General features: G+C 61.6%; 211 protein-coding genes, 6 tRNA genes and 1 pseudogene. 105 read left to right on the top strand and 113 right to left on the bottom strand.

What is annotated here, in order from left to right; translation table 11 throughout:
- Positions 1-210, bottom strand: a 210-nt coding sequence (locus tag IGB42_RS11765) for a hypothetical protein (protein ID WP_159671783.1), incomplete at its 3' end; no start/stop codon positions are given.
- A 602-nt stretch (positions 211-812) separates the two neighbouring features.
- Here IGB42_RS11765 and IGB42_RS11770 point away from each other — a divergent pair.
- Both IGB42_RS11770 and IGB42_RS11775 read left to right on the top strand, forming a co-directional pair.
- On the top strand, positions 813-1037 hold the full coding sequence (locus IGB42_RS11770) for a hypothetical protein (protein WP_159671785.1): 225 nt from the start codon (positions 813-815) through the stop codon (positions 1035-1037).
- A 58-nt stretch (positions 1038-1095) separates the two neighbouring features.
- The gene (locus IGB42_RS11775) at positions 1096-1557 is read left to right on the top strand and encodes a hypothetical protein (RefSeq protein WP_159671787.1); all 462 of its coding nucleotides are present in this window, start codon (positions 1096-1098) and stop codon (positions 1555-1557) included.
- A gap of 310 nt (positions 1558-1867) precedes the next feature.
- On the opposite strand, the gene IGB42_RS11780 is transcribed toward IGB42_RS11775, so the two are convergent.
- Positions 1868-1957 (bottom strand) — tRNA-Ser (locus tag IGB42_RS11780).
- 170 nt (positions 1958-2127) lie between these two features.
- On the opposite strand from IGB42_RS11780, the gene mltF reads away from it, so the two are divergent.
- The 4 genes from mltF to IGB42_RS11800 all read left to right on the top strand — a co-directional run bounded on the left by mltF (position 2128) and on the right by IGB42_RS11800 (position 7059).
- Positions 2128-3564 carry a membrane-bound lytic murein transglycosylase MltF gene (gene mltF / locus IGB42_RS11785; protein ID WP_255461467.1) on the top strand — a complete coding sequence of 479 codons (1437 nt, stop codon included), beginning with the start codon at positions 2128-2130 and terminating at the stop codon, positions 3562-3564.
- Positions 3565-3699: 135 nt separating this feature from the next.
- The gene (gltX, locus tag IGB42_RS11790; protein WP_174764210.1) at positions 3700-5091 is read left to right on the top strand and encodes a glutamate--tRNA ligase; all 1392 of its coding nucleotides are present in this window, start codon (positions 3700-3702) and stop codon (positions 5089-5091) included.
- Positions 5088-6677, top strand: coding sequence for a beta-N-acetylhexosaminidase (gene nagZ / locus IGB42_RS11795; protein ID WP_236822561.1), 1590 nt, complete (start codon positions 5088-5090; stop codon positions 6675-6677). The genes gltX and nagZ overlap by 4 nt, the downstream gene beginning before the upstream one ends.
- A gap of 49 nt (positions 6678-6726) precedes the next feature.
- A complete protein-coding gene (locus IGB42_RS11800; protein WP_159671791.1) occupies positions 6727-7059 on the top strand; it encodes a hypothetical protein in 333 nt (110 codons plus the stop codon).
- 42 nt (positions 7060-7101) lie between these two features.
- On the opposite strand, the gene IGB42_RS11805 is transcribed toward IGB42_RS11800, so the two are convergent.
- Complete coding sequence (locus tag IGB42_RS11805) at positions 7102-7569, bottom strand: DUF2846 domain-containing protein (protein ID WP_201799917.1); 468 nt, start codon at positions 7567-7569, stop codon at positions 7102-7104.
- Between the two features lie 147 nt (positions 7570-7716).
- Entirely contained in the window at positions 7717-9507 is a 1791-nt protein-coding gene (gene recQ, locus IGB42_RS11810) for a DNA helicase RecQ (RefSeq protein WP_159671795.1), read from the bottom strand.
- A 108-nt stretch (positions 9508-9615) separates the two neighbouring features.
- On the opposite strand from recQ, the gene IGB42_RS11815 reads away from it, so the two are divergent.
- Complete coding sequence (locus tag IGB42_RS11815) at positions 9616-9933, top strand: tetratricopeptide repeat protein (RefSeq protein ID WP_159671797.1); 318 nt, start codon at positions 9616-9618, stop codon at positions 9931-9933.
- 63 nt (positions 9934-9996) lie between these two features.
- On the opposite strand, the gene IGB42_RS11820 is transcribed toward IGB42_RS11815, so the two are convergent.
- Positions 9997-12858, bottom strand: a complete 2862-nt coding sequence (locus tag IGB42_RS11820) for a M48 family metallopeptidase (protein WP_159671799.1) — start codon at positions 12856-12858, stop codon at positions 9997-9999.
- 217 nt (positions 12859-13075) lie between these two features.
- Here IGB42_RS11820 and IGB42_RS11825 point away from each other — a divergent pair, with 217 nt between their 5' ends.
- The 3 genes from IGB42_RS11825 (at position 13076) to IGB42_RS11835 (ending at position 14837) form a co-directional block, all read left to right on the top strand.
- On the top strand, positions 13076-13762 hold the full coding sequence (locus IGB42_RS11825) for a YafY family protein (RefSeq protein WP_159671801.1): 687 nt from the start codon (positions 13076-13078) through the stop codon (positions 13760-13762).
- 143 nt (positions 13763-13905) lie between these two features.
- Positions 13906-14322, top strand: a complete 417-nt coding sequence (locus IGB42_RS11830; protein WP_159671803.1) for a hypothetical protein — start codon at positions 13906-13908, stop codon at positions 14320-14322.
- Positions 14319-14837: an EVE domain-containing protein gene (locus tag IGB42_RS11835; RefSeq protein ID WP_159671805.1), complete on the top strand. Its 519-nt coding sequence runs from the start codon at positions 14319-14321 to the stop codon at positions 14835-14837. Before IGB42_RS11830 ends, IGB42_RS11835 begins: the two co-directional genes overlap by 4 nt.
- Here IGB42_RS11835 and IGB42_RS11840 read toward each other — a convergent pair.
- The 7 genes from IGB42_RS11840 to IGB42_RS11870 form a co-directional block, all read right to left on the bottom strand.
- Positions 14822-15124, bottom strand: coding sequence for a Dabb family protein (locus IGB42_RS11840; RefSeq protein WP_159671807.1), 303 nt, complete (start codon positions 15122-15124; stop codon positions 14822-14824). The two genes, IGB42_RS11835 and IGB42_RS11840, sit on opposite strands and share 16 nt — an antisense overlap.
- Before the next feature lie 21 nt (positions 15125-15145).
- Positions 15146-15787: an alanyl-tRNA editing protein gene (locus tag IGB42_RS11845; protein ID WP_159671811.1), complete on the bottom strand. Its 642-nt coding sequence runs from the start codon at positions 15785-15787 to the stop codon at positions 15146-15148.
- 9 nt (positions 15788-15796) lie between these two features.
- Complete coding sequence (locus IGB42_RS11850) at positions 15797-16594, bottom strand: MOSC domain-containing protein (protein WP_159671814.1); 798 nt, start codon at positions 16592-16594, stop codon at positions 15797-15799.
- Positions 16595-16704: 110 nt separating this feature from the next.
- Entirely contained in the window at positions 16705-18975 is a 2271-nt protein-coding gene (locus tag IGB42_RS11855) for a DNA internalization-related competence protein ComEC/Rec2 (protein WP_159671816.1), read from the bottom strand.
- Between the two features lie 204 nt (positions 18976-19179).
- A complete protein-coding gene (locus IGB42_RS11860; protein ID WP_236822562.1) occupies positions 19180-20514 on the bottom strand; it encodes a glycoside hydrolase family 19 protein in 1335 nt (444 codons plus the stop codon).
- A 593-nt stretch (positions 20515-21107) separates the two neighbouring features.
- Positions 21108-22403, bottom strand: coding sequence for an ATP-binding protein (locus IGB42_RS11865; RefSeq protein WP_159671819.1), 1296 nt, complete (start codon positions 22401-22403; stop codon positions 21108-21110).
- A 6-nt stretch (positions 22404-22409) separates the two neighbouring features.
- Positions 22410-23090: a response regulator transcription factor gene (locus IGB42_RS11870; protein ID WP_159671821.1), complete on the bottom strand. Its 681-nt coding sequence runs from the start codon at positions 23088-23090 to the stop codon at positions 22410-22412.
- A gap of 180 nt (positions 23091-23270) precedes the next feature.
- On the opposite strand from IGB42_RS11870, the gene IGB42_RS11875 reads away from it, so the two are divergent.
- The 9 genes from IGB42_RS11875 (at position 23271) to IGB42_RS11915 (ending at position 35838) form a co-directional block, all read left to right on the top strand.
- The gene (locus tag IGB42_RS11875) at positions 23271-25112 is read left to right on the top strand and encodes a serine hydrolase (protein ID WP_159671824.1); all 1842 of its coding nucleotides are present in this window, start codon (positions 23271-23273) and stop codon (positions 25110-25112) included.
- Between the two features lie 342 nt (positions 25113-25454).
- The gene (locus IGB42_RS11880; RefSeq protein WP_159671827.1) at positions 25455-26012 is read left to right on the top strand and encodes a peroxiredoxin; all 558 of its coding nucleotides are present in this window, start codon (positions 25455-25457) and stop codon (positions 26010-26012) included.
- Between the two features lie 387 nt (positions 26013-26399).
- Complete coding sequence (locus IGB42_RS11885) at positions 26400-27209, top strand: class I SAM-dependent methyltransferase (protein ID WP_159671830.1); 810 nt, start codon at positions 26400-26402, stop codon at positions 27207-27209.
- Between the two features lie 125 nt (positions 27210-27334).
- The gene (locus tag IGB42_RS11890) at positions 27335-28483 is read left to right on the top strand and encodes a methionine aminotransferase (protein ID WP_159671833.1); all 1149 of its coding nucleotides are present in this window, start codon (positions 27335-27337) and stop codon (positions 28481-28483) included.
- Between the two features lie 317 nt (positions 28484-28800).
- Positions 28801-29280 (top strand): MarR family winged helix-turn-helix transcriptional regulator, encoded by a 480-nt coding sequence (locus IGB42_RS11895; protein WP_159671836.1) that lies wholly within the window; start codon positions 28801-28803, stop codon positions 29278-29280.
- Positions 29281-29295: 15 nt separating this feature from the next.
- On the top strand, positions 29296-30822 hold the full coding sequence (locus tag IGB42_RS11900) for an MFS transporter (RefSeq protein ID WP_236822563.1): 1527 nt from the start codon (positions 29296-29298) through the stop codon (positions 30820-30822).
- 76 nt (positions 30823-30898) lie between these two features.
- Positions 30899-32071 (top strand): UbiH/UbiF family hydroxylase, encoded by a 1173-nt coding sequence (locus tag IGB42_RS11905; RefSeq protein ID WP_159671841.1) that lies wholly within the window; start codon positions 30899-30901, stop codon positions 32069-32071.
- Positions 32072-32086: 15 nt separating this feature from the next.
- Positions 32087-32818: a DsbC family protein gene (locus IGB42_RS11910; RefSeq protein ID WP_236822564.1), complete on the top strand. Its 732-nt coding sequence runs from the start codon at positions 32087-32089 to the stop codon at positions 32816-32818.
- A gap of 284 nt (positions 32819-33102) precedes the next feature.
- Complete coding sequence (locus IGB42_RS11915; protein ID WP_201799918.1) at positions 33103-35838, top strand: S8 family peptidase; 2736 nt, start codon at positions 33103-33105, stop codon at positions 35836-35838.
- Positions 35839-36006: 168 nt separating this feature from the next.
- Here IGB42_RS11915 and IGB42_RS11920 read toward each other — a convergent pair whose 3' ends face one another.
- Positions 36007-36159 carry a hypothetical protein gene (locus IGB42_RS11920; RefSeq protein ID WP_159671848.1) on the bottom strand — a complete coding sequence of 51 codons (153 nt, stop codon included), beginning with the start codon at positions 36157-36159 and terminating at the stop codon, positions 36007-36009.
- A 327-nt stretch (positions 36160-36486) separates the two neighbouring features.
- Between IGB42_RS11920 and IGB42_RS11925 the strand changes: the two genes are divergently transcribed.
- Positions 36487-40152: a phosphocholine-specific phospholipase C gene (locus IGB42_RS11925; protein WP_159671850.1), complete on the top strand. Its 3666-nt coding sequence runs from the start codon at positions 36487-36489 to the stop codon at positions 40150-40152.
- A gap of 89 nt (positions 40153-40241) precedes the next feature.
- Here the strand turns inward: IGB42_RS11925 and IGB42_RS11930 are convergent, their stop codons facing one another.
- Entirely contained in the window at positions 40242-40973 is a 732-nt protein-coding gene (locus IGB42_RS11930; RefSeq protein ID WP_159671852.1) for a hypothetical protein, read from the bottom strand.
- Positions 40970-42136, bottom strand: coding sequence for an oxygenase MpaB family protein (locus IGB42_RS11935; protein WP_159671854.1), 1167 nt, complete (start codon positions 42134-42136; stop codon positions 40970-40972). Before IGB42_RS11935 ends, IGB42_RS11930 begins: the two co-directional genes overlap by 4 nt.
- A 183-nt stretch (positions 42137-42319) precedes the next feature.
- Here IGB42_RS11935 and IGB42_RS11940 point away from each other — a divergent pair, with 183 nt between their 5' ends.
- Both IGB42_RS11940 and IGB42_RS11945 read left to right on the top strand, forming a co-directional pair.
- Positions 42320-45121, top strand: coding sequence for a hybrid sensor histidine kinase/response regulator (locus IGB42_RS11940; RefSeq protein WP_159671856.1), 2802 nt, complete (start codon positions 42320-42322; stop codon positions 45119-45121).
- A gap of 210 nt (positions 45122-45331) precedes the next feature.
- Complete coding sequence (locus IGB42_RS11945; RefSeq protein ID WP_159671858.1) at positions 45332-45865, top strand: hypothetical protein; 534 nt, start codon at positions 45332-45334, stop codon at positions 45863-45865.
- Between the two features lie 384 nt (positions 45866-46249).
- Here the strand turns inward: IGB42_RS11945 and IGB42_RS11950 are convergent, their stop codons facing one another.
- From IGB42_RS11950 to IGB42_RS11985, 8 genes are all read right to left on the bottom strand, one after another.
- Positions 46250-47353, bottom strand: a complete 1104-nt coding sequence (locus IGB42_RS11950) for an AI-2E family transporter (RefSeq protein ID WP_159671860.1) — start codon at positions 47351-47353, stop codon at positions 46250-46252.
- Between the two features lie 163 nt (positions 47354-47516).
- Positions 47517-48113 (bottom strand): dual specificity protein phosphatase family protein, encoded by a 597-nt coding sequence (locus IGB42_RS11955; RefSeq protein ID WP_159671862.1) that lies wholly within the window; start codon positions 48111-48113, stop codon positions 47517-47519.
- A 19-nt stretch (positions 48114-48132) separates the two neighbouring features.
- The gene (locus tag IGB42_RS11960; RefSeq protein WP_159671864.1) at positions 48133-48645 is read right to left on the bottom strand and encodes a hypothetical protein; all 513 of its coding nucleotides are present in this window, start codon (positions 48643-48645) and stop codon (positions 48133-48135) included.
- Entirely contained in the window at positions 48642-49769 is a 1128-nt protein-coding gene (locus tag IGB42_RS11965; protein WP_159671866.1) for a glycosyltransferase, read from the bottom strand. Before IGB42_RS11965 ends, IGB42_RS11960 begins: the two co-directional genes overlap by 4 nt.
- A 243-nt stretch (positions 49770-50012) precedes the next feature.
- Positions 50013-50390 carry a lysozyme inhibitor LprI family protein gene (locus tag IGB42_RS11970; RefSeq protein ID WP_159671868.1) on the bottom strand — a complete coding sequence of 126 codons (378 nt, stop codon included), beginning with the start codon at positions 50388-50390 and terminating at the stop codon, positions 50013-50015.
- 88 nt (positions 50391-50478) lie between these two features.
- The gene (locus IGB42_RS11975) at positions 50479-51516 is read right to left on the bottom strand and encodes an aldo/keto reductase (RefSeq protein WP_159671870.1); all 1038 of its coding nucleotides are present in this window, start codon (positions 51514-51516) and stop codon (positions 50479-50481) included.
- 90 nt (positions 51517-51606) lie between these two features.
- Complete coding sequence (locus IGB42_RS11980) at positions 51607-52539, bottom strand: TraB/GumN family protein (RefSeq protein ID WP_159671872.1); 933 nt, start codon at positions 52537-52539, stop codon at positions 51607-51609.
- 109 nt (positions 52540-52648) lie between these two features.
- Entirely contained in the window at positions 52649-53242 is a 594-nt protein-coding gene (locus tag IGB42_RS11985; protein WP_159671874.1) for a hypothetical protein, read from the bottom strand.
- A 454-nt stretch (positions 53243-53696) separates the two neighbouring features.
- On the opposite strand from IGB42_RS11985, the gene IGB42_RS11990 reads away from it, so the two are divergent.
- The 3 genes from IGB42_RS11990 (at position 53697) to IGB42_RS12000 (ending at position 55984) form a co-directional block, all read left to right on the top strand.
- Positions 53697-54086 carry a hypothetical protein gene (locus IGB42_RS11990; protein ID WP_159671876.1) on the top strand — a complete coding sequence of 130 codons (390 nt, stop codon included), beginning with the start codon at positions 53697-53699 and terminating at the stop codon, positions 54084-54086.
- 214 nt (positions 54087-54300) lie between these two features.
- On the top strand, positions 54301-54828 hold the full coding sequence (locus tag IGB42_RS11995; RefSeq protein WP_159671878.1) for a hypothetical protein: 528 nt from the start codon (positions 54301-54303) through the stop codon (positions 54826-54828).
- A 241-nt stretch (positions 54829-55069) separates the two neighbouring features.
- Entirely contained in the window at positions 55070-55984 is a 915-nt protein-coding gene (locus tag IGB42_RS12000; RefSeq protein ID WP_201799919.1) for a hypothetical protein, read from the top strand.
- A 232-nt stretch (positions 55985-56216) separates the two neighbouring features.
- Here the strand turns inward: IGB42_RS12000 and IGB42_RS12005 are convergent, their stop codons facing one another.
- The 7 genes from IGB42_RS12005 to IGB42_RS12035 all read right to left on the bottom strand — a co-directional run bounded on the left by IGB42_RS12005 (position 56217) and on the right by IGB42_RS12035 (position 62425).
- Complete coding sequence (locus IGB42_RS12005; protein ID WP_201799920.1) at positions 56217-56642, bottom strand: histidine phosphatase family protein; 426 nt, start codon at positions 56640-56642, stop codon at positions 56217-56219.
- 257 nt (positions 56643-56899) lie between these two features.
- Positions 56900-58102 (bottom strand): ammonium transporter, encoded by a 1203-nt coding sequence (locus IGB42_RS12010; protein WP_159671882.1) that lies wholly within the window; start codon positions 58100-58102, stop codon positions 56900-56902.
- 384 nt (positions 58103-58486) lie between these two features.
- Complete coding sequence (locus IGB42_RS12015; RefSeq protein WP_159671884.1) at positions 58487-59047, bottom strand: hypothetical protein; 561 nt, start codon at positions 59045-59047, stop codon at positions 58487-58489.
- A 110-nt stretch (positions 59048-59157) separates the two neighbouring features.
- On the bottom strand, positions 59158-60447 hold the full coding sequence (locus IGB42_RS12020) for a methyl-accepting chemotaxis protein (RefSeq protein ID WP_159671886.1): 1290 nt from the start codon (positions 60445-60447) through the stop codon (positions 59158-59160).
- Positions 60387-60779 (bottom strand): hypothetical protein, encoded by a 393-nt coding sequence (locus tag IGB42_RS12025; RefSeq protein ID WP_159671888.1) that lies wholly within the window; start codon positions 60777-60779, stop codon positions 60387-60389. The genes IGB42_RS12020 and IGB42_RS12025 overlap by 61 nt, the downstream gene beginning before the upstream one ends.
- 140 nt (positions 60780-60919) lie before the next feature.
- A complete protein-coding gene (gene ppa / locus IGB42_RS12030; RefSeq protein WP_159671890.1) occupies positions 60920-61450 on the bottom strand; it encodes an inorganic diphosphatase in 531 nt (176 codons plus the stop codon).
- 111 nt (positions 61451-61561) lie between these two features.
- A complete protein-coding gene (locus IGB42_RS12035; protein WP_159671892.1) occupies positions 61562-62425 on the bottom strand; it encodes a carboxylate/amino acid/amine transporter in 864 nt (287 codons plus the stop codon).
- A gap of 151 nt (positions 62426-62576) precedes the next feature.
- Between IGB42_RS12035 and IGB42_RS12040 the strand changes: the two genes are divergently transcribed.
- Positions 62577-65255: a GNAT family N-acetyltransferase gene (locus IGB42_RS12040; protein WP_159671894.1), complete on the top strand. Its 2679-nt coding sequence runs from the start codon at positions 62577-62579 to the stop codon at positions 65253-65255.
- 210 nt (positions 65256-65465) lie between these two features.
- Positions 65466-65675 carry a hypothetical protein gene (locus tag IGB42_RS12045; protein ID WP_159671896.1) on the top strand — a complete coding sequence of 70 codons (210 nt, stop codon included), beginning with the start codon at positions 65466-65468 and terminating at the stop codon, positions 65673-65675.
- Between the two features lie 87 nt (positions 65676-65762).
- On the opposite strand, the gene IGB42_RS12050 is transcribed toward IGB42_RS12045, so the two are convergent.
- Positions 65763-66461 carry a pirin family protein gene (locus IGB42_RS12050; RefSeq protein ID WP_159671898.1) on the bottom strand — a complete coding sequence of 233 codons (699 nt, stop codon included), beginning with the start codon at positions 66459-66461 and terminating at the stop codon, positions 65763-65765.
- Between the two features lie 114 nt (positions 66462-66575).
- On the opposite strand from IGB42_RS12050, the gene IGB42_RS12055 reads away from it, so the two are divergent.
- Positions 66576-67496: a LysR family transcriptional regulator gene (locus IGB42_RS12055; RefSeq protein WP_159671900.1), complete on the top strand. Its 921-nt coding sequence runs from the start codon at positions 66576-66578 to the stop codon at positions 67494-67496.
- 66 nt (positions 67497-67562) lie between these two features.
- Here the strand turns inward: IGB42_RS12055 and IGB42_RS12060 are convergent, their stop codons facing one another.
- The 4 genes from IGB42_RS12060 to IGB42_RS12075 form a co-directional block, all read right to left on the bottom strand.
- A complete protein-coding gene (locus IGB42_RS12060) occupies positions 67563-68132 on the bottom strand; it encodes a YceI family protein (RefSeq protein ID WP_159671902.1) in 570 nt (189 codons plus the stop codon).
- Between the two features lie 42 nt (positions 68133-68174).
- A complete protein-coding gene (locus tag IGB42_RS12065; protein ID WP_159671904.1) occupies positions 68175-68726 on the bottom strand; it encodes a YceI family protein in 552 nt (183 codons plus the stop codon).
- The gene (locus tag IGB42_RS12070) at positions 68723-69286 is read right to left on the bottom strand and encodes a cytochrome b (RefSeq protein WP_159671906.1); all 564 of its coding nucleotides are present in this window, start codon (positions 69284-69286) and stop codon (positions 68723-68725) included. Before IGB42_RS12070 ends, IGB42_RS12065 begins: the two co-directional genes overlap by 4 nt.
- A 117-nt stretch (positions 69287-69403) precedes the next feature.
- On the bottom strand, positions 69404-69850 hold the full coding sequence (locus tag IGB42_RS12075) for a MarR family winged helix-turn-helix transcriptional regulator (RefSeq protein ID WP_159671908.1): 447 nt from the start codon (positions 69848-69850) through the stop codon (positions 69404-69406).
- A gap of 148 nt (positions 69851-69998) precedes the next feature.
- Here IGB42_RS12075 and IGB42_RS12080 point away from each other — a divergent pair, with 148 nt between their 5' ends.
- Both IGB42_RS12080 and IGB42_RS12085 read left to right on the top strand, forming a co-directional pair.
- Complete coding sequence (locus tag IGB42_RS12080; RefSeq protein ID WP_159671910.1) at positions 69999-70646, top strand: carbonic anhydrase; 648 nt, start codon at positions 69999-70001, stop codon at positions 70644-70646.
- Positions 70647-70729: 83 nt separating this feature from the next.
- Positions 70730-72346, top strand: a complete 1617-nt coding sequence (locus IGB42_RS12085) for a methyl-accepting chemotaxis protein (RefSeq protein ID WP_236822565.1) — start codon at positions 70730-70732, stop codon at positions 72344-72346.
- A 158-nt stretch (positions 72347-72504) separates the two neighbouring features.
- Here the strand turns inward: IGB42_RS12085 and IGB42_RS12090 are convergent, their stop codons facing one another.
- From IGB42_RS12090 to IGB42_RS12110, 5 genes are all read right to left on the bottom strand, one after another.
- Positions 72505-74157: a hypothetical protein gene (locus IGB42_RS12090; protein ID WP_159671912.1), complete on the bottom strand. Its 1653-nt coding sequence runs from the start codon at positions 74155-74157 to the stop codon at positions 72505-72507.
- Between the two features lie 256 nt (positions 74158-74413).
- Positions 74414-74878 carry a tetratricopeptide repeat protein gene (locus IGB42_RS12095; protein WP_159671914.1) on the bottom strand — a complete coding sequence of 155 codons (465 nt, stop codon included), beginning with the start codon at positions 74876-74878 and terminating at the stop codon, positions 74414-74416.
- Between the two features lie 100 nt (positions 74879-74978).
- Positions 74979-75824 (bottom strand): Cof-type HAD-IIB family hydrolase, encoded by an 846-nt coding sequence (locus IGB42_RS12100; RefSeq protein WP_236822566.1) that lies wholly within the window; start codon positions 75822-75824, stop codon positions 74979-74981.
- 105 nt (positions 75825-75929) lie between these two features.
- Positions 75930-76661, bottom strand: a complete 732-nt coding sequence (locus tag IGB42_RS12105; RefSeq protein ID WP_201799921.1) for a DUF924 family protein — start codon at positions 76659-76661, stop codon at positions 75930-75932.
- On the bottom strand, positions 76658-77293 hold the full coding sequence (locus IGB42_RS12110) for a hypothetical protein (protein WP_159671916.1): 636 nt from the start codon (positions 77291-77293) through the stop codon (positions 76658-76660). Before IGB42_RS12110 ends, IGB42_RS12105 begins: the two co-directional genes overlap by 4 nt.
- Positions 77294-77389: 96 nt before the next feature.
- Between IGB42_RS12110 and IGB42_RS12115 the strand changes: the two genes are divergently transcribed.
- Positions 77390-78556: an NAD(P)/FAD-dependent oxidoreductase gene (locus tag IGB42_RS12115; RefSeq protein WP_159671919.1), complete on the top strand. Its 1167-nt coding sequence runs from the start codon at positions 77390-77392 to the stop codon at positions 78554-78556.
- Positions 78557-78881: 325 nt separating this feature from the next.
- On the opposite strand, the gene dapB is transcribed toward IGB42_RS12115, so the two are convergent.
- Positions 78882-79682 carry a 4-hydroxy-tetrahydrodipicolinate reductase gene (gene dapB, locus IGB42_RS12120; protein ID WP_159671921.1) on the bottom strand — a complete coding sequence of 267 codons (801 nt, stop codon included), beginning with the start codon at positions 79680-79682 and terminating at the stop codon, positions 78882-78884.
- A gap of 9 nt (positions 79683-79691) precedes the next feature.
- On the bottom strand, positions 79692-80129 hold the full coding sequence (locus IGB42_RS12125) for an outer membrane protein assembly factor BamE (RefSeq protein WP_236822567.1): 438 nt from the start codon (positions 80127-80129) through the stop codon (positions 79692-79694).
- Positions 80130-80201: 72 nt separating this feature from the next.
- Here IGB42_RS12125 and fur point away from each other — a divergent pair, with 72 nt between their 5' ends.
- From fur to IGB42_RS12140, 3 genes are read left to right on the top strand one after another with little or no spacing between them, the layout of a single operon-like run.
- Positions 80202-80621, top strand: coding sequence for a ferric iron uptake transcriptional regulator (fur, locus tag IGB42_RS12130; RefSeq protein WP_159671923.1), 420 nt, complete (start codon positions 80202-80204; stop codon positions 80619-80621).
- 6 nt (positions 80622-80627) lie between these two features.
- Positions 80628-81338: a leucyl/phenylalanyl-tRNA--protein transferase gene (gene aat / locus IGB42_RS12135; protein WP_159671925.1), complete on the top strand. Its 711-nt coding sequence runs from the start codon at positions 80628-80630 to the stop codon at positions 81336-81338.
- Entirely contained in the window at positions 81335-82048 is a 714-nt protein-coding gene (locus tag IGB42_RS12140) for an arginyltransferase (protein ID WP_159671927.1), read from the top strand. Before aat ends, IGB42_RS12140 begins: the two co-directional genes overlap by 4 nt.
- A 61-nt stretch (positions 82049-82109) precedes the next feature.
- On the opposite strand, the gene IGB42_RS12145 is transcribed toward IGB42_RS12140, so the two are convergent.
- From IGB42_RS12145 to IGB42_RS12155, 3 genes are all read right to left on the bottom strand, one after another.
- Positions 82110-82658 carry a hypothetical protein gene (locus tag IGB42_RS12145; protein ID WP_159671929.1) on the bottom strand — a complete coding sequence of 183 codons (549 nt, stop codon included), beginning with the start codon at positions 82656-82658 and terminating at the stop codon, positions 82110-82112.
- A 43-nt stretch (positions 82659-82701) separates the two neighbouring features.
- On the bottom strand, positions 82702-84681 hold the full coding sequence (locus tag IGB42_RS12150; RefSeq protein ID WP_159671931.1) for a hypothetical protein: 1980 nt from the start codon (positions 84679-84681) through the stop codon (positions 82702-82704).
- Between the two features lie 208 nt (positions 84682-84889).
- Positions 84890-86938 (bottom strand): M3 family metallopeptidase, encoded by a 2049-nt coding sequence (locus IGB42_RS12155; protein WP_159671933.1) that lies wholly within the window; start codon positions 86936-86938, stop codon positions 84890-84892.
- Positions 86939-87006: 68 nt separating this feature from the next.
- On the opposite strand from IGB42_RS12155, the gene IGB42_RS12160 reads away from it, so the two are divergent.
- From IGB42_RS12160 to IGB42_RS12185, 6 genes are all read left to right on the top strand, one after another.
- Entirely contained in the window at positions 87007-87537 is a 531-nt protein-coding gene (locus IGB42_RS12160; protein WP_159671935.1) for a gamma carbonic anhydrase family protein, read from the top strand.
- A 10-nt stretch (positions 87538-87547) separates the two neighbouring features.
- The gene (earP, locus tag IGB42_RS12165; RefSeq protein ID WP_159671937.1) at positions 87548-88654 is read left to right on the top strand and encodes an elongation factor P maturation arginine rhamnosyltransferase EarP; all 1107 of its coding nucleotides are present in this window, start codon (positions 87548-87550) and stop codon (positions 88652-88654) included.
- A 42-nt stretch (positions 88655-88696) separates the two neighbouring features.
- A complete protein-coding gene (gene efp, locus IGB42_RS12170; RefSeq protein WP_159671939.1) occupies positions 88697-89260 on the top strand; it encodes an elongation factor P in 564 nt (187 codons plus the stop codon).
- Between the two features lie 119 nt (positions 89261-89379).
- Positions 89380-89634: a (2Fe-2S) ferredoxin domain-containing protein gene (locus tag IGB42_RS12175; RefSeq protein ID WP_159671941.1), complete on the top strand. Its 255-nt coding sequence runs from the start codon at positions 89380-89382 to the stop codon at positions 89632-89634.
- Between the two features lie 115 nt (positions 89635-89749).
- The gene (locus IGB42_RS12180) at positions 89750-90520 is read left to right on the top strand and encodes an NINE protein (RefSeq protein ID WP_159671943.1); all 771 of its coding nucleotides are present in this window, start codon (positions 89750-89752) and stop codon (positions 90518-90520) included.
- A gap of 61 nt (positions 90521-90581) precedes the next feature.
- Positions 90582-91337, top strand: coding sequence for a YwqG family protein (locus IGB42_RS12185; RefSeq protein ID WP_159671945.1), 756 nt, complete (start codon positions 90582-90584; stop codon positions 91335-91337).
- 130 nt (positions 91338-91467) lie between these two features.
- Here IGB42_RS12185 and IGB42_RS12190 read toward each other — a convergent pair whose 3' ends face one another.
- The 3 genes from IGB42_RS12190 to uvrB form a co-directional block, all read right to left on the bottom strand.
- Positions 91468-94197, bottom strand: a complete 2730-nt coding sequence (locus tag IGB42_RS12190) for a carbohydrate-binding protein (RefSeq protein WP_159671947.1) — start codon at positions 94195-94197, stop codon at positions 91468-91470.
- A gap of 265 nt (positions 94198-94462) precedes the next feature.
- Complete coding sequence (locus IGB42_RS12195) at positions 94463-96583, bottom strand: glycosyl hydrolase family 18 protein (RefSeq protein WP_236822568.1); 2121 nt, start codon at positions 96581-96583, stop codon at positions 94463-94465.
- A 466-nt stretch (positions 96584-97049) separates the two neighbouring features.
- Positions 97050-99068 (bottom strand): excinuclease ABC subunit UvrB, encoded by a 2019-nt coding sequence (gene uvrB / locus IGB42_RS12200; protein ID WP_159671949.1) that lies wholly within the window; start codon positions 99066-99068, stop codon positions 97050-97052.
- A 109-nt stretch (positions 99069-99177) separates the two neighbouring features.
- Between uvrB and IGB42_RS12205 the strand changes: the two genes are divergently transcribed.
- Positions 99178-100308: a YbdK family carboxylate-amine ligase gene (locus tag IGB42_RS12205; RefSeq protein WP_159671951.1), complete on the top strand. Its 1131-nt coding sequence runs from the start codon at positions 99178-99180 to the stop codon at positions 100306-100308.
- A 12-nt stretch (positions 100309-100320) separates the two neighbouring features.
- On the opposite strand, the gene IGB42_RS12210 is transcribed toward IGB42_RS12205, so the two are convergent.
- From IGB42_RS12210 to IGB42_RS12220, 3 genes are all read right to left on the bottom strand, one after another.
- A complete protein-coding gene (locus IGB42_RS12210) occupies positions 100321-100989 on the bottom strand; it encodes a glutathione S-transferase family protein (protein WP_159671953.1) in 669 nt (222 codons plus the stop codon).
- Positions 100990-101247: 258 nt separating this feature from the next.
- Entirely contained in the window at positions 101248-103215 is a 1968-nt protein-coding gene (gene acs, locus IGB42_RS12215; protein ID WP_159671955.1) for an acetate--CoA ligase, read from the bottom strand.
- Between the two features lie 170 nt (positions 103216-103385).
- On the bottom strand, positions 103386-105035 hold the full coding sequence (locus tag IGB42_RS12220; RefSeq protein ID WP_159671957.1) for an MFS transporter: 1650 nt from the start codon (positions 105033-105035) through the stop codon (positions 103386-103388).
- Between the two features lie 241 nt (positions 105036-105276).
- Between IGB42_RS12220 and IGB42_RS12225 the strand changes: the two genes are divergently transcribed.
- A complete protein-coding gene (locus IGB42_RS12225; protein ID WP_236822569.1) occupies positions 105277-106173 on the top strand; it encodes a LysR family transcriptional regulator in 897 nt (298 codons plus the stop codon).
- A gap of 64 nt (positions 106174-106237) precedes the next feature.
- On the opposite strand, the gene IGB42_RS12230 is transcribed toward IGB42_RS12225, so the two are convergent.
- From IGB42_RS12230 to IGB42_RS12245, 4 genes are all read right to left on the bottom strand, one after another.
- Entirely contained in the window at positions 106238-106417 is a 180-nt protein-coding gene (locus tag IGB42_RS12230; RefSeq protein ID WP_159671959.1) for a hypothetical protein, read from the bottom strand.
- Between the two features lie 156 nt (positions 106418-106573).
- Positions 106574-106729, bottom strand: coding sequence for a 50S ribosomal protein L33 (gene rpmG / locus IGB42_RS12235; RefSeq protein WP_159671961.1), 156 nt, complete (start codon positions 106727-106729; stop codon positions 106574-106576).
- Between the two features lie 11 nt (positions 106730-106740).
- The gene (rpmB, locus tag IGB42_RS12240; protein ID WP_159671963.1) at positions 106741-106974 is read right to left on the bottom strand and encodes a 50S ribosomal protein L28; all 234 of its coding nucleotides are present in this window, start codon (positions 106972-106974) and stop codon (positions 106741-106743) included.
- A gap of 119 nt (positions 106975-107093) precedes the next feature.
- Positions 107094-109502 carry a DNA translocase FtsK gene (locus IGB42_RS12245; protein ID WP_159671965.1) on the bottom strand — a complete coding sequence of 803 codons (2409 nt, stop codon included), beginning with the start codon at positions 109500-109502 and terminating at the stop codon, positions 107094-107096.
- Here IGB42_RS12245 and IGB42_RS12250 point away from each other — a divergent pair.
- Complete coding sequence (locus IGB42_RS12250; protein ID WP_159671967.1) at positions 109501-109671, top strand: hypothetical protein; 171 nt, start codon at positions 109501-109503, stop codon at positions 109669-109671. The two genes, IGB42_RS12245 and IGB42_RS12250, sit on opposite strands and share 2 nt — an antisense overlap.
- A complete protein-coding gene (locus tag IGB42_RS12255) occupies positions 109668-110621 on the top strand; it encodes a 2-hydroxyacid dehydrogenase (protein ID WP_159671969.1) in 954 nt (317 codons plus the stop codon). Before IGB42_RS12250 ends, IGB42_RS12255 begins: the two co-directional genes overlap by 4 nt.
- Positions 110622-110644: 23 nt before the next feature.
- Here IGB42_RS12255 and IGB42_RS12260 read toward each other — a convergent pair whose 3' ends face one another.
- The 11 genes from IGB42_RS12260 to flhB form a co-directional block, all read right to left on the bottom strand.
- Positions 110645-111391: a 1-acyl-sn-glycerol-3-phosphate acyltransferase gene (locus IGB42_RS12260; protein WP_159671971.1), complete on the bottom strand. Its 747-nt coding sequence runs from the start codon at positions 111389-111391 to the stop codon at positions 110645-110647.
- Positions 111392-111419: 28 nt separating this feature from the next.
- A complete protein-coding gene (locus tag IGB42_RS12265) occupies positions 111420-112160 on the bottom strand; it encodes a flagellar motor protein (RefSeq protein WP_159671973.1) in 741 nt (246 codons plus the stop codon).
- A gap of 11 nt (positions 112161-112171) precedes the next feature.
- Entirely contained in the window at positions 112172-112918 is a 747-nt protein-coding gene (locus tag IGB42_RS12270) for an RNA polymerase sigma factor FliA (protein ID WP_159671975.1), read from the bottom strand.
- Positions 112919-112996: 78 nt separating this feature from the next.
- The gene (locus IGB42_RS12275) at positions 112997-113593 is read right to left on the bottom strand and encodes an ABC-type transport auxiliary lipoprotein family protein (protein WP_159671977.1); all 597 of its coding nucleotides are present in this window, start codon (positions 113591-113593) and stop codon (positions 112997-112999) included.
- Positions 113590-114633: an MlaD family protein gene (locus IGB42_RS12280; protein ID WP_159671979.1), complete on the bottom strand. Its 1044-nt coding sequence runs from the start codon at positions 114631-114633 to the stop codon at positions 113590-113592. Before IGB42_RS12280 ends, IGB42_RS12275 begins: the two co-directional genes overlap by 4 nt.
- Entirely contained in the window at positions 114630-115385 is a 756-nt protein-coding gene (locus IGB42_RS12285; RefSeq protein WP_159671981.1) for an ABC transporter ATP-binding protein, read from the bottom strand. Before IGB42_RS12285 ends, IGB42_RS12280 begins: the two co-directional genes overlap by 4 nt.
- Before the next feature lie 3 nt (positions 115386-115388).
- Complete coding sequence (locus IGB42_RS12290) at positions 115389-116459, bottom strand: ABC transporter permease (RefSeq protein WP_159671983.1); 1071 nt, start codon at positions 116457-116459, stop codon at positions 115389-115391.
- Between the two features lie 79 nt (positions 116460-116538).
- Complete coding sequence (locus IGB42_RS12295) at positions 116539-117429, bottom strand: AAA family ATPase (RefSeq protein ID WP_159671985.1); 891 nt, start codon at positions 117427-117429, stop codon at positions 116539-116541.
- Entirely contained in the window at positions 117422-118945 is a 1524-nt protein-coding gene (gene flhF / locus IGB42_RS12300; protein WP_159671987.1) for a flagellar biosynthesis protein FlhF, read from the bottom strand. Before flhF ends, IGB42_RS12295 begins: the two co-directional genes overlap by 8 nt.
- A gap of 77 nt (positions 118946-119022) precedes the next feature.
- The gene (gene flhA, locus IGB42_RS12305; protein ID WP_159671989.1) at positions 119023-121116 is read right to left on the bottom strand and encodes a flagellar biosynthesis protein FlhA; all 2094 of its coding nucleotides are present in this window, start codon (positions 121114-121116) and stop codon (positions 119023-119025) included.
- Positions 121117-121145: 29 nt separating this feature from the next.
- Complete coding sequence (gene flhB / locus IGB42_RS12310; RefSeq protein WP_159671991.1) at positions 121146-122282, bottom strand: flagellar biosynthesis protein FlhB; 1137 nt, start codon at positions 122280-122282, stop codon at positions 121146-121148.
- A gap of 112 nt (positions 122283-122394) precedes the next feature.
- Between flhB and IGB42_RS12315 the strand changes: the two genes are divergently transcribed.
- From IGB42_RS12315 to IGB42_RS21900, 9 genes are all read left to right on the top strand, one after another.
- Positions 122395-123534, top strand: coding sequence for a flagellar hook-length control protein FliK (locus IGB42_RS12315; protein ID WP_159671993.1), 1140 nt, complete (start codon positions 122395-122397; stop codon positions 123532-123534).
- A 171-nt stretch (positions 123535-123705) separates the two neighbouring features.
- The gene (gene fliL / locus IGB42_RS12320; RefSeq protein WP_159671995.1) at positions 123706-124245 is read left to right on the top strand and encodes a flagellar basal body-associated protein FliL; all 540 of its coding nucleotides are present in this window, start codon (positions 123706-123708) and stop codon (positions 124243-124245) included.
- A 46-nt stretch (positions 124246-124291) separates the two neighbouring features.
- The gene (fliM, locus tag IGB42_RS12325; RefSeq protein WP_159671997.1) at positions 124292-125305 is read left to right on the top strand and encodes a flagellar motor switch protein FliM; all 1014 of its coding nucleotides are present in this window, start codon (positions 124292-124294) and stop codon (positions 125303-125305) included.
- Complete coding sequence (gene fliN, locus IGB42_RS12330) at positions 125298-125735, top strand: flagellar motor switch protein FliN (protein WP_159671999.1); 438 nt, start codon at positions 125298-125300, stop codon at positions 125733-125735. The genes fliM and fliN overlap by 8 nt, the downstream gene beginning before the upstream one ends.
- Complete coding sequence (gene fliO / locus IGB42_RS12335; RefSeq protein WP_159672001.1) at positions 125735-126211, top strand: flagellar biosynthetic protein FliO; 477 nt, start codon at positions 125735-125737, stop codon at positions 126209-126211. Before fliN ends, fliO begins: the two co-directional genes overlap by 1 nt.
- Positions 126208-126948 (top strand): flagellar type III secretion system pore protein FliP, encoded by a 741-nt coding sequence (fliP, locus tag IGB42_RS12340; RefSeq protein ID WP_159672003.1) that lies wholly within the window; start codon positions 126208-126210, stop codon positions 126946-126948. The genes fliO and fliP overlap by 4 nt, the downstream gene beginning before the upstream one ends.
- Before the next feature lie 5 nt (positions 126949-126953).
- On the top strand, positions 126954-127223 hold the full coding sequence (gene fliQ / locus IGB42_RS12345) for a flagellar biosynthesis protein FliQ (RefSeq protein ID WP_159672005.1): 270 nt from the start codon (positions 126954-126956) through the stop codon (positions 127221-127223).
- Positions 127224-127233: 10 nt separating this feature from the next.
- Positions 127234-128022 (top strand): flagellar biosynthetic protein FliR, encoded by a 789-nt coding sequence (gene fliR, locus IGB42_RS12350; protein ID WP_159672007.1) that lies wholly within the window; start codon positions 127234-127236, stop codon positions 128020-128022.
- A 180-nt stretch (positions 128023-128202) separates the two neighbouring features.
- A complete protein-coding gene (locus IGB42_RS21900) occupies positions 128203-128520 on the top strand; it encodes a hypothetical protein (protein WP_174764211.1) in 318 nt (105 codons plus the stop codon).
- A gap of 24 nt (positions 128521-128544) precedes the next feature.
- Here the strand turns inward: IGB42_RS21900 and pgeF are convergent, their stop codons facing one another.
- The gene (pgeF, locus tag IGB42_RS12360) at positions 128545-129309 is read right to left on the bottom strand and encodes a peptidoglycan editing factor PgeF (RefSeq protein ID WP_159672009.1); all 765 of its coding nucleotides are present in this window, start codon (positions 129307-129309) and stop codon (positions 128545-128547) included.
- Positions 129296-130348, bottom strand: a complete 1053-nt coding sequence (gene rluD, locus IGB42_RS12365) for a 23S rRNA pseudouridine(1911/1915/1917) synthase RluD (RefSeq protein WP_159672011.1) — start codon at positions 130346-130348, stop codon at positions 129296-129298. Before rluD ends, pgeF begins: the two co-directional genes overlap by 14 nt.
- Here rluD and IGB42_RS12370 point away from each other — a divergent pair.
- The 5 genes from IGB42_RS12370 (at position 130347) to IGB42_RS12390 (ending at position 131634) form a co-directional block, all read left to right on the top strand.
- Entirely contained in the window at positions 130347-131147 is an 801-nt protein-coding gene (locus tag IGB42_RS12370) for an outer membrane protein assembly factor BamD (protein ID WP_159672013.1), read from the top strand. The genes rluD and IGB42_RS12370 overlap by 2 nt on opposite strands.
- An 85-nt stretch (positions 131148-131232) precedes the next feature.
- Positions 131233-131308: transfer RNA gene (locus IGB42_RS12375), tRNA-Ala, on the top strand.
- A 51-nt stretch (positions 131309-131359) separates the two neighbouring features.
- A tRNA-Glu gene (locus IGB42_RS12380) sits at positions 131360-131435 on the top strand.
- Between the two features lie 24 nt (positions 131436-131459).
- Positions 131460-131536: transfer RNA gene (locus tag IGB42_RS12385), tRNA-Arg, on the top strand.
- A 22-nt stretch (positions 131537-131558) separates the two neighbouring features.
- Positions 131559-131634: transfer RNA gene (locus tag IGB42_RS12390), tRNA-Glu, on the top strand.
- Positions 131635-131892: 258 nt separating this feature from the next.
- Here IGB42_RS12390 and IGB42_RS12395 read toward each other — a convergent pair.
- The gene (locus IGB42_RS12395) at positions 131893-132516 is read right to left on the bottom strand and encodes a TetR/AcrR family transcriptional regulator (RefSeq protein WP_159672015.1); all 624 of its coding nucleotides are present in this window, start codon (positions 132514-132516) and stop codon (positions 131893-131895) included.
- 254 nt (positions 132517-132770) lie between these two features.
- Between IGB42_RS12395 and IGB42_RS12400 the strand changes: the two genes are divergently transcribed.
- The 8 genes from IGB42_RS12400 to IGB42_RS12435 are packed head-to-tail and all read left to right on the top strand — an operon-like array spanning position 132771 to position 139617.
- Positions 132771-134081, top strand: coding sequence for an NAD(P)/FAD-dependent oxidoreductase (locus IGB42_RS12400; protein WP_236822570.1), 1311 nt, complete (start codon positions 132771-132773; stop codon positions 134079-134081).
- Entirely contained in the window at positions 134078-134863 is a 786-nt protein-coding gene (locus IGB42_RS12405; protein WP_159672019.1) for a DUF1365 domain-containing protein, read from the top strand. The genes IGB42_RS12400 and IGB42_RS12405 overlap by 4 nt, the downstream gene beginning before the upstream one ends.
- The gene (locus IGB42_RS12410; protein WP_159672021.1) at positions 134856-136067 is read left to right on the top strand and encodes a cyclopropane-fatty-acyl-phospholipid synthase family protein; all 1212 of its coding nucleotides are present in this window, start codon (positions 134856-134858) and stop codon (positions 136065-136067) included. The genes IGB42_RS12405 and IGB42_RS12410 overlap by 8 nt, the downstream gene beginning before the upstream one ends.
- A complete protein-coding gene (locus IGB42_RS12415; RefSeq protein WP_159672023.1) occupies positions 136064-136600 on the top strand; it encodes a chalcone isomerase family protein in 537 nt (178 codons plus the stop codon). The genes IGB42_RS12410 and IGB42_RS12415 overlap by 4 nt, the downstream gene beginning before the upstream one ends.
- A complete protein-coding gene (locus tag IGB42_RS12420; protein ID WP_159672025.1) occupies positions 136597-137880 on the top strand; it encodes an MFS transporter in 1284 nt (427 codons plus the stop codon). The genes IGB42_RS12415 and IGB42_RS12420 overlap by 4 nt, the downstream gene beginning before the upstream one ends.
- A complete protein-coding gene (locus IGB42_RS12425; protein WP_159672027.1) occupies positions 137877-138401 on the top strand; it encodes a DUF3833 domain-containing protein in 525 nt (174 codons plus the stop codon). Before IGB42_RS12420 ends, IGB42_RS12425 begins: the two co-directional genes overlap by 4 nt.
- Positions 138402-138409: 8 nt before the next feature.
- Positions 138410-139201, top strand: coding sequence for an SDR family NAD(P)-dependent oxidoreductase (locus IGB42_RS12430; RefSeq protein WP_159672029.1), 792 nt, complete (start codon positions 138410-138412; stop codon positions 139199-139201).
- Entirely contained in the window at positions 139198-139617 is a 420-nt protein-coding gene (locus IGB42_RS12435; protein ID WP_159672031.1) for a nuclear transport factor 2 family protein, read from the top strand. The genes IGB42_RS12430 and IGB42_RS12435 overlap by 4 nt, the downstream gene beginning before the upstream one ends.
- Here the strand turns inward: IGB42_RS12435 and IGB42_RS12440 are convergent.
- From IGB42_RS12440 to IGB42_RS12455, 4 genes are all read right to left on the bottom strand, one after another.
- Positions 139551-141044, bottom strand: a complete 1494-nt coding sequence (locus IGB42_RS12440) for a serine hydrolase (RefSeq protein WP_159672033.1) — start codon at positions 141042-141044, stop codon at positions 139551-139553. The genes IGB42_RS12435 and IGB42_RS12440 overlap by 67 nt on opposite strands.
- Before the next feature lie 87 nt (positions 141045-141131).
- Positions 141132-142250, bottom strand: a complete 1119-nt coding sequence (locus IGB42_RS12445; protein WP_159672035.1) for an NADH:flavin oxidoreductase/NADH oxidase — start codon at positions 142248-142250, stop codon at positions 141132-141134.
- Between the two features lie 91 nt (positions 142251-142341).
- On the bottom strand, positions 142342-142734 hold the full coding sequence (locus IGB42_RS12450) for a nuclear transport factor 2 family protein (RefSeq protein WP_159672039.1): 393 nt from the start codon (positions 142732-142734) through the stop codon (positions 142342-142344).
- Positions 142735-142808: 74 nt separating this feature from the next.
- The gene (locus tag IGB42_RS12455) at positions 142809-143546 is read right to left on the bottom strand and encodes a dienelactone hydrolase family protein (RefSeq protein ID WP_159672041.1); all 738 of its coding nucleotides are present in this window, start codon (positions 143544-143546) and stop codon (positions 142809-142811) included.
- A 252-nt stretch (positions 143547-143798) separates the two neighbouring features.
- Here IGB42_RS12455 and IGB42_RS12460 point away from each other — a divergent pair, with 252 nt between their 5' ends.
- From IGB42_RS12460 to IGB42_RS12475, 4 genes are all read left to right on the top strand, one after another.
- Positions 143799-145103: a hemolysin family protein gene (locus tag IGB42_RS12460; RefSeq protein ID WP_159672045.1), complete on the top strand. Its 1305-nt coding sequence runs from the start codon at positions 143799-143801 to the stop codon at positions 145101-145103.
- A 208-nt stretch (positions 145104-145311) separates the two neighbouring features.
- Positions 145312-146766, top strand: coding sequence for an NADP-dependent succinate-semialdehyde dehydrogenase (gene gabD / locus IGB42_RS12465; RefSeq protein WP_159672047.1), 1455 nt, complete (start codon positions 145312-145314; stop codon positions 146764-146766).
- Between the two features lie 193 nt (positions 146767-146959).
- The gene (locus tag IGB42_RS12470) at positions 146960-147691 is read left to right on the top strand and encodes a PadR family transcriptional regulator (RefSeq protein ID WP_159672049.1); all 732 of its coding nucleotides are present in this window, start codon (positions 146960-146962) and stop codon (positions 147689-147691) included.
- A gap of 23 nt (positions 147692-147714) precedes the next feature.
- On the top strand, positions 147715-148527 hold the full coding sequence (locus tag IGB42_RS12475) for a siderophore-interacting protein (RefSeq protein ID WP_159672051.1): 813 nt from the start codon (positions 147715-147717) through the stop codon (positions 148525-148527).
- A 46-nt stretch (positions 148528-148573) separates the two neighbouring features.
- On the opposite strand, the gene IGB42_RS12480 is transcribed toward IGB42_RS12475, so the two are convergent.
- The 5 genes from IGB42_RS12480 to IGB42_RS22230 all read right to left on the bottom strand — a co-directional run bounded on the left by IGB42_RS12480 (position 148574) and on the right by IGB42_RS22230 (position 150574).
- On the bottom strand, positions 148574-149188 hold the full coding sequence (locus tag IGB42_RS12480; RefSeq protein ID WP_236822571.1) for a GNAT family N-acetyltransferase: 615 nt from the start codon (positions 149186-149188) through the stop codon (positions 148574-148576).
- 59 nt (positions 149189-149247) lie between these two features.
- A complete protein-coding gene (locus tag IGB42_RS12485) occupies positions 149248-149604 on the bottom strand; it encodes a nucleotide pyrophosphohydrolase (protein WP_159672053.1) in 357 nt (118 codons plus the stop codon).
- Positions 149594-150049 (bottom strand): MarR family winged helix-turn-helix transcriptional regulator, encoded by a 456-nt coding sequence (locus tag IGB42_RS12490; RefSeq protein WP_159672055.1) that lies wholly within the window; start codon positions 150047-150049, stop codon positions 149594-149596. The genes IGB42_RS12485 and IGB42_RS12490 overlap by 11 nt, the downstream gene beginning before the upstream one ends.
- 77 nt (positions 150050-150126) lie before the next feature.
- A complete protein-coding gene (locus IGB42_RS22225; RefSeq protein WP_236822572.1) occupies positions 150127-150288 on the bottom strand; it encodes a hypothetical protein in 162 nt (53 codons plus the stop codon).
- Between the two features lie 22 nt (positions 150289-150310).
- Positions 150311-150574 (bottom strand): Ohr family peroxiredoxin, encoded by a 264-nt coding sequence (locus tag IGB42_RS22230; protein ID WP_236822573.1) that lies wholly within the window; start codon positions 150572-150574, stop codon positions 150311-150313.
- A 220-nt stretch (positions 150575-150794) separates the two neighbouring features.
- On the opposite strand from IGB42_RS22230, the gene IGB42_RS12500 reads away from it, so the two are divergent.
- The gene (locus tag IGB42_RS12500) at positions 150795-151571 is read left to right on the top strand and encodes an ABC transporter substrate-binding protein (protein ID WP_159672057.1); all 777 of its coding nucleotides are present in this window, start codon (positions 150795-150797) and stop codon (positions 151569-151571) included.
- Between the two features lie 110 nt (positions 151572-151681).
- Here IGB42_RS12500 and IGB42_RS12505 read toward each other — a convergent pair whose 3' ends face one another.
- The 4 genes from IGB42_RS12505 to IGB42_RS12520 all read right to left on the bottom strand — a co-directional run bounded on the left by IGB42_RS12505 (position 151682) and on the right by IGB42_RS12520 (position 155238).
- The gene (locus IGB42_RS12505; RefSeq protein ID WP_159672059.1) at positions 151682-152527 is read right to left on the bottom strand and encodes a 23S rRNA (adenine(2030)-N(6))-methyltransferase RlmJ; all 846 of its coding nucleotides are present in this window, start codon (positions 152525-152527) and stop codon (positions 151682-151684) included.
- Between the two features lie 118 nt (positions 152528-152645).
- Positions 152646-153422, bottom strand: a complete 777-nt coding sequence (locus IGB42_RS12510) for a ferredoxin--NADP reductase (protein WP_159672061.1) — start codon at positions 153420-153422, stop codon at positions 152646-152648.
- Positions 153423-153562: 140 nt separating this feature from the next.
- Positions 153563-154492, bottom strand: coding sequence for an electron transfer flavoprotein subunit alpha/FixB family protein (locus IGB42_RS12515; RefSeq protein ID WP_159672063.1), 930 nt, complete (start codon positions 154490-154492; stop codon positions 153563-153565).
- On the bottom strand, positions 154492-155238 hold the full coding sequence (locus tag IGB42_RS12520; protein ID WP_159672065.1) for an electron transfer flavoprotein subunit beta/FixA family protein: 747 nt from the start codon (positions 155236-155238) through the stop codon (positions 154492-154494). Before IGB42_RS12520 ends, IGB42_RS12515 begins: the two co-directional genes overlap by 1 nt.
- A gap of 245 nt (positions 155239-155483) precedes the next feature.
- Here IGB42_RS12520 and IGB42_RS12525 point away from each other — a divergent pair, with 245 nt between their 5' ends.
- Complete coding sequence (locus IGB42_RS12525) at positions 155484-157133, top strand: electron transfer flavoprotein-ubiquinone oxidoreductase (RefSeq protein ID WP_159672067.1); 1650 nt, start codon at positions 155484-155486, stop codon at positions 157131-157133.
- Positions 157134-157231: 98 nt separating this feature from the next.
- On the opposite strand, the gene IGB42_RS12530 is transcribed toward IGB42_RS12525, so the two are convergent.
- The 15 genes from IGB42_RS12530 to cysE all read right to left on the bottom strand — a co-directional run bounded on the left by IGB42_RS12530 (position 157232) and on the right by cysE (position 169756).
- Positions 157232-158194: a transporter gene (locus tag IGB42_RS12530; RefSeq protein WP_159672069.1), complete on the bottom strand. Its 963-nt coding sequence runs from the start codon at positions 158192-158194 to the stop codon at positions 157232-157234.
- 190 nt (positions 158195-158384) lie between these two features.
- On the bottom strand, positions 158385-159977 hold the full coding sequence (locus IGB42_RS12535) for an arylsulfatase (RefSeq protein ID WP_159672071.1): 1593 nt from the start codon (positions 159975-159977) through the stop codon (positions 158385-158387).
- 473 nt (positions 159978-160450) lie between these two features.
- Complete coding sequence (locus IGB42_RS12540) at positions 160451-160963, bottom strand: hypothetical protein (protein WP_159672073.1); 513 nt, start codon at positions 160961-160963, stop codon at positions 160451-160453.
- Positions 160964-160974: 11 nt separating this feature from the next.
- Positions 160975-161286, bottom strand: coding sequence for a DUF2322 family protein (locus IGB42_RS12545; RefSeq protein ID WP_159672075.1), 312 nt, complete (start codon positions 161284-161286; stop codon positions 160975-160977).
- Positions 161283-162266, bottom strand: coding sequence for an HD-GYP domain-containing protein (locus tag IGB42_RS12550; protein WP_159672077.1), 984 nt, complete (start codon positions 162264-162266; stop codon positions 161283-161285). The genes IGB42_RS12545 and IGB42_RS12550 overlap by 4 nt, the downstream gene beginning before the upstream one ends.
- 118 nt (positions 162267-162384) lie before the next feature.
- Positions 162385-162579, bottom strand: coding sequence for a Fe-S cluster assembly protein IscX (iscX, locus tag IGB42_RS12555; protein ID WP_159672079.1), 195 nt, complete (start codon positions 162577-162579; stop codon positions 162385-162387).
- Positions 162576-163061: a YbaK/EbsC family protein gene (locus tag IGB42_RS12560; protein ID WP_159672081.1), complete on the bottom strand. Its 486-nt coding sequence runs from the start codon at positions 163059-163061 to the stop codon at positions 162576-162578. The genes iscX and IGB42_RS12560 overlap by 4 nt, the downstream gene beginning before the upstream one ends.
- Positions 163061-163402: an ISC system 2Fe-2S type ferredoxin gene (fdx, locus tag IGB42_RS12565; RefSeq protein WP_159672082.1), complete on the bottom strand. Its 342-nt coding sequence runs from the start codon at positions 163400-163402 to the stop codon at positions 163061-163063. Before fdx ends, IGB42_RS12560 begins: the two co-directional genes overlap by 1 nt.
- Before the next feature lie 146 nt (positions 163403-163548).
- Complete coding sequence (gene hscA / locus IGB42_RS12570; protein WP_159672083.1) at positions 163549-165402, bottom strand: Fe-S protein assembly chaperone HscA; 1854 nt, start codon at positions 165400-165402, stop codon at positions 163549-163551.
- Positions 165403-165449: 47 nt separating this feature from the next.
- Complete coding sequence (gene hscB / locus IGB42_RS12575; RefSeq protein ID WP_159672084.1) at positions 165450-165983, bottom strand: Fe-S protein assembly co-chaperone HscB; 534 nt, start codon at positions 165981-165983, stop codon at positions 165450-165452.
- A gap of 85 nt (positions 165984-166068) precedes the next feature.
- The gene (iscA, locus tag IGB42_RS12580; RefSeq protein WP_159672085.1) at positions 166069-166392 is read right to left on the bottom strand and encodes an iron-sulfur cluster assembly protein IscA; all 324 of its coding nucleotides are present in this window, start codon (positions 166390-166392) and stop codon (positions 166069-166071) included.
- 54 nt (positions 166393-166446) lie between these two features.
- Positions 166447-166827: a Fe-S cluster assembly scaffold IscU gene (gene iscU, locus IGB42_RS12585; protein WP_159672086.1), complete on the bottom strand. Its 381-nt coding sequence runs from the start codon at positions 166825-166827 to the stop codon at positions 166447-166449.
- A 266-nt stretch (positions 166828-167093) separates the two neighbouring features.
- Positions 167094-168302 (bottom strand): IscS subfamily cysteine desulfurase, encoded by a 1209-nt coding sequence (locus tag IGB42_RS12590; RefSeq protein WP_159672087.1) that lies wholly within the window; start codon positions 168300-168302, stop codon positions 167094-167096.
- Positions 168303-168369: 67 nt separating this feature from the next.
- Positions 168370-168861: a Fe-S cluster assembly transcriptional regulator IscR gene (gene iscR, locus IGB42_RS12595; protein ID WP_159672088.1), complete on the bottom strand. Its 492-nt coding sequence runs from the start codon at positions 168859-168861 to the stop codon at positions 168370-168372.
- Positions 168862-169006: 145 nt separating this feature from the next.
- Positions 169007-169756 (bottom strand): serine O-acetyltransferase, encoded by a 750-nt coding sequence (gene cysE, locus IGB42_RS12600; RefSeq protein WP_159672089.1) that lies wholly within the window; start codon positions 169754-169756, stop codon positions 169007-169009.
- A 283-nt stretch (positions 169757-170039) separates the two neighbouring features.
- On the opposite strand from cysE, the gene IGB42_RS12605 reads away from it, so the two are divergent.
- Entirely contained in the window at positions 170040-172136 is a 2097-nt protein-coding gene (locus tag IGB42_RS12605) for a bifunctional diguanylate cyclase/phosphodiesterase (protein ID WP_159672090.1), read from the top strand.
- Positions 172137-172176: 40 nt separating this feature from the next.
- Here the strand turns inward: IGB42_RS12605 and IGB42_RS12610 are convergent, their stop codons facing one another.
- On the bottom strand, positions 172177-173823 hold the full coding sequence (locus IGB42_RS12610) for an alpha-glucosidase family protein (RefSeq protein ID WP_236822574.1): 1647 nt from the start codon (positions 173821-173823) through the stop codon (positions 172177-172179).
- Between the two features lie 161 nt (positions 173824-173984).
- On the opposite strand from IGB42_RS12610, the gene glgB reads away from it, so the two are divergent.
- The 11 genes from glgB to IGB42_RS12665 all read left to right on the top strand — a co-directional run bounded on the left by glgB (position 173985) and on the right by IGB42_RS12665 (position 188073).
- Complete coding sequence (glgB, locus tag IGB42_RS12615) at positions 173985-176177, top strand: 1,4-alpha-glucan branching protein GlgB (RefSeq protein ID WP_159672091.1); 2193 nt, start codon at positions 173985-173987, stop codon at positions 176175-176177.
- Positions 176177-178225, top strand: coding sequence for a glycogen debranching protein GlgX (gene glgX / locus IGB42_RS12620; protein ID WP_174764212.1), 2049 nt, complete (start codon positions 176177-176179; stop codon positions 178223-178225). The genes glgB and glgX overlap by 1 nt, the downstream gene beginning before the upstream one ends.
- Positions 178222-179853: an alpha-D-glucose phosphate-specific phosphoglucomutase gene (locus IGB42_RS12625; RefSeq protein WP_159672092.1), complete on the top strand. Its 1632-nt coding sequence runs from the start codon at positions 178222-178224 to the stop codon at positions 179851-179853. Before glgX ends, IGB42_RS12625 begins: the two co-directional genes overlap by 4 nt.
- Positions 179854-179955: 102 nt before the next feature.
- Positions 179956-181239 (top strand): glucose-1-phosphate adenylyltransferase, encoded by a 1284-nt coding sequence (gene glgC / locus IGB42_RS12630; RefSeq protein ID WP_201799922.1) that lies wholly within the window; start codon positions 179956-179958, stop codon positions 181237-181239.
- A 64-nt stretch (positions 181240-181303) separates the two neighbouring features.
- Positions 181304-182743 (top strand): glycogen synthase GlgA, encoded by a 1440-nt coding sequence (glgA, locus tag IGB42_RS12635; protein WP_159672094.1) that lies wholly within the window; start codon positions 181304-181306, stop codon positions 182741-182743.
- Between the two features lie 32 nt (positions 182744-182775).
- Positions 182776-185235, top strand: a complete 2460-nt coding sequence (gene glgP / locus IGB42_RS12640) for a glycogen/starch/alpha-glucan family phosphorylase (RefSeq protein WP_159672095.1) — start codon at positions 182776-182778, stop codon at positions 185233-185235.
- 159 nt (positions 185236-185394) lie between these two features.
- On the top strand, positions 185395-185949 hold the full coding sequence (locus IGB42_RS12645) for an NUDIX domain-containing protein (protein ID WP_159672096.1): 555 nt from the start codon (positions 185395-185397) through the stop codon (positions 185947-185949).
- Between the two features lie 39 nt (positions 185950-185988).
- Positions 185989-186519 carry a hypothetical protein gene (locus IGB42_RS12650; protein WP_159672097.1) on the top strand — a complete coding sequence of 177 codons (531 nt, stop codon included), beginning with the start codon at positions 185989-185991 and terminating at the stop codon, positions 186517-186519.
- Complete coding sequence (locus tag IGB42_RS12655; RefSeq protein WP_201799923.1) at positions 186519-187097, top strand: hypothetical protein; 579 nt, start codon at positions 186519-186521, stop codon at positions 187095-187097. Before IGB42_RS12650 ends, IGB42_RS12655 begins: the two co-directional genes overlap by 1 nt.
- A 249-nt stretch (positions 187098-187346) precedes the next feature.
- The gene (locus tag IGB42_RS12660; protein WP_159672098.1) at positions 187347-187628 is read left to right on the top strand and encodes a hypothetical protein; all 282 of its coding nucleotides are present in this window, start codon (positions 187347-187349) and stop codon (positions 187626-187628) included.
- Position 187629: 1 nt separating this feature from the next.
- Positions 187630-188073: a hypothetical protein gene (locus tag IGB42_RS12665; protein ID WP_159672099.1), complete on the top strand. Its 444-nt coding sequence runs from the start codon at positions 187630-187632 to the stop codon at positions 188071-188073.
- Between the two features lie 26 nt (positions 188074-188099).
- Here IGB42_RS12665 and IGB42_RS22235 read toward each other — a convergent pair.
- A pseudogene (locus IGB42_RS22235) lies at positions 188100-188234 on the bottom strand (IS481 family transposase); the annotation flags it as partial.
- A gap of 110 nt (positions 188235-188344) precedes the next feature.
- Positions 188345-189286 carry an HTH-type transcriptional regulator CysB gene (cysB, locus tag IGB42_RS12670; protein WP_159672108.1) on the bottom strand — a complete coding sequence of 314 codons (942 nt, stop codon included), beginning with the start codon at positions 189284-189286 and terminating at the stop codon, positions 188345-188347.
- A gap of 110 nt (positions 189287-189396) precedes the next feature.
- On the opposite strand from cysB, the gene IGB42_RS12675 reads away from it, so the two are divergent.
- From IGB42_RS12675 to IGB42_RS12715, 9 genes are all read left to right on the top strand, one after another.
- Complete coding sequence (locus tag IGB42_RS12675; protein ID WP_236822575.1) at positions 189397-190203, top strand: sulfite exporter TauE/SafE family protein; 807 nt, start codon at positions 189397-189399, stop codon at positions 190201-190203.
- 90 nt (positions 190204-190293) lie between these two features.
- Positions 190294-190977 carry a phosphoadenylyl-sulfate reductase gene (locus IGB42_RS12680; protein WP_159672110.1) on the top strand — a complete coding sequence of 228 codons (684 nt, stop codon included), beginning with the start codon at positions 190294-190296 and terminating at the stop codon, positions 190975-190977.
- A gap of 219 nt (positions 190978-191196) precedes the next feature.
- Positions 191197-192069, top strand: a complete 873-nt coding sequence (locus IGB42_RS12685) for a BadF/BadG/BcrA/BcrD ATPase family protein (protein ID WP_159672113.1) — start codon at positions 191197-191199, stop codon at positions 192067-192069.
- A 39-nt stretch (positions 192070-192108) separates the two neighbouring features.
- Positions 192109-192849 (top strand): GntR family transcriptional regulator, encoded by a 741-nt coding sequence (locus IGB42_RS12690; RefSeq protein ID WP_159672116.1) that lies wholly within the window; start codon positions 192109-192111, stop codon positions 192847-192849.
- A 646-nt stretch (positions 192850-193495) separates the two neighbouring features.
- On the top strand, positions 193496-194758 hold the full coding sequence (locus IGB42_RS12695; protein ID WP_236822576.1) for an ABC transporter substrate-binding protein: 1263 nt from the start codon (positions 193496-193498) through the stop codon (positions 194756-194758).
- Positions 194759-194919: 161 nt separating this feature from the next.
- Positions 194920-196167 carry an ABC transporter substrate-binding protein gene (locus tag IGB42_RS12700; RefSeq protein ID WP_159672119.1) on the top strand — a complete coding sequence of 416 codons (1248 nt, stop codon included), beginning with the start codon at positions 194920-194922 and terminating at the stop codon, positions 196165-196167.
- A 100-nt stretch (positions 196168-196267) separates the two neighbouring features.
- Entirely contained in the window at positions 196268-197155 is an 888-nt protein-coding gene (locus IGB42_RS12705; RefSeq protein ID WP_236822577.1) for a carbohydrate ABC transporter permease, read from the top strand.
- A 20-nt stretch (positions 197156-197175) separates the two neighbouring features.
- Positions 197176-198078 carry a carbohydrate ABC transporter permease gene (locus tag IGB42_RS12710; RefSeq protein WP_159672122.1) on the top strand — a complete coding sequence of 301 codons (903 nt, stop codon included), beginning with the start codon at positions 197176-197178 and terminating at the stop codon, positions 198076-198078.
- Positions 198079-198118: 40 nt separating this feature from the next.
- Complete coding sequence (locus IGB42_RS12715; RefSeq protein ID WP_159672124.1) at positions 198119-199225, top strand: ABC transporter ATP-binding protein; 1107 nt, start codon at positions 198119-198121, stop codon at positions 199223-199225.
- Between the two features lie 360 nt (positions 199226-199585).
- Here the strand turns inward: IGB42_RS12715 and thrC are convergent, their stop codons facing one another.
- From thrC to IGB42_RS12740, 5 genes are all read right to left on the bottom strand, one after another.
- A complete protein-coding gene (thrC, locus tag IGB42_RS12720) occupies positions 199586-201019 on the bottom strand; it encodes a threonine synthase (protein WP_159672215.1) in 1434 nt (477 codons plus the stop codon).
- Between the two features lie 17 nt (positions 201020-201036).
- Entirely contained in the window at positions 201037-201330 is a 294-nt protein-coding gene (locus tag IGB42_RS12725) for a hypothetical protein (protein WP_201799924.1), read from the bottom strand.
- A 4-nt stretch (positions 201331-201334) separates the two neighbouring features.
- Entirely contained in the window at positions 201335-201724 is a 390-nt protein-coding gene (locus tag IGB42_RS12730) for a hypothetical protein (protein WP_159672126.1), read from the bottom strand.
- 14 nt (positions 201725-201738) lie between these two features.
- Complete coding sequence (locus IGB42_RS12735) at positions 201739-203049, bottom strand: homoserine dehydrogenase (protein ID WP_159672128.1); 1311 nt, start codon at positions 203047-203049, stop codon at positions 201739-201741.
- A gap of 79 nt (positions 203050-203128) precedes the next feature.
- A complete protein-coding gene (locus IGB42_RS12740; protein WP_159672130.1) occupies positions 203129-204358 on the bottom strand; it encodes a pyridoxal phosphate-dependent aminotransferase in 1230 nt (409 codons plus the stop codon).
- 143 nt (positions 204359-204501) lie between these two features.
- On the opposite strand from IGB42_RS12740, the gene IGB42_RS12745 reads away from it, so the two are divergent.
- Positions 204502-204870: an Mth938-like domain-containing protein gene (locus IGB42_RS12745; RefSeq protein ID WP_159672132.1), complete on the top strand. Its 369-nt coding sequence runs from the start codon at positions 204502-204504 to the stop codon at positions 204868-204870.
- Between the two features lie 108 nt (positions 204871-204978).
- On the opposite strand, the gene IGB42_RS12750 is transcribed toward IGB42_RS12745, so the two are convergent.
- Positions 204979-205434 carry a YiiD C-terminal domain-containing protein gene (locus IGB42_RS12750; RefSeq protein WP_159672134.1) on the bottom strand — a complete coding sequence of 152 codons (456 nt, stop codon included), beginning with the start codon at positions 205432-205434 and terminating at the stop codon, positions 204979-204981.
- Positions 205435-205437: 3 nt separating this feature from the next.
- A complete protein-coding gene (locus tag IGB42_RS12755) occupies positions 205438-206901 on the bottom strand; it encodes a DEAD/DEAH box helicase (protein WP_159672136.1) in 1464 nt (487 codons plus the stop codon).
- A 149-nt stretch (positions 206902-207050) separates the two neighbouring features.
- Between IGB42_RS12755 and prmB the strand changes: the two genes are divergently transcribed.
- Positions 207051-207959, top strand: coding sequence for a 50S ribosomal protein L3 N(5)-glutamine methyltransferase (prmB, locus tag IGB42_RS12760; protein ID WP_159672138.1), 909 nt, complete (start codon positions 207051-207053; stop codon positions 207957-207959).
- 533 nt (positions 207960-208492) lie between these two features.
- Here prmB and IGB42_RS12765 read toward each other — a convergent pair.
- Together IGB42_RS12765 and IGB42_RS12770 are read right to left on the bottom strand one after the other, a co-directional pair.
- Positions 208493-209395 carry a response regulator gene (locus IGB42_RS12765; RefSeq protein ID WP_159672140.1) on the bottom strand — a complete coding sequence of 301 codons (903 nt, stop codon included), beginning with the start codon at positions 209393-209395 and terminating at the stop codon, positions 208493-208495.
- Between the two features lie 62 nt (positions 209396-209457).
- The gene (locus IGB42_RS12770; RefSeq protein WP_159672142.1) at positions 209458-210228 is read right to left on the bottom strand and encodes a ParA family protein; all 771 of its coding nucleotides are present in this window, start codon (positions 210226-210228) and stop codon (positions 209458-209460) included.
- Between the two features lie 268 nt (positions 210229-210496).
- On the opposite strand from IGB42_RS12770, the gene htpG reads away from it, so the two are divergent.
- Together htpG and IGB42_RS12780 are read left to right on the top strand one after the other, a co-directional pair.
- Positions 210497-212377 carry a molecular chaperone HtpG gene (gene htpG, locus IGB42_RS12775; RefSeq protein WP_159672144.1) on the top strand — a complete coding sequence of 627 codons (1881 nt, stop codon included), beginning with the start codon at positions 210497-210499 and terminating at the stop codon, positions 212375-212377.
- A gap of 249 nt (positions 212378-212626) precedes the next feature.
- A complete protein-coding gene (locus IGB42_RS12780; RefSeq protein ID WP_159672146.1) occupies positions 212627-213379 on the top strand; it encodes a hypothetical protein in 753 nt (250 codons plus the stop codon).
- A gap of 54 nt (positions 213380-213433) precedes the next feature.
- On the opposite strand, the gene IGB42_RS12785 is transcribed toward IGB42_RS12780, so the two are convergent.
- Both IGB42_RS12785 and IGB42_RS12790 read right to left on the bottom strand, forming a co-directional pair.
- Positions 213434-213862: a PilZ domain-containing protein gene (locus tag IGB42_RS12785; protein ID WP_159672148.1), complete on the bottom strand. Its 429-nt coding sequence runs from the start codon at positions 213860-213862 to the stop codon at positions 213434-213436.
- 180 nt (positions 213863-214042) lie between these two features.
- A tRNA-Leu gene (locus IGB42_RS12790) sits at positions 214043-214127 on the bottom strand.
- A gap of 154 nt (positions 214128-214281) precedes the next feature.
- Between IGB42_RS12790 and IGB42_RS12795 the strand changes: the two genes are divergently transcribed.
- Both IGB42_RS12795 and IGB42_RS12800 read left to right on the top strand, forming a co-directional pair.
- Positions 214282-215220 carry an ankyrin repeat domain-containing protein gene (locus IGB42_RS12795; protein WP_159672150.1) on the top strand — a complete coding sequence of 313 codons (939 nt, stop codon included), beginning with the start codon at positions 214282-214284 and terminating at the stop codon, positions 215218-215220.
- A 14-nt stretch (positions 215221-215234) separates the two neighbouring features.
- Positions 215235-215726: a hypothetical protein gene (locus tag IGB42_RS12800; RefSeq protein WP_159672152.1), complete on the top strand. Its 492-nt coding sequence runs from the start codon at positions 215235-215237 to the stop codon at positions 215724-215726.
- Positions 215727-215875: 149 nt separating this feature from the next.
- Here the strand turns inward: IGB42_RS12800 and IGB42_RS12805 are convergent, their stop codons facing one another.
- Positions 215876-216193: a hypothetical protein gene (locus tag IGB42_RS12805; protein ID WP_159672154.1), complete on the bottom strand. Its 318-nt coding sequence runs from the start codon at positions 216191-216193 to the stop codon at positions 215876-215878.
- Between the two features lie 303 nt (positions 216194-216496).
- Between IGB42_RS12805 and IGB42_RS12810 the strand changes: the two genes are divergently transcribed.
- Both IGB42_RS12810 and IGB42_RS12815 read left to right on the top strand, forming a co-directional pair.
- Positions 216497-219736, top strand: coding sequence for a PAS domain S-box protein (locus IGB42_RS12810; RefSeq protein WP_159672155.1), 3240 nt, complete (start codon positions 216497-216499; stop codon positions 219734-219736).
- 251 nt (positions 219737-219987) lie between these two features.
- Positions 219988-220968, top strand: coding sequence for a hypothetical protein (locus tag IGB42_RS12815; protein WP_159672157.1), 981 nt, complete (start codon positions 219988-219990; stop codon positions 220966-220968).
- 54 nt (positions 220969-221022) lie between these two features.
- Here the strand turns inward: IGB42_RS12815 and IGB42_RS12820 are convergent, their stop codons facing one another.
- Positions 221023-221913, bottom strand: coding sequence for a LysR family transcriptional regulator (locus IGB42_RS12820; RefSeq protein ID WP_159672159.1), 891 nt, complete (start codon positions 221911-221913; stop codon positions 221023-221025).
- A gap of 133 nt (positions 221914-222046) precedes the next feature.
- Between IGB42_RS12820 and IGB42_RS12825 the strand changes: the two genes are divergently transcribed.
- The 4 genes from IGB42_RS12825 to IGB42_RS12840 all read left to right on the top strand — a co-directional run bounded on the left by IGB42_RS12825 (position 222047) and on the right by IGB42_RS12840 (position 228464).
- Positions 222047-222682 (top strand): glutathione S-transferase family protein, encoded by a 636-nt coding sequence (locus tag IGB42_RS12825; RefSeq protein ID WP_159672161.1) that lies wholly within the window; start codon positions 222047-222049, stop codon positions 222680-222682.
- Positions 222683-222711: 29 nt separating this feature from the next.
- Positions 222712-224781, top strand: a complete 2070-nt coding sequence (locus IGB42_RS12830) for a pyridoxamine 5'-phosphate oxidase family protein (RefSeq protein ID WP_159672163.1) — start codon at positions 222712-222714, stop codon at positions 224779-224781.
- 228 nt (positions 224782-225009) lie between these two features.
- The gene (locus tag IGB42_RS12835) at positions 225010-226209 is read left to right on the top strand and encodes a hypothetical protein (protein WP_159672165.1); all 1200 of its coding nucleotides are present in this window, start codon (positions 225010-225012) and stop codon (positions 226207-226209) included.
- The gene (locus tag IGB42_RS12840; RefSeq protein ID WP_159672167.1) at positions 226206-228464 is read left to right on the top strand and encodes a hypothetical protein; all 2259 of its coding nucleotides are present in this window, start codon (positions 226206-226208) and stop codon (positions 228462-228464) included. Before IGB42_RS12835 ends, IGB42_RS12840 begins: the two co-directional genes overlap by 4 nt.
- Positions 228465-228469 lie beyond the last annotated feature (5 nt).

Consider the following 228469-nt stretch of genomic DNA (forward strand, 5'->3'; position numbering starts at 1 on the left):
TTGCGCCGGCAACTCGGCAACGGACTGCACCACGTTGATCTTCGGTGCGTTCTGCCATTGTGATATGCGCGCCTGCAGCGCGACCTTGATCACTGGCGCGCGTGTCCCTTTGATTGGTGCATCGCTCTGGCGCTCGGCCGGCATGGCATAGCTGGCGGCAGCCTGAGCAGACGGGACAACTGGCTCGGCAAGCAGGGCTTGTTTTGCCATGAGGCCGCCAGCGTCCCTTGTGCTCGGCCGTAGCAAATGGCCGCCACCTTCGGCTGGCATTGCCTCATGCGTATCCGCCAGCTTGTCGGTCTTGGCGTGCGCTTCTGCCAATGGCGCAAGGTTGAAAGGCTGCCCTTGGCCGCTCCATACGGGCTGCTGTGAATCAGGTGCAATCTGCGTTGCTGGCGCTTGCATCTCTGCAACTGGCGGCACGGTCGTGACTGCGCTTGGCGTGGTCCGCACCAATTCGGCTTGCGACTGCGAGCGGGGTAGGGGTTCTACCGCCAAATCGGCCCGTGCATTGGTCCACTGCATCGGTGAATTGGCAACAGATGATCGCTGGTCCGGATGTTGTTCCTGGATATCTGCAATCCGGCTGACGGTTCCGGTATCGGATTGCCGGCCAATCTTCAGCGTGGGTGCAGCACGCCGCGGAATCCAATCCGGAAAACCACCATTACTTGGCCATCAAGCGCCTACCCAACTGGCGCCCATCGTGATGCAGGAGCCGGCCTATGCTTCACCCGTGCAGGTGGTGAGTTATCCCTAGCATTCGTTTCGCAAAGCCTATATTTCATGCTCATAACTTGGAGGCATGAACGATGAGCGGCGAACGTGTTTGCTACCTTCTGCAAGGCGATCTGCCTATGGACCTGCGGGGATTTCTAGAAAAAGCTGGGTTGGATGGCTTCAGTATTCAGTCGAATGGCGGCGATACCGTGGTCTGGCCGGAAGATGGTACCGAGATAGACAGGGCAAAACTTCAAGCGGCCTTGCCGAGCATTCGTTTAGTTGGTAGTGCGATTGTAAAGCCGATCGAGAAATGATTTTTGCTTCCGAGCTCCTGCCTTGTCGGAGTTTTTCACGCCCAGCTTCAGGAATCTCATGCAACGCATCGTCATTATCGGCATCTTTCTCTTGTCCATCGCTGCACTTGCTGCTGCTTGGGCGTTTCGATGGGAAGTAACCAACACCATCAATCAATCCTACGTGCGACAAAATCGCTGGACTGGAAACACGGAGCTTTGCCACCCCACTGAGCCGTGTATCGATACACGAGTGCTGGCTGCCGAACAGGCTGCCCTAGAGGCAAAAACCCAAGCTGAGTCGAAAAAAGAGGAGGCTGATAAGGCGAAGTTTCAAAACTACCTCGACGATTCCGATGCGCAGCGTTCCGCAGCTTGGGGCAGTATCCGTGAGGGTATGAGCAGGGAAGAGATCAGGAAGCTTTTGGGGAAGCCGGATAGGGTGATTGGTAATAACAGGGTTTCTAGCTGGCGCTACAGTGCCGAAGGCGGCGTCGTGAGCTTTCACGACGAGAAGGTGAGTGGGTTTGCAAAGCCATGATATGGGTATACAGCAGCAAAGCCCGCCATCGTAGGCTTCTTCAATTTCCGTTGCACGCCCGGCCGGCTCGCTAGGTGTGACTGCTGTGTTGGCTTCGAACGTCTTCACGCGCTCGGCTGTTTTGTGCATGCATTACAAAGACTACGGTGGCCTCCGCGCTGCGCCCACTTTGGATGGCACGTTTGGCGGGAAACCTGCCAATGTCACAAATCCGGCACAAGATGCTGGTACGGGAAAACAGAAGCGCCGGCTGAAGCGGCGCCCGAAAAGCAAAAGCCCCGACGAATCGGGGCTTTTGCTTAGGTATGTCTGGCGGAGAGGGTGGGATTCGAACCCACGGTAGGCTTGCACCTACGCCTGATTTCGAGTCAGGTACATTCGACCACTCTGCCACCTCTCCGCGTAGAGGCCGCACTATATCCAAGTTTTCGGCTTTTGCAAAGCCTGTTTCACGGGTATTTCAGAGATTCAGCAAAATCTGATGGTTAGAGTTCACATTGCTCTTTCCCCCCTTACCGGGCAGAATGCGCGGCGATTCAATGACTTGGGAGTGCTATGCGGCACTGGCTAATGGCAATTGCAGCAGCAACACTGGTCGGATGTGGCGAAATGCCTGTCGATGCCACGCGGGTACTGCCGCTGGCGGAGTCCAAAGAACTGGTGGTGCTGGTACAAAACAGCCCCACCACGCTCTATGTGGATGCCGAGGGCAACTACGCCGGTCTGGAATATGACCTGGTCACCCGCTTTGCGGATCAGCATGGCTTCAAGGTGCGCTTTGTGGTCGAGCCCAGCTATGCGCGCGTGATCGAGCGGCTGCGCCAGCACGAGGCGCATCTGGCGGTGGGCGTGCATGCCGATGGCGCTGCCGAGGGCATGTACTTCGGCCCTGCCTACCAGTCCGTATCGGCCGTGGTGGTGTACAACAACAAGGGCCAGAGCGAGGCGCAGGCACTCAATACGCTGTACTCGGGCAATGCTGTCGTGAAAACCCTGCCGCAGTACGTGAATGCGCTCAATCTTGCCAAGACCGAGCACGCTGGCCTGACCTGGCGCCTGCTGGAAGACATGGATGGGGAAGAGTTGGTGGAGGCGGTTGCCGCCGGCAAGCTCGATTACGCGGTGGTGGGTTCACACATTGCCGATGTCACGTCCAATTCCTACCCGCAGGTGGGTGTGGCGCGTGCACTGGGTGATGCCCAGTCGCTGGCGTGGGCAGTGCCGGATGAAGATGCACAGTTGCTGGACCAGGTGCGTGGCTACTTCAACGGTATCCAGGGTGATGGTTCGCTGGCCAAGTTGCTGGATCGCTACTACGGCCACATCAACCGCGTGGGTACGCCCGATGCGCTGGCCTTCCTGCAAAAGCGGGGCGATACGCTGCCGCGCTACCGCAACTGGTTCCAGCGGGCCGAGCACGAAACCGGGCTGGACTGGCGCCTGCTGGCGTCGCTGGCCTACCAGGAATCGCACTGGAACCCGGGCGCCGTATCGCCGTACGGCGTGCGCGGCATGATGATGCTGACGGGTGATACCGCGCAGCGCATGGGGGTGGACCGGCTGGACCCGCTGCAAAGCATCATGGGTGGCGCACGCTATCTGCAGCTGATGAAAAACAGCCTGCCCGAGCATATTGCCGAGCCGGACAAGACCTGGCTGGCATTGGCCGCATACAACGTGGGCCTGGGGCATCTGCTGGATGCGCGCGAGTTGGCCCGCCGCCAGAACAAGAACCCGGATAGCTGGGTGGACGTGAAATCGACGTTGCCGCTGCTGCGCAATCCCAAGTACTTCTCCACGGTGAAGTATGGCTATGCGCGGGGTGGTGAGCCGGTGATCTACGTGGAAACGCTGCGCAACTTCTACGACATTCTGGTGCGCTTCGAAGCGCCGTACAAGCCCAGCCTGCCAGTGATTGCCGAAGACATCACCGTACAGAACCCGGGCAACCGTGATCTGGAAATCAATAATCGGGTGGTGAGCGCCCGGGCACTGGCGGCTTTGTAGACTGCCACGTTCCCATGAACAAACCGCCCACAAGGCGGTTTTTTTCTGCCGGTTGCGGTGCTTTTCGGCCAATCGCAACTGCCCAGCGGGCATGGCTTCCCGTAAAATCACGTTTTTGCTGTTTTTGGGATAGCCATGACCATAGTCCGTACCCGATTCGCGCCCAGCCCGACTGGTCTTCTGCATATTGGCGGCGTACGCACCGCGCTGTTCTCGTGGGCGTATGCCCGCAAGCACGGCGGCGCTTTCTTGCTGCGCATCGAAGATACCGATCTGGAACGCAGCACGCCTGAATCGGTGGCGGCCATCCTCGACGGCATGCACTGGGTGGGCCTCGACTATGACGAAGGCCCGTACTACCAGATGCAGCGCATGGAACGCTACAAGGAAGTGATCCAGCAACTGCTGGCATCGGGCTCGGCCTACCTGTGCTACACCAGCCGCGAAGAACTCGACCAGATGCGGGCCGATGCCGAAGCGCGCGGCGAAAAGCCGCGCTATGACCGCCGCTGGCGGCCCGAGCAGGGCAAGACATTGCCGGTGGTGCCGGAAGGCATCAAGCCGGTGGTGCGCTTCCGCACGCCGGTGGATGGCGTGGTGGCATGGGATGACCAGGTGAAAGGCCGCATCGAGATCGGCAACGTCGAGCTGGACGACCTGATCATTGCGCGCCCGGATGGCACACCCACCTACAACTTCTGCGTGGTGGTGGACGACGTGGACATGCAGATCAGCCACGTGATCCGTGGTGACGATCATGTGAACAACACGCCGCGCCAGATCCATATCTACGAAGCCATCGGCGCGCCGGTACCGGTGTTTGCGCACCTGCCGATGATCCTGAACGAATCCGGCGCCAAGATGAGCAAGCGCCGCGATGCGGTATCGGTAGTCGATTACGATGCGCAGGGCTTCCTGCCGGAAGCGCTGCTCAACTACCTGGCACGGCTGGGCTGGGGCCACGGTGACGAAGAATTCTTCACGCTGGATCAGTTTGTCGGCTGGTTCGACCTGAAGGACGTATCGCCATCGAGCAGCCGCTTCGATCGCGACAAGCTGCTGTGGCTGAACGCGCAGCACATCAAGACGGTCGAACCGCAACGGCTGGCAGATCGCGTCGCCGGTTTTCTGGCCGACAAGGCAGTCGACACGACTGGTGGCCCGGCGCTGGCCGATGTGTGTACGCTGTTGAAAGACCGCAGCCAGACGCTGGTGGAAATGGCCAACCAGGCTGAATACTTCTACCGCGCGCTGGACCCGACCGATGACGTGGTGGAAAAGCACCTGACGCCGGACGACGAAGCACGGCTGGGCTTCTTTGCCGAGGGCGCTGCGAAGCTGGAAACCTGGGATGCGCCGACGCTGAGCCAGTTCATCAAGGATTTCGTCAAGCAGCAAGGCGTGAAGATGCCGCAGGTGGGCATGCCCTTGCGTGCCAAGGTATGCGGCATTACCAACACGCCATCGGTGGATGCGGTGCTGGCCTTGCTGGGCCGTGACGAAGTGCTGCGCAGGCTGGCTGCGTGACAGCAGGGGCAGAGGGCACCAGCGTACTGCCCGCCGTGGCAGCGCTGACGCTGGCGCAGAAAGCCGGCCAGTTGTTGATGGCCGGCTTTGATGGCCTGACTGCCAATGCGCATATCGAGCGCCTGATCCGTGAGCGGCAACTGGGCGGGGTGATCCTGTTCCGCCGCAATGTGGCATCCCCGGCGCAGGTGTCACGGCTGTGCCGCCAGCTGCAGCAGATCAATGCCGAAGTCAGCGATATTCCGCTGCTGATCGGTATCGATCAGGAAGGTGGCATGGTGATGCGTATCGAGGACGGCATGACGCCGCTGCCATCACCGCTGGCTTTCCAGGCTGCCGGCAACATGGCCGATTGTCGCGAACTCACGCGCATCTGCAATGCAGAGCTGGCCGCGCTGGGCATCAATATCAATTTCGCGCCGTCATTCGACGTGAACAACAACCCGCACAATCCGGTGATCGGCGTGCGGGCGTATGGCGAAGACGTGGCGACCGTGTGCGATTACGCCGGTGCCGCGCTGGCTGGCATCCACGACGCCGGGCTGGCAGCCACTGCCAAGCATTTCCCCGGCCACGGTGATACCGACAGTGATTCCCACCTGGGCATGCCGCGCGTGCCGCACGACCGCGCGCGGCTCGATGCCGTGGAGCTGGCGCCGTTCCGCGCCGCCATCGCCGCCGGCGTGGATGCGGTGATGTCCGCGCATGTGGCGTTCCCGGCCGTGGAGCCCGATCCGGACACGCCCGCCACCATGTCCCGCGCGGTACTGACTGGGCTGCTGCGCGACGAGATGGGTTTTGCCGGCGTGGTATTTACCGATTGTCTGGAGATGGATGCCGTCGCCAAGAGCAGGGGCGCGGTAGCCGGTGCAGTGGCGGCATTTGCCGCCGGTGCGGATGTGCTGCTGATCTCGCACACCGAGGCACGCCAGCATGGTTTCCTGGATGCGCTGGCCGCCGGGCTGGCAGACGGCAGTATCGATGAAGCAGCGGTGGATGCGGCCGTTGCGCGCATCCTTGCGTTGAAAGTGCGCCGCGCCATGCACGCATGGCGCACGCTACCGCAAGACGTGGCGCCGTTGCTGGATACACCAGCCGCGCGTGAATTATCCGCCCGTGTGCACCGTAATGCCGTGCAATGCGTTGGAGAGGTCGCGCTGCTGGATCGCAGCTTGCCGGTGCTGCTGATCACCTTCGAAGTCCGTACCCGGACCGAGATCGATGAAGTGGCCAATGGCAAGCATGCGCAACGGCGGGAATCGCTGCTGGTACCGTTGCTTGCCGCCGGGCTGGCAGTGACCGAGCTGCCTTTGCCGCTGGCCCCGTCCGCAGCGGAAAGCGCTGCGGTACTGCAGCAGGCTGCCGGTGCGGCGCAGATCGTGGTGGTCAGCTACAACGCGGTGCTGCACGGCGCGCAGTGCGCGCTGATTGCCGCGCTACTGCAACAGCAGCTGTGGTTGCTGGCCGGGCGCCTGCCATATGACCTGGCACTGGCGCCGGCCGCGCGTGGCCGGCTGGCCGCATTTGCCAACCGCCCCGCAGCACTGCAGGCATTGGCTGATGTGCTGCTGACCGGTGCGCACTGACGAATACTTTATGCATGGCCTGCCATGCTCGAACCTGGGATTTAGCTCGATGAAGAAATTGCTTGTTTTGCTGTTTGGCCTGACCTTGCACCTGGCCCATGCCGAAGATGCACCGTTGCCGTTCGATGATCCATCCAGCCCCGCACCCGTCGTGCGCGCGCAGGCGGAAGTGGGTGCCAGCCATAGTCGCCCGGCCAAGAACAGCGTTCGCAAGACGGGCAAGGGCAAGCATGCCGCCAAGCCGGCCAAACGCACCAAGGCAACAGCCACTGCGGCTAAAAGCAAGCCGGCTGCGGGCAAAAGCAAACCCGCAACCAAGTCCGCCACTAAGGCCAAGGGCAGCAAGAAGCCTGCAGCGGCGAAGAGCGCCAAGAAGAAATGAAAACGGGGCCCATGGCCCCGTTTTTCATTGCATCAACGGGTGTTACTTGCTGGCAGGTGCAGCAACAGGGCTATCGATCATCTTGCATGCGAGCACGCCTTTCTGACCAACGGCAGCATCGACGATCTGCAGCTTGGAGCCGCCTACCATCAGGCCCATCTTTACTTCTTGCCAGACGTAATAAGATTGGCCTGCTTCGGTATTGACTTCCAGCCTGGATTCTCCAGCTTCGGAAAACAGCTGGTGCTTGCCTGGCTCTACTTCAAATGCGAAGAAGCTCATCGGGCCAGTTTTGCCCGCAGCCTTGCCATCAAGCGCCACCGGCATGCTCAGTGCAGCACCCAGCGTTTCATTGCGGTAAACGTAGATGTTGGCTTTGCCCGGGGCGGCCTTGAATTCTTTGGCGGCCTTGTCGGCTGATTCCTTGGCGGCCGGAAAGCTGGCGCAGCCCGAGAACAGGCTGACTGCAACGAGGGCGATAAGGGCGCTGGCCCATTTGATTTTTTTCATGTTCATGCTCTGGATTGATTTATAAGAATTGGGTTTTACCCGGCAGTACACCGGTGCGCCGGGCGGCAGATCGTAATGCAATTCCGGTTGATTGGCGATGAAAAACCGTGCATGAAATGCAGGCCAACAGCCTGTGCCAAAGCAGGGCTAGATCTTGGCGATCTCGGCCAGGAAGTCCTTGCCGTATTTCTCCAGCTTGCGGTCACCCACGCCGGAGATGCGCGAGAACTCGTATTCGTCGCCCGGGCGCAGCTTCACCATTTCGCGCAGCGTGGCATCGCCAAAGATCACGTAGGCGGGCACGTTCTGCTCGTCGGCCAGGTGCTTGCGCAGTTTGCGCAATGCCTGCCACAGCGCGTCGTCGGCCGGGTTGTCGAAGCCGGTTTCCTTGGCCTTGTAGCTGAACTTCTCGGTGCGCGCCCGCAGGAACAGCGGCGTTTCGCCGCGCAGGTAGGGGCGGGCGCTGTCGGTGAGCGCCAGCCCGCCGTGGCCGTCCGGGCTCATGCGCAGCGCGCCGCGTGCCACCAGCTGACGGAACACCGCGCGCCAGGTGGGTTCGTCCACGCCCTTGCCGATACCGAAGGTGGTGACCTTGTCGTGGAAGTGCTGGCGCACCTTGTCGTTGCTCTTGCCCTGCAACACATCCACCAGGTGGCCCACGCCAAAGCGGTTGCCGGTGCGGAATACGCACGACAACGCCATCTTGGCGGCTTCGCTCTGGTCGATCAGTTGCGGCGGGTTCAGGCAGTTGTCGCAGTTGCCGCAGGGCTTGCTGGCTTCGCCAAAGTAGCCCAGCAATGTCTGCCGACGACAATCGGTGGCTTCCACCAGGCCCAGCATGGCCTCGAGCTTGCGGCGCTCCACCAGCTTCTGCTGCTCGGGTGAGCCGGAAGATTCGATCATGCCGGACAGCAGCATCACATCGTTCAGGCCGTAGGTCAGCCATGCGTTGGCCGGCAGGCCATCGCGCCCGCCACGGCCGGTTTCCTGATAGTAATTCTCGATGCTCTTGGGCAAGTCCAGATGGGCAACGAAGCGTACATCCGGTTTGTCGATACCCATGCCGAACGCGATGGTGGCCACCATCACCACGCCTTCATCGCGGATGAATATCTGCTGGTGCTTGGCGCGCGTGCTGGCTTCCAGCCCGGCGTGATAGGGTAGTGCCTTGATTTCCTTGCTGCGCAGCCAGGTGGCGGTTTCCTCCACCTTCTTGCGGGACAGGCAATACACGATGCCCGAATCCCCTTCGTGCAGCCGGCGGATGAATTCCAGCAACTGCTCGCGGCCGCTTTTCTTCTCGACGATGGTGTAGCGCAGGTTGGGCCGGTCGAAGCTGGAGACGAACTGGCGCGCATCCTCCAGCCGCAGCCGCTGTACCATCTCTTCGCGCGTGGCGTGGTCGGCGGTGGCCGTGAGTGCGATACGCGGCACGCCGGGGAACATCTCGGCCAGCAGCGACAGCTGCAGGTATTCGGGGCGGAAGTCATGCCCCCATTGCGATACGCAATGTGCTTCGTCGATGGCGAACAGCGCCACCTTCGCACATTGCATCAGCTGCACGAAGCGTGGTGTAACCAGCCGCTCCGGCGCTACGTAGATCATCTGCAGCTCGCCGGCCACGAACGCCTGCTCCACCGCGCGGGCTTCGTCCGGCGTGAGGGTGGAGTTGAGGAAGGCGGCAGCGACGCCCAGCTCCTTGAGTGCATCCACCTGATCCTGCATCAGCGCGATCAGCGGCGATACCACCACGCCGCAGCCTTCACGCAGCAGCGAAGGAATCTGGTAGCACAATGATTTGCCGCCGCCGGTGGGCATCAGTACCAGCGCATCGCCGCCGCTGGCTACCTGCTCGACAATGGCCGCCTGTTCGCCGCGGAAGGCGTGGTAACCGAAGACGTGTTCGAGGAGGTGCAGTGCGGAGGCGGGTTCAGACATGGGGCGATTTTACCCCACTGCGGCAGCCGCCGCCGCGCACTCTGTACACGGCGCGCTTGAATTGACGAAGATCGGTGCGATGTAACGCTGATCAGCCAGGAGAAAACCATGCAGCACCAGCGCCAGATCGAGGCCTTTCATGCCATGCTTGCCAAGGGGCAGGACAACACGCTGCTGCGCTTTGGCCTGGGGCAGGCGCTGCTGGCGGATGGCCACGCTGCCGAGGCCGTGCCGCACCTGCAGGCGGCATTGGGGCACGATGCACGTTACTCCGCCGCGTGGAAGCTGCTGGGCCGGGCGCTGGCCCAGAGTGGTGACGCTGATGGCGCACGCGCGGCCTATACCACGGGGATCGAAGTGGCGGAGGCCAGGGGCGATATCCAGGCGCTGAAGGAGATGCGCGTATTCCTGAAACGGCTGGCCTGATGCCTTGCTGGCGCCGCCACCGGGCAGAACGCCCGCTGGCCGGGATGCCAGCGGGCTGGTCGATCATTGCATCGGTGCCTGCTTCGCAAGCGCTTGCCAGTCTGCGGTGCTGGCTTTTGCCGGGTCATCCCATCTGGCATGAGCGAGGATCATGGTGGCGCGCTCGGAATCGTAGGGCACCAGTTTCAGCTGTTTCTCGGGCGGCAAGTCGGCTGTACCACTCAGCACCGTGACGGTGCCACCCCCGCCCTTGCTGGAGATGCTGCGGGGTGGTTCGGCAAAGTAGACTTCCGCTCTGGCGGTTGTCCAGCGGGGTGCGCCCATGAACTGGGGTTCCTGCTCGGCGGCGCTGCCATAGACCGCAGTCCATTTCACCAGCGGGCTGGCGCCGGCCACGTTGTACACAAAGTGACCGGATAATGTGCCCAGCTCCGGTTTGAAATGTTCGATCTCCACACCCTCACGCGTGGTGGTGACGATATCGCTCATGTCTTCCTTGGGCAGTTCGATCTGGGTGGCGCTGTACGGCGCAAGCGTCAGGTGCGTGTCGTGCAGTTTGACGTCCACACTGCGGCCCAGCCCGTTGTAGATCGATAGCGTTGAATTCAGTCCCGTGCTGCTGCTGAAACCGAGCACACCACCGACAATGGTCCCGGCAACGGCCAGCCGCCCCAGCGCGGGTACCAGGCCGTCTGCGGTCTGGAAACGATCCCACCAGCCCAGCCTGGTCTGGCGCTTGCGCTCTTGCCCCGGCTTGAGCGTGGCATAGCTTTCCGGTGCGCTGCTGGCCGCCGGGGCGGCATCGGGCTGGCTGCGCGCCTGGATATGTTCGGCAATCTGCTGTTCGGTCAGCAGCAGTTGCTCCAGCGTTGCTGCATGCAGCCTTGTCAGGCAGGCTGCCAGGCTGTTGACCCAGCCATCAATCACACGCATCCAGTCGTTGATATTCTCGTTGCTGGCAGGCGGCAAGTTATAGTCTTCCAGCATCTCGCTCCAGGAGGCTGTCTGCAGCCGTTCCAGCAGCGTGCTATCAAGTTGCAGCTGGCCCTTCTGCGCATGGATCGCTGCCATCAGCGCATGCAGTTTGTTGGCCTCCACCAGCAAGCGTTTCAGTTCGCTCTCGCTGACCCTGCCATCGGCGGTGATCACTGCCACCACATTGCCCACCAGCCCCTGTGCATCACGCAGATCAGCCAGCGTGTGTTCTGCGTAGTGCAACACGGCAATCTGGCCGCGCAGATGGTCTGCCCAGCCGTGTCCCACCAGCCCGGCGGCAGCCAGATGGATGCTGCGGCAACGCTTGTCGTGCGCAAGGATGCGCTCTCGTGCCTGTTCCGTTTCCTGGATCACCTGGGCAATGACGCGAGGTAGATCACGCCGGGCAATCTGGCGACCACGGTGCACGATGCGGCTGCCGGTGGGCTTGAATACCTTGGCCTGCAGTGCCTGCAGCGTTGCCAGTTCTTCCTCGAGTTCGCGCAGGCGATCCAGCTCGCCCTTGAGCTCGGCGGGGTAGAGTGCGACCAGCGCCTGCGTGATGTTCGGTACATGCAATTCCTGCTGGTACAGGCTGGCGGCCGTGTCGGCATGGCGCGTCAGCGGCCGGCCCAGGTAGGCGCCACGGTAACGCGGGTTGTAGCGCAGCAGGTTGTAGTTCTTTTCCAGCGCCTGCATGGTGTCTGCTTCGCTGGCCGGGCTTGCTTCCAGAGGGCCCGTCAGCGTGGCAATTACCGCGCGCTTTACCGATGCCACATCGTCAAACAGCAGCCATGCGCTACGCTCGTCATGGGGTGCATGCAGGTAGTGCTGTTTGGCGTTCTCTTCACGGTCTGCATTGGCCGGGTGGGTAGACCACATTTGCGGTGGCTGGGCAAAAGCCGTACTGAAAACACGGTGCTGCGCGGGATCGCTGGCCCTGGCGGCCGGTCTCTGCCCGTATTCGCGGTCATCCAAGATTTCGCCCAGCCGGTCTATCAGCCGGCGCTGCACCGCAAAGAGATCCACGGTGGCGCGGCCTTCCTGCAGCTCGGTGTTGGCAAAGTCGATGGTGCGGCTCCAGCAATCATCTGCCGCCTGCAGCTTGTGCAGCGCATGCACCAGCTCGTCGCTGCCGGTAAGCGATACGGCCACCAGATCTGCCTGGAATTCCATCTGGCGCGACAGCGCACGCTGTGCCAGCACCACCACGCGGAATACGGTATCGAGCAAGGAGCGGATCGACCACACCACCAGCGACATCAGCCAGCCCACCCATGCGATACGGATATCGAAGCGGGAGATCGCACTCAGGAATTCATCAAGTCGATCACGCTTGGCCACGATCTGCTCGGCAATTTGCTGGGTGATATACACCCAGCGGCCAATGGCCATGCTGCGTTGGGCAAAATGGCCGAATTCGTGCGCCAGTACTGCCTTCATTTCGCTCAGGGTCAGTACGTTGACCAGTGCCAGCCCGATTTCGAGATTCTTCTTCGATGGCAGCAGCAGGTTCAACAGCGAAATATCGTAAAACACCGCTGCATTCACGCGTGCAGACAGGTAAACCTTGTGTGGGCGCGGCGCACCGGCTTCATCGGCCAGTTGGCGCAGAAACCTGAACAGCGCGGGCTGCTCCGCTTCGGAAATTTCTACCGCGTCGGGTGCGCCACCGCGTTTGACGAAGAACAGGCCCTTGAGCATGAACACCGCCAGGAAAGCGGCGCCACTACCGATGGTAAAGTCGGCAAGCAGGTTTTCCCCGCCCAGGAAGCCATCGCTGAGCAAGCGGTAGGCGATCCGGACGAACCAGCCTGCCAGTGCAAGATAAAGAGCCAGGAACAGCGCCAGGCTCAATACCGCCAACCAGGCCTGGCGCTTGTATTGCTTGCTGGGCCGGGTGAGCGAGGCAGGGACGGCGTGTGGGCCGGCAGGGTAGAAGTTATCCATGATATTCAGCGTGTTATGGCCCGGCCAGAACCGGGCGCTCATCAAATCGAAAGGGTGCGGGCATTCTTCCATGTAGCAGTCCCGTTTCGCAGCAGATTGCGCTGAACGTAGCCGTCTTGTTGCATGGAAGCCGCGCTTTGCTTGCCAGCCTGTGCATGCGTTGCCCATGATGGGCCCCACTCCGCCGGGATAAGCCGGTAACTCCCTGTCGGTCTCCATGTCACGCGCTGCCCGTTTGCTCGATCTGATCCAGTGCCTGCGCCGCCATCGCCGGCCGGTAACGGCTGCCGCGCTGGCGGAGGAGCTGCAGGTTTCGGTACGCACGCTGTACCGCGATATCCAGACCTTGATCTCGCAAGGCGCACCCATTCAGGGTGAGGCGGGCATCGGCTATGTGTTGCGGCCGGGATTTCTGCTGCCGCCGCTGATGTTTGGTGATGACGAGATCGAGGCGCTGGTGCTGGGCGTGCGCATGGTAATGCGCGATGGCGATCCGGCGCTGGCCCGCGCCGCGCAGGATGTATTGGCCAAGGTGGTAGGGGTGTTGCCTGCGGACCTGCGTGACCGGGTGGATGCTACCGGCCTGCTGGCCGCGCCGGTGGCATCCGCCGGGCTGGCGCATCTGGGCGAGATGCGTGGCGCGATCCGCAGCGAGCGCAAGGTGGCAATTGCCTATCAGGATGGTGCAGGTCGGCAGAGCGAACGCGTGGTGTGGCCGCTGGCGCTGGGCTTCTTCGAGCAGGTGCGCGTGCTGGTGGCATGGTGCGAGCTGCGCGGTGATTTCCGCAGTTTCCGCACGGATCGCATTGCCAGCCTGGTGGTGCAGGACGACGCCTATCCGGCGCGGCGCCGTACGCTGCTACGCCAGTGGCGGGCGCGGGAAAATGTAGCCGAGCCTTCTTGAATGACATCAGTGCATGTTGCATGCAACTGTTGACGGGTGATGCTGTAACAGCCTGGTGAACGCATTGGCTGCTGCACGCTACTGACAAAATCTGACACTGCATGGCACTAAGCTGGCTGCATCAATCACAGCAGGAAGCCGCCATGTACCGCTATCACATCGAAACCCGGGTTGCCGCCACGCCGGCGCAACTGTTTGCCGCCAAGCTGCGCATCACCGATTGGCCATTGTGGGATGCCGGGCTGGAAGCCACCGGCATCGACGGCCCGGTGCAGGAGGGTGCGGCGTTCTGGCTGCGCCCCAAGGGTGGGCCGACAGTGGCGATGCAGATCGAAACGCTGATCGCACCGCATTGCTTCAGTGATATTGCGCGGCTGACCGGCGCCACGTTGCGTACCCGTTCCGAGTTCGTGGCAAACGCGCAGGGCACGCTGGTACGCGAATCGCTGGAGGCTTGGGGGCCACTGGCATGGCTGTGGAACCGCTTGCTGGTGCGCAAGCTGGCAGCGGGCGCCAGTGAGGAAATCAGGCAGTTTGCCGCCAGGGCAGCGCAAGCATGACCGGCCTCAACAAGACGGCCGCTACCGCCCGATCAGGCAGCGCAGATGGTGCGGATACCCGGCGCTGGTGGATTGCGGTGGCGAGTGCCGATCATGCCGCGCGTGGCCGGGCTGGTGGCTATATGCAGGTTTGCCATGGCAAGGTTGCGCCATTGCGCCGGCTGAAGCAGGGCGACATGGTGATCTACTACGCGCCTGCCATGCAGATGGGTAGCAAAACACTGTGCCAGGTATTCGTCTCCATCGGGGAGGTGATCAACCTGCAACCCTATGCATGCGATATGGGGGAGGGGTTCGTGCCGTACCGGCGCGATGTGGCGTACTGGCCAGCCCAGCAGGCGGCGATCAGGCCGCTGCTGGATGCGCTGGCGTTTACCCGCGGCAGGCGCAACTGGGGTTACGCATTCCGTTTTGGCTTGCTGGAAATCAGCGCGGACGATGGCGCCATCATTGCCAGGGCCATGCAGGCGGAGCAGCCGTCAGTCCATCAGCCAGCGGATCAGGCTGCCCAGTAATCGACGATCACTGCCTTGGCGAGCAAAGGATTTACCTGCTCGATGAATGCCACATGCGCCGGGTGGCCCAGGTAGCGGTCACGCGCCTCGGCCGAGAAAAAACTCAGCGTGAAGGCGTGGCTCAGGCCGTCATTCAGTGGCTCCGGGCTGACATTCTCGCCGTACTCGAAGGCGGTGATGTCGCTGATCTGGCCCGGCAAGGCGCGGAACGCCTGGATGGCCTTGTCGATCTGGGGGGCGGATGTGGCTGGCTTGAAGGCAAACAGTACGATGTGGCGTAGCAGCATTACGGTGGTTCCTGAACGACGTTAGAGGGGAACGCTGATTTCGATGCGCTCTTTGCCTTTGCCTATATTCTTGCGTTTCAGCGTGATGTTACCCACTTCGCCGCTGCGGCGCAGGTGCGTGCCGCCGCACGGTACCTGTGCCAGCGCCGGTATCTGCCAGTAACGCCGCTCTGCCGCGGCATCGCTGAAGGCGCTTTCAATTGCGTAATCGGCAGCGACGATGGCATTGGCCTCTGCCGTCAGGGCTGGAAACAGCGCAGCGATATTGCCATCGTAGACAAAATCGATACGTGCCTTGTCTGCGGCGATGTGCGCGCCGATTCTGGCGATGCCCGGTACGGCAGCGCAAACCAGCTCCAGCACGATCTCGGCAGCGAAGTGCAGCCGCATCAATGCATGGCGGCGCGGCCAGTCTATGGTCATGTGTACGGCATCGCCCACCTGCAGGCCGTGGCCTGCTGCCAGCGTGTAGTGAAGATTGCGACCGTCCTTGCGCGCGGCCAGCACCGGCATGCCGTTGAAGTGGCCGGCATCGCTTTCCTGCCCGCCGGATTCGGCATAGAAAATGGTGGCGGTTACTTGCACGGTGTCACCGTCCACGTGGCTGATGGTGGTATCGAGCGTGCTGCGGTAGGGGTCTTCCCAGAATGCCTTGTGCGTCATCACGTTTCGCTATGCCAGCACTTCAACCGGCAGGCCGGTTTGCAGCTGGCCATTGTTTTCTGCCAGCAGCAACTGGCCGAATAGCACACCGTCTTCGCCCTTGCGGTGCTTGACCAGACTGCGGATGGGTTCCTGATCGCCGGTTTTTTCGCCGGTATCCGGGTCCACCGTGGTGAACACGCAGCGCTCGCACGGCTTGCTGATGCGGAAGATCACCTCGCCGATACGGATGCGCTGCCAGCCATCTTCGGCAAAGGCTGCCGTCCCGCTGATGACCAGATTGGGCCGGAAGCGCGCCATGGCCATATCGCGGCCTACCCATGCCGATAGCTGTACGCGCGATGCCTCGCCGATCAGCAGCAGCGGGTGGCCATCGGCAAACGACAGGGGTACCTCCGGGTGGCGCTTCACGCGCCGCTGCGTTTCGCCGGTATAGATCAGCTGCAGCTTGCGGCCCAGCTGTGCAGATAGCCAGTCATCGGCATCCGCCGCGCCATGCCATGCATCAAACGCATCGCGCCATACCTGCACCGGCAGCAACTGGTTGAACTGCTTGCGTGCCACGGTCACGCTGCTGCCATCGGGTGCCGATAGCGTGATGCCGATTTCATCCGGCGCGGCATGCAGCGTAACCAGCCGCGGCAGCTCGCGCCCGGTTACGAAGCGGCCGGTTTCATCCGCCACCATCCACGCCCTGTCGTCCGCCAAGCCTTGCGCACTGACGGCGCTGCTGACCAACGACTGACCGTGCATGGATTTGACGGGGTAACGGTACAGCGCAGTGAGTGTACAGGTTGGGGATGTCATGGCGGTGGTAATGGCATTCCTGGGGCGGCATGGTGCAAAGGGATGGCTGATTGTAACGGCATCACGGGCGCTGCCTGCTGGGCACTTTCCTGTATATGCGTTACTGGTGCTCAGGGTTCTGCCGGCGCAGGCGCTGCCAGCCAGTAGCGTTGCCGTGTGGCGCGCTCATTGCTGATGGTGACGCTATCGCCAACGTTGATGCGGATGGCGCCACCCGCGTCGGTACGCAATGCTTGCGCACCCGCCGCTTCATAGCGGGCCACGGTGGCGGGCTTGGGATGCCCGAAGTGATTGAGGTAACCGGCAGAGAACACCACCCAGCGCGGTGCCGTGGCATCGAGCAGCGCTGCGGTGGAGGACTTGGCGCTGCCGTGGTGCGGCGCCACCACGATGCCGTGCGGCAGCAATACGCCGCTGGCGGCCAGTGCGCCTTCCTCGGCTGCGCCGATATCGCCGGCGATCAGCAACGGGGGTTTGCCGGGGGCGGATACCTGCAGCACGCAGCTGTGTGCATTGTCGTCGCCATGGAAATCCGCCGGCGGCCAGACAATGGCAAAGTGCACGCCATCGCGCTGCCAGGCCTGCCCTTGCTGGCAGGCCACATGCGGCACTTGCAGTTGCCGCGCCGGGTGATCGGCTGGCAGGCTGCTGAGCAACTGCGCCGGCCTGACCGCATTGAGCACATCCGCCGCGCCGCCGCTGTGATCGTTGTCGTTGTGCGAGACGATCACCACATCCAGCCGGGCAGCACCCAGCGCACGCAGCGTGGGCAGTACGTTGCGCTGGCCCGCCGGGGGTGGGCCGGTATCGTACAGCAGCGCGTGCTGGCGCGTTTGCACCAGCACCGCCAGGCCCTGGCCCACATCCAGCACGGTAACGCGGTAGGTGACGTCATCCGGTTGCACCGGCTTGAATGCCACCAGCGGCATCAGCAGTACCAGCCCCGGCAGGCGCCCAGCCAGCCCGCGTGGCGCCAGCAGCAACAACACGCCCAGCAGCGCGGGTAGCCATGCCCAAGCGGGCGGGGCGGGCAGGGTCAGCAGGTTGAGGGGCAGGCGCTCGCACCACTGCAGCAGCCAGTCGGTGAGCGCAAACAGCCGTTCTGCGCCATGCAGTGCCAACCCGGTCGGATCCAGCAGCCCCAGCAAGGCCAGTGGGGTGATCACCACGCTGACCAGCGGGATTGCCACCGCATTGGCCAGCGGCGATACCAGCGGTACCTGCTGAAACACGATCAGCAGCAAGGGGAACGACGCCAGCGTGGCTGCCCATTGCGTGCTCACCCAGCCATGCCATTTCAGCCCCTCGCCCAAGCGTGCACTGCCGGCCCACAGCAAGCCGCCCACGGTCAGGAATGACAGCCAGAACCCCACCGACAGCGCGGCAAACGGATCGAACACCAGCACCGCCGTCAGCGCCGCCAGCCAGATCGTGAACGTTCCGGCTGGCCGGGCCTTCCACAGGCCCCAGGCGGTAACGGCCAGCATCAATAACGTCCGCTGCGTGGGCACGCTCATGCCTGCCAGCAGGCTGTAGAGCAGCGCGGTAATCAGCCCCGCCAGCAACGCCGCGCGTGGTGCGCCCAGCCGGTGTGCGTACCGTGAGCGCCGCCACAGCCAGCGCACCAGCCCGGCCATCAACCCGGCCAGCAAGGTAATATGAAGGCCAGAAATCGAGATCAGATGTGTAACGCCCGTCGCCGCATAGCGCTGCCATTGATCATTGGGAATGCCACCCTGATCCCCCACGGTAAGCGCCACCACCACGCCACGATAGGGGGCATCCGGCAGGATGCTGAGGATGCGGCTGCGTAGCGCTTCACGTACGCGGTCGATGCCGGTTTGCCACGCAAAGCCCGGCAGTTTCTCGCCGTGGCGGATATTGGCGGTAGCGCCGATATCCTGTTGCAGCAACCAGCTTTCCGCATCGAACCCGCCTGGGTTGAGCGTGCCGTGTACCTGCTTGGGCTTGAGCTGCACCTGCCAGCGCTCGCCCACATGCACTGGCGGGGGCTTGCCATACCAACTGGCCTGGATGCGTGTCGGCAGATCGGGCCTGCCGTCCGGCACGAAGGTAAAACGGGTGCCGAAGCGGATATCGCGTGGCAGATCGGCAATGTAGCCGCTGGCCTCGACCGCCTGGTTTTCCAGCGCCGGATTCAGCCGGTCTGCCAGCCGCCAGTGCGCCCGCAGGTCGGCATAGCCAAAGCCGCATGCCAGCGCACCCATCACCGCCAGCCAGCGCCAGCGTGGCCAGAACAGTGCTGCAATGATCAACGCACTACCCGCCAGCAACCACGGCCACGGCGCCACCAGCGCAGGCTGCGTTTGCAGCACGCAGACCCCGGCAACGAAGGCAAGCAGGCAGGCGAGTTTGAGCACGCTCTACCTTAGAAGAGATGGGGGTTTTCCTCAAGCGTGTGGATGCATTTGCCGTTTCGAGGGGGCGGCGTTCGCAATGCACTGTTTTGCGTGTTGCTTCCTCACACACTGGCGCGTAGTTGGCAAATGTCTACGACAAAACAAGGGCCCGCAAGCGGGCCCTTGTGCAGTCTCCGGCCGCCAGGCGGCCGGTGCTCAGGCTGATCAGCAGCCGGTATTGCTGCCAGAGGTCACACCCAGGATGTTGGTGAAGTACAGGTAGCTGGTAATCCGGCTTTGTACCTGCGCCGGGTTGCGGCCACCGCATTCCAGTGCGCCATTGATGCTGCGGATGGTCTCGCCGAACGAGCCACCAACGATGCCGGCGTGCGGCGTCATCGTGCCCGGGCCGGTCTGCGTCATCCAGTACCAGATACCGGTTTTCCATGCCACGGTCGCGTCACGGGCCACCAGGTCCGGGTCGGCCAGCAGGTTGAGGCCCAGCGCTGCGCCAGCCAGTGCATAGTTGGGGTTCCAGCTCAGTTGCATCGGGCCGCGGCCGTAGTAACGCTTGCCCGGTGCGCAGGGGTACGGTGCACCCCAAGCGCCACGATCGCAATACTCACCCTTGGCGATTTCCTCGATGTAGACGAGGCCACCGGTTTCATGGCCGATGTTGGCCAGGAATGCTGCGGCTTCCTGCTTGCGGGTGGTATCGCTGCCGGTGTTGGCAAAAGCCGGATAGGCGCTGAGCGCGTTGACCAGTCCCTGGTAGGTATAGAACGAATTGCGGCCCGGGAACATCTGGTTGAACTGTGCTTCAGAGACCACGAAGCCGTTACCGCCGCCGCCAGGAACCGGGGTCGGGTTAGGTGTACCGCCGCCACTGCCGCTGCACGAAGACGGTTGCCAGTACCAGGTGCTGATGGTCGGGTCGGTGCCATCGCTGCCATTGGTGCCGGTATTCACCACCTTGTAGAAGCTGCCGTTGTAGTTCACCACGGTGCCCAGGCTGTAGTTTGTACCGCGCTGCCAGGCAGGGCAGCTGGCCGGGGCCGGTGTCGGGGTGGCTGGCTTGGGTGTTGGCGCCGGGGTCGGGTTGGTGCCGCCGGTGCAGGTGGTTTTTTGCCAGTACCAGGTGCTGATGGTCGGGTCGGTGCCGTCGCTGCCATTACTGCCGACGTTTACCACCTTGTAGTAGCTGCCGTTGTAATTCACCACGGTGCCCAGACTGTAGTTCACGCCGCTCTGCCACGTAGCGCCGCTGCAGCTACCGCCGCCGGGTGCGGGGGTAGGTTGGGGTGCGGGGGTCGGGTTCGGCGACGAGGTGCCGCCAGTGGCGCTCCACAGTGTCGGTGTGGCGGCCGGGTTCCAGTTGGTGCCCACATAGGCGGTATGGGTAACCAGCGCGGTGTAGTCCTTGCCGTTGTAGGTCACCACGGTGCCGGCGTTGTAGGTAACGCCTTCTTTCCAAGCCGTGGCGGCCACTGCGTATACGCTGACGCTGAGCATGGCGCACAGCAGGCCATTGCGGGCCAGGTTTTTGACGGTCCGATTCATCTGGTCTCACTCCATTATGTTTTTTTGATGGCCCCGGCCGTGTTACCGGTGCCAGTGCCTGCGCCACAGCCACGATATTGCGGTCTGTTGTCAGAACTTGTCTTGATCTGATCTGCGCTGCTTCATCTTCATTTTTGGGTGTAACAATGTCAATGCCGTTCTGACAGCGCTTTCATTGTTGTTTCATGGCACCGGACTGGTGCGACCGTTGACCTACGCCATTTCGTGGATGACGGCGTAATCAAACAGGGTGGATGAACGGTTGTTTTTTCCGATTAACGGGTTTACTTAAGAAAATGCTTTTATACACAAGCACTTAGGTGAAATCAGGCTCGCATGCGCGGCCGGGATTAATGTCAAGTTTTTGAATTTAAAAGATTTTATTCTTGGTGCTGACGCTTGCTGCTGTGGAAGCAGCACCGCAGCCAAGCTGATCGGTAACAGATGGTCATAATCGGGAACGGCCGGCCCTATTTGTCGAAATAGATCATCTGTGCTCCGGGTGGCTTCCGTTTATCGTGCCATACGGGCAATTTGGCGGCAGCTTTCCGGCTGCGCAGATCCACGCGTGCTGGCTCAGCCAGAAGGCATGTTCAGCCTGCTTTTTCTGCCACAGCCGGCCACGCAAACACAAACCGCGCCCCACCATGTGCACCTGGTTCCACCCACACCGCCCCCTTGTGGCGCTGGGCTATGCGCTTTACCAGTGCCAGGCCCAGGCCCACACCGCCGGTATCGCGGCTGCGGCTGTCATCCAGGCGCACAAACGGTTCGAATATCCGTTCGCGGTCTGCGGCTGGCACGCCCGGCCCATCATCTTCTACCACCAGTTGCATGGTTTGCCCCTCTGCATGGGCACTGATCCACACTGTGGTTTGTGCGTGTCGGCAGGCGTTCCTGATCAGGTTGTCCAGCACGTGGCGCAGCAGGCGTTCGTCCGCCGCTACCGTTATCGGTGCGTTCACCGGTATCGCTGCCAGCGTGATGGTGCAGCGGCCGGCTGAATGGGCTGCCTGTATCTGTTCGAGCCATGGTTGCAAGGCCACTGCCTGCAACTGCAAGGGCTCACGCGCGTCCAGCTTGCCGTAGCCGAGCAGTTCATTGATCAGCGTATCGATTTCGCCCAGGTCTTCCCGCAGTTTCTGTTGCAGCAGCGCGATTTGCGCTGCGTTCTTGCCATCCTGCAAATCCAGCGAGAAATAGGCGCGCGCCAGCGGGGTGCGCAGCTCGTGCGCCACCGCGTTGAGCAGTTCTTGCTGCCGGGCAACCAGTTGCTCGATCTGCGCTGCCATCTGGTTCATGCGCTCGGCCAGCGGCTGCAAGCTGGATGACTGGCGGATGTTGCTTACCCGCGTGTGCAGCTCACCTTCGCCCAGCCGCGCTGCCGCCTCTCGCAACCGTTGCAGATCGCGCCAGAACGGCCGCACCTGCAGCGTGTAGAGCAGCGCAGCCAGCGCCAGCAGTGTCAGCCCCCATACGGCGATGATGGCGTTCAGTTGTGAGGGGGGCGCCGGGGTTTGCAGCGTCAGCACGCGGCCATCGCGCATCAGCAGCGACAGCCTATCCGGCTCTAGCTGGTTCAGCAGCTTGCCTTGCTGCAGTAGCGCCGTTTCATCCGCTTTGAAATGCGCCAGTGGCAATACCCGCAACTGCAACACCCCCATGCTGTGCTGCAGGCGTGCCAGGTTTTGCTGGAATTGCTCTTCGTTCAGCGGTGGGGGGATGTGCAGTTCCTGTTCCAGCGTTTTCAGCGCGCCCACAAAGGTATGCCGGGTATAGTCATCCCCCTGATCGCTGATCAGGCTGGCAACGATGGCATTGATGCCGAACAGTGAAAGTGGCAACAGCACCACCACCAGCAACAGCTGGCGCAACAACACTTTCCACATCGGCTGCTACCCGGCCTGCTGGATGAACATGTAACCGCGGCCCCAGACCGTTTTGATCTGCAGCAGCGAGCTGGCGAGTTTACGCCGCAGCCGTGACACGAAAACGTCGGCAGAGCGGTCAAACCCGTCGAAATCGATACCGCGCAAGCGCAGCAGGATGTCGTCGCGGCTGACCACGCTGCCCATGCGCTCTACCAGCAGGCACAGCAATTCAAATTCGCTGGTGGTCAGGATCAGCTCGCCCTGCGGCAGGAAGGCTTGCCGCGCAGCGCGGTCTATCCGCAACGGGCCGATGCTGACCGGTGCGGTGCTGGATGGCGCCGCAACATGCGGGCGGCGCAGCAATGCATTGATCCGCGCCAGCAACACGCGTGGCTGCACCGGCTTCACCACATAATCATCGGCGCCCAGCTCCAGGCCGATGACCTCGTCCACGTTTTCGCCGCGCGCGGTCAGCATCAGGATGGGTATGCCGCTTTGGCTGCGCAGCTGCTTGCAGACGGCAAAGCCGTCGCAACCGGGCAGCATCACATCCAGGATCAGCAGATCGGGCGGGCGCCGTGCTACGTGGGCCAGCACTTCGTCCCCGCGGTACACGCAATCGACCACGAAGCCATGCTCGCCCAGGTATTCCCGGATCAGCGCCGAGAGTTTGCGGTCGTCTTCGACCAGTAAAATTTTTGCCACTGCCGCCGCTGCCTCCGTGCATGCCAGACCAGATACTGTTGCAACGCCACGGCGAGGATAGGCAGGCACCGGTTGCCACGCAACGGCTTTCACAGATTTTCACAACTTATTACGGCTTTGAAAAGCTTGTGGTGGGGGATGCCCATAGCATCTGGCGGTCATTCACCCCTCGAGCTTGCCATGATTCCTGTACGCCCTTCAGCCGTTCTGCTTGCCACTGCATTGACGCTCAGCGCATGCGGTGGCGACGACAACAATGCGGTCAGCCCTTCGCCCATTCCATCGGTCGCTCCCGTTGTCACCCCCACGCCCGCCCCGGCGGCGCAGACTGATTACCGTGCCACCATTGCGCAGCTGGAGCAGGACATCCGCCAGCAAATGCAACAGCAGCAGGTAGTGGGCCTGTCGATTGCGCTGATCGATGATCAGCGCGTGGTGTGGAGCAGCGGTTTTGGCTATGCCGATGCGGCCAAAAAAACGCCTGTCAGCGCCGATAGCTTGTTTCGTGCCGGATCGATTTCCAAACTGTTTACCGCCACCGCACTGATGCAGCAGGTTGAGCAAGGCAACACCGCAGTGGAGCGTTCGCTGAGCAGTGTGCTGCCAACATTCCACGTGCAATCACGCTTTCATGCCGACCAGGCTGCTGCGGATGCGGATGTCACGCTGGCACGTGTGCTCAGCCATCAGGCTGGCCTGCCGGGCGAGTACCTCACCGGCCTCAAAACCGGGGCGATCACGCTGGGGCAACTATCCGCCAGTGTGAATGGCTTGTGGCTGGCCAGCCGGCCCGGCACCGTCTATGCATATTCCAACCTCGGTTTCACCTTGCTGGGCGCCGCGGTAGAGCGCCTTTCCGGCAAACCGTTCAGCGAGCAGATGCGCAGTGGCTTGCTGCGCCCGCTGGGCATGGCGCAATCCGATTTCAGCACCCCGCAGTCAGGCACCGCCAGCGGCCACCTGGGCGGGCAGCCCATCGGCTTCCAGCCCGAATACAACAACGAGCCGGAAGGCGGCCTGTGGACCAGCGCCAACGAGCTATCCCGCTTTGTGCGCATGGTGTTTGCCGGCGGGCAGATCGATGGCAAAACCATCTTGCGGCCCGAAACCCTGGCAAAGATGCAGGTGGCGCAATTTGCCGATAATCCCTACCAGCCGGACTGCCGGATCGGCCTGGGCTGGTTCATGAACGAGTGTGGTACCCCTGTCGTGGGCGGCGGTGTAAAGGTGATGCAACACAGCGGCGCCACCCATGCATACAATACCCAGCTCACGCTGCTGCCGGAACACAAGCTGGCGGTCATCGTGCTGACCAACTCGGATACCGGCGACGGCTTTGCGTCGGAAGTCGCCGCGCAAGCAGCGCGGCAGCTCTTGCTGGCCAAAACCGGGCGCACAGTCAGCGCGCCCGCGTTGCCCGCAGCAACGCTGGGCCCGGTATCGGCCAGCGATCTGGTGCAATACCCCGGCGTTTACGTGCAGGAAACCACCGAAACCTCCATCAAGCCGGCTGTGATCAGCAGTGATGGCAAGGGGCTGACGTTGGCAACGACCAAGGAGAGCTTCCCGCTGTTGCGGGATCAGGATGGCTGGCTGCGCGCGCCTGCCAGCCTGAACCTGCCATTCCGCCTGCAGCTGCGCCAGATCAATGGCAACAGTGTGTTGCTTGCCCAAAGCGCCGCCGGTACGCAAATGCTGGCCAGCCGCGTAGACCCGGTACCGATCAGCGCCGAATGGCTGGCCATGCAGGGCCGCTACAGCGCCACCAACCCGGACGAGCCGGGGGTGGTGCAAACGCTGGATCTGGTGGAAAGCGAAGGTTATCTGGCACTCGTCAGTGGCGGCGAGATCGTACGCCTGCTTACCCCGATCAATAGCCGCCAGGTCATCACCAGTGGTTTGGGACGCGGTATGGGCGATACGCTGGAGCGCACTGCAACCGGGCTCGCCGGGCTGGGGTTCACGCTGACCAAAGTGTCGGGCAATGTCGCTGCGGGCAAGGGCTTGCTGCCGCGGCGCTGATCAGGCAACCCGGGTTTGCGGAATCCCCTGATTTCGCATCAGTGTGCAAGGCCGTTGCCGACAGGCAACGGCCTTTTGCGTTTCATCGTCCGCGTTGCCCATGCTTTGCCGCCTGAAGCTCAGGTATGGACGACACGGCGCACCGCGTATTGGCCGTACATCTTGTGCGTTATCCAGGTGCACCCGTTGGCCCGGCGAGCGTTACAGGTAAATGCTGCGGCACTGGCAGGGCATGCAATCGCAGATTAATGCAACTGCCAGCTACACTGCACACTGCCCTGTATCACCTTCAGCGGCGCAGCACGCCGCTACCCCATGCAAGAATCCAGCGAGGAAGCAGACATGAAACACCGATTGGCAAACAGGCTGTTCAGGTTGATGTTCGGGACCGGGTTGGCGGTGTATTCGCTGGCCGCATTTGCGGTGCTGGCACCGGGGGACAAGGCGCCGGCCTTTGTTGCACAGGCATCGCTGGGCGGCAATGTGTATGACTACTCGCTGGCTGAAGAGCTGAAAAAAGGCCCGGTCGTGGTGTACTTCTATCCGGCGGCATTCACCAAAGGCTGCACGATAGAGGCCCACCAGTTTGCCGAAGCAGTGGATGAATACAAGACACTGGGCGCCACGGTGATCGGTATCTCGCACGACAATATCGATACGCTCAAGCGTTTTTCGGTGAGTGAATGTCGCGGCAAATTCCCGGTTGCGGCGGATGCAGAATCGAAAATCATCCAGTCCTACGATGCAGCGCTGCCCATGATGAAAACGGCCAATCGCGTGTCTTATGTGATTGCGCCAGATGGCACGGTGCTTTACGAGTACACCAGCCTGTCGCCGGACAAGCATGTGGCCAATACGCTGCAGGCATTGCGGGACTGGAAGGCGAAGCAGAAGAAGTAGCCGCCAACCTGTGTGGGGATAGCCTGCAGGCTGGCAGCCATGACTACATGAGGTGACTGGATAGATAGGCTGCGCGTAGCCGGTGTGTGCCGCGCCCATGTTTGAGACGCTACCGCCAGCTACTGCCATCCCGCTTGAGTGCGCCGTGCTTATGCGCCCGGCGCTGGCCGAAATGGTGCGATTTGCGTACGCCGCTGTTGAATTGCAAGCATCACGCATGCATAACCAGACTCACACGATGGCCGGATGTACTGGCACGTTTGCTGCTGGATAAAGCGCTATCTGCAAACCCATCAGCAGTTGGCGCGATCCCGCCACAGCTGGTGTTGCACTCGAATCCATCAGCGCGATACGGCCTCCCGGCTTGTATCCACCACAACGGCCACCATGAAAAAATCCATTGCACTCCTGCTGTGCAGCTTGCTCGCTGCAGGCAGCGTATACGCTGAAGATGCCGCGTTGCGCGCCGCCATTGCCGGCCCGCAGCGCACCCCTGCCAACGCCGCGCGTGACCCGGCGCGGCACCCGTACGAAACGCTGACCTTCTTTGGCATCCGCCCCAACCAGACGGTGGTTGAGCTCACCCCGGATGGCGGCTGGTATACCGAGATCCTCGCTCCCTATCTGAGTGCCAATGGTCACTACATTGGCGCGGGCAGCAACCCTGCTTCTGCGAGTGAAGCGGCGCGCAATAGCGCCGCGCGCTTTGCACAGAAACTGCAGGCAGACCCGGCCAGCTATGGCAAGGCCACCATCGGTATTTTCGAACCGCCGACCACCTACCAGTTTGCGCCGGCCGGCAGTGCAGACCTGGTGCTGACCTTCCGCAACGTGCACAACTGGGTAAAGCTGGGTGATCCTGCGCTGAAGGCATTGTTTGCCAGCGTGTACACCAGCCTGAAACCGGGTGGCGTATTCGGCGTGGTGGAGCACCGCCTGCCGGAAGACCGCCCGCAGGATGCCACTGCCAGCACCGGCTACGTGCATGAATCCTATGTGATCAAGCTGGCCCGCGAGGCCGGTTTCAAGCTGGCCGGCACGGCCGAGATCAATGCCAACCCCAAGGACAACGCCGATCACAAGGGGGGCGTGTGGGCGTTGCCGCCCGGCTACGCCAACCGCGATGAAGACCGTGCGCTGTATGCGGCAATTGGTGAAAGCGACCGCATGACCTTGAAGTTCGTGAAGCCACAATAAGGCAGCAAGGCGCAGCGCCCGTCCCGGGGCCTCGATAGCACCTTGCCAGGCCAAGCCCAGAAAGTGCGTTGCCCCGGCTGGCCGTGCTTGGCACACTGGCATCATCACTATCCAGGTTTTCGGCAATGCGTTTCCAGTCCAAGCTGCCCGATGTGGGCGTCACCATTTTCAGCACCATGTCGCAACTGGCGGCGGAGCATGATGCGGTCAACCTCTCGCAGGGGTTTCCGGATTTTGCCTGCGACCCGGCGCTGCTCGATGGCGTAAACGCTGCCATGCGCGCGGGTTACAACCAGTATGCAGCGATGCCGGGTTTGCCGGCACTGCGGCAGGCCATCGCGGCCAAGGTGCAGCTCAGCCTGGGTGTGGCGGTGGATGCGGAGCAAGAGATCACCGTCACCGCCGGCGCCACGCAGGCGCTGTTCACTGCCATTGCCACGGTGCTGCACGCCGGGGATGAAGCCATCATTCTGGAGCCCGCCTACGATAGCTACGCGCCAGCCATTGCCGCGCAAGGGGCTACCGTGGTGCGCATCGCGCTCACCGCCCCCAGCTTTGCCGTGGATTGGGCCGAGGTCGAGCAGGCGGTTACGCCGCGTACGCGGCTGATCATCGTCAACAACCCCAACAACCCGGCCACCAGCGTATTCAGCCAAGCCGATCTGCACGCACTGGCGGCTATTGCCGAGCGGCATGATCTGCTGGTGCTGGCAGACGAAGTCTACGAGCACCTGGTATTCGATCAGTTGCGCCACCACAGCGTGCTCAGCCATCCGGCGTTGCGTGCGCGCAGCTTTGCCACTTACTCATTCGGCAAGACCTTCCATGCCACCGGCTGGAAAGTGGGTTACTGCATTGCACCGCCCGCGCTGACCGCCGAATTCCGCAAGCTGCACCAGTACCTGGTGTTCTCGGTGAACACGCCCATGCAGCATGCATTGGCCGCCTACCTGGCACAGCCCGCGCACTGGCAAGCGCTGGCATCGTTTTATGCCGCCAAGCGCGATCAACTGGCGGCCGGCCTGCAACAGGCGGGCTTCAAACTATTGTCCAACCAGGGCACCTACTTCCAGTTGGCCGACTACAGCGCCATCCGCCCTGATCTGGGCGAACTGCAGTTTGCGCAATGGCTGACACGCGAGCATGGCGTGGCCAGCATCCCGGTATCCGCCTTCTATGCAGACGGGCGCGATCAGCATCTGGTACGGTTTTGCTTTGCCAAGCAGGCTGCGACGCTGGAGCGGGCGATCAGTTTGTTGGCGGGGCTGCGCTAACCAGCCGGGAATCTGCCGGTGGCAGTTTGTCGAAATACGCTTGAGCTTCTCTGAAGGGAATATCCCGTCAACAGGCTTTGGCTTGGTTGACCAGCCCGGGAGCGTGCACCCCCGAACCTGCAGGTCTGTGCTGTTGTGCATCGGCACCATGCGGCAGATGACCCTTGCCCGGATTCGTCATCAAGCCCCGCTTGCTTCTTTCCTGCATCGCCCGACTGGCGGCACGTGCATTGCAGCGTTCTTTTTGCTACATTCAATATAGTTACATTTGTAATTATATGGGCGGCAGAGCGAAGCAACCCGCTCAAGGATGTGCAATGGAACTCGAAACCCGGCTGGATCGTTACCTGCAGGATTACCCGCAAGCGCCGCGCGAAGTCATCCTGGCATCGCGGCTGCTGTTCCGGGCCGCGCACCTGTTGGAGGCGCATATCGATGCTGCCTTGCAGCCGCTGGGGCTGGTGATGCGGCAGTACCTGGCGCTGGTAATCATCAAGGCGGATGCGGGTACGCCGATCAAGCCATCCGCGCTCAGCGTATCGCTGGATGCCACGCGCACGCAGGTTACCCGGCTGCTGGATGGGCTGGAGCAGGCGGGCTGGGTGCAGCGGCAGCATTCGCAGGCAGACCGGCGCAGCCTGGATCTGCTGCTGACCGATGCCGGCGCGCAGTTGCTGCTGCAAGCCACCCCGGCTGTTCACGCCGCGTATGCGCAAGCGTGGCAGGTGGTGAGTGCAGAGGGTTTGCGCCCGATGATCGGTGGCCTGGCCCGGCTCAACAGCAGCCTGGGCGGGTAGGCGATGCGGTTGCAGATGTCGGCACGGTTGCGGCAACAGCAGCGCCGGTTGCTGATGGCTTTGCTGGGGCTGATCACCGCGGTGGAGTTCTTCGAGAACACCATGTTCGTTTTTGCCGCCAGCCATATCGTCGGCGGCATCAGTGCCGCGCCGCGCGAGTTTGCGCAGGTGCAGGCGGCCTATGCAATCGGCAGCATGCTGATGATCGTCAAGCAGCAATGGCTGTCGCGGCACTTTGGCTACCGGCGTTACCTGTGCGGCGCGCTGTTGCTGTTCATCATTGGCGCGCTGGGCTGCGCGGCCAGCCACAATCTGGCAGAGCTGACCGCGGCGCGCTTCGTGCAGGGCGTGGGCGGCGGGGCGCTGTTCACCAGCAGCCGTATCCTGGTCAACATGCTGTTCGGCCCGGCCGAGCGGGGCAGGGCGCTCAAGTATTTCATGGTGATGATCTTTGCGGCCTCCGCCTTTGCACCGGCACTCGCAGCGCAACTGGTGGATGCACACGGCTGGCAATGGTTGTTCTACGGTGCGCTGCCGCCGGCCATCGTGGCGCTGGCAGGGTGTTGGCTGCTGCTGCCGGAAACACCGCGCAGCGATGCTCCGGCACCTTACCCGGCGTGGCCACTGCTATTGTTTGCGGCGGCCATCGTCTGCCTGCAGCTGATGCTGTCGCAAACGCGCTATGACTTCTTTGCCCACCCGCTGCGCCTTTTGTTCCTGGCCGTGGCGGGCGGGGTGCTGCTGGCAGGCTTTTTGTGGCAGCAGTACCGCCATCCGGATCCGATCCTGCATGTGCGCGAGCTGCACAGCCCGGTGTATCTCACCGGGCTGGGGCTGTATTTCCTGCACTATTTCCTGAGCAACTTCAGCGGTTATCTGTTCCCGGTGTATGCCGAGCACGCGCTGGCCCTGCCACTGACGGCGGTAGGCTGGTTGAGCAGCATCGCCGGCGTTGCCGGGGTGGGCATTGCTTATGGCTACGTCAAACTGGGCCGGCGCTTTGCCAGCAAGAAGCCCTTGATGCTGGTGGGCGCGCTGGCCATGGCGCTGACTGCATGGTGGTTTGCACGGCTGCCGGCAGATGCCACCGCTGCATCCTTGCTGCCGGGCCTGCTGGCCAAGGGGCTTTTCTCGGTGCTGCTGGTGATGCCGGTAGCGGGGCTGACGTTCCGCGAGCTGGGGGATAGCCGCTTTGCGCATGGCTACCAGGGCAAGAACCTGATGCGGCAGATTGCCGGTTCCATTTCCACCGCCATCGCTGCGGTGCTGATGCAGAACCGCCAGTTTGCCGTGCACACGGAGCTGAGCGGCACGCTGGGCGCAGACCGGCCAGCGGTGGGGCAATGGCTGGAGCAGATGCAGCAGCTGTTACAGGTGCGGGGATTTTCTGGCGAGCAGGCGCATGCGGGTGCTTTGGCCGAGCTGGCCCGCGTGGTCGATCACCAGGCGCAGTTGATTGCCTGTCAGGATCTGTACCTGTTGCTGGCTGCCGCCGCAGTGTTGACTGCCTGTGTGGTGGCGCTGCAGCGCAAGCTGCCATGAATTGATGATCGGTACGCCGGGCGCATGGTGGTCATGCCCACTGCCGCAGCAAGGGTGCTGCTGATACACTCGCGGCATGAATCGGGAATTCGATATTGTGATCGTCGGTGGTGGCCTGGTCGGGGCGGCGCTGGCTGCCAGCTTGCGGGACAGCGCGTTCGAGATCGCGCTGGTCGAAGGGGCACCGCCTGCCAGTACCTGGCCGGCGGAAGAATGGGATAGCCGCGTCTACGCGATCAGCCGCGCCAGCCGGCGCCTGCTCAAGGAGATCGGCGCGTGGCAGAAGCTGGATGCCAGCCGGCTGGGACCGGTTGCGGCGATGCAGATCTACGGCGACGATGGCCGATCAAAGCTGGCATTCAATGCGCTGGATGCTGGCGTGGACGATCTGGCGGTGATCCTGGAAAGCCGCCAGCTGCAGTCTGCGTTGTGGCAGACCGCCAGCGAGGCGGGCAATGTCACGCTGATTACGCCAGCCCGGCCCGAGCAATACCAGGCCGACCGTGATGGCGCGCAACTGACGCTGAGCAATGGCGACACCTTGCGCGCCCGTCTGGTGGTGGGCGCTGATGGTGCGCAATCCTGGCTGCGCCAGCAGGCCGGTATCGAAGCGCGTGCCGAGGCTTACCAGCAGTGGGGTGTGGTGGCCAATTTCGACATCGAGCGCCCGCACTACGGCGCCGCGAGACAATGGTTTTTTGAAGACGGCGTGCTGGCCTGGCTGCCGCTGGCCGGCAACCGTATTTCTATCGTGTGGTCGTGTGATGATGCCCGGAAGGACGAGCTGCTGGCGCTGGACGCAACCGCGCTGGCGGCACGCGTGGCGGATGCCGGCGGCAGGCAACTGGGTGAGCTCACCACCATCACCACTGCGGCGGCGTTTCCGCTGCGGCTCACGCACGTCGAATCACTGGTGCAGGCGCATGTGGCCTTGGTGGGCGATGCCGCCCATACCGTGCACCCGCTCGCCGGTCAGGGCGTCAACCTGGGTTTTGGCGATGTTGCGGAACTCGCGCGTATTCTCAAGGCCGAACACCCGGCCCGTTGTGGGGACTATCTGGTGTTGCGCCGCTACGAGCGCGCGCGGCGCGAAGCAATCTATCTGATGCAGGGCGTTTGCCACGGCCTGCAAAAGTTGTTCAACAACACCAATCCGTGGCTTAAACCGCTGCGCAATCTGGGGCTGGGGCTGACGGACAGCCTGCCTTGGGTGAAGCAGCAACTGATCCATCATGCGATGGATAACTGAAGCAAGGAAATGTCCGTGAAAAAGCTCTACAGCCTGATGCTTGCTGCTGGTCTCGTTGCACTGACCGCTTGTTCGGCTACCGCAGCCGATACAGTGCCCAAGGATCTGAAAGCCAAATTGCAGCAGCAGCTGAGCGTCAAAGAAATCTCGTCGATCAGCACCACGCCGATGAAAGGCATTTATGAGGTGGTGCTGGGCAACCGGGAAATCGTGTATACCGATGCCACCGGCGCTTATGTGCTCGTTGGCGACATGATCGATGTGGCCAAGAAACAAAGTCTGACCGAAACACGCAAGAACGACCTGATGAAGGCCGATTTTTCCAAGCTGCCGCTGGAGCGTGCGATCAAGGAAGTGCGTGGCGATGGCAGCCGCAAGTTGGCCGTGTTTTCCGATCCGGATTGCCCTTTCTGCCACAAGCTGGAAAAAGAAGGCTTGGCCGGCCTGACCAACGTCACCATCTATACCTTCCTGTTCCCGCTGCCCATGCATCAGGACGCCGAGCGCAAATCGATTGCCATGTGGTGTGCATCGGGTACCGGCCCGGCAGCGTGGCGTGCATGGATGGATGACGGCAAGCTGCCGGAACCTGCCAAGATCGATTGCGAAAACCCGGTGCAGCAAAACCTGGCATTGGGCCAGCAGATGGGTATCAGCGGTACGCCAGCGCTGATCTTCACCAATGGCAAGGTGGTACCGGGCGCAATCCCGAAGGAAAGGATCGAAGAGCTGCTGAACGCCAAGTAAACACGTCGTGCATGGCTTCTGCCATGCCGCGTGCTTCCGGCTGACAGGGTAGCGCCCCGCATTGCGGGGCGTTGTTCGTTCGGGGCTATGGCAACCGCTTGAATGGCAGCATCCCGGGCCGTGGCGCGTGTGATCCGGGCGCACCGCCGGGGGCCAGCAGCGCCTGTGGTTTCTGACATGCATGCGCTCGTCGTAAGATTTTTGGGGTGCAGGTACGGCGTGTCAGAATGACGGTGTTGAATTCTTTTCCGTCACGCATCAGCCGTTGCCGCTGCAGGTTCCCCATGCTTTCCTTCCGTCCGCGCTCTTTCCTGCTCACCGCGCCGCTGCTCGCGCTATCTGTATTGCTCACCGCCTGTGTCGACGACGTGGGCGACAACGCTCCGCAGCGTGTGCAAAGTGATGCGCAGGTGCAAAACCTGATCGTCAAGATGAAGCAGGATGGCCTGCAGCAGCAAGTGGCGCTGCTCTCTGCCGCCGCGGCCCGGGCGGTATCAACGCGCGCCGGAACCCGTTTGGTGCCATTGCGTGTCAGTGCGACCGGTGCGCAGGTGCTGGCTTTGCCCGCACCGGTATCAGGCCATGAAGCTGCACAGATTGCCGCCCGTATTGCAGCGGACAGCAGCGTTGAGTATGCCGAGCCGGATGTGCGCATGACTGCACTGGCGGTGCCCAATGACAGCCGTTTTGGCGAGCAATGGGCACTGCGCGAGCCCGAACGTGCTGCGGGTGGTATCAATGCGGTGGATGCGTGGGATGTCACACAGGGTAGCGATGGCATCGTGGTGGCGGTGGTCGATACCGGCATTTTGCCGCATGCGGATTTTGGTGGCCGCGTGTTGCCCGGTTACGACTTCATTTCCGATGCAAAAATGGCCAACGATGGGGGTGGGCGCGACAGCAATGCCGCAGACCCCGGCGATTGGCTGACTCAATCCGAGGCCATTGCAAATGGCGGGAATGCTGCCCGCAGCAGTAGCTGGCATGGCACACACGTGGCCGGCATCATTGCCGCGCAGGGCAATAATGGCCTGGGTGTGGCCGGCATAGACTGGCATGCGCGCATTCTGCCGGTGCGCGTGCTGGGCAAGGGCGGCGGCATGCTGTCCGATATCACCGACGGCATCGTGTGGGCGGCAGGCGGCGGCGTACCCGGTGTACCCACCAACCCCAATCCGGCACGGGTGATCAACATGAGCCTGGGTGGCGGTGGCACATGCAGCCGCAGTTACCAGGATGCAATCGATTACGCAGTAGCGCGTGGCGTGGTGGTGGTGGTGGCTGCCGGTAACGAGGCACAGGATGCGGGCAGCGTGGCGCCGGCCAGTTGCAACAACGTGATTACCGTGGCCGCAGTCGGCCTCGACGGTGGCAGAGCCGGCTATTCCAACTATGGCAGCAAGGTTACCCTTGCAGCGCCTGGCGGCAATATGGGCCGGGATACCGGCATCCTGTCGCTGGGTGACCGTGGTACCACCACGCCGCAGTACAGCAATGATTACGTGAACATGCAGGGCACCAGCATGGCGGCGCCGCAGGTGGCTGGCGTGGTATCGCTGATGCTGGCGGTGAACCCGGCGCTGAACAGCGCACAGGTCAGGGATATCCTGCGTTATAGCGTCCGGCAGTTCCCCACAGGGACCGGCCATGATTGCACCTTGTCGATGTGCGGGGCAGGGTTGGTCAACGCTGCAGCTGCCGTGCGTGCTGCCGCAGCGGCAACGGGGGGCAATACGCAGGCCGTCCCGCAATCGGGCTGGTGGTGGAATACCAGCGAAGGCGGGCGTGGCTTTGCACTGGAAATCCGCAATGGCCGCATTTTCATGGCCGGCTTCCTGTACGGTGCTGATGGCAAGCCCACCTGGGTGGTGTCCGGCGGGCAGATGAGGGATGCCTATAACTACAGCGGCAAGCTTGAGCAATATCGCGGTGGCCAGATGCTTGCCGGCAGCTACAAGGCGCCGCAGATGACCGGAACGGTCGGCGATGTATCGCTGAAATTCACCGATGCCAGCCACCTGGTGATGAACTGGCCGGGCGGGCAGGTGCAACTCGAGCGTTTCGATATCGTGCCGGGCAGCCTGGCCAGGCCGCAACAGGGTTTCCGGCCGGATTCCGGCTGGTGGTGGAACCCGGCAGAAGCGGGCAGTGGCTATGCCATCGAAGTGCAGGGTGATCAGCTGTTCGTTGCCGGCTTCATGTACGACGAGCAGGGCAATCCCACCTGGATGGTATCGAGCGGCACCATGACAGCAAACAATGCCTACGCCGGCAATTGGGTCAGCTATGCCGGTGGCCAGCCGATGGTGGGTAGCTACCGGGCACCGGTGGTGACCAATCCGGCTGCGGGCGCATTGCGGCTGGCTTTCAGTGATAGCCGCAATGTGGTGATGACCTTGCCCAATGGCGCAAAGAAAACGCTGACACGCTTCGATGTCGGCGTGAATCTGCCTTTCGTGTCGCTCCCCTCCAACCAGATCAGGACATCGCAACTGCTGGGCTCGTGGACGTTCTCTTATCGCATCTATACCAGCCCCTTTACCGATTACTTCCTGTTCGATGCCGTCGAGCAATCGTATGACGATGCCAATCAGTACTATGCGTATGGACTGGATGCTTATGGTGATCTGGTCATTGGCGCTTATTTTGACAATCCGCCGGGCTATATGATCTACAGCGCCGGGGAATTGATCGACCAGGTCTACACCTTCAGTTCCGCCGATTCCGATGTGGTCAATGGCGGCTGCTATTACCTGATCGACAACAGCACCGGTAGATGGAGCAATTGCTACTCACTGTTCGGTATCCGCACCCGGGATGGCGGTGTCAGCAGCTTTGCCAATGGCGGGCAAGCCGCGACGGCGCGCGCCAGCCAGGAGCAGCAACGCCTGGCCGGGGTCAACCAGGCGACCGCGGGTGCTGCCGGCCAGCGCCTGCTGTCAACGCCGGATGCATTGGCACAGCAGCGCGTGCAGGCGATGAAACAGCGCATTGATCAGCAACGGAACACGGGGCAGTAAGGCGCAAAGGGGCTGCGCTGCGCCGGGATATCCCGCTTTATTCCGGGCCGCAGTCCCGGGTTGTCGCCTGGTCTGCGGTTGCATCGGGCACGGGGGCAGCGGTCTCCGGCGCGAACCGGCTATCTTCCCCGGTCAACCGGGCTGAACTCCGGGAAGTCGTACGGCGGATCAGTGCGTTCCCGGTGCGGTTGCGGCGTCAGTCGGGGCCGGAATCGTAACGACGGTGTCCCAGTAAAACAGCTGGCCCGGCTCGATCACCTGCTCCGGTTCGGTATCGAGCGCAGCCGCATATAAAAAAGGCTTGTTGGTCAGCGTGGCCACCAGCTTACCTGTGTCGTGGATACCACGGATCACCAGGCAGTCGCCGTCCCTCCCAAACCTGTGCGAATTTGATGGATTTCATCCATAACGCCGCCACGGTCGGCGCTGCAGGTGGCGTGGCAACAGGCTGCACCGCACTGGCGGCGAGTTGCAAGGTGGCGAGGGCGATCATCAGGGAGCGGAACAGGGTGATCGCTGGGGCCGTGTTCCGAATGCCCGCACCGGGGCGACACAAATTTTTAATCGTCCCGTTACGTACCCGTCATGCGCCGTCAACACTTCTAGACGACTATGCGAATTCCAAATTATCAGATGGGGGAGTTCAGCATGAGCATGTCACGTCGTCGTTTCCTGAAATATGGTGGTGCCGGTGCATCGCTGGCGGCTTTGCCGCTCAGCCTGCAGAAGGTGCTGGCTGCCGGCACGCAAGCAGGTAGCCTGGCTTCGGTGGCGCATGTGGTGATCCTGAGCCAGGAAAATCGCGCGTTCGATCACTACCTGGGCACGCTCAACGGCGTGCGTGGCTACAACGATCCGCACCCGTTGCGCCTGCCCGATGGCAGCAGCGTGTTCGCGCAGAAGAACGCCAGTGGCCAGGCCATCTGGCCGTTCCGCCTGAATGCCGCCACCACCAACGGCCAGTGCATGGTCGACGTGGCGCACGACTGGAGCACCGGTCGCCAGGCATTCAACGGCGGTGTGATGGACAAGTGGATACCCAACAAGGGCAATTACGGCATGGCGTACTACACGCGCGCCGATATCCCGTTCCACCATGCGTTGTCCGATGCCTTCACCACCTGTGATCACTATTTCTGTTCCGCCGATACCAGTACCAACCCCAACCGGCTGTTCCTGATGTCCGGCTCCAACGGTGCCGGGCTGTGGAGCGGTGCTGCGTCGATGGATAACAACGAAGCAACGCCCTTCACCTGGAAAACCTATGCCGAGCGGCTGGAAACGGCCGGCATCAGCTGGAAGGTGTATCAGGAAGCGGATAACTACGACGACAATGCGCTGGCCTGGTTTGCCAACTTCAAGAATGCTGCCACCAGTTCCAACCTGTACAAGCGCGGTATGGCGCGTTTTGCCCGCACGCAGTTCGCTACCGACGTGCAGAACGATGCATTGCCGGCAGTGAGCTGGATCATTGCCCCGGCGGCGCTGTCCGAACACCCCAACCACAGCCCGAACGGCGGTGGCGATTACGCCAAGATCTTCCTCGATGCGCTCGCCAGCAACCCGGCGGTGTGGGCCAAGACGGTGTTCATTTACACCTATGACGAAAACGGCGGCATTTTCGACCACGTAGTGCCACCGATACCGCCGGCCGGCACCACCAATGAATGGAGCAACGGTTACCCGCTGGGCCTTGGCCACCGCATTCCCACCTGGCTGATTTCGCCGTGGAGCGTGGGGGGCTGGGTGCATAGCCAGACCAGTGACCATACCTCCACGCTGCGTTTCCTGGAGCAGTTTACCGGCGTGCAGGAACCCAATATCAGTGCATGGCGCCGCAGTGTTTGCGGTAACTTGATGGATGGTTTCGACTTCACCGCCAGCGGCTATGGCTTTCCGTCCACATTGCCCAATACCGCCAACCTGGCATCCGATGCCGCCTATGCCTGCGCCAATCTGCCGGCCGCCACGCCCAATGGCGAGAACAGCGCACCGCTGGTCGAAGCAGGCGGCGCGCGGCCGCTGCGCCCGGTCGCCGTGCAGCCGTCGCTCAATGCGGTGGTCGATCCGGCCACCAGGAAGATCACGCTCAGCTTTGGCAACAGCGGTGCGCAGGGCGCAGCATTCGATGTGCATGGCTACACCTACCTGTTGTTCACACCGGTGTTCGTCACTGTGCCGGCCAGCGGCAGCCAGACGCAGGTGATCGATGGCGCCAGCGCCACCAATGGCCGCTTCGACGTGGCCGTGCATGGCCCCAACAGCTTCTATCGCCGCTTTGCCGGCAGCTTCTCGGCCACTGCTTACCAGAGCGGTGCGTATCCACAAGTGACGGTGACGCCCAACCCGGTTGGCGGCGCGGTCAGCGTCACCATCCAGAACCGCACGGCTGCCGCCATCACCATCAACGTCGACAACTATCTGGCCGGCACACGTGCGCCGCAGCTCATTGCCGCCAGTGCCACCGCCACGTTCACGCTATCCACGCTGAACAACTGGTACGACTTCATGTTGCTGGTGAACGGTGATGCCACCAATACCTTCATCTACGAGTATTGCGGCCATATCGAGGGCGGAACCAGCATGACCTTCCCGGGGCGCCGCGCCATTGCCGGCGTTACCCCGAGCCCCACGCCGACGCCGTCGCCCACGCCATCGCCGGAGCTGGGTGCGGGCTTTACCGCGGCGCTGCTCACCGGCCTGACCCACTACTACCGTTTCGAGAACGGCGGCAGCGACGAGGTGGGCGGCAATGCGCTGACCACCGCCGGCCCGGTGGCGTACGACACTGCCGGCAAGTACAGCACTGCGCTCAAGCTCGATGCCACGCAGGCCGCTGCTGCCTACCTGCCGTACGACATGAGCACCGGCCCGGCCAGTTTCAGCCTGGGCTTCTGGGTGAAACTGCCTACCGGCATGGCCACCGAAACCAGCGTGATGGCCAACAAGGACTGGGCCACCGGCAAGAACGCCGGTATCTCCATCGGCACCACCGGTGATGGCCGCTTCAAGTTCAATATCGGTGACGGCACCAACCGCGCGGATGGCTATATCGCCATGGTGGTGGGCAGCTGGATCTACGTGGCCATCACGCTCGATACCGCCAACAAGAAGATGATCTGCTACGCCAGCAATGCCGCCGGCGTGGTCAGTACCACCACGATCAGCTACAGCAACGTCACCGGCAATATCGTGCCGACCTACAAGCGCTGGGCGCTGAACGAAGATGCGCGTGGCGATTACTACAGCCGCTTCCCCACCGAGAAATACCTGCTCGAGTTCGATGACCTGGCCGTATGGAACCGCATCCTCAACGCCAGCGATATCGGCGCGATTGCCGGCGCCAACCAGCCGATCCAGACGCTGCGCACAGCGCCGACGCCCACTCCGACGCCGGCCCCGACTGGCTGGAGCGCTGCACTGCTGACCAGCCTGGCGCATTACCACCGCTTCGATGGCGATGGCGTGGACGACGTGGCCGGCAGCAGCGCCACTTTTGCCGGCACCACCACCTATCCGGCCGGCCAGTACGGTAGCGGCATCCAGCTATCTGCCCCGCTCGCAGCCGCGGCTTTCCTGCCCTATGACGTGAGCGCTGCCAGCAGCAGCTTCACCATCGGCTTCTGGGTGAAGATGCCGTCCGGCATGGGCAGCAACATGACCAGCGTGGTGGCGAACAAGGACTGGGCAACGGGCAAGAATGCCGGTTTCTCGGTCGGGCACTCGGGTGATGGCCGTTTCAAGTTTAACGTCGGCGACGGCACCAACCGGGCCGACGGCTACCTCGCGATGCCGACCAATGTGTGGTGCTACGTGGCCATCTGCGTGGACAAGATCGCGAAGACCATGCGTTGCTACGCCAGCCAGTCGAGCACCGACGTGCGCGAAGCCACCGTGAGCTTCAGCAACGTGACCGGCAACGTGGTGCCGAGCTATGGCCGCTGGGCGTTGAACGAAGATGCGCGCGGCGATTACTACAGCCGCAACCCGGCCGAGAAATTCGTGCTGGCGTTCGACGACGTGGCGGTATGGACACGTGCGCTCAGCTACGACGAGATCAAGGCCATTGCGGCCTCGGGTGCGCCGGTAGCTTCGTTGCGCAGCGGCAGCACACAGGCCGTTGCCGCGATGAGCGCACCGGTGGCAGTGGCTGCATGCGCGGCGCCGTGGGCAAGCGCCAGCAGTTACGCGGCTGGTGCAACGGTCAGCTATCAGGGCCGCAACTATCGCGCCAAATGGGTCACGCAGGGCGATCGCCCGGATAACAACAGTGGTGCTGCATTGCCATGGGAGTTGGTGGGGAACTGCAATTGATGCCATGATCTGGCGGTAATCTGCACAGGAAAGCCCCGCTCACAAGGCGGGGCTTTCTGCTTTTTGCCTGATTTTTTGTCTGCCTGGGCTCAGGCTGACCGGGCCGCCGTATTCAATCCGTGAGCGGGTGCCGCTGCAGTGCTGCGCAGGCGCAGGAAGTAGCCGCAGTAAATGATGTCGAGCAGGGTGGACGCCGCGCACAGCAACAACAGGAAGGCATCCTGCGGGTAGTGCAGCAGCATGAACACCGAGACCAGCGCGGTACCCAGGCTGCGCAGCCAGGTGATCGGCCACGCCAGGCCCACTGTCGACGGTTGCTGTACCAGCAGCACCAGGCACAGTGCACTGATCACGAACTGGCAGATATAGGCCGAACGTGCGCCGATGGGGGTATCCAGCCCGGACAGCGTCATGGTCCAGTACAGCGCGATGAAGAACAGCACGCTGCCCCACACGATGGGCTGGTAGTAGCGCTTGAATACCGGATGGGTGAACTGTTCGCCCCCCAGCTTGATCACCTGCCAGAAAATGAACAGGTCAAAGAACAGCCAGGCGCGGTAGGTCCACACCAGGAAAACGCCCATGTCGGTACGCAGCAGTACACCCCAGACGAACTCCCAGGCCAGGTTGCTGGCACCGGCCAGCACGGCCATTTCCACCACGCGGTATTTGCGTGCCTGCACCAGCACCAGCACATACGCCACCACCCACAGCAGGCAACCGGTGGCGAAAAAGCCCAGTTGCAACGGGGTGTAGATACTGCCGTCGTTGCTGACGGTATTGAACCACGCACCGGCATCGTTCTGCAGCAAGGTGCTCATGGCTGGCTCACTGCAACCGTGGCCGGTGTGGCGGCTGGCCCGCCCATACCCTGCGGAATGCGGAATGGCTTGCCCGGGTCCTTGCCGGCCCAATGCTGCTGCAAGCCTTCCATCAATGCGTGGCCATATAGCCCCATGAAGCTTTGCGCAGTGTGCGAACTGCCGGCCAGCCTGGCCTTGATGCGGAACAGCAGGCGCAGCAGGGCGATTGCCCACTCCCAGTTGCCGCCGCTGTGCAGCCCCAGATAGGTCGCATTGCGCCTGCCCAGCAAGGTGCTCATCAATGCGGGTACCAGCCCATGCGCAGGCGCGGGCAGGTTCTGCTGCAGGAAAGCCACATGCGCCTGGGTGAGTAGGATACCGTCCGGGCTGGCGCCGAAATTGCGCCGTGCCAGTGCCTTCCATACCTTGCGTGCTTCGGGGATATCACGCGGCATGGCCGCGGGCGTGATGCCAAGCACATAGCCGATGGTTTTCCACAGGTAGAGCTGGTCTTCCATATCTTGCCGGGTAACCGGCACGCCCAGCTCGCGCAGGCCGGCCATGGCTTCCAGCGAGAACGCCAGCATGGTGCCAACGAGCTCCTCCTGGTTGATCGGCTCGCCCCATTGCACGTGCCAGCGCCCGGTGGGCCAGTTGCTGGACATGCGGGCAAAGTGGCGGATGGCCGCGTGCATCAGCCGCACCTTGCGGATGGTGAGCAAGCCGGCACCGCCGGGAGCCAGCCCGCCGGGCTGCGCGGCATCGAGGATGAAGCGCAGCGTTTCGGACGCGCGGCGCTCGAAATGCTCGGTGAGCTTACCGGTGGACGCAAGGATCTGCGCGCCACCTTGGCGCCCGGTGTAGAGCACCGGCAGCGAGCGGCACAGCAGGCTCACGCCGAACTGCGCGCCGTAGGTGGTGAAAAACGCCTGCGCGCGTTGCAGCCGGACGGCATCGGTGCCCTCCGGCAGTTGTGCGGTTTCGGCAAGAAAAGCGGCCAGTGCCGCCGGTGTATCGGCCGGCAGCGTGCCATTGCCATCCAGATGTGCCAGTACCTGGTTGGCATGTTCGACATCGCCGCTGGCCAGTAGCGCCGCGATGCAATCATCGGCCAGCGGATCTGCGCTGCGTTTGAACCGGTCCAGCGTGGCATCGGACCAGAGGCGGCTATTGCTTGTCATATTTCTTTCTTGTTCCTGATTTGTTCAGTCTGGATATTAAAATGAATTGCTGCAGCGTGTGGTGCATTTGCAGAAAGGATAAAATACACCGTTGTAGCCAAGCGCTGACAGACATGTCGTAGACTGCAAGCGCTGCCAGTTTCCGCCCGCCTTTCCACATTATCCAGAGCGATGTCCGATTTGATGTCAGCCCCGCCCGCCCGCACCGCCCGCCGCTGCTCGATCAGCGCGGTGGCGGCCCGCTGCGTGCTGGCCACGCTGGCGCTGTGCATGCTGATGCTGTGCTGTAGTCACACGGCATGGGCCATGGTTGTGACCGCGCAGACGGCTGGCCAGCATCTGGATGGCGAAATGACATTGTGGCGCGACGATGGCCGTCAGCAAAGTGTCGAAGACGCCAGTGTGGCGCTCGCGCGCGGGGACTTCGCGCCGGCGCAGGGCTTGCGGCGCTCGCGTGGCTACAGCAGTGCCGCATGGTGGTTTCACTTCACGCTGGGCAACACCGGCAGCGAAGCGGTCAGCACTTATCTGGAGTACACGGATGGATTGATCGGCAATGTCACGCTGTATACCCGCCCTGTCGGTGGGCAGGGGCCGTGGCGCGCACAGATGTTCAGCGCGGTGCAGCCGGAAGACGGCCGCCCGCTACCCACGGTGCGGCCGATATTCGAGCAGCTGATTCCACCGTCTGGCCAGGTGGAAGTGATGATGCGGGTGGCGTTCGACGACAGCACCGGCATGGCGGGGCCCATCTATTCGGACGTGCGCGTGTGGGGCGCGCAGCCGTTCCAGATGGCCAACACCCACGAGCTGTTCCTGCTGGGGGCGATGATCGGCATCATGTTGCTGGTGGGTTTTGCCGCGATGATCGGCTTCGCGGCCACGCGCGACCGCACCTTCCTGTATTACGGCCTCAACCTGCTGCTGCTCACGCTGTCTTTCCACAGTGCCACCGGCGTGTGGCCGCTGCTGCTGTGGAACGGGCATTTCAGCCTGACCCTGCTGTTTGCCATGAGCGGCATCTACTTCGTCTGCGCGGCGCTATTCGTACGCAACTACCTGCGTACCCAGGAAATCGCCCCGCGCCTCGATATCGGCCTGCGTGCCATCGTGGTGACCGGCGCACTGGGCACGCTGCTGGCGGTGCTGGGCTGGCCGCAGTATTCGCTGTACGTGCTGGAATTCGGCGGCGTGGGTTTCCTGATCTATATCCTGGCCAGCGTGCAGGCGGTACGGCACGGCGTGGCCGGCGCCAAGCTGTTCACGCTGGCGTGGGCGGTGTATTCGGTCTCGCTTACCGTTACCTGGGGGCTGCGCGATTACGGGCTGATCGAGCACGATATCTTCAGCTACCGCTTCATCTTTTTCGGCATCGTGCTGGAAATCCTGCTGTTCAGCATGGCGATGGCGTTGCGCGTGGCGCAACTGCGCCGGCAGAAGGATGCCGCCGAAGCCGCCTACCGGCTGCAGCTGGAGCGCGAGGCTACCGAGCTGGAAGCGCTGGTGGCGCAACGCACGCACGAGCTCGATGGTGCGCGGCGCGAGGCCGAGGCGGCCAGCCGTGCCAAGGGTGATTTCCTCGCACACGTCAGTCATGAAATCCGCACGCCGCTGACCGCCATCCTCGGCTATGCCGAGCGACTGGGCGCCGAGCATGCGCTCAGCCCGCAGCAGGCCCGCTGGCTGGCGCAGATCGGCGACAGCGGCGATTACCTGCTCAGCCTGATCGGCAACGTGCTGGACGTCAGCCGGCTGGAGGCGGGCAAGGTGGACGTGCAGGAGACCCCGCTATCCCTGGAAACGCTGGTGCGCCAGCTGCATGGGCTGTTCGGGGAACAAGCCAGCAGCAAGGGCATCGGCTTTGAAATCCACAGCGAAGCACAGGGCTGGTTCCGGCTGGATGCCGGCAAGTGGCGGCAGATACTCGTCAACCTGATCGGGAATGCGGTGAAGTTCACCGAGGAAGGCGATGTGCAGGTGCGGCTGGATCATCAGCGCGATGCCGACGGGCGTGACTGGCTGGTGGCCGAGGTGCGCGACAGTGGCCCCGGCGTGCCGGATCAGGAAGCCGCGCTGATTTTTGAAGCATTCGCGCAAACGCCCACCGGGCGCCGTGCCGGTGGTGCCGGGCTGGGACTGGCGATCTGCCGTGACTTCGCCACCCTGATGGGTGGCACCATCGCGCTGGACCAGCGCCATACCGGCGGTGCGTTTTTCATCGTGCGCGTGCCGGCCATGCCGTGCGAAGCCGAGGAAGAGCAGGTGCACGGCGATATCCGCTTCGACGGCATGACCGTGCTGGTGGCGGAAGATCACCGCATCAACCAGGAGCTGCTGCAGGATATGCTGAGCAATGCCGGCGCGCGCGTACTGCTGGCCGAGGATGGTGCGGAGGCGATGGACATCTGGCGTGCAGGTACGCATGTCGATCTGGTGCTGACAGACTTCCACATGCCGCTGTTGAGCGGCGTGCAACTGGCGCGCGGCTTGCGCAAACTCGGCTATCAGCGGCGCATCGTGCTGGTGAGCGCCGGGCATTCACCGGGAGAATCCGCTTTGCGGGATGCCGGCATCGATGCCTGGGTGGGCAAGCCGTTCAGCCGGCAGGCGCTGCTGGCCGCACTGGCCGGCAACAGCATGGCGCAAGCAGCGCCATTGCCGATGGAAGGCCCGCTGGATCTGGCGCACGCTGCCGCGGCGCTGGGCTACAGCATGGAGCGCTTTGTGCCGCTGGCCGAGAAAGGGCTGGCGCGCATCGGTGCACTGCTGATCGCCAGCAGTGTCGAGCAGGATGAAGCCGCGCGCTGCCGCCATGCGCACAGCGCCAAGGGCATATCCGGCCAGGTAGGCGCGTACCGCTTGATGCAGGTGCTGGCCTTGCTGGAGAGTGACCCGGTCAACCAGGTGTTGCTGGCTGATGCCAACGTGCACCTGCAGCAAGCGATCGATGCGCTGGGCGCGCACCGCATGGCGCTGTCGGCGTAGCAGGGTGCCGGCCCGGGAGTCTATCTCGTGGGCTGTAGCGTGCACAGGAGCCGGCGCCGGCAGGCTGGGGTGCCGATGCCGTATGAAATGGTGTTGTCTCCGGGCTAGGCCGGTGGTTCGGGTCTGGCTGTCTGCTGCCTCGGTCATGACGGTGGAGGGCAGGCGGTGGAATTGGTACGCTAGGCGTCTTGCTTGCATCCAGTTAAAACCATGACGACATCCGCTCATCTGCAGTGCCTCCCTCTCGATAGTTCAAGGTGGGGCGAGCTTGAACACGCTTACGGCCTTGCCTCCGACATCCCGGAACTCCTCCGGAAGCTCGATACGGTTCCGTCTGCGGCCGGTGACGAGGAACCATGGTTTTCGCTGTGGAGTGCCCTTGCTCATCAGAATGATGTCTACGCTGCGTCGTTTGCCGCCGTTCCCCATGTGGTACGGGCACTGGCAACCGCTCCGCTAACCGCCGACTTTAATTACTTCCAGTTCCCCGCCGTTGTGGAGGCATGGCGGCTGGAAGCGCAAATCCGGATACCTGAGGATCTCCAGACCGCCTATTTTGCAGCGCTCGCTGCGCTGCCGGGATTGGTTGCGCAAGCATCCGCTCGCGAATGGGATGATGATTTTCTTGCCTGTGCCCTTTCAGCGGTTGCCGCTGCCAAAGGTTTTGGCAAGGTAGCAGAGGCTGTGCTTGAAATGACTCCGGACGTTGCGGACGAATTCCTGGAGTGGTTCCACTCGCTTTGATTGCCTGGGCTCCGCTTTGGGCTGGCCTGGCCAGTATCCTTGTTCCATTGCGCGGAAGCTGCTGCGGTTTCAACGTTCTGCCGGTACGGTCGAAAAAAGTGGATCAAGCCGGGGAGCGTGGCTGTTTTTCGTTGTGATGCCTCGAAGGGCCACCGTGCCTCCTTCAAGCCAAGCCGGGCATCACCAGATTGCGGTATCGAAACGGAGTGTTCAGGTGCGCGCCATACGCTCAGGTGCGTCTCGCATGCCAATCATGTTCAGCACTGCCGGATTTTCTGCATGCCTCGACTTGTTTGGTGACAGATCCCAAATCAATGCCCCGCTTGGCGGGGCATTGATTTGGGATTGGGCCATGCAACGGCTGGTCAGCTGTTGTTCATTCCATCAGGCAGCCGGGGTGGTGGCCTGGTCCGGCTCTGCCGCGTGCTCGGCATTTTCGCGCTTGGCCCAGCTTTGCAGCAGCGTGAAGCTGACTGCCAGCAAGGTGGGGCCGAGGAATACGCCCAGCAGGCCCCAGGCGAATGCGCCGCCCATCACGCCCACGAGGATCAGCACGAAGGGCAGATCGCTTTCCTTGCCGATGAACAGCGGCTTGACGATGTTGTCCGCCATGCCGACCACGCCCACCATCCACACCGCCAGGAAGATCGCCCAGCCCGTCTGGCCTTGCTGGTACAGCCAGAATGCAGCGGGCAGCCCCACCAGGCTGGGCCCACCCGGGATCAGCGACAGGAAGCAACTGACGAGGCCCAGCGTGGGTGCGTTGGGTACGCCGCTGATCCAGTAGCCGAACCACGCCAGGATGCCCTGTACGAAGGCGGTGCCGAGAAAACCGTACACCACGCCGCGTACGGTGCCGCCAGCAATCATCATCAGCTCTTGCGCGCGGCTGCCGCCGATGCGGTGCAGTGCACGCAGCAGCCATTGCACGACGGCATGGCCGCTGATGTAGAAGAAAAATGCAAACAGCAGGCTCAGCAGCATCAACAGTAGCCCGCTGCCGATGGCTGTGCCGATGGCCAGCAGGATATGGCCGACGGGCTTGAGCCATTCCCGTACCTTGGCAATGATTTCCGGGTCACCCGCAGCCAGGCCTGCGTAAAAAGTGGCAATCTTGGGGCCGACCCACGGCAGGTTGGCAACCAGTGTTGGCAGTGGTGGCAGGCCCGCCTCGATATGCCGGTGCAGCCAGCCGGAAATATCGTCCAGATTGCTCGATAGCCCCACGCCGGCCACCACCAGCGGCACCAGGATCAGCAGTGCAAAGCCCAGCAGCAAAATGGCTGCGGCTATGGTGCGCTGGCCACGCAGCCTGGCGCTCAGCCACTCGAACGGTTGCCATGTGGCATACACCAGGATGCCGCCCCACACCATGGCGGCAAGGAAGGGGGCGAGGATCTGGTAGGACAGTGCCAGCAGCAGCAACACTGCGCAGGTGGCGATGGCGGGCTCTATCCACGTGACTTTTCTGACGTGCATTTGCGACATGACTGATCCGTTGGCAAGGAATAAGGTGGCAGATACCATTGCTTATGCCGACATCGTAACGGCACAAGTCCTTACTGTGCCATGACTTTGCTTAAACCATGTGATTCAGCCTGCAGCCAACTGTAGGCGCGATGGCCCCGCTGTGGCTGCCCGGCCACGTACGCTAAGCGTTCACCGCATTGCGCAGCTTGTCGATATCCACCTCGTCCATATAGGTCCTGATGTTCTTCCATACCGCATGAAAGCCATAGCCGCCGTGCTCCAGCTCTTCCATCGCCTGCTGCTTGCTCCAGCCCTGATACACCACGCGGTACAGCGCGGAAACCAGGCCGGTGCGGTCGGCACCGTGCAGACAGTGGATCAGTACCGGGCCGTTGCTGTCGACTTCGCGCAGCGCCTTCAGCGCAGTGATCATGTCTGCATCGCGGATGTTCCAGGTATTGATGGGAATGCGCTGGATGGCAATCTTGCTGCCGGCAAGAATCTTGTCGTCGGCATGGTAGGCGCGGAAGCTGATCACCTTGCGCACCCCCAGCCGCTGCAGCTGGGCCACGTCTTTTTTCGTCAGCGCGGCACTGCGGTAGAGATTGGGCGTGATGCGGTACAGATTGTTGACGGATGCATCCGTAACCGGCTGCGCCCATCTTTGCGGGCGGGTGGCCGTGCCACCGGCTGCGTGTTCCGCGTTGGCGATGCCGGCCTGGCCAACAAGCAGCGCGGCCAGCAACACGGCCAGTACAGGGGAAGAAGGGTGGGGCATGGATGATCTGCGTCGGGGTTCAGGGCTGGGGCGATGATGCTGCGGATTTGTCGGAGGGTTTACCGGATACAAACAGCAACACCAGCGCCACGGCGGTCATGGTCCAGTAATCGGTGGGGGCAAAGGCGATCCAGTGCTTGTGCCAGGGCACGAATTCCGGGCTGAAGTGAGCAATGCCGTAGGCAGGGTTGAGCACGAACCACAGGTAGTCTTCACTGATCCAGAACAGCATGATGCAGGCCACGATGCGGGCTTCGATCCGCCACGACCACTGGCAGGAAAAGAACACCGGCAAGTGGAAGAACAGGCCGATGAATGGAAACACCCACGCGTGGTAGCCGGTCATTGCCCGGCCGCCCCAGAAGATATCCAGCAGCCAGTGTTTTTCCACCCGCCACGTGGGCAGGTTGGCGGCCCAGCCGCCAGCGCCCTCGATCTGGATTTCCACGTTGGCAAAGAAAAACCCCAGCAGCAATACCCACGCCAGCAGCAGCAGCGTTTGCCCGCGGGGGATCAGCCGTTGCCGGTTCATGCGTGTTGCTGCGCCAGCACGCGGTCGAGCACGAAGCGCGCCGCGTGCGGGCGGCCCAGTGGCACGATCTTGCGCTGCATGGTGGCCAGGCGCTCCGGCTCGGCCAGCAGCGCGCGGATGCGGAACTCCAGCGCTGCGGCATCGATGGCCTTGAGCGCCACGCCTTGCTCCAGCAGGAAATCGGCGTTGCGCTCTTCCTGCCCGGGTATCGGTGAATTGACGATCATCGGCAGCCCCATCGCCATGCACTCGGAGGTGGTCAGCCCGCCAGGCTTGGTGATGGCCAGGTCCGCACACGCCATCAGCCGTTCCACCTTGTTGGTGAAGCCCTGCGGAAACAACCGACCCGGGTGGGCGGCGGCAATCTGCTGCAGCGATGCCAGCATGGCTTCGTTCTTGCCGCACATGGCGATCAGCTGGAAATCGCCATCCATGGCCAGCAGGCGCTCGACCAGTGCTTCCAGCCCGCCCAGCCCGGCACCGCCCGCCATCATCAGAAAGGTCTGGCGCGCCGGGTCCAGCCCGTATTCGGCCGCGCACTCGGCCCGATCGAGCGGTGCGGCAAATGCCGGCATGATGGGGATGCCGCTCACATGCACGATATCGGCCGGCAGGCCGCGCAGACGCATGCGGTAGGCAATTTCCTCGTTGGCGGCAAAATAGCCGGCCATATTGGGTACGATCCACATGCTGTGCAGATCGAAATCCGTCACCTGTACCCATACCGGTACGTTGATGCGCGCCTTGCGGATTTCCCGCGACAGCAATTCGGCCGGCAGGAAGTGTGTGCAGATGATGGCATCGGGCTTTTGCTGCTTGATCTCGGCGATCAGCGCACGGCAATTGAGCCGCTCCACCGCGCGGCGCAGCTTCTGGCTTAGCCCGCTTTGCTCGGCTTCATCGGTTTTCTGGTACAGGTAGCCCCACAGTGCCGGGTGGTTGCTCACCAGCTTGATGTAGAAATCCGTATAGAGCTTGCGGAAACCGCTGCCCACGTATTCCATCACGTCCAGGTGCGTGGCACTGATGGCCGCATCATGCAGTGCGGCGCTGGCTTCGATGGCCTGTGCGGCGCGCATGTGGCCGGCACCGGCGCTGACACTCAGGATCAGGATTTTTTTCATGGATGCTCTTGCGTGATCGGGCATGGGCCTTGCGCGTCAGGATGAGCGCAGGGAAGAACAGGCAAGCCGTTTTCTACCAGAAAAAACGGCCAGGTGACAGCCGCATGACAGCGGCGCCAGCAGACAAGTGAGGCCAGCCACAACGGCAACCTGAAGATTGCCGCTGGCGGTGGTGCAATGGCGGACCCACTGCCGCCAGGTGGACGGCGGGCAAAAAAACGGGCCGTTGCGCGGCCCGTACGATCATTTCAGTTTGCTGTTCATGCAGCCGGCGCTGCTGCACTCGCGTGAACGCTCGGTGAGGAACTGCACGCGCTCGGTAGTGGTGCGGGTGGCGCAATCGAGGTTCACGTAAAAGCCCTTGGCGTCCTTGTAGCTGCACTCGCTATTGCGGTTGCTGATCCACGCCAGCTGGCCTTTCTTCAGCGCAGCCTTGCCGTCTGCATCCAGCTGCTTCACAAGCTTGCCGTACACCTCGTTCAAGTCCTTGTCTGCCTGCAGGTACACCTTGTTCAGGCAGTAGAGGCCGTCGAAATCATCTTTCGGCTTGTCACAGTTCGAATTGGCACTGGCCAGTGCAGAGACCAGCAACAGGCCAGCGGCCATCAGCATTTTCTTCATGGGTTTTCTCCGGACAGGGGCCGCGGCGGTCGAGGTGCTGCCGCGCCACCCATCTATAGTTGATGCCCGCAACGGGCGAAAGGCGGCGTTACAGCGCCGGGCTCTGGTACTGCCGATACAGTTGCTCGATGCCGGCTTCCAGCTCCGGCGTGATCACTACCTTGCTGCTGCCGATGTCCTCGCCCAGCTGCGCCAGCGTGGTGGCACCGATGATGGTGCTGGCCACGAACCAGCGGCTTTGCACGAAGGCCAGCGCCAGCTCGGTGGGGGTGATGCCATGGCTGCGTGCCAGCGCCGCGTAGGCGGCAATGGCTTCTTCCACGAAGGGCTTGCGGTAACGCGCGCCAAATTGCGGAAAGCGCGTCATGCGGCCGTCCTTGTCGTCGCCCGCCAGGTATTTGCCGCTGAGCAGGCCGAACGCCAGCGGGCTGTACACCAGCAATGACACCTGCTCGCGATGGCAGGCTTCGACAAGCCCGCTCTCGAACGCGCGGTTGATCAGGTTATACACGTTCTGGATGGTCTTGATGCGCGGCAGGCCGTTGGCATCCGCCACATGCGCCCACTCGGCCACGCCCCAGGCGGTTTCGTTGGATACGCCCAAGTAACGCACCTTGCCGGCCTTCACCAGCTGCGTCAGCGCTTCCAGCTGCTCATGGATGCCGGGCGTGTCGGGTTTTTCATCGGCCGGGTTGTACAGGCTGCTGCCGAACATGGGCACCGCGCGCGCTGGCCAGTGCACCTGGTAAAGATCGACATGATCCGTTTGCAGCCGCTGCAGCGATGCATCGCATGCTGCAACGATCTGCGCGGCGGTAAATTGCGGGCCGCCGCGTATCCAGGCCATGCCACGGTTGGGGCCGGATACCTTGGTGGCGATCACCACCTTGTCGCGCGGTTGTTTCGCCAGCCAGCTGCCCACATGGGCTTCGGTGCGGCCCTGTGTGCTGCCATTGGCGGGTACCGGGTACATTTCGGCGGTATCGATGAAATTGATGCCGGCGGCAACGGCGGCGTCGAGCTGCTGGTGCGCGTCCTGCTCGCTGTTCTGTTCGCCGAAGGTCATGGTGCCGAGGCAAAGCGATGAGACGGTCAGGTCGGTGCCGGGAAGCAGGCGGTGTTGCATGGGGTTACTCCAGAAAACCGGTGGTGTGACGGGGCCAGCACCGGGTTGCGGACGTGAAAAGAGCCGGTGCAACCGGCTCTGGGCATGGCTTTATTTCTTGGTGTCGAATATCGGGGTCAGCGTATAGCCGCGTGCGCGCAGGCGCTCGATCAGCCCATCCTTGCCCGGCAGGTGCAAGGTGCCCACGGCAATGAAGCTGTTGCCCTTGGCCAGCAGTTCCTGCATGCGCTCATCCATGCGCACGTTGCGATCAGCCAGCAGGGTTTTGTCTTTCCAGTTGTCGAAGAACGCCTTGTCGGCATCCGGCAGATTCACTTCATCCTTGTCGGCAAACTTGAGCATGCCGGTGATGTCGCGCTTCACGTACAGCGCCACCAACTGTTTGTAGTAGCCATCGAGCTGCGGCTGCTGGTCGATCAGGCTGTTCAGCAGGCTGATCTGCTTGTCCTGCGGGATGTCCTCGAACACGGCGATCTGTTCTTCCACCGTTTCCAGCCCCAGGTATTCGCGCTCGCTCTCGATGGCCATCTTGGCCAGCAGCAAGTCCAGCGGCGCCTGGCCAGCCTGGTGCTTGGGTACCATCAGCTGCATGGCTGCCGCCCAAGGCTTCATGCGGCGTGCGGCCACTTCCGGGTAGCTGCGCGCTTCCAGCTCGGGCAGCAGTTTCTTGTAGCGCTCGGCTCCGATCAGGTCAGCCAGTTGCTGGCCTTCCGGCATCAGCATGCTCTTGGCCAGCGCCATCATCATCGGGAAATCCAGGCGGATTTCGGTAACGATGCGGTCGGAACTGTCGAATGCCTTCTGGATGGGGGCTGAGAGCGTGGTGACTGCCGGATCGGTCACGTGCGCGGTGCCGAACAGCCACGACGATTTCATGCCGGCCTTGTCGACGCGCCACAGCACTGCTGCCGGAAAAGCGGCCTCGTTCGCGGCCTTGGGCTTTGCTGCGGCCAGCGCTGGCAACGGGGCAAGTAATGAGGCTGCACAGAGTGACAACAACAGCGGGCGCAGGCGTTTCAACATGGACGGTCTCCAGAGATAGACCGCCAAGTATAACGGGATGCCGCGAGCTGTTGGCGGGATGCGTGCAATGCCCGTACGCGGGTGTGGCGTGCGGGTTGCCTGACCGGCGTCAGACGCGGATCAGCGTCTTGACGGCCTTCATGTACTGATCGGCATACGGTGCGCCGGTGCGCGATTCGCGCAGCGCCATGTTCCAGCGCGCCATCACGGTTTTCAGGCGGGCGGCATTCTGCACCGCTTCGATTTCCGCCACCAGGCTGTTGCCCATCAGGCCGAGAAATTGCGTGGTGCTGTCGCGCATCAGTACCTTGATGTCGTTGATGCGGGCTGGGTCCAGCTCGGACTCGGCTTCTTCCTGGGCCGGCGGGGTGCTCATCACCGGGGGGCTGGAGATCACCGGTAGGATGGGGCCAGCAGCAGCGGGGCTGTGGGCGGCGATGCCGGCATCGCTGTCGCCCAGCATGCGGAAGGTGGCGATGGCCGCGGGGTTGACGATGAAGCCGCGCGTTTCCAGTTCCAGCAGCAGTGTCATCACATCGCTGCCTGCCAGCATGGTGCTCAGCATGCGCACGGTGCGTGCACCGTCGATCACGATCAGCAGGCGGCGCAGCAGGGGCGACAAGTTGCCGCGCTGCTGTATTTCCTGCTGGCCTTTGTCGGTTTTCACATACACCGCGTTGGACATACCGGCTGGTATCTGCATCGTATCCACCCCTGAGGTTCGTCGCCATTCTATGCGCCAAGCATGACGAAACCGGGATGGTTTGATGATGATTTGCTGTCCGTAAATGAAAGATGGCGGGGTGTCGCAAGGCTGTATTTTCGGGTAATCCGGCCTGCAGCCGGTCATATCCGTCAGCCATTGCTGTCAGCGGGCGCGAACAGGCCGAAAAAAGGCGCTGTTGATGTCAGCCTGGCCGTGGATGGTCTCGCAGCGGATCAGTACACCAGCGTGGCGCTGCCCGTCCCCAATCCGGTTACTGGCGGGAGTGGTGGGCCGCGTGCACGTGCTGCCGGGTTAATGGAAAATGGCACACCAGACTTTTGAAGAATGCCTTGATGTATCACATGTTGTCCCGGCTGGAATCCATGCTGCAAACCTTGGTGGGTAAGCCTGTTGCGGCCAAATCCATAGCAGGCAACACGATCCTGCTGTTTTGGGACGCCGCCCCCCACCCGGGCAGCCGGATGAAAGAAGCAGCCTGTGGCTTGATCCGCCATGGCGGGTGGAAGGCGAGAATGGCGTTGTTGCATCCAGCTATGGTTTTCCGGATGAGCCGGAAGAGGACGAAACTACCGCGCAGTACCGGCGGCGCTTTGAACAGAAATGTCGCGAATCGGATCTGCTCATTGGCAGGGTGCTGGTTGCTGTTGCAATTGACCAGTTAAGCAGCGATCTCACGCTGACATTTGAAGGCGGCTGCCAGCTGCGCAATTTTGCGGTGGACATGCATGAAGATGAGAATTGGCGTTTCAGGGATGGCGCCACCGGCCAGACCTACCGTGTGCGCATGGATGGCGTGAAAGTGAGTGGCGATTTCCATTGAATCGCCTCTGCATCAATTGGCCGAATTGGCCGTGCCGGCGATGGTCAGTTTCCAATTGGATGCACGCTGCTGGATCAGCGTTTTCCCCGTGTCGCACAGGCCTGCATTCCATCAGGCCGTTGTCCGACATTCTTCCTTGTTTGCAAAGCCCAAGATGGCCAGCAATGATGGCCAGTTGTGTGGCCGTCGGTGTTCATATCCAAGGAGAAGCATCATGTCCGGCAACCATATCGACCCGAACGATCCACGCGACAACGAAGACCCGGTCACCGGAGCGGAGAGTTTTCATCCGGCCGGTACCGCAGCCGGCGCCGCCGCAGGTGGCGTGGCCGGCATGGGGGCAGCGGCGGTGGCGGGTGCTGCCATGGGTACGGCGGGTGGCCCGGCGGGGATGGTGGTGGGGGCGGCGATCGGCGCGGTAGCCGGGGGCTTGGCGGGCAAGGTGGTTGCCGAGCGGGTCAACCCTTCGGCAGAAGATGAATACTGGCGGGCCAACCACGCCAGCCAGCCGTATGCCGATCCGGCTTTCGGTTTCGACGATTACCAGCCGGCCTACAAAACCGGCTATCTCGGCCGGGATCAATACGATGAGCTGAGCTTTGACGAAGTAGAGCCGGAGCTGCGCGCAGATTATGAGCGGCATCGCGAGCATGCCACGCTGGATTGGGAGCAGAGCCGCGAAGCGGTGCGCGCTTCGTGGAACCGGGTGGACGAGCAGTACCGCGATCGCACGGGTGCTTGAGCACTGCAGGTAAATCCACGTTGCAGGGCTCCCTGCTTGCAGGCGGCCTTTTTCAAGTGCGGTATATCCCACAAGGAAGAGTCCGATACCTACAACGGAATACGCCGCAGGTTACTGATTTTGTCCGGCCTGATTTGCCAATATCAATTCAGCAGCATCCGCCAATGGCAGCTTGTTTTTGCAAGCAGATTGCCTGGCAATCCATTCCAAAAGTCCATTACTTTTATCGGGAGCATTTCAAATGCCAAACACAGCTCCGCTTACGCCAGTGCATGATTCAACTCGTGGCGTTTTCAATGCAGTACCAGATGGCGCGCTGGATGCCAATCGCTCGGGCGTATCCTGGGCGGCGATCTTCGCCGGTGCCACAGCCGCGGCGGCTTTGTCGCTGATCCTGCTGGTACTCGGTTTTGGCCTTGGGCTATCCAGTGTTTCGCCGTGGGCAAACAATGACTGGTCCACTATTGGCATCGCCGCGGTGGCCTGGATTGCATTTACCCAACTGGCGGCATCGGGCATCGGTGGCTATCTGTCTGGCCGCCTGCGGGTGAAGTGGGCCAGCGTGCATACCGATGAAGTATATTTCCGCGATACCGCGCACGGCTTGCTGAGCTGGGCAGTGGCATCCTTGCTGACCGTTGCCCTGGTCGGGGGCGGTGCTGCCAGCCTGGTGAAGGGCGTTGCTGGTGCAGGTTCTGCTGCGGCAGTTGCTACCGGTGTTGCTGCCGGCCCGGCGATCCAGCGCGATGCACCGCACATCGGTAACCCGGTCGATTATTTCTCCGACCAGTTGCTGCGTAGCGACAAGGTGGCGGAAACCAATCCCGAAGCACGCATCGAAGTGAGCAGGATCTTCGTGACCGATCTGGCCGCTGGCAGCCTGCCGGCCAATGACCGTGCTTACCTGGCGCAGCATGTTGCACAGCGCACCGGCCTTAACAAGGCCGAGGCAGAACAACGGGTCGATGCCGTATTTGCCAACGCCATCCGTGCACGCGATGAAGCCAAGGCGGCTGCAGACGCGGCGCGCAAGGCGGCAGCACATACTGCACTGTGGTTGTTCGCCGCGTTGCTGTTCGGCGCCTTCGTTGCCAGCATCACCGCAACCATCGGTGGCCGCCAGCGTGATCGCTTGTCCCCGCTGCCCACCCTTTGATCAACCCGGTTAGGAGATAATCATGCGCTCGATTCTTTTGCTCTTGCTTGGTATTCCACTGCCCATCGTGATCCTGATTGCACTGTTCGTGCATTGAGTTGCGCATAGTGGGTAGCTGAACAAAACGGCGTGCATTGCACGCCGTTTTGTTTTGCGGCGCCAACTGTTTGATAACAACATGCTGCAAAGATGGGGAGCAACACTTGCTTGATATTGACCGGGGCCGCGGTCTTTACATATCACTTGTATAAACGGGACCATCGCCACATTTTTGATACTGGCTGAAATCCCAATAGCGGCCTGTTGTTTTCGGCGGCCCTTGCCAGCCCATGGTGAGCAGCTCTTTTGCAATCAACTCATTCATGACGCCATGCCCCATCAATAATATTGGCTGTTGCGCGGCCAGCGCGGCGAGCCGCAGTGCGGCCTGCCGTGCGCGTTGCCTGCACTCATGTACTGATTCGGTACCACGTGCATAGCCAAACAGCCAGCCGATACGGAATAGTAGCGCCCATGCCTGTGCTGGCAGATATGGAAAGCGCCAGTTCGGGAAGGGTAGCTGTGCTTCGCAAAACAGCGCATCAACCAGGAAATCATCACGCCCCAACGCATGTGCCGATGACGCGGCACGGCTGGCAGTGCTGACGATCACCACCATTGCAGTGCGGGCCGCATCTACACAGGGTGCAGGCACGCCATGCTGTTCGACTTCGGATGTATCGTACCGGGTGATCCAGCCGGCCATTTCCCGCGGGCTGATCCAGCCTGTGCGGTCCAGAACAGGTTTGCCGTGCCGCATCAGGGTAATTTGCATGGATTACGCCCTCAGTCTGGAATGACGCAACAAGCGTGGTCGCTTGTTATGGGCATGCACTATGCCATGCTCGGGCGTGTGGTGCCCTGAAGCGCTCCGCCTTACCAACTGGTCTCGCGCTCCGGCGAAGCTGAAATCTTGTGGATGGACAGATCCGCGCCGTGGAATTCATCCTCTTCATCCAGCCGCAGGCCGACGGTTTTCTTCAGGATGCCATACACCAGCAGGCCACCCAAAAACGCCACCACGATGCCCAGCACGGTGCCGGTGACTTGCGCCCAGAAGCTGACGCCGCCCAGGCCGCCCAGCGCGGGCAGGCCGAACAGGCCAGCGGCGATACCACCCCAGGCGCCGCACAGGCCGTGTAGCGGCCATACGCCCAGTACGTCGTCGATTTTCCAGCGGTTTTGCGTGAGGGTGAACAGCCAGACGAACGCGGCACCGGCTACGCCGCCGACAAACAGGCTGCCCAGCGGGTGCATGATGTCCGAACCCGCGCACACGGCCACCAGGCCCGCCAGCGGGCCGTTGTGGATGAAGCCGGGGTCGTTCTTGCCCACCCACATGGCAGTGAGCGTGCCACCCACCATGGCCATCAGCGAGTTCATGGCGACGAGGCCGGAGATGCCGGCCACCTTTTGCGCGCTCATCACGTTGAAGCCGAACCAGCCGACGATGAGTATCCATGCACCCAGTGCCAGGAAAGGGATGCTCGAAGGTGGATGTGCGGCCATGCCGCCATCCTTGTGGTAGCGGCCACGGCGTGCGCCCAGCAGCAGCACGGCCGCCAGCGCAATCCAGCCGCCCACCGCGTGCACCACTACCGAGCCGGCAAAGTCATGGAAGGGCGCGCCAAACGCGCTGGTAAACCAGTCCTGCACGCCGTAGTTGTTGTTCCACATCATGCCTTCGAAGAACGGGTACACCAGGCCGACCAGCGCAAACGTGGCGGCCGATTGCGGGTGAAACCGCGCGCGTTCGGCGATGCCGCCGGAAATGATGGCGGGGATGGCCGCGGCAAAGGTCAGTAGGAAGAAGAACTTCACCAAGCCGTAGCCGCTGTGCTGCGCCAGCACGCTGGCCGGGGCGAAGAAGTGCACGCCATAGGCGATGCCATAACCGATGAAAAAATAGGCAATGGTCGATACGGCGAAGTCGGTCAGGATCTTGACCAGTGCATTGATCTGGTTCTTCTTGCGGACGGTACCAAGCTCAAGAAATGCAAAGCCGGCGTGCATGGCCAGGATCATGATGGCGCCAAGCAGCACGAACAGTACATCGTTGCTGGAAAAGGATTGCGGCATGAAGAACTCCAATCAGGGTGCCAGTTTTGGGCATTGCATCCGGGTTTGGTGCGTGGCTTGCGTGCATATGCGGGCGTGGTGCATGTGCGATGCACCAAAAAGCAAGCGTTGTGCCTGGTTGGTTAGGCTGTTGTTTTTAAATGATTTATCGTTTTTTACGTGATGAATGTCATCTGGTTTGTGCACCGCAACGATGCATTTGCGGAAGGTGTGGCGGAATTTGTGTTCCGTATTGGTGCATGTGGCGTGAATGGTGCGGTGATGGTGGTGCGTTGAGCGTCTGGGATGCTCCAGATCAGACCGCGACTATCCGGATGACGTTTGGCGGTAGCACTTCATGCCTTGCCCAGGCAGAGCATGCGCCGGCAGCCATGGCCGCGGGCATCAAGGCAAGGTGCGGGCCGCGTGATGGATACGCGCCAGCAGGCGGCGCCGGATCAGCCCGCTCACCGGCCGGATCAGGCACCAGTAGGGCAGAAAGCGCAGGTAGGACAGCCGGTCATTGCAGAAGATGCGGGTTTCCGTGCTCAGGCGGTGCTGCCCGTCTGCGCCGGTTTCGATGCGGAAATTGAGCACCAGCTTGGGTGTGCCGCGGTTGCTGAAGTGACTGAACGCCGTAGCGTCCGCCATCGGCACCAGGCCGTAATCGAAGCGCCAGAATTTGCCCACCGCCCCCAGCGCGATTTCGTGATCGGCATCGCGCCCCAGCAATACGAAATCCCCCAGCCCGAATGCACCGCGGTTGGCCAGCCGGTTGCCACCACCCAGCTTGCCCAGTGCGCGGCTGGGCCATTCGCGCAGCTTGATGAAGCGTTGCATCCACGGGTCGTCGGTGATTTCCGGCTGCATCACGGCATCCATCAACGCGGCAGGCGGCGCATCCACCGGCAAGCTATGGCGTTCACGGAACTGGAATACGGGCAGGTAGGTATCAATAAGCGACATGGCAGTGCATCAACGGGTGTGTGGGTACGCATGGCAGCATGCGCCAATACCGGGCAAAAAGCAGCCAGAGAGCGGGGTTGTGGAGGGCGCGGTGCTGTTGATGCCGGCGCTTACAAACGGAAGCGGTTCACCACGTCCTGCAGTGCCTGGCCGGACGTGGCCAGTTCGTGCAATGTGCCGCGCGTGCGTTCCAGCGCAGCTTCGGTTTGCTCTGCCTGGCGATTGATCTGCTCGGCCACCTGGGCAATCTGCTCGGCAGCGGCGCTTTGCTCGCGGGTGGCGCCGGAGATTTCACTGACCTGGCTGGCGGCGCTGCGCATGTCGGCCTGCATGGCGCCAAAGCGTTCGGCAATGCCGCCCACCAGTGCCCGGTTGTGTTCGACGGTGTGGCTGGCGGTATCCATGCGGGTGACGGCGTTATCGGTTTCGCTGCTGATCTTGTGCAGCAGGGTTTCGATTTCTACCGTCGATTGCGTGGTGCGCTCGGCCAGCTTGCGTACTTCGTCTGCCACCACGGCAAAGCCGCGTCCTTGCTCGCCAGCACGCGCGGCCTCGATGGCCGCATTGAGCGCCAGCAGGTTGGTCTGGCCGGCAATGGCCTTGATCGATGCAAGGATTTGCGTGATCTGGCGTGATTCCTCGGCCAGGCTGCCCATGGCAGTGCCCAGTTCCTGCATGGTGCCGGCCATCTGCCGGTTGGCGCTGTCCAGCTCGCGCATGGCGGTGGCGCTGTCCTGCGCGCTGGCATCGGCCTGCTTCACCGTGCTTTCCACCTGATGCGCATGCTCGGCAATGCTGCTGATGCCCACCGTCACTTGCTGGATGGTGGCGGCGGAGCTGGCGGCCATGCCGGTTTGCGCACGTGCCTCGCTAGATAGCTGCGTGGTGACGTTGCCGATGGCATCTACGCCGTTGCCCAACTGGCGGGTTTGCGTTTGCACCACTTTGATCAGCCGGTGCAGCTCGGCCACGAACTGGTTGAATGCGCCGGCGATGCGGCCGGTTTCGTCCGTGTCGTTGGCGGGCAGGCGCACGGTCAGGTCGGCCTCGCCGCTGCCCAGCTTCTGCACCGCCATCAGCAGCGCATCCAGCGGGCGTACCACCAGGTTGGATAGCCAGAACGATGCCGCCACCGCCACCGCGATCAGGATGGTGGCCAGCAGCAGCGCATGCAGCAGCAACCCGTTCAGCCGGGCGTGCACGTCGTCCAGCTTTGCATCGGCCACCGCGACGATGGTTTCGCCGCTGGCGCTGGTAAAAGGCTGGTACACCGAGCGGAAGCTGCCGTAGCTGTCGGTGTAAACGAAGAATTGCCGCTCTTTGCTGCTGAACGCGGCTTTCAGGCCGTCGTTATAGGTTTCATACGGCTTGAGGTAATACTCGGCTGCCGCTTGCTGCATTTCTTCATCCGATAGCGAAGCACGTACACCGGTTTGCCGTCGCGCAGCGCAAATGCATACACATACGGCACGCCCGCCTCCTTGGCGTAGCGGCTGAGCGACACCGACAGCGTGTGCATTTTTTTCAGATCAGCCTGCTCGCGCGGCGGCAATTTGTCGTGGAAGCCTTCGCCGACGATGAAGCGATACGTGGATGCCGCAGTCACCAGCAGGGCATCAATGTCCTCCAGTGCCAGCGCACGCTCCTCGCGGTAGCTGAAAAAGGTGAAGGTGGTCACGATGAAGATGACCAGCAGGATCAGTACCCAGCGGATTTTCAGTTTCAGGCTCATGGTTTGCCTCGGCAACTTGATGTATTGCATTAACTTCTGACTGTAGCCTTGTCATCGGCGCGTAACACCAGATCATCAGCCGCAAAATGCAAAAAGCCGGCACAAAGCCGGCTTTTCCGTTGCGTGGCGGGCAAAACAGCTTATTGCTGCTTGGCGCGCTCGAAGCTGGCAACGATTTCGGCTTGTGCAGCAGCCTTGTCGCCCCAATCGGTCACTTTTACCCACTTGCCCTTTTCCAGATCCTTGTAGTGCTCGAAGTAGTGCTTCACTTGCGCCAGCAGCAGTTCCGGCAGGTCTTCCAGCTTCTGGATGTGCGCGTACATTGCACACACTTTCTCGACCGGCACGGCGATGACCTTGGCATCCACGCCCGATTCATCTTCCATGCCCAGCACGCCCAGCGCGCGGCACTTGATGACCATGCCTGGTGCCAGCGGGAACGGGGTGTACACCAGCACGTCGGTGGGATCACCATCCAGCGACAGTGTATGCGGCACGAAGCCGTAGTTCATCGGGTAAGACATGGAAGTGCCGACGAAGCGGTCGACGATGATGCAGCCGGCTTCCTTGTCGAATTCGTACTTGATCGGCGCAGCATTGGCCGGGATTTCGATGATGACGTTGAAGTCGTTCGGCAGGTCCTTGCCGGCGGGGATCTTGCTGATGTCCATGGGATGTCCTGATCGGTAAACGGTGCGAAACGGGCGCGATTATAAATCAAACAGCTTTAGATCGTATGTGTGCCGTACGCCAACAGTCAGCAAGAGCACCTGCCAGCGGTTTCAGCGCTGCTGCCAGTGCTTTTGCCAGTAGCCGTTCAGCCACAGCGCAAACGCAATCACCGCGCCGCCTGCCAGCAGGCGCAGCAGGTCTTCGTGGCTGTTCCACAGCAGCATGTGGATGGCGATGCCGGTGGGGATGTGCATATTGTTCATCGCCCCCAGTATGCCGGCATCCACCAGCGTGGCGCCCTTGTTCCACCAGTAGAAGCCGAGTGCGGAGGATGCCAGGCCCATGTAGACCAGCACGCCCCACTGCAGCGCGGTGCTGGGCAGCCTGGCCGCGTTGCCGAACAGCAGGAAGGACGGCAGCGCAATCAGCAGTGCCCCGGCAAAGAACCAGCCGAAGCTGGCGCTGGCCGGCAGCGTGGTGGGGTAGCGTTGCAGCAGGCGCTTGTAGCCGACCTGCCCCAGCGCGAACGAGAGGTTGGCCAGTTGCAGCATCAGGAAGCCGGTGAGGAAATCACCGCCGATGTCGTTGTAGCGGATGATCAGCGAGCCGGCGATGGCGATCAGCGCGGCCACGCTGGTACGCAGTGTGAAGCGGCGCTCGAACGCATCGTCGATCAGCGTGATGAAGATCGGCGTGAAAATGGTGAACAGCAGCACTTCGGGCACCGTCAGCCAGGCGAACGAGCGGTAAAGCAGCAGATAGGTGACGCCGAACTGCAGCGCGCCGGCCAGCATGGTGCCGGTGATACGTTGCCACGGTATGCCGCGCCAGCGGGTGAACGGCAGGAACACCACGCCGGCCAGCAGCACCCGGGTGAGCACGGCAAAGTCGCTGTCGACACGGCCGGCCAGGTATTCGCCGATCAGGTTGAACGACAGCGCCCAGATCAGGGTGATGGCGGCAAGGTAGCGCATTGGCGGCTCCGGTTCGGGGGGTAAAAACAGCGAGCGGCGATTTTGCCAGCACCGCGCGTTGCGTGCAGCCAAAAATACCGCACTGCACAAGCCAAACCATCACGAATGCAACTTACAATGAGTGCATCGACATTGCCTGCCTGGGCGCCGGATGAAACAACACTACCTCAATGCCTTGTTCGATCCGAAAACCGTGGCAGTGATCGGCGCGTCCGAGACGCCCGGCGCGGTAGGCACCACGGTGTTTGCCAATCTGGTCGAGGCCGGCTTCAACACTGCCAAGCTGTTTCCGGTCAACCTCAACCGCGCCAGCGTGCTGGGCGTGGCCGCGTTCAAGGACGTGCGCAAGATCAAGCAGCCGGTGGACCTGGCCATCATCACCACGCCCGCCAAGACCCTACCGGCGCTGGTGGAGGAATGCGGCAAGGCCGGCATCCGCGCGGTGGTGATCATGTCGTGCGATTTCGTCGGCACCGATGCCAAGGCCAAGCGCTTGCTGGACCGCATCCGCGCGCGCGCGCGCCAGTACGGTATCCGCATCATCGGCCCCACGGTTTTTGGCATGGCGCGGCCGGTAAGCAAGCTGGCTGCCGGCAACTACAACGGCAAGATCAAGGCCGGCAACATGGCGCTGCTGTCGCAATCGTCGTCGGTCACGTCCGCCATCCTCGATTGGGCGGAATCGCACGAAGTGGGCTTTTCCACCGTGGTATCGCTGGGCAGCGCCGCCGATGTGGACGTGGGCGAAACGCTCGACTACCTGGTGGCAGATCCGAAAACGCACAGTATCCTGCTGTATATCGAAGACCTGCACGATGCACGCATATTGATGTCTGCGCTGCGGGCGGCGGCGCGCTCCAAGCCGGTGATGGTGCTGAAGGTGGGCCGCTATGACGAGCCGGTGAAACTGGCACGCACGCACTCCGAGCAGCTGATCGGCCGTGACGACGTATTCGATAGCGCCTTGCGCCGCGCCGGCATCCTGCGCCTGCGCTCGATCAACCAGCTGTTTACCGCTGCGCGCGTGCTGGGTGGCTCGTACAAGACCAAGGGCCGTCGCCTCGCCATCATCACCAACGGCATCGGCGCCGGGCTGATGGCGGTGGACCGTGCGCGCGATCTGCACGTGGAGATGCCGCACCTGACGCCGGAAACGGTGGCAAAGCTCGATACCTTTTTGCCGCCACAATCGAGCCACGACAACCCGATCGATATCCTAGGCAATGCAGCGCCGGAGCGCTTTCACGCCGCGACCGAAGCCGTGTTGCATGATCCGAATGTGGATGGCGTGCTGGTGGTGTTCACCCCGCAAGCCGGTACCGATCACATGGCAACCGCCGAGGCGATGATCGCGCTGAAGAAAAGCAGCGACAAGCCGCTGCTGCTGGCGTGGATCGGCGGCAAGAAGGTGGATGCCAGCCGCAAGCTGCTGGGCAAGCACAACTGTGCGTACTTCCACGCTCCCGAGCAGGCGGTGGAGGTGTTCTATTCACTGGCGGCGTGGCAGTACAACCAGCAACTGCTGCTGCAGACGCCGGGCCCGCTGGGCGAGTGGGAAGCACCGGACCTGGAAACCGCCCACCTGATCATCAACGGCGTGCTGGCTACCGGGCGCAGCGTGCTGGATGAAATCGAATCCAAGGCACTGCTGCGCGCGTTCCATATCCCCGTTACGCTGACCATGCGCGCGCAAAACGCGGATGACGCGGTGAACGCCGCCATGGGCATGGGCCTGCCGGTGGTGCTGAAGCTGGATGTGGAAGGGCTGGCGCACAAGACCGATGTGGATGGCGTGGCGCTCAATCTCACCAGCCTGATGCAGGTGGCGGCGGAGGCCAACAAGATGCTGGCGCGCGCGCGCGACCGTTTTGGCGACCGGGTGCGCGGCCTGACCGTGCAGCCGATGCATGGCCGCAAGTTCGGCCGCGAGCTGATGGTGGGCGTAACCACCGACCGCGCGTTTGGCCCGGCCATCAGCTTTGGCGCCGGCGGCATCGCGGTGGAGGTATTCAACGATGTAGCAGTGGCATTGCCGCCGCTGAACGAAGTGCTGGCCGATCACCTGATCCGCCGCACGCGCGTGAAGAAGATGCTGGCGGATTTCCGCAACCAGCCGGCGGTGGATCTGGATGCCGTGAAGTCGGTGCTGCTGCGCGTATCCGAAATGGTGTGCGAGCTGCCGCAGATCCAGCAACTGGATATCAACCCGCTGGTATCCGACGACAAGGGCGTAGTGGCGGTGGATGCACGCGTGATCGTGGCTGCACCGCCGGAAAACCAGCGCCGCTATGCCCACATGGCCATCCACCCGTATCCGTCGCACCTGGCGCAGGTCACGCACCTGAAGAACGGCATGCCGCTGACCATCCGCCCCATCCGCCCGGAAGACGCGCAGATGATCAGCGCCTTCGTGGCCAACCTGTCGGACGAGACACGCTACAACCGCTACATGAGCACGCTCAAATCATTGCCGCAGGTGATGCTGGCGCGCTTCACGCAGATTGATTACGCGCGCGAAATGGCACTGGTGGCCAGCGTAGAATCGGGCGGCGGCGAGATGATCGTGGCGGTGGCGCGCTTCGTGGTGAACCCGGATTTCACCAGCTGCGAATTTGCCATCGTGATCAACGACCAATGGCAGGGCAAGGGGCTGGGCGCACGGCTGATGGAAGCGCTGTTCAACGCCGCGCGCGACAAGGGCCTGAACATGGTGGAGGGCGAAGTGCTCAGCAGCAACAAGACCATGCTGGCCTTCATGCGCCGGCTGGGCTTCGAGATCAAGACCCACCCGGAAGATGACGGCCTGAAGTGGGTGGTAAAGACGCTGTAGCACGGCGATATGCCGCTTTGTTGCGGTGCAGTATCGATGTGCCTGCACTGCGGTGGGTCGTTGCAGTGGTCAGCCCAAGTAGGCTTGGTTGCCTAATGTGCCGTTTTTAAAGGGATTGATCGGGTTTTTTGGCGGGCATGGCTCTTGCTGAATGGGGTTCACGGTGTGGCTGATCAGGCATGCACCCTCATAACCACACGAGGTAACTCCATGATCCGTATCTACTCGCTGTTTGCTGCCATGCTGGCCGCATGGGCCGCCATCGCCGCGTTGAAGAAGCGCGCCGCCCGCCCGGATTCGCCATTGCTGCAATGGCCGGTATACCCGCTGACGGATCGCAATGCCGCCCGGTCTGATCTGGCACGCTGGTCGGATTGGGTATCGCAGGATTGGCAGGATGAGTTCGGCCACAAGCGCTGAAGCAATGCAGCGCGCCGTTGCATGATCGCAAGATAAGGAAATGGTCAACCCGCGGGTTGGCCATTTCGCAAGCGCTGTGCGCGCAAATCAATCCAGCTCGAACACCAGGACATCCGCATCCTGGCCATTGTTGAGGATCACGCTGCTTTCATCGGTCAGCATCAGCGCATCACCGGCACTCAAGGCCAGCCCGTTCACCTGCAGCTTGCCCTTGGCCAGGTGCACATACACGCGGCGGCCGGCAGGGATCGCCCATTGCTGCGCTTCTTCACCGCTAAACAGGCCGGCATGGATGCGGGCATCCTGATGGATGCGGATGGAGCCTTCGCGGCCATCTTCGGAAACGATCAGCCGCAAGTGCCCGCGCTTGTCTGCCGCGGTGAACTGCGTTTCCGCATACGAGGGCTGCACGCCTTCCACGTTCGGAATGATCCAGATCTGCAGCAGGTGCGCTTCGGCCGTATCGGACGGGTTGTATTCCGAGTGCTGCACGCCGGTGCCGGCGCTCATCTGCTGCACGCTGCCGGTCTTGATCACCGAGCCATTGCCCATGCTGTCCTTGTGAGCCAGTTCACCCGCCAGCATATAGGTGATGATTTCCATATCGCGGTGCGGGTGGGTGCCGAAACCCATACCGGCAGCGATGCGGTCGTCATTGATCACCCGCAGTGCGCCAAAGTTCACGTGCGCCGGATCGTAGTAGCCGGCGAAGGAAAAGCTGTGCCAGGAATCGAGCCAGCCATGGTTGGCGTGACCACGTTCTTGGGCTTTGCGTTGGATGATCATATCAGGCTCCTTTCGATAAATTGATGCTATGGCGTGATATTAGGCTTGGGTTTGATGGGGTGATAGCGGAGAATTCAGAGCTAGCCGTTCAAATAAATTGATGAGGTTTTTTGCATGCTGCGCCTGAGCCTGGAAGCACTACAGATCATCGATGCGATTGCCCGCAAAGGCAGCTTTGCCGCCGCCGCTGATGAAACCCATCGCGTGCCTTCGGCCATTACCTATACGGTGAAACGGCTGGAAGATGACCTTGGCGTGCAGTTGTTCGACCGCAGCGGCCACCGTGCCCGGCTCACCCCGGCTGGCGAGGCGCTACTGGAAGACGGCCGCTTGCTGCTGCGCGCTGCCAACGATATCGAATGCCGGGTGAAGCGCGTGGCGACCGGCTGGGAAACCGAGCTGCGTATCGGCCTGGATGTGCTGCTGCCATTCGAGCTGATCTGGCCGATGCTGGCCGAGTTCGACGCGCTGCAATCGGGCACGCGCATCCGCTTCTCGCGCGAGGCCTTGGCCGGCGCATGGGATGCATTGGCGGATAACCGCGCAGACCTGGTGATCGGCGCCGCCAACGAGGCGCCATCAGGCGGCGGCTTTGCCACGCATGTGTTCGGTGAAATGGAATTCGTGTTTGCGGTGGCGCCGCAGCACCCGCTGGCCGATGTGCCCGGCCCCTTGCCGGCCGCGCTGATCCGCGAGCATCGCGTGGTGGCGATTGCCGATTCCGCGCGTACCCTGCTGCCGCGCACCGTCGGCATCCTCGCAGGCCAGCCCACGCTGACGGTGCCGGATGCCGCAGTGAAACTGTCCGCGCAACTGGCCGGCCTGGGCTGCGGCTACCTGCTCCGCTCGGCCGCTGCGCCCTATCTGGCCGATGGCCGGCTGATCGAAAAAGTGATCCAGGAAGCCCGCCCGGAACCCCGCATGCACGCCGCGTGGCGCACCAGTGGCTCGGGCAAGGCGCTGAAATGGTGGCTGGACAAGCTGGTGAGCGATACCACGATCAGTGCGTGGCTGGCGGGAAGGCCTGTCGTATAGATAGCGGATGCCCGACATGAAAAAACCCGCTGCAAGCAGCGGGTTCTGATCGGGCCGCGCGGGCGATTATTGCTTGCCGGCTTCGATGCTGATGGTCAGTGCCAGGTCGTCGCCCACTGCCGGTACATAAGCGGCAACGCCGAAGTCGCTGCGCTTGATGGTGGCGGTTGCGTCAGCGCCGCACCATGGCTTCTTGGCCATCGGGTGGCTATCCACGCACTTGAAGTTGGTGACGGTCAGGGTCACCGGCTTGGTCACGCCGTGGATGGTCAGGTTGCCGTCGACCTTGGCGAGCTTGTCGCCGCTGAAGGTGAACTTGTCCGACTTGAAGGTGATGGACTGGAATTTCTCCACGTTGAGGAAGTCCTCGCCCTTCAGGTGCTTGTCACGCGCTGCCCAGCCGCTGTTGAGGCTGCCGGTATCGATGGTGATGTCGGCTGCGCCGGTTTTCTTTTCGGCATCCAGCGTGACGGTGCCACTGGTCTTGTCGAAACGGCCAGTCACGGTGGAGAAGCCGAAGTGGTTCACCGCGAAGGTGGCGTAGGTGTGCGATGCATCCACCGCGTAGGTGACCGGGGCGGCGTAGGCGGTCGCGGCGAAGGCGCTGATCAGTGCAGCAGCAAGCAGTTTTTTCATGGGTAGCTCCGTAGATAAGATTTACTTGGATGAGACAACGGCTTATTTGCCGTTCAGAACGAACTTGTATTTCACATTGACCTGGTCTGCGATGGCTTCGGTATCGTCCCAGTCGCCATCGCCCACCTTGTATTGCAGGCGCAGCAGCGGAAAGCTGCCTTCCAGCGTGGTTTCATCGCCGGCAGTCTTGGCGGTGAAGGTGGATACGATATCGCGGCTGACGCCCTTGAGCGTCAGCGGGCCGCGGGCTTCGAACTTGCCACCACCCAGTGCCTTCACCGACTTGGCCACGAAGGTGGCCTTGGCGGCGCCGGCGTTGGTATTGAAAAACGCCTTGCCCTTCACCGCGTTGTTGCCGTCGCTGCTGCCGACATCGATGCTGGCAAGGTCGACGGTGAATTCGGCCTTGGTGGCTTCGGGCTTGGCGGCATCGAATGCCACGTTGGCGTTGAAACTCTTGAAACGGCCTTCGGTGGGTACGCCCATCTGTTTGAAAGTGAAGCCCAGCGTGCTTTTGCCGGTATTCAGCGTTTGCGCTGCATAGGCGGGGGCGGCCAGCAGCCCCGCCAGTGCGAGGGTAATCAGTGCTTTCATGCCTGGTTTTCTCCTTTTTTACAGGATGGCAACATGCGTTTCAGTGTTGCATCGCGATCGATGAAATGGTGCTTGAGGGCAGCCGCCGCATGCAGTGCCACGATGGCAAGCAGTGTGTAGGCCATGATTTCGTGAACGTCCTTGAGGACCTTGCCCAGTTCTTCGTTCTTGGCAACGAGGTCCGGCAGTTGCACCAGGTTGAACAGCACCACCGGGTAACCCTTGGCCGAGGTCATCAGCCAACCGATGAAGGGCAACGCGATCATCAGCAGGTACAGCAGGTGATGCGTGCCGGCGGCCACTTTCAGTTGCCACGCCGGTTGGCCCGGCAGCGGGACGGGGGCGCCCTGCTTGAAACGCACCGCCAGCCGTACCAGCACCAGGATCAGCACCGAGATGCCGGCCCACTTGTGCCACGCGATCAGCGAGCCCTTGAGCTTGAAGGTGGCGGCGGAGGTGATTTCCACACTGCCGAAATACCAGATCAGGCCGAAAGCCGTGAAGATCAGCAGGGCAATCAACCAGTGCAGGGCCATCTGGGGCAGTGAATAACGCGTCATGAACAACTCCGTTGTAGGGGGCCTGTTCAGCGCAACTGAACGGGTAGGGCAATGATAAGAGCCGGTTTGTGCAACAGATAGCGAAATAATCCGCTGCAATCATTCAAAAATATAGAACTAGACTGTTTCCGCAGGTTCCTGTTCGAAGGCTAGCCGCAACAGATGAAACTCTTTTTGCATCAATGCCAGCATTTCGTCATCCAGCGGCACAAAATAGCGGCGCAAATGCGCCAGATGCGCTGGAAAAACCTCATCGAACAACGCTTGCCCTTCCGGGGTCAATTTCACGATCACGCTACGCCGGTCCGTATCGCTGGTTGTGCGCTGCAATAGCCCTCTTGCCGCCAGCCGGTCGATCACGCCGGTCAACGTGCCCTTGGTGATGAGCGTTTGATCTCCCAGCTCGCCACAGCTCATGCCGTTGGTGTTGCCCAGCGTGGCGATGATGTCGAATTGTGGCGGCGTCAAACCCAGTGTGCGCAGGTGGCGGCTTGAACAGAGCTCGAACGCCTGATAACAGCGTGCCAGCTCGCGCAGTAGCGGCAAAAACCGGTCTTTGGCCATGTCTTGTGTGCTTCAGATAGTTGTGGATTGAAAATAGTTCAATTAGAACCATTCGTCATGTTCTGTCGGTACGTTTGCCGTCAGGGCATTCAGGGTAGAATCGCGGGTTGGCTGGTGCCATGCCAAGAAAGGCTATAAGGGGATGCAAGTGCAAGATATAGAAAAGTTCATCGGCGGGTTCCGCCGTTTTCAGCACAAGTATTTTGGCGAACATAGCGCGCTGTTCGACGTACTGAAAGCCGGGCAAAACCCCAATACGCTGGTGATTGGCTGTTCGGATTCGCGGGTGGATCCGGCGTTGCTCACCGATTGTGATCCCGGTGATCTGTTCGTGTTGCGCAATGTAGCCAATCTGGTGCCGCCTTACGAGCACGACGGCACTTATCATGGTGTATCTGCAGCCATCGAATACGCGGTGTGCGATCTGAATGTATTGCAGATCATCGTGCTGGGGCATTCGGGTTGTGGTGGCATCAAGGGCCTGATGAGTGGCTACGAGGCCAAGACCGAAGCCAATTTCGTCGGCAAATGGGTGCAGATTGCGCAGCCGGCGCGCGAGCAGGTGCTGCGCGAGCTGGCGCACAAGACGCCCGAGCAGCAGGTGCGTGCTTGCGAGATGGCGGCCATCATCGTCTCGCTGGATAACCTGATGACGTTTCCGTTCATTGCCAAGCGTGTCGAGGCAGGCAAGCTGGCGCTGATCGGCTGGTATTTCGATATCCAGGAAGGCGCGCTGTACGATTTCGATCAGGAAAGCCACCGTTTTGCATCGCTGGTCGGGCAAATAGATCGCTGACCGATGCGACCTTGCCCCGCTGCAAAACGGCTGGGCAAGGTGATAAAGTAGCATCCTCTAATTAAAAGAACAGGGAGTGGCCGGTGAAAATTTCAACACGCTTGTATCTGCTGTGCGGGCTGGGTGTTGGCGCAGTGATCATCATGGCGTTGATCTCGGGCATGCTGCTGGCGCAGATCCGCAGCAATTCCACCGAGATGCTGGATAACGCCGTGCCATCCACGCAAACCATCGGTGAAACCAAGCAATTGTTCATGCAATCGCGCATGGCGGTGTACCAGCACCTGCTGCAGAGCGACATGGTCGAAAAAGACAAGACCGAAGCCACGCTGAACGCCAATCACACCGAAATCAGCAAGCTGCTCGATGCGTACGAGCGCAAATATGCGGACGACGCCACCGACAAGGCCAATATCAAGAAGGCCAAGGACGAAGTGGAAAAGTACTTCGCGCTGGTGCCGGAAATCATCAAGTTCTCCAAGGACGGCAACTACGGCGATGCGCAGACCGCCATCGCCGGCAAGGTATCGCCGCAGGCAGATCAGACCATCGCCGCGCTCAAGGCCACTGCCGACTACAACCTGCAGTTTCTGGCCGATTCGCGCAAGGATGTATTCAGTGCCATCACCACCGGGCAGACGGTGGGCATTGTCGGCTCGTTGATTGCGGCAGTTGCGGTATTCGTGGTGGGCACGCTGCTGGTACGCAGCGTGACGGGCCCGCTGGGCCAGTTGCGCGATGCCGTGGTGCGCCTGGCCAGCGATTACGATTTTACCCGCCGCCTGCCGGCTCGCGGCAATGACGAAGTGAGCCAGACGCTGCATGCGTTCAACCAGTTGCTCGATACCATGCAGGCCAGCTTCCGGCAGTTGCAGCAGGTGGGCAGCGGGCTGGGACAATCCGCGCACGAGCTGGCGGACGCATCGGCGCAGATGTCGTCTGCATCGCGCAACGTCAGCGAATCGACATCCAGCATGGCGGCTGCCGTGGAGGAAATGACTGTCAGCGTGAGCCATGTGGCGGAACGTGCCGGTGGCGCGGATGACCTGGCGCGCGAGGCCGGCAAGCTCGCCGGCAGCGGCGGCGCGGTGATCGAGAGCACCATTGCCAAGATCAACGGCATTGCCCAGACCGTGCAGACTGCTGCCACGCAGATTGAAAGCCTGAAAGAGCGCACTGCCAACATCAATGCGGTGGTGAGCGTGATCAAGGAAATTGCCGACCAGACCAACCTGCTGGCCTTGAACGCGGCGATCGAAGCGGCACGTGCCGGTGAAACCGGCCGCGGCTTTGCGGTGGTGGCCGATGAAGTGCGCAAGCTGGCGGAGCGCACGGCGTTGTCCACGCAGGAAATTGCCGGTACCGTGGGCTCGATCCAGTCCGAAGCCAGCCAGACGGTGACGTCGATGCAAGCTGCAGTGGCGCAGGTGGGCGCGGGCGTGACACAGGCGCAGGAGGCCAGCAGTGCCATCCGGCAGATCCGCGCGGGCAGTGATGACGTGGTGAAACAGGTGAGCGAGATTTCCGGCGCCATGCGCGAGCAGAGCGCCGCCAGCACCAGCATCGCCCAGCAGATCGAGCGCGTGGCGCACATGAGCGAGGAAAGCAATGCCACCGCGGTGCGCACTGCCGACTCGGCCGAGCGGCTACGGCAGATTTCCCGTCAACTGCAGGAAGCGATTTCGCGCTACAAGGTGTGATGCCCGGTCGTTACCTGGCTAATGAAAAAACCGGCAATCAACTGCCGGTTTTTTCGTGCCCGCCTGGGCAGTCATCCTGACGCCTGGTTGCGGCCATGCTGCTGGCGTGCACCAAGCTGCGCCCCGGAGGCTGTCGCGCGTGGATTCCCGCCCCCGCCTCATTTGCCGATGTCGAAGAACACATGGCATACGAAGGGCATGGTCACGCTGTTGACCTTGCCGTCGGGTTTGCAATAGCAAGCGGATGTGCGCTGCGCATTGAAAAAATCCAGATCTGCATTGCGCTTGGGGTTTTGCGCCGCATCGCACGCATCGGCTGCGCTGCCACCGGCTTCAGCCCAGCCAAAGGTGCTGTTGCGGTTTTTGTAGCATCTGGACGGAACAGAACTGTTCTGCGTGCTGATGATGACCGGGCCGGTGCCCGCTGGTTGTTTCGCCAGCGTGCACTCGCTGCTGTCCGATGCATCTGGCGTGCCTGGTGCCGCAGGCAAGGCGGCTGCGGCATAGCCACGTTTGACAAAATCAGCTGCGGCAGCCGCAACGGCGTTGCGGCTGCCGTTACTGATATCGTCCGCTATGGCTTTGCCGAACACACCGCTCATGATGCTTCTGCCGGGGCTATGTCCGGCCTTGATCATGCGGATGATTATGTCCTGGAAGCCCTGCATCACCTCATCCACATAGGCAAGGATGGATGGCGTCTCCGGATCGCGCAGGTCTTCATACGATACGAAATAGGGCACATTGAAGTCCGTGCAATCGTAAGCGGTGACGCAATAGCTGATCTGATACGTCTGCCCCTGCTGAGGAACCACACCGAGCTGCAGCATGATCCGGCCCGTCAGCACCAGGCCGTCCCCCACCTTTACGCAATGCCCATTGCTCAACGTTTCATCTTCAGCGCATTTCGGGGCTGTGCGTGCCGGATCATTGCGGGCGCCGTTGAAGATGAAGGGTTTCATTGCAACGCTTGCCCCGTTGGGCAGCAGCATTTGCCCGCTGCCATCCGAGCCCAGGTTGAAGCTCATCTTGCCGGCACCAAGTGGCGATTCGGTGGCCGCCCGGAAGGCGCTGGTCAGTGTTTGCCCGCCGCTATACTGCTTGAGCATGCCGCCAAGGCCTGCCAGCTTTTCCACGCTGGCGGTGCTGACATACCAGGTGGGTTGGCCGTTGCTGTCGTACATGAAGCTGCCGATGAAGGCTTGCGTGCCTTGTACCTCGATGAAGTAACCCCGGCCGCCCTCTGCTTCGTTCCAGTACCAGCCATTGGCAAACGGGATTGCTGATGCGGCAAATGCCGGTGTGGAAATGGGAAAACGTTGCAGCGAAATCACTACCGGATTGCTTCCTTTGGGCGTGATCTGCAGCGTGCCTTCGTTGCCGCTGGTGAACGCGAGCACTGCGGAGGCAACGACGGTGGCAGCCGGAGCCTTGTAGACGCCCAGCAACGATTGGCCACCCGTGTAGCGGTTGAGCTCGCCCGCATACTGGCCATTGGCATTGCGGGCCAGCGTAGATACATACCAGGTAGCGGCGCCGCTGGCTTCATAAAGAAAGGCCGCCATGAAGATCTGATCTCCCTGGCGCTCGATTGCAAACCCCCGTCCGCCTTCCGCAGGGTTCCAGTACCAGCCGGTTACGGGTGCAACAAAACCGGCCTCCTGGATGCCGATACCTGCGCTGGACGGTGCTTTCAGTACGCTGCTTGTGCTGGAGGAGGCGGGGGCGGCGTCTGATTCGCCATCACAGCCGCTCAGCATTGCCGTGGCAAATAACAGGGCGGGCAGGATGGCGCGCAGGGTTTTCCACATCGGGAATACCTTTGGATGACTTGAAGGAGTATTTGAGTCTACGTAAGGCGAGCAATACGTCAACAGCATAATCGGGCGCGTATCTTTTTTGCTGCTGGCAACTGGCAACGCAGGGGGGCACCTTCCCGTGCGGGGCAGACAGGCTGTTGTGCTGTACCCGCGATTCAGCGGCGAGGCGACGGGTTGCAAAACCGCTCGTTCTGCCATGGCAGACGCCAGCACCGCTGGTGTTGCACGTATAGGCAATGATCGCCGCCTATTGCGCGGGGTTTTTGCTGCGGTAGTCTGCCAGCGCTTCGGCCAGATCGCGGTATTCATCGCAGTTGCCGCATAGCTTCTGCAGCGTGGCCAGTTCCTGTTCGGCTTCGGCCGGCTGGCTGTTCTGCAGATAGGCTTCCCCCAGGTACTCATGGGCGCCCAGGTGAGCGGGGTTGAGCTTCAATGCTTGCCGGTAGGCGGGGAAGGCGGCATCCAGGTTGCCGCGCTTGCGCTCGGCGTAGCCGGTCCAGTTCCACCAGTCGGCGTTGTTCCGATCTTTGGCACGCAAGGTTTCCAGCGTGGCCAGTGCGGCATCCCACTGCCGGGTATCCAGCTGCTGCTTGAGCTTTTGCGTGGCAGAGACATTGCCGTTGCCACCCGCACCGCCCATGCTGCCGCCGCCGCCACCAGCGGCCCAGGCAAGGCTGGTGACGAACAGGGTGAAGCTGATCATCCATCGCATGCACATGGCGGTCTCCTGTGCGTTGACCTGTGTTGATTCTGGTGTGCCTGTGCGGGCATTGCGGATGGCGGCAAGCGCCGGTGATCGATCGGGCGGCGGATCAGCCGTCCAGATGCTCGCTCAGGCCGAACAGCTGGCGCAGATGGCGCGCCACACCTTCCTCGTTGTTGCTGCCGATTTGCGGTACGTCCGGCAGCTGCGCAACCAGCTTGGGGTTGGCATTGCCCATCAGGAAGGGCAGGCCGGCGGTCTGCAGCATTTCCAGGTCGTTCAGGCCATCGCCGAATGCTGCACAGTCTTCCGCACCGAAACCCAGCTCGCCCAGCACTACGGTCAGCGCGTGGCCCTTGGACACCGTGGGCGCCATGATTTCCAGGCAATCGGGCATCGAGAAGGTGACGTACAGCGCATCGCCAAAGCGCTCGCGGATACGTGCTTCCAGCCCCAGCAGGTATTCGTGGTCGGCAATGTACAGCACCTTGGCCACGCCCTCGCCGGAGTGCTGCGTGAGATCGCTGACCTGATAGGTGAAGCCGGAATCCTGATGCAGGCCGGCCAGCCACTCATCCTCGGCATCGATCAGCCAGTCGTCATCCAGGTAGATGTTGAGGCGCGTGCCGGCGGCGAATTCCGGCTGGCACAGCGCCCGCGCGTATTCGGGCTCGAGGTTTTCCGCGTGTACCAGCCGGTTGTCCGGATCATGCACGCGGGCGCCGTTGGAGGTGACCAGGTAGGCACGGATGCCCAGCACGTCGCGGATGCCACGTACGTCGCGGTAATGGCGGCCGGTGGCGATGATGAAGCGTACGCCCTGTGCTTCGAGGGTCTGGAGCGTTTGCGCGGTATAGGCATCGACGGTGTGATTGGCGTCGAGCAACGTTCCGTCCAGATCGGAGGCGATCACGTGTGGCATGGCAGCCCGGTGTGGTTTGGGGGATGCCGTCATTCTAGCGCTGATGGGGGGCGAGCTGAATCGGGGATATGCACTATGCAGCCGGCCGATGGTATGCCGTGGCCGGCTGCAGCCTTCCTGCGCCCCACCCCGAAGCCTTCAGAAGCCTGATCCCGGCTGTGCCAGGTATTCGGCCTCTGCCGGGGTGCTGGTGCGCTGCAGGATGGCATTGCGGTGCGGAAAACGCCCGAAGCGCGCGATCACGTCGTGATGCATCACCGCATACCGGTAAAAGCCGGACAGCGCCGGCTGTTGCTGCCAGTGCGCCATCAGCTGCAGTGCGCGCTGCTGATCGGCCAATGCCTCGGAGTGCTCGAACGGCAGGTAAAGGAACAGTTGTTGCTGTGGCGCCAGTGCCTGATCGAGGCCGGCGGCAAGGGCCGCGTTGGCAACCGCCAGCGCCTTGCCATCGCAGGCATAGGTTCTGGCATCGTTGCGGAACAGGTTGCGCGGGAACTGATCGAGCACGACCACCAGCGCCAGCGCACCATGTGCGGTGCTGGCCCAGTCATCGCAGTCGCCACGGCCGGCGGCCTCCACGGTGCAGAGAAAGCGGTGGCGGATTTCCGCATCGAAAGCATCATCCTTGCGGAACCACTCGTCGCGGGTGTGCACCGGCGGTGGGCCGAACCAGAAGCCGAGGATGTCATCGACGGATGCGATGGCGGACGGTGTCGATCCGGCCTGGGGTGCTGGCTGCTGCTGGTTCATGGCGATGCGCTCCATGGCGGCTTGGTCGTGCCTGGCCCGGCCGGGCGCGGCGCGGGGTTTATCCCCACGGCCGGATTTCACCTGGCCTTCGGGGCTGATGCGTTTGATCAAGCGGGTCATTGCTGCTCCAGCGGTTTGACGACCACCTGTGCGCCCGGCGGTGGCGCGCTGACTGCCAGATCCAGCCGGCGTATGCGCGCCAGCAATGCACCGATCTGTTTGTTGGCGGGCCACAGCAGCGCCAGCTGGTTCAGCGTCTGCTGGATGCCAAGGCCGTCCTGCGCAGCCACCTGCGCATCCAGCAGGTAGAGCAGCGCCGCTTCGTCACCATGGGTTTTGCGCAGCTGGTTGCTTTGCTGGCTGGCACGTGTGAGCAGCGGACTGATGGTGCGGCTGGGCAGGGTTTCGTCAAAACCGGCGATGGTGGCCAGCGTTTGCGGCAAGCGGGCCAGCGCGCTGCGCAGATTGGCCGGTAGCGCTTGTGGCCTGGCGCAAGCGGGCCGGGCAATACTGGCGCTGCAGGGGGCGGCAAAGCGCAGCCACTGGCCGCGCTGCAGGTCTGCCACCACCAGCGTACCGCTGGTAATACTGACCTGTTGCTGGTCGGCCAGTGCCTGCAGCGGCTGTAGCGCCGGTTCGGTGCTGGCGTTGGCGGATAGCACCAAGCCATCGGCGTGCGCCAGCGGCGCTGCGAGCATGACCAGAAGCAGGGCGAAGCAGAGCGGGGCCAGGGCGGGCAGGGCGTTACGCATCAGCGATCCGTTTTGCGGGCGAAAAGCGCAGTTTAAACGCATGAACGCCGCTTGCGCTGCCGGTACAATGCACGGCCATGAAGGAGCAAGCCTGTGTTGAGTAAAACCTGCGATGTCATCGTGCTGGGTGCCGGTGCCGCCGGCATGATGGCAGCGGCCACGGCCGGGCTGCGCGGCCGGCGCGTGGTGCTGATCGATCACGCCACCAAGCTGGCGGAGAAGATCCGCATTTCCGGTGGCGGGCGGTGCAATTTCACCAATCTGCACGCGCGGCCGGAATGCTATCTGTCGCAGAACCCGCATTTCTGCAAATCGGCGCTGCGCCAGTACACGCAGCATGCCTTCATCACGCTGCTGGAATCATACGGCCTGAGCTGGCACGAAAAAACGCTGGGGCAGTTGTTCTGTGACCAGCACTCCGGTGCGGTGATCGACATGCTGAAGGCCGAGTGCGATCGTGGCAATGTGGCGTGGCGCATGGATACGGCCATCACCGCGGTGCGGCGCAATGGCCAGTTCATCGTCGAGACTGCGGCAGAAACATGGCACGCTGATGCGCTGATCGTGGCGACCGGCGGGCTGTCGATTCCGCAGATCGGCGCCACCGGCATCGGCTACGACATCGCGCGGCAGTTCGGCCTGGATATCGTCGAGACCGCGCCGGCGCTGGTGCCCTTGCAGCTGCCGCCGGAAAGCCTGCTGGCGGAAATCTCCGGCGTGGCGCTCGAAGACACCGTGGCGCGCATCGGCAAGACGTCTTTTCGCGAGGCCAGCCTCGTTACCCATCGTGGCCTGTCCGGTCCGGCCATCCTGCAGATATCCAGCTTCTGGCAGCCCGGTGGCGAAATCGTGCTCGACCTGGCGCCGGAGCAGGATCTGGATGCGTTCTTTGCTGCAGCCAGCCGCGTTGCCCACGTGGGCAACGTGCTGGCCGAATTACTGCCGCGCCGTTTCATCGATGCATGGCTGAGCGAGGAAGTGCGCGCCCGGCCGTTCAAGCAGTTGTCACCCAAAGAGGTGGTGGCGTTGAAGGAAAAACTGCGCCGCTGGTCGCTCCGTCCGTCGGGTTCTGCCGGGTACAAGAAGGCTGAAGTCACGCGCGGCGGCGTCGATACGCAGCAGCTGGAATCGAAGACGATGATGGCCAAAGCCGTACCGGGGCTGTATTTCACCGGAGAAGTGATGGACGTGACCGGCTGGCTGGGCGGCTACAACTTCCAGTGGGCATGGTCATCCGGCTTTGTGGCCGGCAGCAATGCCTAGCGCATGCGGTCAAGCGGTGCTAGCTTGAGAGTGTCAACGGGTTGCGGGTTGGCCGATTCGATGGATGAACGTGACTTGCTCTTTCTCCCAGGTGTATCCGCAATGCATTCCGACGGGCCTTGCGAGGCCCGCACCAAGAACCCCTAGCGGGTTCCGGCAGGTGATCCGCAATTGTTTGAACAAGCCCGAAGACAAACGGGGCGCCCGATCCGGCGCCCCGTTTTTTTTATTGCTGCCCATGCTGCATGCACGGTTGCGTGGGCCAATGAAAAAGCGCCTTGCGGCGCTTTTTCATTGGCGGTGTTGCTGACTCAACCGAGGGGGCTCAGTGAAGGCCCAGCACGTCCTGCATGTTGAAGAGGCCCTGCTTTTTGCCTGCCAGGAACTGTGCGGCACGCAGTGAGCCGCTGGCGTAGATGGTGCGGTTGCTGGCCTTGTGGCTGATCTCGATGCGCTCGCCCATGCCGGCAAACATGACGGTGTGATCGCCGATCACATCACCGCCACGCAGCGTGGCAAAGCCGATCGACGACGGATCACGCTCGCCGGTGATGCCTTCGCGTGCAAACACGCCGCAGTCTTTCAGATCGCGGCCCAGTGCATCGGCCACCGCCTTACCCAGCATCAGCGCGGTACCGGATGGCGCATCTACCTTCATGCGGTGGTGCATTTCCAGCACTTCGATATCGTAACCGGTGGCAAGGGTGCGGGCGGCCACTTCCAGCAGATTCACCAGCAGGTTCACGCCCACGCTCATATTGTATGCATGCACGATCGCGATATGCTGGCTGGCGGTTTCGATGGCGGCGCTGCCTGCTTCATCGAAACCGGTGGTGCCGATGATCATGTTCACGCCGTATTCGCGGCAGCAAGTCAGGTGCTCCAGCGTGCCTTCGGGGCGGGTGAAGTCGATCAGTACGTCCGCCCCCCTGAGGGCATCGAGCTGATCGGTTATCTTTACGCCGCTGGTTTTGCCGAGGAAAGCAGTCGCATCGCTGCCGGTCGCATCGCTGCCGGTGCGGACCAGCGCTGCATGCAGCACGCAATCCGGGTGGGCAAGGGTGGTTTCGATCAGCATGCGGCCCATACGGCCGCTGCTGCCGGCAATGGCAATCTTGATGGTCATGGCGGGTGCTTATTCGGACAGGGGGCGTGTTTCTGCGGGCGGATTGGCCGCCGGGTTGGTTGCGGGCTCCGGTGCGCTGGCATCCAGCGCGAACTCGCCGCCATCAAATTTCTTGCGTGCCGGCAGCGTATTGCCCTCCCAGCGGCTGACGGTATCGCCGTCAAAATGGACGGTGAAGGTCTTCTTCTCCATCAGCTTGCCCCCCTTGGCGTGGGACACGATGTAATCCCAGCGGTTGGCGTGGAACGGGTCGGCCAGCAACGGGGTGCCAAGCACGAAGCGCGCTTGCGAGCGGCTCATGCCCACTTTGAGCTGGGCAGCCTGGTCGGCGGTGATTTCGTTCCCCTGTGGAATATCGATCTTGTAAGGGGCAAGCGCATTGCATGCACAAAGCATCAAGGCGGCACAAAGAGGGGCAAGCGTACGGTAGACCATGCTGGGTGTCATTTGGTGGCTGCGTATCGGAGGCGATATGATACCGGTACGATACATGGAACCGCCACCGGGATAGACATAGACATGAGCAAAGCATCCGATCTGAAGGACATGGGCCTGAAAGCAACCGGCCCGCGTTTGAAGATTCTCAACCTGTTCGAAACCAGTGCGCAGCGCCATCTGACGGCCGAAGACGTATACCGCGTCCTGCTGGCCGAGAATACCGATATCGGGCTGGCTACCGTTTATCGCGTACTCACGCAATTCGAGCAGGCCGGCATCCTGGCGCGTCATCATTTCGAATCGGGCAAGGCGGTGTTCGAGCTGAACCAGGGCACGCACCATGATCACCTGGTGTGCGTGAAGTGCGGCAAGGTCGAGGAATTCTACGATGCCGCGATCGAGCAGCGGCAGGATGCCGTCGCTGCCGAGCGTGGTTTCCAGATCCAGGATCACGAAATGTACCTGTACGGTTTGTGTGCGGATTGCCAGAAAACCGGCTGAGCCGCAATGATCGCCTGGCTGGAGGGCGGAGCGCCTTTCCCCCCGCTGGCGCACGCGCTGGTCGAACCCAACGGCCTGCTGGCCGCCGGTGCGGACCTTGGCCCGGCGCGTTTGCTGGCCGCTTACCGGCAAGGCATCTTCCCCTGGTACATGCCGGGCGAGCCCATCCTGTGGTGGAGCCCGGACCCGCGCATGGTGCTGGTGCCCGGTGATATTCACGTGCCGCGCTCGCTGGCCAAGGTGATCCGCCACCGCCATTACACCGTAACCTTCGATACTGCATTTGCCCCGGTGATGCGCGGCTGTGCCGGGCAACGCAATGGCGAATCCGCCACCTGGATCAGTGACGACATTCTTGCCGGCTACACCCGTCTGCACCGGTTGGGTTACGCGCATTCGGCCGAGTGCTGGATGGACGGGCAGCTGGTTGGCGGCCTTTATGGTGTGGCCATCGGCAAAATGTTCTACGGTGAATCGATGTTCGCCCGTGCGCCGGATGCATCGAAGATTGCGTTTGTGCATCTGGTGCGCTGGCTGGCAGAACAGGGCTTTGGCCTGATCGATTGCCAGATGCATACGGCGCATCTGGCGCGCTTTGGCGCTCATGAAATTCCGCGCGCCGATTTCATTGCCCGGCTGGAAAAACTGATCGCCGAGCCACAACTGGCCGGGCCGTGGCATTACCATGTTGAAAATGGACTGGAGCACAGTGCATGAACCCGCGTGGGCACACCATACCATTGCAGTTTTACGCCACCGCGCCTTACCCCTGCAGCTATCTGGACGAGGAACTGGCGCGCTCGCAAGTGGCGGTGCCATCCGAACTGATCGATACCCGCACCTATAGCCAACTGGTGCAACTGGGGTTCCGGCGCAGCGGGCAGTTTGTTTACCGGCCGCATTGCGATGCCTGCAATGCCTGCGTACCGGTGCGCGTTCCTGTGGATGCATTCGAGCCCAACCGAACGCAACGCCGTGTGCAGAAGCGCCACGGGCCGCTGAAGACGCGCCTGCTGGGCCTGAGCTACGACGATGCGCATTTCCAGCTTTATCAGCGCTACCAGGCGGTGCGCCACACCGGTGGCGGCATGGACAAGGACGGTCGCGAGCAGTACGAAAGCTTCATCCTCAAGAGCAATGTGGCCAGCTTCATGGCCGAATTCCGCGAGAGTGGCATCGTGCGCATGGTCAGCCTGATCGATCAGCTCGAAGACGGCTTGTCGTCGGTGTATACCTTTTACGATCCGGATGTGGAAGGTGCCAGTTATGGCGTATTCAACATCATGTGGCAGATCGGCCTGGCCAGGCAGCTGGGGCTGCCCTACCTGTATCTGGGCTACTGGATAGAGGGCTGCCGCAAGATGGAGTACAAGACGCAGTACCGGCCGATAGAAGGGCTGATCGACGGGCGCTGGCAAGCGCTTTGAAGCAACGGCAACACCCGCATCGCGGGTGTTGCCGTTGCGGGACTTGCGCCGCACCTGCTGATCAGCAGCGTGGCAGTTTGCGAAGGTACCAATCGGCGCGTGCTTCCTGTTCGGCACCCGCGCCCGAGTCCGGCAGGCGCAAATCCAGCAGCATGAATTGCCAGCAACCGGTTTCATCCTTGAGTTTGCGGCCCTTGCCCACGCGTAGCGGGTAAGTGCGCCCATCGCTGCGGACAGCGTTCAGATGCCGCGTGCTGTCCAGCAGCAATTGCCAGCCAGGCAATGGCTCGCTACCCACGGGTGCATTGGACAGCAGTTGCAGCCATGGCTCCGCACTGCCTGCCTGCTGCAAGGTTAGCCGGCGTATCGGGCCGGCAGCGCGCGGGACATTGCTGCTGCTGATGGTTTGCGTGCGCAGCCGCGTGGGCAGGCCTGCCGGCCACGGCGTGATGCTGACCGTTGCGCCATCCAGCATGAAACGCATCACGCGCTGGGTATCCATCTGCCAATTGCCGGCATTGCCGCTGGCTTGCCGCAATGGCAGCCCGTCCATCTGCAGTGCCGCGGCGGATGCCGGCAGCATCGCAACACCGGCGAGTAAAGCCAGCACACACCAAGTCCTTGTCGATGTGATCATCATCTGCCCCGCTGCATCAGTTGGCACCGCGTATTGCCGACTGCAGGCTGGCTGACGGTGCGGGTTCGGCCACGCTGGTGCTGCGGTCATCGAACAGGGGCCGGCGAACGGGAACGGCATCGATGCTGCCGGACTGGTGCAAAGCCTGCCCCGTGTTGTTGGCATACAGCATGCGCTTGGTCGCGATGACCAGATTGCCCCAGTCGTTGTAGTCATGCAGCAGGTTGTTGCCCGGGTTGCCGGTTTGCGACACGGCGTTGTTCAGGTCGTAGGCGTAGCTGCTGGCCTGCTGGGTGCCATTGAGGTTCCAGTCGCCAAAAGAGCCGGCATACGCGCCGCGGCCGATCAATGCGGTTTCCACCAGCTTGTTCTTGTCGAGCACCGCACCGCTGCCGTCTGAGAAATCTATCTTGAAGGTGCTGCTGCACGGGCCGTCGGTCATCGTACACATGTCGTATGTGTACGGGGCGTAGCCGGGGACGGTCTTGCCGTAATCCTGGTTTTGCGAAAAGTAATAGCGCTGTGTGACTGCGCTGCTTTTCGGGTCCGGCAGGCCGCCCAGCTGGTACAGGTAGTTCATCACGCTCAGATAGTTGGGCTTGTAGTTGGCACCGGCCGATTCATCCTCGTCGCCGCCGTGCAGCAGCCCCAGCAAGTGTCCCAGCTCATGCATGACGGTGCTGGCCTGGAAGTTGGTCAGCATGTTGCTGCGGCTGGTGGTGGTGGTATCCAGCCCCCAGTTACCCAGTGTGATGATCGCATCGTCCGCGGCCAGCTCTGCCATGCCCGAACCCGTGGCCGCGCCGGTAGGCGATTGCGAATACGCGAACAGCAGATAGCGGAAGAACGACTTGCGCCTGACATCCATATTGGCGGTCTTGATGTCATAGGCGCTGGTGCAGCCGCTCTGCAGCGAGCCGGGATTGATGTCCAGCTGCACGCAACGTGCAAACGTGCGGCGATAGCTCTGGTTGCCCACCAGGTTGTAGCTGGCGGTACTGATGCTGCTGCCGAACAGGTTGCCGGCATCGAAATGCACGTAGATGTTGTGGGTCTGGAACGCGGCAACGATCTTGTCCAGCGCGGTCTTTTGCGGGATCACCCCGCGATCGGGGCTGTCGAGGTAATCGATTTGCACGAACATGTCCTTGTGGCCGGGGCGGGCACCCATGCTGTAAAGGTCCAGCCCGCCAAAGCGGCCACCGGCTACCTTGGCGCTGTCGGGAATGCCGTCGTTGTCGCTGTCGGTGATGCCTGGCGCCACGTCATTCGGTCCGGCCGGCGTACTGAAATTGACCCTGACCCAGTCCGCAGCGCTGTGCGTTTGCGTGAACGCGCTGGCGAGCCGCACCAGCGAAGCGTTATAGACGGCATCCGGGGCCGGCGCGCTTGCGGCAAAGGATGGTGAGGGTGCATTGGCGCCATTCCAGGCTGCGGCAGCAGTGGGCTGCGTGCTGTCGTTGCCGAAACGCACGAAGTCCACGCTTTGTCCGCCGGTCAACAGCTCGATGGCGCCATTGGCATCCCAGAACGGTACATTGCCGTTGCCATCTGCCACATAGACGGCTGCGGCGTTGTTGAGCAAGCCGTTGCGCGTTTTGCCGGCCACCACCACGTAGCCGCCGTTGGGTACGATGACTGCCGGCAGGTTGAAATTCTGTACGCCGAAAGTGGTGCCGGTATACGGATCGGCAGCCTGGGTGCGAACACTGTAGCTGGCGAGGTTGATGCTGCCGCCTGATTTGTTGAGCACCTCGAACCACGCGGGCGAACTGGCCCAATAGTTGCTGGCTACCTCGTTGATGTACACACCGCTGATCGGGCCCGGCGGCTGTGGCACCGGGGTAGGTGCAGGCGTTGGCCGGGGCGTCGGTGTCGGCGCAGGGGTCGGTGTGGCACCACCTCCTCCGCCGCCGCCACATGCAGCGAGCAGGACGGCTGCTGCCAGACAGCCAGCCATGGACGATGTGCGCAGCACATGAAGCAGGTGTTTCATTGATCTTCCTGGAGGAACGCGTGCGTAGGTATGTGGGGCGCCTTGGGCTGCCCGGCTGCACAGGGTGCCACCGGTGCCGTTTTCTTTCAATCGCGTCAGCATTTCCGGCCATGCTTCATGGCAACCCGGCAGCAAGCTTTGCCGCAGAACGACAGGATGAACAACGGGCGCTGCTGCGCCCGCTGTGTCTCACTGCCCTGCTGCCTGATCAGCCAGCCAGGCCATTATGCCGCAGCAGTGCGTCGATTTCCGGTGCACGGCCACGGAATGCCTTGAACGAATCCAGCGCCGGGCGGCTGCCGCCACGCGCGAGGATTTCGGCACGGAAGCGTGCGCCCACGGCCGGATCGATCACGCTGCCGTTCTGTTCGGCTTCTTCCTCGAACGCCGCATACGCATCGGCAGACAACACTTCCGCCCACTTGTAGCTGTAGTAGCCCGCGGCGTAGCCACCGGCAAAGATGTGGCTGAACGATTGCGGGAAACGGTTGTACTCAGGCGGCAGCGGAATGCCCAGCTCCTGCTGGATGGCCAGTGCCTGTGCTTGCGGATCCACATTGCCGGTATCACCGTGCAGCACCATGTCGAAGATCGAGAAATACAGCTGGCGCTGCATTACCGAGCCGGACTGGAAGTTCCTGGCGGCCAGCATCTTGTCGAACAGCTCGCGCGGCAAACTGGCACCGCTTTCCACGTGGTGGGTGAGCCTGGGCAGCACTTGCCATTCCCAGCAGAAGTTTTCCATGAACTGGCTGGGCAGCTCGACCGCATCCCACTCCACGCCGGAGATACCGGAAACCGACAGCTCGTCCACTTCGGTCAGCAGGTGGTGCAGCGCGTGGCCCATTTCGTGGAACAGCGTGATCACGTCATCGTGCGGCAGCAGTGCCGGCTTGCCGTCCACGCCCGCAGCAAAGTTGCACACGATCAGAGCCACTGGTGTCTGGATGCGGCCGTCGGCCAGCTTGCGGCGGCCGCGCACATCGTTCATCCATGCGCCGCCCTGCTTGCCCTCACGTGCGTACAGGTCAATATACAGGCCGCCCACTTCGCTGCCGTCCCGGTTCTGCAGCCGGTAGAAGCGTACATCCTTGTGCCAGACCGATTGTTCGGCGGGTACGAACTGCAGCCCGTACAGCGTTTCGATCAGGTGGAATAGCCCCGCCAGTACGGTCGGTTCGGTGAAGTACTGTTTGACGTCCTGTTCGCTGAATGCGTATTTCTCTTCGCGGATGCGCTCGGATACGAAGGTGGTATCCCATGCCTCCAGCGTGTCGTAACCCAGGCTGGCCTTGGCCCATGCCTCCATCTCGGCGCGGTCGCTCTGCATGTGCGGCTGTGCGCGCTGCGCGAGATCACGCAGGAAGCCCAGTACCTGTGCCGGTGATTCGGCCATCTTGGTGGCGAGCGATTCTTCGCTGAAATTGTTGAAGCCCAGCATGCGCGCGCCTTCCTGGCGCAGCGCGTGGATTTCGGCAATCAGTGGTGTGTTGTCGCGCTCGCCGGGGCCGAACTCGGAGGCACGCGTCACGTAGGCGCGGTACACCTGCTCGCGCAGCGGGCGGTGCTGCGCAAACTGCATCACCGGCAGGTAGCTCGGCATTTTCAGCGTGACTTTCCAGCCGGTCTTGCCGTCCGCTTCCGCGGCGGCGCGGGCTGCGCCTTTCCAGTCATCCGGCAGGCCGGCCAGATCGGCTTCGCTGTCGATATACAGAGCGAATGCGTCGGTCGCGTCGAGCACGTTCTGCGAGAACTTGCTGGTCAGCTCGGATGAGCGTTCTTCAATCGCCATGAAACGCTCTTTCTGGTCGTCCGGCAGCTCGGCGCCGGAGAGTTTGAAATCGCGGATCGCGTGTTCGACGATGGTCTTGCGGGTGGGGCTGTAACTGGCGAAATCCGCGCTGGCCGCCAGCGCTTTCCACCGCGCGTACAGGTGCTCGTTCTGGCCCAGCTCCGAATAGAAGTTGGAAATACGGCCGATATTGGTGTTGTAGACTTCGCGCAGTTCCGGCGTCATCACCACCGATTGCAGGTGCGCAACAGCGCCCCAGGCACTGCCCAGGCGCTCCATCGCATCCTCGGACGGCGCCACGAAGTTGTCCCAGGTGGGGTTTTCTACCGTTTCAGCCGCAGCCGCAGCCACGGCCTTGCGGGCTTCTTCCAGCAATACATCCAGCGCCGGGTTGACGTGCTCGGGCAGGATGGCGTCGTAACGGGGCAGGTCCTGGATATCTAACAGCGGGTTGGTCTGGGGCATGGCGGGTCTCGGGTAGAATCTTGCAATACAGATGCGCGCAAGCGCGGCGAATTTCAAGGAATGACAGCATGGCAATCACGAAGTTTGACGGCATTGTGCCGCAAGTCGGCCCGGGTGCGTGGGTGCACGATTCGGCGCAGGTGATCGGTGACGTGGTGCTGGGCGACAACGCATCGGTCTGGCCCGGCGCGGTGATCCGCGGCGACGTCAACCATATCCGCATCGGGCGCGACAGCAATGTGCAGGATTGCAGCGTGCTGCACGTGACGCACAAGCGCGCGGATGATCCGGAGGGCGCGCCGCTGATCATCGGCGAGCGCGTGACCATCGGCCATGGCGTGATGCTGCACGGCTGCACCATCGGCAACGAGGTGCTGGTGGGCATGGGCAGCATCGTGCTCGACCGCGTGGTGATCCAGGACCGGGTGATGATCGGTGCCGGCAGCCTGGTGCCACCGGGCAAGGTGCTGGAATCGGGCTATCTGTACGTGGGCCGGCCGGCCAAGGCAGTGCGCGCACTGACTGATGACGAGCTGAACCATTTCAACTATTCGGCCGCGCATTATGTGCGGTTGATGAACAAGCACGTGGCATCCTGAGCTGGCTGCGGTGAGCTTGCGCTGGGATATCTTCTGCCGCGTGGTCGACAACTACGGCGATATCGGCGTGTGCTGGCGGCTGGCGCGGCAACTGGCCACCGAGCATGCGGCAAGCGTGCGGCTGTGGGTAGATGACCTTGGCAGTTTTGCGCGGCTTTGCCCGCAGCTCGATCCCGCTGCGGCACAGCAGATGCTGGCGGGCATCGATGTGCGGCACTGGGGGGCGGACGTCGCCGTCAATGAGGTGGGCGAGGTGGTGATCGAGGCATTTGCCTGTGAGCTGCCGGCCAGTGCGCTGGCCGCGATGCGCACCCGCAGTACGCCGCCGGTGTGGATCAACCTGGAATACCTGAGCGCGGAAGACTGGGTGGAAGGCTGCCATCAACTGGCCAGCCCGCAAGCGGGCGGCTTGAAGAAGCATTTTTTCTTTCCCGGTTTCAGCGCCGCAACCGGCGGCCTGCTGGGTGAGCGGGCGATGCGCGCCGCGCGCGCCGCATGGACGGAGGCGGATGCCGTGCAGCACCTGCAGGCATACGGGGCACTGCCGGAAGGTGCATTGCGCGTCTCGCTGTTTGCGTACGAGAACGCCGCGATTGCCCGCCTGCTGGATGCCTGGGCATACGGCAGCCGCGACGTGATGTGCTACCTGCCGGAAGGGCGCCTCCTGCCTCAGGTGGCGGCATGGGCCGGCAGGGCGCTGGCGGCTGGCAATATGGTGCAGCAGGGCCGGCTGGCGCTGCACGTACTGCCCTTGCTCGATCAGGACGGCTATGATCGCCTGTTGTGGAGTTGCCACGTCAACTTCGTGCGTGGTGAAGACAGCTTCGTGCGCGCGCAGTGGGCGGCCCGGCCCATGGTGTGGCACATCTACCGGCAGGAAGAGGGCGCACACCTGATCAAGCTGGAGGCCTTCCTGGCCCGCTACGGTGCAGGGCCGGCGAGTGATGCGCTGATGCAGGCGTGGAATGACGAAGCGGACGTTGCGCTGGCCTGGCAAGCGGCGTTGGCCAGCCTGCCGCAGCTGCAGGCACACGCGGAACGATGGGCGCAGCAGCAGGCATCGCACAATGATCTTGCCGGCAATCTGGTCAGTTTCGTAAAGACCCTGTTAAAATAGCGAGTTATCTTTTCAAGCCCTGCTGCAATCAGGAACATCCGAATGAAAACCGCACAAGAAGTCCGTCCCGGCAACGTCATCATGGTCGACGGCCAGCCGCTGGTAGTCCAGAAAGCTGAATACAACAAATCCGGCCGTAACTCGGCCGTGGTCAAGATGAAGATGAAGAACCTGCTGACCGATTCGGCTTCCGAATCCGTGTTCAAGGCAGACGACAAGTTCGACGTCATTGTGCTCGACAAGAAAGAATGCACCTACTCGTACTTTGCTGACCCGATGTTCGTGTTCATGGACGCCGAGTTCAACCAGTACGAAGTGGAAGCCGAAAACGTCGGCGACAGCGTCCACTTCATCGTGGATGGCATGGAAGATCTCTGTGAAGTGACCTTCTACGACGGCAAGGCGATTTCGGTTGAACTGCCGAACACCATCGTGCGCGAAATCGAATACACCGAGCCTGCAGTGCGTGGTGATACATCGGGCAAGGTCATGAAACCGGGCAAGCTGAAGGGCTCCGCATTCGAGCTGCCGGTGGCTGCTTTCATCGAAATCGGTGACAAGATCGAAATCGATACCCGCACCATGGAATTCAAGAAGCGCGCATAAGCGAGCTTGTTGACCGGAAAAAACCGCTCGCCCGAGCGGTTTTTTTTTCGTCGGTAAATCTGATGTGCTGTCCCGCATTCGCAGCAGGCGCAACGCGGGAACGCTAAACTCACCGCATCATGCAAAGAATCGCCATCTGCATCAATCGCCGTTTCGGCCACAACACCTCGTGCGCACAGCGTGGCAGCGTGGCGCTGGCCGATGCGTTCGAGGCGGCCATTGCCGCACGTGGCTTGTCGCTGAAGGTGATGCGGCTGCCGTGCATGGGCGCCTGCGAAATTGGTCCCAACGTGAAAGAGGTGGGAGGCGATATCTGGCATGAAGTGAGCGAGGCCGATATCCCGCGCATACTGGATGAACTGGCCCAGCCCTGATCCGCATTGCCCATTGGCGCGACACCTTGATCTGCCGTTGTTCTCCATGGCTGACCCGCTGTGTAATATGCAGGCAGCGCCGACATGACTTCGGCATTAAACGGGTGGGGACAAGATGGGACAATTGGCATTCTGTGGTGCGTGTGGAAAGCAGCAACCGCTACCGGTACCGGCCGTGTGCCCGTACTGCAAAAACACGCCGATCGGTGGCAAGCGCTACAAGGACAAGACTGCGGCTGGCCTGCTGGCGATTTTCCTGGGCTGGCTGGGCGCTCACCGCTTTTACCTGGGGCAGTGGTGGGGCATTTTCTATTTGCTGTTTTTCTGGACGTGGATTCCGGGACTGGTGTCCTTTATCGAAGGGATCGTGTTCCTGTGCACGGATGCGGCACGCTGGGATGAAAAGCGCAACGCGGGCGTAGCCCGCGGCGCAGGGGGCAATAGCACCGGCTTGATCATCGGGCTGTTGGCCGTTGCCTTCGTCGGCCTGATCGCGGTAATCGGCATGCTTGCTGCGGTGGCCATTCCTGCCTATCAGGACTACACCAACCGCGCCAAGCTTGCCAGCGCGGCGATCTATGGGGATCAGGCTGCTGCGGTGGTGGGCGATTACGTGATTGCCAACAAGACCATACCCGCAGATCTGGCCCAAGCCGGCTTTGCTGAAGCGAAACCTGCTGCCGTCGAGTCGATCAGTATTGATCCGAAAAATGCCACCATCAGCCTGGTGCTGGCTGGCAAGGGCTTGCTGGGCGGCAAGACTTTCCTGCTCGTGCCCACAGCGGCAGATAGCGGGAAGATCACCTGGTCGTGCGGAAGTGATGACATCCCGCAGAATATCCTGCCAAAGAAGTGCCATACCGAATCGGCTGCTGCCGGCAAGTAAAGGTACTGCAAGTGATCACGCAAACCCCGGCTTCAAGCGGGGTTTGTTTTTTGGAATGCCGATGAAGCATACAGGAGCCGGCATGGATGTGACCGAGTTGCAACATCGTCTGGCCGCGGATGAAGCACTGGCGCCGCATGCCGATTATCTGCTGGGCATCGCCAGGCCCTGCGTGAACATCGAGCTGGCCGGACAAACGACAGCGGCAGCGGTCAGCCGCTTTGGCGGCCAGCCATGTGTTCCCGCCGGTTTTCAATGGCCCAGCCACCCCGCGGGGCGCTATCGTTTCCTGGGCCAGATCAATTTTGCCGAAATTGCCGATGCCCCATCGCTCTTGCCCCGCTCGGGCTTGCTGGCGCTGTTTTACGCCGAGGATGTAGATGGCGACGAGGTGTTCTGGCAGGACGAAGGTTATGTGCAGGGTTTTTACTGGCCGGATCATGCCGATCACGTGCTGATGCCTTGCCCCACCGGCGACGACATCCCCGCCTGGCAAATTACGCTGCAGAGCGGCGTCGACTTGCCGCTTTTCGACGTGTTGCGTGATGACTGGCCAGAGGATCCGGAAATGCTCACGGATGGAATCTGCGACATCGTGCGCGGCGGCGATGTCATCCATAACTACCTGCTGGGCTATCCATCGTATTGCACGCTCTGCTACGACCCTGCGCCGCCAGGCTGGATCTCCTTGCTGACGGTGTTCTCGTTACCCGAGCTGCAATGGTGCTGGCACGATGGCGACAAGCTGATGGTGTTCATCGAGCCGGACAAACTGCAGCGCGCCGATTTCAGTCATCTTAAAAGCGATGCCGGCTAGCCGCAGCAGCGCCGCGGCGGGCGGGCGCCGGCTCCAGTGCATGCGGTTGCTGACAGGCCAGCGGAAAGCAGAACGGGGCGGATGATACGCCCCGTTCTGCTTCATCTCCCGCGCCGGCGCGGGCTTCGCTTTACTGCTGTTGCTGCCAGAGCGATGGTGCCACGCCCGGCTGCCAATCGCCCTGGGCGGTGTGCGCCACGGTGCACAGGTAAGTCAGGCCGTTGTAGCGTACGCGGTCACCCAGGGCGTAGGCGTTGCCCACGATCCAGTCGGTGACGGTGGTGGCGGGTTGCGGCGGTGACACCTGCTGTTGTGCCACTTCCGTGGTGCAGGTGCCCAGCTTCTTCCAGACCTCCCACTGGCCGGACTGCTGCGGGTTTTCACCCTGCGTCCACCACTTGGCCTCGTAGTTCACCGTGCCGATGCTGGCGCGCTGGCCGGCCGTGTAGGCAACACCGGCAGTCCAGTTGGCGAAGCATCCCGGCAACACCGGGCCGATGGCGAAGCGGGCCACTTCCGGATCGTGATCGCTGGTCTGGTCGGCAAATTCGCTGTTGGTGTGTACCGCATCGTACTCGGCGCGGGCCGCCAGGTTGGCGCTGGCCAGGATATGATCCAGCACCTGGCTGTTGCCTTCGAACACATAGGTATAGCGCTCGTTTTCCGGCAGTGTTTCGATCAGGTCGACGAGGCCGGTGGCCTTCAGCTTGCCCACCGCATCGGAGAACTGGAAGTCGTTCAGGTCACCCAGTACGATCAGCCTGGCCTGCGGATCGCGGCTGGTCAGGCTGGTGACGAAATCGGCTACCAGTCTGGCCTGCTGGTTGCGCTGCACTTCCGAGCTGCGTACCGGCGGCTGGTAGCGGCCGGACAGCGGCTGGTCGCCACCCTTCGAGTTCCAGTGGTTGGCGATCACGAACACGGTCTGGCCGGCAAACACGAACTCGCCCACCAGCGGCTTGCGGCTGCTGTTGAATGCGGCATCGGCCGGCTGGATACGGCCAGGGCTGGCGCTCAGGCACACCGCGTTGCCGCAGCTGGTGACGGCTACGGCGCTGGTGGCGGTGCCACCGGCGCGATCGACGAATTGCACGCGGGCCGGGTTGTACAGGAAGCCGACGCGGATATTGCCGCCCGGCTCGCCACCGTCCTGGTCGTTCACCGGATCGATCGAGCGCCAGCTGTAGGCCGGGCCGCCAGCGGCGGAGATGGCGGCGATCAGCCTGGCGAAGGTTTCACTGGCGCTGACCACGCCGTCATCGGTGGCGCCGTTGTTGTCCTGCATTTCCATCAGGCCGACGATATCCGGCGATTGCAGGTTGCTGACCACTTGCTGCGCCAGGCGGGCGAACTTGGCTGCATCATCCCTGGGCGAGAGATTCTCGACGTTGAACGAGGCCACTGCCAGCTCTTCGGTGCGCTGCTTGCGGGTTACTTCCTGCTGCAGGCCGCCGCTCACCAGCGGCGAGACTTCGCTGGCACGCAGCATGACGTTGCCGAAGTTGTAGTCCAGCACGCCTACCACGCGGGCCAGGCCATCGCCCACGTTCATCCTGGGCGGGGTCACGCTGCCGGCTTCCACGATCACGCGTTCCGGGTTGAAATCATCCGCGCGGATGATCAGGCCACCGCGTGGCGTGCGTACATCGGCACCGATGCCGGCATTGGCCACCAGCGGGGTTTCGCCGTAGCTGTTGCTGGGGCCGACGGCGACGGCATTGGCGATTTCCACCCGCATGCCTTCCAGCGCTTCATAAAAATCCAGGCCGTTGTTCAGGTCCAGCGCCGCAGCGGTTTCCACATCACCTGCGGCACCTTGCCAGATCACCTTGTTGGGTTGCGTGCCGAGCAGCACGCCCGGCGGCAATGCATTGCCGCTGGAGAGCTTGCTGACCTGCGGGCTGGCCAGCTCGGTCACGGTGAGGTTGTTGGTGCCGCTGCTGCCGCCCGGGCGGAATTCGCTGACCTTGCCGCTGACCAGCACCTTGTCGCCCACGGCCACTGCCGGCGCGCTGCTGGTGAAGACGAACACGCCTTCCGAGGTACGCGGGTCGTTGTCCGCTACTTCATCCTGGAAGTAGAAGCCGTTGCTGACCACCAGCGTGACGATGCCGGGCACATTGGCAACCGATTGACCATCGAGCGGCGAGCGGTGTGCGCTGCCCTGGATATCATGGATGCGGACACTGCCCGGTGTCGGGTTGGGTGTCGGGGTAGGGGACGGCGTTGGTGTCGGTGTCGGCGTGGGGTTGCCGGTACCGCCGCATGCGCTGGCCTGTGTGGTGCTGTTGCGCGGCAGCGGTGCGCCAGCGGTGAAATCGGCGCTGTTGTTGTTGGTGTCGCTGCAGCCGCCCTGTGCGCGCAGCGCGGCGGTGGTGTTGGAGATGACCGGGGCAGGCGCGGTTTCGCTGTCGTTGGCGGTGCCGAAGCCGACAAAATCCAGTACCGACAGATCGCTAGCGCAGCTGGCGCCGCAGGCCAGCGCATTGGCGCCATTCACCAGCGCGACCTTGCCGGTGGTGCCGCTCAACGCCAGCGTGCCGATGGCATCCGGCGTGGGCAGCGCTGCTGCGGCGGTGTTGGCGCCGGCCGCCTGCTGCACCAGGTAGTACTGACCCGGTTGCAGCACGCCTGCAATGGGTGTGCGCTGCCAGCTGGTACCGGTGCTGCTGGCATATTGCACGCTCAGGCCGTCGAGCACGGCTGCGGTGTCGCCGGCATTGAAGAGTTCGATGAAGTCGTTGCGCAACGTGGCGCCGCTGTTGCCGCCGCCCCCGTAAACCTGGCTGATGACAACGCCGGCGTAGGTGGGCAGCGCCAGCGCGCAGGCGCAGGCAAGAACGAGTGGTTTGAGTTTCATGGGAGGGTCCGGGTGGAAGGTCGCGGCCAAGGCTAGCGTGCGCATGTGACCGCAGAAAAAAGCTTTTCTTGCAGTCATCATTTCCTGCGGGAACGGCCACAGTGGCGTGCGGGCCATGTGCGGCAAAACCAACGTTTTACCGGCCCGCCAGTGGCTGGCGGTGATGCGTGCGCCACACGGGGCACGCAGGGCCCGAACCCGGCGCCCATAAAAAAACCCCGGCTTGTGGCCGGGGTTTTCAGTACTGCACAGGCGGGTGCGAAGCTTATTGATTGATCTTCGCAGTAGCCTTGGTCAACGTCGCGTTCGCGTCGTCGCCATCGAGCGACCAGCTGAACAGACCCCCCAGGCCCTTGGCCTTGGCGTAGTCGATCTTGGTCTGGATCACGGTCGGGTCATCGTAGCTGTAGAAGGTGCCGGTAGCGGCATTGAACTTCCACAGTTGCTTGGTGACCGGATGGTAGTACGTGGTGCCGGCAGCATTCACCAGATTACGGTAGTCCTCGTAACCTGCTTCGCAACCGGTACCCGTGCACGCACCAGCCTTCGGTGCAGCCTGGTACAGACCATTGCCGTTCGGGCCCGGTGCCACGCCAGCCCAACCGCGGGCATAGAACGGAATGCCCAGGTTGATCTTGTTGGCAGGCAAGCCCAGCGAGATCAGCTTGTTGACCGCGTCGTCGGTGTTGTAGCTGGCTGCGTTGCCGCCTGCTGCCACGTTCGGGCTGGCCGGATCCTTGTACAGGTTGGAATGGAAGTCCGTTACCGTGCCCGCGCCGATGGTGGTGCCGGTTTCCCACGAGCCGTGGTAGTCGTACGTCATCAGGTTGACCCAGTCCATGTACTGCGCGTACTGGCCCGGTTCGCTGTTGACGATCTTGTCCACGCCAGCGCCGATGGCCGCGGTCAGCAGGTAACGCTTGCCGGTGCTTGTACCGTAGGCATCCAGCTGGCTACGCAGCTCTTGCATGAAGAGCGTGTAGTTGTGGACGTCGGCCGGGCTGCTGATGTTGTACGGCTGGCCGCCACCGCCCGGGTATTCCCAGTCGATGTCGATGCCGTCGAAGATGCCGGCAGCTGCGCCGGCACCGCCGGCAGGATCACCATCCGACTTCTTCAGGTTGCCCTTCAGGTAAACGTCGACGCACGACGCAACCAGTGCCTTGCGGCCTGCGTCTGTTGCTGCTGCTGCGGAGAACCACTTGGACCATGTCCAGCCGCCCAGCGAAATGACGATCTTCAGGTTCGGATACTTGGCTTTGAGTTTCTTCAACTGGTTGAAGTTACCCTTGAGCTTGTTTTCCCATTCATCTGCAACGCCATCGACCGAATCCTTGGCCGCGTAGTCCATCTGGTAGTCAGCCCAGGCATCACCACCGTTGCCGGCGTCGGATGCGTTCGGGTTGGTTGCGCCCGATTCCAGCCTGTTGATGCCGCTGTCGCACTTGTAGGTGCCATCGGCCTGCTTGTAGATGTTGCCGAACGCGTAGTTCAGGAAGGTCAGCTTGGATGCCGCGCCGCTGGTATCGATTTCCTTCACGAAGTAGGCACGGTCATACACGCCCCACTGCGAGAAGTACGCACCGACTTGCTTGGCATTGCCGTTCGGAATGCTGGTCGGTGTCGGTTGCGTGGTCGGAGTAGCGGTCGGTGTCGGTGCCACGGTCGGCTTCGTGGTCGGGGTCGGCGCCGTTGTTGGCGTCGGGGCGACTGTCGGCTTGGTGGTCGGTACGGTGGACGGCACGCTCGACGGTGTGGCTGTCGGTGTCGGCGCCACGGTCGGCTTGGTGGTCGGCACCGGTGTTGCTGTCGGTGCGGTAGTCGGTGTGCCGGTTACGCCGCACACGCCCAGATCAGTCCATGGCTTGCCGCTGCCCACATTGCTGGACGGGATGTCGCCCTGTGTCCACCACTGCGCGCGGTAGTTGCGGCCGTTGTAGGTCACTTGTGCGCCGCCGTTATAGGCGGTGGTGCTGTTCCATGCCTGGTAGCAGCCTGCGGACGGGACCGGTGTTGCGGTCGGTGCGCTGGTTGGCGCAGTCGTCGGGGCTGTGGTCGGCGCTGTGCTTGGCTTGGCGGTCGGTACTGCGGTCGGTGCGGCGGTCGGTGCGGCGGTCGGTGTGGGGGCGGTGGTCGGGGTCGGCACCGGCGTGCTGCCGTTGCTCACACCCAGGTCTTTCCACAGTGTCGGGGTAGCAGCCGGGTTCCAGCCTGCACCGACATACGCGGTGTGGGTAACGAGCGACTGGTAATCGTGGCCGTTGTAGCTGACAAAGGTGCCAGCGGTGTAGGTATTCCCTTCCTGCCAGGCAGGGTAGGCAGCATGTGCAAACACGGCGACCAGCGCCATGGGCAGTGCTGCCATGCTGTAACGAAGCATGGACATTTTCGACATTTCCTTCTCTGGTTTATGTGAATGCCGCAGCCGGGTAACGATCATTGCGGCAGGCACCTGACCCATCTTGTGGACGCGGGTCTGGGTACCGGCTGCCATTAGCCGCCTTGAGCGTGGAAGGTGTCAATTCGGCCGCGTATAGCTGACAGGAGCAGCGCGCGCCCAATCGCTTACAAATGCAGTTGAATGTTTTTCAGTGCACGTAAAATTACTGAATATTGACAATTTGTCTTTATCGATCCTTTGAATTCAAATGGTTACGTGATGTTTTGTCGTTGATCGTCTAAAGTTTATTACCATATTCTGATGGTGACGTGTTACGAATGGTGATGCTTTGGCGTTGCACCCAAGCAACAACGGCCAGCTCTCGTAAGGAAGTCTGGCCGTTGCATAGGCATACCCTCTGCCGTGTTGCCCGGTAGCAGGGCATCCGTTTCCGGGGTTACCGCTGCGCTTGCTACTGATGCCCGAACGCGCGATCGCGCAAGTTCTTCAGTTCGTCGCGCAGCTTGGCGGCGCGCTCGAACTCCAGGTTCCTGGCCGCTTCCATCATGTCCTTTTCGATACGCTTGAGCTCCTTCGACAGCGTTTTCTGGTCCATGTCTTCCACCAGGCGCTGGCGCTTGGATTCAAGGCGCGCTGCGGCCGCATCCTCGGCGTTGTATACGCCGTCGATGATGTCCTTGATGCGCTTGGTGACGGACTTGGGCACGATGCCGTTGGCCGTGTTGAATGCCACCTGCTTGGCACGGCGGCGCTCGGTTTCATCGATGGCCTTGCGCATCGAATCGGTAATACGGTCCGCGTACAGGATGGCGCGGCCATTGAGGTTACGCGCCGCGCGGCCTATGGTCTGGATCAGGCTGCGCTCGCTGCGCAGGAAGCCTTCCTTGTCTGCATCCAGGATGGCCACCAGCGATACCTCGGGGATATCCAGCCCTTCGCGTAGCAGGTTGATGCCGATCAGCACATCGAACACGCCCAAGCGCAAGTCACGCAGGATTTCCACCCGTTCCACGGTTTCGATATCCGAGTGCAAATAGCGCACCTTGATGCCGTGCTCGGCCAGGTATTCGGTCAGCTGCTCGGACATCTTCTTGGTGAGCGTGGTCACCAGCACACGCTCGCCGATGGCCACGCGCTTGTTGATTTCGGACAGCAGGTCGTCCACCTGCGTGCCCACCGGGCGCACTTCGATTTCCGGGTCCACAAGGCCGGTCGGGCGCACCAGTTGCTCGACCACCTGGCCCTGATGCTCGGCTTCGTACGCGGCTGGCGTGGCGGAGACGAACACCGTTTGCGGCATCATGTGTTCGAATTCCTCGAACTTGAGCGGGCGGTTATCCAGTGCCGATGGCAGGCGGAAGCCGTAATCGACCAGGTTCTCCTTGCGCGAGCGGTCACCCTTGTACATGGCGCCCACCTGGCCAATCATCACATGGCTTTCATCCAGGAACATCAGCGAGCCGGCCGGCAGGTAGTTGATCAGCGTGGGCGGGGCTTCGCCGGCTTTCTTGCCGGAGAAATGCCGCGAGTAGTTCTCGATGCCTTTGCAGAAGCCCAGTTCGTTGAGCATTTCCAGGTCGAAGCGCGTGCGCTGTTCCAGCCGCTGTGCTTCCACCAGCTTCTGTTCCTTGTAGTAGAACGCCAGCCGGTCGCGCAGCTCTTCCTTGATGGTTTCCACCGCGCGCAGCACGGTTTCGCGCGGGGTGACGTAATGGCTGGACGGGAACACGGTGAAGCGGCCCATGCGCTGCTTGATATGGCCGGTAAGCGGATCGAACAGGCTGAGCTTTTCCACCTCGTCGTCGAACATCTCGATGCGGATGGCCAGCTCGGCGCTCTCCGCCGGGAAGATATCGATCACGTCGCCGCGTACGCGGAAATGTCCGCGTGCGAAGTCGATCTCGTTGCGGTCGTACTGCATGGCGGTCAGCCGCTTGATGATGTCGCGCTGCGCGTGTTTTTCGCCTTCGCGCAGGTGCAGGATCATCTTGTGGTATTCGGTCGGGTCGCCAATACCGTAAATCGCCGATACCGTGGCCACGATGATGCAATCGGGCCGCTCCAGCATCGCCTTGGTGGCGGACAAACGCATCTGCTCGATGTGCTCGTTGATCGAGGAATCCTTCTCGATGAACAGGTCGCGGCTGGGGACGTAGGCTTCCGGCTGGTAGTAGTCGTAATACGACACGAAGTATTCAACGGCGTTTTCCGGGAAGAACTCGCGGAATTCGGCATACAGCTGCGCGGCCAGTGTCTTGTTGGGGGCCAGCACGATGGCCGGCCGGCCGGTACGAGCAATCACGTTGGCCATGGTGAAGGTCTTGCCCGAGCCGGTCACGCCCAGCAGCGTCTGGTACTTCAGGCCGTCGTCGATGCCGTCGATCAGGCCGGCAATGGCCGTGGGCTGATCACCCGCAGGCGGGAAGGGCTGGAACAGTTTGTACGGCGAGTTGGGGAATTCGACGAACATCGATTGCTCCTGGCCGGGATTCGGCGTTGGCAAAAGGGGAATTTTAACCTCGCGCGGTACTCCTACGCATAGTTAGCTTGCACTTATCTTCTTGCGGGACAAATCCACCATGCCTTTGCCGCCGTTCCAGTCCAGCGGATTGCTCACCATGGGCGTCGAGCTGGAGCTGATGCTGCTCGACCCCAGGGACTATTCGCTGGCACCCGCCGCACTCAACCTGCTGGACCTGATGCGCGTGCGCCAGGACAACCGCTTCGTGTTCTGCCCGGAAATCACCCAGGGCATGGTCGAATTCAACAGCGCCATCCATCCGCGCTGGCATACGCTGCGCGACGAGCTGACTGCCATGCGCGGCTTCCTCACCAGCCTTGCCAGCGAATGCGGCATCCGCATTGCCGGCGGCGGCACGCACGCGCTGCAGGACTGGAAAGACCGCGAGTTCTTCCCGGCCGCGCGCTATGAGGGGCTGGGCGAGAAATATGGCTACCTGAGCAAGAAGTTCACCATCTTCGGCATGCATGTGCATATCGGTGTGGGCGATGGCGATACCGCCATCGAGCTGATCCGCGCAGTGTCGCCCTGGGTGCCGCTGCTGATTGCTCTGTCGTGCGCATCGCCCTACCAGGAAGGGGTGGATACCGGTTTTGCCTGCTCGCGCCTGCACAGCCTCACACCGTTTCCGTATTCGGGCGCCATGCCCGATTTTGCCGACTGGGCGGCCTGCGAGCGCTACATCAACGGGCTGGAAGCATGGGGCATCGTGGCCAGCATCAAGGACTTTTACTGGGATATCCGCCCCAAGCCCGAGTTCGGCACCATCGAATTCCGCATTTTCGATACACCGCTGACCGGCGATATCGCGGCGGATCTGGCGGGCCTGGTGCAACTGCTGTGCGCGCGCATGCTGTATGAAAAATGCCCGGTGCCCGAGTGCGATGTCTACCCGCACAACCGCTTCCAGGCATGCCGCTATGGCCTGGCCGGCGAGATGGTCGATCCGTACAGCGGCGAGCGGCGCAGCTTTGCCGAAGCGGCGGCAGACCTGCTGAACCAGCTGGCGCCGTTTGCTGGCGAGCTGGATGCTCGCGAAGTGCTGGCGCGCATCCGTCAGAAGCTGGAGCCGGGCATGACGCAGAGCGATGCCATCGTGCAGGTGGTGAAGCATCACAATGGCGACCTGCGGCGCTTGCTGGCGTGGCAGGCCAACTGTTTCAGCTCCGGCGAAATCACGCTGCCATGAGCGGATGACTGCCTAGCGCTGCAGCGTATACGGCCCGCCGCGTGCCAGTGCTTGCCGGTAGGTGGGGCGGGCGCGGATGCGGGCCAGCCAGTCGGCAAGGTGCGGGTAGGGCGCCAGGCCGTTGCGCGCTTCGGCCGCTTCCACCGCAAAACTCATCTGGATATCGGCGGCGCTGAAGTCGTTGCCGGCAAACCATGGCTGGCGTGCCAGCGTGGCTTCCTGGAAGGCGAGGTGGGTGGCGATCTGCGGATCGATATAGCTGCCGATCACGCCTTTGGCCAGCAAGCTGGCCAGCGGGCGGAGCAGCCACGGCACCGGCGGGTGGGACAGGCGCATGAACACCAGCCGCATCACGAACAGCGGCATGGCCGAGCCTTCCGCATAGTGCAGCCAGTAAGTGAACTGGTGGCGCTCGGCGGTATCGGATGCCGGGCGCAGATCTCCCTCGCCATAACGGTCCAGCAGGTATTCGATGATGGCGCCTGATTCGGCCACCACCAGATCAGCATCGCTGATCACTGGTGATTTGCCCAGCGGGTGCACCGCGCGCAATTCGGGTGGTGCCAGCAGGGTGGCCGGGTTGCGCTGGTAGTGCTGTATTTCGTAATCTACGCCCAGCTCTTCCAGCAGCCACAGCACCCGTTGCGAGCGCGAGTTGTTCAGGTGGTGAACGATGATCATGGCCGCAGCCCCGATGATGGCAATGACAGCCAGCTTAGGGGATGCAGTGCCTGGCCGCCACGTGAACAACACCGGCGTGGTATTGCCGATCGGTGCTGTGCCGGCGCCATACCGGAACAAGCAGCCGGAAGCGGCATCGCACGCATCGGTCAACCGGAACGGCAGGCAAAAAAAAGCCCCACCGCGAACGGTGGGGCGCAAGTGCTGCCGTGAAGCAGTAAAGTTGATCTGTGCTGCAGGTTCAGCCGGCGCGGCGGATCAGAGCGCGCTCTTGGCCAGCTGTTCCAGGATGGCCGGGTTTTCCAGCGTGGAGGTATCTTGCGTTACCGCCTGGCCCTTGGCAATGTCACGCAGCAGGCGACGCATGATTTTGCCCGAACGCGTCTTGGGCAGGTTGTCGCCAAAACGGATTTCATCCGGCTGGGCAATCTTGCCGATTTCGTGTGCAACCCATTCACGCAGGTCCTTGGCGATCTTTTTCGCGTCTTCGCCTTCCGGGCGATCGCCCTTGAGCACGACGAAAGCGACGACCGATTCACCCTTGATTTCGTGCGGCTTGCCCACTACGGCGGCTTCTGCCACCAGCGGGTTGGCCACCAGCGCCGATTCGATCTCCATCGTCCCGAGGCGGTGACCGGATACGTTCAGCACATCGTCGATGCGGCCCATGATCCAGATGTAACCATTCTCGTCGCGGTTGGCCGAGTCGCCCGCCAGATACAACTTGCCGTTGTACTCTTCCGGGAAATAGGTTTTCTTGAAGCGTTCCGGGTCGTTCCAGATGGTGCGGACCATCGACGGCCATGGCTTCTTGATCACCAGGAAACCACCCTTGCCCGGTTCGACCGGCGCGCCGGATTCGTCGACGATATCGACGATGATGCCCGGCAGCGGCAGTGTGCAAGAGCCCGGCTTGGTCGCCACGGCACCCGGCAGCGGCGCAATCATGTTGGCGCCGGTTTCTGTTTGCCACCAGGTATCGACGATGGGGCAACGGCCGCCGCCCACCACTTCGTGGTACCAGATCCATGCTTCGGGGTTGATCGGCTCACCCACCGTGCCCAGCACGCGCAGGCTGGACAGGTCGTATTGCTTGGGCAGATCGCCACCGAGCTTGATCAGCGAACGGATCGCGGTCGGCGCGGTATAGAAGGTGGTGACCTTGTGCTTTTCGATCATCTGCCAGAAACGGCCTGCGTCCGGGTAGGTCGGCACGCCCTCGAACACCACCTGCGTGGCACCGATGCCCAGCGGGCCGTAGGTGACGTAGCTGTGGCCGGTGATCCAGCCCACGTCGGCGGTGCACCAGTAGACGTCGCTTTCCTTGTAATCGAATACCCACTTCATGGTGACTTGCGAGCCGAGCAGGTAGCCGCCGGTGGAGTGCTGGATGCCCTTGGGCTTACCGGTGGAGCCGGAGGTATACAGGATGAACAGCGGATGCTCGGCATCCACCCATTCCGGTTCGCAATCGGCCGGCTGGCCTTCAACCAGGTCATGCCACCATACGTTCAGATCCGACCACAGTGCCGGTGCATTGGTGGTGCGCTGGTACACCACGATCTTGCTGACCGATTCGCAACCGCCGAGCGCCACGGCTTCGTCAGTGGTGGCCTTGAGCGGAACGGCCTTGCCGCCACGCACGGATTCGTTGGCGGTGATCACTACCTTGGCCTGCGCATCGGCAATGCGGTCGCGCAGTGCGCCGGCAGAGAAACCGCCGAACACCACCGAGTGGATGGCGCCGATACGCGCAGTGGCCTGCATGGCCACCACGGCTTCGATACCGTGCGGCATGTAGATGACCACGCGGTCGCCCTTGGCAACGCCCAGGCTCTTGAGGCCGTTGGCAAACGCGCATACGCGCTGGTACAGCTCGCGGTAGGTCACCTTGGTGACGCTGCCGTCATCGGCTTCGAAAATGATGGCAACCTTGTTGCCACGGGCTTCGAGGTGACGGTCGATACAGTTGTACGAGACGTTCAGCTCGCCATCCTCGAACCACTTGTAGGCCGGGGCATTGCTGTCGTTCAGCGTTTTGGTGAACGGTTTTTTCCAGCTCACCAGCTCACGGGCGAGTTCGGCCCAGAAGCCTTCGTAATCGTTGTCGGCTTTCTCGCACAGCGCGTTGTAGCCCTCCATGCCCGACACATTGGCCTTGGTGCGGAACTCGTCGGAAGGCGGAAACAGACGGGTTTCCTTGAGGACGGAATCGATAGAGCTCATGAGTGTTCCTTATTGCCTGGGGCGAACGTCAAATTTTGGGTGCGGCTACTTTAATGAAAAGCAGCGGGCTAAAGCCAATCGTGTTTTCTGATAAGGGAAATCAATTACGCTGATGCGCCTTACAAAAAAACAGGGCGCTGGTGCGCCCTGTTTTGCAGGCTGAAGCAGAATCAGTCGTTGGCGTAGATATCGCGATCCTTGGTTTCCGGCAGGAACAGCACGCCGATCACGAAGGTGGCTACCGCCACCACGATCGGGTACCACAGGCCGTAGTAGATATCGCCGGTAGCCGCGACCATCGCAAACGCCACCGTGGGCAGGAAGCCGCCGAACCAGCCATTGCCGATGTGGTATGGCAGCGACATCGAGGTATAGCGGATGCGGGTGGGGAACAGCTCGACCAGCATGGCGGCAATCGGGCCGTACACCATGGTGACGAAGATCACCAGGATGGTCAGCAGCAGGATCACCATCGGGTAGTTGATGGCCTTCGGATCTGCCTTGGCCGGATAGGCCGCGGTCTTGAGCGCATCGCCCAGCGACGTATTGAACGCATCGGATTGCGTCTTGAATGCCGCCTTGTCGAGCGTTTCGCCTTCGAAGCTGTCTACCTTGGTGGTGCCGACCGTCACGCTGGCCACGGTACCGGCTGGTGCCGCGACGTTGCTGTACGGAATGCCCTTCTTGGCCAGCGCGGATTTGATGATGTCGCACGATTGCTTGAAGGTGGCCTTGCCGATCGGGTCAAACTGGAATGCGCATTTCTCCGGGTCGGCAGTCACGACCACCGGCGATGTGGCCACCGCAGATTCCAGTGCCGGGTTCACGTAGTGGGTCAGCCCCTTGAAGATCGGGAAATACGCGACGGCGGCAATCAGGCAGCCCGCCATGATGATTTTCTTGCGGCCGATCTTGTCGGACAGCGAGCCGAAGATGATGAAGAACGGCGTGGCAATGGCCAGCGAAGCCGCGATCAGCAGGTCGGACGTATTCGATTCCACGCCCAGCGTCTTGGTCAGGAAGAACAGCACGTAGAACTGGCCGGTGTACCACACCACGGCCTGGCCAGCGGTGCCGCCAAACAGTGACAGCAGCACGATCTTGAGGTTGGGCCAGCGCAGGAAGGCTTCGGTCAGCGGTGCCTTGGAGTGCTTGCCTTCATCCTTCATTTTCTTGAAGACTGGCGATTCATGCAGTTGCAGGCGGATATATACCGAAACGATCAGCAGCGCGATGGAGACCAGGAAAGGCACGCGCCAGCCCCAGTCTTCGAATGCTTCCTTGCCGAAGCTGTTGCGGCATACCCAGATCACCAGCAGCGACAGGAACAGGCCCAGCGTGGCGGTGGTCTGGATGAAGCTGGTGAACAGGCCGCGCTTGTTCTGCGGTGCATGCTCGGCCACGTAGGTGGCGGCACCGCCATATTCGCCGCCCAAGGCCAGGCCCTGCAGCAGCCGCAGCACGATCAGGATGACCGGCGCCGCAACACCGATGGTGGAGTAGCTGGGTAGCAGGCCGACCACGGCGGTGGAGAAACCCATGATCAGGATGGTGACGAGGAAGGTGTATTTGCGGCCGATCATGTCGCCCAGGCGACCGAACACGATGGCACCAAAAGGGCGCACCGCAAAACCGGCAGCGAACGCCAGCAGTGCAAAGATGAACGCGGTGGTTTCATTCACCCCGGTAAAGAAATGCTTGGCGATGATGGCCGCCAGCGAGCCGTACAGGTAGAAGTCGTACCACTCGAAAACCGTACCGAGCGAGGAGGCGAAAATCACCCGCTTTTCGTCCTTGCTGATCACCGTCGTTGTTGCCATTTTTCTCTCCCCTGGGCCGGGTTAGCGGCGTACATGCTGTGCGGATCACCTATTGCGATGACTGCGCCAGACTCTAGTAAGCGTAACCGGGTTCGCGCCAATCGCAATTTCTGATGCGCGGAATCAGCATTTCTTATGCTGCATTGCGCGAAGCTTGCTGCTGCTGGGCTGCAAGGGTGTGCCATTTGCATAAGCGGGCGCTGATCGGGCTGCACCGTTGCTGTGCTTTGGGTGATAATCGATGGCTATGGAACTGTATCAACTGCGCACTTTTATTGCGGTCGCCCAGCAGGGGCACCTCACCCAGGCGGCCGAGCTGCTGCACCTGTCGCAACCGGCGGTGACCGCGCAGATCAAGGCGCTGGAAGAAGAGCTGGGCGTGTCGCTGTTCGAGCGCTACCCGGGTGGCGTGCAACTGACCGAAGCGGGCAAGACACTGCTGCCGGATGCCGAGCAGATGCTGGCGTTGTCGCGCGGCATGCTCAACCGCGCCAAGGCGCTGGCGGCCGAGCCCAAGGGCAAGGTGAAGATCGGTACGATCGGTGTGCCGGCACGGCTGAAGGTGGGGCCGTGGCTGGCCTGCCTGAAAGCGCGCTACCCGTTGCTGACGGTGCAGACCACGCATGGCATATCCGGCAGCGTGCTCAATGAAGTCCGCAAGAAAACGCTGGATGGCGGCTTTTACCTGGGCCGCAACCCGTACCAGAACGTGAATACGCTGCCGCTGTCGGAAATCCGTTTCTGTGTGGCCTTGCCGCCACAACGGCGTGCCGAGCTGGAAAATGCCGACTGGCAGACGCTGGGCAAAACACCCTGGCTGGGCGTATCGCAGTTTTCCAGTATTTCCGGCATCACCCAGGAGGTGTGGCGCATGCAGAATATTGCGCCGCGCAAGGTGGGCGAATCGGACGAAGAAGCGGTACTGGTAGAGCTGGTGAAGGCGGGCTTGGGCGTGGCGCTGCTGGCCGAACGCACCGCGCACCGCTTTGCCACCGATGGCTCGATTGCGCTATGGCGCGCCGGTGAGACGGTGATCTCCGCACCGCTGCAGTTCATCTATTCGGCCGACCGTGCCGAAGACCCGATGCTGGCCATGCTGCGCGAAACGCTGCTGGAAATCTGGCAACCCAGCGATTGAGCGCGCAGGCGGTCTTGGGCCGCGCGCAGCCGCAGACGTATAGGGCGCAGACTGCCGCCCGGCGTTACTTGGGTTCGACGCGCTGCTTGATCAGGCGGCCCACCAGCGATTTGGCCATCTTGTCTTCATCACTGGCGTTTTCCGATGAATCCTTGCCAAAACGGCTGGGCGAGCCCTTCTTGCGGATGTCTTCCTTGATCTTGATCGCGGCCAGTCTTTGCAGGTCGAAGTGGTTGATCGGCATGATGTTTTCCTGGGTAGATGCAATGCGCCGCCTTGTGGCGGGCATCGGGGTACTTCCGGTTCTGTGGTGTATGACGGGGCTGCCCGCAGGCAGTTCCATCAAATAAAAACCCCGCCGAAGCGGGGTTTTCGAGTATGCGGCACCGGAACAACAAGCTTATTTAAGCTTGGTTTCCTTGTACAGCACATGCTTGCGGACAACCGGATCAAATTTCTTGATTTCCAGCTTTTCCGGCATGGTGCGCTTGTTCTTGGTCGTGGTGTAGAAGTGACCAGTACCAGCGGACGACTCGAGCTTGATCTTTTCACGCATGATTCTTTACCTTACAGTTCGCCGCGGGCGCGCAGGTCGGCGAGAACGACTTCAATGCCATTCTTGTCGATGGTGCGCAGTGCAGCGTTGGAAACGCGCAGGCGTACCCAACGGTTTTCGCTTTCGACCCAGAAACGGCGGGATTGCAGGTTCGGGAGGAAGCGACGCTTGGTCTTGTTGTTGGCGTGGGAAACATTGTTCCCGGACATCGGACGCTTGCCGGTGACCTTACATACTCGTGCCATGATAAAAATTCCTGACTTCGGAAAAAGCGGATTTATAACACGATCCGCTGCTTGGGTTCAAGCCCAAATTTGGGCAAAGGAGACACCGACGCAACAATGCATTGCATCGGGCGAGGTGTTTATTCGTGTGCTGGGGCAAGTACTGTGCGGTTGCCGTTGGTTTCCATCGGGCTCACCAGTCCTGCCTGCTCCATCTGTTCGATGAGGCGTGCGGCGCGATTGTATCCGATTCGCAGCTGTCTCTGCACTGAAGAAATGGATGCCTTGCGACTTTTCAGCACAAATGCCACGGCTTCATCGTACAGCGCATCCGTTTCGTTGCCTTCGCTACCACCGCTTTCCCACGGTGCGCTGCCGCCTGCAGCCTCGGCTTCGAAGCCGCCGTTGAGGATGCCGTCGATGTAGTCCGGCTCGCCGAATTGCTTCAGGTGTTCTACCACTGCATGCACTTCGTCATCTGCGCAGAATGCACCGTGCACGCGCTGCGGGTAACCGGTGCCCGGCGGCAGGTACAGCATGTCGCCTTGGCCCAGCAGCGCTTCGGCGCCCATCTGGTCGAGGATCGTGCGCGAATCGATCTTGCTGGAAACCTGGAAGGCAATCCGCGTGGGGATGTTGGCCTTGATCAGGCCGGTGATCACGTCCACCGAAGGGCGTTGGGTGGCCAGGATCAGGTGGATGCCGGCCGCACGCGCTTTCTGTGCCAGTCGGGCGATCAGCTCTTCGATCTTCTTGCCGGCCACCATCATCAGGTCGGCAAATTCGTCTACCACCACCACGATGAAGGGCAGGTGTTCCAATGGCTCCGGGTTATCGGGCGTCAGCGTGAACGGGTTGGTGAGTTTCTGGCCGGCTTTTTCGGCATCCTTGATCTTCTGGTTGAAGCCGGCCAGGTTGCGCACGCCAAAGCTGCTCATCAGCTTGTAGCGCTTTTCCATCTCTGCCACACACCAGTTGAGTGCGTTGGCGGCCAGCTTCATGTCGGTGACTACCGGGGCCAGCAGATGCGGAATGCCGTCGTACACGGACAATTCCAGCATTTTCGGGTCCACCATGATGAAGCGCACTTCATCGGGCGTGGCCTTGTACAGCAGGCTGAGGATCATCGCGTTCACGCCCACCGATTTGCCCGAGCCGGTGGTGCCGGCCACCAGCATGTGCGGTGCCTTGGCCAGATCGGTCACCACCGGTTTGCCGGTGATGTCCTTGCCCAGCGCCATGGTGAGCTTGGAACTCATATGGTGATACGGTTCGGACGAAATGATCTCGGACAGCCGGATGGTCTGGCGTGACGGGTTGGGCAGCTCCAGACCCATGCAGGTCTTGCCCGGTATGGTTTCCACCACGCGGATGGAAATCAGCCCCAGCGCACGGGCCAGATCGCGCATCAGGTTGACGATCTGCGCGCCTTTCACGCCCACTGCCGGTTCGATCTCGTAGCGGGTGATCACCGGGCCGGGGTAGGCGGCAATCACCTTCACCTGCACGTTGAAATCCGCCAATTTGCGTTCGATCAGGCTGGAAGTGAATTCCAGTGTTTCGTTGCTGATGGTTTCTTGCGCCACCGGTGCCGGGGCCAGCAGCGAGATGGGCGGCAGCGCATCGTTGCCTGCCCTGGGCGCCATGGCAGGCGCACGTACCGGCGGCAGGTCTTCGATTTCGAACAGCATGGGCTGCGCAGCCTGGCGCTCGGCCTCGATCTGTTGTTTTTCCTGGGCTTTTTTCTCTTTTTCCAGCTTGCGTTCCACAGCCGGGGCCACCGGTACTTCCAGTTGCGCGGCTTCGATCTTGATCGGTGCGTGGTCTTCCTGGCGCTTCTTCTCCTCGGTGACCTTGACCTTGCGGTCCTCGGCGGCCTGGCGGCCGATCTTGCGATCCTGCGCGGCTTGCCAGCGGTCGCGCCCGCTGATCCAGATCCATTCGAGCATGGTGCCGAGTTTTTCCATCACATCCAGCCAGGAGATGGTGGTGAACAGCGAGAAACCGATGCCGAATATGGCCAGCAAGGTCAGCGTGGCGCCGGCAAAGCCCAGCCCCAGGTACAGCCAGCTACCCAGCGCATAGCCGAGAATGCCGCCAGGTGCCAGCGGCAGCGCAATCTGCATCGAGTGCAGGCGCAGTGCTTCCAGGCTGCAACTGGCCAGCAGCATCAGCGTGAAGCCGCTGCATGCCAGCAGGATCACCGGGCGGGATGATTCGGTATTCACGCGGTCGATACGGCGGTAGCCCCACAGGATGGCGGCAAAGCAGAACGGTACCCACCACCACGCAGACAAGCCGAACAGCGACAGGAAAATATCCGCCACCCAGGCGCCCAGCCAGCCGCCGCGGTTCTTGATCTCGGCCTGCGATGCGCTGTGCGACCAGCCCGGATCAGCCTGGTGGTAGGTTGCCAGCGCCAGTACCAGGTAGAGCACCACGGCAACCAGCAGCAACCACCAGGATTCGCGCAGCAGGTTGGCCAGCGGTGCAGGCAGCGCATTGCGGGACGACGCATTCGCGACGTTTTTTTTACGGAAAACGGCCATGGGCAGACTGCAGAAATCGGTGATGGACGATTATAGCCATACCGGGCTTGCAGAAGCGTTTCGCACACACGATCGGGCTGCGCTGCTGCTATTTGCGTTCCTTGCCGGCGGATTTTTTGGCAGCATGGCGCTTTGCATGCACGCATCACAGCGGCCAACACAGCCATGACTACGTCATCCTCACGCCCCACCGTCCTTGTCACCACGCCTTTGCTACCTTCGCTGCAGGTTGCCGTGGAACGTGATTTCATCGTACTGAAGCTATGGGAGGCAAGCGACCGCAACGCCTTGCTGGCCGAGCACGCCACAGCGGTGCGCGCAGTGGTCACCACCAGCTTTGTCGGCGCGGATGCGGCGCTGATTGCCGCATTGCCGGCGCTGGAAATCATTGCCAGCTTTGGCGTGGGTTACGATTCCATCGATATTGCTGCCGCGCAGGCACATGGCGTGGCGGTGACCAATACTCCCGGCGTGCTGTGCGATGGCGTGGCTGACTGTGCACTGGCCTTGCTGCTGGCGGTATCGCACCGCATCTGCGAGGCAGACCGCTTCGTGCGGGCCGGGCGCTGGCCGCAGCAGGGCTTTGGGCTGGGGCGCTCTCCGGCCGGCAAAACCTGTGGCATCGTCGGCATGGGCGGCATCGGCCGCGCGGTGGCTACGCGTGCGGCGGCATTCGGTATGCGCATCGCCTATCAGGGGCCGCGCCGCAAGGCGGATCTGGATTACGCCTACCACGCCGATCTGGCCGATCTGGCCGCCGCATCCGATTACCTGGTGCTGGCGCTGCCGGGCGGTGCAGAAACGCGCCACACGGTGGATGCCACGGTGCTGGCTGCTTTGGGCGCGCAGGGCGTGCTGATCAACGTGGCGCGCGGCTCCGTCGTCGATGAGGCTGCGCTGGTCGCGGCATTGCAGCAAGGCGTGATCGCCGGTGCCGGCCTCGATGTATTCGAGGATGAGCCGAATGTGCCTGCCGCGTTGCTGGGCATGGATAACGTGGTGCTATTGCCGCATATCGGCAGTGCCACCGAAGAAACCCGCCAGGCAATGGGCGAACTGACGTTTGCCAATCTCACTGCCTGGGCGCAGCGGCAAACATTGCTTACCCGGGTGGTGTAGCTGCTTGCCAAGCGTGGCAGCGCTTACTCGAGGAAGCGCGCCTGCCAGCCCAGGAAAAGCTGGTAGGCATGGGCGGAGTAGCTTTCCCGGTCGGCAAAATCAGCCGGGTCCAGCACATCGAACACGTGATAATTAGCGGTGTGATTGGGGGCGGTGATGATGCTGCGGATCTTCTGCAGCAGGTTTTCATCCGGGCCCCAGGCAAATGCCTGCTGCGCCTCGTAATGCAGGAACACCGGCACGATGGGCACGCCGGTTTCCAGCGACACGGTAAACGCGCCGTAGAGGAATTTGTCCCACAGCCGGCGGCCCTTGCAGCCGCCCTCCGGGTAGAGCGCGATATTCTTGCCGCCGCGCACGCCATCTACCATCGCCTGTACGGCGGCCTGGCGCGAATCCTTGTTCTCCCGCTGCACGAACAGTGTGCCGGCAGCCTCCGCGATGCGGCCGACAAACCACCACTTGCGCACTTCTTCCTTGGCCAGGCTTACCACCGGGAACAGTGCCGGGATGCCCACGTCTTCAAACGCGGAAGGGTGGTTGGCGATCAGGATGAAGTGTTCCGGCAGTGGCCGGGTATTGTGCTGGTGCAGGCGCAAATCCACGCCCAGCGCGCGCACGAAGCACATGCACCAGCGATGGAACAGCGCAGGGTAGAAGCGGCGCGTAATGCGCATGGGCAGGCGCGCCAGCAGCATCATGGCCACGGTGAACAGCAGCAGATCGAGCCATGCGGCAAGTTGTTTCAGGCGGGCCAGCAACCACAGCATCAGGGGGACGCCTTGCAGGGGAACATGCTTACAGGATAAACCCGGCCAGCTTGTTTTCCAGCAAACGCGGGTTTTCGCCATTGGCGATCGATACCAGCCCTTCCAGCAGCATTTCGCGGCGGCGGATCTCGATGTTGATGTGGTGGCGCAGCTTGTTGGAGATCGGCAGGAAAATCAGGTTGGCCGAGCCCACGCCGTAGATGGTCGCTACAAAGGCCACGGCGATACCGGCGCCCAGCTTGCCCGGATCGGTGAGGTTTTCCATCACATGGATCAATCCCATCACCGCACCCAGAATGCCGATGGTGGGCGCGTAGCCGCCGGCCGATTCCCAGATCTTGGCGGCAGCGCGCGCGCGCGATTCAAAGGCATCCACATCCAGCTCGAGTGCACGGCGGATGGTTTCCGGCTCGGCCCCATCCACCAGCATGGTCAGGCCGCGCTTCACGAACGGGTCCTTTTCGCTGCCGATGAATGCTTCCAGCGACAGCAGGCCGCCACGGCGCGCGTGCTGGCCCCAGTTGACCAGCGTGGTGAGTACCCGGCGGAAATCCTGCATCGGCGGCACGAACACCCACTTGGCCATTTTCACGCCGGCAATGAAGTCATCCATGCGGCTTTGCAGCATCACCGCACCGATGGTGCCGCCCATCACGATCAGGAAAGCGGTGAGCTGGAACAGCGAGGCGATATGCCCGCCTTCCAGCCATTGGCCGAACACGATTGCGGTAATGCCGAGAATGAGGCCGGCAATGCTGATTTTATCCATACGTGTCCGTGTTATCTGGCAAGCCAGTCCTTGACCTTGCTGCGCAGCCGGGCAATGGCCTGGCTATGCAACTGGGAAACGCGCGATTCGGATACACCGAGCACCGCGCCGATTTCCTTCAGATTGAGTTCTTCATCGTAATAAAGCGCCATCACCAGCTTTTCACGCTCGGGCAGCAGATCGAGCCCGGCCACCAGCAGTTTGCGGAAGCCGGCGTCCGACATGGCCTCCAGCGGATTGGCGCTGTGATCGGCAACAAACTGGTCCAGCGTGTCGTTGCTGCCGTCTTCGCTGTCGAAATCGTCGTAGTACAGCAACTGGTGGCCGCGTGCATCGCCCAGCCGCTGCTGGTATTCGTCCAGCGGCAGATCCAGCGATTTCGCCACTTCCGCTTCCAGTGGCGCCCGGCCGTATTCCTGCTCCAGCTTGTGGACTGCGGCATCGATCTCGCGCATGTTGCGGCGGGTCTGGCGTGGCATCCAGTCTGCGCTGCGCAGTTCATCAAGCATGGCACCACGTATGCGCTGCGCGGCAAAGGTTTCGAACTGCACGCCGGCATTGGGATCGAAATTGCGGGTGGCTTCCATCAGGCCCATCAGGCCCACCTGGATCAGGTCGTCGACTTCTACGCTGGCCGGCAGGCGCGCCACCATGTGATAGGCGATTTTCTTCACCAGCGGCGCATGCTGCTGCACGCGATCGCTGTCGCTATCGTTCTGGGTCTTGCGATAAAGGTGCAGGGCGCGTTGGGTCGGCATGGACAGATTATCTGTTGGCAGATTTGAGTGTAGCCGAGGCAGCAGGGTGAGGCGAGTCGCGAAAAACCGCGATGTTGCTCAATGCGCCTGCATCAATGCGGTTTCAAAATCGCGGAACACCTGGGCCAGCGCAGCGTCTGCAGCGGCAGCGATGCTGTCTGCGGTCACGGTAGCCAGCACGCTGCTGGCACTGAAGGTCTGATCCACCAGCAGCGCTTGCGTTCCTTCATCCTGCAGCCGCAGCCGTACGCTGATACTCACGCTACGCGGCTGGCCGGGGCGCAGGTCGACGTCGAACCGCGTCAGCTCGCCCTCGATGCGGTGCTGCGCGGCGATCGGGCCGGGGCCCACGACATGCGCGGTGATGCCGCTAGCAGCCAGCCAGTCGCGCAGGCGGGTGCTGATTTGCTGTGCTGGCGGCGCCATGTAACCACGGTATGGATCCATCACGTAGCGCTGGTCGGTTTCGCGGTAGACAAAGCGCGGCGTATCGTAGGGGGGCGCTGCACGCAGCGGCATCAGCCGCAGGCTGTCATAGCGCTGTGCCAGCGCTGCACCACTGCGCGTGCTTGCCAGCAGGTAGTTGTTTTCCTGTGGCGGCGTGGTGGGCAGGCTGCATGCGGTGAGCGTGGAGCCCAGCAGTCCGGCAAGCAAGATCAGGCAGATGTTTTTCATCGGGCAGGCAATGGGTAGGGCGAGGGCGGAGAGCTGAACAGCAGGCTCGACGGGTTGTTGCGGGTCTGGTCAAGCAACTGGCGCAGTTCGATGCTGGCCGCGTGCAGGTTGTCGAAGGTCGATTCAAGCTGCTGGTCGCGGCTGGAAATCAGTTGGTCAAGCTGGCGCGTGGCGTGATCGAGCTGTTTGAGTGTATCGGCAAGCGCGGGGCCTTCCAGCAGCTTGCGCGCAGCCTTGGCGCTGGCGGCAATATCGCCAGGAGCCGATTGCAGTTCGGGATCGGATACCAGCGCCTTGAGCGAGCGGTTGGTTTCGCGCAGCTCGCTCATCAATTGCAATGCCTGGTCACCGGTGGCCTTGATCGGCGTTGCCCTGATTTCCTGAAGCAGCGCCAGCGCGGTATCGCTCAGCTCGCGGGTTTTCAGGTCGGTGATGGCCTGGTTGCTGCTGTCGAGCGTGCGGTTGAGCTTGGCCAGCGTATCGGCGATATCGACTTTCTCCAGCTTGGCTACCAGGTTTTGTGCAGCGGTCACGATCTGCACTACTGCGCTGCGCGCGGACGGCACGTAGATGGCCTCCGGTGTCCACTTGATCGGCAGCGGCGGGTTGCGCGCAGGGTCGGTGAAATCGATTTCCAGGTAATTGGTGCCGGTGAGACCCTGTGGGGCGATGCGGATGCGCAGGCCACGGGCAACTTCGGTACTCAGCTGACTGGAATCGGGCAGTTTGGCGCTGCCAAACAGTTCCGGCTGCAGTTTGGACTCCACCAGTACGTACTGGCTGCGCGATGCGGGCGGCAGGTCGAGCTGATATTTGGTGTGCGTGAACGAGATCTTGCTGATTTCCCCGACAGTCACGCCACGATATTTGACCTTGGAGCCGACATCCAGCCCCTGTACCGATTCATCGAAGTAGGTCTCCATCAACACGGTCTTGGTAAACCAGTTGCCGGCACCAAAGGCGACCAGCAGCATGCTGCCAAGAATGACGGCGGCGAGGACGAAAAGGCCGAGGCGGAAATGGCCGGCGTTGCTGTTCATTCAGTTTCCCGGTTGAAGAAGCGCCGCACCGGTGCACTGGGCGGGTGATCGCGCAATGTTTGCGGGGTATCGAGCGCAATGACCCCCTTGGCTGATTTATCCAGCATCAGCGCGCGGTCTGCAATGGCGAAAATACTGGCAAGCTCATGCGTTACTACCACGAAGGTCAGTTTCAGCGTGCTGGCCAGCCGTTTGATCAGTGCATCAAGCTCGGCGCCTGTCACCGGGTCCAGCCCGGCGGAGGGTTCATCCAGGAACAGGATGCGCGGGTCCAGCGCCAGCGCACGCGCGATGGCGGCGCGTTTCTGCATGCCGCCCGATAGCGCTGCCGGCATGTAGTCGGCATACGCCTCCAGCCCCACCTGGCGCAGCTTGAGCCGGGCAACGACGTTGCGCGCCGCCGCATCCAGCGTGGTGAATTCGATCAGTGGCAGCAACACGTTGTCCAGCACGCTCAGCGAACCGAACAGCGCGCCGGATTGATAGGCTACGCCAAAGGTGCGCATCAGTGCCTGACGTGCTGCGCCTTCGGTGGCGGTAAGCTCGGTGCCATCCAGCCAGATGCGCCCGGTGCTCGGGCGTTCCAGCCCGATCATATGGCGCAGCAACGTGGATTTGCCGCAGCCCGAGCCGCCGAGGATCACGAATACTTCACCGGCCTGGACGTCGAAGCTGACCTCTTTGAGCACCACCACCGGCCCATAGGCGCAGGTGAGGTTCTCGACACGGATAATGGGCTGCTGATCCGGCATGCGTCACCACCCCAGGTAGTAATAAGCGAGGGCGAACAGCCCGTCTGTGACCACCAGGAACACCAGCGAGGTCACCACGGCCTTGGTCGCCGCTTCGCCCACCGCCTGCGCACCGCTGCCGGTGCGCAAGCCGCGCCAGCAGCCGATGGCGGCGATGCCGAAGCCGAAGATCGCCGATTTGGCGAGGCCGCCCAGGTAATCGGTGAGCGCCACCGTTTGCGTGACCTGTGCAAACGCGGTCTTGAGCGGAATATCCAGCGTCAACAGTACCAGGCCACCGCCAAACAGGCCGATCACTTCCGCCAGGACGGACAGCAACGGGGTCATCAGCGTGACGGCAACCAGCCGTGGCAGCACCAGGAAGCGCATCGGCTCCAGCCCCATGGTGGTGAGCGCATCGATTTCCTGGTTGGTTTTCATCGTGCCCAGCTCGGCAGCAAACGCGGCACCGGTGCGCCCGGCCAGCAGCACTGCCGTCATCAGTGGCGATAGCTCGCGCACCAACCCCAGCCCTACCAGGTTGGCGACGAACAGCTCGGCACCGAACTGCTTCATCGGGATGGCGGACTGGAAGGCGAGGATCACGCCCAGCAGGAAGGAAATCAGCGCGACGATGGGCAGCGCATCGGCGCCGGCACTGCCTGCAATCTGCACCGCGGCGCCCAGCCGGAAGCGGCGTGGCGAAATCAGCAATGTTTTCACCGCAATGGTGATGTCACCGATGAAACTGACGCGGTCACGCAGCGATGCCAGTACCGCTGCGGTGATGCCGCCCAGCCTGGCTACCCAGGGCTCGTGCGCGGGTGCGGGCGCGGTCGATAGCGGCTGATCGGGTTGCAGTTCGGCCAGCAAGGTGGCGTAGCCGTCGGCCAGGCCGTCTATCTTTGCGCCGCGCTGTATCAGCTCGAACAGCAGCGCTGCACCGGCGCCATCGCAATAATCGATGCCGCTGGCATCCACCCGGCTGGCCCGGGCGGCGCGGGCTGCAGGCCAGATGCCGGCAGCGCCGGCAGCATCAAGCCTGCCAGCGATCGTCATCACGTCGTTTTCGGCGTTGAGCGTGGCCTGGCTCATGGTGTGACGTGCCCTCCGGCTGTCCGGCCAGGCCGGACGGCAAGGTGACGGCGCGCCAATGAATTCGCCGCGCGCATCATCAGTAGTGCATGCGGTCAGTGAGGATCCGGCTCGATTCAACCAACCGGTAAACGAAATCGGATGCCCGGTCTGTACCGGCCGCGGGTTGGCGCCAGCGCAACATGGCATCGGCCAGTTGGCGGAACGCATGGCCGGATTCGGCATCCGGAAACGCATCGAGCACGGTCTTGCCCAGCCGCGTGGCGCGCTTGAGCAGTTCATCCTCGGGCACGAAGCCGATCAGCCGCAGCTGCACCGCGCTGCCCAGGTAATCCTGCGCCACGCGCTTGATGCGCTGGAACAGGAAGTTGGCCTCGGTCAGGCTGTCCACGCGGTTCACCAGGATGCGGAACTCGCGTCTTGCGTATTCGGTGTACAGCAGCTTGATGGTGGCATAGGCGTCGGTCAACGACTCGGCGCGCTCGGACACGATCACCACCACGTCATCGGCCGCCAGCGACAGGCTGGGCACACCGGGGCCGGTGGCCGGGCGGGTATCGAGCAGCAAAAAATCCGCATCGCCGGTAATGGCGTCGAATTCGCTGCCCAAGCGTGCCAGTTCGCGCTCGTTCAGTGCAGCCAGTGTTTGCGGCCTTGCCGATACCGGCAGCACGCTGAAGCCGGCCGTGGTGCTGAGCAGGGTATCGGCCAGCGGCACTTCCCGGCGCACTGCATCTTCGAAATCATAGCGCGGTGACAGGCGCAGCCGGTGTGCGGTATTGGAGAGCCCGCTGTATTCATCCAGCACGATCACTTCGCGCTGGCGCTCGGCCAAGGCGGCGGCAAGATGGATGGCAATGGTGGTGGTGCCCACACCGCCACGGCCACCGCACAGGCCCACGCTGCGGCATGCGGTGGGGGCGATCAATGCGCGCAAACCGGCGGCCTGATCCGGCCACTGGTTAGCCACGGACGGCCCCGAGGTTGAGCTTGATGTCCTTGTCGCTGCCGATGCCGGAAGCGCCCATGAACAGCGGGTATTCGTCATTCTGCAACTGGAAGGCCTTTTGCGTTTCGCCACGGAAAGTGCGGTCGATCAGGTAGTCGATGCGGGCACCATGCAGGTCTTCCGGCACGCGCTGGCCGTTGGTGACGAAGTGCAGCTTGAGCTTGTGGCGGATCGCCACGTCGAGACAGCCGCCCAGGCTCATCGCTTCGTCCAGCTTGGTGACGATGCAGCCGGACAATTGCTGGTTCTGATAGCGGCGCGCCACATCGTCCAGCGTGGCGGGCGCGGCATTGGCGGCCAGCAGCAGCAGCGTCTGTATCTGATCCTGATCGAACAGCTTCAACTGCTCGCCCACGCGGGTATCGCGCTGGCCCATGCCGACGGTATCGATCAGCACCAGATGGCGGTCGGACAGGTCGGCCAGCGTCAGCTCCAGGTCGGTATCATCTTTGACTTCATGGACCGGCACGCCAATGATGCGGCCGTAGATGCGCAACTGGTCGTGCGCGCCGATCCGGTAGCTGTCGGTGGTCAGCAGCGCCACCGATTCAGGCCCGTACATCAATGCACAGCGTGCAGCCAGCTTGGCCACCGTGGTGGTCTTGCCCACGCCGGTGGGGCCGATCAATGCATAGGTGCCGCCACGGGTAATCAGGTCTTCGCCATTGCTGGCTGCCGGCAGGTTGTGGGCAATCGCTGCTTTTACCCAGCGCAGCCCCTGCTCGAAACCGAGTCCGGAAGGCATCTTGTCGATCAGTTGGCGAGCCAGCGCCGGGCAGAAGCCCACCGCCAGCAACTGGCGCAGTGCTTCGAGTTTTTCCGGTGCATGCTTGGCCAGTTCACCCCACGCCATGCCGGCCAGCTGGCTTTCCAGCAGGCCACGCAACATGCGGATCTCGCGCGCGATGTCTTCCATCGCTTCCTTGTCCGCCGGATTGGCAGCGGGTTCGGGTACTTCCGGTGCATCGTCTTCAAAACGGAAGGTAGGCAGCTTTTCCGGCGGGCGTTTCGGAAACGCCGGTGCAGTGGCGGGCTGCGCCGCTTCCATCATCTGCTGGCGGGCCGTCGCGAAGTCCTGCAGCGTTTGCGCGGGCTTGGGGCGGTTGCTGCGTACCAGCAACGGTTCTTCATCGGCACTGCCATGGCTGGGCACGTCGTCGATGGTGGGTTCGTCGTCTTCGTCCGGTATCGCGTAGGAGCGGGCAAGGGCCTTGGAAACCGGCGCGGTGGGCTCCTGTGCGGAGCGCATCAGCCGGGCGCCATTCTGCACCGCGCGCGGGGTGGGCCGCGCTGCCGGGACAGGGGCGGTCTGCGTGCTGGTGATGGCCGCGACATCGGCATCGGCCACGGCCATGATCTCGATGCCGCCACCTGCTACCTGGCGGTTCGACAGGATGAGCGCGTCCGGGCCAAGTTCATCCCGAACCTGGCGTAGCGCATCGCGTGTCGTGGCACCGTAAAACTTTTTAACGACCATGTCCGGCTGCTGTTGTCCCTAGTTGAAACGAATTATGCCTGTTTTGCTACACCGTCCGGCGTATTTAAGGCGCTGGCCTAGCCTGCTGCCCCAAGCACGCCGACGATGCGGATGGTCTTGCTGTCCGGTATCTCGGTGTGTGCGATCACGCGCAGGTTGGGGATCGAGCGGCGCAGGAAGCGGCTCAGCATCGGCCGCAACTGCCCCGGCGTGATCAATACCGTATTCAAACCCTGTGCTTCCATCTGCTCCGTCAGTTGCGATGCCTGCTTGAGCAGGCGCTCCGCCAGGCCCGGTTCCAGTCCGCCCTGCGATTTGCCCGCTGCGGCGGACATCAGGATGTTTTCCAGCTGTGGCTCCAGCGCCACGACCGGCAATTCGTCCTCACCCGGGAATAACTGGTGGATGATGGCACGGCCCAGCGCCACCCGCACCGCAGCCGTCAGGTCATCGATATCCTGCGTGCGCGCCATTTGCTCGCCCAGCGTTTCCAGTATTGTCCGCAGGTCGCGAACATGCATCCCCTCTTCAAGTAAATTCTGAAGAACTTTCTGCAAAGTGCCAACCGGTATCACTTTTGGTACCAGATCTTCCACCAGTTTTGGCGCTTCCTTGGCGAAATGATCCAGCAACTGCTGCACTTCCTCGCGCCCCAGCATTTCGGCGGCGTGGCTTTGCAATACGTTGGAGATATGCGTGCCGACCACGGTGGATGCATCGACCACCGTATAGCCCATTGCCTGCGCGGTATCGCGCAGGCTGGCGTCCACCCACACTGCCGGCAGGCCGAAGGTGGGGTCGGTGGTTGGCGTGCCGGGCAATTGCCCGGCTGCGTTGCCCGGATTGATCGCCAGCCATTGGCCCACATAGGCCTCGCCCATGCCCACGTCCACGCCCTTGAGCTGGATGCGGTACTGGTTGGGCTTGAGCTCGAGGTTGTCGCGGATATGCACCGCAGGCACCAGGAAGCCCAGCTCCTGCGCGATTTTCTTGCGGATGCCGCGGATGCGCCGCAGCAGCTCGCCATCCTGGTTGCGGTCCACCAGCGGAATGATGCGGTAGCCCACTTCGAGGCCCACCGGGTCTACTGGCTGCACATCGTTCCAGCTGACTTCCTGCAACGGCTGATCGCCCGGCACCTGGCCGGCACCCGGTGCACCGCCTGGCTGCGCTGCACCACCGGCGGGTTTGGGCGGCGCGAGCTTCTTTTTCTTTTCCTTGTCGTCCAGCCACCAGGCAAGCCCGCCAGCCATCGCGGCCATCAGCAGGAAGGCCACGTGCGGCATGCCCGGGATCAGACCAAGGATGGTCATCACGCCGGCGGTCACATACAGCACCTGCGCTTTGGCGAACATCTGGCCCAGCAATTGTTCGGACAGATCTTCATCGGTGCCCACGCGCGATACCACCACGCCGGCCGCCACCGAGATGATCAGGCCCGGAATCTGCGCAACAAGGCCATCACCGATGGTCAGCAGCGTGTAGGTCTTGCCGGCTTCGGCAAACGGCAGATCGTGCTGCACCATGCCGACGATCAGGCCGCCCACGATGTTGATCAGCATCACCATGATGCCGGCCACCGCATCGCCGCGGACGAATTTGCTGGCACCGTCCATGGAGCCGAAGAAGTCTGCTTCCTGCGAGATATTGGCGCGCCGTTTGCGCGCGTCTTCCTCGCCGATCAGTCCGGCGTTCAGGTCTGCATCGATGGCCATCTGCTTGCCGGGCATCGCGTCCAGGGTGAAGCGGGCGCTCACTTCGGCGATCCGGCCGGCACCCTTGGTGATCACCACGAAGTTGATGATGGTCAGGATGACGAAGGAGATGATCCCCACCGTGAGGTTATCGCCAATCAGCACGTGGCCGAACGCTTCGATCACCTGTCCGGCCGCACCCGCGCCGGCATGCCCCTCGGTCAGCACCAGTTTGGTGGATGCGACATTGAGCGATAGCCGCAACAGCGTGGTGAACAGCAGTACGGTAGGGAAGCTGGAGAACTCCAGCGGCTCACGCGTGTACAGGCTGACCATCAGCACGATGATGGAGATGGCGATATTGAACGTGAAAAAAAAGTCGAGAATCGGCGCGGGCAGCGGCAGGATCATCATGCCGAGCACCATCAGCACCAGCGCGGGGCCGGCCAGCCGGGTCAGATTGAAATTACGCCACACGTTTCGACTAGGGTCCTGGGTTCAAGCTGCTATTCGATTGCACCGGGATCAAGCTCTTCCGGCACGGGTAATGCATCGTTCAGTTGCGGCTCGTCACCGCCGTAACGATGCCAGTGCTTGAGCTGATAGATGTAGGCCAGTACTTCGGCTGCGGCAGTATACAACGCGGCCGGGATCTCCTCGCCCAGTTCCGCATGGTGATACAACGCGCGCGCAAATGGCGGTGTGCGCACGATGGATACCTTGCTGTCCTTCGCGATGTCGATGATGCGCTCTGCCAGCAGGAAAGACCCTTTGGCCACGACCTGCGGCGCGCGCATCTGCTCGGTGTACTTGAGCGCCACCGCGTAATGGGTCGGGTTGGTGACCACCACATCGGCCTTGGGGATTTCGCTCATCATGCGCTTTCTGGCCGCTTCGCGTTGCAACTGGCGGATGCGGCCCTTCACTTGCGGGTCACCTTCCGATTCCTTGGCCTCCTGCTTGACCTCTTCCTTGGTCATGCGCAGGCCCTTGGTGTAGTCCCATAGCTGGTAGGGCACATCGATGGCCACGATCAGCAACATCGAGCCCGTCACCGTCAGCAAGGTGAAGCGGATCATCTGCCACAAGTACAGCAGCCCGCTGTCGGGCGGCATGGTGATCAGCTGCAGGAACTGTTCGCGTTCGTGCCAAATCACCCACGCGGCGACGCCGCCGATCAGGCCGGACTTGAGGATGGCTTTGCCCATTTCCACCAGCGCACGTACCGAGAACATCCGCCCTATGCCCGTCAGCGGGTTCATGCGGGCAAAATTGGGCATCAGTGGTTCAAACGTGAACAACCAGCCGCCAATCAGCAATGGCGTGACGATGGCGGCAATTGCCGTGGCGGCAAAAATGGGCAGGCAGGCGGTCAGCGCTACACGGCATGCGGCAATGAAATGCTCGCCCATGAATTTGGGGTTGGCCAATGTGGCGCGATCGAAGCGCAGTTCGTTCTGCATCACGCCGGATAGCACGTGAAAGAGATCGGGCGCGGTGGAGAGGAAGGCGACCAGACCGCTCATGACCACGGCAAACGTCACCAGCTCTTGCGAACGGGGAATCTGGCCTTTGCCACGCGCCTCCTCCAGCCGTCGGCCCGAGGGTTCTTCCGTGCGTTCGAGATCGGAATCTTCGGCCATGCTGCCTCCTTCAGCGCAGTAACAGTAGCGGTTTCAACCATGGCCTGAAGTGGCTTGCGAAGCTGGCCCGGGATTTGCTTATACCCTGGGTAATTGTTCCAGGAGTGCAGTCATGACCAGCGCAGTCAATCTTGTTGCCACACGGCTCGGCGAGTCACGCCAGAGTAACAGCAAAGCCGATAAGCAGGGCGGCGAGGATCAATTCGGCTCTACCCTGGCCAAGGAAATGGCACCCAAGGCACCCGCCGACGGCAGCGCCGAGCCGCAAAAAAATACCGTGCCAGCCAAGGATGCATCCGCGAAGCCCGCAGATGCGGACACGCCCACCGAAGCGGTGGAAACCACCGAGGCCGCGCCTGCGCAGACGGTGGAGTCGTGGCTGGCCATGCTGCAGAACATGCAATTGCCAATTGCCCAGCCCAAGAGCGCGGACACCGGCAAGGCCGGTGACAAGCTGGCCGCACTATCGGGCAAGGACGACAAGCTGGCCTTGCTGGCAGGCGGCAAGGAAGCCGCCCTTGGCGATGCCTTGCTGGATAAAAGCAAGAAAGACGGTGGCGGTATCGATCTTGCCCGGTTGATCGGCGGCGATGCACAGGCAGCCAAAGCGGAAGAAATTGCCGTGCTCGGTAAAACTTTGCCGGATGATATCGGCAAGAGCAGCAAGGACCTTGCCGCTGACTTTGCCAGCCAGCTCAATCACCATTCGGCGCAGTTGGGACAGAAATCCGCTTCTGCCGACGTTGCTGCAGCAGCCGTCGCCAAGGCCCCTTCGCACCATGTGCAGGAAACCGTGGGCGATAGCCGCTGGGGTGATGCGGTTGCACAACGCGTCTCGCTGATGCTGAACAAGCAGGAGCAGCACCTGGAAATGCAGCTCAATCCGCCCAATCTGGGGCCGATGGAAGTGAAGCTCACCATGGCCGGTGACCAGGCCAGCGTCACCTTTACGTCGCAACAGGCCAGCGTGCGTGAAGCGCTGGCGGCCGCCACGCCCAAGCTGACCGCCTTGCTGGCGGATCAGGGCATCACGCTGGCCAACGTGCAGGTGGCATCCGATTCGCTGAACCAGCAGGCACAGCAACAGCAACAGGCTGGCCAGTTCCAGCAGCAATCGGATGCGCGTGAGCAGGCACGCCAGCGCGTGTTTGGCGGTGGCGACAATCTGATCGACAAGACGGTCATGCAGACCGCAGTGTGGACAGATATGAAACTGCCGGTGGCGCGTGGCGGACTGAATCTGTACGTGTAAGAACTACTTCATGCCAATGGATTAAAAGTCAACTCTGAGGAGAAACGGCTTACTGCTTGTTTTACCTAGGTTTTTGAATTATAAATGGCTTGGCGTCCAAGCGCTTACTGCCCCAGCTGCGCCTGGGGCATTTATACTTGCGCACCCCGATTCGCGACCAGGTGAAAAAATATGGCAGAAGCCAAGACCGAAAAAGCCCCGAAAAGCAAAAAAGGCTTGTTGTTGATTATCGTGATCATCCTGCTGCTGCTGGTGCTTGTACTGGGCGGTGTGGCGGTGTTCCTGCTGATGGGCAACAAGGATCCGTCAGTGGATGAGGCCGTGGCTGAGGCTGCGCATAGCCAGGAAGCCGAGCCGAAGAAGAAAGAAAAGAAGAAGGAAAAGAAAGACGCGCATCCGCCTACGTTCGAGAAGCTGCAGCAAGTGACGGTGAATCTGTCCAATGGCGAGCAGCAGGCGGTGTTGCAGACAGACATTTCGCTGGAAGTGGCGGATGCGGAAACTTCCGAGCAGGTAAAGCAGTACTTGCCGAAAATCCAGAGCCAGATCAACCTGTTCCTCAGCGCGCAAAAGCCGGACGAGGCGCGCGATGTCACCAAGCGTGACAAGCTGGGCAAGGATATCCGCCACCTGGTCAACAAGATCCTGGGCGTGGAAGGCGAGGAAGAGGGCGTGCTCTCGGTGAATTTCACTACATTTATCGTGCAATAAGCCGATAACCCGGTTATCCGGATAACGACGGCGGACTATAGAGACCATGGCAGACGATATCCTTTCCCAGGAAGAGGTCGACGCGCTACTGCGCGGTGTGACCGGGGAGGAGGACAGCAACGACGATCAGGTCGATGCGTCGTCGGTGCGCGCCTACGATATTGGCCGGCAGGAACGTATTGTCCGCGGCCGGATGCCGACGCTCGAAATCATCAACGAGCGCTTTGCCCGCTATCTGCGGATTGCCCTGTTCAACTTCATGCGCCGCAATGCCGAAATCTCGGTAGGGCCGGTGCGGGTACAGAAGTACAGCGAGTTCATCCGCAACCTGGTGGTACCCACCAACCTCAACCTGATCAACATGAAGCCGCTGCGCGGCACCGGCCTGTTCATTTTCGATCCGGACCTGGTGTTCCTCGTGGTGGACAACCTGTTCGGCTCGGACGGTCGCTACCACGTGCGCGTGGAAGGGCGTGATTTCACGCCGACCGAGCAGCGCATCATCCAGCGGCTGCTGGATGTGGTGTTCGAGGAATACCAGAAAGCCTGGAAGCCGGTATTCGAATGTGAATTCGGCTACCAGCGTTCAGAAATGAATACGCAGTTTGCCAATATCGCAACGCCGACCGAAGTGGTGGTGGCGTATACCTTCAAGATCGAACTGGGTTCGGGCGGCGGGGATTTTCACGTGTGCTTCCCGTATTCGATGATCGAGCCGATCCGCGACATGCTCTACAGCACCATGCAGGCGGACCGCATCGAGGCGGATACCCGGTGGGTAAGCTTGCTGAAGAAGCAGGTGCAGGGAGCGGAAGTGGACCTGGTTGCCAACCTGGGTAATGCCAGGATCACGCTGGGCGACATCATCAACCTCAAGGAGGGTGACGTCATCTCGATGGACGTGCCCGAGGCCATCGTGGCCGAGGTGGATGGCGTGCCGGTGCTCGAATGCAAATATGGTATTCTGAATGGCCAATATGCATTGAAAGTGAACCGCATCCTCAATGGCGCTGATGCCGACATTGTGGCGACAGACGGTCAGGGGGAAGGCAATGGCTGAAGATACCGTGGCGCAGGACGACGACGCAGGCATGGACGACTGGGCTGCTGCCATGGCCGAGCAGGCCGAGGTGGATGCGGCCAGCGCGGCTGCACCGGAGGCGCCGTCGATGCAGGCGGCCGATATTTTCGAGCGCTTCGATACGCCGCAGATTGCCGGCAATACCTCCGGCAACATCGACATGATCCTCGATATCCCGGTCACGCTGACCGTGGAGCTAGGGCGGACCAAAATTGCCATCCGCAGCCTGCTGCAACTGGCGCAGGGCTCGGTGGTCGAACTCGACGGACTGGCCGGCGAGCCGATGGATGTACTCGTCAATGGCTGTCTGATTGCGCAGGGCGAAGTGGTGGTGGTGAACGACAAGTTCGGTATCCGGCTGACCGACATCATCACCCCGGCAGAGCGTATACGCCGCCTGCACAAGTAATGCCGCGCATCCTGTCGCGGTGCACGCCGCTTGTTGTTGCCCTGTTGTCTGCCGCCCATGCCGGTCATGCTGCCGTGGCTTCCGCTTTTTCTCCCGCTTCTGCAGTCGCTTCCGCACCGCTTGCCACACTGTCCGCACCGTCACTGAGTGGCCAGTTCGTACAGGTGATCGTTGCGCTGGGTCTGGTGCTGGGGCTGATCGTTGCCGTGGCATGGCTGATGCGCCGCTTCACCATGCTGCCCATGGCAGCTGGCGCGCGTTTACGCGTGGTATCGGGCGTGATGGTCGGGCCGAAAGAGCGGGTGGTCATTGTCGAGATCGACGACACCTGGCTGGTGCTGGGTGTGACCGCGCAAGCCGTCAACAAGCTGCACGAGCTTCCCAGGTCCGTACAGCCCGCTGCAACCCCCGGGCCGGCGATGCCGGCCTTTGCCGAGCGGCTGGCGCGCGCGCTGATGCGCAAGGATCCGCAATGAAGCGCTATCTGCCCCTTTTGTTGCTGCTGCTGGGCAGCACCGCGCTGGCGGCCGATGCCGGCATTCCGTTCATGTCGGCCACGCCGGCGGCCGGCGGCACCAATTATTCGCTGCCCATCCAGACACTGCTGTTCCTGACGGCGCTCACCTTCCTGCCGGCGTTGCTGCTGATGATGACGGCGTTCACCCGCATCATCATCGTGCTGTCGCTGTTGCGCCAAGCGCTGGGCACCATGCAGGCGCCGCCCAATCAGGTGATCGTGGGGCTGTCGCTGTTCCTGACCTTCTTCATCATGGCGCCGACCTTCGACAAGATCTACGCCGAGGCATACCAGCCGTATTCCGAACAGAAAATCACCTTCAACGAGATGCTGGACAAGGGCTCGGTGCCGTTGAAGGAGTTCATGCTCAAGCAGACCCGCCAGAAAGACCTGGGGTTTTTCGTGGAAGTGTCCGGCATGCAGAAACCCAATGGCCCGGAAGATGTGAGCCTGCGCGTGCTGGTGCCGGCCTTTGTGACCAGCGAATTGAAAACGGCTTTCCAGATCGGTTTTCTGGTGTTCATTCCCTTCATCATCATCGACTTCGTGGTGGCGAGTATCCTGATGGCCATGGGGATGATGATGGTGTCGCCGGTGATCATCTCGCTGCCATTCAAGTTGATGCTGTTCGTGCTGATCGATGGCTGGACGCTGTTGATGGGCTCGCTGGTGCAAAGCTTCATGCTTGGAGGATAGCGGTCATGACACCGGAAACAGTCATTACCGAAGTACAGCGTGCGATGGAAATGCTGGTATTGCTGGCCGGCCCCATGCTGCTGGCGGCGCTGGCCACCGGGCTGATCGTGAGTATTTTCCAGGCCGCCACGCAGATCAACGAGGCCACGCTGTCATTCATCCCCAAATTGCTGGTCGCCTTTCTGGTGTTCGTGCTGGCTGGGCCATGGATGATTGAAACCGCCATGGATTACACCATCCGGCTCTTCCAGAGCATCCCGACCTTGATCGGTTGATCCGGCCGTGATGTTCACTGTCTCGCAGGCGCAGATCGAACTGTGGCTGGGGCTTTTCTGGTGGCCATTCCTGCGGATTTTCGGCTTGCTGCTGAGTGATCCGTTCTATTCCAGCCGCTCCATTTCATCACCGGTGCGCGTTGCGCTGGCCATCCTGCTGGCGATGCTGGTCAGCCCGCTGTTGCCGCCGCTGCCGGCGATCAATGTGGTATCGCCTGCCGGCATCCTGATTGCGGTGAATCAGCTGATGATCGGCCTGATGATCGGCTTCGTGGCCCGGCTGCTGTTTACCGCGGTAGAGCTTGCCGGCCACCTGATCGGCCTGCAGATGGGCCTGAGCTTTGCCACAGCCTATGATCCGGTGCATGCCACACAGGTGCCCATCGTGGCACAGTTTCTCAGCTTGGTGACCTTGCTGCTGTTCCTGTCCATGAACGGTCACCTGATCATGATCAGGGTGGTGGTGGACAGTTTTACGCAAATCCCCATCGACGTGCGCCCGTTGGGTGCCGATGCATTCCGTCTGGTGGCGGAGCGCGGCGCCATGGTGTTCCGGCTTGGCATGTTGTTGTCGTTGCCGGTGGTGGGAGCGCTGTTGATTGCCAACCTGGCCATCGGCGTGATGACGCGCGCCGCGCCGCAGCTCAATGTGTTTGCGGTGGGCTTTCCGCTGTTGCTGGGCATCGGCCTGGGCGCGCTTTACCTGGTGTTGCCGTACTACCCGCCCTATATCGATTCGATGGTGGGCGACCTTACCCGCTTCCTGGCCAAGCTGATGGGGGCGCTGGCCACGCACTGAATCTGTTTGCAATCGCGGCAGGAAGTGGCGCAGCGGGTGAGGCGCAGCGCAAAGACCGGGTGTACGCGTGGCCATGTGGATGTTTGGCTGCGGATAAGCGCCGATCGGCGCTTCGCAGCCAGATCGCATGCAGGCTCCGGGTGCGGCGCGCGTGCATTTCCTGCGTTCTGCAGGGCTGTTATGCTGCACGCCCTGTCCCCGTTTGGCGCCTGCCTGATGTATATCCTGCTGATTGGTTATCTGTATGTGGTCGTAATGTATGCAGCCGGCACAGGCGACCCTGCCAAGGCAGCTGTATGGATTGTCTTGCTGGGTATCCTGCCCACCTGGCTGCTGGTGTGGATCAAGCGGCGTGGCCAGCTGGCGCGCCGCCGCAAGCTGCAAGAGGCGCAGCAGGATGCTACCGCGCGTGCGGTGGAAGCGGGCGCGGCTGCAGTGGGTGACAATGTGGCGGGTGAGGGCGTAGCCGGTACCGATGCGGGCACAGGCGGGCGCTGACCCGCCAGCACCGGTGACTGGCGTTCAATCCTGCAGCCACACCAGGCTGGCCATGCGCCCGGTGATCCTGTCGCGACGGTAGGAGAAAAACCGCGCGCTATCGGTCACGGTGCAGAAATCGCCGCCATACACTGCGGTCAGCCCCTGGCTGGCCAGCCGTTGCCGCGCCAGCAGGTACATATCCGCAAGCCATTTTCCCGCTTGCGCGCCCGGCGTGAAGGCGCTGGCTGCAGCGGCATCGTGCGCCACGAAGGCTGCGCGTACTTCCTCGCCCACTTCGAATCTGGCCGGGCCGATGGCCGGCCCCAGCCAGGCCAGCAGATCGGTGCCGGGGATGCCCATGGCGGTGATGGTGGCTTCCAGCACGCCATCGCACAGTCCGCGCCAGCCAGCGTGTGCGGCAGCCACGACCGTGCCGGCACGATCGCAGAACAACACCGGCAGGCAATCGGCAGTCATGATCGCGCTGGCGATGTTGCCGCGCGAAATGCTTGCATCTGCTTCGCTGCCCTGTGCTGCGCTGGCGGTATCGGCCACCGTGGTGCCGTGTACCTGCGTGAGCCATAGTGGCGCTGCCGGCAGGTGCCGGCCAACCAGGGCGCGGTTGGCAGTAACCGCCGCGATGTCGTCGCCCACATGATCGCCCAGGTTCAGGCTGGCATACGGGGCGCTGCTGACGCCGCCGTTGCGCGTGGTGACGAGTGCGCGCACCTGTGCCGGCGCCGGCCAGTCGGGAATGATCCAGTCCGTGCCGGTGTGATCCACTGGCCATGGCTCATTCGCGGACATAGATCACCTCGGTATCGCTGTCGTCGTCATCTTCCCATTCTTCTTCGTCCCAATCGTCGTCAAGGCCGGCTGCGGCGCGCATCACGTTGAGCAGGATTTCAAAGTCTTCCGGCAGCGGTGATTTCCAGGTCATGGTCTTGCCGGTGACCGGATGCTCCAGGCTGAGCTTCTTGGCATGTAGCGCCTGGCGCGCGAAGTCTTCCAGCGCCAGGTTCACTTCCGGCTCCTGCAGCTTGGCCCGCCCGCCGTAGACCGGATCGGCCGCCAGTGGATGATTGATGTGTCCCATGTGCACGCGGATCTGGTGCGTGCGGCCGGTTTCCAGCTTGCATTCCACCAGTGTGTGGCCGGACAGGTGCTCCAGCACGCGGTAATGCGTGACCGCTGGCTTGCCGCTGCCGACCACCGCCATCTTGATCCGCTCCTTGGGGTGGCGGCCGATCGGGGCATCCACCTTGCCATCGCGGCGCACCTCGCCCTGCACGATGGCAAAGTAATGGCGTTTGACGGTACGCGCCTGCAGTTGCTGCACCAGCAGGTTTTGTGCGGTCAGCGTGCGCGCCACCACCATCAGACCGCTGGTGTCCTTGTCCAGCCGATGCACGATACCGGCGCGCGGCACGCCCTTCAGTTCCGGATATGCGTGCAGCAGGCCGTTGAGCAGCGTGCCGGACCAGTTGCCACTGCCCGGGTGCACCACCAGACCCGCCGGTTTGTTGATCACGATCACCGCATCGTCGGCATAAATTACGTCCAGCGGGATATCTTCCGGCTGGAAGGCTACTTCTTCCGGGTTGGGCTGAATGTCCACACTGACGGTCTCGCCCCCCCACAGTTTATCCTTGGGATTGGCGGGTTTGCCGTCTATGGTGACCTTTTCATCCTTGATCCAGGTGCTCAGGCGGCTGCGTGAATAATCGGGCAGCAGGCTTGCCAGCGCCGCATCCAACCGTTGCCCTGCACAACTGGCAGGAATGGTCAGGATACGCGGCTCGGCGAAGTCGCTATAATCGTCGGGTTCAAAATCGGAATGCATCATGAAGCAGATTCTACCGCGATTCTTCCTGGCCTCCGTGGCTGCCGTGCTGGTTGCCGGTTGCGCGTCCGAGCCCAAGGATAAGGACGAAACCAAAGGCTGGCCGGCCGAGAAGTTGTTCTCCGAGGCCAAAGCCGAGCAGGCGGCCAAGAGCTATACCAAGTCGATCGAGCTGTTTGAAAAGCTGGAGGCGCGCTTTCCCTACGGCAAGTATGCCCAGCAGGCCCAGCTGGAAATCGCCTACGATCAGTACAAGGATCAGGAGCCGTTGCTGGCTCAGGCAGCGATAGACCGGTTCATCAAGACCAATCCTGCCCACCCCAGCATGGATTACGCGCTGTACCTGAAAGGCTTGGTGAGTTTCAACGAGGTGCAGGGTTTTGGTTCGGCGATGTTCAAGCAGGACATGTCCGAGCGTGACCCGAAAGCGGCACGTGAATCGTTCGAAGCATTCCGCCAGCTGGTGAACCGCTACCCGGACAGCAAGTACACGGGTGACGCTACTGCGCGCATGGATTACCTGATCGGTGCACTGGCCAGTTATGAACTGCACGTGTCCAAGTATTACTACAAACGTGGTGCTTACCTGGCTGCCGCCAACCGTGGCAAGCTGCTGATCGAGACCTACCCCAAGACCAGACAGGTTGAGGGCGGGCTGGGCATGATGGTGATTTCCTACGATAAACTGGGCCTGAACGATCTGCGTGACGATGCAAAACGCGTTTTGCTGCAAAATTATCCAAAAACCGTCGTGCTTGATCCGGCGTTCCTGGATGGTGATCCGTGGTGGCGTCCGTGGTAAGTCTTTGATTTGTAATATGGGCAACAAAAAGTTTCACAAAGTGCTTTACAAGGTTCTGATCGCCATCTATAGTGGCGATCTCTTCGGGGGTATAGCTCAGTTGGGAGAGCGCTTGCATGGCATGCAAGAGGTCATCGGTTCGATCCCGTTTACCTCCACCAAAGATTCAAAGTCGGCACCCAACAGCCGGCATGTTGTAAAAGTTGTTTGCTGTCCCCATCGTCTAGAGGCCTAGGACACCACCCTTTCACGGTGACTACCGGGGTTCGAATCCCCGTGGGGACGCCACCAGGCAGTAAAAGAAGTAACTGTGCACCCGTAGCTCAGTTGGATAGAGTATCTGGCTACGAACCAGAGGGTCGGGCGTTCGAATCGCTCCGGGTGCACCATTTGCTTTTTAGTTTTTCCAGGGTCCCCATCGTCTAGAGGCCTAGGACACCACCCTTTCACGGTGACTACCGGGGTTCGAATCCCCGTGGGGACGCCACCATATCCTGGTGGCAAGCCAGACCGGCAACAGCGGTTGGCACTGCAAGAACGCAATACCAAGGTAACACCTGATTCCGGCTTGACGATCACTCGTCAGGCCGTTTTCATTTCTGGCGTTACCCCTAGCGCCTGCATTCTGCTTGTGCCTGCCTGCTTCTCGTTTTTTCTTCCAGCCCGTATCCGCGAACATCGTTTTGCGTGGCGCAGCAGGGCCGTTCGGCCAGCTGCCGTGCCACATCCTCGCCTGCCGATGCCCTTACCGTGATGGACTGTTGCGGCCTATGCCATCAAAACACACGCCCAGCATGTGCGCGATGATCGCCTCGGTATCCATCTTGCTGTACAGCCGCAGATATTCCACCGCCGGATCACACGTGCGGGCGTAGTAGCTGAACAGGATCACGTCGTCCGGCAGATCGCTGCGTAGCTCGCCCGCTTTTTTGCCTGCCTGCACGATTTTTTCCAGCTGGCCATTGAGCTTGAGCACCTTGGTCACGTAACGCAGGTTGCGCGTGAGCATGTCCCGCACCTGCGGGCTGGCGGAGGGCAGGAAAGGCAGGCCGCCATCCAGCCGCACGCGCATCGCCCATTCCAGCAGGCCACTCAAGCGGCCAACGGGGCTGTCTGCCGTGTTTTGCCGGGCAAGAAAATCCAGTGCGCCATCCAGCAGGCGAATCATCGCCTCGCCCACCAGATCTTCCTTGGATTTGAAGTGCTTGTAGAGGCTGGGTTTGGACAGCCCGACCTCAAGCGCGACGTCATCCATGGTCATCAGGTCAAAGCCCTTGCCGGCGAGGATGCGCGTGGCGGCGTCGAGGATTGCATCCTCGCGCAGCTTGAATGCCTGATCCTTGAAGCTGAGTTTGCTTAAAATACTCATTGGTAATTTTGTTTACTGTATGGTAGATTTTTTAACATGATGGTACCAAAACGATCTTAGCACCATTTGAACCTGGCGGGTGCAGTAGCCCCTGCGAAGCCGGGCCAGACCAGCAGGCGGTATGACCGGCGGTACATCCAGCCACTGCCTTGCTGCGTATGTGTGACGGTAGGCATCCAGAACGAAATGCGTGGCGTAGCAGGGCAAATGGCAGGTGCCTTGCTGTTGGCGGCAGGCTTGATGAGGAAACGACGTTGACCGACGCAGTACACGACAGCACCACAGCAAGACAGCCGCCGGGCCAGCGTATCGCCGTGATCGGCGCGGGAATTGCCGGCCTTGCCAGCGCCTATCTGCTCAATCGTCGTCATGCCGTCACCCTGTTTGAAAATGCCGCTTACCTGGGTGGGCACACCAATACCGTGGATGTGACCCTTGATGGCCAGACCGGCCCGGTGGATACCGGCTTCCTGGTATTCAATGACCGTACCTATCCCAATCTGATTGCGTTGTTCGATGAGCTGGGCGTTGCCTCGCACGCCAGCGACATGTCGTTCGGCGTCACGCTCGACAACGGCCGCTTTGAATGGGCCGGTACCAATATCGATACGGTGTTTGCCCAGCGCAGCAATCTGCTGTCGCCACGTTTCATCGGCATGCTGCGCGATATCCTGTGCTTCAACGCCGCAGCACAGGTCAACCTGGCTGCTGCCGAAGCATCGGGCAACACGCTGGGGCAGTTGCTTGATGCCGGCAATTACTCGCAGGCGTTCCGCGAGGGTTATCTGTTGCCCATGGCCGCGGCCATATGGTCCAGCGCGCCGGGCGATATCCTGCGGTTTCCCGCGGCCACCTTCCTGCGCTTTTGCCTGAACCATGCGCTGTTGCAAGTGAATAACCGCCCGCAATGGCGTTCAGTGGTGGGTGGCGGGCGCGAATACGTGCGCCGCATTGCTGCCACCTTGCCCGATATCCGCCTGCAGGCTGGTGTGGCTGCGGTAGCACGCGATGTGGATGGCGTGGTGGTGCACAGTACCAATGGCGCGGAGCGCTTCGATGCCGTGGTGTTCGCCACCCATGCCCCTACCACGCTGGCGTTGCTGCAGGATGCCGACGAACGTGAAGCCAATATGCTGGGCGCGGTGCGCTATCAGCCCAATACTGCGGTGCTGCATGCGGATACCCGTTTTCTGCCGCGCCGCCGCAAGGTCTGGTCGGCGTGGAATTACCTTGGCGGTGCGGTGATCGATGGTCAGAGGCCAGTTTGTGTGAGTTACCTGATCAACGCGCTGCAGCAACTGCCGTTCACATCCCCGGTGATCGTCACGCTCAATCCATACAGCGAGCCTGATCCGGCGCGCGTGTTTGCACGCTTCAATTACGAGCACCCGCTGCTTGATCACGCGGCAATCGCTGCACAGCAACAGTTGCCAGCACTGCAGGGGCGCAACCGGGCGTGGTTTGCGGGTGCGTGGACCGGCTACGGCTTCCATGAAGATGGCCTGAAATCGGCACTGCGGGTGGCTGCGGATTTCGACGTGTTGCCGGCGTGGGCACGGTCATGAGTGCCGCTGAACTGATCATCGGGCAGGTGATGCACGAGCGCCTGCGCCCGGTGCGCAATCACTTCGTTTACCCGGTGTTCTATCTGCGGGTGGACCTGGCGCGGCTGGCCGAACTGAACAACCGCTGGTTCGGCGTGGACCACTGGCGCCCGCTGGGCATACGCACCGCCGATTATGGCCCGCGTGACGGTTCGGACCTGCAGGCGTGGATGCGTGCCGTATTGCGCGATGCGGGCCTGCCCAGCGATGGCTGCATCCAGCTGCAGACCTTCCCACGCCTGTTCGGATATGCCTTCAACCCGGTCAGTTTCTGGTATTGCCACGATCACGAAGATCGGCTGCGTGCAGTGCTGGCTGAAGTGAGCAACACCTTTGGCGAGCGGCACAGCTATCTGCTTTGCGCGGGTGATGGCGGGCAGATCGACGCCGACAGCCTGCTGGTCTGCCGCAAGGTGTTTCACGTCTCGCCCTTCTGCAAGGTGGAAGGGGAGTATCGGTTCCGTTTTCGCGATAGCGGCGCGCTGCGCTTCGTATCCATCGATTACCACGATGCCGACGGGGTGTTGTTGCATACGGCGATTGGCGGACGCAGCGCGCCTTTCACCACCGACAACCTGCGCCGTGTGTTGTGGCGCCAACCTTTGCTGATATTGGGCGTGGTTGCCCGCATCCATTGGCAGGCATTCCGGCTCTGGCGCAACAAAGTGCCGTTCCACAGCAAACCCGAACCGCCGGCACACGCGCTCAGCTGCAGCGCAATGCAGGAGAAACCCCATGAGTAATACGCAAACCCTGTCTGGCTTGTCGGCCGGCATTCCTGCTGCGGCAAAAATCTTCCTGGCCATGTTGGCACGCCTGAACCATGGTCATCTGCAGGTGGTAACGCCCGCTGGCGACCGGTTGCTGTTCGGTGATCTGCGCATGCCGCCGGGTGCGGAGCTGCATATCCGTGACTGGCGCGCGTGCGCGCGCATCCTGCAGGCGGGCGATATCGGCTTTGCCGACGCCTATCGTGCTGGCTGGTTGGATACGCCAGACCTGACCGCGCTGTTACGTCTGGCGCTACAGAACGAAGCCGCGCTGGAGCGCTTTGTCTTCGGCGGCAAGCTATCCACCCTGTTCCACCGCATCAAGCACTGGCTGAACGCCAATAGCCGGCGCGGCAGTCAGCGCAATATCCACGCGCATTACGATATCGGCAACGATTTTTACCGGCTGTGGCTGGACGAGAGCTGGAGCTACTCCAGCGCCTGGTTCAACGGCGATACCAGCCAGCCATTGGCGCATGCCCAGGCGGCCAAGTACCAGCGCATCATCGACGTGCTGGGCCTGCAGGCGGGCATGAAGGTCCTGGAAATCGGTTGTGGCTGGGGTGGGTTTGCACTGCATGCTGCACGGCAGGGTATCCATGTGCATGGCATTACCATTTCGCCCGCGCAACTGGCAGTGGCGCAGGGCCGGGTGGCAGAGGCGGGCCTCAGGCATCTGGCCCGGCTGGAATTGCGGGATTACCGCGATCTGTCCAGCCAGTACGATGCCATCGTGTCGATCGAGATGTTCGAGGCGGTGGGAGAGCGCTACTGGGCCGGCTACTTTGATGTGCTGCGGCAAAGCCTGCAGCCGGGTGGCCGGGCGCTGGTGCAGTCGATCACCATTGCAGATGACCGTTTCGAACGCTATCGCAGCGGCAGTGATTTCATCCAGCAGTTCATTTTTCCGGGCGGCATGCTGCCCAGCCCCACGCGCTTCAGTGCCGTTGCCGCACAGCGTGGCATGGCCACCCGGCAAGTACACGCGTTTGGCGCCGATTACGCAGAAACATTGCGCCGCTGGCGGCGTGATTTCGAAGCCGCGCGCGAGCAGGTGCAGGCGCAGGGCTTCGACGAAGCCTTCATGCGGATCTGGCGGCTGTACCTGGCGTATTGTGAAGCGGGCTTCGAGGAAAGCCGTACCGATGTGGTGCAATTCCTGTTGCAGCGCGAATGAATACCGCCAGGCGCTACCGTGCTGTTTTGCTGGGTGTGCTGTTGCTATGCAGCCCCATAGCGGACGCCGCAGGCTGGCAGAGTGTATTGCCATCGCCCCGGCTGGTGGGGCAGGGTGATTTCCGCTATTTCGGTTTCCGCATCTATACCGCGCGGTTGTGGGTAAGCGAGGGCGCCAGTGCCGATGGCAGTGCGCCGTATGCGCTGGAGCTGACCTATCACCGCAATATTTCCCGCACGCAGTTTGTCGAGCGCAGCATTGACGAGATCCGGCGTATCTTCGGGCGCCAGGTCAGTGATGCGCAGCTGGCACGCTGGCAAGGCTATATGCAGCAGGCGTTTACCGATGTGCAGCCCGGTGCGCAACTGACCGGGGTTTACCTGCCCGGCAAGGGCTGCCAGTTTTACAGCCGCGACAAGCAGCTGGCTGACATTGCGGACCCCGAGTTTGCCCATGCCTTCTTTGCCATCTGGCTGAACGAGAAAACCCGCGACAGTGATTTGCGCCGGCAATTGCTGGCAGGTGCCCGATGACCGCTGCCGTGCATGGTGCACTCCCGGCACATTCTCTGTTTGCATACGGCCTGTTGGGCTTGCCGCTGGCTATGGCTGCGCTGCCGGTCTATGTACAGGCACCCGCCTATTACGCACAGCAACTGGGCATGGCACTGGGAACGACCGGGTTGGTGCTGTTTCTGGCCCGCTTGGTGGATACCGCGCAAGACCCATGGCTGGGCAGGCTGATCGATCGCGCCGCCAGTGCCGGCAGGCTGGCACCGCTGCTGGCTGCTGCAGCGGGCGTGCTGGCTTTGGCTTTTGCTGGTCTGTGGTTGCCGCCGGTACGCGGGGGCGCACTGGTGTGGTGGCTGGCGGCGATGCTGATCATTGCGTATACCGCGCACAGCGTACTCAATATCGCTTACCTCGCCTGGGGTGCGCGGCTATCCGGGCAGGTGGATACGCTTGCCCGTGCGGCGGCGTGGCGCGAAGGCGCTGGGCTTGCCGGTGTGGTCTTGGCCAGTGTATTGCCGGTATGGCTGATGCACGCTTCGCAGTCGGGCGCTGCTGGTGGCATGGCGGTATACGCAGCCGTTTTTGCCGTGATGCTCGCAGTTGGTGTGTGCTTATTGCTGGCCGCCGCACCGCCATGGCTGCGGGCCAGAACTGCGCAGCCACCTGCCTGGCGCAGTGCATTGGGCAATGCGGCATTCCGCCGGCTGTTGCTGCCTTACTTCCTGAACGCGGTATCGGTAGCCATTCCTGCCACGCTGGCCATGTTCTTCATTGCCGACCGGATCGGCAAACCGGCATGGGCTGGTGTTTTCTTGGGGGCGTATTTCATTGCTGGCGCGGCGGGCTTGCCGCTGTGGGCGCGGCTTGCTGCCCGCAGCGGTACCGCCGGCGCGTGGCGGGCCGGCATGCTGCTGGCGGTGCTGGCGTTTGCATGGGCCGGCTTGCTGGGGCCAGGTGACCATTGGCCCTATCTGGTGGTGTGTGTGCTGGCCGGTCTTGCGCTGGGTGCAGACCTGACCCTGCCGCCGGTGTTGCTGGCGCAGCTGATTCCGCCTCATGAACAACCTGCCAGTTACTACGGCGTATGGACGCTGCTGGGCAAGCTTGCGCTGGCGCTATCGGGGCTGATGTTGCCGCTGCTGGCATGGCTGGGTTACCAGCCAAGCCAGCAGGTGGAGGTGGGGAACCGGGCTGGCTGGGCGCTGGCGCTCAGCTATGCGGTGTTGCCGTGTGTGATCAAGTTGCTGGCTTTGCTGGCGCTGTCGCGCCTCGTGATTGCCGCAAAGGAGAAACAAGCATGAAACGTGGATTGATCGTGTTGTGTTGCAGTGCCTTGCTGGCCTGCGCCAGTCCGGACGTTGCGTTGTACCGCGACCAGAAACCGGTGCTGGACCCGGTACACTATTTCAGTGGCAAGACCGAGGCGTGGGGCATGTTCCAGAAACGCGGGGGCGAGGTGGTCAAGCGCTTTCACGTGGAGATTGCCGGCAGGGTGGAAGGCAAGGCCCTGATCCTGGACGAGCATTTCAGTTACAGCGATGGCACCACCCAGCAGCGTACCTGGACCTTGCTCAAACAGGCCGATGGCCGATGGCATGGGACTGCGGGTGATGTGGTGGGGGAGGCCATCGGTGAAGTGGCCGGCAATGCGCTGCACTGGCAGTACACGCTGCGTTTGCCGGTGGATGGCCGCGAATACGACATGCACATGGATGACTGGATGTACCAGATGGACGACCACACGCTGATCAACCGCACCACGATGAGCAAGCTGGGCATCGAGGTGGGCCAGATCACGCTGTTCTTCCGCAAGCTGCAGTGAGGCCAGCCATGTTCAATCTGCTCAAGCCGCTGAACCCCACCTGGCCGGATTGGCGTGACCGTCGCATCTGGCTGGTGGGGGCATCCAGCGGCATCGGCGCTGCATTGGCAAAGGCGCTGGTGGTGCACGGTGCACGCGTGGCCATTTCTGCCCGCAACCAGTTACAGCTGGCGCAGATTGCCGCTGGCCACCCGCAGGTGACGGTGCTGCCCATGGATGCCACCGACCCGGCTGCGTGGGCAAACGCACATGCAACTTTGCAAGCCGGCTGGGGCGGTTTGGATCTGGTGGTGTTCTGCGCCGCAGAATACCGGCCCGAGCGCGCGTGGGAAATCGAAGCCGGCCAGGTGCGGCACACACTGGATGTCAACATCGCCAGCGTGTATTACGGGCTGGAAGCCATCCTGCCCACGCTGATCGCGCAGCACCATGGCAATGTGGCGCTGATTGCCAGCGTGGCCGGCTATATGGGGCTGCCCACGGCTACCGTATACGGGCCATCCAAAGCGGCATTGATCAACCTGGCCGAGTTGCTGTATTGCGACCTGAAACCCAAGGGCATCGGCGTTTACCTGATCAACCCCGGCTTTGTAAAAACCCGGCTCACTGCGCGCAATGCATTTGCAATGCCGGCCTTGCAAACAGCGGATGAGGCGGCGGCGGCCATCCTGGCCGGCATTGCCCGGGGGCGCTTCGAGGTCGATTTTCCACGGCGCTTTACCCGGATATTGCAGCTGGTACGCTTGCTGCCTTACCGCTGGCGTTTTTCCTTGATCAACCGCGCACTCGGACTGTCATGAACAAGCTGGATGAACTGCTCGACTGGTACGGTACGCTCAGCCCGCCCACGCTGGATCGTGTGACGGCATTTTATGCCAGCCATGCCCGCTTCAAGGATCCGTTCAACGATGTGAGCGGCCACGCTGCCATCCGCCGGCTGTTCGAGCACATGTTCGAAACCACGCAAAACCCGCGCTTTGTCATCGTTGACCGGATTGTGCAGGGCCAGCAGGCGTTTGTGACGTGGCAATTCCACTTTGGCCTGCAAGGGCGTGATTACACCGTGCTAGGTGGCTCACACTTGCGCTTCGATGCGGATGGGCTGGTCATCGAGCACCGTGATTACTGGGATGCCGCTGAAGAACTGTTTCAGAAGCTGCCGGTGATCGGAAGCCTGATCGGCTGGTTGCGCCGCCGGTTTGCCGTGCCGGCCTGATCGCCTCCGGAACGGTATCGGCGCAGCAACACCAGTAACAGCAGCAAGCCCGCCAGCGCTGCGTTGCCTGCCAGCAGCAGCCCGGCATCCGGCGTGGTGGCGATGACGGCGCGGATGTTGGCGTGATAAACCGTCGGCACATACAGCAACAGTACGGTTGTGACCGCCAGTAGCAGCAGTGCGCTGACCAGCGCCAGGATGGGCCGATGCGCTTTGCCCGCCAGCAGGCGATAGCCGTGCCAGGCAATCAGAGTAGCCAGCAATGCGGTAATGCCGAGCAGCGCTGCCAGCGGCAGCAGTATGCCCGGCAATACCTGCATGGGCTCACCGGCCTGACCGTGGATGATGTCGACCAGTTGGTTGCCCAAGGTGGGCAATTGCGGGCCGCTGAAGAAGCTGTTGGCGTTCACCAGCAGCACCATGCCCCATCCTTCCCGTGGCGAGATCGCCATATAACTGTGGTAGTCGGCGGTATCACCCCCGTGGCTGAACACCGCCGGGTTGGCCGCTTCATACATCCAGCCCATTGCATACATGGTATCGGTGCCGGCGGCCACACCGTCGCGGTGTAGCGTATCGATGCCCGCTGCGGAGAGTACGCGCGTACCTTGCAGTTCGCCGCCATTGAGTTGCGCCTGCAGATAGCGCCCCATGTCCGCGGCGCTGGCGTACAGGTAGCCGGCCGGCACGTTGCTATCCGGCCGCGGTACATCGTCTGTGGCAACGGCTTGCCCAAACCAGTAGCGGTGGCCGGTGGCAAGCGCACGTTGCCGCGCTTGCGCCGCATCCGCAGTGATTTGTGTCATCCGCAGTGGCGTGAAGATATGCTGCTGCACATACTGGCCGTAGGACTGGCCCGAGGCCCGCTCGATCAGCGCACCGAGGATCACGTAGTTGAGATTGGAATATTCATAATTGGCACCCGGCGCCTGCTGTTGCGGAATGTCGCCCAGTTGCGTGATGCGCTCCGCAATGCGGGTGTGCGTGGCCATGCCGAAGTCACGATTGCCGTCTGCGGTAGAAATGCCGCTCTGGTGGTTGAGCAGTTGCCGCACCGTGATCTGTGCCGACATGGCCGGATCTGCCAGCCGGAAATCGGGCAGGTAATGCACCACCGGCTCATCGAGCTTGATCTTGCCTGCTTCAACCAGCTGCATCACCGCCAGCGCGGTAAATGATTTGCTGACCGAGCCCAGTATGAACAGGCTGTCCGGCGTGACTGCTTGCCCGTCCGGCCCGCGCATGCCGAAGCCCTTGACCTGCAGCACCTGATCCCGGGTTACCACCACCAGTGCCGCGCCGGGTACGCCACCCCGGGCCAGCTGTGTTTCTACATAGCGGTTCAGCGCTGGCAGGGTCTGCGCCACATCCCTGGCAAAGCAGGGCAGGGCGAGCAGGCAGGCGAACAGGGCAAAGCGGATTTTCATGGCTTATGGCGTGGGTGGTGGTGGCAGGGAAGCGCGCGGCCCGCCATAGCGCCGGGGCCGCTTGCTGCGGGTTTGGTGTTTTGCGGATCAGTGCCCGCTGGCGGCATCACCAAACAGTTTGCCAAGGCCGCGTGGTTGCGAGCGCCAGTATTGCGGCGGTGCATCCACTTGTGCACCCAGCTCGGCCGCTGCATGCCACGGCCAGCGCGGGTTGTAGAGCATGCCGCGCGCCAGTGCCACCAGGTCTGCTTGACCATCCCGCACGATGGCTTCTGCGTGCGCGGCTTCGGTGATCAGCCCCACCGCAATGACGGGGATGGTAGTTATGCTGCGGATGCGTTCGGCAAACGGCACCTGGTACCCGGCGCCGAGCTGGATCTGCTGGCGTTGCGAGATTCCCCCGCTGGAAACGTGGATGAACGCGCAATCGCGTGTCTGCAATGCCTGCACGAAGGCGATGCTTTGCTCGATCTCCCAGCCGCCTTCCACCCAATCGGTCGCGGAAATGCGGATGCCCACGGGCATGGAGGAGGGCACGGCCGCACGTATCGCATCGAATACCGCCAGCGGAAAGCGCATGCGGTTTTCCAGCGTGCCGCCATATTGATCGCTGCGCTGGTTGGCCAATGGGGACAGAAACTGATGCAGCAGATAGCCATGCGCCGCGTGCAGCTCGATCGCATCGATACCCAGCCGCTGAGCGCGCTGCGCCGCCGCCACGAAGGCATCGCGCACGCGCGCCAGGCCAGCATCATCCAGCGCCAGCGGCGCATCGTCGGCATCGTTGTGCGGCAGCGATGACGGCGCCACGGTTTGCCAGCCACCTTGCTGGCGGGGCAGCTGTTTGCCGCCTGCCCACGGCACCGCCACCGATGCCTTGCGCCCGGCATGCGCAAGCTGGATGGCAATCGGCATGGCGGAATGCTGGCGTACCGCTCCCAGCACCCGGCCCAGCGCCGCTTCGTTCTCTTCCGACCACAAGCCGAGGTCTGCCGGACTGATGCGGCCAGCAGGTTCCACCGCCGTGGCTTCGATGGTGAGCAAACCCGCGCCGGAGATTGCCAGCTGCCCCAGATGCAGCAGATGCCAGTCGGTGGCGCAGCCGTCCTCGGCCGAGTACTGGCACATGGGGGCGATGACGATGCGGTTTTTCAGCTGCAGCGCGCCCAGCGCGCAGGAGGTGAAGAGTTGACTGGCCTGGCTCATATCGGTCTCGGTTGCATTGCTTGGGTTATAAGGTGCGAATCACGGCAGGCAAGTTCTGGCCTGCAGCGGGTATTGGCTGCTGCAGCGTGCATCAAGCACCGTGCGGCATCGAAATATGCTGATGGGTGATCCGCCACTGCCCGTCGTGCTGCTCCAGGCAGAACGTGGCACGTACCCAGTCTTCAAACGTGTTGCCGCCCTGCAGTGTGCCGCCGCAGTGGATCAGCCCGTAGGCAAATGCCACCTGTTCCCCGGCATGGATGCGCAGGCCCTGCACCTCGAACCGCAGCTCGCCTTGCGTCTGCGGTTGCCAGTCATCCCAGCTTTGCCGGTAGGCGGCCGTGCCGATGTATTGCACCGGCGGCAGCACGTCGTAGATGACGGCATCGGCAGCGTGGCCGTCGAGCACGCGGTCCAGCGCACCACTACGGGTATTTTCGGCCCACTGCTCGATCAGCGTGCGGATTGCGGTTTCGTCTTTCATTGGTGCGGCCTTTGAGGTGCCAGATTCAGGCAACGCCTTGCTGCATGGATGCAGGCGTTGCCCTTGTACGCAGCTCAGCGCAGCACGCGCCCGAACAGGCCCAGTGCCAGCGCGTAGCCGGTCAGCGCCAGCTGCGGATCGTAGCGTTCGCCTTCGTCGCGCATGAAGGCATGCTGGCCGTTGAATTCGTGCCAGGTGTAGTTGAGTTCGGCAGCGGCCAGCTTGCGGTAGACCTCGGCGCGGCCGGCGGCGGGGATGTGCGGATCCTGTTTGCCCCAGATCATCAATAGCTCGCCCTTGATGTTGTCCAGCCTGTCCATGCTGTGCTGGCCGGGGGCGTTGGGGATGGTGTGGTTGTGCAGGTCAGTGGCGTAGAAGCACGCGGTGGCCTTCACTTCCGGCTGCAGTGCGGCACGGAAGGCCAGGTGACCGCCGATGCAGAAGCCCATCGCACCGACCTGGCCGTTGCTCCATTGCTGCTGTGCGGCCCAGTCGATCATCGCGCGGTTGTCGCTGTCGTAATCGGTGGCCTGCTTGGCCGCCTTGTCGGCGTTGCCCTTGTCGCGGCCGGCGTTGTCGTAGGCCAGCACGGTGCCGATGGGGTTGAGCTCGTGGAACACCTCGGGCACCAGCACCGCATAGCCGTGGCCGGCCAGCAAGCGTGCTGCGCGCTCGATCGGGCCGGTTTGCTGGAAGATTTCCGAATAGAACAGGATGACCGGGTATCTGCCGCCATCGGCCGGGCGATGCACATAGGTACGCATGGTGCCGGTGGGCGTGGGCAGGTCGATATGCTGGCTTTGGACGATCATGGCAATTCCTCGAATCTGGGGTGGGTCGAGTTTAGCGGATCGCGTTTGGTCTTGCCGCATCCGACAGGCTGAGGCGGTACTTTTTGCTGCATTCGCGTCAGCCGTTTACAGGCAAATCATCATGTAATCAGCGCTCTGGCTACGTGTCGGACAGGTAGCCACGCTGTTTTGGGCGGGACGGAAGCCGCGCTTTGCGGCACAATGCGCAAGCGGGATACACCGCAAACACAGGGCGCCGCATCGGCGCACACCATGGGTAGTAATCTATTGCTGGTCGTTGGCGCACTTTTTCTGGTGCTGCTGAACGGCTTCTTCGTTGCCGCTGAGTTCGGTCTGGTCAAACTGCGGCAAACGCGTGTCAAGGCAATCGCCAAGCGCAACGGATGGCGCGGGCGCATGCTGATCAAGGTACACAGTGACCTTGATGCTTATCTCTCCGCCTGCCAGCTGGGCATCACGCTGGCCTCGCTGGGCCTGGGCTGGATCGGCGAACCGGCGTTTGCCGGCTTGCTGCGCCCGGTGCTGGAAGGTGTGGGCATCCACAAGCCGGAAATCGTGCACGGCATCTCGTTCTTCTTCGCGTTCTTCACCATCTCTTACCTGCATATCGTGGTGGGCGAGCTGGCTCCCAAGTCGATGGCGATCCGCATGTCGGAGAAAGTGGGCCTGTGGACGGCCGCGCCGCTGTATGCGTTCTACTGGGTAATGTATCCGGGCATCTGGGTGCTGAACCACAGCGCCAACCGCGTGCTGCGCGTGCTGGGGCTGGATGCCAGCCACGGCCACGAAGGCGATTACTCGCCGGAAGAACTCAAGCTGATCCTGCGTGGCTCGCAGGTATCGGAAGACTTCAGCGGTGAAGAATGGCGCGTGCTGGCGCAATCGCTGGATTTCCGCGATCTGGACGTGGGCGACCTGATGCGCCCGCTGCGCGAGATGGTGCCGTTGTCGGTTACCGATCCGGTGGACGTGAGCCTGGCGCGCATGGTGCAAACGCGCTACAGCCGTTACCCCTTGCTGGCCGAGGACGGCAGCGTGCTGGGCATGATCCACCTGAAAGACGTGTTCTTCGCCATGGAGCGCAATGCACTACCGGATGATCTGAAAGACCTGGCCCGCCCGGTGGAAGTGGTGTCGCCGGAAGAACCCGCACTGGCGCTGTTCCGCCGTTTCCGTACCGTGGCGCCGCACTTTGCCGTGGTGGCGGGGCCAGATGGCCAGCCGCAGGGCTTCATCACGCTGGATAACCTGCTGGCTGCGCTGGTGGGCGAAATCCGCGATGAATACCGGCAATCGCAAAACGAATGGTCACGGCTGGACGATGGCTCGCTGATCGGCAAGGGCAGCCTGCCCATCTTCACACTGGAGCGCGCCATCGGCATCGATATCGAGCACGACGATACCGCCGACAGCGTGGGTGGCCTGATCCTGGGCAAGCTGGGCGAGTTGCCGCATGAAGGCCAGCGCATCGAGTTCGACCAGTTCGATACCGTGGTCAAGAAAATGAACGGCCCGCGCATCGTGCTGGTGCGCGTCTACCCCAAGCAGGAAGGCTGACGTGGCGCTGCGCCGCCGCTGCCGCAGGGGCTTGCCGCGCAGCGCGGCGGCCCGGCTGGCGTTGCGGGTGAGTGCGGCGCAACGCCGTCGCTGTTTCCGCGCCGGCCAGTAACGCGCGCCAGCAGGCCGCGTTGCCGCCCGCCGCCATCCGGGCGGGAACGATCAGCGGCTGCGTGTGTTCAACAGGTATCAAGCCACGGAGAACGCCATGCTCGAATTGAATGATCCGCAACTGCTCAAGACCGCGTGTTACCTGGCTGGCGAATGGCAGCAGGCCGATAGCAGCAACACGCTGGACGTGAACAACCCCGCCACCGGGGAATGTATCGCCACCGTGCCGGCGATGGGCGCGGCCGAGGCTGCGCGTGCCATTGTTGCAGCCGATGCCGCATGGCCGGCCTGGCGTGCAAAGTCCGCCAAGGAACGCGCCACCATCCTGCGCCGCTGGTTCGAGCTGATGCTGGCCAACCTGGATGACCTGGCGCTGATCATGACCGCCGAGCAAGGCAAGCCGCTGGCCGAATCCCGTGGCGAAATCGCTTATGCGGCCAGCTTCATCGAATGGTTTGCAGAAGAAGGCAAGCGCATCGAGGGCGACGTGCTGCAGCACCCGCAGGCGGACAAACGCATCATGGTGATCAAGCAGCCGATCGGCGTATGCGCGGCGATCACGCCGTGGAATTTCCCGGCTGCGATGATCACGCGCAAGGCGGGCGCCGCGCTTGCCGCCGGCTGCACCATGGTGGTGAAGCCCGCCAGCCAGACGCCGCTGACTGCATTGGCGCTGGCCGAACTGGCCGGGCGTGCCGGCATCCCCGCCGGGGTGTTCAGCGTGCTGACCGGTAGCGCCAACGAGATCGGTACCGAGCTTGCCACCAACCCCACCGTGCGCAAATTGTCGTTCACCGGCAGCACCGCAGTGGGCGCCAAACTGATGGCGCAATGCGCGGGCACCATCAAGAAGGTATCGCTGGAGCTGGGCGGCAATGCGCCGTTCATCGTGTTCGACGATGCCGATCTGGATGCCGCCGTGGAGGGCGCCATGGCCTCCAAATACCGTAATACCGGGCAAACTTGCGTGTGCGCCAACCGCATCCTGGTGCAAGCGGGCATTTACGATGCGTTTGCCGGGCGGCTCACCGAGGCGGTGGCAAAGCTCAAGGTGGGCAACGGCATGGAAGCGGGCGTGAACCAGGGCCCGCTGATCAACCCGGCTGCGGTGGACAAGGTGGAAGCACACATCACCGATGCGCTGGGCAAGGGCGCGCGCATACTGATCGGCGGCAAGCGCCACGCATTGGGCCAGACCTTTTTCGAACCCACGCTGCTGGCCGACGTGACGCCGGACATGCTGGTGGCGCGCGAGGAAACCTTCGGTCCGCTGGCGCCGCTGTTCAAGTTCGATACCGAAGCCGAGGCCATCCACATGGCGAACGATACCGAATTCGGCCTGGCCAGTTACTTCTACAGCCGCGACCTGGGCCGTGTGTTCCGCGTGGCAGAGGCGCTGGAATACGGCATGGTGGGGATCAACGTCGGCGTGTTTTCCAACGAAGTGGGGCCGTTCGGCGGCATCAAGCAATCCGGCCATGGCCGCGAAGGCTCGAAATACGGGCTGGATGATTATCTGGAAATCAAATACCTGTGCATCGGTGGTGTATAGCCGCCAGTGTCATGTTTCGCAGATCGCTACAACGCCCGGCCTGCCCGGGCGTTTTGCCGTGTATTGCCTGCGCGTTGGCATTTGAAGGGGTGTTGCCGCGGGTGCGATGCTGATGAATGGCGCTTGACGTGATATCTTGCGATATATATCTTAAGATATGTTTTAAGATGTTTTCGCACACGAGGAGCTTGGCATGCGGGACGGAAAAGGCTTTTTCGGGCAGGACATGCTGGCAAGGCTGCGCCAGCGTATCGCAGCGCACCATGCTGCGCACGGGCACCACCACCACGGCTGGCATGGCCGGCATCACGCGCATGCGATGGGCGGCGGCGGGCGGCATCGCGGCCACGGTGGTAGTTTCTTCGGTGGCCCGGGTGGTTTCGATGGCGACAGCGGCGGCATGCCGCGTGGCCGCAAGTTCAGTTCGGAAGACTTGCAGTTGCTGTTGCTGGCTTTGCTGGCAGACCAGCCCGCGCATGGCTACGAATTGATCAAGGCACTGCAGACGCGCTCCAACGGTTTCTACAGCCCCAGCCCCGGCATGGTGTACCCGGCGCTCACCTATCTGGAAGAAATCGGCCATGCCACGGTGGAGGCCACTGGCAACCGCAAGTGCTACCAGCTGGCCGAGCCAGGCCGCGTGTATCTGGCCGCCAACCGCGAGCGGGTGGATTTCATGCTGGCCAAGCTGCTGCATATCGGCCGCAAGATGGATTCGGTACGCCGGGCATTTTCTGGCGAGGAGGAATCTGGCGATGACGCCGGCCCATGGCTGCCGGAACTGGCGAATGCGCGCCGCGCGCTCAAGCATGCATTGCTGATGCGTACTGATGCACCGGCTGAAGAGCAACGCCGCATTGCCGCCATCCTGGCCTGTGCCACGGCCGAGATCGAAGCGGGTGCCCCGCAGCGGCCGGCCGAGTGATCAACCCCCATACAGGATAAACCATGACTTCTAGTACCGAGCTTGCCCCGCAGCGGGTGCGCCATCCGCTGAAATTCCGTTTGCTGCAGGTCAGCCGCGTGCAGCCGCTGAGCCCGCACCTGGTGCGCATCACGCTGAGCGGGGATGACCTGGCGGATTTCGTTTCCGCCTCGTTCGACGACCATATCAAGGTGTTCTTCCCCGCCGCCGGCGAGGACAAGCCCAACCTGCCCACCATGGGCGAAGATGGCCCCGTGTACCCGCAAGGCGCAGCTCGCCCGGTAGCGCGTGACTACACGCCGCGCCGCTTTGATGCAGCAGCAAACGAACTGGATATCGACTTCGTGCTGCATGGCATCGGCCCGGCCACCACCTGGGCGGCACAGGCACAGGTCGGCCAGTACCTTGGCATCGGCGGGCCGCGTGGTTCGTTCGTGATCCCTGCCGGTTATGACTGGCACCTGCTGATCGGCGACGATAGCGCCTTGCCGGCCATCGCGCGCCGGCTGGAGCAATTACCCGCCGACAGCCGCGCGCTGGTGATCGTGGAAGTGGCGGATGCCGGCGCGCAAATCCGTCTGGATACTTCAGCCGATGCCAGCGTGCAGTGGCTGCATCGCAGCGATGCAGGTGGCGCAGCGCAGGTGGTGGATGCCGTGCGCAAGCTGGTACTGCCGGCCGGCACCGGCTACGCATGGGCCGCGGGCGAGCTGGCTACCGCGCAGGCGGTACGCAAGGTGCTGGTGGATGAACTGGGCATTGCCAAGAACCAGATCCGCGCCGCCAGTTACTGGAAGCAGGGCGCAGTGGCATCGCACGAAACGCTGGATGATTGAGGCTGCAGGGCCCGGGCGGTGTTGCAGCCCGTACCGGCCGGGTTGATCAGCGCCCGATGGCTGCTGGCGGTTGGCCGGCCAGCCACTGCGCCTGTGTGATCCGGTACAGGCAGTGCGTACGCAGCGGGCTGCCTTCCGGCACCGCGGGATGCTCGAAGTTGGCGGCATCGCGCTGCATGCCCAGCTTTTCCATCACGCCTTGCGATGGCAGGTTGGGTAGCGCAGTGAACGCGACGATTTCCGGCAACTGCAGTGTGGCAAAGCCCACCTGCAGCGCCGCCTGTGCCGCTTCCAGCGCGTAACCCTGGCGCCAGTGCGCGCGTGCCAGCCGCCAGCCCATCTCCACACAGGGATAGCATGGCAACTCCGGCCGCGGCACATTGAGGCCGACGATGCCGATGAACGCGCCGCTGTCCTTGCGCTCCACCGCCCAGAAGCCCCAGCCGCGCAGCGTGATGAGCCCGGCCATGCGCTCGGCCATCGCATCGCTGTCCGGGCGCGACATGGGCGCCGGGAAGTAACGCATCACTTCCGCATCGGCATTCAGCGCGGCAAACGGCGCCAGATCATCAGCGCGCCACTGGCGCAGCCGCAAGCGTGCTGTTTCCGGCGTGATCAGCGGCAGGTGCGGTACCGGCATGGGGAAGACGGGTCGGGTCATGGTGGTGGGCTGGATGTCAGGTGGCCTGCATTCAGGTGGCCGGCAGTCGGATGGCGGGTTCAGAGCGCATCGTACTTGCGCGCATGGCCGCGCGCCTGCTCGGCCGGGTACTTCTGTGCGTTCAGCAGCAGCTTGCGTTCGACCACTGCATTCAGGTCCAGCCCGCTGACATCGGCAATGCGCAGCAGGTAGAGCAGCACATCGGCCACTTCCTCGCCGAGGCGTTCGGCAAATTGCGGATCTTTTGGCGCGAGAGCTGCCTGCTCGTCGTTCAGCCACTGGAACAATTCCAGCAGCTCGGCCGCTTCCACGCTCAATGCGCAGGCCAGGTTCTTGGGGCTGTGGAATTGATCCCAGTCACGCTCGGCGGAAAATGCCCGCAGCCGCTGCTGCAGGCTGGCGATATCAATGCTCATGTTTCTTCCTGCTGTCGGTAGGGGCCAGTGCGGCCAGCAATTGCTGCAGTTGCGTGCGCAATGCCGGCAACGCCGCGTGTTCCAGTTGCAACTGGCACGCCAGTGCACCCGGTATCGCCTCTGCTTGATTACGCAGCGCAAGTCCTGAGTCGGTGAGCGTGATATCCACGCGGCGCTCATCATCGGCAGCGCGCTGGCGGCGCAGCAGGCCCTGGCTTTCCATGCGCTTGAGCAACGGGGTAAGCGTACCGCTGTCCAGATAGAGCGCACGTCCCAGATCGCCAACGCTGCGCGGTGCATGTTCCCACAGCGCCAGCATCACCAGGTATTGCGGGTAGGTGAGGCCCAGTGCACCCAGCAGCGGCCGGTACAGCCGCGTCATGAGGTTGCTGGCCGCGTAAAGCGGAAAGCACAGTTGCTGGTCAAGATGCAGGGGATCAGTCATGGCGATGTCTTCATGCGGGGCTCCGAAGATAGCACGGCCCCGCCAGCCGTTGAAGGCGGGCAGGGCCCCCATCCGAATCAGGCGGCGACGTGAGCGGCAGCCTGGATGGCTTGCGTGCTCAACTGAACGTCGATATTGCCGCGCGTGGCATTCGAGTAGGGGCAAACCCGGTGCGCGGTGGCAACCAGTGCCTCGGCGGCAGCCTGGCTGATGCCGGTAATGCTGATGGCCAGCGCCACGGTCAGCGCAAAGCCGCCGTTGTCATCGGGGCCGATGCCGACGGTGGCAGCTACCTACGGTCTTGCCGATGGCGGCTTTCTGCAGCCGTGCCACATGCTCCAGCGCGCTCTGGAAGCAGGCGGCGTAGCCGGCGGCAAACAGTTGTTCCGGATTGGCGCCGGCTTTGCCGTTGCCGCCCAGTGCGCGCGGCATGGCCAGATCGGCAGAGAAGCTGTCGTCGGTGGTGCGGACATGGCCATTGCGGCCGCCGGTAGCGATGGCTGTGGTGCTGTAGAGCGTGCTCATGATGGCGATCCTTGCAGGTTGTTGGATGACGGTTCCATTCTATGCTTACAAATATATTGCGCACAATATAATTTACAAAAATATAAATGCGGAGCGACGAGCGCTGCCTGCTGCACTGCAGCGAAAAAGCCACGCGTTCATCCCGCAATCCGTCAGTTTTTCGGGTGTTTGCGGTGTGACGTGCGTATAGTTTGTAAGACAGCAAACCAAGGAGGTCGCCATGCTGCGGCTGAAAAAACATCTATGGATCGTGGCCGGTTTGCTGCTGGCCGGCAGTGGCTGGGCTGCCTGCAGCAAGACCATGAGTGTGGTGCCGGAAGACTGGGCGCCATACAGCTACAAGAATGCGCAGGGGCAGTTTGTCGGGCTCGATCTGGAGCTGATGCAGGCCATCTTCAAGGAGGCGGGCTGCAAGCTGGAATACAAGACCAATATTCCGCGTATCCGCCGCCATGTGATGCACAAGGACGGCCAGCTGGATGTGCTGTTTGCCGCCAGCGAGACCGAAGAGCGCAAGCAGTTCAGCTGGTTTACCAAGGCCTACCGGGATGAAGTGACCGGCCTGTTTGCGCGTGGCGATGATCTGGGCCGCTTTGCCAGGGTGCGCGGCTTTGCCGATGTGCTGTCGGCGCGCGAGGCCATCCTGGCGCCCAATGCCGGCTGGTATGGCAATGACTACGCCAAATCGTTGCCGGACCTGATGGCCGCCGGGCTGGTGCAGCATTTCGAGAGCTTCGAGCAGGGCTTGCGCATGCTCAAGGCGCAGCGTGCCGATTTGCTGATGGGCGATGTGGGTGCGGTGCTGTACATGTCGCGCCAGACGGTGAAGCTCAACGTGGCGCAACTGCCGTTCACGCCCAACAGCGATCCGGTGCATCTGATGCTGAGCAAGAAAAGCACCACGGAAGCGGATGTGCAGGCACTGGATGCCGCGATTGCACGGCTGGAGAAGCGTGGCGATCTGGCGAAGATACGTGCGCGCTACGGCCTGCGCTGAGCGGGTTTGATCTGCCGGGCGTGATCGACCGTTGAAACCGGTCTGGCCGGGTGCATAGCTATTGCAAGCTGTCGGGGCGCCGCTTGTCGTTGCCCAAGCGGCATCAGGCCTCAACCGGCGTGCTGTTCCAGTAGGAAGCGCGCGCCGCGGTCCAGCCCCAATGCATCCACCAGCACCGGCAGCACCGTTTGCAAGGTGGCGTGCAGCGTATAGGGCGGGTTGAGGATGAACATGCCACTGCCGTGCATGCCGAAACCATCGGCAGACGGGCCCTGCACGAACAGCTCCGCGCGCAGCCATGACTTGGCCGGCAAGCCCTTGAGCTTTCCCGGCAATGCCTTGGCCTCTTCGCGCTGCAGGCACGGGTACCAGATGGCATAGGTGCCGCCGGCAAAGCGCGCCAGGCTGTCTTCCAGTGCCTTGATCACGCGCTGGTAATCGTGTTTTTCTTCATACGGCGGGTCGATCAGCGTCAGGCCACGGCGTGGCGCTGGCGGCAGTACCGATTTCAGCCCGTTGAAGCCATCTGCCGTCTGCACCACCGCCTGGCGGCGCAGGTGATCGACGTTCTCCAGCAGCAGTTTGGCATCGCTCGGGTGCAGCTCGAACAGGCGCAGCTTGTCGTCTGCGCGCATCACGGCCTGCGCCACGAGTGGCGAGCCGGGGTAGTGCTTGAGCTGCCCATCGGGATTGAAGCCGCGGATCACGTCCACGTACCTTGCCAGCGGTGCGGGCAGGTCATCGCGCTGCCACAACCGCGCAATGCCGGTTTCAAACTCGGCATTCTTGGTGGCGTAGCCTTCGGTCAGGCTGTATGCGCCGGCGCCGGCGTGGCTATCGATATACCAGTACGGTTTGTCTTTCTGGTTGAGATAGCCCAGCAGCTCGACCACCAGGAAGTGCTTGAGTACATCGGCATGGTTGCCGGCATGGAAGGCGTGGCGGTAGCTGAGCATGAACGAAGGTCCGGCAAACAATGGCAGATGATAAGGCGGAAAACGCAAAACGGCGTGGCTTTGGCCACACCGTTTCTGATACCGCTGCTTCGGACTGATTTCATCAGCCCCTGCAGCATTACTTCTCTACGAAGGCGCGTTCGATCACGTAGTCGCCCGCTTCGCCGATACGGCGCGAAACCTGGAAGCCGCGTGCATCGAGCAGCTTGCAGGTGTCTTCCAGCATGGCCGGGCTACCGCACAGCATGGCGCGGTCGGTTTCCGGGTTCAGCGGCGGCAGGCCGATATCCTCGAACAGCTTGCCCGATTCGATCAGGTCGGTCAGGCGGCCCTGATTGCGGAACGGCTCACGCGTGACGGTGGGGTAGTAGATCAGCTTGTTGCGGACTTCTTCACCAAAGAATTCGTTGCTCGGCAGCACGTTTTCGATGAAATCGGCATAGGCGAGTTCGGATACGGTACGCACGCCATGGAACAGCACGATCTTGTCGAATTTCTCGTACGCTTCCGGATCCTGGATCAGGCTCATGAACGGCGCGAGGCCGGTACCGGTGGAGAAGTAATACAGGTTCTTGCCCGGCTTGAGGTCGGACAGCACCAGCGTGCCGGTGGGCTTGCGCGATACCAGCAGGTCGTCACCCACCTTCAGGTGTTGCAGGCGCGAGGTCAGCGGGCCGTCCTGCACCTTGATGCTGAAGAATTCCAGATGCTCTTCGTAGTTGGCACTGGCGATCGAGTAGGCACGCGCCAGCGGGCGGCCATCCACTTCCAGACCGATCATCACGAACTGGCCGTTTTCGAATTTCAGGCCCGGATCACGGGTGGTCTTGAAGCTGAACAGCGTGTCGTTCCAGTGGTGTACCGACAGCACTTTTTCTACGGCGAATTTGCTCATGATTTCAATGTCTTGATTATGTAGATAAAATTGGGTAGATAAGAATTATACTCATCTGCACGCCAGTGACGATACCCGGCAGGCAAGATACCGGCAAAGGCGGCGCCGTTACTGACGCGCGCACGCCTTTACCGCGCGCGTTACTTGCTGATTGCCGCAGTCAGTGCCGGCAGTGCTTCGAACAGGTCTGCCACCAGGCCGTAGTCGGCCACGCTGAAAATGGCCGCGTCCGGATCATGGTTGATGGCGACGATGATCTTGCTGTCCTTCATGCCGGCCAGATGCTGTGCCGCGCCGGAAATACCGGCAGCAATGTAGAGGCCTGGCGCCACGATGGTGCCGGTTTGCCCCACCTGCCAGTCGTTCGGCGCGTAGCCGGCGTCGACCGCTGCGCGGGTAGCGCCCACGGCGCCTTCCAGCTTTTGCGCCAGCGGGGTCAGCAGCTGATGGAACTGCTCGCCCAGCGAGCGGCCACCCGATACCACCACGGGGGCGGAGGCAAGGTCAGGCTGATCGGATTCATTGCGTACTTCGGATACCCAGCGTGATTTGCCATTGGCCGCCGGTGCCGGCAGGCTGGTGATCTCGGCGTTGCCGCCGTCGTCAGCGGCATCGAAGCTGGTGGCACGCACGGTGACCACCTGCAGTGCATCGGTGTTTTCCACCGTGGCCAGCACGCTGCCGGCGTAAATCGGCCGGGCGTAGGTGGCGGGCGCCTTGATGCCGATCACGTCGGCCACCACGGCTACGTCCAGCAGTGCGGCGGCGCGCGGCAGGATGTTCTTGGCAAAGGTGGTGTGCGGCGCAACCACGATCTTGTAATCACGTGCCAGCGATACCACCAGCGCAGCGACGTCTTCAGCCAGTGGGTGTGCCAGGTGCGGTGCATCCACGCGGATCACGCGGGCCACGCCGGCCACTTTGGCGGCACTGGCGGCAGCGGCTGCAGTATCGTCGCCAACCAGCAGCAGGTGGACCGGCAGGCCCCAGGCCTGGGCGGCGCTGATGGTCTGGCGGGCGGCTTTTCTCAGTTGTTGGCCGTCGTGTTCGGCCAGGATCAGGATGCTCATCAGATTGCCCCCACGCTACGCAGTTTCTCGACCAGTTCGGCCACGCTGTTCACCTTGATGCCCGGCTTGCGTGCCGGTGGCTCGGCCAGGTTGGTCACTTTCAGGTGCGGGGCGGTATCGATGCCCAGATCGGTAGCCTGGATGGTTTCGATGGGCTTTTTCTTGGCCATCATCAGGTTGGGCAGCTTCACGAAGCGCGGCTCGTTCAGGCGCAGGTCGGTGGTGATCACCGCGGGCAGTTGCAGTGCCACGGTTTCGCTGCCGGTATCCACTTCACGGGTGACGATGGCTTCGTTGCCACTGATTTCCAGCTTGGAGGCAAACGTGCCCTGGCCGATATCGAGCAGCGCAGCCAGCATCTGGCCGACTTGGCCGGCGTCGTCGTCGATCGCCTGCTTGCCCAGCAGCACCAGCTGCGGTTGTTCGCGCTCGTACACTGCCTTGAGGATTTTCGACACGGCCAGTGGCTGCAGCTGTGCGGTGCTGTCGACCAGGATGGCGCGATCCGCACCCATGGCCAGTGCGTGGCGCAGCACATCCTGGGCGTGCCCATGGCCGATGGTGACGGCAACGATTTCGGTAACGATGCCCTGTGTTTTCAGGCGCAGCGCTTCTTCGACGGCGATTTCGTCGAACGGGTTGATGCTCATCTTGACGTTTTCGGTTTCAACGCCAGAGCCATCGGGCTTGATGCGTGGCCGGATGTTGTGATCGATCACGCGTTTGATTGCAACCAAAGCCTTCATTGCACTTCTCCATAATTTCGCGTGATTTTAGCAGAATAGTGCCTATATCTGTAAATTGGATTATTTTTCTAATACATATATAAAAAATGGATATGTAGATAGAACGAGACGTGCGGCGGGGTGCCGGGCATGCCGATTCGGCAGCCGGCGCCAGCTGTGCGAAAATACCGGGTTCAGCGGCCGCAGCAAGGGTACAGATACCCGCTTGCGGTGGCGCCTTCTACTCAAGATTGAAAGAGCAGACCATGCAACGCGATGTAATGACCTACGACGTACTGATCGTTGGCGCCGGCCCGGCGGGCCTTGCTGCCGCAATCCGCATCAAGCAACTGGCCGCTGCGCAAAACCGCGAAATCGGTGTGTGCATCCTTGAGAAGGGTGCCGAAGTGGGTGCGCATATCCTGTCCGGCGCGGTGATCGACCCGATCGCGCTCGACGAGCTGATTCCGGATTGGCAGGCGCAGAGTGCCCCGCTCAAGACCGCCGTGGCGGAAGACCGCTTCCTGGTGCTGGATGAAGACGGCGCCTACCGCATCCCCAACCTGCTGTTGCCGCCGTTGATGAACAATCACGGTAACTACGTGGTAAGCCTGTCCAACGTCTGCCGCTGGCTGGCCGATCAGGCCGAAGCGCTGGGCGTGGAAATCTATCCCGGCTTTACCGCGGCCGAGGTGCTGTACGACGACAACGGTGCCGTGCGGGGCGTGATCACCGGCGATATGGGCGTGGCGAAAGACGGCAAGGAAAAAGCCGATTACGCGCCGGGCATGGCGCTGCAGGCCAGCTATACGCTGATCGGCGAAGGCGTGCGCGGCTCGCTCGCCAAGGCGCTGGAAGCGCGCTTCAACCTGCGTGATGGCGTGCAGCCGCAGAAGTACGGCATCGGCTTCAAAGAAGTGTGGCAGATCGACCCCAAGCAGCATCAGCCCGGCCTGGTGATGCATACGCAAGGCTGGCCGCTGGGCAGCGATACCGGTGGCGGTGGCTTCCTGTACCACCTGGAAGAAAACCTGGTGTCGGTGGGCTTCGTGGTGCACCTGAACTACAGCAACCCGTACCTGAGCCCATTCGATGAATTCCAGCGCTACAAGACGCACCCGGCCATCCGCAAGATGCTGCAGGGTGGCAAGCGGTTGGCGTATGGCGCGCGTGCCATCAATGAAGGCGGCTTGCAGTCCTTGCCCAAGCTGGTGTTCCCGGGCGGCGCGCTGATCGGTTGCTCGGCCGGCTTCGTCAACGTGCCGCGCATCAAGGGCAGCCACAACGCGATGAAGTCCGGCATGCTGGCGGCAGAAGCGGTGGTGGAGGCATTGGCGGCCGGCCGCGTGGCGGATGAGCTGGCAGCCTACCCGCAAGCGCTGCGCGCATCGTGGGTGTGGAAGGATCTGGACAAGGTGCGCAATGTGAAGCCGGCCTTGTCGAAGTTCGGCAATGTGGCGGGCAGCATCTACGGTGGTGTCGAGATGTGGCTGGGCAGCCTGGGTGTGCGCCTGCCGTGGACGTTGCGCCATGGCAAGGCCGACCATGCCTGTCTGAAGCCGGCGGCGCAAAGCACGCCGATCAAGTATCCCAAGTACGATGGCAAGATCAGCTTCGACAAGCTGTCGTCGGTGTTCCTGTCCAACGTGGCACACGAGGAAAACCAGCCCTGTCATCTGAAGCTGACCGATGCCGCGGTGCCGATCACGCTGAATCTGGCTGATTACGATGCGCCGGAGCAGCGCTATTGCCCTGCCGGCGTATATGAGATCGTGCGTGATGGCGCCGGACCTAGGCTGCAGATCAATGCCGCCAACTGCATCCACTGCAAGACCTGTGACATCAAGGACCCCAGCCAGAACATCACTTGGGTGACGCCGGAAGGCGGTGGCGGGCCGAATTACCAGGAAACCTGATGGCGGGGCGGGGGCCTTGCCTCGCCGCATGATGCAAAAAGCCGATCAACTGATCGGCTTTTTGCATCCGCTGCCGGCTAGCGCTGGGCCGGTGTGTGTTAGAAGTTGCTCAGCAACTTGAAGAACAGCGTATCGCCCTTCAGGCGGTTGTCGGTATCGTTTTCATGCAGCCACTTCAGCTCGGCGCTGATGGTGTGTGATTGGTATTTGCCAACGTAGGACAGCGCTGGGCCATAGCCGATGGTCTTGGCCTTGAAATCGCCCAGCGTGGCGCCCGAACCGCTGTCCCCCTCCACCTGCTTGTAGTAATACGCAGACAGCCCCGCACCGGCGAGGCCTCCCCACAGCGGGAAATGCTGGGCCACGGTGCCGTCGAAATGGATTTGCGTACCGGTCTGGTAGTCGGAATCCTTGTTGCGGGTATTGAAGGTGATACCGCTGAATAGCGATGCCTCGATGCCGTTCTGCTTGCCGAAGTACATCAGCCCCAGCGTGGGCTCGAAGCTCCAGTAGTTCTTGCCGGTATTGGCAAGCTTGCCCTCGGTATAGCGGCCGGTGGGCGCATACGCGGAGATGCGGAAGTTGCTGGAGAAATCGGGTGAGACCTGGTACGCCACCATCAGCGGCATCAGCATGATATCGCCCAGGCCGGAATCGGAATCACTCAGTTCACGGCCGGGCTGGCCATTGAGCGCTGCGGCAGTACCGCGTGCATGTACATCGACCTTGATGACCGGAATGGTGCCACCCATCGCGTAAGACCAGTTTTCCGGCAGCGTGATGTCCGGCCGCCATACCATGGTGAGGCCGAGGCCGTCGATATCCACATCGGCATCGGCAACGATATTGCCGGCAATCGGCACCTTGATGTTCTTGCCCATGTCGCCGCCGTAATGCAGCGCATTCAGGCGCATCAGGAAAGTGGGGGCGGGGGGCACGCTGTCGATGAACGACGACATCGAGCCTGGCATGTAGTGGCCGGTGCCGCCTTCTTCGGCGCAGGCCAGGGTAGCCAGCAAGCTGCCGGCCAGCAGCGCCGGCAATCTGTATTTCTTGTGCATTGCGTTTTTCCATGAAGTGACCAGCCCTGCAGCAGGCTTGCCGTAATGCGGTATGCCGGATCAGTTCACTGCGGTCTGGCCGCTTTGCTGCCTGCGACCACAATCTGTGGTGCCCCCTGAAGCAGCGCGGCGGCTAGCCAGCGCGCATCGACGTGGCATCGATGCTGCGCTGCTGGCCGGGTGAACGCGCTTACTGCCCGAGGCCCACATCCTTGGGCGGATATTTCTTGAAGGTGGCCGCATGGGCCTTGGCTTCTGCCGCCATGCTGGCCAGCCACGCGTTGCCGCGGTGGCCCACCGGCGTTTGCTCCCTGGGGTCGATGTACAGGTTGAACAGCCACGGCGCGAGGCCCACCTTCTGCTTGGTGGACATGTCGATATCCATCCACTGCTGTTCCGGCACCGTGACCTGGAAGTGGATCTTGTACTCGCGCATGCGCATGGCCATCAGATCCTGTTCTACCCAGATGTACACGTTCTCGCGCCGGCTGTTGCCGTTATCCGCCAGCAGGAACGACGATTGATCGATGCCGTCGATGAAGCGGTCGGTGGGGATGCGGGCATCCGCGCCGGCGATGTGGATGGAGGTGTTGAAGAGGTCCATCAGATCGAACAGCTCGGCGCTTTCGTGCGGCTGGATCATGCCCTTCCAGTACGCAATGCCCGGCACGCGCACGCCGCCTTCCCAGGCGGAGGCTTTGCCGCCGCGAAACGGCGTGAAGCCGGTATCGGGCCAGCTGTCCATTTGCGGGCCGTTGTCGGAGGTGATGAAGATGAAGGTGTTGTCTTCGATGCCCGCTTCCTTGACCGCCTGGTGGATGCGCCCGATCAGCGCATCGACTTCCACCACCGCATCCTTGTACGGGTACTTGCTGGCGCTCTTGCCCTTGAATTCCTTGCTGGGGAAGTTGTCCGCGTGCACTTTCATGAAATCGTGGCTAAGGAAGAAAGGCTTGCCGGATTTGGCCAGTGTCTTGATCTTGTTGATCGACCAGTCGGCCAGCTTGATGTCGGCCTCGGCAAATTGCTCCACGCTGGTGGTGGGCTCGATGATCTGCTCCTGGCCGCCTTTCTTGCCATACTCCAGTGCGCTGGACGCGTGCATGCTCTTGTAGGCGGCGAGTTTTTCCGGGTCCAGCACCAGGTCCGGGTATTTGCGTTCATCCAGCGACTGGGTGATTTCCTTCTGCGCTGCATAGTAGCCATAGTATTCATCGAAGCCGACGTCGAACGGGCGCATGCCCTCCAGCTCGCCGACATGCCATTTGCCGCTCAGCACCGTGTAGTAACCGGCATCGGAGAGGATCTTGGCAATGCTGGTTTCCCCGGCCCATGGGTTCATCTTGAGTTTGTCCCCCGCCAGGATGGGGCGCGTCAGCCCGGTGCGTACCGGCAGGCGGCCGGTCAGGATGGCGGAGCGGGTAGGGGTGCAGGTGGGTTGTGAATAGGTGGAGGTCAGCGCCAGCCCCTCACGCGCAAACTGGTCGATATTGGGTGTGGCTGCGCCGATATGCGCACCGCCGCCCCACGGCCCGCCGACATCGCCAAAGCCCATGTCGTCGACTACCAGCCAGATGATGTTGGGGCGCTTGCCGGTTTTCTGGTACAGCGCATCAAGCTTGGCTTGCGCGGCTTTTTCCTGATCCGGGCGCGGAATGCTGCCTTCCATGTTTTCGCGGGTCTGTACCTTGCGGCTGAGCGGGGTAGGGCCCGCCATGCTGAGGGCGGGCAGCAGCAGCGCGAGGCCAGTGAGGCCGGCAATGATTGCCTGGGCAATACGCATATGAGAACTCCTGGGAGAGATGGAACGGTGTGCCGTGTTGCCATCGCCGCCCGGCAGCCGCTGCGCCATGAAGCCGCGCGCGATGCTGCTGGCGGGTATGCAGGCTGCATGACCGGATATTGGCGTTGGCTATACTAGCCATATGAAAGTTGCATGGTTGGTTTCTTTCCGCCAGTTTGCAGCTTCTTCATGACGGCGGCAATATAGAATATGGACTGCAGCGAGCATGCCGATTGGGGGATCAGCGGCCGCTGTACAGCGGCAAGCCGGCATCGGTTTGCACTGAATCACATCATTGTGTTTGCCAGGCACGGGATGGATTGCTGCGATGGGCATTGGTCAGGCCGGGCAGCCATGACGATGCTGCGATCCCCATTGGTCAGCAGGGTTTTTTAATATGCCACGCTTTGAATGGCAGCTGAACGCAGGCCAATTGCCCGATTGAACAGACACTACTCCGTGCGGATTGCGACTCAGATCTCGCAATCCAGTACATGCAGGCCGGCATCTCGTGCCAATTGCAGGACGGGTTCCGCGGCTTGCCTGTCGTTGCAATAAAGCAGATTGGTATCGTCCCACGATTCCGCGTAGATGCAGCCATACTCCGGCAGGATCACGAATTGGGACGGCGTAGGGTTTGCGTCGAAACGGCACTGGTCGAGAAACCCTTGCCGGTTGGTATAGCGCTTGATGATCAGTCTGGATTTATGTGGCCAGCGACCGCGGTTCCGCACTGTATAAACCGCGGTGAGATCGAAGAGGGCAGCCCAGTGGGCGGCGAACTTGCGGTTACGCGCGATGCGCTCCGGGCCGTCGTTGCAATCCAGCAGCGGCCATTGTGCAGGATCGCGCAGCCAGTGATCGAATACCGAGATCGCCACGCGGGGCGCCTCTATCCTGGCGTGTTCGCGCACACGTTGCAGGTGCGGGAACTGTGCGTTGATCTGCCCGGCAAGACTTGCGCTGATCTTGCCGAGCAGCTGCACGGCCTGGGGGTTCAGGCCGTGATCAGGCGCACCGCCAGCGGCGTTTCACCCTTGGCCAGCGCAAACAGGCGGTCGATGTTCGGGTGGTTGCCGGGGTTGGCTTCGGCGTCTGCGGTGTGCTCGGCGTAGATGCGCAGGCCCTTGTCGGCTGCGGTGGCGTTGATGGCGCCAAATTCCTGGTACAGCGCGTGGTACACGCGCACGCTGCCGGCCTGGCCGGGCTTGTTCTCGATGCGGGCGATGATGGTGTCGCCGTCCAGCAATTCCAGCGCGGCCAAGTGGTCGATGGCGGGCAGCGTGGCGAGGTTGTCCTTGAAGCTCATTCTTGTTCCTGGGTTGGCTGTGGTTCAGGCAGGTAGGCATCATCACCCCAGATGCTGGCGGGAACGATGGGCACCTGCAGGAACTCGGTTTCGAATACGTTGAGAATGCCGCCATCGGGTGGCCCATTCAGGCGTTCCACCGGGGCCGGCAGCGGCTGCATGTGTGCATCGAACAATGCCTGCACCACCGGCACCAGTTCATGCTCGCCGGGGCGTTTGACCACGCCGATTTCGCCGCTGTAGAGCTGCACCACGCTGCCGGGCGGGTAAAAGCCCAGCGTTTCCATGAACAGGCGGTCCAGCTTGTCGTCCACGCCGGCGCTCAATGGCGAGATGGATTGCGCCAGCGCGCTGTCCACCGATTTGGCCGCACGCCACGCGCGCTTGGATAGCAGCGCGCAGTAACGGTCCGCCAGGCCCAGCAAGCGGGCTTCGAAACGCAGCTTGTCGCCCTTGAGTTTGTTGGGGTAGCCACGGCCATCGGGTGTTTCATGATGTTGCAGCACGCAGTTGAGCCACACGGTATCGGATACACCACGGCCACGCAGCTCATCCATGCTGACCAGCGGGTGCGATTGCATGGTCTGGCGTTGTTCGGCGGTGAGCGGGCCGGATTGCTGATCCAGTTGCTCGTGCAGTGTCTGCATGCCGATATTCATGGTGAGCGCGGCGGCGATGACGGAGCGGCGCTCGCTCTCGTTCTGGCCCAGCCGCCTGAGTGCCAGCTCCACCACCACTGCCACGTCCACCGCATGGCGAGTAGCGTATTGCGTATCCTGCGCCAGCAAGGTCATGGCCAGCGCCACATTGCGGTTGCGGCTGCACGCGCTTTGCAGTTGTGCCGCCAGCATGATGACTTCGGTCTGGAAGTGCGGGTTATCGGCATCAAGCAACAAAGCCGCCAGCCTCTCGCGGCTGGCGAGGATCACTTGGGCAATGCTGGTGCGCCTGGGCAGTTTGGTTTGGGCTGGCGGGTTCACGTGAGCAACAATATGAAAACGGAATGGCTGGCCGATTCTAAACGGCTTTGCATTGTCGCTTTGTTGAGAAGTGTTGCAAACAGCTTGCATGCAACACTCGTGATTTGCGTGCGCCCGTTCAGTCGGCTTCGTCTATCCACGTCATCTGGATGGCTTCGAGGATTTTCTCGCCGCTGTGCGCCGGATTGTCGTCAAAGCCGGGCAGGGCCAGTACCCGGTTGCGCAGATCAACAAAGTTGATGGTCAGCGGGTCGAGATCCGGATAGGTCTCGGCAAGCGCGATGGCGATTTCACGGCTATCGGTCCATTTCATGCTGTTTTCTCCTCTTTCACGCGGGCCACGCGGCCAGCGGTCAATGCCAGCAGTTGCACGGGGCTGAGCTTGAATACGCTGTTGGGCGTGCCGGCGGCAGCCCAGATTTCTGCCATGGCAAGCAGGTCTTCGTCGATCAATGTGATGGGCTCGTGCGCGTGCGCCAGTGGCGATACGCCGCCAATCACGTAGCCGGTTTTCTCGCGGACGAAATCGGCATCGGCACGGCCGATCTTCTCGCCCACCAGTGCTGCCACGGCTTTTTCATCCACGCGGTTGATGCCGCTGGTGATCACCAGTACATGGCGCTCGCTCTGCTTGGCACGCAGGATCACTGATTTGGCGATCTGTGCCACCGTGCAGCCGATGGCGGCGGCCGCATCGGCGCTGGTCTTTGTCGAGGCATCGAACTCGACGATTTCGGTGCTGACGCCGGCCGAGAGCAGCGCGGCTTCGACACGCAACAGGCTCTCGCTGGCCATCAGTGGTTTTCCTCGCGCGCGTGGTTGATGGTGTACTTGGGGATTTCGACCACCAGCTCGGTATCGGCAATGAGGGCCTGGCACGACAGCCGCGACTGCGCTTCCAGCCCCCACGCCTTGTCGAGCATGTCTTCCTCTTCTTCCTCGGCCGCTTCCAGGCTGTTGAAGCCCTGGCGCACCACCACGTGACAGGTGGTGCAGGCACACGATTGCTCGCAGGCGTGCTCGATGAAAATGTCATGATAGATCAGCGCATTGCAGATGCTGGTGCCCGGCTCTGCATCGAAGGTGCTGCCTTGCGGGCAGAGCTGCGGGTGGGGAAGGACGACGATCTTGGTCATGGCGATCCTGGAACCTGTTCAAAGTCTGTTTGCACGCGCCGGTTGACGGGGCGGGCAGAAAACGCAGTTTACTCGAGTCGATGCGCGTGCGCTCCGGCTGTGGCTGGCACTGGCCCGCAGCCAAGCCGCACGCGGCAAGCGCCCGTTTACAGCTCGTTGATCTTCTGGCCGGACAGGCCACGGCTGACCGCGCGGTCCATGCGGCGCGCGGCAAACTCGCTGGTGGCCTCGTTGAGCGCTTCGGCTGCCAGGCGCACTGCATCGGCATCGTGGCCGGCAATGGCGGCATCGGTGGAAGTCAGTGCGGCTTCCACGTCGGCGCGTTCATCATGGCTGAGCAAATCGCCATCGAGCTGCAGCGCGGCGCGCGTGGCGGCAAGGATGCTCTCGGCTTCCACGCGGGCTTCGCCCAGCTTGCGCGCATGCATGTCGCCTTCGGCGTGCTGCATGGATTCGCGCAGCATGCGGCCGATCTCGTCATCCGACAGGCCATAGCTGGGCTTGACCATGATGCTGGCTTCGATGCCGGTGCTTTGCTCGCGTGCGGATACGCTGAGCAGGCCATCGGCATCCACCTGGAAGGTGACGCGGATGCGCGCGGCGCCGGCCACCATGGGCGGAATACCGCGCAGCTCGAAGCGCGCCAGCGAACGGCAATCGCTGACCAGCTCGCGCTCGCCCTGCAATACATGCACCGCCATCGCGGTCTGGCCGTCCTTGAAGGTGGTGAACTCCTGCGCGCGCGCCGTGGGGATGGTGCTGTTGCGCGGGATGACTTTCTCCACCAGCCCGCCCATGGTTTCCAGCCCCAAGGACAGCGGGATCACATCCAGCAGCAGCCAGTCGTCATCGCCCTTGTTGCCGGCCAGTACATCGGCCTGCATGGCGGCACCCAGCGCCACCACCTTGTCCGGGTCGAGATTGGTCAGCGGCTCGCGGCCAAACAGCTCGGCCACCGCGTGGCGCACGTGCGGCATGCGCGTGGCACCGCCCACCAGCACCACGCCCTTGATGTCGTCCACGCCCAGCCTGGCATCGCGCAGTGCACGGCGCAGCGGGGCAATGGTTTTCTGTACCAGGTGCGCGGTGATCTGCTGGAACACGCCGGCAGTCAGTTCCACGTCGACCAAGGTTTCATCCGAGAGCCTGGCGGTGATCTGCGTGCGCTCGTGATCGGTCAGCGTTTCCTTCGCCTGGCGCGCCTTGGTGAGTAGCAGGCGGGTATCGCGGTCATTCAGTTGCGACAGGCCGGCCTGTTCGAGTATCCAGCAATGCAAGCGGTGATCGAAATCGTCGCCACCCAGCTGCGAATCGCCACTGGTGGCGCGCACTTCGAACACGCCGCGCGTCAGTTCCAGGATGGAGACATCGAAGGTGCCGCCACCCAGGTCGTAAATCACATAAGTGCCTTCGGCCGCGTTATCGAGGCCATAGGCAATGGCCGCCGCGGTGGGCTCATTGAGCAAACGCAGCACATTGATGCCGGCCAGCATGGCGGCATCCTTGGTGGCCTGGCGCTGTGCATCATCGAAATATGCGGGCACGGTGATCACCGCGCCTACCAGCTCGCCACCCAGGCTGGCTTCCGCGCGCGCCTTGAGCGTGGTGAGGATGTCGGCAGAGACTTCCACCGGGCTCTTGATGCCGGCAACGGTCTGCAGCTTGAGCATGCCGGGTTCGTCGACAAAGCGGTACGGCGTGGCGGCATCGGCCACATCGTGCAGGCCGCGGCCCATGAAGCGCTTTACCGATACCACGGTGTTGGCCGGGTCCTGGTTCTGGCGTGCCTGCGCGGCATGGCCGACGGTCACGGTTTTGTCGCCGGCGTAGTGCACCACCGAGGGCAGCAGGGCGCGGCCGTTTTCATCAGGCAAGCAGACCGGGCTGCCGCTGCGCACGGTGGCCACCAGCGAATTGGTAGTGCCAAGATCTATGCCCACCGCCAGCCGGTGCTGGTGCGGTGCGGCGCTCATGCCGGGTTCGGAAATTTGCAGCAACATCTAGATCACGCTCACGAGGGGGCGCCGTGCAGGCGCCGGGTTACAGCTCAAAACATCACCACGTCGATGGCGTCATCGACTTCTTCGGCCAGTTTTTCCAAGAAGCGCAGCTTGCGCACCGCCGCAGCGGCAGCCAGCCAGTCTTGCTGCTGATCCAGCAACTGGCCCAGTTCGGCAATCTGCGTTTGCGTGGCGGCCGCGATCTCGACCGCGAGGGCTTCCAGCGCATCGCCATGGCGTGCGGCCTTCGCGTCACCGATGGCTTCGCGCCATTCCATCTGCTGCATCAGGAAGTCCACCGGCATGGCGGTATTGGTTTCTTCCTGCGTATCCACGCCATTGAGCTGCAGCAGGTAGCGCGCGCGCGCCAATGGCGATTTCAGTGCCTGGTAGCCTTGGTTCACCTGGGTGGCAATCTGCAGGCTCAGGCGCTTCTGCGCGTCGTCTGCGGCGGCAAAGCGGTCCGGGTGGTATTCGGCCTGCAGCTTGCGGTAAGCGGCGTCCAGCACGTTGCGATCCAGCGCAAACGTGGTGGGCAGCCCGAACAGGGCAAAGTGGGGCAGGCTGAAATCAAAGGTCATGGCGCACAGCTCTGGGCCAGCCAGCAAAAGCAAGAGGGGCGGTTTGCACCTTACCCCTCATGGCGATTGCATCGGCAGCGGTGGATCACACGTGGAAGCTTTCGCCGCAGCCGCACTCGTTCTTCACGTTGGGGTTGTTGAACTTGAAACCTTCATTCAAGCCTTCCTTCGCGTAGTCGAGCTCGGTGCCGTCGATATACGGCAGCGATTTGGCATCGGTGAAAATCTTTACGCCGAAGCTCTCGAACATCATGTCGGTATCGAGCGTTGCATCGACGAATTCCAGCTTGTATGCCATACCGGAACAGCCGGCGGTTTTCACGGCCAGCCGTACGCCCAGGCCCTTGCCGCGGCGGGCAAGGAAGCCGGCAACGTGGTTGGCTGCGCGTTCAGAAAGCGTGAGTGCCATGATGTGTAACTCCAGTGTGGTGGCGACACGGGGCAAGCCCCGCGCAGTCGCTGATCAAGCGTGTTTTTTCTTGTAATCTTCGACCGCAGCCTTGATGGCATCTTCGGCGAGGATCGAGCAATGGATTTTCACCGGCGGCAGTGCCAGTTCTTCGGCGATGTGCGTGTTCTTGATGGCCATTGCTTCGTCCAGCGTCTTGCCCTTCACCCATTCGGTGATCAGCGACGATGACGCAATGGCCGAGCCACAGCCGTAGGTCTTGAACTTGGCATCCTGGATCACGCCATCGCTGCCGACCTTGATCTGCAGCTTCATCACGTCGCCACAGGCCGGCGCGCCAACCATGCCGGTACCCACGGTGTCGTCACCCTTCTCGAACGCACCCACGTTGCGCGGGTTCTCGTAATGGTCGAGTACCTTTTCGCTATATGCCATGTTGTTTCTCCAAGTTCAGTATTCGTTCTGCGTGACCGGCTGCAACCGGTCAAAGGTGATGTATCGCATAGCAAGCAGCGATCAGTCATCGCACCAAATGGGCCTGAGCCCCAATCCATTTCACTGCGCTTGCCCCGTCTGCCCCTTGACCGATCCAAATGTTTTGGGGTGGATCGTCGTGGCAGGCAAGGCACGCAGTCGCGACGTTTACGTCTTGTAAACGAGCGGCTGTGCAACGCCGCATGCTGCGACGAGGCACCCAAAAATCAGTGGGCGGCCCATTCGATGGTCGAGATGTCCACCCCTTCCTTGTACATATCCCACAGTGGGCTCAGCTCACGCAGCTTGCCGATCTTCTGGTGCACCAGCTTGATGGTGAAATCGATGTCTTCCACCGTGGTGAAGCGGCCGATGGTGAAGCGGATGGAGCTATGGGCCAGTTCGTCGCTGCGACCGAGCGCACGCAATACGTAAGATGGCTCCAGCGAGGCAGAGGTACAGGCCGAGCCCGACGACACTGCCAGCTCCTTCAGCGCCATGATCAGGCTCTCGCCTTCCACATAGTTGAAGCTCACATTCAGGTTGTGCGGCACACGCTGTTCCATGTCGCCGTTCAGGTGCACTTCCTCGATATCGTTCAGGCCAGCCCACAGGCGATCACGCAGCATGCGGATGCGTTCCAGCTCGGTGCCCATGTCTTCATGCGCAATGCGGAAGGCGCTGCCCATGCCGACGATCTGGTGCGTGGCCAGCGTGCCCGAGCGGAAACCGCGCTCGTGGCCGCCACCGTGCATCTGCGCTTCCAGGCGCACGCGTGGCTTGCGGCGTACGTACAGCGCGCCGATGCCTTTCGGGCCGTAGGTCTTGTGGGCGGAGAAGCTCATCAGGTCCACTTTCAGCGCCTGCAGGTCGATCACCACCTTGCCGGTGGCCTGTGCGGCGTCGACATGGAAAATGATGCCTTTCTCGCGGCACAGCTCGCCGATGGCCGGGATATCCTGGATCACGCCGATTTCGTTGTTCACGAACATCACCGAGATCAGGATGGTATCCGGGCGGATGGCGGCCTTCAGTGCTGCCAGATCGAGCAGACCGTTGTCCTGCACGTCCATATAGGTCACTTCAAAACCCTGGCGCTCCAGTTCACGCGTGGTATCGAGCACGGCCTTGTGCTCGGTCTTCACGGTGATCACGTGCTTGCCCTTGGTCTTGTAGAACTGCGCCGCGCCCTTGATGGCGAGGTTGTTCGATTCGGTAGCGCCCGATGTCCAGACGATTTCCTTGGGATCGCAATTGACGAGCCCGGCGACTTCCTCGCGCGCATCTTCCACCGCGGCTTCGCTTTCCCAGCCGTAGGCGTGGCTGCGCGATGCCGGGTTGCCGAACATTTCGGTCAGATACGGGATCATTTCCTGCGCCACGCGCGGATCAACCGGGGTGGTGGCGGAGTAATCGAGATAGATCGGCTTGCTCATTGCTGTTTCCTTCGGCTGGCGCTGGCGGCGCCTGATTCATGCTGCTGTTCTGTATGCTGCCGCGCGCTCAGGGCTGCACGGTGAATTCGGGGTGCTGCTTGTTGCGGGCGTCGACCAGTACCTTGCTGCTGCACTCGGCGCGCCGGCGCTGTTTCTCGTGCTGTTCTTCCACCAGCTGCGCCAGCGTCACCGACTTCAGGTAGTCGTAGATGGTGCTGTTCAGACTGGCCCACAGGTCGTGCGTCATGCAGCGGCCGTCATCGTGGCAGTTTTCCTTGCCGCCGCATTGCGTGGCATCCAGCGGTTCATCCACCGCACAGATGATGGCGGCCACGGTGATCTCCAGCGCCGGCTTGGCCAGGCAATAACCACCGCCCGGGCCGCGCACGCTGTCCACCAGCTCGCGGCGGCGTAGCTTGCCGAACAATTGCTCCAGATAGGACAGCGAAATCCGCTGGCGCTCGCTGATCCCGGCCAGCGTGACAGGGCCGCCGGACTGGCGCAGGGCCAGATCGAGCATGGCAGTCACGGCAAAACGGCCTTTGGTGGTGAGGCGCATCGGGTGCGGTTGTCCTGTTGCTGGTTCAGTCGGTCAAGTGGCTCTTGACTGTGGCTATCTTAAAATACCCTAGTGATTTAGTCAACTAAAGCCGGCCCGCCTTCCCACGGTTGCCGCAGTGCGGCAAAGTGGGCAGCGCCAGTGCTCAATCAACGATCTTGTTCAGGTATTGCGGGTCGAACTGATCCTGGCTGGCACGCACTGCGGCGCAATCGATGCCCATTGCTTCGAGCTTTTTCAGGATTGCCTCAACCTTCTGGTCGGTGGTGACCGAGTGATCGAGCAAACCATGGATGGCCTTGATCATCGGATCGTTCAGGTCGCCGGAAATGCCGTAGGCGGAAAACCCCAGCGATTCGGCCTTGGCCGCGCGTGCCTGCTGGCTTTCTTCCAGGATGCGCGCTGGGATGCCCACCGCGGTGGCGCCGGCAGGGACCGGCTTGTTCACCACCGCGTTCGAGCCCACTTTGGCACCGGCGCCGATCACTACCGGGCCGATGATCTTGGCGCCTGCGCCGATGATCACGCCGGCTTCCAGAGTGGGATGGCGCTTGCCGCCATTGAGCGAGGTGCCACCCAGCGTCACGCCGTGGTACAGCGTGCAGTCGTCGCCGATGATGGCGGTTTCGCCGATCACGATGCCCATGCCATGGTCGATGAACACGCGGCGGCCGATCTGCGCGCCCGGGTGGATTTCGATACCGGTGAAAAAACGCCCCAGATGCGAAACCAGCCGTGCCAGCAGCCGGCAATCGCGCTGCCAGAGCGCATGTGCGGCATGATGAAACGCAATCGCGTGCAAGCCCGGATAACACAACACCACTTCCCAGTGCGAGCGGGCTGCGGGGTCGCGTTCCTTGATCACGCGGATGGTTTCACGCAAGGCATCGAGCATGGCGCGGGGTGTCCAGAACTTGGAGAAGCCGACTATTTTACTCGACTTCTCGCCGCGCCGTCAGGCCAACATGCGTGCGCCAGCTATACTGCGGCTATGCCTTGCCAGAGCCTTTCTGATCGATGACCCTGACTGTTTTCATCCGTGCCCATACACGCCGTGCCGGCCACCCCGCGCAGTCCGCTTGCTCGGTGGCTGGCGCTCGCGCTGCAAGCGGGCTGTTCATGTGCCTGTTCATGCTTGATCCCGTGGCGGTGCCGCCGGCCCGGGCAGCGGGGTAACCATGGCGCTATTCCTGCCGGTCAGTTATTCCCGTTCGCTGGTCATCCTGTCCATCATGGTGGCGGTACTGGCATCCTATGTGGCGCTCGATCTGGCCCGGCGCGTGACTTCATCGGGGCCACGCGCGGCGCGCTGGTGGTGGGCCAGTGGTTCGGTAGCGATGGGCACCGGCATCTGGTCGATGCATTTCGTCGGCATGATGGCGTTTTCGCTGCCGGTGGCCATCGGGTATGACCCGCTCACCACCGGCTGGTCGTGGCTGGCCGCAGTGGCGGTATCGGGCATTGCGCTGCAGATCGCCAGCCGGCCGCAGCTGCGGCGTACGCATCTGCTGGTAGGGGCGCTGGCGATGGGCGCCGGCATCTGCGCGATGCATTACACCGGCATGTTCGCGATGCAGATGCTGCCGGGCATCGTGTGGGCGTGGGGCTGGGTGCTGGTCTCGGCGCTGATTGCAGTGGGCGCCTCGCTGGCGTCGCTGCTGATTTTCTTCTGGATGCGCACGCATCCCGGTGGCCGCGTGTGGCGCTGGCAGATTGCCGCGGCGCTGGTGATGGGCGCTGCCATTGCCGGCATGCATTACAGCGGCATGATGGCCGCGCATTTCCCGCCCGGCAGCATCTGCCGTGCCAGCAGCGGCCTGCGGGGCTCCGGCCTGGGAGTACTGGTGGGGCTGGGATCGCTGACCCTGCTGGGCGTGACCTTGCTGGCATCGATCCAGGATGCGCGCCTGCAATCGCACAAGGCGAAATGGGCGTCCTCGCTGCAGGAGGCCAACCAGGCGCTCACGCGCATCGCCTTCCAGGATCCGCTGACCAAGCTTGCCAACCTGCTGCGCTTCCAGGACCGGCTGGAGCACTGCATTGCGCAGGCCGACCGGCAAGGCCATCGCGTGTGCCTGCTGTTTGTCGATCTGGACGGCTTCAAGCCGGTGAACGATACGCTGGGGCACCCGGCGGGTGACGAGGTGTTGCGCCTGATTGCCGCGCGCCTGCTGACCGTGGCGCGCAGCACCGATACCGTGGCGCGTATCGGTGGCGACGAGTTCGTGGTGCTGATGGAGCAGGTGGATGACCGGGCCAGTGCATCGTTGCTGGCCGAACGGCTGATCGAGAGCATCAAGCAGGTGATCGAGCTGGACGCGCACGAGCTGATGCTGTCTGCATCGGTGGGCATTGCCGTCTACCCGGACGATAGCGACGCCGCCCGGCTGATGCCCAATGCCGATGCGGCGATGTATCACGCCAAGCAGGCAGGCAAGGGCACCTACCGCTATTACAGCAGCGAAATGGATGCCGGTTCCGAGCGCCTGCTCGATCTGCAGCGCGATCTGCGGCTGGCGCTGAACCGTGGCGAGTTCCTGCTGCATTACCAGCCCAAGGTGGCAGCGGCAACCGGCCGGCTATCCAGTGTGGAGGCATTGCTGCGCTGGCAGCACCCCGAGCGCGGGCTGGTAGCACCAGGCATGTTCATTGCCGAGGCCGAGCGCTTCGGCCTGATCGTGGAAATGGGCGCGTGGGTGCTCAATGAAGCCTGCCGGCAGGCGGCAGAGTGGTGGCGTGGCGGTGCGCGTATCCCGGTGGCGGTGAACGTATCGGCGCTGCAGTTCCGCGATGAAGCGCTGGTGGGTACCGTGCAGCAGGTGCTGCAGCGCTATGCGCTGCCGCCGGAAATGCTCACGCTGGAGCTGACCGAATCCGTGGCCATGAACGATGTCGAGCACTCATTGCGCATCTTGTCGCGCTTCAACGAGCTGGGGGTGAAAATCGCCATTGATGATTTCGGTACCGGTTATTCCAGCCTGGCCTACCTGCGCCGCTTTACCCCGCAAGAGCTGAAGATAGATCGCTCTTTCGTGCAGGATATCGAGACGGATACCGATGCCCGCGTGCTGGTGGGCGCCATCATTCAGCTGGCGCACGCGCTGGGCCTGTCGGTGGTGGCGGAAGGGGTGGAAACCGCCGGGCAACAGGCGCTGTTGTCTGCCCAGGGGTGCAACGAGCTGCAGGGCTACCTGTTCTCACGCCCGATGCCGGCGCAGATGGTGTTGTCGTATATCGCCACCCAGCACCTTGCGGTGCGCGCAGCCACGGTATGAGTGTGGCCGCGCGCAGCGTGCGTTTACCCCCGGTGCGCGGCTAGATACGGCCGTAGTAGGCGCCGTAGCCACTCATCTGCAGCTTGCCCAGCTCCAGCACGCCGCCGTGCAGGCCGTGGCCATCCAGCGCCTTGGCATTGCGCAGCGCCTTGGGCAGCGGCCAGTTGTGCGGCTCGTTGCTCAGGTTGAACGCCACCAGCAGCGTTTCCTTGCCATGCGTGCGCGTGAATACCAGCAAGGGCTCCGGTGCATCCAGGAAGGCGATGTCACCGTGGATCAGCGTGGGCTGCCGGCGGCGCCAGGCCAGGAACTTGCGGCTGAAGTTGAGTGCGGATTCGCGCGGCTTTTCCTGTGTATCGACTGCCAGCGCCGCATGCGTGGTGGGAATCGGCAGCCAGGGCTTCACATCGGAAAACCCGGCGTAGTCGCTGCTCTTCTGCCACGGCATCGGGGTACGGCAGCCATCACGGCCCTTGAATTCGGGCCAGAAGGTCTTGCCGTAGGGGTCCTGGATGTCTTCATATGCCAGCTCGGCTTCGGGCAGGCCCAGTTCTTCGCCCTGGTACAGGCAGCTGGAGCCGCGCAGGCTGGTGACCAGCGCCAGCATCAGCTTGGAGAACACCGGCCCGCCGGCATTCTTGCCCCAGCGCGTGGCCACGCGCGGCACATCGTGGTTGCCGATCGACCAGCACGCCCAGCCGGGAGTCTTGTGCTCGAACAGCCGGCGTTCCATGTCTTCCACCTGTTCGCGGATGAAGGCAGCGGAAAACTGCTCGGTCAGCAGGTTGAAGCTGTACGCCTGGTTGAGCTTGTCGTTGTCTGCCGTGTATTCGGCCATGCGCTTGGGGGAATCATCGTCGCCGATTTCACCCAGGCTGCTGGCGCCGTACTGATCCAGCAACTTGCGCAGCTTCTGCAGGAACTTGAGGTTTTCCGGCCGCGACTTGTCGTACTTGTGGCGTTGCATGCCGTAGGGGTTGGACACGTCCACCGACATGGTATCGACCACCTTGGCGGGCGGGTTGTCGCGTAGCTGCTTGTCGTGAAACTGGAAGATGCACGCATCCAGCCGCAAACCGTCCACACCGCGCTTGAGCCAGAATTCCACCTCGCCCAAGATGGCCTTCTGCGCATCCTTGCAGTGGAAGTTCAGGTCAGGCTGGCTGGTCAGAAAGTTGTGCAGGTAGTACTGGCGCCGCCGGCTATCCCATTGCCAGGCGCTGCCACCGAACACCGACAGCCAGTTGTTGGGGGGCGTGCCATCGGGTTTGGCATCCGCCCACACGTACCAGTCGGCCTTGGGGTTGTCGCGGCTGGCGCGGCTTTCCACGAACCACGCATGTTGCTCGGATGTGTGCGACAGCACCTGGTCGATCATCACTTTCAGCCCGGCCTTGTGGGCTTGCTTCAACAATCGGTCAAAATCCTGCAGCGTACCGAACAGCGGATCGACATCGCGATAATCGGAAACGTCGTAGCCGAAATCTGACATGGGGCTGCGGAAGAAAGGGGAGACCCAGATCGCATCGACATTCAGGCTGGCAAGGTAGGGCAATTTCTCGATGATGCCAGGCAAATCGCCGACCCCGTCGTTGTTGCTGTCGCGGAAACTGCGCGGGTAAATCTGGTAAATCACCGCGCCGCGCCACCAGTCTTTCTGATCCATGCCCTTTTTCCCCTTGTCCATTCTTATCCTACAAAGATGGTTCGAAAGCGAGACGCAGCAAGCTTTCGTTCGTGATTCTGATTGTTGCCTTGCATTGGCTGCGCAGGCAAGATTGACCTATATACAACACAGTTCCTGCTTCTGCATGCCTGCAGTGGTTACACAACAACAATAGGTGAGGCATGTTCGCCCTTCCAGATCAGGTCGCGATAGACGCGCTATTCAACGGCAGCCATGCCGATCCTTTTTCCATCCTGGGCCTGCACGAGCACGATGGCGTGCTGTGGCTGCACGCGCTGTTGCCGGACGCCGGGGATGTATCGGTCATCGATACCAAGACCGAACGCACGCTGGCCACGCTGGAGCGCGTGGACGCGCGCGGCTTTTTCTCCGGCAAGATCCCGCGCCGCAAGAATGCCTTTCCTTACCGGCTGGCCGTGCGCTGGGGCGATGCCTCGTTCGATCTGCAGGATCCGTACCGCTTTGGCGCGGTACTGGGCGATGTGGATGTATGGCTGCTGGCCGAAGGCACGCACCAGCGCCCCTACCAGGTACTGGGCGCACACCTGAAAGAGCTGGATGGCGTACAGGGCGTGGCGTTTTCCGTCTGGGCGCCTAATGCGCAGCGCGTGTCCGTGGTGGGTGATTTCAACCTGTGGGACGGCCGTCGCCACCCGATGCGGCTGCGCCGCGAATGCGGCGTGTGGGAAATCTTCCTGCCCGATGTGGCTGCCGGTGCGCTGTACAAGTATGAAATTCTCGGCGCGGGCGGCCATATCGAACTCAAGTCCGACCCGTATGGCTTTGCCGCAGAGTTGCGCCCGGGTACCGCGTCGAAGGCGGCGCCACTGCCCGCAGTGCTGCCGTCCAGTGATGTGCGCCGCAAGGCCAACGCCTTCAATGCGCCGATCAGCATCTACGAGGTGCACCTGGGATCCTGGCGGCGCGTGCCGGAACAGGGCAACCGCTGGCTCAGCTACCGCGAGCTGGCCGATACGCTGATCCCGTACGTGAAAGAACTGGGCTTTACCCATATCGAGTTGTTGCCAATCAACGAGCACCCGTTCGACGGCTCCTGGGGCTACCAGCCATTGGGCCTGTATGCGCCCACCAGCCGTTTCGGCTCGCCGGAAGACTTCCGCCATTTCATCGAAACCGCGCACGCCAACGGCATCGGCGTGCTGCTGGACTGGGTGCCCGGGCATTTCCCGACCGATGCACATGGTCTGGCGCATTTCGACGGCACGCACCTGTTCGAGCATTCCGATCCGCGTGAAGGCTTTCACCAGGACTGGAGCACGCTGATCTACAACTTCGGCCGCAACGAGGTTCGCAACTACCTGACCGGCAATGCGCTGTACTGGATCGAGCGCTTCGGCATCGACGGCCTGCGCGTGGATGCGGTCGCGTCCATGCTGTACCGCGACTACAGCCGCAAGGACGGCGAGTGGATACCCAACCACTTGGGCGGGCGCGAGAACCTGGAGGCCATCCATTTCCTGCGCAGCATGAACGAGACCGTGGGCGTGGCGCGGCCAGAGGCGATCACGCTGGCGGAGGAATCCACCGCGTTCCCGGCAGTGAGCCGGCCGCCGGCGATGGGCGGGCTGGGCTTCCACTACAAGTGGAACATGGGCTGGATGCACGACACGCTGGAATACATGCAGCAAGACCCGGTGCACCGCAAATACCATCACCACAAGATGACCTTCGGCATGGTGTATGCGTACAACGAGAACTTCGTGCTGCCGCTGTCGCATGACGAAGTGGTACATGGCAAGGGTTCGCTGCTGGCGCGCATGCCGGGCGATACCTGGCAGCAGTTTGCCAACCTGCGCGCGTACTACGCATTCATGTGGGCGCATCCGGGCAAGAAGCTGCTGTTCATGGGCGCCGAGCTGGCGCAGGGCCGCGAGTGGAATCACGACGACAGCCTGGACTGGCATTTGCTCGACGACGCCGTCGGCGGGCCATGGCATCGTGGCGTGCATGCGCTGGTGCGTGACCTGAACGCGGTCTACAAGGCGCAGCCGGCACTGCACCAGATCGACTTCGACCCGGCGGGCTTCCAGTGGATAGCGCACGACGATGCCGAGAATTCCATTTTCAGTTTCATCCGCAAGGGCGAGGCCGCGGATGAGCAGGTGGTGGTGCTGGCCAACTTCACGCCGGTACCGCGCCATGCCTACGTGGTAGGCGTGCCGCAAGCCGGGCGCTGGACGGAAATTCTCAATACCGATGCCACATTCTATGCCGGCACCAATCTCGGCAACGGCGCGCTGGAGGCCGAGCCGCAGGCCAGCCACGGCTTTGCCCAGTCATTGACCTTGACCATACCGCCGCTGGCGACGATTTACCTCAAACGGGTGGGCTGATGAAACTGGCAGCGGGTACCCCTTATCCACTGGGCGCAACCTGGGACGGTGACGGCATCAACTTTGCGCTGTTCTCCGAAAACGCTACCCGAGTGGTGCTGTGCGTATTCGATGCCCAGGGCGGCAAGGAGCATGTACAGGTCGATCTGCCCGAATGCACCGATGGCGTATGGCATGGCTACCTGCCCGATGGCGTGCCCGGCCTTGTTTACGGCTACCGCGTGCATGGCCCGTATGACCTGGCTGCCGGCCATCGCTGCAACGCCAGCAAGCTGCTGCTGGACCCGTACGCGCGCGCCATCGTCGGCACGCTGATCGACCATCCCGATTTCAACGGTGATGACCCGGCCAGCCCGGGCCGGCCTGATCCGCTCGACAGTGCGCTGCTGGCACCCAAGGGCAAGGTGGTGTCCGGGCGTTACGACTGGGGCGACGATGCGCCACCGGGCACGCCGTGGCACCAGACGGTGATTTACGAAGCGCATGTGAAGGGGCTGACCGCGCACCACCCGGATATTCCGGCGGAAATCCGCGGCACCTACGCGGCGCTGGCGCACCCGGTGCTGATCGATCACCTGAAAAAGCTGGGCATTACCGCCATCGAACTGCTGCCGGTGCATACGCATGCGGATGAACCACGTTTGCAGCGCATGGGGCTGTCGAACTACTGGGGCTACAACACGGTAGGGTTTTTCGCGCCGGAGGCGCGCTACTGGAGCGGCCACGAGCACACCACGCCGCTGACCGAGTTCCGCGATGCGGTGAAGGCGCTGCACGCAGCGGGCATCGAGGTGATCCTCGACGTGGTGTTCAACCACAGCGCCGAGCTGGATATCTTCGGGCCCACCTTCAGCTTCCGCGGCATCGACAACGCCAGCTACTACCATCTGAACGGCGCCGGTGAATACGAGAACTGGACCGGATGCGGCAATACGCTGAACCTGGCGCACCCGCGCGTGGTGCAGCTGGTGATGGACAGCCTGCGCTACTGGGTGAGCGAGTGCCACGTGGATGGTTTCCGCTTTGACCTGGGGCCGGTGCTGGGGCGCATGCCGCAGTTTTCCAGCTACGCGCCGCTGTTTGCCGCCATGGTGCAGGAGCCGCTGCTGAATGCGGTGAAGCTGATTGCCGAGCCATGGGATATCGGTCCCGGCGGTTACCAGCTCGGGCATTTCCCCGATCGCTTCGGTGAGTGGAACGATCAGTACCGCGACGTGATGCGCCGCTTCTGGCTGCATGATGGCGTGACGCGCGGCGAGTTTGCCAAGCGCTTTGCCGCCTCCAGCGATTTTTTCCACAAGCGCAGCCGCAAGCCGTATGCCTCGGTCAATTTCATCACCGCGCACGATGGCTTCAACCTGCGCGATCTGGTGTCATACAACGGCAAGCACAATGAAGCCAACGGTGAACAGAACCGCGATGGCCATGGCGAGAACCTGAGCTGGAACTGCGGCGTGGAAGGCGCCAGTGATGATCCTGCGGTGCTGCTGGTGCGCAAGCGCTCGAAAAAGGCGCTGCTGGCCACGCTGCTGCTGTCGCAGGGCACGCCCATGCTGCTGGCCGGCGATGAACTCGCCCACACCCAGCAGGGCAACAACAATGCGTACTGCCAGGACAACGACGTGACGCACCTCGATTGGGCCAATGCCGATGGCGACCTCACCGATTACATCGGTGCGGTGCTGGCCATCCGTGCGCGCATTGCCGCGCTGTGCGAGCCCAACTGGTGGGACGGCCAAGTCGATGACGGTGAAGATCACCCGGACGTGCAGTGGCTCAATGCCTCGGGCGAGCCGCTGAAAGCGCATGATTGGGAAGACAGCGCCGGCCGCGCCATGATGGTACTGCTGTCCGGCGAATGGCTGATCATCGTCAACGGTTCCGCCAACCAGGTGCCATTCCGCCTGCCGGCCGGTATCTGGTGTATCGAACTCTCCAGTACCGATGACCCACCAACCTGTATTCACGACGACGAATACCGCGCGTCTGCGCGCAGCGTTGCCGTACTGCTACACCATTCCACCATCCCGTCGGACAAGATCGTATGAGCATTCAAACTGTAGCGACCACGCCATTCGAAGGCCAGAAGCCCGGCACCTCGGGCCTGCGCAAGAAGGTTGGCGTATTCCAGCAAGCGCATTACCTCGAGAACTTCGTGCAGAGCATCTTCGATGCGCTGGGCGGCATTGCCGGCAAAACGCTGGTGGTGGGCGGCGATGGCCGTTATCACAACCGCGCCGCAGTGCAGACCATCCTGCAGATGGCAGCTGCCAATGGCGCGGCCAAGGTGATCGTCGGCCAGGGCGGCATCCTGTCCACCCCGGCGGCCAGCTGCGTGATCCGCAAATACGGCACCTTTGGCGGCATCATCCTGTCGGCATCGCACAACCCGGGTGGCCCGGATGGCGATTTCGGCATCAAGTACAACACCGACAATGGCGGCCCGGCACCGGAGAAAATCACCGATGCCATCTACGAGCGCTCGACCCGGATCACCGAGTACAAGACGCTGGAAGCGCCGCTATACGATATCGATACATTGGGTGGCGGCACGATCGGTAGCAGCCAGGTCGCAGTGATCGACCCGGTGGCCGACTATGCCGAGCTGATGCAGCAGCTGTTCGATTTCGACGCCATCCGCGCCTGGTTTGCTGCCGGCCACACCATGCAGTTCGATGCGCTGTCCGCAGTATCCGGCCCGTATGCGCGCCGCGTGATCGAAACGCTGCTGGGCGCACCGGCCGGCACCGTGGTCAACGGCGAGCCGCTGGAAGATTTCGGCGGCCACCATCCGGACCCGAACCCGGCCCACGCTACCGAACTGATTGCGTGCATGAATGGCGCGGATGCGCCTGATTTCGGTGCAGCCAGCGATGGCGACGCGGACCGCAACATGATCGTCGGCCGCAACCTGGTGGTGACGCCATCGGACAGCCTGGCCATCATCGCTGCCAATGCGCAGCTGGTGCCGGGCTATGCGCGCGGCCTGGCCGGCGTGGCGCGCTCGATGCCCACCTCCTGCGCGGTGGACCGCGTGGCGGCCAAGCTGGGTATTGCCTGCTACGAAACCCCTACCGGCTGGAAGTTCTTCGGCAACCTGCTCGATGCCGGCCGTGCCACGTTGTGCGGCGAGGAAAGCTACGGCACCGGCTCCGACCATGTGCGCGAGAAGGACGGCGTATGGGCGGTGCTGTTCTGGCTGAACCTGCTGGCCGCCACCGGCAAATCGGTGAACGAACTGGTGAATGCGCACTGGGCCGAGTATGGCCGCAACTTCTATTCGCGCCACGATTACGAGGCACTGGAAACCGAACCGGCCAATGGCCTGCTGCAGGCACTGCGCGACAAGGTAGCTACGCTGGCCGGCACGAAGCTTGCTGGCAAGACCGTGCAGCTTGCCGATGATTTTGCCTACGATGATCCGGTCGATGGCAGCCATTCGGGCAAGCAGGGCATCCGTATCGTGTTCGAGGACGGCAGCCGCATCGTTTACCGCTTGTCCGGCACCGGCACCGAGGGGGCGACCTTGCGCGTGTATATGGAGCGCTACGAGGCTGACCCGGCACTGCACGGGCTGGAGACGCAAACGGCGCTGGCCGAACTGATCGCCATTGCTGGCGATCTGGCGGATATCTCCGGGCGGACTGGCCGCAGTGCGCCCACGGTTGTGACCTGATCTGGAATCCGGACCGTGGCCGCAACCGCGGCTGCGGCCGTACAAGGGGCAAGCGGCTATGTACCGCGTGCCATCGAAGTCGACGCTTAGAGGATGTTAGCCATGGAAATGCAACTGATCGACAAGGCGACGCTGGCCCGCCAGCTTCCCAACAAGGCCGTGGCACTGGTGCTGGCAGGCGGGCGTGGTTCGCGCCTGAAGGCACTGACCGACCACCGCGCCAAGCCCGCCGTGTATTTCGGCGGCAAGTTCCGCATCATTGACTTTGCGCTGTCCAATTGCCTGAATTCCGGCATCCGCCGCATCGGCGTGGTCACGCAGTACAAATCGCATTCGCTGCTGCGGCACATCCAGCGTGGCTGGTCGTTCCTGCGCAACGAGATGAACGAGTTCGTCGACCTGCTGCCGGCGCAGCAGCGCGTGGACGAAGAGCACTGGTATCGCGGTACCGCGGATGCGGTGTTCCAGAACCTGGACATCCTGCGCAGCTACCGGCCCGAATACGTGGTGGTGCTGGCGGGGGATCACATCTACAAGCAGGACTACGCCCGCATGCTGGTGGACCATGTGCTGCTGGGTTCCGATTGCACGGTGGCGTGCATCGAAGTACCGCGCATGGAAGCCACCGCGTTCGGCGTGCTGCACATCGATGAAACCCGCAAGATTTCCGCCTTCGTGGAGAAGCCGGCCGATCCGCCTGCCATGCCGGGCCGCCCGCAAAGCGCGCTGGCATCGATGGGTGTATACGTGTTCAACGCCGACTACCTGTACCGCCTGCTGGAAGAAGACCTGGCCGATCCGGCCTCCGAGCATGACTTCGGCAAGAACATCATTCCGCAGATCGTGAAGGAAGGCCGTGCGTTTGCGCACCCGTTCTCGATGTCGTGCGTGAAGTCCGATCCGGATGCCAAGGATTACTGGCGCGATGTCGGTACCGTGGATGCGTACTGGGAAGCCAACCTCGACCTGGCATCGGTGATGCCCGAGCTCGACATGTACGACCAGGACTGGCCGATCCGCACCTACCAGGAGCAATTGCCGCCCGCCAAGTTCGTGCAGGACCACAACGGCAGCCACGGCATGACGCTGAACTCGCTGGTATCCGGCGGCTGCATCGTATCGGGTTCGCTGGTGCTCAACTCGGTGCTGTTTTCCAAGGTGCGCGTGCATTCGTTCTGCACCATCGATTCGGCGGTGATCCTGCCCGATGTGGTGGTGGGCCGCTCCAGCCGCCTGCGCCGCTGCGTGATCGACCGGGGTTGCGAAATCCCCGAAGGCACCATCGTCGGTGAAAATGCCGAGGAAGATGCACGGCGCTTCCACCGCAGTGAAAACGGCGTGGTGCTGATCACCAAGAGCATGCTGGGCCAGCAAACAACCTGCTGACGCGCATACGCTTGTAAAAAAGCCTGCCCACACTGGGCAGGCCCGTTTCTGAAGGAAGTCTGCAATGCGCGTACTGCACGTCTGCTCGGAGCTGTTCCCCTTGTTGAAAACCGGCGGCCTGGCCGACGTGACCGGCGCACTGCCGGGGGCGCTGGCCCGCCAGGGCGCGGATGTGCGCGTGCTGCTGCCGGGCTTTCCGGCCATCCGCGCCGGCCTGCCCGAAGAAGGGGAAGTGGCCCAGGTGGACACCCCGTTCGGCCCGGCGCGGCTGGTGTATTCGCACCTGGCCGACAGCGGCGCCGGCGTGTACGTGATCGATGCGCCACACTTTTACGACCGCCCGGGCAATCCGTACCAAGATGATGCACAGCAACCATATGGCGACAATCACCTGCGCTTTGCCCTGTTGGGCTGGATTGCCGCCGAGCTGGCCAGCGGGCTGGATCCGTTCTGGCGCCCGGAAGTGGTGCATGGCCATGACTGGCATGCCGGCCTGACCCCCGCTTACCTGGCTGCACGCGGCCGCCCGGCGCGCAGTGTACTGACCGTGCACAACCTGGCGTACCAGGGCGTGTTTCCGCCGCATACCTACGGCGATCTGGCGCTGCCATGGGATTTCTTCGGCGTGGAAGGCGTGGAGTTCCATGGCCAGGTGTCGTTCCTGAAGGCCGGCCTGTATTACGCCGACCATATCACCACGGTATCGCCCACCTATGCGCGCGAGATTGCCACTGCCGAGCAGGGTTGCGGGCTGGATGGGCTGCTGCGTGACCGCGCTGCAGACCTGTCCGGCGTGCTCAACGGCGTGGATGAAGCGGTATGGAGCCCGGCCACCGATCCGCTGATCGCTGCCAGCTATACGGCAGACAAGCCGGCCGGCAAGCAGAAATGCAAGCAGGCGCTGCAGGAAGCCCTGGGCCTTGCCACCGATTCCGAAGGCCCGTTGTTCGCGGTAGTCAGCCGCATTACCGAGCAGAAAGGCCTGCACCTGATCCTGGATACGCTGGACGAGATCGTGGCGCGCGGCGGGCAGTTCGTGCTGCTGGGCAGCGGCGATCCGGACAAGGAAAGCGCGTTCGTGGCGCGTGCTGCTGCCAACCCGCAGCAGATTGCCGTACGTATCGGCTATGACGAGAACAAATCGCACCGCGTGATGGCGGGGGCGGATGTCATCATGGTGCCCAGCCGCTTCGAGCCCTGCGGACTGACGCAGCTGTATGGCCTGAAGTACGGTGCGCTACCCTTGGTGCGCAGGGTGGGCGGCCTGGCCGACACCGTCACCGATGTGGCACTGGAAAACCTCGCTGATGACACGGCCACCGGCTTTGTCTTTACCGACTTCACTGCCGCGGACCTCACCCGCGCCATCCGCCGCGCATTTGCACTGTGGGCCAAGCCGCAAACCTGGAAAGCGGTTCGTCGCAGCGCCATGCGCAAGGATTTTGGCTGGCATGCGGCTGCCGAGGACTATTACTCGCTTTACCAGCAACTGCTTGCTGATTGAGCACCGACCTTGTGATTGCACTGGAGTAAGCCATGACGGCTGGTTTTGAACATAATTCACCGAGCAATGATGTCGATGCGCTCAAGCGCTCGATTGCCAACAAGCTGATCTTTGCTATCGGCAAGGACCCTATCACAGCCAATCCCCGTGACTGGCTGTTTGCCACCATGCTGGCGGCGCGTGACCGCCTGATCGAGCGCTGGATGGCCACCACCCGCGCGCAGTACTCGCAGGACGTGAAGCGCATCTACTACCTGTCGATGGAGTTCCTGATGGGGCGGGCGTTGACCAACGGCCTGCTGGCGCTGGGCATCTACGACGAAGTACGCCGCGCGCTGGACGAGCTGGGTATCGACTACGACGAGATCGATGAAATCGAGCCCGATGCCGCACTGGGCAATGGTGGCCTTGGCCGCCTGGCCGCATGTTTTCTGGATTCGATGGCAACCCTGGGGTTGCCTGGATATGGGTACGGCATCCGCTATGACTATGGCATGTTCAAGCAGCGCATCGTCGACGGCAACCAGGTGGAAAGCCCGGATTACTGGCTGGCCAATGGCTACCCGTGGGAATTCTCGCGCCCCGAGGTGCAATACCTGGTGCGCTTTGGCGGCCGCGTGCAGGACGTGGGCGAAAACAAGGTCACCTGGCAGGATACGCAGGACGTATTCGCCTGCGCCAACGATCACATCATTCCCGGCTACGACACCACGGCTACCAACACGCTGCGGCTGTGGTCGGCCAAAGCCAGCAATGAAATCAACCTGAGCAAGTTCAACCAGGGTGATTACTTTGCCGCGGTGGAAGAGAAAAACCATTCCGAGAACGTCTCGCGCGTGCTCTACCCGGATGATTCCACCTATTCCGGCAAGGAGCTGCGCCTGCGCCAGGAGTATTTCTTCGTCTCTGCCAGCCTGCAGGACATCCTGCGCCGCTACCGCCAGGGCCACAAGGACTTGAAGGATCTGACCCGCTTGCACGAGAAGGTGGCCATCCACCTGAACGATACGCACCCGGTGCTGGCCATCCCCGAGCTGATGCGCATCCTGATCGACGAAGCGGGCATGCTGTGGCGCGATGCATGGAGCATCACCCGCCAGGTGTTCTCGTACACCAACCACACGCTGATGAGCGAAGCACTGGAAACCTGGCCGGTGGACATGCTGGGCCGCGTATTGCCGCGCCACCTCAAGCTGATCCTGGAAATCAACGATGCCTTCCTCAAGGAAGTGCGCGTACGCCTTGGGGACGATGCCGAGCTGATCCGCCGCATCTCGCTGGTGGACGAAAGCGGCGAGCGCAAGATCCGCATGGCCTACCTGGCCGTGGTGGCCAGCCACAAGGTCAATGGCGTATCGGCACTGCACTCGCAACTGATGACGGAATCGATCTTTGCCGATTTCGCCAAGCTCTACCCGGAACGCTTCAACAACAAGACCAACGGCATCACGCCGCGTCGCTGGCTGGCTCAGGCCAACCCGGCGCTGGCCGGCGTGATCGACCACTACATCGGCAAGACCTGGCGCAGCAACCTGGATGAACTGGCAGAACTGCGCCAGCACATCGATTACCCGGCCTTCGTCAATGCGGTGGCCGAGGCCAAGTTCAGCAACAAGGAGCGGCTGGCGCGCTTCGTGGCCCGCAAGATGGGCGGCGTGATCGATCCGAATGCGCTGTTCGACGTGCAGGTGAAGCGCATCCACGAATACAAGCGCCAGTTGCTGAACGTGCTGCACGTGATCACCCGCTACAACCGCATCCTGAAAGACCCGCAAGCGGATATCGTGCCGCGCGTGGTGATCTTTGCCGGCAAGGCCGCATCGGCATACCGCATGGCCAAGCTGGTGATCAAGCTGATCAACGACGTGGGCGCCAAGATCAACAACGACCCGCGCGTGGGCAACAAGCTCAAGGTGGTGTTCGTGCCCAACTACGGCGTGACGCTGGCCGAGCTGATCATCCCCGCTGCCGATCTGTCCGAGCAGATTTCCACCGCAGGTACCGAGGCATCGGGCACCGGTAACATGAAGTTTGCACTGAACGGCGCGCTGACTATCGGCACGCTCGATGGTGCCAACGTGGAAATGCGCGAAGAGGTGGGGGAGGACAACTTCTTCATCTTTGGCAATACCGCGGATCAGGTCGAGGCACTGCGCCGCGATGGCTACAGCCCGCGCAACTTCTACGAGAACGATGCCGAACTGCGCGAAGTGCTGAACATGCTGGCATCCGGCGTATTCAGCCCGGATGAGCCCGAGCGTTACCGGCAGATTTTCGATGTACTGGTGAACTGGGGCGATCACTACCAGTTGCTGGCCGATTACCGCAGCTACATCGATACGCAGGATGCGGTCGATGCGCTGTATCGCCAGCCCGATGCATGGGCACGCAGCGCGGTGCTCAACATCGCCGGCATGGGCAAGTTCTCGTCCGACCGCACCATCAAGGAATACGCGGACGAAATCTGGAAGGTATCGCCAGTACGGCTGTGAGTGATCGGCGTTACTTGATGCAGGCAGCGGCGGCGCAAGTCGCCGCTGTTTTTTCGTGCGTTGCTGCCGTGCCGGCCATGCATGCAGCGGACAGAATCAGCGACAATGCAGCGGCAGGCAGCGCAACGCGCCGCCGTGCATGAAACCTGGGGGAAGGGAATGCAGGACGACAGTCATCTGATCGAAGTACAAACAGCCAGCGAGCGTGTGTTCGATGGCGCATTGCTGCACATCAACCGCGATACCGTGCGCCTGCCCGACAACAGCAGCGCCACACGCGAATACGTGGTGCACCCCGGCGCGGTAATGATCATCCCGGTCTTGCCGGATGGCCGGTTGCTGATGGAGCGGCAGTTCCGCTTCCCGCTCGACCGCGTGTTCATCGAATTCCCGGCCGGCAAGCTCGATCCGGGTGAAGACCCGCTCGCCTGCGGCCAACGCGAGCTGCTGGAAGAAACCGGCTACACCGCCAGCGAATGGCAATACTTGGGCGTGATCCACCCGCTGATCAGCTACAGCTCGGAAGAGATCAAGGTTTACTTGGCGAAAGGATTGGTGGCCGGCGAGGCACAACTGGACGAAGGCGAGTTTCTGGAGCTGATCAGCATGTCGCTGGATGAGCTGAAAGCGGCGGTGCTGGATGGCCGTATCACCGATGGCAAGACCACCAGCGGGATATTCTGGGCGGAGCAGTTGCTGGGTGAAGTGGGCTAAGCAAACCATGTGCATCAAGTGTACTTGGTGTGTCATTTGATGTTTCAAACACAATCAATCAATCGATCAGATCTTGGTGCGCCTCTTGGTCGTGGTGGCAATAAAGACGTCTTTGCTTATGGAGAAAGCCAGGCTGTTGGCGTGCTCAGAGCTGGGGAAAACCCTCAATTGCTTACAGACGAACTTAGGCTGCTGAACCAATTGGAAGATTTGGGTCTGCCAACGGCAAATGCAAGGGGGCCTGTTAACGTCTCTGGGCATCCGGGATTAGTGTTTGACCGTTTCGCGCAGGGTTCTAAGGACATTGTGAGGCTCGAAAATGGCAAAGTGCGTATTGTTGGAGAGTCCTCGCTGCTGAATGCTCAGAGCGTTACTGATCTGCAGGGTATTCGCAATACCATGGTAAACAACAAGATTCAGATCAATGATCTTCAGTTCTTGATAAGCGAACGTGGCCGAGTCGTTATAGCCGACCCCCTTGCCGTCAATCTGAATACATTGCCATCAAAGAATAATCTGCGAATGATTGATCTTTTGATCCAGTCCGCCAAGAGCAATGGAGAATTCTAATGAAAGACGTGATAAATAACCCAACCCCTCCATCAGCATCATTCGATTTATTAAACACGCTCATTGGCGTTAAAATAATCGATTTGGTGCGTTACAGTTGGTGGCCAGCTGATGAGGTTGCGGATGAATGTGACATTCAGGAAGAGCAGGCATTTGCATTGACTGCTGGCCCACTAGGCATTGTTTTTGAAGATGGTCGAATTCTTGGTTTGGCAAGCGATCCGGCAATGAACAGTGTCGTAGTTTGGGATGAGGGCGCTCGACGCTCTACCTCATCAAATGTTGCTTTGGATCAGGATGACGAGCTATTCCCCATCTCTGCAACAGATGAAGTCCATAGTACTCCTTTCTGGAAGCAAGTGGTTGGCAGTACTTTAGCCCAATTAACCATTTTAAAGCGCAGCACAATGAGTGCTAAGGAACGTGAACTACCTAGCGAATTAGGCTTGCGCTTTCAATTGCAAGATGGATTGACTTTTGTTGCATCTCATGGCCTGCATAATGGGGCAGATGATTTTTCGGTTCTCGAGGAGTCGCAGCTTGCTCCGATAGAATTGAAAGAGCTGGCGATTAAATAAGTCAATTGGAGCGATAAGCCAAGCTGAATATGGATTGTCGTTCCAAACAGTGTGAGTCGTTCGGGTAGTTACCCTGTTGGTGAAACACCTTCATTACTTACCCTCTCGCGACAGCCTGGGAAGGTCACCAGGAGTGCTCTGAGTGATACCGAGTTTGCCCAGACGCAAGAGCTGGCTACATTCCGTGGTGGCGAGTTCGTCGGGGCTCCGACTAATAACTTCCCTGGTATTGACGGGTGGCTCGACGGCGTGCCCACACAGTTGAAAATAGTGACTGGTCAGGGCGAACAAGCAATCCTGCGCAATATCGTGAAGGGCACTCGGAACATGTCTAACCAAGGATACGTTGGTGACATTGCTGTCGATGCGACCAAAACGGGCGTCAGCATGAACAGCTTTACCAAATTCGTGACCCCCAATACACCTGTTGGACGAATCCTAAACGAAGGATCGGTGAATAACGTCTACATCAAGTTTGGTGAAGGCTGGCTCAACATAACAAAGGGTACGTTGGTCGTGCCTGGAGGGTAATGTGTCTAACAGCGTATTTGTTCCAGTGAATCGGCTACCGGTCTCACTTGAGGAGGTCCGACAAGCGATCGGTCAAGCATTTGAAGAACTTGGCCTCGAACCGCCAGAGGTGCAATTACATGAATCAAAAGGCTCACCGAAAGCTCTAGGGGACTCAATAGTGACCGTTTACGGCAAGGGAGTGCATGAGCATTGCTGGGTTTCATTTGGCGAATACCCTGCAGAGCTTACTGGCACCGACACCACAACGCATATGGGTGATGTGACCACGCGGGGCAGTTGGTTGTTTGCGGGTGTTGTTGTCCTGGCATTGTTTGAGTTTGGTGGATCCACTGCCTTTAATGATTCTGGTGAGCTGGATGGGCAGCCAGAGTATGACTCCCTGACCCTTCGCAGAGTGATTGATGATGGACTAGCTGCAGGTAATCTGTACTTGGCAAGCTGAGAAGAATGCCGGGCCATTTGGCCCGTGTCCAGTCCCGGATGATTGATCACACGTTTGCGGAATAAATCAGGCCGCTCACGCGCCCAATCCTTCATCGCCTGAAGCGGCGTACGATGACGTAGCGCCAACTGCGGCAGATGCTGGTTGTACAGCCAGACATAGCACGCCACTTTAAAGTCCAATCTCACTAGCGCGGGAGATTGGACATGAAGAAGTACTTCACCGAAATTCAGCTATGGGCGATGACCGTGAAGCGGGTGGATGGGCTGGCTTAAGCCGCATCGCCAATCTCGCACAGCAACGCATCCTGCACATCCTGGCGTGACAGGTGCGGGGCGAACAGTTCGATGAAGTCGAACGCGTAGCCGCGCAGGTAGGCGTCGCGGCGGATGCCGATGCGGGTGGTGGAGGGCTCGAACAGGTGGCCGGCTGCCACGGCCACCAGACCGATGTCGCGCTCCGGCTCGAACGCCATGCCGGCGATGATGCCCACACCCAGACCCAGGCTCACATAGGTCTTGATCACGTCGGTATCGATGGCGGTCAGCACCACGTTGGGGGTGAGGCCGACGTTCTCGAACGCGCGGTTGATCTTGTTGCGGCCGGTAAAGGCAAAATCGTAGGTGATCAGCGGGTAGGCGGCGATTTCGGCCAGGCTGATCGGGTGATCGAGCGTGGCCAGCGGGTGGCCGGATGGCACCACCACATCGCGGTTCCAGTCGTAGCAATCGAGCATGGCCAGTTCCGGGTAATGATCGATACCCTCGGTGGCGATGGCGATGTCTGCGCTGCCGTCGACGACCATTTCACTGATCTGCGTGGGGCTGCCCTGCTTGATCGACAGGCGTACCTTGGGGTAGCGCGCCAGGAACGCCTTGATCGGCTTGGGCAACGCGTAGCGCGCCTGCGTGTGCGTGGTGGCGATGGTGAGGCTGCCGCCTTCCACGTTGACGAATTCTTCACCGATGCGCTTGAGGTTCTGTGCCTGCATCAGCATGCGTTCGGAAATGCGCAGGATCTCGCGGCCCGGGGCGGTCACGTCGACCACGCGCTTGCCGTTGCGGATGAAGATCTGCACGCCGAGCTCGTCTTCCAGCAGGCGGATCTGCTTGGAGATGCCGGGCTGCGAGGTATGCAGCTTTTCGGCCGCTTCCGATACGTTCAGGCCTTGCTTGGCGACTTCGACGAGGTAACGCAGTTGCTGCAGTTTCATGGCAGTTCCGAATAAATAACCTGTTCGTCTATCATCGTAACACAACAGTCTAAGGGCTTCTAAACCCGGTGCTATCATGCGCCGCTTATAAGAAAAAGACGGATTTCGATATGACTTGGTTATATGAGCTGCTGGCACAGCTGAACTGGGTTTACGTGCTGTCCGGCCTGGGCGTCGGCTTTATCGTAGGAATGACCGGCGTGGGCGGCGGCTCGCTGATGACGCCCATCCTGTTGCTTTTCCACATCAGCCCGGCCACCGCAGTGGGTACCGATCTGCTGTATGCCGCCATCACCAAATCGGGGGGCGTTGCGGTTCACCAGAAAAACAAAAATATCGATTGGGGCATTACCGGCTGGCTGGCACTGGGCAGCGTGCCGGCCGCGGCGCTGACGGTGGTGTTCCTGCATCTGTGGCAGGGCGATATCGCCACCGTCAACAAGGTGATCAAGAGTACGCTGGGTTTTGCCCTGCTGCTGACCGCAGTGGCCATCGTGTGCAAGAGCCGGTTGCTGGCATTTGCACAACAGCACGCCAGCGACTGGCTTGATTTGCCGCCTACCAAGCTCAATATCATGACGGTGCTGGTGGGGGTGATGCTGGGCGTGATCGTCACGCTGTCGTCCATTGGTGCCGGTGCACTGGGTACCGTGGCGTTGTTTCTGCTTTACCCACGGATGCCCACATCGCGGCTGGTGGGCACCGAAATCGCGCATGCAGTGCCGCTCACGCTGGTGGCAGGCCTGGGCCACGCCGGCCTTGGCAACCTGGATTGGCATCTGCTGGGCAATCTGCTGGTGGGCTCCTTGCCGGGCATCTATTTCGGCAGCCATCTCACCGGCCGGGTGCCTGATGGGGTGTTGCGGCCATTGCTGGCGGCAATGCTCGTTATCATCGGGCTCAAGCTCGTGCTTTAATTGCGGTATTGATCAAAGGCGGCCAGCGCCACGGATGCTGGCGGTGCCCGCTGCCGGGGGGACGGGCAGCGGCAGAAACGAGGATATGCAATGAGTCTGGAACAGAAAATCGCCGATACGCTGCAGTGCCTGCGGCACATTGAAGCCGAGTACAGCCCGGCCATTTTTGCCAACTCCTACGGCGCAGAAGACATGGTGCTGACCGATCTGATCGCCAGGAACGCGTTGAAGATCGATCTCTTCAGCCTGGATACTGGCCGGCTGCCGGCAGAGACGTACACGCTGATGCAGGAAACCGGCACCCGTTATCCGGTAATACCAGTGAAAGTGTATTTTCCGGATGCGGCGCGCGTGGAAGCGTATGTGAACGATAACGGCATCAACGCTTTCTATGAATCGGTGGAACTGCGCAAGGCATGCTGCGGCATCCGCAAGCTGGAACCGCTTCAGCGCGCGCTGGCTGGCCGCAAGGCGTGGATTACCGGTTTGCGCCGCCAGCAATCGACCACGCGCACCGAGATGCAGATTCAGGAATTCGATGCCGGTAACGGGCTGGAGAAATTCAATCCGCTGATCGAGTGGACCGAGAAGGAAGTGTGGCAGTACATCCGCGAAAACAACGTGCCTTATAACAAGCTGCACGATCAGCATTATCCGTCCATCGGCTGCGCGCCCTGTACGCGCTCGGTGGCCATGGGCGAAGACATCCGCGCCGGGCGCTGGTGGTGGGAAAACGCAGACCTGAAGGAGTGCGGGCTGCACGCCAAAAAATAGCGCATGGGCTGCAGCTGTACGCACCGCTACGGTGCTGACGGCGCGAACAGGGGGCGAAAGTTCCATGTTGGCGCCGTTGTTGTTTTGCAGCTGTGCGTTGACAGGGTGTGGTCTGCTGACTAGATTTGCTAGTCTGGCAAGAGTGGGCGTGATCGCCCGTCTTTGCGAACAGCTGCGGCTACTGCAGCGATGAACACAGCAATCTCACAAGGACAAGCAATGAGTATCAAATATCTGATCGGCGTCGATGGTGGCGGCACGGGTACCCGCATCTGTATCGCCGGTCTTGATGGCGTGGAACTTGTGCGCGCCGAAGGTGGCCCTTCGGCGTTGGGCCAAGGCGTCGACAAGGCGTGGACCAATATCACGCTGGCCATCCGCGACGGTTTCCGCAAGCTGGGTATCGAGCACCCCAACTTCAAGGAATGCGCGGTCGGCTTTGGTTTGTCCGGCGTGACGGTCAAGGCATGGGCGCAAGAATTCGAGAACAAGAACCCGGGTTTTGCCCGCATCCTGGTTGAAACTGACGGTTTCTCCACCTTGCTGGGTGCACATGATGGCGCCCACGGCGGCATCATCGCCGTGGGCACCGGTTCGATCGGCGAAGCATGGCTCGAAGATGGCAGCCGGGTGGAAGTGGGCGGCTGGGGCTTCCCGACTTCGGATGAAGGTTCGGGCGCTTTCCTCGGCCTCAAGGCCATCAACCACGTACAGCGCGTGATGGATGGTCGCCGTCCGCTGACCGATTTTGGCCGCAAGCTGCTGAGCATCACCGGCGCGACCCGCGAAGGTGTGTTCGAGTGGATGGGCAAGATGAAGCAGACCGAATGCGCTTCGCTGTCGCTGGTGGTGGTGGAGTTCGGCGAGAAAGACGAAGTGGCCAAGCGCTTCCTCATCGATGCCGGCCTGGAAGTGGAAATCATCGGCCAGGCACTGCGCGCCAATGCACCGCAACTGCCGCTGGCCATCTGCGGTGGTGGTCTGTCCGAGGCGCTGCGCCCGTACATCCCGGCCAGTTTCCTCGCCACCACCAGCCGGCCGCAGAAAGATTCGTGCGCCGGCGCACTGCTGCTGATACAGAACAACATCTAAGCTGCAGTTAACTACATCACTGTCCGGGAGGGCCGCCCCATGCAGTCACCACAGAAACTGCAGGTGCTCAGGCCCGACCCCGATAGCGCTACCCCGCTTTACCTGCAACTGAGCCACAAGCTGGCTGCGGCGATCCAGGCGGGGTTCTGGCGACCGGAAGAGCCGCTGCCGTCCGAACGGCATTTCTGTGACCTGCTCGGCGTATCGCGTGTGACCGCGCGCAAGGCGCTGGATCTGCTGTACGAACAGGGGCTGATCCTGCGCCGGCAGGGCGCCGGTACCTTCATTACGCCCAAGCTGGAACAACCGCTGACGCGGCTGACCAATCTGTCCGAAATGCTCAAGCAGCGCGGCTTCACGCCCGGCTCCAAATGGCTGAGCCGCGAAGTGGTGCCGGCCGGCAACGAGGAAGTGGCCAGGCTCAACCTGGCGCCCACCAGCCACGTCAGCCGCCTGCTGCGCGTGCGTACCGCCAACGATACGGTGATGGCGGTGGAGGAAACGGCGTTGCCACACACGCTGGTGCCCGATCCCTTGCTGATCGGCGATTCACTGTACGAATTCCTCAGCGTGCACCGGCTGGCGGTGGTGCGCGCACTGCAGCACATTGCCGCCATCAATGCCGACGAGCGCCTGGCTGGCCTGGTGGATGTGCCGGTTGGTGCCGCCATGCTGCACCTCACGCGGGTGGGTTACCGCGATAACGGCCAGGCGGTGGAGCTGACCCATTCGTGGTTCCGCAGTGATTTCTACGATTTCGTGGTGGAGCTGCACCGCTGAATGGCCCCGGACGCGTTGCGTCAATTGCGGTTTCTGCTCAGTTGTTACGTAAAGTTGCAAAAAAGCGACACAATTGCTGTCGTCCGCCTGGCCTATCTGCGCCGGGCATCAGCTTTCTTCTGCCTGTTTCAAATGCTTCGCTTTCGCCTACACACAACGGCAAAACCGCCGACAACATGTAGTGGCTTGCCAATTTGGTGCATTCACCTTCATCGAAACTACATAAAACGCTCGTTCTGGCGCGGCTAATAGGCTGTTTTTAAAGTGTGAAAGCCATGCACCCATTTTGTATCGTGTAGTCTTGTTTTGGTGCAGCATGATGCAGGTTACAAGCGTGCTTTGCTGTTTACCTTCGGCCATGCGCCGGTCATACGCGTTTACCCGCACTTTGGTGCTGCACTGCACATTCATCCCCCGCAAAAATTGTTGTAATCTGCCCCAGCTGATACCGGTTACAGCGACTAACAAGCGCCCCCCGCTGCGTGCAGACGGGATCAAAATTGAAAGCGCATTCGGTTGCTGCAAACCGCAGTCAGCGCCAGACAACAACAGTTTGACGAGGCACATGGCGAGTGATTAGTGTTTATCCCGCGTCCTGGCTTACGTTGGCACAAGTCCAAAAAACCTAAATCCAAGGATTGATTCGATGATGAAGTTCAAACGCTCGCTGGCCGTTGCCGCTGCGCTGTTCGCAGCTACAACCATGAGTGCCATGGCAGCAGAAAAAACCAAGGTTGAGTTCTGGTCGAACAGTCTGTCGCCGAAGTTCGACAGCGTGATGAAAGACCTGACCGCCAAGTTCAACGGTTCGCAAAGCGAAATCGAAGCCAAGTGGGTTGATGTGGACTGGGATGCCTTCCTGCCCCGCCTGACCGCTTCGCTCGCTGGCGGTACCGCGCCGGATCTTGTCAACCTGCCCAAGCCGTGGATGGATGATCTGGCGCAGAAGAAGCTGATCCTGCCGATCACCAAGCAGATCGCCGGTTTCAAGAGCAACTACACCGAAGGCGCGCTTAAAGACGTGACCTACGAGGGCGACAAGCAGATTTACGGCCTGCCGTGGTACCAGGTGACCGGCGTGATGTTCTACAACAAGGAATTGCTGACCAAGGCTGGCGTGAAAGAAGCGCCGAAGAGCTTTGGCGAACTGCTGGCCGTGGCCAAGCAAGTGAAGGAAAAAACCGGCGTGACCGGTTTCGCCCCGAAGCTGAACGACGGCTTTGCCGGCTGGTTCCTGTACGACGGTCTGCCGGTGGTGAAGGGCGGCAAGGCAGTATTCAACAGCCCGGCGCACGTGAAGCTGGTTGAAGCCTTTGCCGATGCCTACAAGGCTGGCGCGATCCCGAAGGACGCGTACAAGATGGGTTTCGAAGAGCAGATCGCTGCGTTTGACGGTGGCAAGGTTGCCATCTTCGCCGAAGGCGCCCACGCTCTGAAGCGCACCAAGACCGATGCACCGAAGATCTACGCGCAAACCGGCGTCGCACCGTTCCCGCTGGCTGGTGGCAAGACACCGTTCGGTGGCTTCCTGTTCCTGTGGTCGGTGCCGAAGACGTCCAAGCATGTGGATGCTGCCGTCAAGCTGGGCCAGTTCCTGACTTCCGACGATGCGCAGCTCGCGTTTGCCAAGGCATCCGCGACCTTCCCGTCGACCAACAAGGCACTGGCTGACCCGTTCTTCCAGGCCGGCGCCAAGTCGAACGATCCGATTGAAAAGGCCTTGGCAACCGCCGCCGATTCGATCAAGGTGACTTCCACACTGACGATTTCGGGCCTGCCGGACGAGGCTGCAATGAACAAGAAGCTCGATGAAGCTGTCGAGGCTGCAATTACTGGCCAGAAGCCGGCCAAGCAAGCGCTGGACGAAGCTGTTGCGTACTGGAATGAGAAGTTTTCTGCCAAGAAGTAAGCTTGTTTTTGAATAGATTTGCAGCGGTGGTTTCTCTGGTACACTGCCGCTGCAAAATTAGAAATCCGCATGATTTAGTGGTAAGCACTGGGTCAGATGTGGTGTATCGCCGGGAATAGTTCCGGGCGTTTTTGTCGGTAACTCCTCGAGGAAGACAAGAGATGAAGCTCAAGAAGATGTTGGCCGTTGGCGCAGTGGTGTTCGGCTTTGCTGCTCTGCAAGCACACGCTGATACAGAACTCGAATTCTGGACCATGAACCTGGCTCCGAAATTCAACGGTTACTTTGACCAGGCAACGACCAAGTTCAACGCTGCCAACCCGGGCCTGAAGGCCAAGTGGGTTGACATGAACTGGGACCAAATCCAGCCGAAGCTGGTTGCTTCCATCGCTGCTGGCAACCCGCCGGCGCTGGTGAACTTCAACGTGCCTTGGGTACACGAGTTCGCAGCTCAAGGTAACCTGGTCGCTCTGGACCAATACCTGGGCGCAGCCAAGGGCAACTACTCCACCAACTCGCTGAAAGACGTGACAGCTGGTGGCAAGGTATTCGCGTTCCCGTGGTACAACTCGGTTTCCGTGATTGCCTACAACAAGGACATCTTCGCCAAGGCTGGCGTGAAGGCAGCTCCGACTGACTTCGACCAGTTCATCAGCGTTGGCAAGCAAATCACTGCCAAGACCGGCCTGCCGGCATACGCACCGAAGGTTGGTAACTTCGTGGGCTGGTTCGCCTACGCTGGCCTGCCTATCCTCGAAAACGGCAAGGCAGTGTTCAACTCGCCGAAGCACGTTGCTTTCGTGCAGAAGTTTGCTGACCTGTACAAGGCTGGCGTAGTACCGAAGGATCTGTTCAAGGTTGAATTCGAGCAAGAAATCGCTCTGTACAACGCTGGCAAGATCGCGATGATGACGACTGCTCCGCAGGCTCTGAAGCGCACTGAAACCGATGCCAAGGCAATCTACGACAAGACTGGCGTTGCTCCGTTCCCGCTGGGCGCAGGCAAGCTGGCTCAAGGTTCGTGGATGATGGACTTCGTTGTGCCGAAGGGTGTGAAGGATCCGGCTGCTGCTGCAAAGCTGGGCCTGTTCCTGACTGGCGACGAACAGCAAGTTCTGTTCTCGAAGGCGACAGAAACAACCTTCCCGTCGACCAAGAAGGGTAACCTGGATCCGTACTTCCAAGCTGGCAAGAACAGCAAGGACGTCGTTGAGCAAGCTCGTGCTGTTGCTGCCGGTTCGATGGACGGTGCTCGCACCCTCGTCATCACCCCGGGCCAACTGCCTGACGAAGCTGCTCTGACCAAGAAGCTGCAAGACGAACTCCAAAGCGCAATCGAAGGCCGCAAGCCGGTCAAGGCTGCTCTGGATGAAGTTGTTGCTGCATGGAACGAAAAGCTGGCCAAGTAATTCATTACTTGCGTTAGTTAGCTCCAAAAAAACGGAACTGCCGGCAACGGCAGTTCCGTTTTTCCCCGCCTAAGAATTAAAAATCAAGTCGAGTTGCGCCGTGAAAACTTCCAGCAGCTATACCACTATTGCCTATCTGTTCATGGCCCCGGCCCTGATCCTGATGGGCATCTTTACGTTCTGGCCGGTCGGGTTCAACACTTACCTGGCTTTCCATGACTACGCCCTCGTCGATGGCACCGCAACCTGGAACAACTTTGCCCACTTCAAGTACATTGCCGGCGAAGAGCTGTTCCACAGCGCGATCAAGAATTCCCTGTTGTTTCTGCTGGTTGTGCCGGTGATCCAACTCGCAGCGCTGGTGGTGGCCAAACTGGTCAACAGCAAGCTGCCGGGCATGACTTTTTTCCGTGCCTCTTACTACATCCCGGTGATTACCGCGGTTTCGATCGCAGCCGTCGTGTGGAGCAACGTCTACAAGTACGACGGCATGCTCAACATGATCCTCTCCTGGGTCGGTCAGGCGCTGCACCTGCTCAAGGCCGGTGAGATGGTCGAAATCCAGTGGATCGGTGATCCGCACATCGCCATTTTCTCGGTGATGGGTTTTGTGTTCTGGAAAGGTATCGGCTACTACATGGTGCTGTATCTTGCTGGTCTGCAAGCGATTCCGGCCGAGGTTGAAGAAGCCGCCGTTCTGGACGGTGCCAATGCATGGCAGCGTTTCTGGAAAATCACCGTACCGATGGTGAAGCCCACCATTCTGCTGTGTACGCTGCTCTCCACCATTGCCGCCATCAAGGCATTCCAGGAAGTGGTTGTTCTGACGCGTGGTCAGTCTGATACCTATACCGCCCTGTTCTATGTGTACGCACAAGCGTTCCAGAACTACAACTTCGGTCGCGCTGCGGCGGCGGGTCTGGTCATCACGTTCTTCTGCATGATCCTCGCCATCATTCAATTCCGCTTCTTCGGCGAAAAGAAATAAGATCAGGGGCACCATACACCATGGCAACTTTTACTGTACGCCGAGTAGCCGGGCTGAGCGCGCATTACGCCGGCCTGCTGCTCTTCATGGCATTCACGACTTTCCCGTTCCTGTGGGCACTGTCGGCTGCGCTGTCGGGCGATCCTTCCAAGATCTGGTTGTTCCCGGATGCGTTCGTGCCGAACGATTTGAGCCTGATGTGGTTCAAGCGCGTGTTCGAGGAAATGCCGTTCAACACCTACCTGCTCAACTCCACCATCATGTCGTTCTGGACGATCATCGGTGTGGTGGTGGTATCGGTGATGGCAGGCTATCCGCTGGCACGGCTGAAGTTTCCGGGCCGCGGCCTGATCTTCGTGGCCATCATTGCCACGCTGATGCTGCCGTCCGAAGTGGGCATCATTCCCAACTTCATCACGCTGAAAAACTTCGGTGTATGGGCAAGCAGCCTGCAGGAAGCACTGCACCTGCCGTCCGACTGGAACATGCGTGAATGGGTGGGCCTGAACAGCTACTTCGGTGCGATTGCCCCCAACTTCGCCACTGCCTTCGGTATTTTCCTGATGAAGCAGGCGTTCGAACAGATCCCGCAGGATCTGGTGGATGCGGCGCGCGTCGATGGCGCCAACGAACTGCAGATCATGTGGCGCGTGATGGTGCCGGTGTCGATCCCGTCGATCGCCGCGCTGACCATCTTCACGCTGGTCAATGCCTGGAACGACTACCTGTGGCCGTCCATCGTGATGACCGGCAAGGAAAAGCTGCCGCTCGCCGTTGGCGTGTTCAACGACCTGACCGGCCCGTTCGCCACATCGACCAGCCTCGTGATGGCTGCCATCGTGATGACGGTTATCCCGGTCCTCATTTTCTTCGCCTTCACCCAGCGTTACTTCATCGGCGGCCTCGACGGCGCGGTCAAGTAATCCAGGCACGAACACAGACACAAGTATAGGAATCGACTCAATGGCTTCGGTTACTCTCAAAAGCATCAAGAAAAGCTACACCAAGGATGTTCAGGTCATCAAAGGCGTGGATCTGGAAATCAAGGACGGCGAGTTCGTCGTTTTCGTCGGCCCGTCCGGTTGCGGCAAGTCCACGCTGCTGCGCATGATCGCCGGCCTGGAAGACATTACCGAAGGTACGCTGCATATCGGTGACGTGCTGTCCAACGATATCCACGCTTCCAAGCGCGGTATCGCCATGGTGTTCCAGTCGTACGCGCTGTACCCGCACATGTCGGTTGCCGACAACATGGCGTTCGCGCTCAAGCTGTCGGGCACTTCCAAAGAAGAAATCGCCCAGCGCGTGAACAAAGCTGCCGAAATCCTGCAGATCACCCATCTGCTGGAGCGCAAGCCCAAGGCATTGTCCGGCGGCCAGCGCCAGCGTGTGGCCATCGGCCGCGCCATCGTGCGCAACCCCAAGGTATTCCTGTTCGACGAGCCGCTGTCCAACCTGGATGCATCGCTGCGTCTGAACATGCGTGTCGAACTGTCCAAGCTGCACCAGGATCTTGGCACCACCATGATCTACGTGACCCACGATCAGGTTGAGGCGATGACGCTGGCAGACCGCATCGTGGTGTTCAACGGCGGTATCATCCAGCAAGTCGGCTCGCCGCTGGATCTGTACGAAAACCCGTCGAACCTGTTCGTTGCCGGCTTCCTGGGTTCGCCCAAGATGAACTTGCTGGAAGCGCAGCTGGTTGGTGTCGAGCAAGGCGTGGCCATCGTGCGCCTTCCCAAGGGCGTTACCCTGCGCGCCAAGGTGGACGCCAAGCGCGGCAAGGTGAGCGACAAAGTCACCCTGGGCATCCGCCCGGAGCATCTGCGCCTGGCCATTGGCGATGAAGCAGGCGCCGTGCCGGCACGCGTCGACCTGATCGAGCACCTGGGTGACCACGTGCTTGCTTATGTCGAAATCCCGGGCATCAACGAAATCCTCAGCCTGAAGCTGACCGGCCACGCTACCGACCTGAAGTACGGTGATGCGATCCGCGTGGTATTCCCGGAAGAAAACTGCATGCTGTTCGATAACGAAGGCCTGGTCTTCACCCGCACAGCTGGCTGATTTTTGCCGGTAATGAAAAAGCCTGCCCTGGTGGCAGGCTTTTTTTATGGGCGCGGCGTGCTATGGGGGCCCGCTATGCTTGCATGCATCCACGACGAAGGAGGGGCCGGCTGCCGGATGGCCAGACCGATTGCAGGCGGTATCAATGCCGCGATAACGGCGTGTGTGGCAGCCGCAATGATCGCTTGGGCAGGTTGCTATTGCCAGCGCATTTGATGCGGCTGCCTCCGAACTGCCGCTGCGTTGTGCTGCACAACGCAGCGGTGCTTGCCGGGTGCACGGGCCGCAAAAAAGCCGGCAATTGCCGGCTTTTCCACTGCGCCTGCGCCATTACCCTGGCGCGATTACACAAGTCGCGACTCAGACGGCAATGCGTTCACGCAGGTAAGCCTTGATCGCTTCCGCATCGGCTTCCAGCACGTCAAAGCGCTGTGGCAATGCTTCGAGGCCTGCGAGGCCGGCAGGGCGGAACGGGTTGATCTTGAGCGCTTCCTTCATGGTGTCTTCAAACTTGGCCGGCAGCGCGGTTTCCATGATCACCATGGTCACTGCAGGGTCGCGATGGGCCTTGGCAGCCTTGAAGCCATCGGCGGTGTGCGGGTCGATCTGCACGCCGTATTTCTCGAACACTTCACGGATGCTGGCAATGCGGTCTGCATGGTTGCTGGCTTCCGAGCGGAAACCGTAGTCATCGTGCAGCCTGGCAAAGTCCTCGGCCGACAGCTTGAACCCCTGGCCTTGCTCCACCGAGCGCCACAGCTCGGCCAGCTTGGCGCTGTCGCGGCCGATCAGGTCGAACACGAAACGCTCAAGGTTGGATGCCTTGCTGATATCCATCGACGGGCTGGAGGTCTCGTAGGTCTTGTCCACGCCGCGCGGGTGATAGCCGCCCGTCTTGAAGAACTCGTCCAGCACGTCGTTTTCATTGGTGGCCACTACCAGACGGCGGATCGGCAGGCCCATCTGGCGCGCGATATGGCCGGCGCAGATGTTGCCGAAGTTGCCGGACGGCACCGCGAAGTCGACCGGGTCGCCCACGGTCTTGGCGGCGGCGAAGTAGCCCTTGAAGTAGTACACCACCTGCGCAACGATGCGGCCCCAGTTGATCGAATTCACCGCACCGATCTTGTACTTGGCCTTGAATTCGGCGTCGTTGTTCACCGCCTTGACGATGTCCTGGCAGGCATCGAAGAAACCCTTCACCGACAGGTTGTGGATGTTCTCGTCCTGCAGGCTGAACATCTGCGCGCGCTGGAACGGGCTCATCTTGCCGTAGGGGCTGAGCATGAACACGTTCACGCCTTGTTTGCCACGCATTGCATATTCCGCAGCGGAGCCGGTATCGCCGGAGGTGGCGCCAACGATGTTCACCTGCTCGCCACGCGCGGTCAGCACGTATTCGAACAGGTTGCCCAGCAACTGCATCGCCATGTCCTTGAACGCCAGCGTCGGGCCGTTGGACAGTTCCTGCACGAACAGCGTGCCGTCGAGCTTGATCAGCGGGGTGATGTGCTCCGATTGCGCCTTGGAGCGGCCATTGCAATACACCGCCGGGGTGTAGGTCTTGTCGATCAGCGCTTTCAGGTCGGCATGCGGGATATCGTCGACAAAGCGGCTGACGATTTCCAGTGCCAGGTCACGGTAGTTGAGTTTGGCCAGCTCGGTCAGCGCTTCCAGGTCGAACTGCGGATAGGATTCGGGAATGGACAGGCCGCCATCCGGTGCCAGGCCGCCAAGAAGGATGTCGCTGAACGCTTGCGGGGCCATGCCGCCGCGGGTAGAGATATAACGCATGTGCTGGTCTGCTCGATTCAAGGCCACCGGCTGGCAGTGCTCAACCGTTGGAAAGGGGTCATGGAAGTGGTGCAGCGGCGCTTACCATTGCTGGCGCCGGCAGATTGCCGGAATCCCCCGGTACGCGCCGCCAGTGTTTCCCGGCGAACTGATAAAACGTCATGGTGCGGGCGCTCGCTGCCGCGCTGCAATTCATGGGTAATATACCCCGGCACGACAGCGATGATGGACTCGGCCCGGGCAAAAGCCGCTGCGAATCCGGCGGCCAGGGCGGGAGTGACATCGAGATGAACGATTTCGGGCACGCTCATGGGGTTACTTCGGCACGCTGGTCAATTGCGCGCTGATATTGTCGGCCACGCAATGGAATGCGTATGCGAGTGCCTTGCCACCGATCAGTCGCTTTACCGCAGGATCGTCCAGCTGGCCGGCGTGCAGGAATTGCTCGACAGCCACCGGATCACTCATCAGCTTGTCGGCCGTGCAGGTGCACATGTCGTCGTGATGGAATTGCATCCCGAGGTTCTCGAGCACCTGCTGGAATTCAGCTGCCTGGCTTTTATCCTCCATGCAGCCGCCGACGAAGACGCGGTGCAGCAGCCTGATCTGCTCCTTGTCATCCTTCGCGGGCTTGTCTGCCGCATGCACCGCACTGGCGGTACACAGGGCGACAAGCAGCGCGAGTATTGTCGACGTCATCCGCATGGCCGCGCTCCGCATCAGCCGTTCAGATGCTCGAGGCGCAGCTTCACCACCTGGCCGTTGATCGCATCCAGTGCCTCGATCCTGGCCAGTGCGGCGTTCACGTTCTTTTCAATCGCCAGGTGGGTGATGATGATGATGTCGGCGCGGCCGTCGTCGTTCACTTCCTTCTGCAACATCGCATCCACCGAGATGCCGCCGTCGGCCAGCAGGCGGGTTACATCAGCCAGCACGCCGGCCTTGTCCTGCGCGTCCAGGCGCAGGTAGTAGCAGGTTTCCACTTCGTCGATCGGCAGGATGGGCAGATTGGCCATCGCGCTGGGCTGGAACGCCAGGTGCGGCACACGGTGTTCCGGGTCTGCGGTGTGCAGGCGGGTGATATCCACCAGATCGGCAATCACCGACGATGCGGTCGGCTCGGCACCGGCACCCGGCCCGTAATACATGGTAGCGCCCACGGCATCACCCTTCACCAGCACGGCGTTCATCACGCCATCCACATTGGCGATCAGGCGCTTGGCGGGGATCAGCGTGGGCGCCACGCGTAGCTCGATGCCGTTCGGGCGGCGGCGGGTAACACCCAGCAGCTTGATGCGGTAGCCCAGCTCTTGCGCGTACTTGATGTCTGCGGCGTCGAGCTTGCTGATGCCTTCCAGGTAGGCTTTGTCGAATTGCACCGGAATGCCGAAGGCGATTGCGCTCATGATGGTGAGCTTGTGCGCGGCATCGTGGCCTTCGATATCGAATGTCGGGTCGGCCTCGGCATAACCCAGGCGCTGGGCTTCCTTCAGCACATCGGCAAAGGCGGCACCCTTGTCGCGCATTTCGGTGAGGATGAAGTTGCTGGTGCCGTTGATAATGCCGGCCACCCATTCGATCTTGTTGGCGGTCAGGCCCTCACGCAGCGCCTTGATCACCGGGATGCCACCGGCCACGGCAGCTTCGAATGCCACCATCACGCCTTTTTCCTGCGCCTTGGCAAAAATCTCGTTGCCGTATTCGGCAATCAGCTTCTTGTTGGCAGTCACCACGTGCTTGCCGTTTTCGATCGCGGCAAACACCACATCCTTGGCGATGGTGGTGCCGCCGATGAGTTCGACCACGATGTCGATATCCGGGTGGCGGGCAATGGCCAGCGCATCGTCCAGCAGCTCCACGCCTTCGCCCAGTGCGGCGCGCGCGCGTACCAGATCACGGCTGGCTGCTGCACGCACCACGATGGGACGGCCAGCGCGGCGGGCGATCTCTTCACAGTTGCGTTTCAATACGGTGGCGGTACCGCCACCAACAGTCCCCACACCACAGATGCCAACGTGTATCGGTTTCATCTCATTCTCTCGGTTTTGAATCCAGTTCTTGAAAGTGCGACGAGGCGTACCGGATGGCCGCCTCGCGTGAGTATCGCTATCAGGCCGTGCCGTGCCGTTTCCGGTAGCCGGCAAAGAAGCGGTCGAGGCGGTTCAGTGCCACGTGCAGGTCATCGGCATTGGGCAGGAACACCAGGCGGAAGTGATCCGGCGTGGGCCAGTTGAAGCCGGTGCCCTGTACCAGCAGCACTTTTTCTTCCTGCAGCAGTTCCAGCATGAACTGCTGGTCGTCCACGATCGGGTACAGCTTCGGGTCCAGCTTGGGGAACATGTACAGCGCGGCCTTGGGCTTCACGCAGCTCACCCCCGGAATGCCGGTGAGAAAGTCGTAGGCGATGTCGCGCTGGCGCGTCAGCCGTCCGCCCGGGCCCACCAGGTCGTTGATGCTCTGGTAGCCGCCCAGCGCGGTCTGGATCGCGTATTGCGACGGCACGTTGGCACACAGCCGCATGGTGGACAGGATGTTGAGCCCGTCGATGTAATCACGGGCAATCTTCTTGTTGCCCGAGACAATCATCCAGCCGGCGCGGTAGCCGCAGGCGCGGTAGTTCTTGGATAGACCGTTGAAGGTGACGAAGAACACGTCGTCCGCCAGCGAGGCAATCGAGGTATGCGTGGTGCCGTCGTACAGCACCTTGTCGTAGATTTCGTCGGCGTAGATGATCAGCTGGTGCTCGCGGGCGATCTGCACGATCTCCTTGAGCACATCATCCGGGTACAGCGCGCCGGTGGGGTTGTTCGGGTTGATGACGACGATGGCCTTGGTGCGCTCGGTGATCTTGGCGCGGATATCGTCCAGCGCCGGCAGCCAGTCGTTGGCTTCGTCGCAGATGTAGTGGCGCGGCTTGCCGCCCGCCAGGCTCACCGCTGCAGTCCACAGTGGGTAATCGGGTGCCGGCACCAGCACTTCGTCGCCATTGTTGAGCAGGCCCTGCATCGACATCACGATCAGCTCGGATGCGCCGTTGCCGATGTAGATGTCGTCCACCGTCACATCGGCAATCTTTTTTTCCTGCGTGTAGTGCATCACCGCTTTGCGGGCCTGGAACAGGCCCTTGCTGTCCACATAGCCCGCCGCATTGGGCAGGTTGCGGATCACGTCCTGCACCACTTCTTCGGGTGCATCGAAGCCGAAATGGGCCAGGTTGCCGATATTGAGCTTGATGATGCGGTGGCCGTCTTCTTCCATCTGGCGCGCTCGCTCCGGCACCGGGCCACGGATTTCGTAGCAGACGTTGAGGAGCTTGCTGGATTTGAGGATGGCTTCCATGTGTTGTGCCGGATGCGTCAGGGAAACCTCGTATTCTAGCGAAAGAATGGCCTGCGCGGCGCGACAAACTCACGCTGATCCTGCCGGTACAGTTCCGTTAAAATGGCAGCTCGTTCAAGACGGTTTACGCCCCGGGTTTTTGCATGAAACTTCATCACACCTCCGTTGACCACCTCAACCAGTTCACCACTTATGGTGAGGACTTCGTGAAGGTTAACGGCACCGACTATCGCGGCAGCCTGATTGTCACGCAAACCGAAGTGCGCGAATGGCGCCCGGCCAGGTTCGAAGACCTGACCGAGGATGATTTTGCCTGCCTGCTCGAGCTGAAACCTGAAATGGTGCTGTTCGGCACCGGGCCGCGCATCCGCTTTCCGCACCCCCGGTTGTCGCGCGCGCTGGCCGCTGCGCACGTGGGGCTGGATGTGATGGATACCGGCGCAATGTGCCGTACCTTCAACATCCTGACTGCGGAAGACCGCCGCGTGGTGGCGGTGCTGCTGGGCGCCTGAGGCGGCTGTTGCCGGGCCGCATCTGCGCGCGTGGTAGCGGACGATATCTTTTCTGGAAGAAGCGCGGTGGGCGGCGCCGCGCCGGGTGCACGGCCGGTGGCTTGGCCGTTAAGCCGGTAGCGCCACTGCGACATACTGCCCGGCAAAGCGCAGCACCGGCGCGTTGCGCTGATCGTGGATGACCACGTTCACCGCCAGCCTGGCCTTGCCACGGCGCGCCAGCGTGGCCGCAAAGCGCTGCAGGGTGGCCGCATCGATGGTTTGCACCTGCGTCAGCAGGTTGCCGGTCAGTGGCGTGATGAAATCGGCGTTGCCGCTTTGGATCACCACATCGTAGCCATCGCCCGCGGCCAGGTTGGTAGCCATCCAGCCAGCAATGGTGGCCAGCGTGGACAGGCTGCCGCCAAACGCGGTGCCATGATCGTTGCGGTTGGGGCCGAACGGCGCCACCAGTTGCCACCTCTCCGCATCGCCTTGCACCACCACCTGCATGGCCGCAAGAACAGGAAAGCCGCCGGTGAGGCGGCTTGTCCAGTGTGCGGCAAACGCGCTTGCAGCACCCATGCCTTACTCTTTGGCGATGACCGGTGTTCTGGGTGGCAGGAACAGCGCGGCAATCTGCTGCTGCGGCTTGCTGCGGATCAGCGGCATGTTGGGGATGTCCAACTCATCCGGGCGCAGGCGTTCACGGCGCGGGGCCACTTCGGCGCGCGGGGCGGCCGCATAGGTGCGGTGCTCGTTGCTGTCCGGGCGGGCGCCACGTTCGTGATGGCGGCCAAAGCTGCGGTCGGCCGGGCGATCGCTGCGCTCCGATTTGCGCTCGTGCGTGCGCTCGTTACGCTCATGGCGTTCGCTGCGCTCCGGGCGGGCGGGGGCTATCTGCTGGGTGCCCGGCGAATAGCCCGGTACCGGAATCAGCGGCAGCTCTTTCTTGATCAGTTTCTGGATCAGCGCGTACGGCTTGTCTTCACCCGGATCAACCAGCGAGATAGCCACACCCTTGGCGCCGGCACGGCCGGTACGGCCAATGCGGTGCACGTAGTCTTCCGGGCTGTTGGGCAGCTCGAAGTTCACCACGTAGGGCAGCTCGGAAATATCCAGACCACGCGCGGCCACATCGGTGGCTACCAGGATCTGCAGTGTACCGGCCTTGAAGCGCTCCAGCGTGTCCATGCGCGAACGCTGGTCACGGTCGCCGTGGATGGCCTCGCAATTGAAGCCGCCGCGCTTGAGCTCGCGCGATACCGTATCCGCGCCTTGCTTGGTGCGGTTGAACACGATCACCTGGCCCATCTGGTGGGTGCGGATCAGGTGTGCCAGCAGCGCCGGCTTGCGATACGTCTCGCACGGGTGCATCAGTTGTTCGACGTTGTCGTTGGTGGCGTTCTGGCGTGCCACCTCGACCAACACCGGGTCTTTGAGGAATTCGTTGGCCAGCTTCTTGATCTCGGGCGAGAACGTGGCCGAGAACATCAGCGTCTGCTTGCGGTTGGTCAGCAGGCCGATGATTTTCTTGATGTCGAGGATGAAGCCCATGTCCAGCATGCGGTCGGCTTCGTCCAGCACCAGGATCTCGACCTGCGACAGGTTCACGCTCTTTTGCTGCACGTGATCGAGCAGGCGGCCAGGTGTGGCCACCAGCACTTCCACACCGCCACGCAATGTGGCGGTCTGTTCCTTGATGTCGACACCGCCGAACACCACGTGCGGGCGCAATGCCAGATGCTTGCCGTAGGTCTTGACGCTCTCGAATACTTGGTCAGCCAGTTCGCGGGTGGGGGTAAGCACCAGCGCGCGCACCGGGTGGCGGGCAGGGGAGGCGCCGGTATTGGCGTGCGGGGCAAGCTTAGACAGGATCGGCAGCGTAAAGGCTGCGGTCTTGCCGGTGCCGGTCTGCGCTGCGCCAAGCAGATCGCGACCTGACAGCACCAGCGGAATGGCCTGTGCCTGGATGGGGGTCGGGTTCTCGTAGCCTTGCTCGGCCACGGCCCGCAGCACCTCGGGAGCAAGCCCGAGTGTGGAAAAAGTCATGCGTTCAATACTCCGGGGTGCACGTCATCGCGAGAAGTGCGCCAACAGCTTGATGGAAAAGGCAGAAATGTACACCAAGCCCTTGTTCCTGCATACCTTGAAGGGTTAATCGGCTAAACTTGCGGCCAACTTAGATCGAGGGTTCCGCCATGTATGATACCGCCCAGCAACAGCTTGTGACCCTGCGCGACTGCCTGCGCTTCGCTGTCAGCCGCTTCGGTGAGGCGGAGCTCTTCTACGGCCACGGTACCGACAACGCCTTCGATGAAGCGGCCTATCTGCTGCTGTCCGCACTCAAGCTGCCCATCGACCAGCTCGATCCCTTCCTGGATGCGCGCCTGCTGGACGACGAGCGCGCCACGCTGATCGAGGCCATCCGCCGCCGCGCCGAAGACCGTGTACCGGTAGCCTACCTGACCCACGAGGCGTGGCTGGGTGAATACAAGTTCTTTGTCGACGAGCGCACCATCGTGCCGCGCTCCTTCATTGCCGAGCTGCTGTTCAACGATGCGTTCCAGCCGTGGATCGAGCACCCGGAGCTCATAAACCGCGCGCTCGATCTATGCACCGGTTCCGGCTGCCTGGCCATCCTGCTGGCCGATCATTTCCCCTCCGCCGAGGTGGATGCGGTTGACCTGAGCCCGGATGCGCTCGACGTGGCCGAAATCAATGTGGGCAACTACAACCTGGGCGAACGCATCGACCTGATCGATGGCGACCTGTTCGAGGGGCTGGCCGGCGAAACCTACGACCTGATCGTCTCCAACCCGCCGTACGTGGATGCGCCCAGCATGGACGAACTGCCGGCCGAGTACCGCCATGAGCCGGAGATGGCGCTGGGCAGCGGCGAGGACGGGCTGGACATCACCCGCCGCATCATCGAGCAGGCCACCACCTTCCTCAACCCGCAAGGCGTGCTGGTGGTGGAAATCGGCCATAACCGCGATGTGCTGGAAGCGCAATATCCGGCGCTCCCGTTCGTGTGGATGGAAACCAGCAGCGGCGATGGCTTCGTCTTCCTGCTGACGCGTGAAATGCTGGAAGAGGGTGGCTACTGAGCCCATTTTCTGAGGCATCAGGCCACCGTAGGCCCAGCCCGCTCCGCCACGGCTCTGCATCGTGGCCCGGCGGGCTTTTTCATGCCAGCAGCATCCGCATGACCAGGGCTGGATGCTGCCCGGATCGACCGATTTTCGTGCCGTTTTTCTGGTCTGGAATGACCGCTACGACTGTGGTGTTTTGCTATGAGGGCGTCGCTTTTTGCCACGCATGGCCGTTGCGTTTTGCTACACACAACAAACAACCCCAACAAACCTTCCACAACAAACTGTTGCTGGCGAACATCGCGTAGCGACATTCGCCAGTGGTCAGCGCCTGCAGGCAGACGCATGCCGCAGGCAAGCGTTACGGATTGGTATGGGGTGTAAAGCGAATGCCGATAATCCAGCGCAGACAAACTGCCGGATTGGCCAGCCATGCTCAATTGCCCATGTATCGCTCAAGTGGCTGCTTTACCCAGGCATTCATCACATCGGCATGCAGCGCATCCGCTGCGGCGTGCAAGGGCCGATCAACGCTGCGTGCGTGATGCTCAGGCGAGGCGGATATGGGCAACAACCTCGTTGCCCTTGCCCTGGTACTCCACCATGTCGAACGACAGCATGCGCGCCATCGAGATGCCGCGGCCGTGCGGATCGAACGCGCGCTCTGGCGAGAACTCCAGGAAGGGTTTCCAGTCGAAACCGGCGCCTTCGTCGGCAATCGTGAATTCCAGATGGCCGTCCTTGCGGGTAAAGCGCACGCACACACGGCGCTGGCGGTAATCGGGGTGGGCAAGCCGGCTGGCTACTTCGTCATGCCAGCGGCCTTGCTGCAGCAAGCGGGTTTTTTCGCTGTAGCTGATGCCCAGGTTGCCGTGCTCCACCGCGTTCACCAGCAGCTCGGACAGGCCCAGCGCCACCTTTTGCGGATTGGGGCAGGCGTTGGAGAGCAATAGCGTGAGCTGGCGGGCTTCATCCAGCGTCTGGAAGTGGAATTCGCCGTTCTGCAGCAGCCGGTAGGTGGAGGCCTGGTCGGACAGCTGGGCTTCCAGCTGCTTCTTTTCGCGGTGGAAGCTGACCGCTGCCGCCACGATGGCCAGCAGCATGTCGCGCTGGAACGGCTTGATCAGGTAGTAGTACGCGCCGGCAGCCAGGCCTTCGCGCACGTTCTCCGCCGCACCCACGGCGGTTTGCATGATCACCGGTACATGTTCGAACTCGGTCTGCTGCTTCAGGCGGGCCAGCAGCGCCATGCCGTCCATGCGCGGCATCATGCGGTCGAGCAGGATGGCGTCGAATGCCTTGTCGTGCGACAGCACGTTCCACGCAGCTTCGCCGTCTTCAGCGGTGAGCACGTCGTAGCCTTCATCCAGCAGGTGTTCGCTGAGGATTTCCAGGTTGAACGGCTCATCGTCCACGATGAGGATGCGGGCGCGCTCGCTTGGCGTCGGCATTGGCACTTCCTTTCTCGATCTATCGCTACCAGTTGCAGTATAACAAGGAAACCTGATACTGCTTACGCTGGCAGTACCGCATACAGTGCCGAAAATTCCGCAGCCAGCTTGTGTTTGCCCTCCATGAAAACCACCGGCACCGCGCGTTCGTGCGACTCGCGTATCCTGACCGACGAGGACAGAAATTGCGGCAATACCGGCAGCCCCTGCTCCTGCAGCTCGGTCACCATGCGCTGCGGCAGGTTGGCGCGTGGCTGGAACTGGTTGACGATGATGCCCTCCACTTTGAGCGCCGCATTGTGGTCGGCGCGTATTTCATCCACGCGTTCGATCAACCCCAGCAAGGCCTGGCGCGAGAACGCATCGCAGTCGAACGGGATCAGGCAGCCATTGGCGGCAATCAGCGCCGACAGCGTGAAGAAATTGAGTGCCGGCGGGGTATCGATCCACACTTCATCAAAGCGGTCTTCCAGCTCGGCCAGCGTTTCACGCAGCTTGTAGATCTTGTAGCGCGCTTCCAGCTTGGTTTGCTGCTCGGCAATCGACGGGTGCGACGGCAGCACGAACAAGTTGTCGAACGGCGTGGCGTGGATGAATTCGGCGGTGGGCTTGGCATACAGGCTGTAGTTGAGCATCTGGTCGAAAAATCCGCCCAGGTGCGGCTCTACGGTGCTGGCCGCATCACCCAGCAGGTAGCGGGTGGCATTGCCTTGCGGGTCCAGATCGAGCACCAGCACGCGCCGGCCGGCTTGCGCAGCTGCCGCGGCCAGGTTGACGGTGATGGTGGATTTGCCCACCCCCCCTTTCTGGTTGAATACCACGCGTTTTTTCATCGTTACACCCGCCTGATCCGGTTCACTGAATGCGGCTACTATAGGTAGCTTGCTGTGGTGCAACAAGCAATGCATTGCCGCCGCGCCGGGAATTGCGCGCTGCTTGCTGTGGTGCCCGCGATGCCGGCCCGCTGCCATTGCTGCCGCATCGGCATCGCGCATGCAAGGGTCCGGCCCTTGAAAGCACCGGCCATGGCCCCACCTTTGATGCCGCTGCGGCGCGCTGCGCCGACGATGTCCGCAATCGAGTTGTCAGGAGATTTGAGCAATGTCCAAGGAAACACTGGGATTCCAGACTGAAGTGAAACAGCTGCTGCAGCTGATGATTCACTCGCTGTATTCCAACAAAGAGATTTTTCTGCGCGAGCTGGTATCGAACGCGTCGGACGCGTGCGACAAGCTGCGCTTTGCCGCCACCCAGAATGCTGAGCTGTACGCCGGTGATGGCGACCTGAACATCAAGGTGGCGTTCGACAAGGACGCGCGCACCATCACCATTAGCGACAACGGCATCGGCATGAGCCGTGATGAAGTCGTTGCGCATATCGGCACCATCGCCCGTTCCGGCACCAAGGAATTCTTCAGCCAGCTCACCGGCGATTCGGTCAAGGATTCGCACCTGATCGGCCAGTTTGGCGTGGGTTTCTATTCTGCGTTCATCGTGGCGGACAAGGTCACGCTGACCACGCGCCGCGCTGGCGAAACCGAGGCCACGCAGTGGGAATCGGCCGGTGATGGCGAATACACGCTGGAAGCGGTGGAGAAAGCCGGCCGCGGTACCGAGATCGTGCTGCATCTGAAAGAAGGCGAGGACGAATTCCTCAACGACTGGCGCCTGCGCAGCGTGATCACCAAGTATTCGGATCACATCAGCCTGCCGATCCTGATGAAGAAACGCGCCGAGTACGATGACGAAGGCAAGGAAGTGCCGAGCGACGAGCTGGAAGCCGTCAACCAGGCCAATGCACTGTGGACGCGCAGTAAGGGCGAGATCAGCGACGAGCAGTACAAGGAATTCTACAAGCACGTTGCCCACGATTTCGAAGACCCGCTGGCATGGAGCCATGCGCGCATCGAAGGCCGCCAGGAATACACCGAGTTGCTGTTCGTGCCGCGCCGCGCGCCGTTCGACCTGTATGACCGCGAGCGCCGCCACGGCGTGAAGCTGTACGTGAAGCGCGTGTTCATCATGGAAGACAGCGATCGCCTGATGCCGCAATACCTGCGCTTCGTGCGTGGCGTGATCGATTCGGCCGACCTGCCGCTGAACGTCAGCCGTGAAATCCTCCAGCAATCGCGCGATGTGGACAACATCAAGACCGGTTGCGTGAAGAAGGTGCTGGGCTTGCTGGAAGACCTGGCGGAAAACCGCAAGGAAGACTACGCGCTGTTCTGGCAGGAATTCGGCAAGGTGCTCAAGGAAGGCGCCGGCGAAGATGCCGCCAACAAGGATCGCATTGCCGGCCTGTGCCGCTTCGCCTCCACTGCCGACGAAGCCGCTGGCGAAGTGGTCAGCCTGGCCGATTATCTGGGCCGCGTGAAGGAAGGCCAGGACAAGATCTACTACATCACCGCCGATACGCTGGCCGCGGCTAAGAACAGCCCGCACCTCGAAGTGTTCCGCAAGAAGGGCATCGAAGTGCTGCTGCTGGCAGACCGCGTGGACGAATGGCTGGTCAGCAGCGTGACCGAGTTCGAGGGCAAGAAACTGCAATCGGTGGCCAAGGGCGAACTGGATCTGACCCAGTTCGAGGACGATGCCGAGAAACAGCAGCAGGAAGAGGCAGCCAACAACCTCAAGGACGTGCTGGAAGCCATCAAGGGCGCGCTGGGCGAGCAGGTGAAGGATGTGCGCGTCACGCACCGCCTGACCGACAGTGCCGTGTGCCTGGTGGTGGAAAACCACGACATGAGCGGCAATCTGGAGCGCCTGCTGAAGTCTGCCGGCCAGGATGTGAAGGCCGCCAAGCCCATTCTGGAAATCAACCCGGAACACGCACTGGTACAGAAGCTGAAGGCAGAAACCGGTGGCGCACGCTTTGGCGACTGGGCGCAGTTGCTGCTCGACCAGGCCTTGCTGGCCGAAGGCGCACAACTGGAAGATCCGGCTGCCTTCGTCAAGCGCCTGAACCAGCTGGTACTGGCTTGATCGTAGCCCGCTAGTCATTGCCGTTGTCCAGAAAACGCCCGGTTGCTGCCGGGCGTTTTTCTTGGACCGGGTGTGACCGGCGGCATGGCGCATGTCGCCAGACCATGGGCATAATACCGGCGATTTCTTCCCCGGAAAGCAGCGCGATAGCGAGCTGACAAGATCGCGCTGCCGTTTCGTTCCACGCCGGCTTTGCTGCACTGCGCACCCGGGTGCTCCGCTTCGATCTGCAACCCAAGTGAGGATGCCATGCCCGCTTTTGCTTTCTGGAATCTGTACCGCCTGGGTGGCGGCTCCGGTGAAAACAAGAAAATCATCATCGAGGGCACGCTGGCCCAGCTATTCGATAGCCACAATGCCGAATGCGCATTCCTGTGTGAAGTCACCGGCGACGTGCAGCTCGGTGATGCTGCAGTGGGGCGGCAGTTGTATCAGGCAACACGCCGCGTGGGGCAACTGGCTTATTCGGCATTCAATGATGATATGTCGGCCCATGATCTGGAGAAGGCAGACATCGAGAACTTCAGTGATGTGTTCGGCGTGGCATCACTGAAAAAGGGCGGTAGCGTATTCAGCAAGCACAGCAAGCGGCCGGTTGCCTATGCCGGGCAGGTCGGCGGGGTGCATGTGTATATCTACCATGCCAATGCCAGCGCGAAGTCCGCCTTCCTGTGTGCGTGGGTGGCGGAATCGCTGAACCAGGATTGCGCCGGCAACTTCATCCTGGCCGGCGATCTCAATTGCAATCCGATGGAATTCGCTACCTGGATCCAGCATTGTTGCCATGCTGGTGGTATGGCGACCACGGCTTTCCAGACCAGTAGTGGCGGCCCTACCCACAATGCCAAGGGGGGCTTGCATAGTACCTATGATTGGGCGATTGCCGGCCCCGCCGTGGGTGCGGTTGTGGTGACGCCGGTGGACTATGGCGGCGTAGTCAATGGCATGGGCTTCGACGACGACCCGCGTTCGGATCACCTGCCTATCGTGGTGAGGTGGTAGCGCGCCTGTGTAGCGTACACCAGGGGTATGCGCTGGCGTGGCGCCGCCCGGTGCTTACACGTTGACGGGCTTGAACGGTGCCGGATTGCGACCGGCCAGATTGCGGTCGAGAAACTGCTTGCTGTCGCCCTTGAACTGGCCGAACTGCACGCCGGTGCGGAACATGTTGAATTCGCCCGACAGCACCGTATAGATCACGCGGCTTTTCACCTCGATCACCTTGGGCGGCTGGCCGGTGGCCATGGGGGGAATCGAGATCAGTACCGTCACCTTGTCGGTAACCGGCAGGCTGTGTTCGGAATGCAGGCTGAAGCCGCTTTTGGAGATGTCGAAGATACGGCCGCGGAACGACAGCCGTTGCTCGGTATCCTGGTAGATGATGGCTACTTTCCAGTTGACCAGGTAACGCGTTTCGCCGCGTGCTTCCCAGTCTGTCTGCAGGTTGTCGGTGTAGTCATCATCCATCGTGGTGGCGTCTTGCATGAGGGCTTGTCGGCATGGGTACGCTTCAATCATACGACAAAGTGTGCAAAATGCGCCGGGCGTATGCCCCGCAGCAGCGCACTGTGGCGCTGGCTACAACAACCGCTGCGCAATCGGGATTGCACTGCAGGCGGCACCAATGCAAAACGCCGGGCATCAGCCCGGCGTTTCTGTCAATTCTGGTGCCGACAGTGAGACTCGAACTCACACAGCCGAAGCCACTACCCCCTCAAGATAGCGTGTCTACCAATTTCACCATGTCGGCAGCACCAAATCGCCCGGCCTGTTGGGCCAGCGAGGAGCGCAATAATATACGCGCCTGACTGCGCTTGTCCAGCAGAGATTGTTCTATCGCCAAGCTGGACTTGCTGTGACACACTCGTTCAAATCTCCTCCTTCCACCATCCTTTCGTTCGCCTATGAGTAGCCGTCTGCGCACGCTGCTGGAAGACATCGGGCATCCGGATCGTTTTCCTGAAAAGCTGGCTGTCCAGTACCCGCGTATTGCCGAGAAAATCGCCGATATGTGGGGGAGTGACGCGCTCGAAGCGTATTTCGAGGAATTGCTGATCATGGATCGCAATGACAGGCAGGGTTTTCCGCCGGAAATCGGCGCGGAACTGATGCTGTTGTCGCTGGCTTACGATCAGTCGCGTCGCAACGCGCAGGATGAAGATGAAGATGTCTGGTCCAACGAGCTGATCAAGGCGCGGGATGAGCTGGAGCAACTGGGCTTCGAGCCCACGGTGCGCGATTTCCATCACAGCATCAGCACTGGCCAGCACCACGCAATCGATCTCTACCTGCGCGCGGGCATGACGCTGGAATCAGCCGATGAACAAGGCTGGACCCCCTTGATGCGGGTGGCCTTCGAGGGCAATACCGAGATGTTGCAGGCGCTGCTGCGTCGCGGCGCGCGCGCTGATGCACATGATCGGGACGGCTACGGGCCGCTGCACTGGGCTGCGCTGGCCGGGCATGATGAAGCGGTGCGTATGCTGATCGAATACAGCGGCGGTGTGAACAACACCAGCCGCAACGGCTTCACGCCATTGATACAGGCTGCCAGCGGCGGGCATACCGCAGTGGTGCAGCGGCTGATCAATGCCGGCGCGCACGTCAACCAGACCACGCTGGATGGCTGGACTGCCATGCACAAGGCGGTATCCAACGGCCATCTGGATGCTGCCATCAAATTGCTCGATCTGGGCGCAGACCCGCTGGCGCGCTATGTGGATGGCACCACGCCGCTGCAGATGGCTATCGACGGCAACATGCGCAAGCTGTGCGATGTGATCCAGCTCACCTTGTCGCTGCGCCAGCGCCTTGATAGCGCGGCCGTGGATAAGCCGCTTTAACCTGCAGGCCAGCCATGCTGACCGATCCCCCATTGTCCACTGATCCTTCATTGCCGATAACGCAACCCGTGCCCGCAGCACCAGTATTCCCGTTACCGCTTTTTTTCCGGCTTGCGCAGGGGCTGGTTTCGCTGGAAGTGCTGGCTTTCCTTGGCTGGACGGTTTATCTCGACATGCAGCCGGATGCAACGTGGCGCATCGAGACCTTGCTGACGCTGCTATCCGGGTTGGCGTTGCAGGTCGGACTATGGCGACGGTTGGTGTGGGGCAGGGTTCTCACATCCATGTTCGGTGTATGGGCCGCATTCACCTGGGCCGCCGTATTGCTGCCGGATCAGGACTGCCTCATTGATGATCCCTGTCGTGAACCATTGCTGTACCTGCTGGGCTATTCGCCGGCCGGCTGGATCAACTGGTGCATCGTCATGGCCGGGGCGCTGTTCTTTTTGCTGCCACTGGCGGTGATGGGCTGGCGTGCCGGCTATTTCCGGCGGCGCTATTGGTAGGCTGCGCTGCAGCAGAGCAGGTGAGCACGACCGCTTCTCGGCCGCACTGGCCTGCTGCTGGCGCAACAGGAAGTGATGCTGGCTGCGATCGCAGTTGCGGCAGTCTTCTCACAAAGCCTCCGTGCACGTAGCACCCCTTCTGTCGCCCTTCAGGCCCGCGATGCACCGTATCCGCTGGTCGCCAGCCGCGGTGGCCGATTGGCGGTGGTCATCGGCTTTGCTTCCAGCACCGTGGTGGTTTCGCTGATGCGGCCGTTGATGGTGCGGTAGACAAACTGCGTGAAGCCCAGCGTCTGTGCCAGTTGCCGTGCAGTTTGCCCGTGGGGCACAGGCTGCGCCGGCCGCAGTTGCGCAAATGCATGCGCAACCAGCCGCAGTGATTGTTCCGGGCGCGTGCGGTCGTCTTCGATATCCGTTTCCAGCTTCACGACGCGCCCGTCGTAGATGTATTCAATCTGAACCCGCATGTTAGACCCCCCGATACCATTATTTCAGCCTGAGCCAGCCTAAACCGGTTTGCAGCAGCGGCATTTAGGCGGAAGGATGCTTATGGCGTCAGATATTGATCGGAAGCGCGTGGGATGAGCGATATGCACAGCGGCGCTGCTGTTCGCTGATCGGGGGCGCCACCTCTGCGCAGGCAAGTGCTGTAGGACAGCCTTTACCAGTGCCTGAGTGCCCGATATGCTGCTTTCCATTCCGGGCTACCTGTCTGGCGGCCTGTTCCCAGCCGCGCTTTGCAATGCAAGGCGCCCCAGATTCAAAGCAAAATGAACAGCACAACAGCATCGACAGCAGAAGGCTATCCATTCCTGCACGGCGGCGGGCAGCTGGGTGAAATCATTGCCCGTTTCAATTGGGCCGCCACTTCGCTGGGCGATATCGCCCATTGGCCGCAAAGCCTCAAAACCACCGTTGCGCTGATCCTGCGTTCGCCGGTTCCTATCGTCACCCTGTGGGGCGAGGACGGCGTGATGATCTACAACGATGCCTATTCGGTATTTGCCGCCGGCCGCCACCCGCAGGCGCTGGGCGCAAATGTGCGCGAGGGCTGGCCGGAAGTGGCCGATTTCAACGACCATGTGATGAAGGTGGGCCTGGCAGGCGACACCCTTGCCTATGTGGATCAGGAGCTGACCCTGCACCGTTCCGGCAAACCGGAACAGGTGTGGATGAACCTGGATTATTCGCCATTGCTGGATGAGGCGGGCAAGCCTGCCGGCGTGATGGCCATCGTGGTCGAGACCACCGCCAAGGTGCGGGCAGAGCGCTGGCTCAGTGGCGAGCGTGATCGGCTCAGCGCCATGTTCGAGCAGGCGCCTGGCTTCATGGCCATGCTGACCGGGCCGGATCATGTGTTCACCCTGGTCAACGATGCTTATGCACGGCTGGTCGGACACCGTGAGGTACTGGGCAAGCCGGTAGGCACCGCATTGCCGGAGGCATTCGAGCAAGGTTTTGTCGGCCTGCTGGATCAGTTGTATGCCAGTGGCGAAACGTATTCCGGCACGTCCGTAGCGTTCTGGTTGCAGATGCAGGCAACGTCTGCACCTCAGCAGCGTTTCCTGGATTTTGTCTATCAACCGCTGAAGGACGAGCATGGCAATGTGTTCGGTATCTTCGTGCAAGGCTCGGATGTGACAGACCGTGTGCTGGCCGAGCAATCCGTGCAGCAGAGCGAACTCACTTTCCGCACCTTGGCGCAAGGGCTGCCCAGCCAGATCTGGGCGGCGCCGGCCAGTGGCGTGCTCGATTGGTTCAATGATCGCATCTACGAATACGCCGGCGCAGCCGAAGGCGATCTGGATGACGGCCAGTGGGCGCGGATCGTGCACCCGGATGATCTGCCCGCGGTGCAGCAAAGCTGGGCCGCCGCAGTGGCATCCGGCATTACCTATGAATCTGAATTCCGCGTGCGCCGGGCGGATGGCGCCTATCGCTGGCACCTGGTGCGCGCATTGCCGGTACGTGATGATGCCGATACCGTCGTGCGCTGGCTGGGCACCAATACCGATATCGAAGACCAGAAAGCCGCCGCGGATGCGCTGCTGGAACTGAACGCCACGCTGGAGCAAGCGGTGGCGCAACGTACTGCCGAACGTGATCGCATGTGGTTGCTGGCCACCGATACCATGCTGGTGGCCGATAGCCATGGCCTGCTGCTGACGGTGAACCCGGCCTTCACGCGCCTGCTGCAATGGACCGAGGCCGAGATAGCCGGCACGCCGTTCCTGTCGCTGGTGCACCCGGATGACCTGATGGATGCATCGGCAGAGGTCGCGTTGCTGCGCCAGGGGCAACAGACCTTCAAGCTGGAGAACCGCTTCCGCTGCAAGGATGGCAGCTACAAGATCCTGTCGTGGACGGCAGGGCTGGATGACGGTGCCATCTACGCGGTGGGCCGCGATATCACCGCAGAGCGCGAAGCCGCGCAGGCGATACGGCGTACCGAGCTGGCGCTGCAGCAATCGCAGAAGATGGAAACCATCGGCAAGCTCACCGGCGGCGTGGCGCATGATTTCAACAATCTGTTGCAGGTGATTTCCGGCAACCTGCAACTGCTGGCGCGCGAAGTACGCGGTAATCCCAAGGCCGAGCGCAGGCTGGATAACGCCATGGCCGGCGTATCGCGCGGGGCCAAGCTGGCCAGCTACCTGCTGGCGTTCGGGCGCCGCCAGGCGCTGGAACCCAAGGTAGTGAAAATCAGCCGTTTCATCACCGAGATGGAAGACATGCTGCACCGCAGCCTGGGTGAGGAAATCGAAATCGAACTGGCGATTTCCGGCGGGCTGTGGAATACCTTCGTCGATACCACGCAAGTGGAAAACGCCGTGCTCAACCTGTGCATCAACGCGCGGGATGCGATGGATGGTGCCGGCAAACTCACCATCGAAGTGGGCAATGCTTTTCTGGATGAAGCCTACGCGCGCAGCCAGACCGAGGTGACGCCAGGCCAGTACGTGATGATCGCCGTCAGCGATACCGGCAGCGGCATGACGCCGGACGTGCTGCATCAGGCATTCGAGCCATTTTTCTCAACCAAACCCGAAGGCAAGGGCACCGGGTTGGGGTTGTCCATGGTGTTCGGCTTCGTCAAGCAATCGGGCGGACACGTCAAGATATACAGCGAAGTGGACCATGGCACCACGGTCAAACTCTACCTGCCGCGTTCGTTCGAGACCGAGGATATGCCCGGTCAGCTTGGCAGCCAGGCCGTGGAAGGCGGTACCGAAACCGTCCTGGTGGCCGAGGATGACGAGGGGGTGCGCGGCACCGTGGTGGAAATGCTGACCGAGCTGGGCTACCGCGTGCTGAAAGCCAGTGATGCCGCCAGCGCGCTGACGGTGATCGATAGCGGCATTCCCATCGACTTGCTGTTTACCGACGTGGTGATGCCCGGTCCGTTGCGCAGCCCCGATCTGGCGCGCAAGGCGCGTGAGCGCGTACCCAATATCGCGGTTCTGTTCACGTCCGGTTACACCGAGAACGCCATTGTGCATGGCGGTCGGCTGGATGCGGGCGTGGAGTTGTTGGGCAAACCGTATACGCGCGAAGCGCTGGCCCGCAAGGTGCGCCACGTGCTGGCCAATCGCCAGCAACGCCAGCAGGTACTGGCGCGCCCGGAACCCTTGTTGCACGCGGGCGTGCTGCAGACGCCGCAATGCTTCCGCATCCTGCTGGTGGAAGACGAAGAGGATATTCGCGTGAATACCGCCGAGCTGCTCGAATATCTGGGGCAGCAGGTGACTGCCGCGCGGGATGCCGAGCAGGCACTGGCCGTGCTCAAGGCCAGTCCGGTGGACGTATTGATCACCGATATCTCGCTCCCCGGCATTTCCGGTGAGGCACTGGCCGCGCAGGCACGTGCGCTGTTGCCACAGATCAGCGTGGTGTTTGCATCCGGCCAGCATCATGACACTACGCTGGAAGGCGCAATGCAGCTGCGCAAACCCTACGATACCGCGTCCATTTCCTCGGTATTGCAGGTGCTTGGCAACAAGCCCGCGTAGCGGGTGGCGCGGAGCGGTTTAGCCAGGTTGGCCATCGCTCCCGCCGCGGAAAGTGCCATTGCCGATGTTGCGTGGCCATTGCGTGCGCCAATGCGTATGCGCGAGATGGCATCGTTTCCGGAATGAGAACCGCCAATCGCGCATGGCATGGCTAAACTGGAACGCCAGGCTGGCGATGCCTTCAATCGCGCCCGGCGCGCGTGGCGTTGCCCATGCCAGCCTGTTTTGAAGCACATCCTGCAAGGCCTGCAATGACCAGACTGTTTACGCTGCTGTGCATCCTGTTTGCCGCCGTTCATGCCCGGGCGGACGCGCTCAGGCAGTTTGATTTCGAGCCCGATCCGCAAGCGCAAGGCAATGGCAGCCGGAAGCCGGTATGCGGCTTTCCCGGCCTGAAGTTGCCTGCCGATTTTGCCGTATTTGCCGCCGGCAGCTATGGCGGTCGCCCGCTGGCCTACCAGATCGATCAAAGCGGCCATGAAGCCACGCAGATCGATGTCGCCGTCAACAACCCCGGCAAACCGGTGGTGCTGATGCTGGGTGCATATGAACCCACGGTGTGGCATATCGGCTGGTCCGGCAGAACCAATATCGTGGCGGTGCTGGTCAGCGGTTATCACCGCCAGGTGGTCGCCGGGCTGGAAAAGAGGGTGCCGGTGCTGAACAGCAGCTACGACAACCACGGCCCCTGTGGCTATTTCTATGTGAGCACCGATCATCTGGAGCCGCTGAACCCCATGGCCAAGCGCGTATTCGGCCGCGCGGTGGACATGGTGTACCCGGCCAGCAAGGGCAAGGTGGTGGTGGGCGAGCCACTGCAGCCCGGCACCGCGCTGCTGACCTCGGCGGAGGCCACGCCTGAATCCTTCAAGGACAAGAACGCACCGCTGGCCGGCCAGCAAGGCGTGGAAGAGGCGATCCGCAACGGGCAATTGCGCCAGGCCACCCTGGCCGATGCCGATGCATGGGTGGCCGCAGTGCAGAAAAATACCCCGAAACGCGATATTCCGCCGGTGGCGGGCGAGGGCGTGCCCAAGCCCCTGCGGCCAGCCACCGAGCGCGCCTACGTGGTGCTGAAGCCGTTCACCTACCCGGCGGGGCTGTATGGCGCGAATTCGGTCACGTTCTTCATCCTGAAAGGTGTGCCGCTACCCGGCGGCAATCCGGGGCATTCGATGGTGTATGACTTCAATACCGCCCGATGTGTGGGGGCGTTGTGCGAACGCCGCTAGCAATGGATTGCCGGGACGACGGGTTGCGCAGGCCAAGGCAGCCGGCGCAGATGATCAAGCCGCCCCCAGCTGCACTTCCTGCCTGATCCACGCCACGAACGCGCGTACCCGGTTGGGCAGCAGGCCGGCGTGCGGGTACACCAGGTTGATCGGTTGCGGCGGCAGTGCATACGGCTGCAGCACTTCCTGCAGCCGGCCGGCGGCAAGGTGTGGCGCAATCTGGTAAGACAGGAACTGCCCCAGCCCCAGGCCCGCCAGGCAGGCGTCCACTGCCGGCTGGCCGTGGTTGCATTCCAGGCTGCCGGATATCACCACGCGCCGCTCGCGGCCGCGGTCGGCAAACAGCCAGCCGTTGCGCCCGTTGCCGAAGAAGCGGATGCAGTTGGCGCGGGCCAGATCATCCAGCTGCTGCGGCGCGCCATGCCGCGCCAGCCAATCCGGGCTGGCCACCACCACGCGCCGTACCTCGCCCAGTTGCTGCGCCACCAGGCCGGAATCATCCAGCGTGCCGATGCGGATGCCCACGTCGATGCCTTCCTCCAGCAGGTTCACCACCCGGTCCAGCAACACCAGCCGGCAACTTACCTTGGGGTGGGCCTGCAGAAAGCGCGTGACGGCCGGGGCGATATACATTTGCCCGAACAGCACCGATGCCGTTACCGCCAGCTTGCCGCTGACTTCGCTGCGCTGGTCTTGCAGCCCGCGCTCCGCATCGTCCACCGCACTGAGGATATCGCGGCAGCGCGCCAGGTAGGCACGGCCTTCTTCAGTGAGTGAATGCCGTCGCGTGGTGCGGTTGAGCAAGCGCACACCCAGCGCCTCCTCCAGTGCCGCCAGCGTGCGCACCGTGGCCGGCAGCGATGAACCGAGCGCGCGCGCCGCGCCAGTCAGGCTACCTTGCTCGACGATGGCGACAAAGGTTTGCATCGCACGCAGCTTGTCCATGGCGCTCAGGGTGGGTTGGATGGCTGGATGATTGATCCGTAAAGTGGATTAGTCAAATCAATATCTGCCCATTTATCCGCTGCGCGGCTGGCCTTATGATCGCTGCATTCCCCCTCATGCCAAGGAAAGCACCATGACCGCCCAGCCTGCCCAAGCCATCCGTCTGCACCGCTTCCATCTATCCGGCCACAGTCACCGTGTGGAGCTGCTGCTGAGCCTGCTTGGCCTGCCGTATGAGCTGGTGGATGTGGACCTGACCCGGGGCGCGCACAAGACGCCCGCCTTCCTGCAACTGAACCCTTTTGGCCAGGTGCCGGTGCTGGACGATAACGGCACCATCCTGGCTGATTCCAATGCCATCCTGGTTTACCTGGCGTTGCGCTACGGCAATGGCCAGTGGCTGCCGGCAGATGCGGTGGGTGCCGCGCAGGTGCAGCGCTGGTTCTCTGCCGCCGCTGGCCCCATTGCGCATGCGGTGGGTGCCGCCCGCCGGATCACGGTATTTGGTGCCAAGCTGGATGCTGAAAAGCTGATCGCCAGCAGCCATGCATTGCTGCAGGTGATGGAAGCCGAGCTGGCGCAGCAGCCGTGGCTGGCTGGCAGCAGCATCACGCTGGCCGATATTGCCTGCTACAGCTACGTGGCCCACGCGCCGGAAGGCAATGTATCGCTGGCGGATTACCCGCAACTGCGCGCATGGCTGGCACGTATCGAAGCGCTGCCGGGTTTCGTGCCCATGGCACGCAGTGCCGCCGGCCTGTTTGCCTGAGCCGGGCTGGTGCGGGCGAGGCAGGCGCCATGGCACATCCACCCGGCTGGGCCGGCCAGGCCTCCCCGTTCCACGCTGGCGAGCAGGCGGTGCAGCAGCGCGTGGGCGTGCGCGACAAGGTAGAGGCGCAAGGCCGGCAGGGCATCCGTGATTACCTGCCGGAGCAGCACCGCCAGTTCTACCCGCAACTGCCCTTCATCGTGCTGGGTGCGCTGGATGCGCAGCAGCAACCGTGGGCAACGCTGCTGATGGGCGCGCCCGGCTTCATGCAGTCGCCAGATCCCTACACGCTGCAGATCGATGCGCAGCCGGTTGCGGATGATCCGCTGGCCAGCGCGCTGCAGCCCGGCGCGGAAGTCGGCCTGCTTGGCATCGAGCTGCAAACACGCCGCCGCAACCGCATGAATGGTCGCCTGGTCAGTAGTGATGGGGAAGGGGGGCTGCGCGTGGCGGTGGCGCAAAGCTTCGGCAACTGTCCGCAATACATCCAGCAGCGTGATTACAGCGTGGTGGCGCTGCCGGCGGTGCTGCCCGCGCCAGAGCACCTTGCGCAGCTCGATGAGGCGGCCATCGCGCAGATCAGCAATGCCGATACCTTTTTCATTGCCACCGCCGCCATGGCGCCAGCGGGCGAGGCCGGGACGGCACCGCAGTACGGCGCAGATGTATCACACCGTGGTGGCAAGCCCGGCTTTGTGCGCGTGGACGATACCGGCACGCTCACCTGGCCGGATTTCCTCGGCAATTTCCACTTCAATACCTTGGGCAACCTGCAGCTCAACCCGCGGGCGGGGCTGGTGTTTCCGGATTTTGCCACTGGCGATCTGCTCTACCTGGCAGGCCGTGGCGAGGTGATCTGGGATGGCCCGGCGCTGCAGGCGTTTGCAGGCGCAGAGCGGCTGGTGCGTTTCCACGTCACCCAGGTACTGCGGCTGCGCCAGCGCATGCCGTTGCGCTGGGCGTTGCAACAGGTATCGCCGGTGCTGACCGCCACCGGTGACTGGCAAAGCGTGCGCCGCGCGCTGGATGTGCAGCCACTGGCCGATCAGTTCCGCCCGCTGCAACTGGTAAAGCGCGAGCAGGAAAGCGTACAGATCACCTCTTTCTACCTGCAACCTGCCGATGGCTTGCCGCTGGCGCCGTATCAACCCGGCCAGTTTTTGCCCATCCGCGTAGACCTGCCCGGCACGGGGGCGCTGCTGCGCACCTACACGCTATCGCAAGCGGCGGATGGCAACAGCTACCGCATCTCGGTAAAGCGTGAAGGCAAGGTTTCCACCTGGCTGCATGATCAACTGCAAGTGGGTAGCATGCTGGCTGCGCAAGCGCCACGCGGTGCTTTCGTGCTTGATACCCAGCCATCCCGCCCGGTGGTGTTGATCAGCGGCGGCGTGGGCATCACCCCCATGCTGGCAATGCTGGATGCACTGGCCCCCGTCAGCGGCCCGCACGCCCGGCCGCGCGCGGTGTGGTTCATCCACGCTGCCCGCAACGGCCGCGAACACGCGTTCGGCCCCCAACTGCGCCAGCGCGCCGCACAGCACCCGGGCCTGCAAGTGCATGTGCGCTACTCACAGCCCGATGCCGCAGACCAGCCCGGCCACGATTACCACAGCAGCGGCCGCATCGATGCAGCGCTGCTGCGCCAGCTGTTGCCGCTGGATGATTACGACATCTACCTGTGCGGCCCGGATGCCTTCATGCGCCAGGTGTACTGGGTACTGCGCAGCCTGGGCGTGGCCCGCAGCCGCATCCGCTACGAGCAATTCGCCCAAGCCACCCCGCTGGAGCCGGATGCGGCCCCGCCCGCCTCAGTGGCAAATCCACCCGCCATCGCCCCTACCACGCCACAAACCGTCCACTTGCAGCGCAGCGGCCAGATCATCCACTGGCAGCCGGGCAGCACCTTGCTGGAAACACTGGAAGCCCATGGGCACCACCCGGCACACGGCTGCCGCGCCGGCCTATGCGGCAGCTGCAGCATGGCGATCACCCGTGGCGAAGTGGGCTACCCGCAGCCGCCGGCGCAACTGCCGGGGGCGGGCAGGGTGCTGGTTTGCTGTGCAGTGCCGCTGGGGGCGGTGGGGTTGGATTTTTAGCCATGTATCCTATGAGGGGAACAATGGTCAGGTGGTCCGGCTACCGCAAGTTGGATAGTTGCAGCAATCATCCCATGATGAAAGCATGGTCAAATGAGCTTTCGCAAGTTAAGCTTTCTCCATCATTCAGGTAGCGATGGTAGCATTGGCTGCCCTAAGTCGAATGCGATATGACTGGAACACGATAGATGTTTATCCCATCCCATGAGAAAGCCCGCCTAAGATAATATGAAAATATCGATACCATCCACGATTAGCGAGATTGATCAGAGTTTAGGAAATCTGCCAGATAAAGGGGCGGTGGAAGTTAATATTGATCCATTTTTCAAATGGGAGGAAAGACAAAAAATTCCTCTTTATACTTCTTCTTTGATTCAGTGGATTCTGTCTGTTTGGCGGAGGGAGGAGACATTTTTCAGCGGGCTACACGTTACGGGAGGCGGATTTCTACAGCAGCTAAGCCAAACCGCCCCGGGACTGTTTTTATCTCTCTTGCCAAATGGGAAGGTGGATGGGGTAGACAGGAAGCAATCAGCTGATTTTAGGCGGCGTTATTTAGAGGCGCAACAAAATTGGCCTGATTTGGCATCATCTTTTTCAGAAATATTAATATGCGTGGACTCCCTCCCTAAACTCTTGCCGAAGCAATTGTATTTGTTGCCAGAAGAGCGCACGTTAATTGATTCGGAAGCATATGGCGAAATTTTCCGTGGGATTTTAAAAAGTCTTGGGGATGCCCATGATGCAAAATCAAAGCTGAGAGGTAGAGAAGATGCAATTTGTAGCATAATATTTGAATTGTTCAAAAATACGCATGACCATGCGAGGCATGGAATCGAAGGCGTTGAACTGGTTGATTCAATTCGTGGGATATACACTGATTATTATCCGATAGAATATTTTGATTCTAAATATTTTCAGAAAGTCGCAGGCGAAGAGAGTACGCCGCTTTCGCGCTATATTGGATTAGTTGTTGGTGATCATATTCGTAAAGATGCATCCTCCGAGAAAAAAATATCTGGATTTCTTGAGATAACCATATTTGATTCAGGTCCTGGATTGGCTGCTAAACTTACAGGGAAGAGTATTGCGGATTTGACGTCAGAGCTCCAATATGAGGATGTTATAAAATGTTTTGGAAAAGGTTACTCTTCCACGACGTCTGGAGCGCGCGGATTTGGATTATGGAAAGTTCTTAGCATGCTGCGTTCACTTAATGGTCTTATTCGGGTCCGTACTAATAAAGTGCACCTTTCTCGTGATTTCAGGGCCCTGCAGGGATTGGGAGTGGTTAGCCACGCTTTCGGAGAGAAAGTGCCAGACAATAGGTTGTATGATTGGACACGTGGTTTCCTCGCTCCTATTAGCGAATACCCCAGCATTGAGGGAACAAATATTTCCGTATTTATTCCGCTGGAGGGGCTATGAGTAGTGTTTTTACGCAGCCAGCGCATCTTGATGTCGAGCGAGGCGACGTAAAGTCGATTCTGCTGGTCTACTTTCTGAGTGAAAATGTTAGTCGAGATGATCTCGATTCTTCTCTTGCAAGCGTTTTGGAAACGGCTGGTGATTTCTTTGCAATTTATTTTGTAGAGTGTTTTTCAAGAGAAAGTCGAGTTGAGTCGTATCTTGAAGAGGGCTCTGTAATCAAAAGTCGGCTTGAAAAGGCTATGCATGAATTGAACGAAAAGTTGTGGTTAGTTGAGTTTGATCATGATTCAAAAGAACATAGGTGCAGGAATTTACTGTGCCCTGATAATTCTAGTTCTATACCATTGGATGTTGTGGTTCAGGCCAGTTTGAGAGAATTGTTTGTTCAGCAGAATGGACTTGTCCATGCACCGCAAGGATTTCACTATGAAAAACCTTCTGAATTGCATGCTCAGTCATTTATGCGAGTTACGAATGTATTGGAGCATTATGCTGGCCCACTGGTGTTGGGATACTGGTCGTTGTCGCAGCTTTGCAAGAAGGATATCGTCAAGATAATTGTCGATACCTCGGGTATTTCCGTTGTTGCTTATGCAATGGTTTTTATGGCGCACGCTTGGGGCCTGATCAAGAATCCTCCAGTAATTGTTTCATGTGAATCTTACGGAGGCCTTGGTAAGATAAGTATTTCTCAGCCCGAAAAAACATTGATATTGATTTCGGCCACTACGTCGGGTGGTTTACGGGGACGTCTTATTGAAAGGCGAGCTAATGAAGAAAATATACTAACTTTGTATTTTCTGGGAAGTCAGAAACGTGATGCTGGATCTATATTGTGTGATTTAACAAGAAAATTCGCCGATTCTGTGAATGGTTATGAGCCAATCATGAGTTTCCCAAAATCAAGTTGCGCTTTGTGCATGAAGCATAGCTATGCCGTTACGCTTTCCGGGGATCAGTTTGCATTCGAGCCGCCAAAAATTAAAGAAATTGTTTTGGTTAAAACTGATCTTAATGACAGATTTGCATTGCTGATTGATGCTTTGGCAGGAACTGACTTTTTCAAAGTGGTTAAAATGCTGGGTGGAAAAAATTCCGAATTTTTTCTCGATTTTGACTCTCTTTGGAAAGCGGACGGGGATAGCTTTGCTCCAACGCAATCTGCAGTTGAAAAAATAAAATCTTCTTTTGAAAGGGCGGTTGTTCGCTATTCACCAATAAGTTTATCTAAGATTGTGTATTCCTCATACCCATACTCGAAAGAGCTGGCAGAGTATGCGCTATCTGTTTTGAGAAAAACTAATCCTATTGTTTCTCCTGAATTGCAAGGCGCCAAGGAAATGGCAGCCTCGTCTGCAAAGTTCGGCGCGGCTGCCCTTGTAATTTCATCGGTCTTGGATGATTCGGTCGAGCTTGCCTCAATCAATCGAGACTTGAGGAAAGTGCAGCCACAAGGTGATGCGGCATATATTACAACCGCGTTCATGGCTCATAGTGAGGAAAGAGTAAAAGCGATCAAAATGAATTTGACGTATGGCGAGAATGGCCCAAATACATTTAGCTTTGTGTCATTGCTTGATTTGCCATTGCCAAAAAGCTATGAGAAGCATAGCTGGATCGCAGAATTGGATATGTTGCATGAGTTGGTGCAGTGGGCTGACGAGAGTGATAAGAAAATCACTGATCAGATAATGCAGAGAATTAAATTTTTGAGCGCGGTGCCAAGTAAGGGGATGGCAGAAGGGTTATTCTGGCCAAGTAATGAAAATATGCAGCTAAAAATAAGATCGGATTTTGTTTTTCTTACAACCGATGGCGGAGAGCGAGATCTGAGTCAAGCTGATGTTTTTTACGTAATATCAGCTCTTTTGCATCAATTGCGCCGAGGAGTGGCGGGGCGAAGATTGATCTATAAGCCATATGAAAGATCAGTTCTTTCTCCAGAGAATTTTAATCGATTTAGTGATGGCGTTATTCAGGCCTCAATATTGAGAGCTGCTCGCGATTATGAACTTTCGTTTTCTAATTGTGAAGGCGGAGATTTGAGTGAAAGTATGACGGAAATAGTTGTGTCTCAAATTGATGGGTCGAAAGAAGCATTGATGGAGTTTCTTGTGGCGATTTCTTGTCGACGCCTTGTCGTTTCTAACGAAAATATATTGAAAATAGTTAATAAAATAGCTGATAAGGAAGGTTTGTCGGACAGTGTTAAGTTGATAGGCGGGTATATGTACAGTCAATTTTTGGGTTAGATTGC

It is taken from the genome of Andreprevotia sp. IGB-42, assembly GCF_009848685.1.
Taxonomy (GTDB): Bacteria; Pseudomonadota; Gammaproteobacteria; order Burkholderiales; family Chitinibacteraceae; genus Andreprevotia.

Bases quoted from the DNA above. Each gene is read 5' to 3' on its own strand.
- IGB42_RS11770 (WP_159671785.1), top strand. From the start codon at position 813: ATGAGCGGCGAACGTGTTTGCTACCTTCTGCAAGGCGATCTGCCTATG.
- IGB42_RS11775 (WP_159671787.1), top strand. From the start codon at position 1,096: ATGCAACGCATCGTCATTATCGGCATCTTTCTCTTGTCCATCGCTGCA.
- mltF (WP_255461467.1), top strand. From the start codon at position 2,128: ATGGCAATTGCAGCAGCAACACTGGTCGGATGTGGCGAAATGCCTGTC.
- gltX (WP_174764210.1), top strand. From the start codon at position 3,700: ATGACCATAGTCCGTACCCGATTCGCGCCCAGCCCGACTGGTCTTCTG.
- IGB42_RS11800 (WP_159671791.1), top strand. From the start codon at position 6,727: ATGAAGAAATTGCTTGTTTTGCTGTTTGGCCTGACCTTGCACCTGGCC.
- IGB42_RS11805 (WP_201799917.1), bottom strand. From the start codon at position 7,569: ATGAAAAAAATCAAATGGGCCAGCGCCCTTATCGCCCTCGTTGCAGTC.
- recQ (WP_159671795.1), bottom strand. From the start codon at position 9,507: ATGTCTGAACCCGCCTCCGCACTGCACCTCCTCGAACACGTCTTCGGT.
- IGB42_RS11815 (WP_159671797.1), top strand. From the start codon at position 9,616: ATGCAGCACCAGCGCCAGATCGAGGCCTTTCATGCCATGCTTGCCAAG.
- IGB42_RS11820 (WP_159671799.1), bottom strand. From the start codon at position 12,858: ATGGATAACTTCTACCCTGCCGGCCCACACGCCGTCCCTGCCTCGCTC.
- IGB42_RS11825 (WP_159671801.1), top strand. From the start codon at position 13,076: ATGTCACGCGCTGCCCGTTTGCTCGATCTGATCCAGTGCCTGCGCCGC.
- IGB42_RS11830 (WP_159671803.1), top strand. From the start codon at position 13,906: ATGTACCGCTATCACATCGAAACCCGGGTTGCCGCCACGCCGGCGCAA.
- IGB42_RS11835 (WP_159671805.1), top strand. From the start codon at position 14,319: ATGACCGGCCTCAACAAGACGGCCGCTACCGCCCGATCAGGCAGCGCA.
- IGB42_RS11840 (WP_159671807.1), bottom strand. From the start codon at position 15,124: ATGCTGCTACGCCACATCGTACTGTTTGCCTTCAAGCCAGCCACATCC.
- IGB42_RS11845 (WP_159671811.1), bottom strand. From the start codon at position 15,787: ATGACGCACAAGGCATTCTGGGAAGACCCCTACCGCAGCACGCTCGAT.
- IGB42_RS11850 (WP_159671814.1), bottom strand. From the start codon at position 16,594: ATGACATCCCCAACCTGTACACTCACTGCGCTGTACCGTTACCCCGTC.
- IGB42_RS11860 (WP_236822562.1), bottom strand. From the start codon at position 20,514: ATGAATCGGACCGTCAAAAACCTGGCCCGCAATGGCCTGCTGTGCGCC.
- IGB42_RS11865 (WP_159671819.1), bottom strand. From the start codon at position 22,403: ATGTGGAAAGTGTTGTTGCGCCAGCTGTTGCTGGTGGTGGTGCTGTTG.
- IGB42_RS11875 (WP_159671824.1), top strand. From the start codon at position 23,271: ATGATTCCTGTACGCCCTTCAGCCGTTCTGCTTGCCACTGCATTGACG.
- IGB42_RS11880 (WP_159671827.1), top strand. From the start codon at position 25,455: ATGAAACACCGATTGGCAAACAGGCTGTTCAGGTTGATGTTCGGGACC.
- IGB42_RS11885 (WP_159671830.1), top strand. From the start codon at position 26,400: ATGAAAAAATCCATTGCACTCCTGCTGTGCAGCTTGCTCGCTGCAGGC.
- IGB42_RS11890 (WP_159671833.1), top strand. From the start codon at position 27,335: ATGCGTTTCCAGTCCAAGCTGCCCGATGTGGGCGTCACCATTTTCAGC.
- IGB42_RS11895 (WP_159671836.1), top strand. From the start codon at position 28,801: ATGGAACTCGAAACCCGGCTGGATCGTTACCTGCAGGATTACCCGCAA.
- IGB42_RS11900 (WP_236822563.1), top strand. From the start codon at position 29,296: ATGTCGGCACGGTTGCGGCAACAGCAGCGCCGGTTGCTGATGGCTTTG.
- IGB42_RS11905 (WP_159671841.1), top strand. From the start codon at position 30,899: ATGAATCGGGAATTCGATATTGTGATCGTCGGTGGTGGCCTGGTCGGG.
- IGB42_RS11915 (WP_201799918.1), top strand. From the start codon at position 33,103: ATGCTTTCCTTCCGTCCGCGCTCTTTCCTGCTCACCGCGCCGCTGCTC.
- IGB42_RS11925 (WP_159671850.1), top strand. From the start codon at position 36,487: ATGAGCATGTCACGTCGTCGTTTCCTGAAATATGGTGGTGCCGGTGCA.
- IGB42_RS11930 (WP_159671852.1), bottom strand. From the start codon at position 40,973: ATGAGCACCTTGCTGCAGAACGATGCCGGTGCGTGGTTCAATACCGTC.
- IGB42_RS11935 (WP_159671854.1), bottom strand. From the start codon at position 42,136: ATGACAAGCAATAGCCGCCTCTGGTCCGATGCCACGCTGGACCGGTTC.
- IGB42_RS11940 (WP_159671856.1), top strand. From the start codon at position 42,320: ATGTCAGCCCCGCCCGCCCGCACCGCCCGCCGCTGCTCGATCAGCGCG.
- IGB42_RS11945 (WP_159671858.1), top strand. From the start codon at position 45,332: ATGACGACATCCGCTCATCTGCAGTGCCTCCCTCTCGATAGTTCAAGG.
- IGB42_RS11950 (WP_159671860.1), bottom strand. From the start codon at position 47,353: ATGTCGCAAATGCACGTCAGAAAAGTCACGTGGATAGAGCCCGCCATC.
- IGB42_RS11955 (WP_159671862.1), bottom strand. From the start codon at position 48,113: ATGCCCCACCCTTCTTCCCCTGTACTGGCCGTGTTGCTGGCCGCGCTG.
- IGB42_RS11960 (WP_159671864.1), bottom strand. From the start codon at position 48,645: ATGAACCGGCAACGGCTGATCCCCCGCGGGCAAACGCTGCTGCTGCTG.
- IGB42_RS11965 (WP_159671866.1), bottom strand. From the start codon at position 49,769: ATGAAAAAAATCCTGATCCTGAGTGTCAGCGCCGGTGCCGGCCACATG.
- IGB42_RS11970 (WP_159671868.1), bottom strand. From the start codon at position 50,390: ATGAAGAAAATGCTGATGGCCGCTGGCCTGTTGCTGGTCTCTGCACTG.
- IGB42_RS11975 (WP_159671870.1), bottom strand. From the start codon at position 51,516: ATGCAACACCGCCTGCTTCCCGGCACCGACCTGACCGTCTCATCGCTT.
- IGB42_RS11980 (WP_159671872.1), bottom strand. From the start codon at position 52,539: ATGTTGAAACGCCTGCGCCCGCTGTTGTTGTCACTCTGTGCAGCCTCA.
- IGB42_RS11985 (WP_159671874.1), bottom strand. From the start codon at position 53,242: ATGCAGATACCAGCCGGTATGTCCAACGCGGTGTATGTGAAAACCGAC.
- IGB42_RS11995 (WP_159671878.1), top strand. From the start codon at position 54,301: ATGTCCGGCAACCATATCGACCCGAACGATCCACGCGACAACGAAGAC.
- IGB42_RS12000 (WP_201799919.1), top strand. From the start codon at position 55,070: ATGCCAAACACAGCTCCGCTTACGCCAGTGCATGATTCAACTCGTGGC.
- IGB42_RS12005 (WP_201799920.1), bottom strand. From the start codon at position 56,642: ATGGTGGTGATCGTCAGCACTGCCAGCCGTGCCGCGTCATCGGCACAT.
- IGB42_RS12010 (WP_159671882.1), bottom strand. From the start codon at position 58,102: ATGCCGCAATCCTTTTCCAGCAACGATGTACTGTTCGTGCTGCTTGGC.
- IGB42_RS12015 (WP_159671884.1), bottom strand. From the start codon at position 59,047: ATGTCGCTTATTGATACCTACCTGCCCGTATTCCAGTTCCGTGAACGC.
- IGB42_RS12020 (WP_159671886.1), bottom strand. From the start codon at position 60,447: ATGCAGCAAGCGGCAGCCGAGTATTACCTCAAGCCGTATGAAACCTAT.
- IGB42_RS12025 (WP_159671888.1), bottom strand. From the start codon at position 60,779: ATGAGCCTGAAACTGAAAATCCGCTGGGTACTGATCCTGCTGGTCATC.
- ppa (WP_159671890.1), bottom strand. From the start codon at position 61,450: ATGGACATCAGCAAGATCCCCGCCGGCAAGGACCTGCCGAACGACTTC.
- IGB42_RS12035 (WP_159671892.1), bottom strand. From the start codon at position 62,425: ATGCGCTACCTTGCCGCCATCACCCTGATCTGGGCGCTGTCGTTCAAC.
- IGB42_RS12040 (WP_159671894.1), top strand. From the start codon at position 62,577: ATGAAACAACACTACCTCAATGCCTTGTTCGATCCGAAAACCGTGGCA.
- IGB42_RS12045 (WP_159671896.1), top strand. From the start codon at position 65,466: ATGATCCGTATCTACTCGCTGTTTGCTGCCATGCTGGCCGCATGGGCC.
- IGB42_RS12050 (WP_159671898.1), bottom strand. From the start codon at position 66,461: ATGATCATCCAACGCAAAGCCCAAGAACGTGGTCACGCCAACCATGGC.
- IGB42_RS12055 (WP_159671900.1), top strand. From the start codon at position 66,576: ATGCTGCGCCTGAGCCTGGAAGCACTACAGATCATCGATGCGATTGCC.
- IGB42_RS12060 (WP_159671902.1), bottom strand. From the start codon at position 68,132: ATGAAAAAACTGCTTGCTGCTGCACTGATCAGCGCCTTCGCCGCGACC.
- IGB42_RS12065 (WP_159671904.1), bottom strand. From the start codon at position 68,726: ATGAAAGCACTGATTACCCTCGCACTGGCGGGGCTGCTGGCCGCCCCC.
- IGB42_RS12070 (WP_159671906.1), bottom strand. From the start codon at position 69,286: ATGACGCGTTATTCACTGCCCCAGATGGCCCTGCACTGGTTGATTGCC.
- IGB42_RS12075 (WP_159671908.1), bottom strand. From the start codon at position 69,850: ATGGCCAAAGACCGGTTTTTGCCGCTACTGCGCGAGCTGGCACGCTGT.
- IGB42_RS12090 (WP_159671912.1), bottom strand. From the start codon at position 74,157: ATGTGGAAAACCCTGCGCGCCATCCTGCCCGCCCTGTTATTTGCCACG.
- IGB42_RS12095 (WP_159671914.1), bottom strand. From the start codon at position 74,878: ATGCGATGGATGATCAGCTTCACCCTGTTCGTCACCAGCCTTGCCTGG.
- IGB42_RS12100 (WP_236822566.1), bottom strand. From the start codon at position 75,824: ATGACGGCATCCCCCAAACCACACCGGGCTGCCATGCCACACGTGATC.
- IGB42_RS12105 (WP_201799921.1), bottom strand. From the start codon at position 76,661: ATGACCCGCTTGATCAAACGCATCAGCCCCGAAGGCCAGGTGAAATCC.
- IGB42_RS12110 (WP_159671916.1), bottom strand. From the start codon at position 77,293: ATGCGTAACGCCCTGCCCGCCCTGGCCCCGCTCTGCTTCGCCCTGCTT.
- dapB (WP_159671921.1), bottom strand. From the start codon at position 79,682: ATGACCATCAAGATTGCCATTGCCGGCAGCAGCGGCCGTATGGGCCGC.
- IGB42_RS12125 (WP_236822567.1), bottom strand. From the start codon at position 80,129: ATGACACCCAGCATGGTCTACCGTACGCTTGCCCCTCTTTGTGCCGCC.
- fur (WP_159671923.1), top strand. From the start codon at position 80,202: ATGAGCAAAGCATCCGATCTGAAGGACATGGGCCTGAAAGCAACCGGC.
- aat (WP_159671925.1), top strand. From the start codon at position 80,628: ATGATCGCCTGGCTGGAGGGCGGAGCGCCTTTCCCCCCGCTGGCGCAC.
- IGB42_RS12140 (WP_159671927.1), top strand. From the start codon at position 81,335: ATGAACCCGCGTGGGCACACCATACCATTGCAGTTTTACGCCACCGCG.
- IGB42_RS12150 (WP_159671931.1), bottom strand. From the start codon at position 84,681: ATGAAACACCTGCTTCATGTGCTGCGCACATCGTCCATGGCTGGCTGT.
- IGB42_RS12155 (WP_159671933.1), bottom strand. From the start codon at position 86,938: ATGCCCCAGACCAACCCGCTGTTAGATATCCAGGACCTGCCCCGTTAC.
- IGB42_RS12160 (WP_159671935.1), top strand. From the start codon at position 87,007: ATGGCAATCACGAAGTTTGACGGCATTGTGCCGCAAGTCGGCCCGGGT.
- efp (WP_159671939.1), top strand. From the start codon at position 88,697: ATGAAAACCGCACAAGAAGTCCGTCCCGGCAACGTCATCATGGTCGAC.
- IGB42_RS12175 (WP_159671941.1), top strand. From the start codon at position 89,380: ATGCAAAGAATCGCCATCTGCATCAATCGCCGTTTCGGCCACAACACC.
- IGB42_RS12180 (WP_159671943.1), top strand. From the start codon at position 89,750: ATGGGACAATTGGCATTCTGTGGTGCGTGTGGAAAGCAGCAACCGCTA.
- IGB42_RS12185 (WP_159671945.1), top strand. From the start codon at position 90,582: ATGAAGCATACAGGAGCCGGCATGGATGTGACCGAGTTGCAACATCGT.
- IGB42_RS12190 (WP_159671947.1), bottom strand. From the start codon at position 94,197: ATGAAACTCAAACCACTCGTTCTTGCCTGCGCCTGCGCGCTGGCGCTG.
- IGB42_RS12195 (WP_236822568.1), bottom strand. From the start codon at position 96,583: ATGTCCATGCTTCGTTACAGCATGGCAGCACTGCCCATGGCGCTGGTC.
- uvrB (WP_159671949.1), bottom strand. From the start codon at position 99,068: ATGTTCGTCGAATTCCCCAACTCGCCGTACAAACTGTTCCAGCCCTTC.
- IGB42_RS12205 (WP_159671951.1), top strand. From the start codon at position 99,178: ATGCCTTTGCCGCCGTTCCAGTCCAGCGGATTGCTCACCATGGGCGTC.
- IGB42_RS12210 (WP_159671953.1), bottom strand. From the start codon at position 100,989: ATGATCATCGTTCACCACCTGAACAACTCGCGCTCGCAACGGGTGCTG.
- acs (WP_159671955.1), bottom strand. From the start codon at position 103,215: ATGAGCTCTATCGATTCCGTCCTCAAGGAAACCCGTCTGTTTCCGCCT.
- IGB42_RS12220 (WP_159671957.1), bottom strand. From the start codon at position 105,035: ATGGCAACAACGACGGTGATCAGCAAGGACGAAAAGCGGGTGATTTTC.
- IGB42_RS12225 (WP_236822569.1), top strand. From the start codon at position 105,277: ATGGCTATGGAACTGTATCAACTGCGCACTTTTATTGCGGTCGCCCAG.
- IGB42_RS12230 (WP_159671959.1), bottom strand. From the start codon at position 106,417: ATGCCGATCAACCACTTCGACCTGCAAAGACTGGCCGCGATCAAGATC.
- rpmG (WP_159671961.1), bottom strand. From the start codon at position 106,729: ATGCGTGAAAAGATCAAGCTCGAGTCGTCCGCTGGTACTGGTCACTTC.
- rpmB (WP_159671963.1), bottom strand. From the start codon at position 106,974: ATGGCACGAGTATGTAAGGTCACCGGCAAGCGTCCGATGTCCGGGAAC.
- IGB42_RS12250 (WP_159671967.1), top strand. From the start codon at position 109,501: ATGGGCAGACTGCAGAAATCGGTGATGGACGATTATAGCCATACCGGG.
- IGB42_RS12245 (WP_159671965.1), bottom strand. From the start codon at position 109,502: ATGGCCGTTTTCCGTAAAAAAAACGTCGCGAATGCGTCGTCCCGCAAT.
- IGB42_RS12255 (WP_159671969.1), top strand. From the start codon at position 109,668: ATGACTACGTCATCCTCACGCCCCACCGTCCTTGTCACCACGCCTTTG.
- IGB42_RS12260 (WP_159671971.1), bottom strand. From the start codon at position 111,391: ATGCTGTGGTTGCTGGCCCGCCTGAAACAACTTGCCGCATGGCTCGAT.
- IGB42_RS12265 (WP_159671973.1), bottom strand. From the start codon at position 112,160: ATGGATAAAATCAGCATTGCCGGCCTCATTCTCGGCATTACCGCAATC.
- IGB42_RS12270 (WP_159671975.1), bottom strand. From the start codon at position 112,918: ATGCCGACCCAACGCGCCCTGCACCTTTATCGCAAGACCCAGAACGAT.
- IGB42_RS12275 (WP_159671977.1), bottom strand. From the start codon at position 113,593: ATGAAAAACATCTGCCTGATCTTGCTTGCCGGACTGCTGGGCTCCACG.
- IGB42_RS12280 (WP_159671979.1), bottom strand. From the start codon at position 114,633: ATGAACAGCAACGCCGGCCATTTCCGCCTCGGCCTTTTCGTCCTCGCC.
- IGB42_RS12285 (WP_159671981.1), bottom strand. From the start codon at position 115,385: ATGCCGGATCAGCAGCCCATTATCCGTGTCGAGAACCTCACCTGCGCC.
- IGB42_RS12290 (WP_159671983.1), bottom strand. From the start codon at position 116,459: ATGAGCCAGGCCACGCTCAACGCCGAAAACGACGTGATGACGATCGCT.
- flhF (WP_159671987.1), bottom strand. From the start codon at position 118,945: ATGGTCGTTAAAAAGTTTTACGGTGCCACGACACGCGATGCGCTACGC.
- flhB (WP_159671991.1), bottom strand. From the start codon at position 122,282: ATGGCCGAAGATTCCGATCTCGAACGCACGGAAGAACCCTCGGGCCGA.
- IGB42_RS12315 (WP_159671993.1), top strand. From the start codon at position 122,395: ATGACCAGCGCAGTCAATCTTGTTGCCACACGGCTCGGCGAGTCACGC.
- fliL (WP_159671995.1), top strand. From the start codon at position 123,706: ATGGCAGAAGCCAAGACCGAAAAAGCCCCGAAAAGCAAAAAAGGCTTG.
- fliM (WP_159671997.1), top strand. From the start codon at position 124,292: ATGGCAGACGATATCCTTTCCCAGGAAGAGGTCGACGCGCTACTGCGC.
- fliN (WP_159671999.1), top strand. From the start codon at position 125,298: ATGGCTGAAGATACCGTGGCGCAGGACGACGACGCAGGCATGGACGAC.
- fliO (WP_159672001.1), top strand. From the start codon at position 125,735: ATGCCGCGCATCCTGTCGCGGTGCACGCCGCTTGTTGTTGCCCTGTTG.
- fliP (WP_159672003.1), top strand. From the start codon at position 126,208: ATGAAGCGCTATCTGCCCCTTTTGTTGCTGCTGCTGGGCAGCACCGCG.
- fliQ (WP_159672005.1), top strand. From the start codon at position 126,954: ATGACACCGGAAACAGTCATTACCGAAGTACAGCGTGCGATGGAAATG.
- fliR (WP_159672007.1), top strand. From the start codon at position 127,234: ATGTTCACTGTCTCGCAGGCGCAGATCGAACTGTGGCTGGGGCTTTTC.
- IGB42_RS21900 (WP_174764211.1), top strand. From the start codon at position 128,203: ATGCTGCACGCCCTGTCCCCGTTTGGCGCCTGCCTGATGTATATCCTG.
- pgeF (WP_159672009.1), bottom strand. From the start codon at position 129,309: ATGTCCGCGAATGAGCCATGGCCAGTGGATCACACCGGCACGGACTGG.
- IGB42_RS12370 (WP_159672013.1), top strand. From the start codon at position 130,347: ATGAAGCAGATTCTACCGCGATTCTTCCTGGCCTCCGTGGCTGCCGTG.
- rluD (WP_159672011.1), bottom strand. From the start codon at position 130,348: ATGATGCATTCCGATTTTGAACCCGACGATTATAGCGACTTCGCCGAG.
- IGB42_RS12395 (WP_159672015.1), bottom strand. From the start codon at position 132,516: ATGAGTATTTTAAGCAAACTCAGCTTCAAGGATCAGGCATTCAAGCTG.
- IGB42_RS12405 (WP_159672019.1), top strand. From the start codon at position 134,078: ATGAGTGCCGCTGAACTGATCATCGGGCAGGTGATGCACGAGCGCCTG.
- IGB42_RS12410 (WP_159672021.1), top strand. From the start codon at position 134,856: ATGAGTAATACGCAAACCCTGTCTGGCTTGTCGGCCGGCATTCCTGCT.
- IGB42_RS12415 (WP_159672023.1), top strand. From the start codon at position 136,064: ATGAATACCGCCAGGCGCTACCGTGCTGTTTTGCTGGGTGTGCTGTTG.
- IGB42_RS12420 (WP_159672025.1), top strand. From the start codon at position 136,597: ATGACCGCTGCCGTGCATGGTGCACTCCCGGCACATTCTCTGTTTGCA.
- IGB42_RS12425 (WP_159672027.1), top strand. From the start codon at position 137,877: ATGAAACGTGGATTGATCGTGTTGTGTTGCAGTGCCTTGCTGGCCTGC.
- IGB42_RS12430 (WP_159672029.1), top strand. From the start codon at position 138,410: ATGTTCAATCTGCTCAAGCCGCTGAACCCCACCTGGCCGGATTGGCGT.
- IGB42_RS12435 (WP_159672031.1), top strand. From the start codon at position 139,198: ATGAACAAGCTGGATGAACTGCTCGACTGGTACGGTACGCTCAGCCCG.
- IGB42_RS12440 (WP_159672033.1), bottom strand. From the start codon at position 141,044: ATGAAAATCCGCTTTGCCCTGTTCGCCTGCCTGCTCGCCCTGCCCTGC.
- IGB42_RS12445 (WP_159672035.1), bottom strand. From the start codon at position 142,250: ATGAGCCAGGCCAGTCAACTCTTCACCTCCTGCGCGCTGGGCGCGCTG.
- IGB42_RS12450 (WP_159672039.1), bottom strand. From the start codon at position 142,734: ATGAAAGACGAAACCGCAATCCGCACGCTGATCGAGCAGTGGGCCGAA.
- IGB42_RS12455 (WP_159672041.1), bottom strand. From the start codon at position 143,546: ATGATCGTCCAAAGCCAGCATATCGACCTGCCCACGCCCACCGGCACC.
- IGB42_RS12460 (WP_159672045.1), top strand. From the start codon at position 143,799: ATGGGTAGTAATCTATTGCTGGTCGTTGGCGCACTTTTTCTGGTGCTG.
- gabD (WP_159672047.1), top strand. From the start codon at position 145,312: ATGCTCGAATTGAATGATCCGCAACTGCTCAAGACCGCGTGTTACCTG.
- IGB42_RS12470 (WP_159672049.1), top strand. From the start codon at position 146,960: ATGCGGGACGGAAAAGGCTTTTTCGGGCAGGACATGCTGGCAAGGCTG.
- IGB42_RS12475 (WP_159672051.1), top strand. From the start codon at position 147,715: ATGACTTCTAGTACCGAGCTTGCCCCGCAGCGGGTGCGCCATCCGCTG.
- IGB42_RS12480 (WP_236822571.1), bottom strand. From the start codon at position 149,188: ATGACCCGACCCGTCTTCCCCATGCCGGTACCGCACCTGCCGCTGATC.
- IGB42_RS12485 (WP_159672053.1), bottom strand. From the start codon at position 149,604: ATGAGCATTGATATCGCCAGCCTGCAGCAGCGGCTGCGGGCATTTTCC.
- IGB42_RS12490 (WP_159672055.1), bottom strand. From the start codon at position 150,049: ATGACTGATCCCCTGCATCTTGACCAGCAACTGTGCTTTCCGCTTTAC.
- IGB42_RS22230 (WP_236822573.1), bottom strand. From the start codon at position 150,574: ATGAGCACGCTCTACAGCACCACAGCCATCGCTACCGGCGGCCGCAAT.
- IGB42_RS12500 (WP_159672057.1), top strand. From the start codon at position 150,795: ATGCTGCGGCTGAAAAAACATCTATGGATCGTGGCCGGTTTGCTGCTG.
- IGB42_RS12505 (WP_159672059.1), bottom strand. From the start codon at position 152,527: ATGCTCAGCTACCGCCACGCCTTCCATGCCGGCAACCATGCCGATGTA.
- IGB42_RS12510 (WP_159672061.1), bottom strand. From the start codon at position 153,422: ATGAGCAAATTCGCCGTAGAAAAAGTGCTGTCGGTACACCACTGGAAC.
- IGB42_RS12515 (WP_159672063.1), bottom strand. From the start codon at position 154,492: ATGAGCATCCTGATCCTGGCCGAACACGACGGCCAACAACTGAGAAAA.
- IGB42_RS12520 (WP_159672065.1), bottom strand. From the start codon at position 155,238: ATGAAGGCTTTGGTTGCAATCAAACGCGTGATCGATCACAACATCCGG.
- IGB42_RS12525 (WP_159672067.1), top strand. From the start codon at position 155,484: ATGCAACGCGATGTAATGACCTACGACGTACTGATCGTTGGCGCCGGC.
- IGB42_RS12530 (WP_159672069.1), bottom strand. From the start codon at position 158,194: ATGCACAAGAAATACAGATTGCCGGCGCTGCTGGCCGGCAGCTTGCTG.
- IGB42_RS12535 (WP_159672071.1), bottom strand. From the start codon at position 159,977: ATGCGTATTGCCCAGGCAATCATTGCCGGCCTCACTGGCCTCGCGCTG.
- IGB42_RS12545 (WP_159672075.1), bottom strand. From the start codon at position 161,286: ATGAGCTTCAAGGACAACCTCGCCACGCTGCCCGCCATCGACCACTTG.
- iscX (WP_159672079.1), bottom strand. From the start codon at position 162,579: ATGAAATGGACCGATAGCCGTGAAATCGCCATCGCGCTTGCCGAGACC.
- IGB42_RS12560 (WP_159672081.1), bottom strand. From the start codon at position 163,061: ATGGCCAGCGAGAGCCTGTTGCGTGTCGAAGCCGCGCTGCTCTCGGCC.
- fdx (WP_159672082.1), bottom strand. From the start codon at position 163,402: ATGACCAAGATCGTCGTCCTTCCCCACCCGCAGCTCTGCCCGCAAGGC.
- hscA (WP_159672083.1), bottom strand. From the start codon at position 165,402: ATGTTGCTGCAAATTTCCGAACCCGGCATGAGCGCCGCACCGCACCAG.
- hscB (WP_159672084.1), bottom strand. From the start codon at position 165,983: ATGACCTTTGATTTCAGCCTGCCCCACTTTGCCCTGTTCGGGCTGCCC.
- iscA (WP_159672085.1), bottom strand. From the start codon at position 166,392: ATGGCACTCACGCTTTCTGAACGCGCAGCCAACCACGTTGCCGGCTTC.
- iscU (WP_159672086.1), bottom strand. From the start codon at position 166,827: ATGGCATATAGCGAAAAGGTACTCGACCATTACGAGAACCCGCGCAAC.
- IGB42_RS12590 (WP_159672087.1), bottom strand. From the start codon at position 168,302: ATGAGCAAGCCGATCTATCTCGATTACTCCGCCACCACCCCGGTTGAT.
- iscR (WP_159672088.1), bottom strand. From the start codon at position 168,861: ATGCGCCTCACCACCAAAGGCCGTTTTGCCGTGACTGCCATGCTCGAT.
- cysE (WP_159672089.1), bottom strand. From the start codon at position 169,756: ATGCTCGATGCCTTGCGTGAAACCATCCGCGTGATCAAGGAACGCGAC.
- IGB42_RS12605 (WP_159672090.1), top strand. From the start codon at position 170,040: ATGGCGCTATTCCTGCCGGTCAGTTATTCCCGTTCGCTGGTCATCCTG.
- IGB42_RS12610 (WP_236822574.1), bottom strand. From the start codon at position 173,823: ATGGACAAGGGGAAAAAGGGCATGGATCAGAAAGACTGGTGGCGCGGC.
- glgB (WP_159672091.1), top strand. From the start codon at position 173,985: ATGTTCGCCCTTCCAGATCAGGTCGCGATAGACGCGCTATTCAACGGC.
- glgX (WP_174764212.1), top strand. From the start codon at position 176,177: ATGAAACTGGCAGCGGGTACCCCTTATCCACTGGGCGCAACCTGGGAC.
- IGB42_RS12625 (WP_159672092.1), top strand. From the start codon at position 178,222: ATGAGCATTCAAACTGTAGCGACCACGCCATTCGAAGGCCAGAAGCCC.
- glgC (WP_201799922.1), top strand. From the start codon at position 179,956: ATGGAAATGCAACTGATCGACAAGGCGACGCTGGCCCGCCAGCTTCCC.
- glgA (WP_159672094.1), top strand. From the start codon at position 181,304: ATGCGCGTACTGCACGTCTGCTCGGAGCTGTTCCCCTTGTTGAAAACC.
- glgP (WP_159672095.1), top strand. From the start codon at position 182,776: ATGACGGCTGGTTTTGAACATAATTCACCGAGCAATGATGTCGATGCG.
- IGB42_RS12645 (WP_159672096.1), top strand. From the start codon at position 185,395: ATGCAGGACGACAGTCATCTGATCGAAGTACAAACAGCCAGCGAGCGT.
- IGB42_RS12650 (WP_159672097.1), top strand. From the start codon at position 185,989: ATGTTTCAAACACAATCAATCAATCGATCAGATCTTGGTGCGCCTCTT.
- IGB42_RS12655 (WP_201799923.1), top strand. From the start codon at position 186,519: ATGAAAGACGTGATAAATAACCCAACCCCTCCATCAGCATCATTCGAT.
- cysB (WP_159672108.1), bottom strand. From the start codon at position 189,286: ATGAAACTGCAGCAACTGCGTTACCTCGTCGAAGTCGCCAAGCAAGGC.
- IGB42_RS12675 (WP_236822575.1), top strand. From the start codon at position 189,397: ATGACTTGGTTATATGAGCTGCTGGCACAGCTGAACTGGGTTTACGTG.
- IGB42_RS12680 (WP_159672110.1), top strand. From the start codon at position 190,294: ATGAGTCTGGAACAGAAAATCGCCGATACGCTGCAGTGCCTGCGGCAC.
- IGB42_RS12685 (WP_159672113.1), top strand. From the start codon at position 191,197: ATGAGTATCAAATATCTGATCGGCGTCGATGGTGGCGGCACGGGTACC.
- IGB42_RS12690 (WP_159672116.1), top strand. From the start codon at position 192,109: ATGCAGTCACCACAGAAACTGCAGGTGCTCAGGCCCGACCCCGATAGC.
- IGB42_RS12695 (WP_236822576.1), top strand. From the start codon at position 193,496: ATGATGAAGTTCAAACGCTCGCTGGCCGTTGCCGCTGCGCTGTTCGCA.
- IGB42_RS12700 (WP_159672119.1), top strand. From the start codon at position 194,920: ATGAAGCTCAAGAAGATGTTGGCCGTTGGCGCAGTGGTGTTCGGCTTT.
- IGB42_RS12710 (WP_159672122.1), top strand. From the start codon at position 197,176: ATGGCAACTTTTACTGTACGCCGAGTAGCCGGGCTGAGCGCGCATTAC.
- IGB42_RS12715 (WP_159672124.1), top strand. From the start codon at position 198,119: ATGGCTTCGGTTACTCTCAAAAGCATCAAGAAAAGCTACACCAAGGAT.
- thrC (WP_159672215.1), bottom strand. From the start codon at position 201,019: ATGCGTTATATCTCTACCCGCGGCGGCATGGCCCCGCAAGCGTTCAGC.
- IGB42_RS12725 (WP_201799924.1), bottom strand. From the start codon at position 201,330: ATGAGCGTGCCCGAAATCGTTCATCTCGATGTCACTCCCGCCCTGGCC.
- IGB42_RS12730 (WP_159672126.1), bottom strand. From the start codon at position 201,724: ATGCGGATGACGTCGACAATACTCGCGCTGCTTGTCGCCCTGTGTACC.
- IGB42_RS12735 (WP_159672128.1), bottom strand. From the start codon at position 203,049: ATGAAACCGATACACGTTGGCATCTGTGGTGTGGGGACTGTTGGTGGC.
- IGB42_RS12740 (WP_159672130.1), bottom strand. From the start codon at position 204,358: ATGGAAGCCATCCTCAAATCCAGCAAGCTCCTCAACGTCTGCTACGAA.
- IGB42_RS12745 (WP_159672132.1), top strand. From the start codon at position 204,502: ATGAAACTTCATCACACCTCCGTTGACCACCTCAACCAGTTCACCACT.
- IGB42_RS12750 (WP_159672134.1), bottom strand. From the start codon at position 205,434: ATGGGTGCTGCAAGCGCGTTTGCCGCACACTGGACAAGCCGCCTCACC.
- IGB42_RS12755 (WP_159672136.1), bottom strand. From the start codon at position 206,901: ATGACTTTTTCCACACTCGGGCTTGCTCCCGAGGTGCTGCGGGCCGTG.
- prmB (WP_159672138.1), top strand. From the start codon at position 207,051: ATGTATGATACCGCCCAGCAACAGCTTGTGACCCTGCGCGACTGCCTG.
- IGB42_RS12765 (WP_159672140.1), bottom strand. From the start codon at position 209,395: ATGCCGACGCCAAGCGAGCGCGCCCGCATCCTCATCGTGGACGATGAG.
- IGB42_RS12770 (WP_159672142.1), bottom strand. From the start codon at position 210,228: ATGAAAAAACGCGTGGTATTCAACCAGAAAGGGGGGGTGGGCAAATCC.
- htpG (WP_159672144.1), top strand. From the start codon at position 210,497: ATGTCCAAGGAAACACTGGGATTCCAGACTGAAGTGAAACAGCTGCTG.
- IGB42_RS12780 (WP_159672146.1), top strand. From the start codon at position 212,627: ATGCCCGCTTTTGCTTTCTGGAATCTGTACCGCCTGGGTGGCGGCTCC.
- IGB42_RS12785 (WP_159672148.1), bottom strand. From the start codon at position 213,862: ATGCAAGACGCCACCACGATGGATGATGACTACACCGACAACCTGCAG.
- IGB42_RS12795 (WP_159672150.1), top strand. From the start codon at position 214,282: ATGAGTAGCCGTCTGCGCACGCTGCTGGAAGACATCGGGCATCCGGAT.
- IGB42_RS12800 (WP_159672152.1), top strand. From the start codon at position 215,235: ATGCTGACCGATCCCCCATTGTCCACTGATCCTTCATTGCCGATAACG.
- IGB42_RS12805 (WP_159672154.1), bottom strand. From the start codon at position 216,193: ATGCGGGTTCAGATTGAATACATCTACGACGGGCGCGTCGTGAAGCTG.
- IGB42_RS12810 (WP_159672155.1), top strand. From the start codon at position 216,497: ATGAACAGCACAACAGCATCGACAGCAGAAGGCTATCCATTCCTGCAC.
- IGB42_RS12815 (WP_159672157.1), top strand. From the start codon at position 219,988: ATGACCAGACTGTTTACGCTGCTGTGCATCCTGTTTGCCGCCGTTCAT.
- IGB42_RS12820 (WP_159672159.1), bottom strand. From the start codon at position 221,913: ATGGACAAGCTGCGTGCGATGCAAACCTTTGTCGCCATCGTCGAGCAA.
- IGB42_RS12825 (WP_159672161.1), top strand. From the start codon at position 222,047: ATGACCGCCCAGCCTGCCCAAGCCATCCGTCTGCACCGCTTCCATCTA.
- IGB42_RS12830 (WP_159672163.1), top strand. From the start codon at position 222,712: ATGGCACATCCACCCGGCTGGGCCGGCCAGGCCTCCCCGTTCCACGCT.
- IGB42_RS12835 (WP_159672165.1), top strand. From the start codon at position 225,010: ATGAAAATATCGATACCATCCACGATTAGCGAGATTGATCAGAGTTTA.
- IGB42_RS12840 (WP_159672167.1), top strand. From the start codon at position 226,206: ATGAGTAGTGTTTTTACGCAGCCAGCGCATCTTGATGTCGAGCGAGGC.